This is a genomic window from Oceanihabitans sp. IOP_32, assembly GCF_009498295.1.
Lineage (GTDB): Bacteria > Bacteroidota > Bacteroidia > Flavobacteriales > Flavobacteriaceae > Wocania > Wocania indica.
The window spans coordinates 934,043-1,164,728 of sequence record NZ_CP040813.1; the positions used below are offsets into that span (position 1 = coordinate 934,043).

Below are 230,686 nucleotides of genomic sequence, written 5' to 3' on the forward strand. Positions count from 1 at the left end.
TTCTGAGTGATAGAGCTATCTTTAAAATCTACTACTCCTTTGTTATCTAAAATAACATTTTCAAGAATGGCGCCTTTTTTAATGGCATCATATATTTCAGGTTCTTGTTCGCGCGATAAATTAATAACTTTGGCATAACAACCACCTTCGAAGTTAAATACCGTATTTTCGCTAGTCCATCCATGTTCATCATCTCCAATTAAGCTGCGGTTTGGATCTGTCGATAAAGTCGTTTTTCCAGTTCCAGATAACCCGAAGAAAATTGCAGTATCACCCTCTTTTCCCACATTGGCACTACAGTGCATTGGCAAGGTGTTTTTAAACACTGGTAATATAAAATTTAAAGCAGAAAATATACCCTTCTTAATTTCGCCAGTATAGCCAGTTCCTCCTATTAATGCTATTTTTTTTGTGAAATTTAAAATCGCAAAATTGTGCTGTCGAGTGCCGTCTACTTCGGGATCTGCCATAAAACCAGGCGCATTAACTACAGTCCATTCGGGATTAAAATCTTTTAATTCGTCTTCGGTTGGACGTAAAAACATGTTGTAAGCAAATTGATTACTCCAAGCATATTCGTTTATAAGTCGAATGTTTAATTTATAATTGGGATCGGCACAGGCATAACTATCTCTAACAAACACCTCTTTATTAGATAAATAATTTACAACTTTAGTGTATAAAGCATCAAATTTATCGGTTTCAAAAGGAATATTAATGTCGCCCCACCAAACGCGATCTTTAGTTACAGCATCTTTTACAATAAATCGATCTTTAGGGGAGCGTCCCGTAAACTCTCCAGTATTAACTGCGAGAGCACCAGAAGATGCTTCAACCCCCTGCCCTTTTTCTATGGCAATATCGTGTAGCTGCTCTGGTGAGAGTTGATAATTGACTTTGGCATTTTTAATTCCGTAGGCGTCTAACGAAATCGTTTTCGTAACTTGATTGTTATTTACCATTGTTATTATAAAATTATTTTATCATACAAAAATAAACATTATTTTAAGCCTTCAAATTATTTGACAATCATTTTGATTTTATTTTTAAAAACCCCCTCAACAATAAGATCCAGGCTGTAATTAAAAACAGTCCTCCAAAAGGGGTTATTAGTGCTATATTTTTAAAATTAAACGCGGTTAATTGGTTTGTTGCTAAACCGTAGATGGATCCAGAAAAGAAAAACACGCCTATTAGAACCAAATAAAAAATAAGTTGTTTAGCTTTTGTACTCAAGGCAGATGTTGCCCCCAGAAACAACAGTAATAAGGCATGGTACATTTGGTAACGTACGCCAGTTTCAAAAGTTTGCAACGATTCTTGAGAAATTAATTTCTCTAGGCCGTGAGCACCAAAGGCTCCCAAAATCACGCTGGTTAAACCAAAACAAGTTCCAGTAAGAAAAATTATTTTATCTATTTTAAATATATTATTCATAAAAAATCTCTTTTATTTTTATTAAATTCGTAATCCTTTTAGCGTTAAAATTCAAAATCTAAAAACACAAAATTAATTAACAAATTCCACTATGCGAAAAATTTTAGTTATTGGTTCTGGTAAATCCACATCTTACCTTATAAAATACTTGTTAAATAAGTCTGAATCTGAGAACCTTCACCTTACCATTGGCGATATTGATATAGAACCAGCTAAAAAATTAATTAATAATCATAGCAATGCCACAGCCATAAAACTGGATGTTTTTAATGAAGCTTCTCGAATTAAAGCTATAAAAAACGCAGATATTGTTGTCTCGATGTTACCCGCCCGTTTTCATATTGAAGTTGCTAAAGACTGCATCAACTACAAGAAAAATATGGTAACTGCATCTTACGTTAGCCCCGAAATGCAAGCTTTAAATCAAGATGCTAAAGCTCATGGCCTTATTTTAATGAATGAAATTGGAGTAGATCCTGGTATAGATCACATGAGTGCTATGCACGTTTTAGATCGTATTAGAGATAAAGGCGGTAAAATTATTTTGTTTGAATCGTTTACGGGTGGCTTAGTTGCTCCAGAAAGTGATAATAACCTGTGGAACTATAAATTTACATGGAACCCTAGAAACGTAGTTATTGCAGGACAAGGTAGTGCTGCAAAATTTTTACAAGAAGGCACTTATAAATACATTCCATACAACCGATTGTTTAGACGCACAGAATTTTTAGATATCGACGGTTTTGGTCGCTTTGAAGCTTATGCCAATCGGGACTCCTTAAAATACCAAAGTGTTTATGGTTTAGACCATACTAAATCGCTTTACCGAGGCACCATACGCCGTGTGGGGTTTAGCCGTGCTTGGAATATTTTTGTTGCCTTAGGAATGACCGACGATAGCTATACTATCGACGATAGTGAAAATATGAGTTATCGCGATTTTGTAAATGCCTTTTTACCGTACAGCCCAACAGATTCTGTTGAATTAAAATTAAGACACGCCCTAAAAATAGATCAAGACGATATTATTTGGGATAAATTAGTTGAGCTTGATATTTTTAACGACAGCAAGCAAGTAGGTCTTAAAAAAGCAACACCTGCACAAATTCTTCAAAAAATATTAATGGACAGTTGGACCTTAGAACCTCAGGATAAAGATATGATTGTAATGTATCATAAATTTGGTTACGAACTAGATGGCAAAAAACATCAAATAGACGCCACCATGGTAACCCTTGGCGAAGACCAAACTTATACGGCCATGGCAAAAACTGTGGGCTTACCAGTCGCCATGGCAACACTTGCAATACTTAATAATAAGATTACAACACCTGGTGTACAAATACCAATTAATAAAGAGGTTTACGAGCCAATTTTAAAAGAACTGGAAGCTTATGGTATTGTTTTTAAAGAAAAACAAGTGCCCTATTTAGGATATAACCCAGAAACACTTTAAGCGTTATATATAGAATTCAAAACCAACACGTTAGAATTCGAATTTAAGCTGAACACTGACACTTTTGCGTGCTATTTTTTTTGTCGTTTCGGTATTTAAATTAGAAAGAGAAATACCTAAAAGCCTAACAGAATTTTTTAATTTTTCTTGATACAGCAAATCTTTAGCCGTTTCTAAAATAATACTAGTATCACTGATATAATACGGTAAGGTCTTACTTCGAGTTTGTATTGTAAAATCGCTATACTTTATTTTTAAGGTTATTGTTTTTCCGGCGACTTTGCTTTTGGTTAAACGTCGCGAAACCTCATCTGCGATATGCTTTAATTTTTCGAGCATAAAAATCTCAGACGACAGATTTTCACTAAAAGTACGCTCGGCAGCAAGGCTCTTTCGAATTCTATTAGGTTTTACTGGACTGTGCTGAATACCCCTAACAATATTGTAGTAATATTGACCAGATTTACCAAAATTTTCTACCAAATACTCTAAAGATTTTTGTTTTAAATCCAATCCCGTAAAAATACCATTTTGATACATTTTTTCGGCGGTCACTTTACCAACACCATAAAACTTTCGTATCTCTAAACTTTCCAAAAACGCTATGACTTCTTCTGGATTTACAGTTTTTTGTCCGTTGGGCTTATTAAAATCACTAGCTACTTTTGCGATAAACTTATTAATAGAAATTCCAGCCGATGCCGTTAAACCAATCTCATTAAGAATACGTGCTCTAATCTCGCTTGCTAATAAAGAAGCACTTGGATTTCCTTTTTTATTTTCGGTAACATCTAAATACGCTTCGTCTAGCGACAGTGGCTCAACTAAATTAGTATACTCATAAAAAATTGATTTTATTTGTTTTGAAATTTCAGCATAGCGCTCAAATCGAGGCGGCACAAATATTAATTCTGGACATAATTTTGCTGCTAAATGACCTGCCATGGCACTTTTTACTCCAAAAACTCTAGCCTCGTAACTTGCAGCGCTAACCACCCCACGTTTACCACCACCGCCCACAGCTAAAGGCTTACCTTTTAAATCTGGATTATCCAACTGTTCTACCGAAGCGTAAAACGCGTCCATATCCACATGAATTATTTTCCGAATTGGTAAATCGTCTATCATAGCGTAAATTTAGCCATTTAATACCTTTTAATTATATTTACTGCTAAACAATCAAATTTTGACTCGGCTCTTAATGATAGAGATAGAACGTAAATTTTTAGTAAACTCAGACAAATTTAAAGAAGAAGCTTTTAAAGACACCCGTATTGTACAAGGGTTTTTAAATCGAGATCCCCAACGTACTGTGCGAGTGCGATTACATGGCGATACAGGTGTTTTAACCGTAAAAGGAGCTTCTTCAAACCGTGGTTTATCGCGTTTTGAATGGGAAAAACAAATTGAAAAACACGAAGCAGAAGCACTCTTAAACTATTGCGAAACTGGTATTATTGATAAAACACGATATGAGGTTAAAGTTAACGACCATATATTTGAAGTCGATGTGTTTAATGGCGACAATGTAGGTTTAATTATTGCTGAAATTGAATTAGAACATGAAAACGAGGCTTTCGAAAAGCCGAAATGGTTGGGTCAAGAAGTCACTGGACAAATAAAATACTACAATTCTCAACTAAGTAAATGCCCTTTCAACACTTGGGGTCTTAACACTAATAAATAAATCATGAAAAAAACACTATTCATCAGCTTCACTCTACTCCTGTTTATAGCCTGCAAAGAAGACCAAAAACGCCCCGTTAAAGAAGCTGAAGAAACTGTTACAGAAAGCACAAAAGACTCGCTGGCTGAAATCGATATTACAGATAAAGAACCCCCTAAAAAATCTATACAGCAGATAAAAGAAGCACTGCACGCCAAGGGCTTTAAAACCATGGAATATGTTGACGATCAATCAAAAGATACCGTTTTAATGCAACAATATTTTATGGTATTTATAAAGAACGGGGCTATTCGCGTACAAAACGAAGAGGAAGATGCCGCATTACAAGAAGCACATGTAAATCATTTAAAAAAAATGTATGCCATGGGTTTTGCCGATATTATAGGCCCCCTAGTAAACGATGGGGAAATACGTAGTATTACTATTTATAATGTACCAACGTTAAAAATTGCTGATAGCTTAGCAAAATCAGATCTTATGGTAAAAATAGGACAATTAGAAGTTGAAATACACCCTTGGTGGGCCATAAAAGGTGCCACTTTACGCTAATGTTAAAAATTAAAAGAACACCATACCGATTTGCAAACATACTAGGTGTTCTTACCTTGCTCATTATTCATTTTGTAGTTAAAGAGTATAATTTCTTAAGTGCATTACTCTATTATATGTTTCCGTTGCCTGTTCTTATAGCAATCATACTCTTTTTAAGTTTTTTTCTAGATAAAACATTTAAGAAAATTTATTTTTTAATAGCTGCAATACTTTTATTTATTTGGCTAGGAAGAAGTTTTAAAATTAACTTGTCTGAAACTATAAAGCCCAACGATTTGGAAGTCGTTTTTTGGAACGCCTCCAGAAAACGAGGGTTTTTAGATGCTTTTGAGCAAAACAAAGGTGTACCAGATGTTTTAGTAATCGCTGAAGGTTTAAAAAATAACCTTGAAGCTCTTAAGCGCGATTACCCTGATTATCATTTTTATGTCTTTAAAAAAGAAATTGCCATATTCTCAAAAACACCCATATCAGGTATAGAAAAAATAATAGGCTCTTATGGTACAACTATTATAAAATTTGAAGTGAACACCATTAATTTCTTTGCTGTCGATGTATCTGGAAGTATCGATGTACCCAGAAAATGGAGTTTAGATTTTATAAATACACATTTAGAAAACAAAAAAAACAAAATAATTTTAGGTGATTTTAACACTCCAGTTGAATCTAAATTTTTTAAAGACATTAAAACGCATTTTAATCATGCATTTAACCAAAAAGGGAACGGTTTTAGAGAAACTTGGTGTTGGAATATTCCCTTGCTTTCTCTCGATCATATATGGGTATCAAAAGACCTGAAAATTGTTAAAACACAAAAATTAGGGACGTTTAAATCCGATCACAGTATGCTTAGAACATATATTAGAAAATAAACTATTCCATAATTTCAACCCAGCGTTTTACTTCGTTCCCAAAGGTATCAACCACCGTAATTATATGTTTTCCAGCCGTTGGTTTTACAGCAAACTCATGGATATCTGTTGTGCTACCCAAATATTTTGAATTTAAATACCAAAAAAGAGTAACCTCGGGTTTTGAATGCGCTATTTTTAAAACCAAATCGTTGGTATGGCCATCAAAGTCTTTAGGTAAAAAGATGCTATTATCTGCTTTAGGATAAATAAATTGCATGCTAATGGCATTATTTCCCAAACAATCGTTTCTAAACTTAGGTAACGGTTTATAAAACGGATTTTTGGTCTTGTAATAATATGCCATTAATGGTGGTAAAACAAACCAAGGTTTCGGCTTTATATTATCTACAGTTTCACAAGAAGTATTCACTTGGTATTGCTCTGTTTTATCTAAATGAATTAAAACGTGATACGGACAAGGTTTGGTTTTTAGTCCACTTATTTGAATAAATTCACTTGTTGTATGTTCACAATTTTGAGAAGCTCTATAGCCACTTGCTTTACAAATATCTACCGCTTGCATTTCATCAAAAGGTTTAGAAAACCATTTACTATTTGGTAATACACTAAACACATCAAATAAAATCGGCGCCGCAGTTTCTACACCAACTAAACCCGGCCGACCTTCACCATCGGCATTACCCACCCAAACACCAACCACGTATTTTTTGGTGGTTCCAATGGCCCAAGCATCACGAAAACCAAAACTAGTGCCTGTTTTCCATGCGATTTGTTTGGAGCCATCAAAAAACTCCCAGCTATCGTCGCTTTCTGGTCTGTTAACTTCTTTTAAACTGTTATACGTTAAATATATTGAAGCCGCATCGAATAAGATTTTATCGCTTATTTTCTGGCCAAAATCTATCGCTTCAGAAGCTATAAAAGTTGGTTCGCAAAATTCATTTGAAAAATATTCACTAGAAGTTTCAGAAAAATGATTTAAAGTGGACGATAAAGCCGCATAACTTTTACACAAATCCCACAAACTACTTTCTGCTCCACCAAGAATTAAGGACAAACCATAATGATTGGCATTGTATTTTAAATCCTTTAACTTTAATACTTTTAAATAATGATGAAATCGATCTAAACCAAATTCCTGTAACATTCTAACCGAAGGCACATTTAATGATCGTGATAATGCCCGACTTGCTGGTACTACCCCATCGTAACTTTTATTATAGTTTTCGGGGTTATAACTTCCAAATTGAGTAGGTACATCGGCCACCAAAGTATGGGGTAAAATATCGCCAGCATCAAGCATCGCCGCGTATAAAAAAGGTTTTAAAACACTACCTGTGCTTCTGGGTTTATCAATAATATCAACATCTTTTTGATGAGTCCTAGAGGTTGGTGTGTTTCCTACATAGGCCAAAACTTGTCTGGTATCTACATCTAAAACTAAAACTGCCGCATTGTAAATTTCATTCTGACTTAGTTTGTTATAATGATTTCGAACCATACCGTTAACCTGCTTTTGAAGCTTAGTATTAATTGTTGTTTGTACACGTTTTCCAGAGTGCGATACTACTACTTTTTGTAACAAATGAGGTGCTGTTTGCGGCAAGGCATAGGGCTTTTGAGGTAACGCCTCGAGAATAGATAAGTTGTAAGTTAAAGAATCAATAACGCTATTTTTTAATAGTTTTTTTAGTAATCGATTCCGTTTTTGAAGCAAACGCTCCTGATTTTTTCCAGGATAAATTAAACTCGGTGCATTAGGTAAAACCGCTAGAGTGGCGCTTTCTGCCCAAGACAAATATTTGGGGTCGCTATTAAAATAACGCCAAGATGCAGCGTTTAAACCTACCACATTGCCACCAAATGGCGCATGACTAGCATAAAGCGATAATATTTTATCTTTAGAGTATCGAAATTCTAGCCTTGTAGCTAAAATAAGTTCTTTTAATTTTTCGAAATAAGTACGTGATTTACCTTTTCTAGAAAGTCGGATAACCTGCTGTGTTAAGGTACTACCGCCACGTGTAACTTGTCCGCTTTTTAAATTATCTCTAAAGGCTTTAAATATAGAAATAGGATTAAAGCCAGGGTGATTATAAAAATATTCGTCCTCAAATTGAATGATGCACGTTTTAAACTTTTCTGGAATCGAATCGGTTTCAGGAAATCGCCATTGTCCATCATCTGCAATTTGCGCTCCTAACAATTCATTATTAGAACAAGTAATAACGGTCGATGTGGCGTCTTTAAAAAGCTTATTTGGTAAACAAAAATAATAACTAAGTAAAACCAAGATAAGAACTACCAATTTAATTATATGCCGTTTTATGTAATCTGTAAATCTTATCACCTAAAAAAAATAATAATCGTTGTATCCTACAAATTTAAACTGTTAGTGATATTTAAAGCTATAAGATCGTTTAATTTTACAAAATGCGATAGACTCCAGAATTTATTCATCAATCAAAATAAATAATACCAAAACACGCATAGAAAAAAACCAATATTCCGCTAAAATTAATATGCTAGGTTTTAAAACACATAAAAAGTAGATCATATGCTTTTATTTAATAGTTTTGAAGCGATTTTTTAAATATAGATAAAGTCAAACTAATCGAAATAAAATATTATGAAAAAATTCACGACACTATCAATGCTTTTTCTGGCAACGGTATTGTTTGCCCAAGAAGAACCTAAAAGTAAAAAACTAGTGCTTAGTGGTACTGTAGATGTTTATTACCAAACTAATTTAACAAGCACCGATAAGGCTAATGACCTTTTTAATGGTGGAGAAGGTGGAGTTCAATCGTTTGGTACATCGTTTGCTAACCAAACAGGATTTGCATTAGGGATGGCAAATCTAATAGCATCTTACGACGGTGAAAAAACTGGTGCTGTGGCAGATTTAGCTTTTGGAACAAGAGGTTTGCAAGCCGTTGGTGGAGATACCGATGTTTTTATTAACCAAATATATGCGTATTGGCACATCTCGCAAAAAACAACCTTAACTTTGGGTAGGTTTAATACATATTTAGGTTACGAAGTTATTTCGCCTTCTGGAAATTTTAACTATAGTACCTCTTATTTATTTTCTAGTGGTCCTTTTTCTCATGTGGGCTTAAAAGCTGATTTTAGTTTGGCTAACGATTTTAATCTAATGCTAGCCATAATGAATCCCACCGATGTTAATAACGATTTAGTAGGTGGTTATGCCTTAGGAGCACAATTGGGATATGCAGGGCATTTCTTAAATTTCTATTATGATGATAAAGAAATTTTAGGGCTTGAATTGGACTACACCGGAAGTTTTACAGTAACAGACGATTTTTCGGTTGGCCTGAATGTGGGCTATGCCGATAACGAGGGTAACGGGTTTTATGGAGCTGCTATTTACCCGAAACTAGCCACTTCTGATAATTTCGCTATCGGATTACGAGGCGAATATTTTAATTGGAGAACCAAAGGTGCTGCTAATAACCCTGATGTGTTCTCGGTAACGCTAACGGGGAGCTATTCGGTTGAAAACTTAATTCTTAAACCAGAACTGCGCTTAGACAGTAATTCGGAAGCTATTTATTACGACCACGATTTAAAGCCAACAAAAGAACTTGCAGTGTTTACGGTAGCAGCAATTTATTCATTCTAAAAAAACAATCTTTTTTTAAGCACGTTATATTTATAATTTTTTCAATGGAAAAAAAAGCGTGGGAAGCTGTTTGTTTTTATTTATGAAGATGATTGAGGTTCTTATACCAAATTAGCCATGTCATGCCGCATATAATTTGTTTACTCACATTTTTCTATTTTATAAATAGGTGTTCATGATGTGCTTCGCAGTTCTTTTTCGCCCATATTTCGGTATAAAATAAAACCATAACTCAGGCTATGCTTTGATTTTAGCTCACGCCCATATTATAATAAAATAACGAGTTCGTGAATCTGCGATTTCTATCTCATCTGAACAAAAAATAATTCAAATTAATAATACGACATTTCAAAACTAAATTGGTATTATTAAGAGATTGCCACGTTGTGCCACTTCGCGATGACGGCTTATTGCGCTATTTACCAATCTCAATTGTTAAATACTAAACAAATAGAATAGGTCTTTACTACGCCATAAATAATATTAGGTGTTTATTGTATATTTGCATGATTTTATAGAATTATTAATCTAAAATAGATAGCACAACTTGGGAAGCAAAAATAAACTTAGGCGCTTTAAGGAAAACGAAACTTTTGCCAATGTATTTCAACCAACAAGAGAAGAATTAGTTGATTCGAACTTCGAATTAAAAGGCCATTGGAGGTCAACGGTTTTTAAAAACAATAACCCCTTAGTTTTAGAATTAGGTTGTGGTAAGGGCGAATACAGTATCGCTTTAGCTCAAAAATATCCAGATAAAAATTTTATTGGTATTGACATAAAAGGGGCGCGATTTTGGCGCGGTGCAAAAACGGCCATCGAAGAAAACATAAACAATGTCGCCTTTTTACGAACACAAATTGAACTTATAGACCATGCGTTTGCTGAAAATGAAGTAGACGAAATTTGGATTACATTTCCAGATCCGCAAATAAAATATAAGCGTACAAAACACCGCCTGACTAATATCCAGTTTTTAAAACGTTACAAACAAATTCTAAAACCAGAAGGCGTTGTCAACTTAAAAACTGACAGCGAATTTATGCATGGTTATACGCTTGGTTTACTGCACGGTGCAGGACATGAAGTACTTTATGCAAATCATAATGTATACAAACAAGAGGGTAGCCCAGAAGAGGTTACTAGCATCCAAACCTTTTACGAATCGCAATATTTAGAACAAAACAAACCAATTACGTATATTCGGTTTAAAATTAACAGTTAGTGACTATTACCTTTATCTTTTTTTTAGGTTTATTTATAGCTTTAGTGGGGGTTGTTCCGCCAGGGCTTTTAAATATAACAGCCGCTAAAATAAGTCTGAAAGAAGGACATACAAGAGGTATCGTGTTTTCTATAGGTGTTTGTCTTACTGTAATTGCTCAAACCTATATAGCTGCGCTTTTTGCGAGATATTTAAGTAATCATCCAGAAGTTATAAGCATCCTGCAACGCGTAGCCTTTGTTATTTTTGTTTTAATAACTGTTTATTTTTTATTTATAACAAAAAAGCAACCAAAAAAACAAAAAGTACCCAAAATTCGGAGTAAACGCAGTCGCTTTTTTCACGGTGTCTTTTTGTCGGCTATCAATGTCTTCCCCATACCCTACCAAGCCTACATGACCATTACTTTAGCCTCGTTTGGATGGTTAAAATTCGACCAAATAAGTATAATAACTTATGTTGCTGGGGCGGCAACAGGCACCTTTGTTATGCTATATGTGTACATATTCTTTTTCGATAAAATTAAAGAAAAGCCGTTTACCTCTCAACAAAACATGAATCTTATTATAGGTTGTATTACAGGAATTATTTCTATAATTACATTCGTTAATATTATTAGAGCATTGTGATGAAACCAGAAACTTTAAATTTCTTTGATAAAGTTTACCAAGTCGTACTATTAATTCCTTTCGGGAAAGTAACGAGTTATGGCGCTATTGCCAATTATTTAGGTTCCAGTAAGAGCGCTCGTATGGTAGGTTATGCCATGAATAATTCACACCAGAAAAACGTCCCTGCCCACCGTGTTGTAAATAGAAAAGGGTTGTTAACGGGCAAACATCATTTTGATGGCAGCAACCTTATGCAGCAAATTTTAGAAAGTGAAGGGATTGTCGTTGTAGATAACCAAATACAAAATTTTGAAAAAGTGTTTTGGGATCCTTCAAAAGCGCTGAAGCCCTTAAAAGAAAACCCCTAGACCCAAAGTTACATTTGAAAATTTCTGATTTCCAATTTTAAGATGCTCATAGCCTCCTATAAATTTGTATCGCTTGAGATGATAATTTAAAAGACCGCGAAATGTATTAACAGTTTCCTTATTGATGAATGCTTGATTAAAATTTGCCTCAACACTTAGCGGTTTGGCAAAAAATAATTCGGCACCCAGTCCGTAAGTAAAGCCTAAGTTATTCACTCGTCCGTCTACATAAGAAGCTCCCAATCCCCACCAAGCATCAAATTTTTCAGTACGAACGCGGTGGTATTTTGCCAATGCCATGTATACACCCAAATTATCATATCCAAAATTAGGGTTGTTTTCCCACAATTGCAGGTAATTTAACTGCGCACTCCAGCGTTTTAGAAACCGCATGTTTAGATTTAAATTCAACCCTTTTAATCGGCTATTTTCAGAAATATATCGACCCGAAAATACCGATCTAAAAATGGGTGTATTCTTATCAGAAGTATACGTGTAATGTCCTTTTTTAGATTGGTAATACGGCGCAGTAGTTAGAAAAGCGCGACTGGCTTTGTTGTCCATTTCAAAAGGGCTCTCAAAGGCAGCAGCATAAACAGTATAGGCAAATATTTGCACAAAAACATCGCCAACAAAATCGGTAAAAAACCCACCACTTTCCGAAGTCTTGTGAGTTTCAGATGCTGTATATTCTAATGTAGAACTAAGGCTACTTTTTTCTGGTAATATTAAACTTTCTTCAGCCTTTTTAATTTTACTTTGTCCCTCAACTGCCGTATTGAAAACAATTAAAATTAGACTAAAAACAAAGTAACGCATCATTTATTATCGATTTTAACATGACCAGTAGAACAGCATAAATCGTACCATTATACACTTTAAACCAATCAAATTAAAAATCTTATACGCCTGTTTTATTCTTTTAATATGTTGTTTCCGTTAAATTGAAAAAAATACAAACCATTTTTTAAAGTTCATTTTACAAAGACAACGTTAAACTTCAGGTTCAAGCCGGTATACTTTCAGCATTATTAATTATATTTGCGTTTTAGAATTAATCTAAATTAAATACTGTGAAATTAAGCAAGCAAGATATAAAAAAAGCACTCGAATCAATTACAGTGCCTGGAGAAGGCATGAATATGATTGAGAGCAATGCCGTAAAAAATATAATCACTTTTGGTGATGAAGTTATTGTAGACATCACCATTACAAACCCAAGTTTACAAGCCAAGAAACGCGTTGAAGTAGATATCTTAAAAGCTATCCACGAGTTGGTTTACGAAAAAGCTAAAATCACTGTAAACGTGAGTGTTGAAGCCCCCGTGAAACCAAAAGCAAATGTTATTAAAGGTAATCCCATTCCTGGAATACAAAATATTATAGCCGTAGCATCCGGAAAAGGTGGCGTAGGAAAATCGACTGTAACCGCAAACTTAGCGGTAACTTTGTCTAAAATGGGCTTTAAAGTAGGGGTTTTAGATGCCGATATTTACGGCCCTTCTATCCCTATGATGTTTGATGTTGAAAACGAGAGACCTTTAGCTGTAAACATCGAAGGGAAATCGAAGATGAAACCCGTAGAAAATTATGGGGTTAAAGTATTGTCTATCGGTTTTTTTACCCAGCCAAATCAAGCTGTGGTATGGCGCGGTCCTATGGCAGCCAAGGCCTTAAATCAAATGATTTTTGATGCGCATTGGGAGACTTTAGATTTCATGCTTATTGATTTGCCACCGGGAACAGGCGACATTCATTTAAGTATTATGCAATCACTCCCTATTACCGGGGCAGTTATTGTTAGTACCCCACAAAATGTAGCCTTAGCAGACGCTAAAAAAGGGGTCGCTATGTTTCAACAGGAGAGTATAAGCGTTCCAGTTTTAGGAATTATTGAAAATATGGCCTATTTTATACCAGCAGAATTACCAAATAATAAATATTTTATCTTTGGTAAAGAGGGTGCCAAAAACCTTTCGGAAGATTTAAAAGTTCCGTTTTTAGGAGAGCTACCTTTGGTGCAAAGCATAAGAGAAGCTGGAGATGTAGGGCGTCCCGCTGCCTTGCAACAAGCGACTCCTTTAGAAGAAGCGTTTAAAAAAATAACGCAAAACGTCGTGGAAGAAGTGGTGAAAAGGAATGACAACTTACCACCTACTGAAGCCATAAAAATTACAACAATGGCCGGTTGTGCGGCAGTTAAAAAACAATTATGACATCAGAAGAACTTAGATTAAATGTAGAAAAAGCACTCGAAGAAATTCGTCCGTTTTTACAAAGCGATGGCGGTGACATTTCATTGCTATCCATAGAAGAAAATGACACTTTAGTTAAAGTTCAACTACAAGGTGCTTGTGTAAGTTGCAGTGTTAATCAAATGACATTAAAGTCTGGCGTAGAAATGACCATAAAAAAATACGCTCCTCAAATTAAAGAAGTAATCAATATAGAGGGCTAATTTATCTTCAATTAAACAATTATAAAGTAAATGCAGACCGCTTTTAAACAGGCTGTTTTGTAATAAATATTAAAAATGGAACAAGACGTTAACATAAAAATCACCGATAGAGATGGTGTAACCCATGAGATTGTTGCCCCAACAGATATGGCCATGAATCTTATGGAAGTTGTAAGATCATATGAGCTTGCACCAGAAGGCACTATTGGTGTCTGTGGCGGTATGGCTATGTGTGCCTCCTGCCAATGCTATGTAACAAGCGATACGGAATTGCCAGAAAAAAGTGATGACGAAGAAGCCATGCTTTCTGAAGCATTTGATGTTAAAGATAATAGCCGCTTGGGATGCCAAATTCAAATAACACCAGAAATGGAAGGTTTAGAAGTGGTATTAGCACCTGAAAGTTAGTATTATAACACCTCGTTTAAAAATTTTATGATACCATTTAATTGAAGTTGCTATTAATTTAATAACTAAAAAATTCCTCAAACATAGAGAACATGAGTAAAATAAGAATTATGGCCTTGACCGCTTTAATTGCGGGAATAATTATGCAAATAACGATAAATAACGATATCTCCGATTTAATTTCTGGAGCTTTTATTGGCGGTGGAATTATCATATTTATTAGAGGGAAAATAAAGTAAATCATTAATGTCCGACAAAAGACATAAGACCGCTTCGCTAATAGACATAAGAACCAAGACTTGATTCTAACTAACTGATAAACAGAAGTACTTTAAATTAACAAAATAGTTCCTTTAAATCTTAATAATTATTTCAAATAAGCAAGGTGACATTTTAAAAAATGTGCAAAGTTCTTAATTTTAAAAGGATTGACAGCATTTTAATATTTTTAATCGGACACTAGTGAAAGTAAATTATAATATTACACCAATTTAGTTTTGAAATGTCGTATTGTTAATATGAATTATTTTTGCTCAGATGAGATATAAATCGCAGATTCACGAACTCGTTATTTTACTGCAATATAGGCGTGAGCTAAAAGCATAGCCTGAGTTATGGTTTTATTTTATACCGAAATATGGGCGAAAAAGAACTGCGAAGCACATCATGAACACCTATTTATAAAATAGAAAAATGTGAGTAAACAAATTATATGCGGCATGACATGGCTAATTTGGTATTAGGCATTTTAACAGCGGTACTTCCCTTAGAAAATTATCCAAACATCAGGTGCTGGATGAATTGTTCGTATTTCGAGACCAACTACTTTGCGATGGAGCGATTAAACCCTTATAAAATAAAACATGCTAAGCCGCTTAACTCGAAAACGCTTTTGTTGCCACCTTTCAATGCTTATAATAACAACTTACTATGTTTAATAAAAATGAATAAAATTTATTTCTGCAACTTCTTCTAGCTCATTTTCAATTGTACTGCTTTACAATATCTTAACATAATAATTGTTGATTCTATATGTCTCGACTTAAATTTCAAAATTCTACTTCAATCTCTCAATAAAATCAACTCATCGTTTTTTTATTTGGTTAATTTTAAACACTAATTTTAGTTAATAATAACATTATTCATTTTTGTGACCTATACTTAACCTGGTCACATCCAATATCCATAATGACTTATTTTCCAGTACACCCCGCAGAAATAAAAAAAAAGAAAAGAAATAATTTATTTTTATATTTTTCTTAAATTTATGGCAACTAACCTCATCACAGCAAATGTGTTATATAATAACACTTTTTGTTTATTATAGTTAAAACCGTAAAGTATAATGAAAAAACTAACTCTCCTCCTATTTATCACTTCTACACTATTATCTGCTCAAACACTAGATTTAGAGAAATTAAAAAACATGAAACCCAGAAGTATTGGGCCAGCAGGAATGAGCGGACGTATTACCGCTATCGATGCTGTAAACAGCAACCCTAAAATTATTTATGTAGGAGCGGCATCTGGGGGTGTTTGGAAATCGGAAAGTGGTGGTGTCGATTGGAAGCCAATTTTCGATAAACAACCTATACAAAGTATTGGAGCCTTAGCCATTCAACAAAGCAACCCAGATGTTATTTGGGTAGGCACTGGAGAAGGCAACCCTAGAAATAGTCTTAACGGGGGCTATGGTATTTATAAAAGTTTAGACGCTGGAGCCACCTGGCATCTCATGGGATTAGAAAAAACCCGAAATATTCATCGTATAATTATCGATAAAGACAACCCGAATACAGTTTATGTTGCAGCCATAGGCTCTCCGTGGGGCGAACATCCTGAACGCGGTGTTTACAAGACTACAGACGGTGGCAAGACTTGGACTAAATCACTTTTTGTAAACAATAAAACTGGAGCTGCCGATTTGGTGGTTGATGCTACCAACCCTAATAAATTAATAGCCGCAATGTGGGAACACCGTCGTAAACCATGGACCTTCAATTCTGGTGGTGAAGGTTCTGGGCTATATATCACTTATGATGGTGGGGAAAATTGGATAAAAAAAACAGATAAAGATGGCTTACCCAAAGGTGTTTTAGGAAGAATTGGTATTGCCATTTCACCTAGTAACCCGAAAATTGTGTACGCCCTAATAGAATCGAAGAAAAATGCCTTATATAAATCTGAAGATGGTGGAACTAAATGGAAAATGATAAATGATAAAGATGAAATTGGTGACCGCCCGTTTTATTATTCTGATTTATTTGTAGATGCAAAAAATGAAAATAGATTATACACCATATTCACCTACGTTAATGTAAGTGATGATGGTGGAAAATCATTTAAACAATTGATGCCCGCTTACAATTCCAATGCTGGTATACATCCTGACCATCACGCTTGGTACATCCATCCTGAAAACCCCGATTTTATGATAGACGGCAATGATGGTGGTTTAAATATAACACATGACAAAGGAAAAACTTGGCGCTTCGTAGGAAACCTTCCTATAGGCCAGTTCTATCATATTAATTACGATATGGAATATCCTTATAATCTTTATGGAGGCATGCAAGACAACGGCTCTTGGGTTGGTCCAGCCTATGTTTTAAAAGCTCAAGGTATTCGAAATTCCTACTGGCAAGAACTAATGTTTGGTGATGGCTTTGATGTCATTCCCGATCCTAAAAATTCACGTTACGGTTATGGCATGTCTCAACAAGGTTATGTAGGCAGATATGATAGAGAAACTGGAAGAACAAAAATGATTCGCCCCACGCATCCTGATCCTGAGATAAAATTGCGTTTTAATTGGAACGCTGCCATTGCCATGGATCCATTTGATAGCGAAACTCTTTATTTTGGGAGTCAATTTGTACATAAAACAACAAATAAAGGCCATGAATGGGATGTGATTTCACCAGATCTGACCACCAACGACCCTGAAAAACAAAAACAGCATGAAAGTGGCGGCATTACAATGGATGCTACCGGTGCGGAAAATCACACTACTATTTTGGCGATAACACCCAGTACTTTAGAAAAAGGTTTACTTTGGGTAGGCACAGATGACGGGCAAATACAATTGACCAGAAACGACGGTGAAACGTGGACAAATGTTACTCCGTTAAAGCATAAAAAATTCATAAAAGGAAGTTGGATTGCCCAAATAAAAGCCTCTACATTTAATGCAGGTGAAGCGTATGCAGTAATCAATAATTATAGAAATTTTGATTTTAAGCCGTATTTATTTAGAACCAGAGACTACGGAAAAACTTGGGAAAGTTTGTTGGATACTAAAGATGAAACTTTTGGATATTCTCTCGCCTTGATTCAAGACCCGATAGAAAAGAATTTGTTGTTTTTAGGCACGGAAAACGGATTATACGTAAGTTTAGATGAAGCCAAAACATGGACAAAATGGACCAACAATTACCCAAGTGTATCTACAATGGACTTAGGCATTCACCCACGTGAACACGATCTAGTTATTGGCACTTTTGGACGTTCTATGTATGTTTTAGATGACATTAGACCTTTAAGAACGTTGGCCAAAGAAGGTAGCCAGATTTTAAACGACACCTTAAAAGTTTATGATTCGCCTAATGCTTTTATCAGCCTTATACAGCAACCTTCTGGTTCTCGTTTTGGAGGAAATGCACTTTTTAATGGTGAAAACAGGTCTATTGGAGGAGCCTCCATCAATTACAGCATCAATAAACCAACAGATACCTTAAAAACAAAAAAATCAGATTCCATTACGGTGAAAGTTTTTAATGTCAATAATGACCTGATTAGAACCCTCAAACAAAAAGCACCAAAAGAAAGTGGTCTCCAAAAAGCCAGCTGGAATTTAGATGAAAAAGGAGTCAATGGTCCTTCCAGAAAAATCGCAAAAAAAGATGCACCAGAACCAAGCGGTGTAGGCGTTTTACCAGGCGATTACAAAGTGGTAATTCAATATAGAAAACATAAAGATTCCACCACCATAAAAGTAGCTTATGATCCACGTGTTGAAATGCCCTTTGATGTTTTAAAAAGTAAATACGATTTACAAAAACAGCTAGAAAAACAATTTGAACGCATGGGAAAAACGGTTACACAATTTATTGAATCTAAAAAAATTGCAAATACTTACAAAAAGCAGTTTAAAGATATAAATGCGAAGCAATACAAAGATGCTATTAATAAAAGTGATTCCATTGTAAAGTCTATTGACGGTTTAATTGATGCCATTATGGGGAAAGAAGACAAACGCCAAGGCATTACCAGAAACCCTGAACCAACACCCTTGAACTTTTTAAATACTGCGAGAAGATATGTAGGTAGTTTACAGGAAAAACCCGGAAAAACGCAAATGCAATTGATAAAAAATGCCGATGAAAAGGTTAATGAAATAATGATAAAAACAGATAATTTCTTTATGGCTGATTGGCCTGAATATAGAGCGAATATTGAAGACACTAAATTTACACTATTTAAGGATTAACAAGTTTAAGATGCCAAATTGGAAAGCACAGTCGATTACCTAAACATTCGGTCGAGGACTCGAAGCTTCACCTTTGCCAGTATCCTTAAAATAGATTAATCATCCTATTTGAACTTCGTTAAACTTTTGGATACGCGAGTCGAAACGCATTGAAGTGCTTTCCGAGTGATTGTTTTTTACACGACCTTACAACCATTTCTACGAATTCTTTACTCCCAGTCACTAGTAATTGTTTTTCTCTACTTTTTTGTACTTTACATCTCACATGTATTAGTTTTGAAATTAAAACATGATTCAGACTTATACCAAATTAACAATACGACATTTCAAAATTAAATTGGCGTTAACATCACGATAAAACCAATAACATGTTCTGAATCAAAAAGGTCGTTTAAATGCACTTTAAACGACCTTTTAATATGATTGAAACTAAACTTATAACTATGAAACTGCTTTGAGTTTCTTAATAGTTGTTTTAGTTAACTTACCTTGTGCGTAAGACTTGGTTACATTAAGCTTCTTTTCGTCGCTACTAGGTAACTCAAACATGGCATCGGTTAGAATCTCTTCGCATAATGAGCGCAATCCCCTAGCCCCCAATTTATATTCGATGGCTTTATCTACAATAAAATCTAGAGCCCCATCGGTAATATCAAAGGCGATATCGTCCATGGTAAACAGTTTTTTATACTGTTTAATGATGGCGTTTTTTGGTTGTGTTAAAATAGCGCGCAATGTTTTCGCGTCTAAAGGATCCATATAGGTTAACACCGGTAAACGTCCAATAATTTCAGGAATTAATCCGAAGTCTTTTAAATCCTTAGGGATAACGTACTGCAAAAGATTGTCTTGATCAATTACATCATCAGATATAGAAGCACTATATCCCACGGCCTGCATGTTTAATCGTTTAGAAATTACACGCTCAATACCATCAAAAGCACCTCCAGCGATAAACAAAATATTTTCAGTGTTTACCTCAATAAACTTTTGGTCTGGATGTTTACGCCCCCCCTTTGGTGGTACGTTAACCACGGTACCTTCTAACAGTTTTAGCAATCCTTGTTGCACGCCTTCACCTGAAACATCGCGGGTTATAGATGGATTATCACTTTTACGGGCTATTTTATCGATTTCATCAATAAAAACAATCCCTTTTTCTGCTTTTTCTAAATTATAATCGGCAGCTTGCAATAAACGGGTTAAAATACTTTCTACGTCTTCGCCTACATAACCAGCTTCGGTAAGCACGGTGGCGTCCACAATGGCCAGAGGCACATTTAACATTTTAGCAATGGTTTTTGCCATTAGGGTTTTTCCAGTACCTGTTTGACCAACCATAACAATATTAGATTTTTGAATCTCAATATCGTCGTTTGTTTCTGGCTGCAACAATCTCTTGTAATGGTTATATACCGCAACAGACATCACCTTTTTTGTGGTGTCCTGACCAATAATATACTGATCTAGAAAGTCTTTAATTTGCTGAGGCTTCCTAAGTTCTAAATCTAGGGATAAATCTCCACCATCAATTTGCTTAGATTCTTCAATTACTATACCATGGGCTTGTTCTATACAGCGATCACAAATATGTGCATCTAGTCCTGCTATTAACAAGCTGGTTTCTGGTTTTTTACGCCCGCAAAACGAACATTCTAATTCTTCTTTTGTCATTAGTTTTTGTTTTTGATAAACAGAGCGAAATCTAGAATAAAATAGAAAACACTAAAAAATTACTTTCTAGCTAAAATTTCATCTATCATTCCGTATTCTAAAGCTTTATCGGCTTTCATCCAGTAATCTCTATCACTATCATTATAAACTTTGTCGTACTCTTGTCCAGAATGCTTACTTATTATTTTGTAAAGCTCTTCTTTTAAGGTTAATATTTCTCTCGCTGTAATTTCGATATCACTGGCTTGCCCTTGCGCACCACCAAGCGGTTGGTGAATCATAACTCGGGAGTGTGTTAACCCACTACGCTTCCCTTTTTCTCCAGCACAAAGTAGTACTGCACCCATAGATGCCGCCATACCAGTACAAATAGTAGCTACATCAGGTTTTATAAACTGCATCGTATCGTAAATACCCAATCCTGCATACACGCTTCCTCCTGGAGAATTGATGTATATTTGAATATCTTTCGAGGCGTCTGTACTCTCAAGAAACAGGAGTTGTGCCTGAACAATATTAGCCACTTGATCGTTTATTCCAGTACCTAAAAAAATAATTCTATCCATCATTAAACGCGAAAAGACATCGAAAACAGCAATGTTCATTTGGCGTTCTTCAATAATATTTGGTGTCAAATTTGTTGGGTACATGCTACTAATAATTTTATTGTAGTAAGTACTGCTAATTCCTTGGTCTTTTATCGCGAATTTTTCAAACTCTTTTGCGTAATCCATAGTAAGTATTAATAATTTAATTAATTAATCCTCCGCTTGAAATAATATCATAATAAACTTATTTCGTTGGGGTGTTTTTTGAATAAAAAGGCACTTAAATACAAAGATTCAAGTGCCTAAATATAAGGAATAATTCTTTGATTTATTTATCTTCGTATACTTCTTTAACAAACTTATCGTAAGTTACTTCTTTTACTTTTATGTTCGCTTTTTCTTTGTAAACATCTAATAATTTCTGACTTACCAATTGCTCTGAAATACGACGTGCCTCATCTTCATTCGATAAAATACGCGTTGTAATAGCTTCTAGTTCAACATCAGATGGATTGGTTTGACCAAACTGAGCCATTTGGGCTTTAATCAATTGGCGTGCATGTGCTTTTAAATCGTCTAAAGATACTTCAATCTCGTTTTCTTTAACAATTTTTCCTTCAATTAACTGACAACGTAAACTATTTTCAGATTTTTCGTATTGTTCCTTTGCTTTTTCTGCATCCATCTCTTCACCACTCGCAGTCTGCATCCATTTTGTAAGAAACTCTGCTGGCAAATCGAACTTTGTGTTTTCGATTAGATATTCTGTGACATCATTTAAAAGCTTTTGATCGGATTGCTGCACAAATTGGTTTTCAGCATCTTCTTTAATTCTTGCTTTTAATTCTTCTTCAGATGTCACTTCACCTTCTGCAAAAAGCTTATCAAACAACTCTTGGTTTAATTCAGCTAAATCGCGTTTATTAATTTCAGAGATTGTAAAAGATACTTCAATATCCAAATCTTTAACCTCTTCGGCATTCAAGTTTAGCACTCGCATAAGGTCTTGTTCATCTTCATAAAGCCCTTTTGTTTTTAAAACAATAACGTCGCCTACTTTTGCACCAATAAATTGTTTAGCTGTAGATTTGCCTTTAAATTTATCCAAAAACAAAGTCACCGAGCTGTTTATTTCCTTCTCTTCACTGGTAAATGTACCTGTAACTTCACTATCTTTAGCTACGGTGTCTTGAGATGTTATTTTGCCATATTTTTTTTGCACACGCTCAATCTGATCATTAATCATTTTCTCATCTGCAATAATTTTGTAATGCGTAATGGCTTTTTTACCTTTTAAGTTAACATCAAATTCTGGTGTTAAACCTAATTCAAACTCAAATGTAAAATCATCTGCATCCCAATCCACCTCTAAGTGGTTTTTTGGTATAGGCTGCCCAAGAACATCTAACTTTTCTTCAGTTAAATATTTACTTAAAGCATCTTGTATAAGTTTGTTCACCTCATCAACTACAACGGCTTTACCATACTGTTTCTTTACCATGCCCATTGGCACATGCCCTTTTCTAAAACCAGGAATATTAGCTGTTTTACGATAATCTGATAAGATTTTGTTAACTTTATCGCTATAATCTTCTTTAGCAACATCTACTTTTAATATTGCGTTTAAGGCGTCAACGTTTTCTCTTGTAATGTTCATTTTTAATGATATATAACCTTTAATCAGGCATTTAACAATTAGGTTTCTTTTTTAGAACCTATAATTTTTGTAATTAAAATTGGGATGCAAAAATAATATATTTTTACATCCCAACAAAGTTTTTAATTACTTGATTACAATAGGGGTTCAAGTTTAAATAAGAGTTAGCAACCAAGTTTTGTAATTTGTTAGGCTTTTACTGGAGTAAAACGGCTTTAATAGTTACAAAAATGGAAATCTACGACCTGAGAAAATCATCTTTAGTTCTCATTTAGAAGGGATTGGAGTACAGATTGGAGTATGGAGAGAAAAACACTAAAAAGAACGGCAACCCAAATTCCACTAACCGAAAATCCACCGACTAACTTATCGGCGAGCAAAATAATTAACGCGTTTACTATAAACAGAAATAAACCAAGGGTGATTACCGTTACCGGCAGGGTTAGTATAATTAAAATAGGTTTTACTAATAAATCTAATACCGACAACACCAAAGCAACTAATATCGCAGTTAAATAACCGTCTACATGAACGCCAGACATAAGATGTGCAATTACAAATATGGCAACAGCGTTTAATAAAAGTCTAATTATAAATTTCATCTTATTTTTTAATTAGTATTACAAATTCTTATCTAAATCTTGTTTAAAGATACTAAAATTAAAATACAAACATTTAATTAAGGAATTCTAGCATGGCGTTAAAAAAATCGTCGGGATTCTCGGCATGTAACCAATGCCCCGAATTAGAAATGGTAACGATTTTTGCTTTTGGAAAATGATTTAAAATTAATTGCTCGTCTTCAAAAGCAATATACTCCGATTTATCGCCACGTAAAAACAAGGTCTCTTTATCAAACCTGGCATCACTAGGCAAAGGCTCGCCAACTTCGGCAATTTTTTCTTTTAAAACTTCTAGGTTAATACGCAATGCTAGCTTTCCCTTTTCAATCCAATACAAGTTCTTAAGTAAAAACTGGCGTATCCCTAAATTCGATATATAATCACTTAAAGCAGTGTCTGCCTCACTCCTGCTTTTTAATACGTCGAAATTTAAAGCACTTAAGCCCTCTAAAATTTTATCGTGGTGCACAGGGTAGAATCGCGGTGAGATATCGGCAACCAATAATTTAGACACCAATTCTGGAAATTGAGAAGCAAATAACATTGCCGTTTTCCCACCCATCGAATGGCCCAACAAAACGATGTTTTTTAGTTCATGGGCGTCGCAGTATTGTTTTAAATCTTGCACAAGAATTTCATAATTAAAGGTGTTGCTCCAAAAACTGCGTCCGTGATTGCGCTGATCTACCAAATGCACCTCAAAACCGTGTTCGCTTAGGTTTTTACCATGGGTTTTCCAGTTATCGCCCATACCTAAAAAACCATGCAGAATAATAAATGGCTGTCCTTCCCCTAATATATTTGAATGTAAAATATTTTCTTTTGTCACCGATTTAATGATTTAATTTTCAGCAAAACCTATTATAAAATTCCTTTTGAAACAACTAGTAGCTTTGGTGTTCTATTTTAATTTATTTAAATACATCTGAATCACATTCTCAGCACCTAAATACAAACTCTCCGATATAAGTGCATGCCCAATAGAAACCTCTAGTAGATTAGGAACATTCTTTTTAAAAAATTCGATATTATCCAAAGACAGGTCATGCCCAGCATTAACCCCCAAACCTAAGCTATTTGCCAATTTAGCACATTCTGCGTAAGGTTTTACAGCTTGAGCTTTATCCACACTATATTGATTCGCATAGGCTTCGGTATACAATTCAATTCTATCTGTACCCGTGTTTTTCGCGCCTTCAATTTGCTTTAAAACGGGGTCTACAAAAATAGAGGTTCTAATATTATTATTTTTAAACTCTTTAATTACATCAACTAAAAAATCTTTGTGGGTTATGGTATCCCAGCCAGCATTACTAGTTATCGCATCTAGAGCATCGGGTACCAAAGTAACTTGTGTTGGCTTAACTTCAAGCACCAAGGCCACAAAAGCATCTATAGGGTTACCTTCAATATTGTACTCTGTGTGTACCACAGATTTTAAGTCGCGCGCATCTTGATATCGAATGTGACGCTCGTCTGGTCTTGGATGAATAGTTATACCTTCGGCCCCAAAACGTTGTGCATCTTTAGCAAACTGAATCACATTTGGGGTATCTCCGCCCCTTGAATTTCGTAAAGTTGCAATTTTATTAATATTTACACTTAACTTTGTCATCTATCAATTTTTAAATGAGTTGAAGGACAAAAATACAAAGTAGAACACCTATACATACTATTTATTTGATTAATTTGCACAACCCTAAACAAAGAAGATGAAACTTTCTGATTACATAATAAACGATATCAAGCCTCTAAATATAGATGGTTCAACCAAGGATTTGCAAGAATTATTTACCGAGTTAACGTATTCGCACATCCCAGTTAAAGACAAAAACGGACAGTATTTAGGTTGTTTTTCTGAAACCGATGCCCATTGTTTTGAAAGTGACAAACCCTTAAGCAAATACAGCTATACCTTAAGCGATTTTTATGTTAGAGACACCGCTATTTGGTTGGATGTACTAGAAGCCTTTGCCAAAAACACGACTAATATAATGCCTGTTTTAGATTCAAAAAACGCGTACTTGGGTTACTATGAGTTAAGCGATGTAATAAGTCTATTTAGCGAAACGCCTTTCTTTTATGAAGCTGGAGGTATTTTAGTTATTGAAAAAGGTTTAGCCGATTATTCATTTAGTGAAATAAGCCAGATTGTTGAGTCTAATAACGGAAAAATATTAGGCGCCTTTATTTCTAACACGATGAATGATATGGTGCAAATTACCATAAAAATAGGTAACACCAGCCTAAGTAGTATTATTCAAACGTTTAGAAGATACAACTATAGCATTATATCTGGACATGAAGAAGACAGTTATACAGAGAGTCTTAAAGAGCGTTCTAACTATTTACAAAAATACTTAAACATCTAGAGTTATGAAGGTTGCCGTTTTTGGAAGATTTTATAATGAACGCACAGCCATTTCGGCTGAAACGTTATTTAACACCCTATTAAAGAATAATTTTGAGGTTTATATTGAATCCGAATTTTTTAATATCTTAACAACTCAAGGTGAGCATCATAAAATCTATTCAACATTTAAAATATTCGAGGTTTTAGACACCTCTTTCGACTTACTTATTAGCATTGGTGGTGATGGGACCATGTTAAGAGCGATTACTTATGTAAAAGATTTAGGAATTCCAGTAATAGGCATAAATACTGGACGCCTAGGGTTTTTAGCAACAGTTCAAGTAGAGCATATTGAAGAGACCATAAAAAACATTATTAATGCCGAGTACAAAATTTGTGAACGCAGTTTATTAGCTGTCGAAACCATTCCAAAAAACACCAATATAAGCACTATTAATTTCGCCTTAAACGAGGTGGCTATAAGCCGAAAAAATACAACCTCAATGATTACCACAGAAACACTTCTTGACAATGAATATCTAACTTCTTATTGGAGTGATGGCTTAATACTCTCTACACCAACAGGATCTACAGGTTATTCTTTAAGTTGTGGTGGCCCTGTGATTACCCCGGGTACAAGTTGTTTTGTTCTTACACCAATAGCACCGCATAATTTAAGTGTGCGGCCGTTAATTATACCAGATAACACAGAAGTACAACTAAAAGTAAGTGGCAGAGAACAACAACACCTAATCTCACTAGATTCTAGAATTTCAACCTTAGATAACGGCACAATAATCAAAATAAAAAAAGCGGACTTCAAAATTAAAATGATAGAACTCTCGAATGAAAGTTTTCTGGAAACACTTAGAAAAAAATTGCTTTGGGGTGAAGACAACCGTAATTAAAACCTTAAAAAAACAATAAATGTATAGAAATTCTGTTTTACTAAAACACCTTTTCTAGGACATAGCATCAACAAAATTTAATCATTATAATCGCAAGTAATAATACGAAAGCGTAAAAATTATTTTTTTCAGAACAAGCTAGAGCCAAATAAAAGTTTTTTCTAAAAAAAATAAACAAAAAAAAGGTTTTAATGTTATTAATAAAATATTAAGTAGTATTATTATATTTGCAATCTTCTAATCACCTATGAGGTATTTTACTGTATTAATAATAAGCATTTTGAGCATCACATCGAGCTATTCTCAAAACCACGAACTTGGAGTTTTTGTTGGAGGGAGTAATCTTATTGGGGATGTTGGTGCCACAAATTACATTTCACCAAACAGCCCAACATTAGGCTTAATTTACAAATGGAACGCCAGTCCGAGACACTCCTGGAGAGCTTCCTTAATATATTCTGATTTAAAGGCGAAAGATTTTAAATCGGACGATCCAAGACGGCAACAGCGCGATTACAATTTTGATTCTAATTTATTAGAAATTTCAGCAGGAATAGAATTTACTTTTTTCGACTTCGATTTATATGACGAGAGAACGACAGGCACTCCCTATTTGTATTCGGGAATAAGCATGGCTAAACACGACAATTTTTATTTTTTTAATGGTGTACAAACCCCTGAAAATAATTCGAGTTGGGCTATTGGTATACCTATGGCTCTTGGCTTTAAAACTAATATAATAGATAATTTCATTATAGGCATTGAGGTTGGTGCAAGGTACACATTTTCAGACGCGATAGATGGCAGCAATCCTAAAGAAGCTATTAATCAGCAATATAGATTTGGCAATATAAATAATAACGATTGGTATGTATTCTCGGGGGTAACTCTTACCTATACTTTTGGTATAAAACCCTGTTATTATTGATTTTAAAAACATCATGGATTTAAAAGAAAACATACATTTAAAAACCTTACCCGAACACATCGCTATCATTATGGACGGCAATGGGCGCTGGGCAAAACAAAAGGGTATGTTACGCGCTGTTGGTCATGAAAATGGCACAAAAGCTGTTCGTGAAACTATTGAAGCTTCGGCAGAACTGGGCATAAAATACTTAACACTGTATGCCTTTTCTACCGAAAACTGGAATCGCCCAAAACTTGAAGTGCAAACCCTAATGCGCCTTCTAGTTACCTCATTAAAAAAAGAAATAAAGACACTTCAACAGAACAACATAAAGCTTAATGCTATTGGCAATTTAAAAACACTACCAACTAAAGTGTTTAAAGAACTCTCTGAGGTTATTGAGGTCACCAAAAACAACAACCGGCTAACGTTAACACTAGCTTTAAGCTATGGCTCTAGGGAAGAAATATTAAATACTGTTAAAGAGATTAGCTTTAAAGTTAAAAAAAATATAATTTCGCCCGATAAAATTGATGAATCAATTATTAATGAGCATCTTTACACGCAAAATTTACCAGACGTAGATTTGCTTATTAGAACGAGTGGTGAACAACGAATAAGCAATTTTTTATTATGGCAAATAGCCTATGCAGAATTATACTTTACGAATACGCTTTGGCCAGATTTTACAAAACAACATTTGTATGAGGCTATTATTGAATATCAAAAAAGAGAACGACGATTTGGGAAAACAAGTGAACAACTTAGCTAATATTTTATCACATAAAATTTTAACAAACTGCCTCTTAGCAGTAATAACTTTAAGCAGTGTTAACCTACAGGCGCAAGAGACCACCTATAAAGACGGTGCAAAATACACTCTAGGAAGCATTTCGGTTTCTGGAAATACCAGCTTTAGCGAGCAAACTATTGTTACTTATTCTGGCTTACGAAAGGGAAAAGAAATGATTATTCCAGGTGAAGACATAAGCAATGCTATAAAGAAACTTTGGAACTCCAAATTATTTAACGATATCGAAATTTACGTTACCAAGATTGAAGGTGATATAGCCCATCTAGAAATTAGATTATCGGATTTACCACAACTTAACGAAATTAAAATTAACGGCGTTAAGAAACGTAAAAAAGAAGATATTATTAAAAATACAGGTTTACAAAAAGGGGTAAAAGTTACAGAAAACCTTATAACAAACACCAAAAACTTTTTAACCAAAAAATACAAAAAGGAAGGTTTTTACAACACTAAAATTCTTATAAACACTATTGAAGTAAAAGATACCATAAAAACAGCTCGAGTTAATATGGTATTAAATATAGATAAAGGCGAAAAAGTTAAGGTCAAAGACATTGTGTTTAATGGCAACGCTGTTTTAAGCAATAGAAAGCTAAGAAAAAGCATGTCGAACACGAAGAAAATCAATAGACTTCGCATATTAAAACGTTCAAAATTTATTGATTCGGCATATCAGCAAGATTTAACGAAAATAATCGACAAGTATAAGGAAAACGGTTATAGAGATGCCCGTATATTATCAGACAGCTTAATTGTAAACGACAATAAAAAAACGGTTTCTATTCATATAGATATTAATGAGGGTGAACAATACACCTTTGGCGATATCAGTTTTATTGGTAATACGGTATATAGCAACGACTATCTAACGCGCTTTTTAAGGATTAACAAAGGCGATACCTATAACGGAATATTACTTCAAAAACGTATTGCAGATAACTCAAGACCCGATGCTATAGACATTACCAACCTGTATCAAAATAGTGGTTATTTATTCTCGACTATAAACCCAGTGGAGGTCAATGCAGAGGGCAACGTTATTGATATGGAAATTAGAATATCTGAAGGTAAACCCGCCTATTTTAATAAAGTATCGGTTGCTGGAAACGACAAAACAAACGACCACGTGATCTACAGAATGTTACGTACCCGTCCGGGACAGTTATACAGCAAAGAAAATGTTGTTAGATCGGTTCGAGAACTAGGGCAATTAGGCTTTTTTGATGCCCAAGAAATATCCCCTAATTTTATCAACCCTAATCCTGTTGAAGGTACTATAGATATGGAATATGCGGTTAAAGAAACAGGTTCCAGCCAAATAGAACTGCAAGGTGGTTACGGTGGTGGCGGATTTATAGGTACACTAGGACTTTCTTTTAATAACTTTTCTATTAAAGACATCTTTAAAAAAGATGCCTATAAACCGATACCTATGGGCGATGGTCAAAAATTAGCCCTACGCTTACAAGCCAGCCGATTTTACCAAACCTATAGCTTCTCTTTTTCAGAGCCGTGGTTAGGAGGGACAAAACCAATACAGTTTTCAACCTCACTATCGCATACAAAACAATTTTTATACAATCCAGTAACACGAAATGCAGACAAGAGTAAACGTTTTAATATTACAGGTATTTCTGTTGGCTTGGCAAAACGATTAACGGTGCCAGACGATTATTTTACCTTATCGCAAGCTATAAGTTTTCAGCACTACGATTTACAAAACTATAATACTGGACTCTTTACCTTTGGTGATGGCGAATCTAATAACCTGTCTTACACCATCGGATTAAGCCGAAACAATACCCGTATAGACCCTATATATCCAACAGGAGGATCAAACTTTTCGGCAACTGCCAAGCTTTCTTTTCCTTATTCTTTATTAGATAATGTGGATTATAAAGGCCTAAAGCAAGAACGTGACGATTTGCAAATCATACTTCAAGACAATACAAGAACCGATCTTGAAAGAACTGAAGCTTCCAATAGAATTGGAGACATAGACCAAGAGCGCTACAAACTTCTAGAATTTTATAAAATTAACTTTAAAGGCGATTGGTATGCAGAAATTGTAAAAAATCTAGTACTTAGACCAAGTGTAGAATTTGGATTTCTAGGCGCCTATAATAATGATAGAGGTGTTATTCCTTTCGAGCGCTTCTTTCTAGGTGGCGATGGTTTAGGAAGTTATAGTTTAGACGGAAGAGAGTCTATAGCATTACGCGGCTATCCTAACCAATCATTATCAGACCAAGATGGAGGTACGGTTTATAATAAATTCTCTTTAGAACTTCGTTACCCAATTACCCTAAAAGCTTCGGCTAAAATATTTGCTCTAGGCTTTGTAGAAGGTGGGGCATCTTATAACAGTTTTAAAGATTATAACCCGTTTTCTATAAAGCGATCGGCTGGTTTAGGTGTTCGAATTTTTATGCCTGCATTTGGATTGTTAGGTATAGATTTCGGACATGGATTTGATGCCTTACCAGGGCAAACCGTTAAACATGGTTGGGAAACGCACTTTATTATAGGACAGCAATTTTAATTAATAAAGAAGTTGAAATTTACTTTGGCATGATATTTTCTAACCATACTATGATGATTTAAAAAGACTTGACGTTATAAAAATAAAATTTGTTAGATTTGAACAGCACTAAAAACACTGGTAAGCATTAAAAACATAACCCATCCGTTAGTTGTAAATTTTATAGCCACAATAACTATAAGCCTATTAAAAAGATGAAACCTACGTTCTTAAAAAATATCGTGATACCTCAAAACAGTCCACGTAGATTATACGCGGTAAAAACAAGAGTTATGGTTGGCAGCATACCATTAAAAGTTCTTTTTTTATTGACCATAATATTTACGTTAAGCCTAGATTTACATGCCCAACGCGGGGTAAGAATTGGATATATCGATACCGAGTATATTCTGGAAAATGTTCCCGAGTATCAAGAGGCCATGGCTTTATTAGATGACAAAGCTCAAAAATGGAATATTGAAATTCAAGAGAAGCTAAGTATCATTAAACAAAAACGCAACGATTTAAGCAATGAAAAAGCACTTTTAACCAAAGAATTAATTGATGAACGTGCCGATGATATTTCTTTTGAAGAACAAGAAATATTAGATTATCAACAAAAGCGATTTGGACCTAATGGGGATTTAGTTATTCAGAAGAAACAATTAATGCAGCCTATACAAGATCAAATTTTTGCGGCTGTACAAGATTTGGCCTCTAGTAGAAATTACGATTTTATTTTTGATAAATCTACAGACCTTGTCATGCTGTATTCGGCAAAAAAATTCGATTTAAGCGAACAGATTTTACGAAATATTATAAGAACAGCTAATCGCCGACAGCTAAAAACAAAAGAAGAAATAAAAGCTGCCAAAAACGAAGACATCGTTCCTGAGGTTAATTTAGAACTAGAAGCACGAGAAAAAGCGTCGCAGCAAAAGCAAGAAGAACGAGAAAGTTTAGCTGAAAAAGCTAGGCAAGAAAGGCTCGCAGCTCGCGAGGCAAGAATTAAAGCGAATGCAGAAAGACGTCAAAAAATATTAGACGAACGCGCCAAAGCTAAACAAGAAAAATTGGACGCTAAAAAGAAAGCCAAAGAAAATAAACCCGATAATTAAACACAAAGCACAAAAAAAAACAACCTAATAAAAAGAAAATACGAACAACAATTAAATAACCTATAACACATTAATACTATTTTAAAAATGAAAAAAATTAAATCTATTTTATTTGCAACTGCATTATGTATTGGAGCCGTAAGTTTTACACAAGCGCAAAACAAAGTTGCTCATATAAACACACAAGAATTGATTACGGCGATGCCAGAAATGAAAGCTGCTCAAACTCAGCTTGAAACGCTAGGTAAAACCTATCAAACGGATATTCAAAATATGGCTACTGAGTTTCAAAATAAAGTTAAACAATATGATGCTGAGGCGTCATCTAAAACTCAAGAAGAAAATACTAAAAGAGCTCAAGAAGTCCAAACTATGGAACAAAACATTCGTCAGTTTCAAGGTCAGGCCCAGCAAGATCTTCAAACTAAAGAAATGGAGCTTTTAAAACCAATAACCGAAAAAGCAAAAGCTGCAATTTTAAAAGTATCAAGAGCTCAAGGTTTTGATTATGTATTAGACTCTGCTCAAGGTGTAGTTATTATGGCCGATGGCAAAGACTTACTTGACGATGTAAAAAAAGAATTAGGCATTTAAACCCTAATATACTTTAGGAGTACATTATAAAAAAAAGCTACCTTGCAAAAGGTAGCTTTTTTTATGATTCAAATTTATAACTTATGAGTACACTCCCTATAGGTATTTTCGATTCTGGTGTTGGCGGCACGACAGTATGGAAAGAAATCCATAAGCTTCTACCTCAAGAAAGTAGCATTTATCTCGCCGATAGCCGAAATGCGCCTTATGGCCCAAAAGCGAAGGACACCATTATTGAACTCTCTTCCAAAAACACCGAATATTTATTAAATAAAAACTGTAAACTAATAGTAGTGGCTTGCAATACCGCGACCACAAATGCCATAGATTATTTACGAAAAACTTATAATACCCCTTTTATTGGCATAGAACCCGCTATTAAACCTGCGGCATTACTAACCAAAACCAAGGCTATTGGTATTCTAGCGACAAAGGGAACCTTAAGCAGTTCTTTATTTTCGAAAACTTCAGACTTGATTACTAATAATATAAAAATTATTGAGCAAATTGGCGAGGGCTTAGTAGAGCTTATTGAAAATGGAAAACTACACTCTAAGGAGATGAAAGCTTTACTAAAACTATATCTACAACCCATGCTCGATGCCCATATTGATTATCTCGTTTTAGGTTGTACGCACTACCCCTATTTAATACCGTTACTTATAGATTTACTTCCAAAACACGTGAAAATTATAGATTCTGGAGAAGCTGTAGCACGGCAAACAAAAGTCGTTTTAAAACAACATAATTTATTAAACAACCAAATTGGCATAAAGTCAAAACACAATTTTTACACCAATGCCAATCCTAGTGTCCTACAATCCCTTTTAAATGAAAAATATAATGTAGAATATCTCGACTTTTAATAAAAGTCACACCAATTTAATTTTGAAATGTCGTATAGTTAATTTGAATTATTTCTTGCTTAGATGAGATACAAAATCAAAGCATAGCCAAAGTTATGGTTTTGTTATACCAAAATATGAGCGAAAAAGAACTGCGAAGCACATCATGAACACCTACATCATGAACACCTATTTATAAAATATAAAAATGTAAGTAAACGAATTATAGGTAACAATACATGGTTAATTTGGTACGATACATTAAGTTAAGAATTGCCACATTTGTTGACGATCTTTTGTTGGGTTGTAACCATAAAACACAAGAAAGGGACTGTAAAAATTATATATTCACGAAGGGGCTAATTTAAAGCTACAACCCTGCGAATAAAACCAGACGCTTTTTCGGGGAAACGTTCTACTCCTTAAACCAACTAGAATACTTTATATAGTTATCGGCAATACGATGTATTTCGCCAGAAACCAAAGCCTCACTAACGTCTCTTACTTTTTTTGCTGGCACTCCAGCGTAGATGCTTCCGGCCTCTACCCTAGTATTTTGGGTAACAACCGCTCCTGCAGCAATAATACTGTTGCTTTCTACAATGCAATTATCCATTATTATGCTACCCATTCCTACTAAAACATTATCGTGAATGGTGCAACCATGTACTATCGCATTATGCCCAATAGAAACATTATTACCAATATTTGTAGGTGATTTTTGATAGGTAGCGTGAATTACCGCACCGTCTTGCACATTGACTTTATTACCCATTTTTATATAATGAACATCGCCTCTAATTACAGCGCTAAACCAAACACTGCATTGGTTACCCATTTCAACATCGCCAACTATAGTAGCGTTTTCAGCGATGTAGCAATCTTCAGGAATTTGTGGTGATTTACCGTTTACTGGTTTTATTACTGGCATAGATTTGATTGTTTTTTATTCCCGCACATGCGGAAATCGCATTAAATATTATTATGGGCTTCTTTGAGTCCTTGTTTTTTATATCCGTATCGCCCCACGCCCGCAAAAATTAGCTGGAAATACGCATTCGTGCATTGCCCAACAAATTTCACAGATTTGCGCAAAATAAAACAAATATTTGTTTTTCAAAACGATAAAAGTGTCACTTAAAGGTAACTATTTATAAATTTATATCATTAATGTCCGACAAAAGACATAAGACCGCTTCGCTAATAGACATAAGAACCAAGACTTGATTCTAACTACAAGACTTGATTCTAACTAACTGATAAACAGAAGTACTTTAAATTAACAAAATAGCTCCTTTAAATCTTAATAATTATTTCAAATAAGCAAGGTGACATTTTAAAAAAAGTGCAAAGTTCTTAATTTTAAAAGGATTGACAGCATTTTAATATTTTTAATGGGACACTAGCTAATTTATGTGTTATACAGGACAAAAATTTTAAATAAAAACACAAAACGCACATATTCGTTATGTTGTAGTTTGCTCGTTATACAGACCTGAAAAATTCCATATAGGTTATTTTTTAAAATTTAATTTTTGTCGAGTGCTAAAACATTTATGATATTTCACGGACATTCAATTATTTTTTCCTGTTGTGCCCGAAAGCGTTTTTGTTAATAGTACAGTTAAAAAAAATGCTCCAATTTTTGAGTTTCCAGCCTATGCCAGGATTTTCTACTCGAAATAGGATAACAAATTTGATTTCTTTGATGGCGAAACCATAATTTCTTTTCCGTTGCTTAGCGCCACACTTCCACCTTTGCCCTTTCTGTATTTTACGACTTCGTTTACATTAACTAAGTACGATTTATGGACGCGAACAAAGCTAGCGTCCTTTAAAATAGTCTCAAAATGTTTTAATGTTTTACTTACTAATTTCTTTTTGTTGTTGTTTAAATAAATTTCGGTGTAATTATCGCTGGCTTTACAATATAAAATGTCGGCTGTGTTAATAACCTCAAAACCATTTTGTAACGGAATAGTAATTTTACCGTTAACCCCATTGGTTTTTGGTTTTAATATTTGGTTTTGAAGTGCCTCTTCCTTGGTTTTTATCTCGCTAACGTAATCTACTGCTTTTATAAGGGCGTCTATAGAAATAGGTTTCATTAAATAATAAGATGCATGAGCATTTAAAGCTTCAACAGCGTAATGATTATATGCCGTTACAAAGATGGTTTCAAAGCTAATATCACCAACTTTATCAAGCAAGTCGAAAGCATTTCCATAAGGCATTTCTACATCTAGAAAAATAAGGTCTAAATCATGATTTCTAATTAATACTAGAGCTTCTTCTACATTTTCTGCTTCGCCCAAAACGCTAACATTCGGACAATATTTTTTTAGATAATTCTTTAAAATTTGCCTACTATTTTCTTCATCTTCGACTATTATTGAGCTAAGTTTCATTGATCTCTTTTTTTAATATTTACTGCTTTTCATACTCACTTAAAAAATTAACTATTTAATACCAGCACTGTTTTAGAACTTAAAAAGACTTTTTAAACTTTTTTAAGGTGACCTCCACTTTTGTACCAGGATCGACACCTTTTTGCAAATCGTCAATAAAAACATCGACTTTGTCTTTATACATGCTGTTTAAAATTAATACTCTTTTTTTGATATTACCTAAGCCTTTGGAGTTTTGTTTTTGCTGATGCTCGGTTTTTAAGGCTTTCGAGTTTTCTCTTCCAATACCATCATCGCTAATAGTGATTTTAATTTCATCTGAGGCTGTTTGAACAATTGTAATGTTTAAATGGCCTTTGGTTTTCTTATACCTCAATCCGTGCCAAACTGCATTTTCAACATAGGGCTGCAATAACATGGGCGGAATCACAAAATCGTTTACAACAACATTCTTGTCTACAGTAATATTGTAATCAAACTTATTCTTAAATCTAAAATGCTCTAATTTGGTGTACAGTTCTAAAAGTTCAATTTCTTTTTCTAAAGGAATAAAATCGTTTTCACTATTCTCTAAAACGGCACGCATTAATAACGAAAAATCGGTTAAATATCTATTTGCTGCGCGCTCATCGTTTGATGCTATAAAACTATTAACCGAGTTTAGTGCATTGAAAATAAAATGCGGATTCATTTGAGTTCGCAAGGTTTTTAAAGCCAACAAATTATTCGCTAACCGTTGTTGTTTAATAGATTTAAACATTAAAAATGCTAAAATTAAGAGCAGTAAAACTCCAGCAATTAGTGAATAGATTATCAATTTTTGGCGTTTCGCTTGCTCTGTACTGAGTTGATATTTGCTTTCTGAAAGTGCTCTCTCGCTTTCTAAGCTTAAAATGCGGTTTTGTTTTGCAGCAATATCTTTGCTAAATTGAATGGCTTGGGTGATATCTTTTTCTTTTTTAGAGTACACTTTATCAACCAAATCTACATAATTTTGATAGGCTAAAAGCGCTTTATCAAACTCGCCAGCATCGCGTAAAACTTCAGACAATTTTCGAGTGGCATCTTTTTGAACTAATAAATCTTCTTTTCCATCGGCTTCATTAATACTTCTTTTAAGATAAGTTATGGCCTGTTCGTAGTCTTTTTGCAAAGCATAAGCATTTCCAATTTTATAGTTTTGTTGCTGTGGAGTTAAGGCACTCTCATTCTCGAATACAGAATCGTCTTCTATTTCATTTATTGCTTTTAATGCTTCTTTACGCAATTGAATTTCGCTAGAATAGTCGCTTAAATTATTCTGAAAATCGGCGACTTTGATTTTCTCTTCAAGGCCTCTTTTTTTATTTTGAGTCTTGGCTAATTTTAAAGATTCATTAAAATAACCCTTTGCCTTATCAAACTCTCCTTTTGCATCGTAAACTTGTGCTATCTTAGAATTTAAATCGGTTACTTTCGGAGTTATTAAATGTTTTTCCGCGACTTTTAAACCTTCACCATAAGCTTGTAAGGAAGCCTCAAACGACTTGGTATTCTGGTGTACATCGCCAATGCCCTCGAAAACAGTAATTAATTGCCAATTAGAAAGTTCGTTTTTGTTAATGGCGTTATAGGTAGCTAAACTTTCTTGATAGTTTTTATTAAGTTGGTAAGCTTTTGCCAATTTTATTTTTACCGCATGATTAGTCGTGTTTTGAATGCTCAATCTATAATTCGAAACCGCTAAATCGTACTGCTTCCAATAGGTATAAATATCACCTAAAAGCTGGTAGGCCTCACTGTTTTCTTTAACGGTTCTACTATTTTTTAAAGCCTCTGCTATAAACTCTATACTCTTTTTAGCATCTTTTTTTAAGTAGAACTCTGCAGAATCTAAAAGCGAATTAAAAGCTTGTGTAGGAGCCCTAGAAGTGAAAATCGCCTTAGCACTGGTGGCCATAACCTTATTGGGTAGCATCTCAATTGTTATAGGTTCGCTATGGTTTATAGTACGGTAAATCGTTTCGAAGTCTTTATGCCTAATAATTAACTCCTCTCCTTTTTTGGTTTCAATCTTGAATTCTCCTCTGGCATTTGTAGCGGTATATGCGCCGCCACTAGTTTCAATATTGACATCTGCAATAGGTTGGTAGGTAATTGTTTCTATTACGGTTCCCTGAAGACTAATTGTTTTACCCGCCGTTGCAACCTCGTTTTTTTTCTGCGCAAGCGCAAAACTTATGTTAAAAACAAGGCCTAATAAACTAATGTATTTAACTAAAAAGGTCATGGCACACTATATAATAGCTAAACTTACGCACTTTCTTTGTTATAATAAAACGATAGAATTAAAATTCTTATGGTTTTTTAACTGAAAAAGACCTGTTTATACATCAAAAAGTTATATTCACTCATGCACTTCCCCGTTTTACTCATTCTTGTTTTTATAAGAATTAGTTTGATTTTAGTTTTACATAAATCAAAAGTCCTAAAAGGGGCTTAAAAAACAATATCTTATGAAAACATATCTTAACACATTATTGCTTAGCGTGGCTCTTATAAGTTTCACGTACTGCAATGCAACCCACAACAGGACAGATACCGATTTAACAGCAACCGAAAACGTAGTGAACAAATCAAATAAACAGTATATTAAAGTCGCACTTTTGCTAGACACCAGTAATAGTATGGATGGTTTAATAGATCAGGCAAAAGCACAACTTTGGGATATTGTTAATGAGTTGTCTTACGCAAAATGCAACGGCCATAAACCGCAATTGCAAATTGCTTTATACGAATATGGAAATGATAACTTAAATGCGGCAGAAGGTTATATCAGACAAGTTTTAAGCTTTAGTGAAGACCTTGACGAGATCTCAAAGGAGTTGTTTTCTCTAACCACCAAGGGGGGCAATGAGTTTTGCGGACAAGTGATTCAAACAGCATTAAATCAATTGAAATGGGGCGATAATCCAGACGATTTAAAACTTATTTTTATCGCAGGAAACGAGCCTTTTACTCAAGGAAAAATTAATTATCAAGCGGCCTCGACCAATGCAAAAGAGAAAGATGTCACTATTAATACTATTTTTTGTGGCGATTACAGACAAGGTGTTTCTATGCTTTGGCAAGATGGTGCACGTTTAACCAATGGCGACTATATGGCTATAAATCATAATAGCGCTACAGTACATATTGCCTCGCCTTATGATGATATTATTTTAGGTTTAAATGAGAAACTAAACAGTACTTATGTTATTTATGGGCAGGTTGGAAGACAAAAACTAGAATTACAAGCAGAGCAAGACGAAAATGCCAGCTCATACAGTAAAGCCAATGCGGTAAGCAGAACGGTAAGCAAAAGCTCCCACCTTTATAAAAATACCTCTTGGGATTTAGTTGATGCCGAGGCCGAAACAGGTTTTAAATACGAGGCATTAAAACAAGACCTGTTGCCCAAGAACTTAAAAGGAAAATCGGAGACCGAAATAAAAGCTTATATCACCAAAAAACGACATGAACGTGAGGCTATTCAAAAAGAAATTCAAGCATTAAATACAAAACGTAAAAAACACATTCAAGAGCACAAGAAACAAAGCGCCAACGGTTTAGAAAACGCCATGACACAAGCCATAAAAGAACAAGCTAAAAGAAAAAAATATACTTGGAATTAAAAATATATTAGAAATCTTAATATGGCTATTTAGGTAGACTAAACTACGTAGTAGCCATATTTATATGGGATCAGTCCTTCTAAAGGCGTTATTAACTGAGAACGCAGGCCTGTAAACCACCCTAAAAAGATGAAATAAAATGTAATTTCTCAAATCTTAGCAAACCCTCAACAACAATCAAATAAATAGAGTCATAAATATTTCTTTCGTATTTTTACACAAAAATTAGCGAAAATGAAGAATTTCAAAGTTACTGTTAAAGAAACATCTAATAATAGTATTGTAAAGTTTGAGTTAAACCAATTTATAACAAAACACCAAAGTTTCGAGTTTAATAATATTGATGAGGCCAAATCCTCGCCATTAGCACAGCAATTATTTTACTTGCCTTTTGTTAAAAAAGTATACATAACCAGTAGTTTTATCGCTGTAGAGCGTTATAATATTCTAGAATGGCACGAAGTTCAAGACGAAGTGGCCGAGCAAATTGAAAGCTATCTTAACGATGGTGGTATTGTTGTAGAAGACACCAACACCCCTAAAAAAGTACCGGTAACCGTCTATGCTGAAAGTACACCAAACCCAACAGTAATGAAGTTTGTTGCCAACAAAAAGTTGGTTACAACACTTTTTGAATTCACATCGATTGATGATGCTAAACCATCTCCCTTGGCTACCGAGCTATTTCACTTTCCTTTTGTTAAAAGTGTTTTTCTGGACGAAAACTACGTGTCTATTACCAAATACGATATCGCAGAATGGCAAGATATTACTAACGAAATCCGTGAGTTTATAAAAAGCTATATTGAAAACGGAAAAGATATAGTACTCACAAATGCTGTAGAATCTCAAAAGAACTCAAACCCTAAATTAGACACGCATTTTGAGTCGTTAGATGCGATTTCAAAAGACATCATAACTATACTTGATGAGCACGTAAGACCTGCTGTAGCCAGCGATGGAGGAAATATTCAATTTATCGCTTACGATAGCGAAAGCAAAAACGTAAGCGTTATGTTACAAGGTGCCTGTAGCGGTTGCCCATCCTCGACCTATACTCTAAAAAATGGTATAGAAAATATGCTAAAACAAATGTTACCTGGTAAAATAAATAGCGTTGAGGCCATAAACGGATAAGTTCAAAGTTATCGGTTCCTCATTTGGTAAAAAATAGGTTGCACTTAAAATTGCTGGTGAGATTTTCGCCTTAATGCTGTATTTCTTAAAGTTTAAATGTGGTTTATTTTAATACCAATTTAATTTTGAAATATCGTATGGTTAATTTGAATTATTTTTTGCTCAAATGAGATCGAAATCGCAGATTCACGAACTCGTTATTTTACGGCAATATGGGCGTGAGCTAAAATTAAAGCATAGCCAAAGTTATGGTTTTGTGTTATACCGAGATATGGGCGAAAAAAACGGATTGTATACGAGATTACGTTGTTAATTTCGTATTACTAGAACAAGGGCATAATTTATCGCTCAATTTATACCCCTTCTTATCGTATCACACCAATATTTTTAACGCCTAAATTATGAAACAAGAACACAGTAACGAGCTTATAAACGAAACGAGTCCGTATTTAATTCAACATGCTCATAATCCAGTACATTGGAAACCGTGGACACCTAAAACATTAGATCTGGCCAAAGCTTCAAATAAATTAATGCTTATAAGTATTGGGTATTCGGCCTGCCATTGGTGCCATGTAATGGAGCGCGAGAGTTTTGAAGACCACGAGGTTGCACAACTTATGAATTCTCATTTTATTAATATAAAAATTGATAGAGAAGAGCGACCAGATGTCGATCATGTTTATATGAATGCTGTGCAATTAATGACAGGTAGTGGCGGCTGGCCGCTAAACGTAATAGCTTTACCAGATGGAAGACCCCTTTGGGGAGGCACCTACTTTAAAAAAGAACAGTGGATTGATGCTTTAAAACAAATTGCTAAACTATATATCGAAAAACCTGAAAAAATTTACGAATATGCCGATAAATTAGAGCGTGGTATTAAAGCTTTAGATCTTGTAAACTTAAATAAGGACAAACCCGTTTTCGAAAAACCTTTTATAGACCAGGCCCTAAAAAACTGGTCTAAAAACTTCGACAATACTTATGGAGGCATGGGCAGAGCACCAAAATTTATGCTGCCCAACAACTACCATTTTTTACTGCGATATGCCCACCAAACTAAAGATAAAACACTCGAAGATTTTGTGAATTTAACTTTACAAAAAATGGCTCATGGTGGGGTGTACGACCATATTGCTGGTGGTTTCTCAAGATATGCCGTCGATACAAAATGGCACATCCCCCATTTCGAAAAAATGCTCTACGATAATGGTCAATTGGTTAGCCTATACGCCGATGCTTACCTGGTTACAAAAAACAACTTGTACAAAACGGTAGTTACCGAAACTCTGGAATTTATAAAGCAGGAGATGACAGCCAGTAATGGCGCATTCTATTCGGCATTAGACGCCGATAGTAAAACACCAGAAGGCCATAGTGAAGAGGGAGCCTTTTATGTCTGGACTAAGGCCGAGCTTAAAACTCTATTGAAAAAAGATTTCGACTTGTTTTCGGCCTATTATAATGTGAATTCATACGGGTTATGGGAACAGCATAATTATGTGCTCATACAAAAAGACGATGATACCGAATTCATTAAGAAACACCATATTACTTTCGACGAGTTAACTAAAAAGAAAACACACTGGAAAAAAACCCTTTTAAAAGCCAGAAATAAAAGAGCTAAACCTAGTCTAGACGACAAAACACTAACCTCATGGAATGCCATAATGCTGAGAGGTTACGTGGATGCCTATCGCGTTTTTGGTGATGTTAACTATCTCGCTTGCGCGGAAAAAAACGCAAATTTTATAATAACCCATATGTTGCGAGAAGATGGTGGTTTAAATCGAAATTACAAAAACGGAAAAAGCAGCATTAACGGATTTCTCGAAGATTACGCTGCTACCATAAACGCGTTTTTAGCACTTTACGAAAACACTTTAGATGACACCTATTTAATTCGTGCAAAACATTTAACAGCTTACACCTTCGATCATTTTTTTGATGATAAAAGCAGCATGTTTTATTTCACTTCTAATGAAGATGAATCGTTAGTATCAAGAAGCATTGAATATCGCGACAATGTTATTCCGGCTAGTAATTCCGTTATGGCTAAAAATCTTTTTAAGCTAGCACATTACTTTGAAAATGCACGATATAGTGAAACTGCTATAACTATGCTTAACAATATGAAACCAGAAATGCAAGACTACCCTTCTGGGTATTCAAATTGGTTTGATCTCATGTTAAATTACATCCTTCCCCATTACGAAGTGGCTATTATTGGTCATGCAGCCAAACAAAAAGTAAACAAATTAAACAAAACCTATTTACCTCATACACTTATTGCTGCAAGTACCGCAGCGAGCACTATCCCCATTTTAAAAAATCGGTACAAGCCCGATAAAACATTGATATACGTTTGTATGAATAAAAGCTGCCAATACCCCGTAAGCCAAGTTACAGAAGCTTTAAAACTATTAAAAGATTGATTGTGTATTAAGTCTTAAGTTATTTCTTTATTCTAGCGTTTGTAAGTATTGTATACTCTAAAAGGCGTCTTAGGCGTAATACCCTAATGAATTGAAATTACCACAATGTAAAAGATTAAGGTTGATTGCACTATTTCCAATTGTTAACTAGTACCTCTTAATTCGTTTTTAACTGCAAAGTATTCGTTTTATATTTGTGTTATTCAAAACAATATTTAATTAAAAACAATAAAAATATGGAATTACAAATGTGGATTGACAAAGGTTTTAATTTAATAACAAGTTTTGGCCCAAAGCTTATTGGTGCTATTCTTATATGGTTTGTTGGATTGTGGTTAATTAAAAAATTATTACATGCTGCGAGAAAATTAATGGAAGTAAGACAGTATGATTTAAGTCTTCAAAAATTTTTAATAAACCTTTTAAACTGGACCTTAAAAATTGTTTTAATAATTGCATTGCTGGGCACTATAGGTGTTGAGACGACATCGTTTGCTGCTATTTTAGCCTCTGCTGGTCTAGCCGTTGGTTTGGCTTTACAGGGGTCTTTAGGCAATTTTGCTGGTGGTGTTTTAATTATGATATTTAGACCTTTTAAAATTGGCGACTATATTGAGGCACAAGGTGAAGCCGGTACAGTTAAACAAATTGAAATATTTACAACAAAGCTAACAACCCCAGATAACAAAGAAATTATTATCCCTAACGGAAGTTTGTCTAATGGCAATATTACAAATTACAGCACCGAAGCCACCAGACGTGTAGATTTCACTTTTGGAGTTGGCTACGACTCGGATATTAAAGAGACTAAAGCTGTTATTTTGGATGTTATTAAGTCGAATCCCGCTATTTTAAGCGATCCGGCACCTGCCGTGAACATTTCAGAATTAGGAGATAGCGCTATAAATTTCTTTACGCGAGTTTGGGTGAAAAAAGAAGATTACTGGGATGTTAATTGGGATATTATTGAGCGCACTAAAGAAGCCTTAGATGCTGCTGGTATCGATATCCCCTACCCTCATCAAGTACAAATACAGCAAAAAGCTTAAGTGTTTTTTGGCTTTAAGGCTACAAAATCTTTTAAATAATAAGGTTCAAAATAAGCGACATCTTCAAAGTCGCTTATTTTGTATTTACTATAAGCTATAGCACTCATTTCGTTTGCCGATGGAAGTTTATCTTCAATAAAAACAGCATTAGAATGACGGATAAGTGCTTTAGTCTTTTCAACACCATTGCCAATAAAGTACACCTTTTGGTGTTCTAAATATTCCGCGAAAGCGTTTTCATCTAAAATCTGTGCTTGAGTATCTCGTATTTGATTAAAACCAGCATTAAAAACAGCCGAATACACTTCCAGCCGTCTGGCATCTAACATGGCAACAACCACACCATCTTTAGCCTGAACCTGATGCGCTAAAGCCTCTAAGGTTGGAACCGAAATTAAGGGTTTGTTTAAGGCAAAACAAAGGCCTTTTGCTGCCGATACCCCAATACGTAATCCAGTATAAGAGCCGGGACCTTTACTTACTGCGATAGCACTTAATTGACTTGAATTTATCTGGCCTTGCTTTAAAACGGCGTCTATGTATAGATGCAGACGCTCTGCATGAGAGTAGTTTGTATCGTAATCTTCTTTTAAAACCAAAGTCTCACCGTTTTTTGAAAGTGAGACCGAACAATTGGTTGTAGCTGTTTCTAAATTTAGAATATATGTATCCATTTATACTTTAAAAATGTAGAGCAATCAAGTTTTACTTAAAATCGAAATAAAAGCCCTTAAAACGTTTGTAAACTATGAAGCCCAAGTTTTATTTTAATCGACTAAAGATTTACCCATGTAAAAATCTAAAACTTTTGTCTTAAAAACAAAATCGTATTTTGCGTTTACTAAAGACGATTGTGCATTGATAAATTGTAATCTAGCTTGCTCGAGATCGAAAGCTGTTATGTTTCCAATATCAAAACGTTCTTTCGAGTTGTTAAAGGAAAGTTCTTGAGAATCTAAAGATTTATTAGCAGCAATGTAGGCCTTTAGAGCCGCTTGAGCATCGGTATAGGCACGTTGTATATTGGCTTCTAAGTCTAACTTGGCTTGATCTAAGCGCAATTTACTATTGTTTTCCTGAATTTTAGATTTAGCCACCGACGTTTTGTTTTGAAATCGGGAAAAAATAGGAATGGCAATATTAAGATTAAAACTATGCCCTTTATTATCGTTTATTTGATCGAGAAAAGCCGCTTCGTTGTCCACTAAATTTGAATAAAATGCATTGGTACCAAAACCATAACCTAAAGACACATTTGGCATATAACCACTTTTAGAAATTTTAGTATTTAATTGGGCATTTTCGATGTTTTTCTCGGCAATTATAATCTCACTTCTATTTTCTAAGGCAAAATTTAAAATTGGTTTAGCATCTTTATACATTAGTGCTTCAGAGGGCGCGCTAACATCAATAATCTCGACATCAAAACCATCAAAAGGCACTTGTAACAACTGGGACAATGTAAGTAGCGACAATTCGAAATTATTTTCGGCAATAGTAACTTGTTGCGCATCTCGGCTTAGGGTGGCTTCGGCATCAAAAATATTAGCTTTAGGCTGCACGCCGGCATCGACTAATGCCTTTACTTGTGTGAGCTGTTTTTTACTAAACTCGTACTGCGATTTTGCGATTTCTAAATTCTCTCTATTGAATAAAACGTTTAAATAGGAGTTAACAACATTTAAAGAAATATCGTCTTTAATACGTGTTAACTCTAAATTATTAATCTCTTGATTTAAGTGCGACTGCTTGTATAGATTTAAAGTTCTAAACCCATTAAAAACACTCTGCGAAACATTAACACCTAAACTTGTAGAATGGCTTGTTCGATCTGCAAATATCCCTTGAGCTACCAAGCTGGTTCCAATGTTAAGGCCTTGAGAGGCATTTGCACTAACAGATGGTAAAAACTGCCCTTTAGCGGCTCTAATATCTTGCTCACCTGTAAGCAACGCATTTTCGGTTTGCTTAATAGATATGTTGTTCTCGAGTGCATGTGCAACAGCCTCTTGTAGCGTCCATTTTTTATCTTGAGCAAAGGTCGATACGGTTAATAATGCACTAAAAACTAAAACGACTTTTTTAATCTTTACCAAGCTTCTAAAACCTGGTAAAACACTAGAGCTACTATTAATCATCATCTTCATTGTCTTTTGATGCTTTATTCCACACTTTAACTTTATCATTTTCTTCAACACCTTCAGTAATTTCTACGTTTATACCATCGGATAACCCCAGTGTAACATTACTTTTTTCAAATTTACCATCTTCTTTTAGTATTTCTACAAAAGGCTCTTCGGTTATTCTATTGTACTGCAATAGCGCTTCTCTAATTGCTAAAACACTATCTTTACTTTCAATATCAATTTCGGCATTAGCACTGTAACCTGCTCTAATGTTCACATTGGGTTCGATGTCGACATCGGCCTTTATAGTAAATTGTACAGCGCCACTTTCTTCTTGACCTTTAGGTGCTACAAACGTAAGTTTTGCAGGAAATACCTTGTCGTTAATAGCGCCCAGTAATACTCTAATTTCTTTACCTTCTTCAAGTTTACCAACTTCGGCCTCGTCTACTTTGCCTTCAAAAATCATAACACTCATATCTGCAATAGTAGCAATGGTTGTACCCGCATTAAAATTGTTACTTTCTATAACTTGATCGCCTTCGCGAACCGGGATTTCTAAAATAGTCCCTGGTATTTGAGCCACAATATTAGTATTTGCTGAGCTTCCGCCAGAGATTGAGCCCCGTTTTATAATTTGATAATCGTTTTGTGCTTGCCTTAAGGCCTCTTTGGATTGATTAAATGAAAGCTCACTATTTTCGATATCTTGCTGGGAGATAACGCCTTTTTCAAAAAGCGCTTTATTTCTTTCATATAAAATTTTAGAATTATCGAACGACAGTTTAGAGGAAGATATTCTACTTTTTGCGCTTACCAGACTTTGCTCGTTAGGAACCACTCTAATTTTAGCAATTAGGTCGCCTTTTTTAACAATATCGCCTTCCTCAACCAGTATTTCATCGACTATGCCAGAGATTTGAGGTTTTAACTCAATTTCTTCTTCGGGATTTAATTTACCAGTAGCCACCGCTTTTGTGTTAATTGAGGTGTAAAAAGGGGACTCTGTTTTGTATTCTATCACACCTTTTGAGTTAGCATCTCTAAAGTATTTTAAAACGAATGCTAGTGCTATAATAGCAACGATTACAAAAATAATTTTTACTGTTTTTTTCATATGGAATTCTTATTGTTTCAATGTCTTAAAAAGGCCGTTCTATTTTGGGGAATCAATATTTCTTAAATTAACACCTATTTTTTGCTTGTTTACTCTTCTCGTAAGGCATCTATTGGTTTAACACTTGTGGCTTTAAACGCCGGAATTAATCCTATTAAAGTACCCAAAACTACTAAAATTATTAAAGCTATAAATACCACAGCTATGGATACAGATGCGTTTACTATGGTGGCATCTGGACCTTGACCAAAGGCGGCATCTAAGGCTATTAAAATCCATCCGCCCGAGATAATCCCGAATAAACCAGCAACAAGGGTTAAAAATACAGCCTCGACCACAATTTGCCTTTTTATTTCGAATGGTGTTGCTCCTAAAGCACGCCGTACACCAATTTCTTTGGTGCGTTCTTTTACGGTAATTAATAAAATATTACCAATAGCAAAAACCCCAGCAATTAAAGTTGCAATACCTACAAACCATGTTAAAAACTGCATACCTGTTAAAAAACCCGTGATTTTAGCAAACTCATTACCCAAATTAAAGCTACCAAAAGCGCGTTTATCGTTAGGATGAATGCTGTTTAAGTTTTTGAGTAGGAGCTTCGCGTCCTCTTCAATTTGTTTGATGTCGAACTCGGGTTTACCAGTTATCATCATCCAGCCAATTTGGTTCCCTTGATTGTATATTTGCTGAAAAGTGGTAAAGGGGATATGAATATCGGAGGTTGGCCCCATGTTTACATTTCCGTTTTCAAACATACCAACAACCATAAAATTTATATTGTTAATTTGTATGTATTCACCAATAACCTCTTCGTCTTTATCAAAGAGTTGTTTGTAGATTTCTTCTGAAATGACAACGGTTTTTTTGTTATCATCAATATCATTTTGGTTAATAAAACGGCCGTGAATTAATTTCTTCTTCTGAACTTTATCTAATAAGGGATAATCGCCATTAACACTAAAGTTACCAGAGAGGAATTTTCTAACCACTTGGGCTTGGGTTTGATTTCTAGGTACTACAAACTCTATTCCGTTAACATTTTGCTCGACTTTTTTAGCATCAGTCAAGGTTAATTGCACCTGTTTTCCTTCTTGAAAGCCTTTAAAGGGCTTACTAGTACTTTGCCCCCAAACAAAAACACTGTTGGTTGCAAAACTTCCAAATAATCTATTAAAAGAGTTTTCTAAACCTTTTGCAGAGCCCAACAAGCCTATTAGCAGTAAAATACCCCACCATACACCAACCATAGTAAGTATAGACCTAAGCTTATTTTTACTAAAGCTGTCGTACACTTCTTGCCAGGTGTCTCTTGCGAATAAAAATTTAAACATAATTAATCGTTTCTTAATGCTACAATAGGTTTTATTTGTGATGCTTTTTTTGCTGGTAAATATCCTGCAATAGCACCCGCTGTAATTAAGGTAAGTGTTGCTCCAATTACAAGACTATTGCTTACGCTGGGGTTTTTTATAAAATAGGTTTCTAAACTAGGGCCAACGAGTTCTAAAACTCCAACTCCTAATATTAACCCCACATAACCCGCTATGGCTGTTATTAAAATAGACTCTAATAAAATGATGGCGACTATAGATCTTGGCGACGCACCTAAAGCTTTACGAATACCAATTTCTTTTGTGCGCTCTTTTACAATAAAAATCATGATATTACTCACCCCAACCACACCGGCTATTAAGGTTCCAAAACCAATGACCAAAATGATTACAGTTAATCCACCAGTCATAGCATCAATTTGCTTTGATCCCTCGGCCATATTACGAACTCTAATGGCACGCTGATCACTACTAGCCACAGAGAAACGGTCCTTTAACTTTCTAGTTAATAAACTGCTAAATGCCAAAGCTTGATTATAATTCATCTCTGGATTATAAGTGAGGTTTATTTGGTCTATATAATCGTTATTGCCATATAAATGCTGTGCGGTTGTTATAGGCATATACACTATGCGCTCTTCATTATCGTTGCCATCGTCTGTGAAAATTCCAACAACTTTGTATTGTATCCCGTCCAGATTTATATATTTACCTAAGGCTGTAGTTTTTAAAAACAGGTCTTCTTCTACCAAACGACCAATTATAACGACTTTAGTCCTATTTTTTAAATCGTTTTGATTGATGTATCGTCCTTCTTTTATCTGTGTTTTTTCTAAAAACTGATGATCGGGATGAACCGCTCTTAAGCTGTAACTGTTTTGTTCGTTTCGAAAAGAGGCCTGGACGTTTCTGTACAGTCTCGCGGTTATAAATTCCACTTTATCGCCAAAGTCGTCTTTTATATACTCTAAATCTTCGTTTTTAAATTGAATTTGTCTTCCAGCTTGCAAGCCTTTATGGGCTTTAGTAGTTTGGCCAGAACGTATAAATATGGAGTTTGTAGCATCATCAGCAAAAGCCTCTTGAAATGTGTTTTGCAATCCGTTAGCTATACCAAAAAGAATGGTAAATAACAATATAGCAAAGGCCACAGTAAAGCCAGACAACAAGCTTCTGACTCTGTTTTTATTAATACTCTGAAATATTTCGCGCCAAAGGTCTATATCAAACATACTGTTCTGCCCTTACCTGTTCAACTTTTTTATCTTCCATGATGACCCCATCGCGCAATCTTACAATACGTTTACACATGTTTGCAATATCTTCTTCATGGGTTACCATTAGTATGGTTTTACCTTCGTCGTTTAATTGTTGGATAAAGGCCATAATCTCATACGAAGTCGTGGTATCTAAAGCACCCGTAGGCTCATCGGCTAATAATAATTTAGGGTTTGCTGCCAAAGCCCTCGCAATGGCGACACGTTGTTTTTGCCCTCCAGATAACTCTTTTGGTAAATGATGCGACCAATCTGCTAAACCCACTTTTCCTAAATGAAACATGCCTAGCTCCAAACGTTGTTTACGTTTCATACCTTGATAATACAGGGGAAGCGCCACATTTTCGATTGCTGTTTTGTAATTGATGAGATTAAAGGATTGAAAGATAAATCCTAAAAACTTGTTTCTGTAAACGGCTGCTTTTTTCTCGGTAAGGTCTTTTATTGGCAATCCATCTAGTATGTACTCACCTTCGTCGGCCTCATCTAGCATCCCAATAATATTGAGTAATGTAGATTTTCCAGATCCTGAAGAGCCCATTATGGCAACCATTTCGCCTTCGTCAACATTGAGGTCTATACCTTTTAATACATGCAAACTAGAATCGCCTATAGGATAGGATTTATGAAGCTGACTAATTTTTAACATACGCTTTTATAAGTTTAGGTTAGCTGTACTGCTTTTTAATTAGACTAAGTTCGCAAAGAAATGTTACAAATTTGTAAAAAAACTTAGTTATTTTTTTAAAGTACTGTATTTTCTGTATATAAAATACCCCCATGCCCGCAACTAAAATATAAGGAATGGCCATTAAGTAAACAATACCATCGTTAATACTTTGAGCCGTGGCCTGGCCTTCTTCACTTTCTAAAACGGCGCGACACATAGCACACTGTGCACTTGTTTTAAGAACAAAGAAAAGCGAAAAAAGGATAAAAACTATTTTGTGTTTCATGACTTTAAGTTTCAATTAACACCTTTTGCTAATTACAACAAAGTTAGTTAAAAGAATGCTTTTAGGCTAGAAGATTGTTCCAAAATTGACTGTAAAGATAGTACGAAGGTCTTGCCTTAGCTTTATTATTAAAACAATCAAAACCCATGTTTTTTTTTAATTAGCCAGAAACAAATTGTTTTTAAGCTGTTCGCTTTAATCTAGATATTTACCTAAGCGTAATGCTTGATTGTAGGATTAATTGCAAGACCCCAAGGCTATGTATAGTAAGGCGAAATCATAATATAAACAACAACTCCCGATACGGCCACATAAAGCCATAGCGGAAAGGTGATTTTTGCTATTTTTTTATGTTTCTCAAAATTATTGGTAATAGCTCTTACATAAGTAATTAATACAAATGGAATTACCGCAACCGACAATATAATATGCGTTAACAATATAAAATAATAGATGTATTTTATTGTACCCTCGCCTCCAAATTTTGTAGAATCGCTAGTCATGTGATAAGCCACATACATAAGTAAAAAAAGCACTGAACACGCGATGGCGATTTTCATCAAATTCTCGTGTAGCTTAATGTTTTTGTTTTTAATCGCAATAACACCCATCACTAAAATAATAGCTGTTATCGCATTAATGGTAGCGTAAATGGGTGGTAAAAAACTTAAAGGTTCTACATTCGGGATTTTAACGCTAAACAAAGCCGCGACCACAATAGGTATAATAATAGATAGTACAACTATAATTTTATTGTATTTGGTGGCGTCTAAAATAGGTTTCTCATTATTCATTGGGCTTTAAAATTTAAAATGGGGCTTATGCCATTGTTTAAAAAAATCGTCTGGTGTAGCAGTTTTTTAGGGATATTACTCGCTTAATAATTTTTTAATATCGGCCTTTAGTGCACTTATTTGTTCTTCTGCGCCATCTTCATCGAATTTCTCTTCTATAGAGGCGATACCGCGGTAATAAATTATAGGGTTTCCAAACTTGTCGATTCTAGAGCGGATAAAACCATTTTTGTCAATTAAAGCAAAATTACCTGAATGCTCGAAACCTCCCGCTGCCTCTTCATTTTCGCCAGTGTATAAATTAAAGCCTTCATTTGCTAATTTGTAAATAGTCTCTTGGTCGCCAGTTAAAAAGTGCCAGTTAGGGTTTGTTACACCGTATTGGTCTGCATAATCCTTAAGAACTTCTGGCGTATCGTACTTGGGGTTTATAGTGAATGATGCCAAGCCAAAATCTTCAAAACCTTCAAAGGTATTTTGGATATGAACCAGATTGGCATTCATTCGCGGACAAATGGTTGGACAGGTTGAAAAGAAAAATTCTATCACATAAACCATACCCTCGTAATCTTTATTAGTTATGGTTTTTCCGTGTTGATTTGTAAATGAAAACTCGGGCACTTTTTTTGCCTCACCATTAATTTCTATAAAAACTAAATTGGAAGTTGATGTTTTATTACCAACCGCAAAATCGCTTCTACTTTCTTGGCGTATCACATCGTTATTAGTAATTCTATCTATTATTTTGGGTACAAAAATAATCCCAAATACAAGGATAATAAATGCTATCCCAATGTATGAATAATTTGTTTTTTTGCTCATATCTTTTTTTTAAACAGTTGTTAGTCGTTTGTGAGTTATTGGCTTTAATTGACCTAAACACTTGTACTTTAACGTTAATTTACTGCGTTTAAATCGCTTGCTCTTCTGGCCTCCGAATCGAATTCGCCTTTACGCCTTTGGCGATATTCTGTAAATAAAATCCTTAAATCGTCACTCATTTTATTTTTAATTTCAGCAACTTCAATACCATCGTAGGCGTACAATCCGTAAACCGGCTTATCCTTTTCAATCTCTTTATCGGTTCTATCGTCTAATCTGCCGCGTTGGCTTAAATCCTTATCGATAATAAACACGTGGTTCGAGGACAAATCATCGTTAAGATCGGTTTTAGAAGCTAAACTAAAAAACAAACGCTGAATTTTATTAGGCTCGGCAAAAACAAAGTGCCAAAAACGTAAATCTTCGTAAGATGCTATTTCTCTTTTTAATTCTTTAACCGCGTCCTCGGTACCAATTGGGGCTACTATAACCACTTGAAACCGCTTAAACCCTTTAAATTTATCGTAAACCAATTCTTTTAAATTAGAGGTTGAGATAAGATTATCTAAGGGGGCATTACCAACAAAACCGAGCACGGTTATATGGTTTTTTAAAACGATAGTTTCGCCAGAATCTGAAGAAAACCCATCTAAATCCATCACAGTTTCGTTCACCACATCTAAAGGCTCGTAATGGTGTGTTGCAGGATACAAAAACAATAAAAATGTTACGGGAAGGAAGAATAAAACTCCTAAAACAATATAACGGGTAATCTTCTTAAAATTCATAACAATTTTAATTTTTTTTGTGAAAAAATCTAATACCAATTTAGTTTTGAAATGTCGTATTATTAATTTGAATTATTTTTTGTCCAGATGAGATATAAAATCAAAGCATAGCCTGAGTTATGGTTTTATTTTATACCGAAATATGGGCGAAAAAGAAACGAATTATATGCGGCATGACATGGCTAATTTGGTATAACCTACAAAGGTGTTTACAAAAATAAAAAAAGACGGTTTAAAAACCGCCGTTATCTTCTTAATTAACACTTTAATTATCCCAGTGTAAATTTAAATATACTGGTTAAAAATCACTTTTGATAAACCCATCTTGCAGTACATTAAAAATATACCCACCATCTTGAAGAATAATAAAAATTATATACAAAATTAAAAAGGTTGTACCAAAAACAACAACTCGTCTCAAGCCTCTTGCTTCATCCCGCATGTGCATAAAATCCCATGTGATATAGTAGGCTTTCACAATAGTTAAAATAATAAATATCCAGTTTAAAAGGCTCATCCCCATAAAACTAGTCATTAATACAGTGGGCTTAAATATCCCTAGAATTACTTCTACGGCTGTTACTAAAGACAACAGAATTAATACGCCCCATATTTTCTGTTTATTAGATTTAAATTTTATTAAACCTCTAAATATTTCCAATTTATGTGCTTCTTCAGCCATATCTAAAACTAATTATCTAAAAATTATACCAAGTAGAAAAATGTAAATACAAACACCCATACCAAATCTACAAAGTGCCAATACAAACCAACTTTTTCAACCATCTCATAACTATTTCTACGCTCGTAGGTTCCAATGACCACGTTAAAAAATATTATGATATTTAAAATCACACCCGCCGTTACGTGAAACCCATGAAAACCCGTAATAAAGAAGAAGTAATTTGCAAATACTGTAGGTCCGTATTCGTTTTGAATGAGATTTGCGCCTTCCACCACATTTTTGCCTTTGGTTTTTAATTCTGTTAAAGAGGCACTTCTCGACAATACGGTTTTGTGACCGTTTTCATCCTTATAGGTTGTTTTTACCAGTAGATTTGGATTGGCTTCAAAACCACTAATCACTTCACCAAGAGTAAAACTTGGCAATGGTTTCTCATCCTTAAACCAAACCCCTATATTACTTTCATGCCGGGTACGACTGCTAGGTTCTGCTATAGCAAAATCTTTTAGAGCCACACGTTCACCATCGGTATTTACAAACTGTATAATATTTCCACCATGGGTTCCAACAGCGCCATACTCCCCTTTTATAAAAGTTGTCCATTCGTAGGCTTGAGCACTTAAAAAAATAAAACCACCCAGAATAGTTAAAAACATATACAAGGTCGTTTTGGCCTTATCCATTCTATGTCCAGCGTCTACAGCTAAAACCATAGTTACAGAAGACATAATTAATATAAAGGTCATAATGGCCACAAAAATCATGGGGTAATTACCATGAATAAAAGGAACATGTGTAAAGACATCATCTGCAATAGGCCAAATTTCAGCATACTTAAATCTTGAAAATCCGTAGGCTGCTAAAAACCCAGAGAACGTTAAGGCGTCTGAGGCAATAAAAAACCACATCATTAGTTTACCATAACTAGCTTTTAGAGGTTTATTACCCCCTCCCCAAGTTTTTTCTTCTGCTCCAGTATTGGCAACGGCATTACTCATATATTAGTTATTTTTAGTTTAACAAAAATAATCATTTTATTTATTTTTTTAATTAAACGCATTTAAAAACCCGAATTAGCAGACAAAAATTTAACGAAAAGCCAAACAAACAGGTGTTTTTGCAATTAACAGTTATTTAACAAAATACAAAAACAAAAATAGATATACCCAGAGTATATCTATAAAATGCCAGAAAGTTGCTGCTAATTCGAAGCCTAACATTTTATCTGGACTATACTTTTGTTTAAATTGATTATAAATAACAACCAATAAACAAATCAAACCAACCGCAACGTGCAAAATATGTACTACAGCTATTAAATAGATGTAAGACATGGTAATATTACTTGTTGGCCCTGTAAAATTATAGCCCAAATCTATAATTTGTTGAAACCCTTTAAATTGAAAAACAATAAAAGCAACACCCAGTGCCAATGTTGCCAGCAACCACGTTGTGGTGGCTCTTGTGTTTCCAGCCTTTAAAGCTTTTTTGGCTAAAATAAATGCACCACTACTAACTACAATAATAACTGTACTTATTATAAAGGCATTGGGCAATTTAAAATCGCTAATCCAATCTGGTCTGGAGCTACTCACCACAAAAGCACTTGTCCAGCCTGCAAACGACATAATAAGCGATACGATACCAAACCAAAGCATCATCTTTTTTGCTCTGTTATTTTTCTCCTCTAAAGTCCCTTGTGTTAAATCCATGATTATCTAATAAATTTGTCAATTACATATACTATTTGCACCAATGTTATATAAGTTACACTAACTAGCATAAGTTGTTTCGCTGCTTTCTCGGTCATTAATTTAAACAAACGAATAGCGTAATACAACATCCATAAGCCTAAAACAAATACAATAATAGCCGATATAATAGATAATTGCAACGCTCCTGTAAATCCAAATACTGGAATTACAGAAATAATGAGTGTCCAAATCGTGTACATCACAACTTGTACCGCGGTGCCTTTATCCTGCTTTCCCGTAGGCAGCATAAAAAAGCCTCCTTTTTTATAATCTTCAAACAAAAACCAACCTATAGCCCAAAAATGAGGAAATTGCCAAAAAAACTGTAAGGCAAACAAAGTTCCGGGTTCTATCCCAAAATTATCTGTAGCCGCCACCCAACCCAACATAAATGGAATGGCACCAGGAATAGCACCAACAAATACGGCTAACGGTGTTTTCGTTTTTAAAGGCGTATAAACACAAGTGTATAAAAATATGGATATCGCACCAAACATGGCCGTTTTCTTGTTGATACTGTACAAAATAATAACCCCGAGTAAAGTAAAAACTGATGCAATTATAAAGGCAGTGTTCACCGACATTCGACCTGTAGGAATGGGTCTATTTTTAGTCCGGCTCATTAAAACATCTAAATCTTTTTCAATAATTTGATTAAAAGCGTTTGACGCCCCAACCATAAAAAAGCCGCCAAAAGCTAACAAAACAAGTGTTTTAAGATCTAAAGTTTCCGCTCCTAATAAATACCCAGCAAGCGATGAAAACACCACGCTTAATGCCAACCGAATTTTAGTGATTTCTTTAAAATCTGAAATTGCTGTAGGCATTGTTAAAGAAGATTTTGAGTAACTCAATGATTGTTTTCTTGGGCGTTATTTAAAAGCTATACAAATATACTTTAATAAAGCATTTCAAGCAATGCTTTTTAGTTCTAAAATTTTTTCGAAAACTAAAAACAAGAATTGTAGCTCATCATTTTCGAAAACTTTAAGGGTTTTACAAAAGGAATCATTAATGTCCGACAAAAGACATAAGACCGCTTCGCTAATAGACATAAGAACCAAGACTTGATTCTAACTAACTGATAAACAGAAGTACTTTAAATTAACAAAATAGTTCCTTTAAATCTTAATAATTATTTCAAATAAGCAAGGTGACATTTTAAAAAACGTGCAAAGTTCTTAATTTTAAAAGGATTGACAGCATTTTAATATTTTTAATCGGACACTAGTGAAAAGGAGTCAAAAAAAAATCTGACAACGGCATGCATCCCGCATCTATATACCAAAACATTTATAAGGTAACAACATGTTAAAACAAAGCTTACAGGGGTTATATCATCATAAAAAAACCACCTTTAACAAATGCTTAACACGTTATGGTTCGGTACGTACCGAAGTGATCGTATATTTGCATATTCAACTTCATAATAATACTTACAATACATAAAAAAATGCAACTATCTCAAAAGAAAAAAGAACTCATAGAAGAGGTAGGCATATATTTGGAGGAACGCGCCAATCTTTCGCCTTTGGCTTCAAGAATATATGCTCTACTTATTTTATCGTGTCATGAAGGCTTGAGTTTTGATGCCATTGTTAAAGGTATGCAAGCGAGCAAAAGCTCCATATCTAGCAACATAAATGTACTATTGCAACTGGGCTATATAGAGTTTTACACAAGACATGGCGACAGAAAGCGCTATTTCAGAACATCAGATTCCTACCTAAAAAATACTTTAGAGCAACAGGCTCATCTTTTAAAAAAATCACTTAAAATCATTGCTAAAATAAATCACTTTAATGAGCATTTTAATTCTGAAAAGTTTAAAAAAGAGCAAACCATTAGCAATTTATATGAAACTCTTTTAAAAGACCAATTAACCAAAATAAATGAGACTTTAATCGATTTTAAAAAAATAAAAAACCAAGCCTAAAAATTTCATATCAACATGAATACCATATCAAAAAACTTTATCCCTTTACTATTACTTCTTGTTATAACTGCTTGCGGAAACGACGAAGCATCTTCAAATACAACTAACCAACCAAGCGCAATGGCCTTGCCAGTAGTAAATGTGCCCACAAAAACCGTAACCACATATAAAGCCTATCCCGCACGAATTGAAGGTGTTGTTAACAGCGAAGTACGTGCTAAAATATCGGGATACATTACAGATGTTTTAGTAGACGAAGGCCAAAAGGTACGTAAAGGACAAACCTTATTTAGAATTGAAACAAACGATGAACCAAGATGCTGCTGCTGCTGCTAAAGCGAATGTAAGCGCTGCCCAGGTGGAAGTAAACAAACTAAAACCTTTGGTGGAAAAAAACATAATTAGCTCGGTACAATTAGAAACGGCAAAAGCCAAATTACAACAAACACAAAGTGCGTACAACAGTATGGTTTCTAACATTAGCTATGGCACCATAAAAAGTCCAGTAAATGGCTATGTTGGTGAGATTCGATTGAGAAAAGGAGCTTTGGTAAGTCCTTCTAACCAGATGCCTTTAACGACTGTTTCAGACATCAGTAATGTTTACGCATACTTTTCAATGAACGAAAGTGCATACCTCGATTTCCTAGAAAATGCAAAAGGAACTTCAAAGGAAGAAAAAATTAAAAACCTTGCCGAAGTTACTTTAATTCTTGCCAATGGAAGCGAATACGCCTCTAAAGGCAAAATTGAAACAATAAACTCACAAATTAACAGACAAACAGGAACGATAGCCTTCAGAGCACAATTCGATAACTCTAACGGGATTTTAAATAACGGCAGTAGCGGGATCATAAAAGTTCCAACCGTTTATAAAGATGTTTTGGTGATACCGCAATCGGCAACCTTCGAAAACCAGAATAGCAGATACGTTTACACTGTAAAAAAAGATTCCAGTCATAGTGCCGTAGCGCATTCTAAAGCTATTTCCATAAAAGATCAAAGCGGCAATCTATTTATTATTAATGGGGGCTTAAAAAAGGAAGAAACCATAGTAGTTTCTGGCATCGGTAAATTGCGAGATGGCGTGCCTATCTTACCTCAACAAACAGATTTTGACAGCATCACTAGACCTATAAAAACAGAATTTAAATAAACACTAAACACCTGTATTTAAATCATTTAAACCTATGGTATCGTCTTACATTGGATTTTAAAAAAAAATAGAGTTATCCTATATCTTTAAGAGCAAATGAAGTTCCACTTCATGTCCAACCACGCTAATATCCATTGTGTGCTGTACAATACCAAATCTTTAACAACATAAAAGTTAGAACTAAATAACGTAAGGAATCATGTTAAAAACATTTATAACCAGGCCTGTGCTTTCTACAGTAATCTCAATAATTATAGTCATATTGGGTTTATTAGGTTTAAAGGCACTACCGGTAACACAATATCCCGACATTGCACCCCCAACCATTCAAGTTTCGGCTACCTATCCAGGAGCCACCGCAGAAACTGTTTTAGAAAGTGTAATAATTCCTATTGAAGAGCAAATTAATGGTGTAGAGGGAATGACCTACATTAAGTCTACAGCAACTAACAATGGTACAGCCAATATTACCGTGTTTTTTGATCAAGACGTAAATCCAGATATCGCAGCTGTAAACGTTCAAAATAGTGTAGCTCGTGCTACTCCTCTTTTACCGCAAGCAGTTAGGCAAACGGGCGTACTCACCCAAAAACAGCAAACGAGTGCTTTAATGTTTATAAGTTTTTTTAGCACAAATCCAGCGTATAATGACACCTACATTCAAAATTATTTAAACATCAATGTTGTTCCTGCATTTCAGCGTGTAAATGGTGTTGGTAACGTGAACGTTTTTGGTGCTAAAACCTATGCCATGCGCGTTTGGATAAAACCTGAAAAACTAGCTGCTTATGGGTTAGCACCCGCAGACATTAGCGCAGCAATAAACGAGCAAAGTCAGGAAGTTGGCGCTGGTACCTTAGGTGAAAATAATGCCGAAGCCTTCTCTTATGTCATAACCTATCAGGGGCGTTATAACAACCAAGAACAATACGAAAACATCATCCTCAAGTCTTTGGGTAATGGCGAATTTTTAAGATTAAAAGATGTTGCAGATATCGAGCTCGATGCACAGTCTTACGCAGCGAGTGCCAACACCAACGGAAATCCCAGTGTTGCGGTAGGTGTTTTTCAAACAAAAGGCTCTAACGCTCAAGCTATTATTGATGAAGTTAAATTAGAACTCGAAACACTATCAAAAGACTTCCCTGAGGGTGTGGAGTACCTTATTCCGTACGATACAAACGAATTTTTAAATGCCTCGGTAGATAAAGTTACAAGAACATTAATTGAAGCTTTTATACTTGTTTTTATTGTGGTTTTTATCTTTTTACAAGACTTTAGATCTACTTTAATTCCAGCCATAGCTGTTCCTGTATCCATTATTGGTACGTTTTTCTTCTTGAATCTATTTGGATACTCCATTAACTTACTAACCCTATTTGCCCTTCTGCTAGCCATTGGTATTGTGGTAGATGATGCTATTGTTGTAGTTGAAGCTGTACATGCTAAAATTGACGACGGTGCAAAGAACATAGAAAAAGCAACGATAACAACTATGAATGAAATCTCCGGAGCTATTGTATCGATTACTTTAGTTATGGTTGCCGTTTTTGTGCCCGTTACTTTTATTACTGGGCCAACCGGTGTATTTTACGAACAATTTGGTGTTACTTTAATTGTAGCCATCATTATATCGGCAGTAAACGCTTTAACGTTAAGTCCGGCCCTTTGTGTCCTATTTTTAAAACCACACGCTAACGAGGAAGATCTGGAAGGACAATCGGGAAAAAAGAAAACCCTATTACAACGTTTTTATATTGCTTTTAATAGAGGGTTTAACGCGATGACCAACAAATACGGTAACTCGTTAGCATTTTTATATAAACACAAATGGATTAATGTCCTTATTCTTATCGCTGCCGCTGTTGGAATTTGGTACGCCTCTTCGACCACGCCAACAGGATTTGTGCCAGACGAAGACAGAGGTTTAATTTTTGCGAACGTAGAATTACCACCAGGAGCATCTATAGACAGAACCGCCGAAGTAAACCGTGTTCTACGCCAGAAAATAAAACAGATTGAAGGCATTGAAGCCGTCACGCTAATTAATGGCCGAAGCTTAATTAGTGGTGCTGGAAACAACTATGGCTTAGGATTTATTAAACTAAAAAATTGGAGTGAACGCACTACAGAGGCTACCTCCTCGAAAGCCATTATTGGAAAATTATTTGGCATGGCGACTACCATTCCAGAGGCCAATATTATTTTCTTCTCACCTCCTAGTATTCCAGGGTTTGGAAACTCGGCTGGTATAGAGTTAAATTTATTAGATCGTTCTGGAGGTGATTTTAATGATTTAGACCGTGTTAATCGCGAATTTATTACTAAACTAAATCAGCGCCCAGAATTTCAATACGCCAATTCTTCTTTTAGCACCCAATATCCGCAATATAAATTAGACATCAATGTCCCGTTGGCAAAAGAATACGGCGTGAATATTAACAGCATTTTTAACACCATGCAAGGCTATATTGGAAGTATTTATGCGGCCGATTTTTCTCGATTTGGCAAACAGTATAGAGTTTACATTCAAGCAAAACCAGCAGACCGAGCTAATAAACAAGATTTAAATAATCTTTATGTTAAAACAGGATCTGGAGACATGGCACCTATTACGCAATTTGTAAGTTTAAAACGTGACTTTGGTCCGCAATCTGTAACACGTTTTAACTTGTTTAATTCAACCTCTATTACTGGTGCTTTAAACGCTGGATTTAGTACTGGAGATGGTATCGCCGCTGTTGAGGAGGTTGCTGCATCTTTGCCTAATAATTTTAGCGTGGCCTATTCAGGCTTAACCCGTGAAGAGCTCGCAGCTGGCGATCAAACCACCATGATTTTACTTCTTGTCATTGTATTTGTTTACTTCTTACTAGCAGCGCAGTATGAAAGCTATTTAATTCCGTTTGCTGTATTATTTTCACTACCCGTGGGCATATTTGGTGCTTTTATAATAACTAAACTCGCAGGCTTAGAAAACAACATTTATTTCCAAATAGCACTCATCATGTTAATTGGTTTATTGGCTAAAAACGCCATTCTTATTGTGGAGTTTGCCATGCAACGACGACGACAAGGAGAAAGTATTTTCGATGCTGGAGTGCATGGAGCGAAAGCACGTTTACGCCCTATTTTAATGACTTCTTTAGCGTTTATATTCGGTTTAACCCCTCTTGTTATTGCCACAGGAGTAGGATCTGAAGGTAACAGAGCTATTGGCACCGGTGCTGTTGGCGGCTTATTAGTAGGTACCGTTGTGGGTGTTTTTGTAATACCTATTCTATACATGCTCTTCCAATGGCTGCATGAAAAAATAAGTTCTAAACCTATAGTTAAAATTGAAGAAGCCTAAGCATCAATATAAAAAGTTTAAAGACATGAAAAAAACAGTTATAACATTCAGTTTAGTCATCTTTACCTTGCTCACGCTTCAATCGTGCTTAGTTGCAAAAGATTACGAGCAAGCAGAATTATCAGAACTCCGTATAGACGATTCTAAATTTAGAACCGACAATATTCAGCAAGACAGTTTAAGCCTTGCAGACGTTTCTTGGAAAAACCTATTTACAGACCCGAATCTCACTCAACTTATTGAGTTAGGCTTAGAGAAGAATATAGATATCCGCGTTGCTTTACAACAAATTATTGCGGCCGAGGCTTATTTTAAACAAGGAAAAGCAGGATATTATCCAACACTTTCTGCCAACGCAACATACACCCATCAAGAATTGTCTAAAAACAGTAGGTTTGGCTCTGCATTTGGTAGTGCGCTAGACCAATATGAATTAACGGGAGCTCTATCTTGGGAAGCCGATGTATGGGGAAAAATAAGAAGTAACAAACGTGCGTATAACGCCAAATATCTACAAACTATTGCCGCTCATAAAGCCGTAAAAACACGTTTAATCGCCAATATCGCTTCCGTATATTATCAATTAGTTGCTGTAGATGAACAAATTAAAATCACAAAACAAACCATTAGCACAAGAGTAACGGGTCTAGAAACTACCAAGGCCTTAAAAAAAGCAGGGAACGTTACCGAAGTTGGCGTAAAACAAACCGAAGCACAACTTTATACTGCACAAGCCATTTTGATCGATCTAAAACAGCAATCGCATATTTTGGAAAACACCTTATCCATCCTTTTAGGAAGTATGCCACAAGAGATAAAACGATCGACTTTAGAAAAGCAAAATATCTCAACCAATTTAGTACTAGGCACACCAGCACAACTATTAAGCAACAGACCAGATGTCGTTGCAGCCGAGCTTAATTTACGACATGCTTTTGAATTAACTAATGTAGCAAGGAGCAACTTTTATCCGGCTTTAACCTTAACTGCAAATGGTGGTTTTCAAAGTTTAGAGCTAGATGATTTATTTAACACCAATTCTATATTCGCAAATATTATCGGTGGTCTTACCCAGCCTATTTTTAACGGTCGTAAAATAAAAACACAATACAAGGTGTCTCAGGCACAACAAGAACAAGCGCGTTTAAATTTTATACAATCGTTATTGGTTGCTTCTAAAGAAGTATCCGACGCTATGTTTGCCTTTAAATCAGCTTCAGAAAAAATAAAAATTAAGCAAAAGGAATTTGAGGCTTATAATCTGGCGACCGAATATTCTGAAGAGCTATTAGATAATGGTTTAGCAAATTACTTGGAAGTATTACGAGCCGAAGAAAACGCTCTCAATTCAAGTTTAGATCTAGTAAATGCTAAAAACAACCAATTACAATCTGTTGTCGATTTATATCAAGCCCTTGGAGGCGGTTGGAAATAAAACAACGAGTTAAATAAGGAGAAAAAGCCTGAACAGTAAATCGCTGTTCAGGCTTTTTTTGCTAATTAATTTTAATCTAACCACATCAATTAAGAATTTCAATGTAAAGAAAACACAAAAGATTCAAAAACTCTAACCTCAAACGACTGGTTTTAGTCACTATGTTATTTAATGACGGAAAAAACGACTATATTTATACTTAAAAAATAAGACTTTAAAAGACACTTTATGATGTTAACATGGAAAGATATTATTAATTTTACGGTAAACGGAAACCCCAGCCCAGACAAACGTGTCGAGAAATCTGATGCAGAATGGGAGTCGGCATTAACCCCAGAACAATTCAGAATTACACGATTAAAAGGCACAGAGCGACCGCATACTGGAGCACTTTGTAGCACACACGATGCAGGCAAATACAATTGCGTGTGCTGTAACGCGCCCTTATTCGATTCTACCATTAAGTTTAGTTCGAGTTCTGGCTGGCCAAGTTTTACACAGCCCATCAAAGAAAACGCTATTAAATACGAAAAAGACACGACACTTGGTATGGTACGCGTAGAGGTTATGTGTAATACCTGCGATGCCCACTTAGGACATGTTTTTCCAGACGGTCCAGAACCAAGTGGTTTACGTTACTGTATAAATTCTGAATCGATGAAACTCATAAAAGAAAATGCCATTAATGACTAATAAAAATTTACAAATAGCCACACTTGGAGGTGGCTGCTTTTGGTGTACAGAGGCCGTTTTTCAAGAACTAAAAGGTGTAGAAAAAGTGGTGTCTGGTTACGCTGGAGGAAGCGTTCCAGGGCGACCAACATACCGCGAAATATGTTCGGGTTTAACAGGACATGCCGAGGTGGTGCAAATAACCTTCGATGCCAATACCATATCTTACAAAGAGCTTTTATTTGTTTTTATGACCACACACAATCCCACTACGCTCAATAGGCAAGGCGCAGATGTTGGTACACAATATCGCTCGGTTATTTTTTATCACAACAAAGCTCAAAAAGAAATTGCAGAAAGCGTTATTAAAGACGTTTCGGCATCTTACGAAGATCCAATTGTTACCGAGATATCTCCGTTAGAGGTGTTTTATGAAGCCGAAAAAGAACATCAAAATTACTATAGGAATAACAAAAAACAAGGATATTGCAGTTTTGTAATTACACCCAAATTAGCAAAACTTAGAGCGTTGCATGCTAATAAATTGAAGTAAATTATTTAATTAACAGCATATGGCGAGAGTCGTCCTAAAAAAAGTTTTAAAAATACATTAAGCTCGCAATAGCTTTTAAACTAAAAAATTGACCTTGTCATTAAAACTAAACGCAAAGCCCAATAAACCCATAACAATTTTTAGATCACTATTTTTTTTTAAGCCTTTTAGCTGAGTTAAATTGATATACAACATGATTTAATTTCTTTATAACATGAGATATTACCTCAACATTTTTTTAAACTACATTATAAAACTAGAAAGCAAAATCGCATTCTACCCAACCATAATGGGGCTTGGTGGAGTAGTTTTTGCTTTTTTAATGTATTATATTGAAGGTCTTGGCATCTCTTCTTATTTAACCAAAAACACCCCTCTACTCGTTGTAAAAGACACCGAGACGGCAAGAAACGTATTAACTACTGTTATTGCCGGCCTCATATCGATCATGGTATTTAGCTTTTCTCTGGTGATGATTTTACTAAATCAGGCCTCTAGCAATTTTTCGCCTCGAGTGCTTCCCGGTTTAATTTCTAACAGAAGGCACCAAATTATACTGGGTATTTATTTGTCCTCGATTTTATACAGCATTTTCACACTTATAGTCATACAATCTGCCGGAAAAGCGTATCAGCTTCCTGGTTTTTCGGTATTACTGGCCATTGTTTTTATGACGGTTTGTTTAGGTGCTTTTATTTACTTTATTCATTCCATTTCTCAAGCCATTCAAGTAAATAATATTATAGATAAAATATTTTCAAAAGCCATAAACCGCTTAGAAAATCTTATTGAAAAGGAAGAAAATTATGAGATTGGTTTTCCAGACACTTCAAACTGGCAAGTTTTAAAATCTACAAAATCAGGTTATTTTCAAAATCTGAGTTTAAATAACTTAATCGATTTAACCAAACAAAATGAGTGTAGGTTTGAAATTACACCAATAAAAGGAAGTTATGTTATAAAAGGAACCCCAATTATAAAATACGACAAAGATTTAGATGAAGAATCAAGGTCGCAAATACAAGCCTCATTCTTCTTTTCAAAAAGCGAATTGATCGAAGATAATTACGCACTTGCATTTAAACAAATAACCGAAATTGCTATAAAAGCCATGTCGCCAGGAATTAACGACCCAGGAACCGCCATTAATGCGATTGATTATTTAACCGATTTATTCTTACTTAGAATGAACAAAAAAGATACGAGCTATTATTTAAACGAAGGCCAGCCCGTAATTAACATTAAAACCCTTAGTTTTTCAGAATTACTCTATAACGTAATGGCAGCCTTACGCACCTATTGTAAACACGATATTACTATGGTAATCAAACTATTTATAATGCTTCGGCATTTACTACATAGCGATGAGAAGTATATCGATTCTTACAGAGACTCCATAATACACGAAATTAACAACCTTCATGAAGATGCTATAAAAAACATCTCAAACAAAACAGATTTAAATCGTATAGAATTGCTGTACAATGATTTAATTAATACATAATCTCACTCGGTATCTAAAGCTACAAACAGAAGTTTCACCATTCAATTTATTCGATAAGCTAAAACTATATACCCTATGTAACTCATGTTACGACAAATTTTATTATTAAATTATATTTTTGAACAAATGACCGAGTATGGATTTTTTAGAAATTTATGATCTAAAAAAGTGGTTTCATAGAGTATTGGAAAGTATAAATATCCTTTAAGATTATCAGGAATTAGAAACACGCAACTCTTAACAACACAGGTTTAACAGAAATTAAAAGCATTTTATAAAATGAAAAAAACGATCTTATTATTGCTAGTCTTATCATTGGTTTTTAGCTGTAAAGACTCAAAAAAAACAAATTATGTTTCTGTAGAAAAGCCTGAGAACGGTCAAGAACATCCAGGAAAAAAGTTAATGGAAATTAATTGTTATGTGTGCCACAGCCCTACAGCTAGCCAAGAAGATCGAATAGGACCACCAATGATAGGCATAAAAAGACATTACATTACTGATAATACTACAAAAAGTGAATTTATTGAAGCCATGCAAGCTTGGATTAAAAACCCAAATAATAAAGATGCTAAAATGCGCGGAGCCGTTTTGCGCTTTGGAGTGATGCCTAAAGCCCCTTATCCCGAAGAAACCATAAGACAAATAGCAGATTATATGTTTGATTATGAGATTGAGCAACCCGACTGGTTTGAAGATCATTTTCACGATGAGAACGGAAATCATAACGGGCAACGTGGTCAAGGTAAAAGACAACGCAAACGACAAGGAAAAGGAGTTCATAAAAATGAAGTGCAAGCCAACTTTGAACATTTACCGTATGGCGAACGTGGGTTAAAATACGCTTTAACCACCAAAGCCGTGTTAGGCAAAAACCTTATGGGAACCATTCAGAAAAAAGGAATCACAGAGGCTTTATCGTTTTGTCATGAACAAGCTTATCCGCTAACAGATAGCATGGCTACAGTGCACAATGCCACCATTAAGCGTGTCTCAGACAAGCCAAGAAACCCTAACAATCAAGCCAACACCGAAGAATTAAAACACATTAAAACATTTAAAAATAGTATTGCAAATAAACAGGAACCAAGTCCCATTGTAAAGGAGCAAGCTAATAAAGTACAAGTGTTTTATCCCATAACTACAAATAACATGTGCTTAAATTGCCACGGAAAACCCAATGAAACTATGGAAAGTTCTATAGTTTCTAAAATAAAAGTCCTGTATCCAAAAGATAAAGCTATTCACTACGGTGTTAATGAGGTAAGAGGTATTTGGAGCATTACTTTTGATAAATAAATTGCTTAAATTAAGTAAATTTATTTCAGTCCACGACAAACACGAAACATTTAAACAGCGTATTACTAGCCTATTAGACTTATACATTGCAAAGCTCTCACTGAGCCTACAAAAGGCTCTGTGAGAGCTTTATTATAGAGAAAATTTATTATTCTTGGTACTCCAAATTAATTTTGTCATACCTTTTACAAATTGATATATTTACACGCGAAAATCAGCTGTGTCGTGTTTTTATTATGACTTATAATTTTTCGTAAATTCAATACTTAAGGGCTTTTATACCAATTTAACTTTGTAATGTCGTGTAAATAAATTGAATTATTTTTTGATTAATTGAAATGAAAAATAAATAGCATAGCATTGTTACGGTAATTATTTTTGATGAAAAGTAAGCAAAAAAGAAGCTATTTATTACGACATTATATGGTTAAATTGGTATTAATCCTAAAAACAGAAAAAAATCAAAAAACACAGCTCTTTTAAGCCAATGAACACATACAACATTATAATTATAGGCGGTGGTGCAGCAGGTTTTTTTGCGGCGATTAATATTGCTGAACAAAACCCGAACTTAAAAATAGCCATTCTTGAACGCGGAAAAGAAGGTTTACAAAAGGTGAAAATTTCTGGTGGTGGGCGGTGTAACGTGACACACGCCGAGTTTACCCCATCTGAATTAGTGCAAAATTACCCAAGAGGCGAGAAAGAGTTGCTTGGGCCTTTCCATCAATTTATGACAGGAGATACTGTAGAGTGGTTTGAAAATCGCGGTGTAGCCTTAAAAACCGAAGAAGATGGTAGAATGTTTCCTGTTTCCAACACGTCGCAATCCATTATAGACTGTTTTTTGAATGAAGCTGAAAAGCATCAGATTAATGTTTTATATAATCATTCGGTTCAATCTATTAAAAATAAGAATAATAACTGGCAATTAGCCAGCAATCAGGGTGAGTTTTATGCCGAAAAACTATTAATAGCCACAGGTAGTAATCCTAAAATCTGGAAACTTTTAGAAGACTTAAACCATACCGTTGTTCAACCCGTACCCTCATTATTCACATTTAATATTAACGATAAACGCATAAAAAACATCCCTGGTGTGGTTGCGAAAGATATTGAAGTAAAAGTGGTAGATTCTAATTTAGAATCTAGCGGCCCTTTACTTATAACACATGTTGGCATGAGTGCGCCTTCCATTTTAAAACTTTCTGCTTTTGGTGCTTTAGAATTGGCTAAACGCCATTATAAATTTTCAATAGAAATAAACTTTATCAAACAATCTTTTGAAGAAGCTCTAGACCACTTAAAAACATTAAAACAAGAACTCAATAAAAAAACCATATTTAAGTTCTCACCATTCGATTTACCAAAACGTTTATGGCAACAATTGGTTTTAGCATCTGGTATTACCGAGGCGACAACTTGGGCCGATTTAAATAAAAACCAATTGGAAAGTCTAGCCTCTCAGTTAACAAAAGCCGTTTTTAACGTGGATGGGAAGAGTACTTTTAAAGAAGAATTTGTAACTGCAGGTGGTATTGATTTAAAAGAGATAAATTTTAAAACCTTTGAGAGTAAGCTGCATAAAAACCTCTATTTTGCAGGTGAAATTTTAAATATTGATGCCATTACAGGTGGTTTTAATTTTCAGAATGCGTGGACAGGAGCGTATATTGCCGCGAAATCTATGTCTAAATAAGGTAGCAGATTTCTATCTGTAGAGTAAACTATTATATATCTAACCTATATTATTAAATATTTATTTTATATATTTGATATATAGAACATATATAAAGACGACATGGGAAAAACTAAAAAACTCATAGAGCTAAACGATAAAGCCATTGCTATTTTAGAAAAGCAGGCAAAACTTCAAAAGCGCTCCTTAAAAAACTATATCGAATACACACTGGAAGACACAGCCATGCGTTACAGCGAACCCTCTGAAGAATACAAAGCGATGATGGATGATATGATTGAGCGTATGGAAAATGGAACCTTAAAAACTAAATCTTTAAGTGATGTGCTAAATATATATGGACGTGAACTATGAAATCACCAACATAGCTCAGAAAGAATTAGATAAAGCTGTTTGTTATTTTAAGTTAATTGACAAAGAAGAAGAGTTTTTAAGTGATTTAATACTGCAGTTTAATTTAATAGTAAAGATGCCTTTAGCCTTTCAATTAAGATATAGGCAAGTTAGAATTGTGATGTTAAATCAATTTAATTATTCTGTTCATTATTCCATACACCATAAAACAATTTTTATTTTGAGAATAATCAATCAAAACCAAGATTTTTAAATACACCAATAGCGAGCCAACTTAAAACTTAGGTAACTTCAACGCACCACAAAATTATTGTAAAGTTCGTATCTTTGTTAGCTTAAACCGCATTGATGATACAAAAACAATTTATTCCGAATACTTACAAGAACACCATTGAAAAAGGCTCTTATACTTGGTCGTCGCCAAGCAATATTGCCTTAGTAAAATATTGGGGAAAAAAAGAACATCAAATTCCAGAGAATCCTTCAATTAGTTTTACGCTAGATAATTGCAAAACCATAACAACGCTTAGTTTTGTCAAAAAAAATACTGATAATTTTTCGTTTGATATCTTTTTAGACGGTGAAAAAAAAGACGATTTTAAACCTAAAATCGAAACCTTTTTTAAACGTATCGAAAATTATTTACCGTTCTTAAAAGCCTATCATTTCACAATTGAAACTTCAAATACATTTCCGCACAGCTCTGGCATAGCCTCTTCTGCCTCAGGCATGAGCGCATTGGCTTTGTGTTTAATGAGTATTGAAAAGGCCTTAAATCCAGATATGAGCGAAGCCCATTTCATTAAAAAGGCCTCGTTTCTTGCTCGTCTAGGCTCTGGAAGTGCTTGCCGAAGTCTCGAAGGCGATTTGGTCGTATGGGGGAAACATAAGCAAATTGATGGAAGTTCAGATTTATTCGGGATAAAATATCCTTTTCATGTGCACGAAAATTTTAAAAATTATAACGATGCCATTTTACTCGTAGATAAAGGCGAAAAGCAAGTTAGTAGTACCCTTGGTCATAATTTAATGCACAACCATCCCTTTGCTCAAGAGCGCTTTAAACAAGCTCACGATAATCTTTCAAACCTTATTAAAATATTAAAAACTGGAGATCTAAAAAACTTTATTGACCTAGTTGAAAGTGAGGCTTTAACATTGCATGCTATGATGATGACCAGTATGCCCTATTTTATTTTAATGAAGCCAAACACCTTAGAAATAATTAATAAAATTTGGAGTTACAGGCAAGACACGGGCATTCCCGTTTGTTTTACTTTAGATGCTGGCGCTAATGTTCATGTTCTATATCCTGAAAAGCACACCGAAAAAGTTAATCAATTCATTAAAAACGAATTAGTTGTGTATTGCCAAAATGGGCATTATATTTGCGATAAAATTGGTTTTGGCGCAAAACAATTGTAACTTTATAAAACCAAACTACAAAAATTAATGAAAGGACCTCTATTTTACTCAAAAATACTGCTCTTTGGAGAGTATGGCATCATCAAGGATTCCAAAGGCTTATCGATACCATATAATTTTTATAATGGTGCCTTAAAAATGGATGATAATCGTTCTGAAACTGCGTTAGCATCTAACGAGAGCTTAAAAAAATATGTGGCGTACCTGAGTGAAATAGATCCAAACTTGGTAACTTTCGATATGGCGACCTTAAAAAAGCATGTTAACGAAGGCATGTATTTCGACTCATCCATCCCGCAAGGATACGGTGTTGGTAGTAGTGGAGCTTTGGTGGCGGCTATATACGACGAATATGCCCATGATAAGATCACGGTTTTAGAGAATTTAACTCGAGATAAACTCCTGAAATTAAAGTCTGTGTTTTCGGCAATGGAATCGTTTTTTCATGGAAAATCTTCAGGTTTAGATCCTTTAAACAGTTATTTAAGCATTCCCATCTTAATCAATTCAAAAGATAATATTGAAGTGACTGGGATTCCATCGCAAAAAAGTGATGGTAAAAATGCAGTGTTTTTAATAGACAGTGGTATTATAGGTGAAACAGCTCCTATGGTTCGAGTTTTTATGGAAAACATGAAACAGGAGGGTTTTAGACAAATGTTAAAAAATCAATTTATAAAACATACCGATGCTTGTGTAGAAGATTTCTTAAGAGGCGATATTAAATCGTTGTTTGCCAATACTAAGCATTTATCTAAAGTTGTTTTAAATCATTTTAAACCCATGATACCTGCCCAATTTCATGAGCTTTGGAAAAAAGGTATCGAAACCAACGAATACTACCTAAAGCTTTGTGGCTCCGGCGGTGGCGGCTATATTTTAGGTTTTACTGAAGATATAGATGTTGCTAAAAAATCATTAAAAGATTATAAGTTAGAAGTAGTCTATAACTTTTAATCCACAAAATAATTGTTTTCTTAAAAAAGTCTTTTCTCATTACATTTTATGTTTAATCGAAGACAGAAACATATACTATTAAAGTTTTTCAGTATGTTTTCTGTAGTTCGTGGCTATAACATTTTAGTTATTGTTATGGCACAATATTTAACAGCCATTTATATTTTGGCTTACGATAAGCCGCTTAAAAGTGTAGTATTTGATATTAATTTACTCATGTTGGTTTTGGCCTCTGCAGCTGCTATTGCAGGAGGCTATATTATAAATAATTTTTACGACTCTGAAAAAGACCAAATTAACCGTCCCCTAAAATCGAAATTAGATAGATTGGTTAGCCAAAACACCAAATTGTCTTTATATTTTGTTTTGAATTTTTTAGCAGTTATTCTAGCAAGCTATGTATCGTTTAAACCCGTTTTGTTTTTTTCTGCTTATATATTTGCAATTTGGCTGTATTCGCACAAACTAAAGAAACTTCCCTTTATAGGTAATATCACCTCGGCTATTTTAACCATAATGCCATTCTTTGCTATTTTGATGTATTATCAAAATTTTGAAACGGTTATATTTGTTCATGCCTCTTTTCTATTTTTAATAATATCGATGCGCGAACTCACCAAGGATTTAGAGAATATAAAAGGTGATTTACTTTTAAACTACAACACCATACCTGTTGTATACGGCGAAAGAGCATCTAAAATTATGCTCACAACATTAGCAGTGCTTACTTTAATTCCTATATATTTATTAACAAACCATTTCGAGATTGGCTATATGCATATTTATTTTTATCTATCGGCTGTATTACTTTTTGGATTTTTACTGATGCTTTGGAAATCTAAAACAAAAATGCATTATTTAATTCTGCATAATATCTTAAAATTTATAGTTTTGGCTGGTGTATTTAGCATTGTACTTCTTGATGTTGGTTTGATTTTGAATAGAATGTAACAAAATTGTTCATCTTAAATCGTCAATCGTAATTTTAACTATATCTTTGCAGCAAAATTATAGTAATGAGTAAGCAACAAGGCGGAAAAAGAAAAGGAAAAACTCAAGCAGAAGGTTCCAAAAAAAACTTTAAGAAAAGTTTTGTAAAAGGTAATTCATCTTTTAAACACACAGAACCTAAACCAAAAAAACCTTCGAATCCAAACGAGATTCGTTTAAATAAATATGTAGCTAATTCTGGGATGTGTTCTCGTCGTGAAGCCGATGTACACATCGCCACTGGACTAGTCTCTGTAAACGGTAAAATAGTTACAGAAATGGGTTTTAAAGTCAAACCTGGAGACGAAGTGCGTTACGATGGTGCCCGAATAAACCCAGAAAAAAAAGCCTACGTACTGCTTAATAAACCAAAAGGTTTTGCCACCACTACAAGCGAAGGTAAAGGCAGAACGGTGATGGATTTGGTAGCCAATGCCACCAGTTCACGCATTAAACCTATTGGACGCCTTGGTAGAAACTCTAAAGGCTTACTGTTATTTACGAACGATGATTTAATTGTAGATAAATTTACAAATTCTAAAAATGGAGTACCGCGTTTATTTCATATAGAATTAGATAAAAACTTGAAGCTGGAAGATCTAAAAAAAATTAGAGAAGGTTTTAGAGTGGAAGGCAAACTTATTACGGTCGAAGAGATTAGCTATATTGATGGAGCCTCTAAAAAAGAAATCGGTTTAAAAATTAAAAATACTGGAAATACCATTATCCGAACCATTTTTGATTATTTAAAATATGAAATAGAAAGCTTAGACTGTGTTGCTATTGGCCATTTAACGAAAAAAGACATCCCGCGTGGCAGTTGGAAACATTTAACTGAGCAAGAGCTAAACACTTTAAAAATGCTTTAGTTTTTTTATGAAGACTACCTTATAAGTAACGCCAGCTTATTTTAAAGCGTATGGCAAAACTTCTCAAAAACTCATAAAATTTTTAAACAAAAAAATCTTAATTAATGACTATAAAATTCAGTCATTAATTAAGATTTTTTATTTTGAACCACTAAACAATAGCTCGTTAAGCTAAAGTGTTTCGGCCAGCGTATTATTTTGAACGTTTTTAGCCAATCTATTTATTTTAATCTGAAGCAACACCACCATACTCACAAAAGCCACGACAATAATTGACAATAACATGGTTATTTCTGGCACAATAGAGGATATATCACCACCATAAAACGCAATCTTTCTAAATCCATTTAAAAATTGGGTTACCGGTATGTATTGCGCCACATTGGTAATAAAATCAGGAATGGCCGATGTTGGCCAGGTAAACCCACTTAAAATAAAAGCTGGGGTAGAGATTACCATTAATAATTCGGTCGCCTTTAATTGATTAGGAATAGCTACAGAAAACAGCATACCAATAAACATAGAAGCAAATGTTAATAAAATAGCTAAAACCAACATAGGTAAATTAAAAATATCTGCTGTAATTTTAAAATACACAAAAAGCATACTTACAAAAAACCAGATAAAAGGCAGCATTAATAAAAACGGCACCGCTTTTAATGCAATATGATAAAGTGACGATTTACTTTCTTGCATGAGCTTAACAAAATACCCATCTTCAAAATCTCTTGAGAATACCAAGGCCATAGCCAAGAAAATAACTTGCTGCATAATAGCAGCTAAAATTCCAGGCAACATAAAAGCCACATAGTTTCCAGATGAGTTATACAGTTTATTAAAATTGATTTTAAAGCTCTCATAAGAAATCATGGCTTGAGCCGGATGCATACCTTGTTTTTTTAAGCCTTCTATCTCCATGCCGGCATTTAGCGTCATTAAAACCGAATTAATATTGTTACTTGCGGTATTGGCATTTAAAATATTGGCCATATTTAAATCTACCCGAATTTCTGGTCGTTGTTTTTGTAAAATCCCTTTTTCAAAATCACTAGGTATGGTAATTACTGCGGCGTATTGCTCGGTTGGCATTTCTTCGAGAAGATTTCCTGAATCTGGTCTTACATTAACCACGAGCAAACCTTCATTATCATCAAAAGCATCAATCATTATATCTGATGTAGGACTCCCGTCTTTATCAACAATAACAATGGGTAAATTGGTAACTTTTGCTTGTTGATATACAAAACCAAATAAAATACCATAGCCTAATGGCGCACCAAAAAAGATGGCTATTAAAACACTATTAGAAAAAATCCGTTTAAATTCTTCCTTTAGTAAATTTTTAAAATTCTTCATCATTTGATTAAAATAGTAGCATTAATATAAAATTCTTGATGACTCACATCACTTGTTGGTACCACTTTTAACTCATAAATAGCTTCTGCTAATTGATACAATGGTGCTGTACTGGTAATGTTGGCATACTGTGCCAATTGATTTATGGCTACAATTTTAGACGGGGTTTCTTCGTTTGTATAGGGATTAATAAGGGTGAGCATATCCCCTACTTTAAAATCGTAAATCTTAGATTCTGGAATGGTAAATCTAAAATAAACGCTATCTGTTTTATATCCGTTAAACAAGGTATAGCCTGGTGTAAGCAGCTCGCCTTCTACCAAACTTATAGTTTGAACACTCATGTTTGCTGGTGCAATTAAGTACTGCTCATTATATGCCGAAAGCACCTCTTCTTTAGCTCCAAGCGCCCCATCTAGCTGTCCTTTGGCTTGTTCTATTTGCTCGGCTCTTACGCCTTTTTTAACCTCGGCACGTTTGGCTTCAAGCGCATCAACTTGTGCTTGTGCCATGTTCAGCTTCATTTTTACCTCATCAAACTGCTGCAGGCTTAGTAGAGAGTCTTGATACATGTTTTCTAATCTCTTGTAAGATTCTTGAGCAAACTTTAACTGTGCTTTTCCGGCATTTAGTTTGCCTTCTATTTGGTTTAACTGCTCCTTAGTAGCGCCATTATAGGCCATATTAAGCTGCCCTTGCGCCGCTTTTATAGCACCCTCAACCTGCATCATTTTGGCATGTACTTCTGGTATGTTTAGTAATGCTAGCGTGTCACCTGTTTGTACCGTTTGTCCTTCTTCAACATATATTTTTTCTATGCGCCCAGGTACTTTAGCACTAACTGCAATGGTTTCAAATTTCACTTTCCCTCTGTTTGTAGTGATAGTCTCATCTTTACAAGCTTGCAAAGCAATCAAGGCAAGACAGCTTAATGCTATGTTTCTATATCGTTTCATTCGTGTTGTGTTTTAATAAGTTAGTATTCCTTTAGCGTGTAGTAAATCTGCAACAGCGCGTCGTTCCTTAAAATACGATTCTTGTAATTTAAAATTGGCTTTTTCAACATCAGTTAAAGCATCTAAAACATCTGTAATAGAGCTTAAATTGTTTTGGTATTGTTTATTAACCATCTCATACGTATCGTTGGCGAGTTCAATTTCTTTTTTTACAATAATGGTGTTTTGTTGTGCGGCCTGATAACTCAACTCTGCTTTTATAATGCTTAAGGCAATCATTTCTTGCGCTTCTTCAATGCGCTCTTGAAATTTTTGTCTTTCCAATTGTGTTTTTCTACTTTTAAGTCGTGATGTATTCCCATCAAAAACATGCCATTGTACGCCAACACCTACAAACCATTGCGGATCTAATAATGATAAATCATCCTCTATAAATTCGTATCGTCCTTTTATAGCCACCTTAGGAATAAAATTGCTTTTTTCCATTTTAGACTGATAATTTGTGGCTTTCTCAGCTTCTTCCAAAGCTTTCACCTCATACCGCTTTGCTACACTAAAATCTGATGCTAATGAAAATGCTGTTAGTTGCGGTTCTAGTTTTCTTAAGTTTATCTTAGTCTCACCGGTAAGTTGATGAAGCACCTCAATGAGCATAATATTATTATGGTCAAATTCTAACTTTCTAGCAGCCAATTGTTGTTGAGCAATTTCAATTTTTTTTCGGCTTAAAGGTGTTGCCAAACCATTTTCAATAGCTTTACTCACGTAAAACGCTTGTTCATTAAGAAAATCTTCAGTAGTAATAAGCACTTGCTTTGAGGCTTTTACTAAAGCAAGCTTATCATAGGTTTCAATAATTTGTAAAGCCATTTTATCTTTTTCGGCTTCGCCTAGAAAATTTAAAGACTGTTCTTTGTGTTTACTTGCTTTTAGGGCGTTTCTGGCTTCTAAACCACTAAACAATACCCAATCTAAATCTACAGAAGATTTGAATATATCTTTATCCTGCAAGTTTGCCGGTTGCTGTAAAGGGATATTATCTGGAAAAGGAGAGTTAAAAGGTAAACCAATAGCATCTTTAATGATGAGTTTTTGGGTTCCCATTAATAAGGTTTTTGTAGCATCATCAAAAGTGATATCATCATTTAACCTGGCATAACTCGCATTAAAGGTAATATTGGGCAAAAACACCGCTTTTGCCATTTGCTGATCGACCTTAGCCTGCTGGGCTTCCAAACGGTTATTTTTAATACTGTGGTTTTTATTGAGGCCTTTGTGAATTAAGTCTTTTAAAACAGGATCTAATTCTTGTGCTGGAATTACGGACGACACTAATAACATAAGCACCATAGTTATTAGCCTTGTAGCTCTTTTATTTATAATCATTGATACGAATTTTTAAATATAGTGCGAAGATACCCCTGTAATACATGGTAACATATGACCTATATCAAATAATGAAGGGCTTTTGCCATCGATTGGCAAGTAAAACACATTAAGGATGCCGATACGAAATAAAAAATTGGTATTATTTATTTAAAACCTCTACTTTCTAATCCTGCTCAAGGTTTCTGGAGTCATCCCCAAGTAAGAAGCAATATGCCCTAAGGGCACTCGATACACTATATCTGGAAACTCGGCTATCATGTAATCGTAACGCTCTTTAGCCGTTTGAAACTGGACAGCATTCAATTTATTTACTACCCGAGTAAGCATTTCTGTGATAACTAAGCGTCCCATTTTTTCCATTTTAGGGTATTTTTCAAATAAGACATCGATTTCAGCCTTCGAAACACAGTGCAATACAGAATCTTCTAAAATCTCTAAATAGTACAAGCTTGGGGTTTGTTGAAAAAAACTATCCATACTAGACATGAATTTACCCACACCAAAAAACCATTGGGTAATTTCCCTGCCGCTTTCATTAAGATAATAACTTCTGGCCATGCCAGACTCTACAAAATAAAGGAGATTACATATTTCGCCCTGACGCACTAGCACTTGATTTTTTGAAACAGATGTTTTCTTAAAATACGTGCAGATATCCTGCAATTCATCTTCGGTAAAAGGTACTACAGTTTCTAAAAAATCTGAAATAGTCATAACTAAATTTAAATGTTAAACTTACTATTTTTTTAGCGTAGTATCAAGTCATTAAAGGTACTTCTAAAGAAATAAAAAATATATTAAAAAAAGTTTCAAAAAAAGTTTTAAATTCAGAAAAATGTATTTCATTTGCATTATATTTAGCTGAACAATTTTGAAATCTGTTTCTGTGTTCGGGCTTTTGAAAATTAGGAAGTCATATTCAAAAGCAGCTTATAAGATGAGCGACCGAATTTTAAAGCTAACTTCCGTATCACCCATTACTGCAAGCCAAAATATCTTCGGCTTTGCACCAACTACACATTGTAAGATACAGATTTGATTAGTAGGTATTATTTCCGTTTTTAGAAACGCTAGGTTTCTTGTTTTAAATTTTTAAAAAACAATTCAAAAAAAAACAAAATAATGAATACTAAATATATTGATCTCATCAATCAAACTTTCGATTTTCCTCAAGACGAGTTTACACTTGAAGACAACAAACTTAATTTCCACGATATCAACCTCATGCAATTGGTTGAGCAATATGGAACACCTTTAAAATTCACTTATTTACCACAAATATCTAACAATATTAATCGTGCGAAGCAATGGTTTGCAAATGCCATTAAAAAACATGATTATAAAGGTAAATACAACTACTGCTATTGTACCAAAAGCTCGCATTTTAAACATGTTTTAAACGAAGCTTTAAAGAACGATATTCATATTGAAACCTCATCTGCTTTTGATATTGATATTGTTGAAAACTTAAAAAGCGAAGACAAAATCACGAACGACACCTTTATTATATGCAATGGCTTTAAACGGGCGCAATACGTCACTAATATTGCTCGATTAATTAATAACGGGCATAAAAACGCCATTCCTATTATTGATAATTACGAAGAAATTGAACTCCTTTCAAACGAGATTAAAGGCCAATTTAATATTGGCATCCGTATTGCTTCAGAAGAAGAACCCAAGTTCGAATTCTACACCTCGCGATTAGGGATTGGGTATAAAAATATTGTGCCGTTTTATAAAAATCAAATTCAAAACAATAAAAAAGTAGAACTTAAAATGCTTCACTTTTTTATTAATACCGGCATTCGCGATAATGCCTATTATTGGAACGAACTTTTAAAGTGTTTAAAGGTATATACCAGTTTAAAGAAAATTTGCCCGAGCCTAGACAGCTTGAATATTGGCGGGGGTTTTCCTATAAAAAACTCTTTAGTATTCGATTTTGATTATGAGTATTTAGTTGATGAAATTGTAAACCAAATTAAACTCACCTGTGAAGAAGAAGGTGTAGAAGTGCCCAATATTTTTACCGAATTTGGAAGTTTTACCGTAGGAGAAAGCGGCGGCGCTATTTACGAAGTGCTGTACCAAAAACAACAAAACGATCGTGAAAAATGGAACATGATTAACTCGTCTTTTATTACCACCTTACCAGATACTTGGGCCATAAACAAGCGTTTTATAATGTTACCAATAAATCGCTGGGATCAAAGTTACGAGCGTGTTTTACTTGGCGGCTTAACGTGCGACAGTGACGACTATTACAATAGCGAACAACATATTAATGCCATTTATTTACCAAAATACAACAAACAAAAACCGTTGTACATTGGCTTTTTTAACACCGGCGCCTACCAAGAAACTATTGGCGGTTTTGGTGGTTTACAACACTGTTTAATCCCAACGCCGAAACACATTTTAATTGATAAAGATGCCGACGGAAATATTTCGACAGCCGTATTTGCCGAACAACAAAAAAGTGAAGATTTACTTAAAATTTTAGGCTATTAAATACCTACCAATAAAATTAATAACTTAAATTAGTCATTACACATTTTAGTAGACAAAAAATGGAAACAAAAACTTACGCTGGAATTCCAGAAGAATTTGCAAAAAAGGAAACCGCAAAAATTGTATTAATTCCGGTACCTTATGACGGTACAAGCACATGGCAAAAAGGTGCAGATAAAGGTCCAGAAGCTTTTTTAAATGCTTCAGAAAACATGGAACTTTACGATATTGAAACCGACACCGAAGTGTACAAACAAGGTGTGTATTTAGCCGATGCCGTTACAGAAAACAGTACGCCAGAAGCTATGGTAGAAGCGGTACACAAAACCGTAAAAAAATATATTAAAAAAAATAAATTTGTCACCATTTTTGGAGGCGAACATTCCATCTCAATTGGCACTATTCGCGCCTTTAATGAAATGTATCCCAACTTAAGCGTTTTGCATATCGATGCCCATGCCGATTTACGCCAAAGCTACGAAGGCTCAACCTGCAATCATGCCTGTGCGGTTTATGAAGCCAGCCAGAGTACCAACCTTATTCAGGTAGGGATTCGCTCTATGGATGTGATGGAAAAAACCGTGATGGATGAAGACAAAACCTTTTTTGCACACGATATGGCTATGGATGATACTTGGATGGATGCCGCAATCGATCAAATGACAGACAACGTGTTTATCACTTTCGATTTAGATGCTTTCGATCCTTCAATCATGCCAAGCACAGGAACCCCAGAACCTGGTGGTTTATTATGGTACGAAACCTTAGATTTTTTAAAACAAGTTTTTGAAGAAAAAAACGTGGTAGGTTTCGATATTGTTGAACTGTGCCCAAATGAAAAAGAAAAGTCATCAGACTTTCTAGCAGCCAAGTTATATTATAAAATGCTAAGCTATAAATTTAAAAATGATGAAGCAGAAGACGATTACGACAATGCTTTTGACACCAACGAAATAAATAAAAACAATTCAAAATACAACGAAGACGATGACTACTAAAGGACCTATTTCTCAATTTATAGAAAAGCACTACTTACATTTTAATGCTGCGGCCTTAGTTGATGCTGCCAAAGGATATGAAGCACAGTTAGATGGCGGCGCAAAAATGCTAGTTTCTCTTGCTGGAGCTATGAGTACCGCAGAACTTGGTAAGAGTTTTGCCGAAATGATTCGTCAAGACAAGGTTCAAATAATCTCTTGTACAGGTGCCAACCTTGAAGAAGATATTATGAATTTAGTAGCACATTCACATTACAAACGCGTACCAAATTACCGCGATTTAACACCTCAAGACGAGTGGGATTTAATGGAAAAAGGATTAAATCGCGTAACAGATACCTGTATTCCAGAAGAAGAAGCCTTTAGACGCTTACAGAAACATATCGTAAAAATTTGGAAAGATGCCGAAGCAAACGGAGAACGTTATTTACCGCACGAGTATATGTATAAAATGTTATTATCTGGCGTATTAGAACAATACTACGAAATAGACCTAAAAGATTCTTGGATGTACGCTGCCGCAGAAAAGAACTTACCAATAATTTGTCCAGGTTGGGAAGATAGTACCATGGGCAACATCTTTGCTAGCTACGTACTTAAAGGCGAGTTACAAGCCAGTACCGTAAAATCTGGAATTGAGTATATGACCTTTTTAGCAGATTGGTACACCGCAAACTCTCAAAACGGCATTGGTTTCTTCCAAATTGGAGGCGGCATCGCAGGCGATTTCCCAATATGTGTGGTACCTATGTTGTATCAAGATATGGAACGCCCAGACACACCGTTTTGGAGTTATTTTTGTCAGATTAGCGATTCTACAACAAGTTACGGGTCGTATTCTGGTGCTGTACCAAACGAAAAAATCACTTGGGGTAAACTCAATGTAGACACCCCTAAATTCATAATAGAAAGTGACGCCACTATTGTTGCGCCATTGGTTTTCGCCTATGTATTAGGCCTGTAAACATGAACGAGAACATAGATAATATTGAGCTTAAGTTTTTAACTGTTGATGATTTTGAAGAGTTAAAAGATGCCACTTTAGAGGCCTACGGAGGCGTGCTTAATTCCTATTGGAAAAAACACCATATAGAAGAGTTAACCTCTATGTTCCCCGAAGGTCAGGTGGTTATAAAAATTGATGGCGATATTGCAGGTTGCGCCTTATCACTTATTGTAGATTATGATCGTATTGATGACGAGCATACTTACGAGGATATAATTGGTGGTAAATCCTTTAAAAATCACGACCCTAATGGTGATGTACTCTATGGCATTGATGTATTTATAAAGCCCCAGTATAGGGGCTTACGCCTAGGAAGACGATTATACGATTACAGAAAAGAACTTTGTGAGAATTTAAATTTAAAGGGCATTGTTTTTGGAGGAAGAATGCCAAATTACCATAAATATAAAGAACTTACTCCAAAAGAGTATATAGAAAAAGTAAAACGCAAAGACATTCATGATCCTGTTTTAAATTTTCAAATCTCTAACGATTTTCATCCAGTTCGAGTGCTTAAAGGTTATTTAGAAGGCGATACCGCATCTAATGAATACGCGGTATTAATGGAGTGGGACAATATATATTATACCAAACCCAATAAAAAAGCGAGTTCTGTAAAAACAGTTGTTAGGTTAGGCCTCATTCAATGGCAAATGCGTCCGTATAAAGATCTGGATGCCCTCATGCAACAAGTTGAATATTTTATAGACAGCGTGGCGGCGTATAGATCAGATTTTGCCGTATTTCCGGAGTTTTTTAATGCGCCTTTAATGGCAGAATTTAACCACATGCATGAGCCAGATGCCATTAGAGAACTAGCAAAATTTACAGAAACCATTGTCGATAAATTAAAGCAATTATCGATTTCGTATAACATTAATATTATTTCTGGAAGTATGCCAGAACTTGTAAACGATAAGTTATACAATGTGGGATATTTATGCAGAAGAGATGGCAGTGTAGAACGTTACGAGAAATTACATATTACCCCAGACGAAGCTAAGGTGTGGGGTATGCAAAAAGGCCATACATTACAAACTTTTGAAACCGATGCAGGTAAAATTGGTATACTTATTTGTTACGACTCAGAGTTTCCAGAATTATCACGTTTATTAGCCGATGAAGGTATGGATATTCTTTTCATTCCGTTTTTAACCGATACGCAGAACGGCTATTCTCGTGTAAGACTATGTGCTCAGGCACGCGCTGTAGAAAACGAATGTTATGTAGCCATTTCGGGTAGTGTTGGTAATTTGCCAAACGTAAATAATATGGATATTCAATACGCACAATCGGCCGTATTTACCCCATGCGATTTTTCATTTCCTAGTAATGGCATTAAGGCCGAGGCGACTACAAATACCGAGATGATTTTAGTGGCCGACGTAGACTTAAGTTTACTGCGAGAGCTGCATGCACTTGGTGCCGTGCGCAATTTAAAAGATAGAAGAAAAGATTTTTACGATGTTATCAGAATAAAATAATCTTGTATCTTACGCAGAGAAAAAAAATCCTTTGTATGAAAAATAAAAACGATAATTTAAAACGAGTTATTGTAGATTTTAAAAAGCTAACACCAGAAATTTTAGCCCTATTAGTAGAGAAGTATCCCGATGGATATGATGATGATCACATTGTAACTTTTAAAAATGCTAAAAACGAACTTATTGAAGCCGTTGAGGTTCTTACTGCAGACACCAAATATCTCGTAAAAGTAAGTGCTAAATTAGAAGTCACCATGGAGAACTATGACGAGGATGATTATGAAGATTTTGCTGCAAATGATCCAGAAGCCGTCCCAGATCCAGAGATTGCAGAAGAAGATGCTTCAAATGATTTAGATTAAAATCTTAAATTAACTCTATTAGTTTTAAATGCACAAGCATTTATACGAACGAACTTAAAACACATATTAATTTTTGAAGACTTAACTTTATAGGTTTTAAGTCCCTATTTAAGCTTTAAATTCTGTCTTCTAAGTGTAATACCAAATTAACAATGTCATGTCGCATACAATTCGTTTACTCACATTTTTCTGTTTTATAAATAGGTGTTCATGATGTGCTTCGCAGTTCTTTTTCGCCCATATTTAGGTAGAAAATAAAACCATGACTTTGGCTAGGGGCTTTGATTTTAGCTCACGCCCATATTATAGTAAAATAACGTGTTCGTGAATCTGCGATTTCCATCTCATCTGAGTAAAAAATAAGTAAAATTAACCATACGACATTTCAAAATTAAATTGGTGCAAATAATATTTCCCGAGGCCGACACCTCGGGGAAACTTAGCTTGATAAAAACCTAAAATCACAATGCAGCTTTACAACCTTTAAATAACTAAAAACATCCTTTTTTTAAAACAAAATTATCATTCTACTCCTTTTTTGTTAAAATTTGAAAATATTTTTTTTGCTTAATTCATGGATTTAAAAGTGAAAAAAAAAATCGATTAAACCCAAACACATAACGACACCACAATTGTTTATCAACTAAAAAAATGACAAAAAAAAAGACTAAAAATTATCGCTTTGAAATGTTAATTTTTAATCCTTAAAAATCTATACCACAAAGCCAGGCGTATATGTATTATATTCACTACCAGTAGTTTTAAAACTTAGAACTGCTAAAAGTAATTCGGAGATGTGGTAGGCCATCAACCGATAAAAACAATTATTTAATCTTAAAATTTTAAAAAAATGAAAACAAATCTTTTATTAAAATGCGCAGTATTTGCACTATCAATCGTTACCTTTTCTAGCTTTGCAACAGTGACTAATTTGAATGACGTAACAACCACTCTAGACATTCAAGAGGAAACTGTAGTAAATGCCGTTTACGACGGGCACGATGAGTCTGGATACAACTTTACAGTTGTAGATGAAGATGATAATGAGTCTACTATTACTTTTCAAGAAATTAGCGCTGAATTATTACAGACTTATGATTTAAAATCTGAATCGTTCGTAGGTAAAAGTTTTACAGTTACTTACAAAACTGAAAACGATGTTAATACCATCACGAACCTTACTGAATTACCACAGTATTAATCGAAAAATAAATTAGTCGAGGTCCTACCTCAAGACTTTTCGACAAAATATTTGTGTGTTTCACAATGAAAAAGGCTGCTCTATGAGCGGCTTTTTTTTATAAATACTTCCCAAACAAATACCCCGTAAACTATGGCGTACTCTATGGCAATAATCCATAAATTCTCAGATTTATCGGCGCTATCTGCGTTTAAATAGGCTAAATAACTTAAAACAATAACAAAACTCCACACGAACACAAACTTATATCTAGTAAAAACCGAAAGTGCTAAAATTGTTGCAATATACCATGGGTGCACCGTTGTTGCTACAAAAAAATAAAAAGACAAGAACAATAACATCGACGTTATTAATTGACTCGTTGTTTTATTTTTTCTGAAAAAAGTAAGCATAAGCACAAATAAAATAACAACCACAGATAATACTGGCCCAATAATTTCAATTTCATTATAGCCTCTAAAAGCATATCCTATAGCTCTAGCGACATAATATATACTGGCATTAAACTCAAAATTACTAAACCATAATCCCACGGTTTTAGCATAATTGATAATAAATTCTGTAGAATAAAAAGGAAGAAATAAGAGAATTACAGTAATCATTGTAATACTATAAAATGAAAGTAATTGTTTTATTCCCTTTTGTACGTCATTGCGAGGAGTGCACGACGTGGCAATCTTTTTTCTGTTATCTTGAACTTGTTCAGGAAACTCATAATCATTTTTTTTTGAAACAAACCATTGATAAAATAAAGGCAAAAATAGTAAAGGAATTAATTTAACTGAAACTGACAAACCCAAAACAATAGCCGCAAATTGCCATTTACCAATATGCATTAAATATAAACTCCAAATTAAAAAGAAAATCATGACACCTTCAAAATGAAGATTGCCAGTTAACTCTATAACAATAAACGGATTTAAAATATACCAGAACATATGATAAGCTGGAAGTTTTAGCTTTTTAAGCAGTCTTTTTCCAAAATAAAGTGTTCCAAAATCGGCGGCAATAATTAACAAACGCATCGCTACAACCGCTCCTAAAATACTTTTCCCAGAAAAAAAAGCTGCTAAAGCAAAACAAAATTGATTTAACGGCGGATAATTACTAAAATGGCTCGCATTTAAAGCTCCCATACCTTCGTATAACACTTGAGCTTGTGCCACAGGAGGTTCAGCATTGCGCATTAAGGCTTCTACTGTATGCAGGTAAGGATTAATACCCTCCAATAACAACCTACCATCCCAAATAAACCGATAAAAATCTTGCGATAAATTCGGTATAGCCAAAATAAAAACAGCTCTAAAAACAAAGGCTAGCCAAGTTAAAAGTTTTATGTTTCCCTTAAAATATTGTACTAATTTATAAAACAAAAAAAATAAGGCGGCATATAATAATAGCAGCTTTATATAATCTGTACGCAGCAAATCGTAAGCAAAAGCGCCGTAAAACATCAAACTTGACAATGCCATAAGGAATGGCATTTTATGTAGTTTTAAAAAAGCAGTATTTAAAAACATGAAGTAAATATAGGATTAATTGTTCTAAATTCTTCGCTTAGAAATACTCACTTTGACTTACGAGAAAAATTCACTAAATTAGAGGATTAAGACCATTAAATATTAAGCTTCTTGTCTATACTGGGCTTATTGGCGCAAAACATTAAGACTATTTTTTTAAGACATCAACAAAAATTTATTTAGATAATATGTTAAGAATCCAAGTAAAAAAAGGAGTTGATAAAGTTCTTTTAAGGCTATATCATTCTAGCCATAAAAAAGAAGCTCTTAAATTTCTTAAAAAAATAGAAGCTCAAAAAGGTAAAACGAATCCTAAATTTATAAAATTAAGTAATCAATATGCCTCAGATGTTCTTGGGTGGATTGGTTATTCTCCTTGGCTTTATGTCTATAGTGCCATTAGCGGAAGTTTTAAAGAAGGATGGATTCCAGATAATTATTACGGTAAAATAGTAATACCTGAACTTAAGGGGCAATATGGTGCTTTAGACGATTTAAATGCACTACAAAACAAACTTTTTACTAGTGCCCTATTTCCCGATAAGGCTTATTATGTTAATGGTTTATGGACCACCAAAGACTACGCTGTAATTCCTCAAAAAAAGGTGGCAGACGTTCTATTTAATTCGTCACAAGACATTGTTTACAAAACAGATAATTCGTTAAGAGGCCTAGGTGTGCACTTTTTTTCTAAAGATAATTTTGAAATTAATAAAGTAATGGCCTTAGGTAATGGCATAGCTCAACAGTTTATTAAGCAGCATGTTTTTTTTGAAGACATTGTGTCGAAATCTGTAGCCACCATTAGATTAACCACATATATCGATGTGAAGGGAGAAACTTCTCTTCGATCAGGTTTTCTTCGTGTAGGACGGGCTCCAGATACTCATGTAAAATCTGTAAGTCATATAAGAGTGCCCATTAATATAAACACTGGGGAGTTAAGTAAAACTGGATATGATACCAATTTGAATACCATTGAAAAACATCCCGACAGTAATTATATTTTTAATAAAAGAAAAATACCACATTTTAACAAATGCATAGCTGCTGTACTACATTTACACAAACAAATGCCTTTTTCAAGAACCATAGGTTGGGACTTAACGCTTGACAAAAATGAAGAAGTTAAAGTGATGGAATGGAATGGAGGACATAACGACGTGAAATTTGGCGAGGCCACACAAGGCCCATGTTATGCAGATCTAGGATGGGAAAAATTATGGAAAAAATAAGCGTCGTATTCAAGATGACTCCGGCAAAACCAGACGCTCAATATCTAAAAGTATATTAGTTCGAACAGAAAACCAGATTTGATTTATGGCTTTGATTTGATTTTCGATATCATCTGAGCAAAAACTAATTCAACTTATCAATACGACATTTCAAAATTAAATTGGTATGAGACCATCCTCAAATAAAAAAAACAACCATCTGCTAAAAATGATAAATTCAACAATAAAACAGATTAAAAAGTGCGAGTATTTTTTAGGATTTAGAGGTTAACGATTTATAAAAAACATAGCCAAAACCTAGAAACAACATAAGGTGAAATGGAAAAAGCCCAAAATCGCCACCTTGATCACCTACCACAAAAGCACTGTACAAACCAAAGGCAAAGTACAGCATAAGCAAACCTTCAAAAACCACATAAATAGAGATGGTTTTGTTTAGGTATTTATTTGTTTTCCATCCCTCTCTAGTACTACTAATATTAAATTTTGGTGTTCGAACAAATTCACTTTTTTTCCCAAAATGCCCTTCTAAAACTGCTATAGAATTATGCAAAGAAAAGCCCATAGCTACCGAGAAAAAAACAAAAAACATCCCTGTATAATTTAAAAAACTTCTTAGCGTAGTACCGTACATTTTCTTATACATTATCCAATAGCAAACAAAAAATATCAGAGTGCTTAACACAAAAAAACTCATCACTATAAAATAGGTTTTTAAATGGGCGTTTTCATTTTTTATGTAAAGCATGGGGACACTCAGTATCGCTACTACCAGAATGTTTAAAAACATGGTACTGTTTAATAAATGAAGTAAACCATGCAGTTTTGTTTTTGCCGATAGGTTTTTACTTTTTAAAACCTTCCACATCATTTTCTGGAAATTTTCGGCACCGCCTTTGTTCCATCTAAATTGTTGAGAGCGTGCTGCACTAATCACTATGGGTAACTCTGCTGGTGTAACAACATCTTCAAGGTATTTAAATTTCCATTTTTTTAATTGAGCACGATAGCTTAAATCTAAATCTTCGGTTAAGGTATCCCCTTCCCAATTACCAGCGTCTAAAATGCAAGTTTTCCGCCAAACACCTGCTGTACCATTAAAATTAATAAAATGGCCTTTACTATTTCTACCGACTTGCTCGAGTGTAAAATGAGCATCTAAAGCAAAAGCTTGTATTTTGGTTAATATAGAATAGTTGCGATTTATATGTGCCCAACGGGTTTGTACAACGCCAAGTTTTTCATCTTTAAAATAAGGGATGGTACGTTGTAACCAATCGGTTTGTGGCAGGAAATCGGCATCAAAAATGGCAATAAATTCGCCTTTAGCGGTTTCTAATCCCGCTTTTAATGCCCCAGCTTTAAAGCCTTTTCGATTGCTTCTGGTTATGTGCTGTATATCTAAACCTTCGTTTTGTATTTTAGCAATGTGGTGTTTCGTGCTTTCTACAGTTTCATCGGTAGAATCGTCTAAAACTTGAATCTCTAATCTATGTCTGGGGTAATCTATTTTGGCAATATTGTTCAATAAACGTTCCATAACATACATTTCGTTATAAACGGGTAGTTGTATGGTAACAAAAGGAACTTCCTTCGGATTTGATAAATCGAACAAATCAGAAGTCGTATTACTTTTTTTTGCCGATACATAATTAAATAAAAGGTTTAATTGTGCTAAGGCATAAACAAATATAAGCACTAAAGCTATGGTGTAAACTACTATAATTATGGTCTCTAAAAGCATTATTTAATACTGTATTTAAAAATCCATCCTAGTATTTTAAAACCAGCAAACACGGCTCCTTTAAAGGTACCAGAAACTTTCGAGATGCCTATTCTATTTCTGTAATTCACGGGTATTTCGGTGTAACTAAGTTTTTGCCTTAAGACCTTTAATTGCATTTCTACGGTCCAGCCATAGGTTTTATCTTCCATATTTAAGGCCAACAATTTATTGTATGTAATGGCTCTAAAGGGACCTAAGTCGGTGAATTTCGATTTAAAAAAGAGTGTCATCAATGTGGTTGCCAGCCAATTCCCAAAAATTTGCGGTCCTGTCATTGATCCTTGTTCTCTTAAATCCTTTACGCGCGCTCCAATTACAAAATCGATATCATCATTAATAATAGGTGCTACAATTTTTGTTAATTCCTCTGGATAATCACTATAATCGCCATCTAAAAACACGACAATATCTGGCTTTATATTTTGATTTGCTATATATGTCATACCTTTCAAACAAGCATAGCCGTAGCCTTTGCGTTTTTCCGTTAAAACGGTAGCCCCCGCTTTTTTGGCATTGATTTCAGTATTATCTGTAGAGTTATTACTAATTACAATTATTTCGTTAACTATATCAGGAATATCGTTAATAACAAGGGCAATAGAATCTGCTTCGTTGTAGGCAGGGATGATGACTTTTATATGAGGCATTGTTGAGGCGCTATTTTAATGACAAAAATACCAATATTTTAGGGGTTTAGTTACTCACACATACGCTTCTTTTCTGTTTTTTTAGTTATATAAAACAAGAATATTTTCTGTTATATAAAAGTAAATGATGTATCAGTGTACCATTATTTTTGTTTCAAAAAATCCATCAGATCTAAATTATTACCCAGTAAAACATCAGTAGGATTAATACGCCCTTTTTCTGGCCCATTTTCAAGTTTTAAAACCCCTCTTGGGCAAACCGCAGCACAAATACCGCAACCCACACAACTTGCTCTTATAATATTTTCGCCTTTTTGAGCATAAGCGCGTACATCAATACCCATTTCGCAATAGGTTGAGCAGTTACCACAAGAAATGCATTGGCCGCCATTAGTTGTAATTCTAAATCGCGATTTAAAACGCTGAACAATACCTAAATAAGCAGCTAACGGACAACCAAAACGGCACCATACGCGGTTGCCAAAAATAGGATAAAAACCTGTGCCTATAACACCTGCAAACCAAGCCCCAATTAAGAAACTATAAGCATCTTTTATCCATTGGGAGTTAATACCCAAAAACGACTGCACGCCAAGAAAATAACAATACAAAGTTACCAAAGTCATCACCAAAGAAAACACTAAAACGCCATGCACCAACCAGCGTTCTAATCTCCAGGCGTTTAAACTTTTATCTGAAAGTTGCCTGTACGGATCTCCTAAAGTTTCGGCTAAACCACCACAACCACAAACCCAAGAGCAATACCAGCGTTTTCCGAAGAAATAAGTCATAACAGGTACTATAACTAAGGTTAATACAATACCCCAAACCAATATAAATAATCCTATGGCGCCACTGTTACGAAGACTGTCTAAATTCCAATCAAAAAAGAAATCATAGTCTAAAGGAAAGGCATTTTTAAAATCGTATCCCGGCATATTTAAGCTTAGCATAATTTCTGGAATAAGAAAGGCGAATACTATTTGAAAGAACAGTACCGAAGTAGTTCTTATCATTTGATAAGTATTATGCCGGTATTTAATATACATACGCACGGCCATAACCAGCATAACCACAGAGTATAAAAAGCCATAAACAAACCATTGGCTTGCCGGATTGCCGTTTAAAAACACACTTATAGAATCGAGAATATAGGTCCAATTAACCACATAATCTGGGTAAAAATATAAGAGCACATAAAACACCACTAGATATAGGAGTACCAACCAAGCTATCCAACCACGGTTGGTACTCGCTTTATGATAAATACCGTTATTTTTAATTCCAGGTTTACCTAATAGAATAACATTTGGTAAAATAAAAAGTAAGGCACCAATTATTGCTAAACCAAAACTTAACCACCATAGGATTAACGGATTTTCTTTAACAAAACCTGAACCCGCAATTTTAGCAACTTCATAACTTAAACTGTGGGGTTTTCCGTAGATTTTATATTGATATTGCTCGCCTTTTTTATCCCAGTTTTTTTCAGAATCGTATTTTTCTATTAATTTATCATAGTAATCGTTTGAGGCTTGATAAGCTTGCCTCACGCGGCTAGAAAACTCAAAAATATTTAGATGCTCTTGAGTTACGGTAGCTTTAAAAAGGGCGTCTTCTATAACTTCACTTTGGTAATTTTTAGATTCAATAAAGGTTTTAAACTGGGAAGGGCTAAGCCCAAAGTTACCAGTGAATAAACTCCCTGAAAAAACACAGAGTCCTATTAAGAATAATATTAATCCTGATGTTTTTATTGCCTTCATCTCTTAGTTTCTTATCATACGATCTCATTGTATGAAAACACAATAAGCTCACATTTTATAGTGGTTCTACTTTGCAAAAATACGCTTCCAACTTTTCTTTTTCAGTTGTATATTGGTTTTGTTTTCCCTGTTGAATTTTGCAAGGATTTCGGGTTCATGAAGTTTATAAAACTCGGGGTCGAAATTAGCATCGGCCAAATGTTCTAAAACATAATCGACGCTGCGTTTTTGGTTAAGAATGCGATTGAAAAAATCGTGTCGCATTCTTATGCCAAAAGTGTTTATACCAATAAATTCGCGCGTGTTTTTATCGTAATTTACATGAATACATTTTTTACCATCTTCGTGTTCCCAATAAAAACGCTGCTCGTTTTCTTTTGTTTTTGCCCAAACCCAGCCATAGGTTTGGTATTCTATATCTATAAATTTGGCCGAGTTAAACCAATGTCCTGGTTGGTAGGCCATTCGAATACCGCAAATGGTTTGTGCAATGGTTTCTCCCATCATGCGTCCGGTATACCAAACCGCTTCTATACTGTTGCGCAGGTTAATGGCTTCACGCTGTTCTGCACAATCGCCAATGGCGTAAACATCTGGAATATTGGTTTCTAAAAAGCGATTGACTTTTACACCGCGATGGGTTTCAATCTTTGAGTTTTTTAAAAAATCGATATTAGGAGACACGCCCGCGGTTAAGCCCACGATGTTACATTCAATTTCGTCTTCGGTTTCAGCGATAACAACAGATTTTACCGTTCCATTTTCATCAGCTTTAATTTCCTTTAAGTTCACCCCTAACCTAAGATCGACGCCTATACTTCTAATTTCTCGATTAATCAAAGCCGACTCTTGTTCTGGTAAAACGATGTTCCAAAAACTAGATTCTCGAACTAAAAACGTAACAGGAATATGCCGAGAATGCAACATCTCGACTAATTCGACACCTATTAAACCACCACCAACAACAACGGCGTGTTTACACACTTTATTATTAGGTGCATATTTTTCAAGCGCCTCTAAGTCTTGTTTGTGGTACATACCCATAACGCCTTTTAGATCTTGTCCGGGCCAGCCAAACTTATTGGGTTTACTTCCCGTCGCTATAATAAGCTTATCGTATTTTAAAGACTCACCATTTGCAAACAGTAAACTTTTTGTTTCTGTTTTAACCGTTTTTACAAAGCCTTTTTTAAGGTTGATTTTATTCTTTTTCCAAAACCAATTTTCGTAGGGTTGCGTATGCTCAAACTTCATGTGTCCCATATACACATACATGAGTGCGGTGCGGGAAAAAAAATAATCGGTTTCGGCAGAGATGATTGTGATTTTCTTATCAGAAAGCTTTCTTATATGCCGCGCTGCTGTAACACCTGAGATTCCGTTTCCTATAATAACAATGTGTTCCATTTTTTAGGGATTCTATTCTAATAGGTCGAAGGTAATGATAATACCTTAAACAGTAATTGTATTTAATTTCGACTCCAGCACCTCGTTTAATTTGTACGACCATTAAAAAATACCAATTCAGTTCTAAAGTCATCACAATACGATCTTCATGATCTAGGAAATAATTATCTAAAACCACATCTCCTTTAAAGCCTAAATTCTTGTAAATGTTTAAGGCGCTCTGGTTATCTGGATATACGGTTAAGGCCACTTCCTTAGCATTTGCGTTTTTTAAGACGGCTATTATTTTCTCTGTTAATTGTTTTCCTAGTCCTTGCCCTCTGGCTTTGTCATGCACACCTAGAGACAACAACCAACCTTGCATAAGTTCGGTGTTTAAACCACCTATGGCATAGCCTAAAATTTGATTTTGGTCTTTTGCGACTAGAAAATAATGCCCAGAGATGTCAAATAATTGCCTAACCACAAACGGCGGATAACTGTCGGTGTTAAAAACATGTTGCTCTATGGCGATTATGCCCTCTAGGTCTTCTAATGTTGCTTGGCTAATTGTAATCATGAAAATAGTGTTTTATATCGTTTTTTAGTTTTATTAATTTGAAAAATTTGTTTCCTAGGTTTACGGAAGACCGCTCAGATACTTTTCTGTCTCACAACAGTTCATAAAGTCCAGATTTAATTATTTTAATGGTTGTAATATAGTGATGATTTCCTGCCTGTAAAGTCAATGTATATGCTATTTTTTAAATGGTGATTTTTTATAAACTATCACTACTCTAAATCTTTCAATTTTATATGAAACGCATAAAGAATAATACCGTATGAATCTGTTAGAGAATGTCAATTTGACACATAAACACCTGTTAATGCGCTAATTAACTGAATAATTGTCAGAAAAAAGACCCAAAGACAACACTTATAAGGTTTGGTATTCCTTTTGCTTTACATGCATTGAAGTCAAATGAGATTTCAAGTTTAAAATATTGTTTAATTTAAAATTTTGTAAAAATGAGCAATTTAGTAAATGTTCCTAACAATCGAGGTTTGGCTAAAACAAATTCTAATTCCAACTTCCCTAGTTTATCGAATTGGTTGGACGATGTTTTTAACAGAGATTTACCATCTGTATTAACCTCAAACTTTAATACGGGTATCACACTTCCAAAAGTGAATATTAAAGAAACTACCGATGCTTTTGAAGTAGAGATGGCTGTACCTGGCTTAAAAAAGTCTGATTTCAAACTTGATGTTGATAATGATGTGTTGTCAATTTCTACTGAAATTACCGAAGAAAAAGAAGATAAAAACGATCACTATACGCGAAGAGAATTTGGTTATTCATCATTTAAACGCAGCTTCACTTTGCCAGAAAGTGTAGACGACGATAAGATTGAAGCGCATTATAAAGAAGGTATTTTAAGTGTTATTTTACCTAAAAAGGAAGAGGCTAAACAAAAGTCAGCAAGACGCATTGAAATTTCTTAATCGCAACTTAGTTGCATGAACAACGCCTTAGATGCGATTTAAAATACTCGCATCTAAGGCGTTTCTTTTTAGTCTAAAAAAACAAATTTACTTCCAAACAGACCTTCAAATTTTTCCCTTAATTTTATTGATACAAAGGATGACTTTATATGTCTTATGCTCTAAAAACCGTCTAGACCTTCATCAAAATTGAATAAAGCATAACCCTCGTCTTCCATATATCCGGGAACATCAGATTTTTGATTCTGAGCAGCCTCATCGGATACTGGAGTTGAAAATGGCATTTTGCCTTGAGGCTTAAATCGACCTGTTACAACATCTAATAAAGCTTCTGGAGTAGTTCCAAAGGTAGCGAGAACACTCTTTACGTGCTTTGATCCCTCTTGATAAATCTCGTCTATAGCCCAAGGATTTGAGTAATTCACAGCCAGTATTGTTGGTTTTTTAGAAGTTAGTGTTTTAATATAGTCTACATCCACATTGTTATTGGAAAGATTAATATGTAGTGCACTACCATCTGCGTCAAATAAAGAAGGAGATTTTGGTACCAACCACAATAATATCAAGTCTGCTTTTTCGGGGGTGTTTACAATTTCTATATCCCATTCATTCTTTTCTGTTTGAAAAACATTAGAAGCCTCAGCACCTTTTTTTGGATAATACGTTTCAAAATAGACTTTCGTTTTTGGTTTTATAGGAAGAGTTTTTCCTTCTCCAAGATTAGTATTACGCAATAGAACGATAGATTTACGCATCGCTAAATCTGCACGCAGTTGAAATTCTTTTTTGCCTATTGTACTTATAGCTGCATCGATACTTACATATGGATCCTCAAAAAGTCCTAAGCGAAATTTCTCTAACAATAGAAGATTTACAGACTCATCGACCTTAGGCATAAGTTCTGGGTGTTGTTTTAATGTGGTGATAAGTTGCTCTGGATTAGCGGTACCCGAGAATATATTTACGCCTGCATCTATGGCCATTTTATAACGCTCGGTAATACTGAGTTCCTCGACACCCCAAGGCATCATATCTATAGGTCCTGTATCTGAGTTTATAATGCCTTCAAAACCTAATTCGCCGCGCAATACCTCTTGTAGAATTCGTTTGTTATACGCATAAGCGACCTCATCGTATTGGGTTCCCACGGGATACGAATAATATGGCATGATTGCCGAAGTTCCTGCCTCGATAGCCGCTTTAAAGGGAATTAAATTCGTATTGAACATGCCTCCAGGAAAAACTTCTCTTTTTCCCCAATCAAAATGTGGGTCGTGTCCCCCTTCTGCAGCTCCTCCGCCAGGAAAGTGTTTGGTTGTTAGCGCTATAGAATTAGGGCCTAATTCTTTGCCCTGAAAACCCAATACTATTTCACGCATCATATTTGCAGATAAGTCGGCGTCTTCTCCAAAAGTACCTTCTACTCTTTGCCATCTTGGTTCTGTGGCAAGATCAGCCATGTACATATAGCCTTTTCTTATTCCTGCAGCCCTCCACTCTTGTCTTGCTATATTGGCAAATTCACGAACCAACTCGAAATCACGCATGGCTGCCATACCCAGCTCTCCAGGCCAAGTAGAGAACGGCGTTTTACCAACACTTAAACCTATAGAAGCATCCATGGTGATATGATTTCTGGGGTTAGAGGTTATAATACCCGGAATACCAAGACCATCACTTTCACACAAAGCTTGTAGATTATTTGCCCATTCTGCCAAAATTTTCGGAGAGGGATTAGCTCGTAAAATAAAATGCCGTTTATGAAATTGAGTGACATCCTTAGTGGTACCCGCAGCACCCATATTAGGAGCTGGTAAAGGTTTTTTAGTAAACATATTAATATCCCAAACCAAATCAGTTTCGTTAAAACCACTTGAAATAGCTCCTTCACTTTGTGGTTTTTGAAATGACCAGTCGTTTTCCAAACGCGTAGAACTTATAATCATAAATCCAGCTTTTTGCTCTAAGCTCATTTTAGAAATTAAATCCTGACTACGCTCTTCATAGGGTAAACGCCAATCTTCGTAAACATCAAGCTTTCCATTTTTGTTAAGATCTTTAAATTGAAGACCATCGAGCGCTATCAATTCTACAGCTCTATAGCCCAGTTGCACTTGCATAGGTTCTTCTTGCTTGTTGGTATGACGACAACTAGACAATAATGTTGCCATGGCGCATAAGACCGTAAAAATAACCAAGTGCTGTGTTGCTTTTTTTAAATACATAATATTGTTGTTATTTATTCGTAGGATTCCATGGCAAAATTTTGAAACCAAGCATGATGATAAATTAAAGTAATCCAAATTTTTAATGGTTAGATATGCCACCACGGTTAAATCTACTATTTTATTTTTTTTGAGCGTAAGAAAAATCACCGCTGTTTCAGTCCTAATTTAATTTTTCAAATTCAAAATTTTAAGGCTTGTTTAAATGCTTCGGCTCTTTTTTTTAAAACCACACTTTTCTATTTATCAACTGTTTTCGTGTGCGAACACAAATCTAATCAAAATATTACACAATATCAGGCTCTAAAATGAAAATAGAATGTTTTTATAAAACGCGAATATCTTTTCTAAACAAAAATATTTTAACTATTTTTGGTGTTTTAACTACTCTAAATCAGGACTAAAGCCAGCTTTTAGCGTATAGTCTTTTTAAACAACCTAGAATATTGTGAAAACAATTAAAGATATAGCAGAAGAAGCTAAAGTATCTACTGGAACTGTAGATCGGGTAATCCACAACAGGCCAGGAGTTTCGCTAAAGACCAAGACTAAAATCCAGAAATTACTGAAGAAGTATAATTTTGAAACCAATTTACTTGCCAGCACCTTAGCCTCTCAAAAAAAATATGTTATTGTGGCTTTAATTCCTTTGCATAAATCTAAAAAAGACTATTGGTATGAACCAAAAAAAGGAGTAAAAATAGCTTTTAAAGAAATTCGGAAATACGGAGTAGAAGCACATTGTATACATTTTGATCAGTTTGATCTGAACAGCTACAAAAAGGGTTTAGATCAAATTCTTAAAATAAATCCAGATGGCGTGGTATTGGCGCCTTTTTTTTACAATACGTCTTCAAAGTTTAGTAAGGTTTTAGATGAGAAAAATATACCCTATGTCTACATTAATATAGACCTAGAAGAGCAGAAAAACCTCTCATTTATTGGACAAGACTCTTTTAACAGTGGTTACTTATGTGGTAAGATGATGAATTTATGTGTTAACGAAACCACACACTTAGCTATTCTTTTATCAAAAAAAAATGTAGATAACCATCGAGCCATAGAAGATAGGGTTAAGGGATTTTTAAACTATTTCTCACAAAAGAATACCAATCGGGTAATTAAAAAAATTTTCTTCGAGAGCATGGAAATAGAGCAAGTTAGAAAAGTTCTTACCAAAGAGCTCATCAAGGATAATGAGATTAAAGGCTTATTTATTCCCTCTAGCTCTGCCCATATTGTCGGCGATTTTCTTGAAAGTATAGATCTTACTCATATTCGGGTTATTGGCTTTGATGCACATCAAAACAATATAGATTATATTAAAAAAGGTATTATTGATTTTGCAATAGACCAAAACCCCTTTGATCAAGGTTATGTTGGGGTTAAAATACTATTTGAGTATTTATTGTTGCGAAAAGAACCAAATCCTAAATACAACTCTCCAATGACGATAGTGACCAAAGAAAATGTAGATTATTTTAACGTCATGTCGCTCATTGAATTCGCGACTTAATGTTACCGTGTGAATTAAAAGCCAAAACCATACAATTAAAATGATATAACTATTTTTTGTATAGTTTTGGCTTTTGATTTTATAGAAAAAAACCCAGTACAACTCTATATTAAAAGCTTATACCAAATTAACAATGTGACATTCAAAATTAAATTGGTATTAACGCTTTTTCTTCGTCGTAAATATATAGATTTATGTTTTTAACTACCTTTAATAAAAGTCTTTTAAGGTTTTGTGTATAATTTCATTATTATACATGGCATCTAATCCCATTTGTACACCAACCGCTGTATTTGCTCCAGTAATGAGATTAGAATTAGGTGCTGTATTATTTAAAATACTGTCCTTAAAATCCATTAAGGCCTGTTTAGTTGGGTTGGCATGCTCAACTTCAATTGGAATTCCGTTTTCTTGCTCCCAGGCTTTTGTTGCTCCAGAAACACCATCAACGTTCCCCATTTCTTTCTTATCATTTGCTTCTGGATAAAACCAAGCTTTTTCATAATCCAGAACAATGGTACCTTTATCGCCTAACACTTTAATTTTGAAATCGTCTTTAGAATTACTGGTTAAACAGGTAAACTTTGCCTTAACACCGTCTGGATAGCTGTAAATAAGATGAATATTGTCGAAAGTCTCCCGACCATCTTTCCAGTAATCTACGCCACCCACACCAAGAACCTTATTGGGTGTCGCATCCAAAACCCAATTCGCAAAGTCTATTTGATGAGAACAAAGCTCGGCAACGAGTCCGCCAGAATATTCCCTGTACATCCTCCAATTTACGGCCCTCTCCATACTTGGTTGGGGCACCGGACGTCTCCAATCGCCATTACGATTCCACTGACAATCGAAAGCGACTACCTTTCCAATCTTGCCTTCACGTATAAGATTAACCACGTGATTGTACAATCTTGAACTATGATATTGATGTCCTGTTTGGAATATTAGAGAAGATTGAGATCCTTTCTCTACAAGCGCCTTGATTCCAGAATACCCTTTTGCCAAAGTTTTTTCGGCAAAAACATGTTTTCCTGCATCAATACTATCAATGCCAATTTGAGAATGCGTATTAAGGGGAGTTGCAATTATAACCGCATCTACATCTTTATTATCCAATAACTTACGATAATCGTTGTAACCTTTAGCCTTTCTACCGGCTTTTGCCAAACCTTCTTCTAATCTAAAAGGCAAGACATCGCAACATGCGGTAACATGAATTCCATCCATCGCATTTAAAATTGGCATGAGTCCTGTACCTCGATTTCCTGAACCAATTATGCCAACATTAATAACGGCGTTTGCACCATTAAAATTTAGAGCGTTAGCCAAAACAGATGTTGATGTTACGGCAGCTAAAGCTCCTAAGCCTCCTTTTATTACAAAGTCTCTTCTTTTCATTTATATACTATAATTTTGGTTCCCATCCTGGGGCATAATTACGACTCCATAGTTTCATAGCGTCACGATCAAACATGGTTCCTGTGGTATCGTCAATACCAAAACCTTTACCAATGCGGAAAGCAATATTTGAATAATGCACCATAGCCATACTAATATTGGCATCGTCTATAGGAGCGTTTAACTTAGCTTTCCCGCGAATGGCATCGAAAAAATTCATGACGTGAGCAGTAGACATACTGCCGCCACCGCCAAGGGCTGTTCCGCTTTCACTAGAATTTAACTCGCTAGACCTAATCAATTTTCCGCCTCTGTCGTAAAGCATGTATTTTTCTCGGTCAACAAAAACAGATCCTTCACTACCGTAAATTACGGTACCTCGTCCGTTGCCACCGTAAGTGTTATAACCGTTGCGGCTTTTTCCGTCCCATTGTATGATTTTATCATTGGAAAAACGAAAGGTTGCTTCCATGGTATCGTACATCTCCCAGCCATCATTTACAAAATGTCTTTTAGCAGCTTCAACTTCAACGTGCATAGGTAAATCTACACCCAAGGCCCAACGTGCTACATCGAGTTCATGTGTTGCGTTGTTGCCAGCTTCGGCAGTGCCGTATTCCCAACCGTACCAATGCCAATTATAATCCCAAGTCTCTTCGGTATATTCACGTCGTGGTGCTGGGCCTTGCCAGAGCTCCCAATCTAATCCCTGTGGAACAGCAGCCTTTTTTTGAACCGGCACCTCCCCTCGTAGATTGTTGTAAAAGGCAACGGCTTTATATGGCGTCCCTATAACCCCATTATGGATTTCTTTTATTATTTCGATAGTATGAACCGAAGAACGTTGTTGGTTCCCCATTTGAACTACTTTATTATACTTTTTTGCAGCTTGAACTAATAATTCGTTTTCAAACAAGTTATGACTACTCGGTTTTTCTACAAATACATTTTGTCCAGCTTGTAAAGCTAAAATAGATCCAGGTGCATGCCAGTGATCTGGTGTTGCGTTAATTAAAGCATCTACCTTCGAATCTGCAATCACTTTTAGGATATCATTCTCTAATTTAGGTTTATAATCTATGTGTTCGGAAAAATTTTTCATCGCTTTTGTGCGCTGACTTTCCATAACATCACACAAATACAATAAGTTCACATTAGCCTCTTTTTTTGCAATAGGCTCATAAAAAGCACCCAATCGTCGTCCAAGACCCGCGATGGCCACATTAATTCTGTCGTTGGCACCAATAATCCTGCGATAACTGCTGGCTGGCATAGCCATTGCAGAACTACCCATCGCAACAGCCGCAGTTCCCAAAATTGTTTTTGTTATAAAATTTCTCCTTGAAGTCATATTAAAGTGAATTTAAAGTGATTTAATTTTTACGTTTCTGAAGGACACTCGATCACCGTGGTCTTGCAGCAAGATTTGCCCAGTTTCAGCTTCTCCAAAATTAGGCCATTGAGTATATTTACTATTAGAAACCAGTTTTTTGAATTCTGGACTTTTACGTTCGTATTCCAAAACCTTTTTACCATTTAACCAATGCTCTATTTGATTGTTTTTTGAAACGATATAAGCCGTATTCCATTGTCCTATAGGATTTACTGGTTTGTTCGGGTCTGCTTGAATTAAATCGTATAAAGAGGCCATTGTTCTGCTGCCTTCATGACTTCCTAACTTGGCATCAGGGTGTTTGGCATCATCCAAAATCTGGTACTCTAAGCCTATAGAAGACCCAGGACCTTTGTTAATTTCGGTATCTACATAATACTTAATGCCGCTGTTAGCGCCCTCGGTAATTTTAAAATCTAGCATCAATTCGAAATCGCCATAATTCTTGGTGGTTACAATATCGCCTCCTGCGGCAGATTCGCCTCCCCCTGTAGACAAGACGGTTAGCTCTCCATTTTCAATCACCCATCCTTCTTCAGGAAAGGTTTCCAATCTGGCACCACGCCAACCATTAGTCGTCTCTCCATCCCAAAGCATTTCCCATCCTTGATTTACCTCGTTACTCGTGAGTTTGTTAATTTTATCTACTACAGGTAGCTCACTTTTTTGAGCATAAGCTTCTAGATTCTCCGTAAGAATACGAACATTTTTCCATGCTATTTCAGTTCCAGGCTTCATGTCACCATAAAGACCGTGAACCTGCAGTCCTATAAATCCGCTCGCCGTTTGATCGTCCATTAAATGCGCCGCTGGCACCCCGTTAATCCATGTTCTTATAGTGTCGCCAATAGCTTCTATTCTGTAATGGTTCCATTCGTTTTGTTTAAACGCTTTTTTTGCCGCGGTGTTATCATCAGCCACTGGGTGTAACCATCCTCTTCTTGCTTCGTCGTACACTCCTGCGCTCCAACCACGTTCCGATGGATCAATTTCAATTTGATACCCGTGAACCCTACCACTCATATAATGTGGTAAGCTGTTACTCCTAATCTGGATTCCCGAATTCATATTCGGATCTACCTTATACTCCAATTCCAATATAAAATCGTCGTACATTTCATTTGAAGTTAAAAAGGTATTGGGTTGTTCATTAGCGGTAGTACCTACAATGGCTCCTTCTCGCACTTCATATTCTGCATTCCCGCCTTTTATAGTCCATCCGTTAAGTGTTTCTCCATCGAATAAATCTACCCACGGCGTGGTGTCTTTTTTCGCGTTCTCACAACCTAAAAGCGCAAAGGCTAAAAGAAATGGCAAAACTTTAATTGAGCGACATTTAATTATTGATTTCATTTATATATTTTTTTGTTTAACATTAATTTAAAAATCACAACAAGTGCGACACTCTAGATGCTTAAATTTATAAGTCTTATTATTTTTTATGGGTTTTCTCTATAAAAATCGCTTAAAACAAAAAATGCTTTTTTCGGATTTCCATTATCATCAATTAGTCCTTTTAAATTCCAATAATCTTGAATACCTTGTCTTAAACGAAGTGTAGATCTAAAATCTTTTAAAACCCAAGGAGACATTCCAACAGCACCTTTCTGATTTTTGTACATCTCAATTTGCTTTTTATAAACCAAAGCCTGATATTCTTCACTAAAGATTTCGATATCCTCTTCTTTAGCAGATTTACCTCTTTTTGCTCCCGCCCCTAATTCACTAAATACGAAAGGTTTATTGTCTGGAATATGAAGACGTATTTTATGCATGTTTTCTAAAATTACTTGTCTTGCTTTTACAGGTTCGATATTGATTTGAGGCGCTAAAAACGCAGCATAATACCATCCAAAATACTGGTTTATGGCTGGCAAATCGACAATAGAAGCTAAAGGATCGTCTATTTGTATATCCCAAGTATCAAATTCTTTTCCTGCGATGGTTGGGAAAAAATAATCCTTTGCCATAGCCCCAATTTCGTCACCTCCAAAAACGAGAGCCGCAGTAGTTAAGCGGGTATTATCTAAATTTTTTACATAGGTGTTTAAGTTTCTAAAAAACGCGTTACGCGCATCGCTCTTTGGGGTTTCATTACCAAGACTCCAGAACACGATACTCGCTCTATTTTGATCTCTGCTTATCATTTCGTTCATCCTAGTTTCTGCCATAGCTAAAACCTCTGGTTTTTCAAATTCAAGATCCCAGTATACGGGAATCTCAGCCCACACTAAAAGTCCCATCTTATCAGCTGCCTTTAGCATATACTCATTATGTGTATAATGTGCTAAACGTACAAAATTGGTGTTTAAGCGTTTTGCAGCCGATAATAATTCAATAGCATGCTCATAACTATACGCACGACCATCTGTACCTATGGCTTCTTCATGAATAGATATGCCTTTTAACATGATAGGCTTGTCGTTTAAAAGCACTTGCCCATCTTCCATTTTTATGGTTCTAAACCCTATTTGATCCTTTACATTTTCGTTGTTAAATGCCAGTTCGACATCATACAATTTAGGATTAGATATCGACCAGAACTCAGGCTTAGCCTTAATTTCAATTTCGGCTCTACCATTTTTAACTGTGAAAGTTTTATTTATTTTGAGCTCAGGGATTTTGATTTCTACTTTTCCTTCGGAAACTCCATTTACCATTACCCAACCTACAATTTGTTTATTGTTTTGTGGGTTCAACTGTATCTTATAGTTCTCTATATAGGCATTAGGAAGCTCTACTAGATTTACATCTCTTGTAATACCTCCGTAATTCATCCAATCTGTTCGAGTAGTAGGAATATCTTGATCGGTTAGGGTATTATCAACTTTTACCACCACAAGATTGTCTCCGTCTTTAACAAAGTTTGTTATTTCACAATTAAAGGAAGTATAACCTCCTATATGGCTACCCGCATGCTCGCCATTAATATAAACTTGCGCATTATAATTAACGGCTCCAAAATGGATGAAATAGCGCTTATCGGCTTTCTTTTGAAGATTAAAATCCCGTTTATACCAAACTCTTCCATTGTAAAAAAACAATCGATCGTCTTGTGTGTTCCAATCGCCTGGAACCCTTAAGGTCGCACCATCTTCCAAAGAGATTTCCATTAATTCGCCTGGTACTGCCTTATGATTTCGTTCTGCAAAACGGAAGAAATCATTAAAAATATTTTGTTTGTTGGGATCAATCAACACATTCCAAGTACCATTTAAAGATTGTGTCGTTCTACCTTCAATATTACCTATTAATGGTTCTGTAGGCAGATTTGTGTTTTTCTTTTTTTGAAATAAATCTTGCGCTGCAATAGTTGCAGAAGTAAATAACATAAGGCATAAAAAAAGTCCGTATGTTTTACCGTTGAGATTTTTGTTGTTCTTCATTTTATTTTTTTTTAATTTATTTTAAAACATGGAGGAAGAAGCCTGTGATTTACTAAAAAAAGCAACATATCTTCTTAGGGTCTTAGGTTACCCATACTTGGTTGAGAATTATTAAAAATGCTTATTTCTTTTAAATACCAATCTACTCGCTCTAACTTCGATTTTATTATTTTCTATTGTATATCATTCCTTTTTCTTACCTAACTATTCTATTTGGTATTGTTTAAATACCCCTGCACGTCTAACCAATCTTGAAAACGATGAATCCAACCATCGACAGGTAAATTCTTTTTTTGCATCCCAAAGCCATGACCGCCCTTAGAGTAAATATGTAATTCAGCAGATTTTCCCGAAGCTATCCAATCGTTAAATAATTTTGTACTACTAGTTGCTGGAACTAACAAATCGTCTGCTGCTGTCAATATGAATGCTGGTGGTGCATCCGATGGAACTGTATTTTGTTTAAGTGGATCGGTAAAAGCATAAATAGGCACCACAAAATCAGGACGGTTCCCGACTCCTTCCGGACTAAAAACGGTTCCTGTTGCTACAGTACCCCCAGCTGAAAACCCCATGATACCAATTCTGTCTTTTTTGATATTATATTTATCGGCGTTATCGCGCAGATATTTAATTGATTTTGATGCATCGTGTATTGCAAAGGACACGATAGGTGCGATTATAGAATCAAATCTTTTTCTATTTGCTGTAGAAAACCTTATCGCTTTGCCTGAAGCATCAAATTGCGATTTTACCAAGCGGTATTTAAAAACAAAAGCAGTTATGCCAATAGAGTTTAACCACTTCGCTACGGCTGTTCCCTCTTTGTTAATGGCTAGATGATGGAAACCTCCTCCTGGACAAATGATTACCGAAGTGCCATTATTTAAAGTTTTTTCTGGAGTATAAACTGTTAATGTTGGCTCGACAACATTATAGACCGTGTGCCATTGATGGGTTGTATCGGTTAATATTTTCTTTTCTTGCCAATTCCAATGCTCTGAACCTGGCGCTTTATCAGGGTAAAGAGAAATAACATTTTGTGCTTCTGAAATAAAAGCAATTAAAAGAAAAATAATTAAAATTCTGTTTTTCATAATTAGTCTTATTTTAAACACTACAATGATTAATTAATTATTACCTATTTAAATGCGTTATTACTTTATAATAACGCATTTAAAATATTTTTAAACGACTAATTATAGCCTGGATTTTGCTCTAAAACAGCATCCTTATTCAGATCAATTTCCGATTGAGGGATTGGTAACAGTAAATGGGTATTACTAATGCCTGTAATTTTCTGACCTCTAACCCCTACTCTATTAACCAATTGCCCTGTGCGCATCAAGGTCATTCTTCGATTTTCTTCTGCTAAAAGCTCTCTAGCTCGTTCGTCCAGAATAAAATCTAAGGTGATATCTCCGGCTGCAACAGGCGTTGCATTGGCACGATTTCTAAGCACATTAATGGTAGCGGCAGCTTCTGCCAGTTTTCCTTGTTTGAACTGTGCTTCAGCTTTTAAGAGGTAAGTCTCGCCTAAACGCATAATAATGATGTCTTTAATCATCGCAAATCCAAAAGGATCGTTAGCATCAAATTGATTCCACTTCGTGGTTACAGGCACAATAAACCGCTGGGTATTTACGTTAGGATCTGTGATATCCACTTTTTGTCCGAATAATGCAAAATCTGGATCGTTGTAATAATAATCTCTTCTCAGGTTGTATTTTGAGTTTCGCATGTCGTCAACTGCATAAAGATCATCTAATACCCAATCTGTAAGCGCAATTCTGCTAATACCTCTTCCTCCCAAAGAATCTGCAAGTACCATTCCCGCTTGTTGGTGGTAACGTGAGCCCCAAACTCTTCGATGTTGAGGCGACCCAATTAAATAACTATCTAAACCTACAGAAAACTCACCAGAACCTCCAATAACTGAAGCAGGGTTTTCAATCTCTAGTACCCAAATTGCCTCGGTATTACCTTGAGATCTTCTTTGATTGCCATAGATAAACATATCTGAAAATGGATCTCCGGGCTGACTTGCCTTAACGCCGTATCGTTGAGTTACCAAACTAAAATCACCACTATCTATAATCGCATTACAAGTGGCTTCTGCAAGATCATTTTTACCCATTCTCAAATAAGCTTCAGCAAGGACTTGTTCTGCCATGGCTACATGTGCTCTTGAATACATTTTACCTTTTGAGTTCCCATCTACATTATTAACTGTAGGGAGATTGTTTCTAGCAAAGGTTAAATCATCTTCTATAAGTGTATTCAATTCGTCTAACGAAGCCTTTTCAAAATCGGTCTTAGGACCATCAACTGTGGCCGTTATCATTGGCACCCTTCCAAATAGTGTTACCAACGTATTATAAGCTAGTCCTCTGTAAAATTTTGCTTCTCCCTCTATCTTAGCTTTTGCTGCTGGCTCTAAAACGGTCTCAGGATTACCTATCGCTGCTATAATTGAATTCGCATTGTTGATAATTTTATAACCCCATACCCATGTAAATAATACGGCTGGATCTGTAGGCGTAAGATTCTCATAATTAGTGTAAGGAACAGTCCATGGATCAAAATCTGCTGGCGCCTTATTATAGGCCACATCAGTCCCTATTTGCCAAACACCTAACCACCCTTGTCCTCCTGCAGAAGCGTAATCGTATGCAAAAGTTTGCCAGATGGAATATTGATTTTGAATACCAATCAGAGCCGCATCTAATCCCAATTCATCATTTAGTTCGGTAGGATCGTAACTTGATAATAATTCTTCATCTAAAAAATCATCCTGGCATGAACTGAAAAGCATGAAAACTAAAAGACCAATGATATATATATTATTTTTCATTTTAACGTTTTTTAAGATTATTAGTTAATTTTATTTCAAAGTGATATTCACTCCAATAGTATACACCGAAGTTAATGGATAACTATTGCTATCGAATGCGGTACTTTTATCGAAATCTGCTTCTGGATCCCATCCAAACCAATTGGTCCAAGTGGCTAGGTTTCTACCGCTCATGTACACCGTTAATCCTCCTAAACCTAATTTGTCGAGTGTTTTGTTATTGGCTACATAACTTAAAGTAATATCTTTAAGTCGCGTATAACTCGCATCTTTTGGATAGTTATAAGATTTTGTATTGGTATAAGAAAGCGCTGGAATCGAATTGTTCTGGTTAGCAGCTGTCCAATACCCAAGACCTGAAGGTAAATTTTGTCGCCCTCCAAAATCTCTAAAATCTAACAAATTGTTATCTTTAGTAATACCCTGAGCCGTTTCTATAAAAACATTTAAATGAAAGTCCTTATAACGGAAGGTATTAGTGATACCACCCGTCCATTTTGGAGTGGACTGTCCTAAAATAACTTTATCATCTGCACTAATAACCCCATCACCATTTGTATCGGCAAATTTGATATCGCCTGGCACTGCTGAAGGATCTACTCCTGATGGATCCTCGCCTACTTGCCATATTCCAACTTGCTTATAGTCGTACACGGCACTAATTGGCTCTCCTATAAACCATCCATTACCAACATCGTCTTTTTTATCGCCATACAAATCAACAATTTCATTTTTATTGGTAGCAAAATTGGCACTAGTTTCCCATCTAAAATTATCGTTATTAACAATAGTTCCTTTTAAAGATATTTCTAATCCTTTATTAGAAACTTCACCTAAATTTTGCAGTACTTGACTGTAACCTGTTATATTAGGTATCGCTCGTAATAACAATAAATCTTCGGTGTTTGTGCTGTAAACATCAATACTACCTGAAATTCTGCGATCTAAAAACTCAAAATCTACACCAACATTAGTACCAAGCGTGCTTTCCCAAGTAAGATCTCTGTTTCCTAATACATTGGCCACAACTCCTACCGTACTTACGCCATTAAATGGCAATCTAACCGTACTTGCTGTTGATGACGTAACGTTTGGATCGATAGCCTGATTTCCAGAAAGCCCATAAGAAGCTCTTAATTTTAAACTATTTACAAATTCTGAATCTTCTAAAAACTTTTCGTTAGAAATATTCCACCCTAAGGCTACCGAAGGAAACAAACCATATTTTGAGGTATTCGACCCAAAAGCAGAATATCCGTCTCGCCTTGCAGTAGCAGTAAATAAATATTTGCTATCGTATGAATAATTAACTCTTAACATTTGCGACAAAAGTGTCGACTTGTAACCTTGTGAGCTCGCTGAAGTCGAAGATGCCGTTGATAGATTATTAAATGACAACTGATCGTTAATAAACCCTGAAGCTGTAGTTGAAGAAGAAAAGAAATCGGTTTGCTGCGCACTGTAAAGTCCAGTAACCGCAATATTATGCACACCAAAACTTTTGTTGTAATTAAAGATATTCTCTACCGTCATACTTCTCGTTTCACTATTAGACACTACAGCTGTACCTAATAAATCGCCTGTTTTTCTACCCAAATAACTTCTAAATTGTGTTGGAACGAAAGTATAACCCGCATTTAACTTATATGAAAACCCAGGTAAAAATTTAGGCTTTAAATCAAAAAAAGCATTGGCGCTAATATTTTGATTTCGTTCTTTACGCGGACTGTTCAACCTAGCCATTGGACTTCGGTAAACCAGTTCGCCAAACATCGGGTACACCTCATAATCTCCGTTATCATCGTACAGTGAACCATAAGGACTTATTCTACCTGCTAATGTTAAATTAGTGCGACCACCATCAAAATTATTGTTGGTTAAAAACAAATTAACACCCGCATCTAAAGAAGGACTTATTTTGGCATTGATGTTAGAACGCACACTAGCACGTTGAAAGTTATACCCTTTTAGCACCCCTTTTTGTTCCAAGAGATCCCCTGAAATATAGTACTTCACATTTTCGCTACCTCCAGAGATACTCACATTATAGTTTTGAATAACCCCGAGCTGATCAACCTCATCTAACCAATCGGTAGTTTGTCCGTTGGCATAGTTCTCCTGCTCATATTGATTTGGCAAAACATTGGTATCTGTTGATCCAGACTGCGTCTTCCAATCGGCGTATTTCTGAACATATTCTGCTGGCCCCATAGGATTTATTCTATTGGCAAACGTTTCAATACCGCCGTAAGTATTCAGTTTTATAACAGGCTTTCCAGTTTTACCTTTTTTAGTGGTAATTAAAATAACCCCATTAGCCCCTCTAGTTCCATAAATTGCAACTGCAGAAGCATCTTTTAAAATTTCTAACGACTCAATATCATTAGGGTTAATGTCATTTAAAGACCCACCGGTAGTACTAAACGGCATACCATCCAGCACAATAAACGGCCCTGTGGACGCACTAATTGAACTCGCCCCACGAATTTGTGCCGAGGTTCCACTTCCAGGAGCAGATGAGCTTTGGGTTACACTTACCCCAGCAACGGCACCCTGTACAGACTGCAATACATTAGTAACAGGAAGCTGAGAAAGCCGCTCTTTAGACAAGGAAGTAACAGCACCTGTTACATCAGACCTTTTCTGTGTACCATACCCAACAATTACAATTTCATCTAAAGCGCTAGCAGAGGGTGCTAACTTAACATTAATAGTGGTTTGCTCACCAACAACAATTTCGGTGTTTTCGTAACCAACATAACTAAATGATAGCACGGCTGTCTTATCATCGACCATAATAGTGTAATTGCCATCAAAATCGGTAGCGACACCTTTACTCGTACCTTTTACAAGAACAGAAGCGCCTGGTAGAGGTTGATCGTTTTCATCTACTATTGATCCAGAGATTTCGATTCCCTCCTGGCCGTAAATTGCGGCAGAAAAACAAAGTAGAAGTGTTAAAATGGATTTTTTCATAATTCTTAGTTAATTATTGATTAGTAATACAAATTGAAACAATCAAGAAATTGGAAACCAAATTACCTTCGTGCTCGCACACATAATTAGATAAAAAAAACCAATCACTCATGTAATTAGTAAACAAACATATATATTTAATTTTAAAAATTGACAATTAATTTCAAATTAATTAACGAAATCATGAAATTTTATTGAATATTCGTCTATTTAAAAAAAAAAGACATTGATTTTTCATGAAAAACAATGATTTCTTAAGTATTTATTTTCGAAATGTTCATTTAAAAAAAATATCCCCAGTAATACATCGCTAATTAAAACCACGCAAACCTTTGATACATAAGGCTTAAAGCAACATACCACAAGTAAATTATAATGATTTAAAACCAAATTGAACCACAAAACGAATGACATAAACCAAATTTATTCTTAATTTCGTGGACGCACACGTAAATTTTATTTATCTTTGACTTTTATCTCGTAAGACATAAGACTATTCTTAAATAATTACGAATTATTTAAACACTTAATCCGATAAAACATAATGAGTAAAATAATAGCATTGACAGGAGCTGGAGGTATTCTGTGTAGCACTTTGGCCAAAGCCTTAGCAAAACAGGGCCATAAAATAGCCGTTTTAGATTTGAGAATTGAAGCAGCAAAGCACATCGCAAATGAGATTGAAAATGATGGTGGTATTGCCATAGCTGTAGAAGCTAATGTTTTAGAAAAAGAATCTTTACAGATAGCTAAAAAAGAAATTAACGAAAAATTAGGACCATGCGACATCCTTATTAATGGCGCTGGTGGAAATCATCCCTTAGGCACCACTTCAAATTCCTTTTTAAAAGAAGAAGATATGCTAAATGACACCGATGGCTTTAAGACATTTTTCGATTTAGATCCAGAGGGTATTAAATTTGTATTTGACCTGAATTTTATTGGTACTCTGCTTCCTACTCAAGTTTTTGCTACAGATATGGTAGGAAGATCCGGTTGCAGTATTTTAAACATCTCTTCAATGAATGCTTTTACACCATTAACTAAAATTCCTGCATATAGCGGAGCTAAAGCTGCGGTTTCGAATTTTACACAGTGGCTGGCTGTACATTTTTCAAAAGTTGGCATTCGTGTAAATGCCATCGCACCAGGGTTTTTCTTAACAGATCAAAACAGATCTTTATTAACAGAAAACGATGGTAGCTTAACACAAAGGGGGCAGCAAATTATAGACCAAACTCCAATGGGACGGTATGGCGAACCTGAAGATCTCGTAGGCACCACGCTATGGTTGTGCGGAGATGGCTCTAAATTCGTTACAGGGGTTGTTGTGCCAATCGATGGCGGTTTTGCAGCTTATAGTGGCGTTTAGAGTTCTATACCCGTAGCAAAAGTAAACGACTTGTGCTATAAGGTAATAAAAGAAGCTTTTTAAATATTTATTAACGAATAAAATTCCTTTTTTAAAGAAGGTAAATATTAAGAATGAATTTAGAACAAACATGGCGTTGGTACGGTCCGAATGATCCCGTATCCTTATCAGATATTAGACAGGCAGGTGCAACAGGAATTGTAACGGCATTACATCACATTCCTAATGGTGAAGTATGGCCAATTGAGGAAATAAAAAAACGCAAACAAATTATTGAGCAAGGAGGCCTAACTTGGTCTGTTGTAGAAAGTGTTCCTGTTCACGAAGCCATTAAAACTCAGTCTGGAAACTTCCAAACTTACATCGATAACTATAAACAAACGCTTATAAACCTCGGAGAATGTGGTATAGATACCGTTTGCTATAATTTTATGCCTGTGCTGGATTGGACCCGCACGAGCTTAGATTATGAAGTTGAAGACGGCTCAAAAGCTTTACGTTTTGACGCCACAGCATTCACGGTATTTGAAGTTTTTTTACTGCAAAGACCAGGAGCAAAAGCGAACTATACACCAAAACAATTGACTGCTGCAGAAACCCTGCTTAAAAACATGAGCGAGGCCGACAAAAATTTGTTAATAAAAAACATTATTGCCGGTTTGCCTGGAGCAGAAGAGGGCTATACTTTAAAAGAGTTTAATGCCATTCTTGCTACGTACCAAAACATAGGCCCAAAAGAACTAAAAAAACATCTGTTTTATTTTCTAGAGCAGATTATTCCAGTGGCCGAAAAAGCAGGTATTCTAATGTGTATTCATCCTGATGACCCACCCTATCCTATTTTAGGATTACCACGAGTAGTGAGTACTGAACAAGATATTTTAGAACTATACCAAGCAGTCGACAGCCCAAATAACGGCTTAACTTTTTGTACAGGTTCATTTGGGGTCATTCCAGAGAACGATTTAGTACCTATGGTAGAACGTTTGGGGGATAGAATTCATTTTATCCATTTAAGAAGTACACAAAGAGATGCGCTTGGTAATTTTTACGAAGCCAATCATTTAGAAGGTGATGTTGACATGTATGGTGTTATGAAAGCTTTAGTATTAGAACAACGAAAACGAAAAAAATCAAATAGAAAAGATTTAAGAATGCCAATGCGTCCAGATCACGGGCATTTAATGCTGGATGATTTAAATAAAAAAACAAATCCTGGGTATTCAGCAATCGGCAGATTGAGAGGCTTGGCAGAATTAAGGGGCTTGGAATTAGGAATTTCTAAAAGCCTTTAATCATGGAGCACATAAATTCGAAACGTTTTATTACAGATAATTTTTTACTCAACTCGAAAGAGGCTGAAACGCTTTATCATGATTATGCTAAAGTTATGCCCATAATCGACTACCACAATCATTTATCGCCAAAGCAAATAGCAGAAAATTTACCCATTAATAATATTACAGATGCTTGGTTAAGTGGCGATCATTACAAGTGGCGAGCCATGCGAGCCAATGGCATCGAAGAAAAGCACATTACAGGAAACACCTCAAAAGAAGAGAAATTCCAGAAATGGGCAGAAACTGTGCCTTACACCTTGCGAAACCCATTATTCCATTGGACACAATTAGAATTGAAAAGGTATTTTAATATCGATGCTATTTTGCAACCAAGTACTTCTGAGGTCATTTACAAAAAAGCCAATACCCATTTAAGCTCTAAAACACCAGCACAGTTACTCGAGGAGATGAATGTAGAGGTCATTTGTACCACCGATGATCCCACAGATAATCTAGAACATCACCAAGCCATTGCTAAAAAGAAGTTTTTTACCAAAGTATTACCAACATTTAGATCAGATAATTTACTTTCAATACAACATGACGGATTTAATGATTACTTAAAAAAATTAACCTCTTGTGTTGGTTTTTCAATTGATAATTTAGAAGATTTAGTAAATGCTATCCAAAATCGAGTTGATTTTTTTAATACACACGGTTGTCGTTTGTCTGATTATGGTTTAGAACAAATTTACGCATACCAATTCACAGAAAAAGAAGCAGATAACATTTTAAAAAAACGATTAAATAATGAAAATATAACACAAGATGAAGCCCGTATATACGCTTCGTTTATTTTATATACGTTGTGTAAAATGTATCACGCCAAAGGTTGGGTGCAACAATTTCATTTGGGGGCTCTGCGTAACAATAATAGTCGTTTATTAAAAGAAGTTGGTGCAGATGTGGGCTGCGATTCTATCGGCGATTTTAGTCAAGCAAAACCAATGTCGACTTTGTTTAATCAATTAGACGCAGAAAACTGTTTGAGCAAAACCATAGTTTATAATTTAAACCCATCACAAAATGAGGTTTTTGCAACCATGATGGGAAATTATGGCGAGGCTGGTATTCCAGGAAAAATGCAATTTGGATCTGGATGGTGGTTTTTAGATCAGAAAGATGGCATGGAAAAACAGATGAACACCCTTTCAAACATGGGGTTATTTAGTCGTTTTGTAGGAATGTTAACAGACAGTCGCAGTTTTTTATCTTTTCCAAGACATGAATACTTTAGAAGGATTTTATGTGATTTGATGGCAGAAGACATCAAAAAAGGGATCGTACCAAACGATATCCCTTTTATTGGTAAAATGATACAAGATATCTGTTATAACAATGCCGTAAAATATTTTGAATTCAAATAACAGAACATTCCACAATGTTTTTTAGCTTTAGTATTCGCATGTAAAACCATGATAACACGAACCAAATAAACCAAATCAAAGTATAAATACTTAGAAAATGAAGCATAAATTATCATTCATAATCATCCTCTTTCTAAGCATGTTTTCGTGCAAAAACAATGATGGCACAAAGGTTTTGTATTTTGGTCACAATTCGCCACAAACACACCCAGTGCACAAAGGGGTATTAGAATTTAAAAAAGTTTTAGAAGAAAAATCTAATGGTTCTCTAAGCGTTAAAATTTTTCCAGATGCCCAATTGGGTTCAGAAAGGGAAGTTCTTGAGCTGTTACAAATTGGAAGTGTGGCCGCTACCAAGGTAAGTGCAGCCACTTTGTCTAATTTTGTGCCCGAATACCATATTTTAGGAATACCCTACTTATTTAGAGATGAAGCACATCGCTTTGATGTTTTAGAGGGGCCTATAGGTAAATCGATTTTAGAAAAAGGCTCGAAATTTTGGCTTCGCGGTCTTTGTTTTTACGACGCCGGAAGTAGAAGTTTTTACACCAGTACAAAAGCAATTAGAACACCAGATGATTTAGAAAGACTTAAAATTAGAGTCATGAATAACCAAATGGCTATAAATATGGTAAATGCCATGGGGGGATCTGCCACGCCATTAGCTTATGGAGAACTATACACCGCAATTCAACAAGGTGTTGTAGATGGCGCCGAGAACAATCCGCCATCGTTTGTATCTTCCAATCATTACGAAATTAGCAAATACTATACTTTAGACGAACATTCTGCCGTACCCGATGTCCTCATAATAGGAACGAAGTATTGGGATAAATTATCAGATCAAGAAAAAAATTGGGTTCAAGAAGCTGCCAATAAATCTGCTCAAGCTCAAAAAGTGTTTTGGAAAGCATCGGTTGAAAAATCAATGAAAATAGCAAAAGACGCTGGAGTAGAAATTATAATTCCAGATAAATCCTTATTTGCAGAAAAATCTAAATCTGTTATTAAAGAATTTATCGAAGAGCATCCAGAGATGGAAACCACTATAAATCAAATTAAAAATAAATAAGCATGCGAAAATCCGTAATTATTTTTAATACAGTAAATAAACTACTAGAATGGTTCTTAATTGTCATTTTTGCCCTTTTAGTTTTAGATGTGTTATTTCAAGTTTTTTCAAGATACCTATTGGGTCAATCTTTTGCGTGGACGGAAGAATTTGCACGTTTTTCATTAATTTGGATGACCGTTCTTGGTGCGGCATACCTGAACGCCAAAAAAGAACATTTGTCTATGGATTTTGTTTACGATAAGCTGTCTATTACCAATAAAAAAAGAGCTTCTATACTCATTGAAATATTAGTATTTCTTTTTGCACTTATCGTCATGGTTATTGGCGGATCCAACTTGGTATATATCACCTTACATTTAGAGCAACTTTCAGGTACCTTAAGAATTCCGCTAGGTTATGTATACGCTATAATGCCGTTTAGCGGATTGCTTATTATGTGCTTCTCTATCTATCATATTTCAAATATTCTTTCAAACAAAAACAAAATTTAATTATGAGCATAGAAATTATAAGTATTATTGTTTTGTTTGTTAGTTTCTTTGTGTTGCTGTTGTTAAAAGTTCCAGTTGCCTACAGTATTGGGATTTCAACAACTTTAAGTTTATTGTTAAATATTGACAAACTACCTGGTTTAACCACCATAGCACAACGGATGACCACTGGTATTGATAGTTTTGCTCTATTAGCAATTCCCTTTTTTATACTGGCAGGAGAAATCATGAAACGTGGCGGTATCGCGAATAGACTCATAAATTTTGCTAAATCTTTAGTAGCCAGTTTGCCTGGAGGCTTAGCCTATGTAAATGTCTTAGCATCTATGCTTTTTGGTGCCATTTCTGGTTCTGCATTAGCAGCGGCATCGGCCATTGGCTCAATAATGACAGATAGAATGGAAGAAGAAGGTTACCCAAGAACCTTAAGTGCTTCGGTTAATATCACGGCTTCTACCACTGGTTTGTTAATTCCACCTAGCAATATTTTAATTGTATACGCTTTAGCTAGTGGCGGGACTGCGTCGGTTGCGGCTCTTTTTATTGCCGGTTACATTCCGGGAATTTTATTGGGTTTTGCCATCATGGGCTATGTAGCGTTTATAGCCATCAGCAAAAAATTTAAAAGAGGAGAAAGGGCCACTTTTTCTCAAGTCTGGAACTTTTTTAGAAAGGCTTTCTTTAGTTTATTACTATTGGTTATTGTAGTTGGCGGCATCGTGGCAGGAATTTTTACGGCTACCGAAGCCTCGGTAATCGCAGTACTTTATGCCGCTGTACTAGCATTAATTTATGGGGATATAAAAACTAAGGACTTTCCTGATATTTTATTAACTAGTGCAAAAACGACCGCTGTAGTGATGTTTTTAATATGCACCTCTATGGCCATGTCTTGGTTATTTTCTTTTGAAGGTATCCCAGAAATGATAAGTGCATTTTTACTGGAATCGTTAAACCATAAAATCGCCATTTTTTTAGCCATTAATTTAATTCTGTTAGTCATTGGGACTTTTATGGATATGACGCCTGCCGTTTTAATATTCACCCCAATATTTCTTCCAGTAGTCACCACTCTAGGAATGGACCCCGTGCATTTTGGAATTGTCATTGTATTAAACCTATGTATTGGAATTTGTACACCACCTGTAGGCACGCTGCTTTTCGTTGGTAGTGGGGTAGCCAAAGTTTCGGTTACACAAGTAATAAAACCTTTACTGCCTTTTTTGGGAATTATGGTAGTGGTTTTAATGTTGATAACTTATATTGAAGAGATCTCTATGTTTTTACCACGATTATTCAATTTATAAATAAAAAATAACAAAATAAAATATATCAAAATGAGCAAAGTAGTCACATTTGGAGAAATTATGCTAAGATTAGCGCCACAAGGGTTTTTAAGATTTTCGCAGGCCAATAGTTTTGACGTTGTATATGGCGGCGGAGAATCTAACGTTGCCGTTTCATTGGCAAATTACGGCGTATCGGTAGATTTTGTAACACGTTTACCAAAAAACGACATAGGCGAATGTGCTATGATGGAAATGCGTAAACGCGGAGTTGGTGTAGATAAAATAGTTTGGGGCGGAGACCGTTTGGGCATCTATTTTTTAGAAACTGGAGCGGTTTCAAGAGGCTCTAAAGTCGTGTATGATAGAGCGCACTCTGCCATGGCCGAAATTACTTCGGGTATGATTGACTGGGATGCGGTTTTTGATGGTGTAGAATGGTTTCATTGGACCGGTATTACCCCCGCAATTTCACAAGGCGCAGCCGATGTGTGTTTAGAAGCTGTTAAAGCAGCAAGTGCAAAAGGCATCACCGTGTCCACAGATTTAAATTACCGCGCGAAACTATGGAATTACGGTGGCGATAGAGAAAAAATAATGACCGAATTAACCTCGTATTGCGATGTGATTTTAGGCAACGAAGAAGATGCCGAAAAACATTTTGGAATTCATCCCGAAGGTCTAGATGTTCACAAAGACGGACATGATGTTAAAGCTGAAGCCTTTTTATCGGTTTGCCAGCAGATGATGGAAAAATTTCCGAGAGCTAAAAAAGTAATTACAACCTTAAGAGGTTCTATTTCTGCTTCCCATAATACCTGGGCAGGTGTTCTATATGATGGTAAAAAAATGTACGAAACCCGACAATATCAAATCACAGACATTGTAGATCGCGTTGGCGGTGGAGACTCCTTTATGGGTGGGTTAATTTACGGCTTATTAAAATATCCAGAAGACGACCAAAACGCCTTAGATTTTGCAGTAGCCGCATCGGCATTAAAACACACCATTAAGGGTGATGCCAATTTAGTAACCGTAGAAGAAGTAGAGAAACTAATGGGCGGTGATGCCTCGGGACGCGTAGCGAGATAAGTACGTTAGAGATTTGAGAGCAAAAGATAAATGTAGTAGTTAACAAAGGCAGCGTTTTTCGTATCACACAGGTTAGAAAGAAACTGAAAACTCTGCCCAGCCAAAACCTAAAATTTAAAAAAGAATGGCACAATTTTCAAGATTAGAAGTCGCACAAACCATGAAAGAAACAGGCATGATTCCGTTGTTTTTTCATAATGATATTGAATTAAGTAAAAAAGTACTAAAAGCCTGCTACGATGGCGGCGCTAGATTAATGGAATTTACTGCACGTGGTGATTTTGCCCATGAGGTTTTTGGAGAATTAACAAAATATGCTATAGCTGAACTCCCCGGAATGATAATGGGTGTGGGGTCCGTTACCGATGCCGCTTCGGCTTCACAATTTATGGCTTTAGGAGCTAATTTTATAGTAACCCCAGTACTTAGGGAAGATATTGCTATAGTCTGTAACCGCAGAAAAGTATTGTGGTCTCCAGGTTGTGGCACCTTAACCGAAATAGCACGAGCAGAAGAATTAGGTTGTGAAATTGTAAAACTTTTTCCAGGAGACATTTATGGGCCTCAATTTGTAAAAGGTATAAAAGGGCCTCAACCGTGGACGAGTATTATGCCAACAGGGGGTGTATCGCCAACAAAGGAAAACTTATTAGGATGGTTTAATGCTGGTGTTACTTGTGTGGGTATGGGCTCTCAATTAATCTCAAAAGACATTATTGCAAATAAAGATTATAAAAAGTTAGAACAGAATGTTAAAGCAGCTCTTGCTCTCATAAAAAAGATAAGAGGCCATCATTAGGTTTTGCAAAGCACTAGTACCCGTTTTAATTACTAAAAAAACCATAAGCTGTTTTGGTTTGAAAAAAGTCCAAACACATGGAAAACATGGTCTAAAAAATTAATACTATGAATACTTATTAATTTTTTAGACCAACACCCCTCAATATTTAGGTAAAGGGCTTAACACTGTAATGATTAAGATTTAAAGACCACTATCTATTATTAATAATGTTCCGTATTTTAAAACAAACGTCTAAAATAGAACAGCTGTTAATTCCAAATAACAAATTCGGCTCTTCGGTTTTTTTGATGATTCGCTTCTGAGCACTTCACGCCATTGCTGCAGCTATTTATTAATTCACTTTCGCCAAGACCTTCGTATTTAAGCCTATTTTTATCCACACCTTTAGACACTAAATAGTTAAAAATAGATAAGGCCCGTCTTTCGGAAAGTGCTTTGTTATAACTATCGTTTCCACGGCTATCGGTGTGCGAGCGAATATTCAATTTTAATTGCGGATATAGATTAAAAGCTGCAATTATTTTTGATAGTTCGACTTTTGCATCTGGGCGAATTTTAGATTTATCGAAATCAAAATAAATATTTGGGATATTAAGCACTTTGGCTAAATCTGCACCAGAGATAATTTTCTCCTTGTTCTTCTGCAATTGAAAATTTATGCGCTGCACATCTAATCTAGATTCCGAAGTTTTCTCATCGATATCATACAAATCATGGCTAGCACGAATGGTGTACTCTTTAAACCTGTTAATATCACTGCTAAAAAAGCCATCTTCGTTCGTTTTAACCGTATGTTTTTCTCCTTCTGTATCTGTAAAGGTAATCGTTGCACCCTTTATAGGTTCGCTGGCTTGTAGATTGGTTACAAAACCATTTATTTCAGCTTTATAAACATCAATTATAGGTGTTGTTTCTAAAAAAGAATAAATATTATCGTAAACAAAAACACCTTCTCTTTTAGAGCGATTAGAGCTAACAAATCCTCTTTTTGTAGCGCTGTCTATTCCAAAAGCAAAATCGTCGGCATAAGAATTTACGGGAGCACCTACATTAAACAACTGACCAAAACTTTCGTTTTCCTCATCGATTTCTACATAAAACACATCTAATCCTCCAAGGCCAAAATGGCCATCAGATGAAAAATAAAGCGCGTTATTTTTAGACACAAAAGGAAAGGTCTCCTTCCCTTCGGTATTAACTTCTGGGCCTAAATTTAAAGGAGCACTTAACGAACCATCTTCTGCAATACGCACCAAGTAAATATCAGATTCTCCAAAACCACCAGGCCGATTTGAAGCAAAATACAACCGCTCTTCATCGGGACTTAAAGCAGGATGTGCAGAAGAGTAAAAATCACTGTTAAATTTAAGTTCTTCAGGTTTCTGCCAAGTTTTCCCTTTTCTTTGCGCTCTATAAATTTTTAAATTTTGAGTATTTTCTTTATTCTTAGATGTATTATTGTTTCGAGTAAAATATACAGTGTTTCCGTCTTTGGTATAAACGGGCGAACTATCGTGAAACTTACTGTTAAGCCGTCCTCGCATTTTTTTGGGCTTACCCACGGCAATATTTTCTGCGTTTAGCGGTATTTCAAATAAGGAAAGAAATCCTAAGCCGTCCCAAGCACTTTTAGTATTTGAAAAGGAATTAATAGTTTTAGTTGAAGCATAAATTAATTTATTCCCAAGTTTGGTATGCCCATAAGAGATATTATTTATATCGTAGACTGCTTCCAGAGGTTGAAGTTGATATCTACCCGAATTCTTTTTCACTAACTCCAGATAGTCCACCGCTTTTTTGGAAAAAGTAGAGGTATTTGTTTTCGCGATATAGGCATTATACATTTTTTTCGCTTTTATGGAGTCTCCTGTTGCTTTTAAGGCTTGCGAATAGCGCAATAAAATAAGTGGTTTCACCTCTGCATTGAGCTCGAATAAACGATTGTACCATGTTGTAGCATCTTGATATTGTGCATTAAAATAGTAGGTATTACCTAGTTTTGTAAAAATTTCTTCAGAGGCATAGCCTTGTTCGACAAGGTTAAGATAAGTTTTCTGACTTTCTACAAACTGAAAATTTTCATAATTAGCATGAGCGCGATCTAGGGCTTCCTTTTGAGCATAGCCAAAATTACAAACCCCTAAAACGCATAATAGTAATAAAACTGTGGTAAAATTGATTTTCATTTGGGGCTAATTTTATTCAAATTTCATCTCTTTTAGCAACTTAAAAGAAGCGCGGATTCACTTTAGCGCGCAATCTTGTACCCAATTCAAATCTTAAAAATATTTCATGAGAGCCGCTGTTATAATTTCCTAGTGGTGTAGTATCGTAATCGTATGCATAGCCAATCATAATATTATTATCGATTTGAAATCCTGCCAGAGCGCTTACAGCAGCATCTAGTCTGTAAGCCAATCCAAAAGTAATACGCTCTTTAAGAAGTGCGTTTACAGAGACATCTATAGCCATTGGCGCCCCTTGTACCGATTTTAAAAGTACCGCGGGCTTGAGTTTTAAACGCGGATTAAGTTGGGCTACGTAACCAGCTATAAAATATAAATTCATTTTTTCGGTAGCGGTAGACACTTGTACCTCATCGTAATATTCAGTCTCTAAAATATTAGGTGTCGATAAACCAAAATACCATGTCTTGGAATGCAAGTAAAAACCCACACCTACAATTGGTGAGCTGTAATTATCGAGTGCAAGGTCGTAATCGTTAGGATTATAAATGACTAATTTTGAGGGATCGAAATCCAAGAGCGAAAACCCACCTTTTATACCAAAAGAAAGTTTTAGTTTTTCAGTTAAATTTAAATTGTATGAAAAATCGGCCGAGACTATACTCTCTACCGTGGGTCCAATTTTATCGCTAGTAAATGCAAGCCCGAGTCCAACACCTTGGATGCCAACTGGAGAATGCGCCGTAAAATTAAGTGTTTCTGGTGCGCCCTCCAGACCTACCCATTGGTTTCTATACAGGCCAATTATACTCAGGGACTCTCTTGTACCGGCATAAGCTGGATTGATACTCACGGTATTGTACATATACTGCGTAAACTGTGAGTCTTGCTGGGCTTGAACACGATGAACAACTTGAGATAAAAACCCCAGAAAAAGTAAAAGTGTTATTTTAGATATGTATATTTTCATGCAAATAACTTGTTTTTTTTAATTCCCACTTAAGTATAAGAAGCCAGCCTTTTTGTGTCGGTTATTTTCTATTGGATTACCATATTGATAATCTAAAATATAATAATAAGTTCCTGTAGGCAATTGTTTAAAATCGTTTACGGTTAAACGCCCTCTTGAAAAGCCATCAAATAAGTCACCATTAATGCCATAGTTATCCGACTCGAACACTTTAACGCCCCAACGGTTATAAATTTGAACTTTAAAATCGCGGGCACAATTATCCATTGCCGAATCTATACGTAAGTAATCGTTTTGTCCATCTTTATTTGAGGTTACCGCATTGTAAACAATAACATTACAAGGTAAACTTAAATCTGCTTTTAAGCGACCAAATGTAAACACACCATAACCGTTTACTGCCGTGGTTACCGTATTATTATCTATATCTATTGCGCCTCCTTCGTTAACCCACATATTGGCTTGTTCGTCCCAACGTACAATCGTAAGGGTATTATTTGAAGCTGCAGCAATCATGTCTTGAGGTGTGGTAACATCTCGCCAAGATAAAGTTATTAACATATCTTCTGCTCTTGAGGATTCTTTGTTAATAATCCAATATTCCTGATTATCTATGGCTTCAATAGCTCCGTCTTTTAATTCGTGAGCATAGAGCGTGTTAGAATTCTCGAAATAAAATTTGCTTTCAAATATAGCGGTACTTGCCGCAGGTGCCGAAATAGACGCAAAACGATAATAGCCCCCATCTCCAATAGGGAAAGTAAACTCTGTATCACCAATTTTAAATACTGCACCATCTACATGACTATAGTCTGAAGTATTACTGTGCAAGGCATTGGTATTAAACGTGATGTCGCCACCAAAATTATCATTATCTAATATACCATTATAAAAATCTGCATTACCAGTAATATGAATATGACCCGACACCTTAAAAGGCGCCATACTACTGGTATTATTGAAGTAAGAATTATAAAAATAACTTTCATTCGAGCCACTAATATTTTGATCGGCACTCCCAATAAATCGCATTATTCCGGTATTTTGATAAAAATCAACGGTGCCATTATTATTAAAGTGGCTATAAATAAAACTGTTGCCATCGTTATAAAACGCCCCCGTTTCTTCATTGTTAAAACTCTGAACTGTAGAGAACGCCGTACCTTCACTTACGTAAAGCATACCCTGATTCGTGGTTTGAGCAACTGCAGCATAAGTAAAGAGCAGCGAGACACCTATATGTAGTACATAGTTTTTCATTCTTAATTATTTTTCACTCTTTGATAGATATGCGGATTTGTGATTAATAAACTACGTCTAACAGTCACTACCGATGTTATGGTTTCGTTTGCACAAACATGATTACTATGCGTAATAGTTAATACATATTCTCCTGCATCTGAAAGGCTTACTGTGCCCAAATCGAGTGTAGGACTATTACCCCCAATTGAAACTGGTCCCGTGCCATCATTAAAAGTCCAAGCGTATTGCAAACCAGCATTGGCATTACCTGGAGTACCATAAATTGGTGCAAACGGCGCCGTGGTTTGGTAGGCCGTAGCGCGGTCTGCTGTAGCGTTAGAGGATAATACTAAGGCATCGCCAGAACGTACGTTAATTACAGCATCTGGTGTTGTTCCTGGATTAAAGCGAAGGGCAGTTTTAACATTATTCAGGTTTTCTGGGGTATAAGCATAAGAAGCCTGTACTACGGTACCATCTGAATTAATTTCTCCATTAGCTACTGTAAGCGTGCCACTTCCATAGGTGCCATTGCCATCGGCATCGGCATTTGGGTTGCCGTAAGCTTCGTTAGCATCAAAGCATCCGTCGTTATCACTATCGTTGTCTAAATAATCGGGAATACCATCGCCGTCGGTATCGCAATACGAAGTAATAGAATTTAATCCAATTGTTGTGCCGTTCGATCCAGTAGTCGTTATTGTAAGCGTGGTAATATTTACCCACTCAAAATAAGAAACTGTTAAGTTATTTGGCTGAGATCCTGTAATGTAATTAACCCCATTAATTTCTCCAGTTCCTTGAATTTCATGGCCCACTCCTAATGAAACCACTCTGTCTGCAGGTGTGCTAAACAGCCAACCATCAGCATTACCATCAAGGTGATCAAACCCTATAATTACTGTTATTGGAGCATCAAAAACCAAGGTAATACTTTCATCGGGGCCACTCAAAAGAAGAGATCCTGGATTTCCTCCGTGACCCAATGTTGAATTACTCGTATACTTATTTGTAGAAGTAAATAACTTAGTACCATTATTAACACTAAACGCCATAGTAAACGGGACGCCTTGCAAGGTTCCTGATCCTGAGGCATCACCACCGTTACCTGTGCCATAATTCCATAATGGGGCGTTAAAATCGTCAATAATAGTAATTGCACCACAATTTTGTTCATCAACATCTAATATCCCATCGTTATCGTTATCTAAGTCGCAGATATCGGCAACACCATCATTATCGATATCGGGGTAGCCCGAGGTTGTAGCGTCGCAACAGGCATTAATTGCGGCATCCTTAGAAGTACCTATACCTTGATTAGCACCGTTGTTAGGTACGCCGTTTTGATTAACCGTTCCTGTAAGTTTCCCATAGTTATCAATATCTGAGTACGTGTACGATCCGTTACCTTCAATAGCATCTGGGCAACCGTCACCATCGCTATCGTTGTCTAAATAATCTGGGATGCCATCGCCGTCGGTGTCGAGAACTCTATAAAAATCTTTTATTTCCGTTAACCTTATCGCTGCATTACCAGTTAAGTTTGCAGAAACTCTAATCCTAGAAATTAATTGCCCTGAAAAGTTAAAGATAACCGAGCCAATGGCATCGTCAGAGACAGAGTCTCCATCTACATTCCAGCCTGTACCGTTATCGGTAAAAACATTTCCAGTATTATTTATACTTGAGCCCAATGTACTATAATTTCCAGCCTCAATATTGATGATGTCATTATTTTGATCGTAAACTTCAACTGTTATAACTTCAGAAGCATCAAAATCTGTTAGTTTAAAATAAGCTCCAGAAATTAATTCAGAAAAAACAATATCAATAGAGGCTGTACCGCTTCTATTAAAGCTAAACATAGGCCCTTGCTCGCTAGTACCTGAGGCATTTCTTGTAGATATACTTGTTCCATTCTCTGTAAATATATAAGTAGCGTTTAAGCCAGTAATAGAGGTCGTTTTAACTCCATTATCAGCATTGTCTAAATTACCAACCCCGAAGTTACCTAATAGATTTATGTCTCCACTGTTAAAACCGCCATTTTCAACGGTATCCAAGATTCCATCGTTATCGTTGTCTAGGTCGCAGATATCGGCGACTCCATCATTATCGATATCGGGGTAGCCCGATGTAGTTGCATCGCAACAGGCATTAATTGCGGCATCCTTAGAAGTACCTATACCTTGATTAGCACCGTTGTTAGGTACGCCGTTTTGATTAACCGTTCCTGTAAGTTTCCCATAGTTATCAATATCTGAGTACGTGTACGATCCGTCACCTTCAATAGCATCTGGACAGCCATCACCATCGCTATCAGTATCCAAATAATCTGGGGTGCCATCGCCGTCGGTGTCTTTGGGAACACAAAATGAAAAATCACCAAAGGCCACACCTTGATTTCCAGTTCCCACTTGATTTACCTTACCTTGTTTGTGGTATATAATTAACTTTTCTACGGGTACCGTTAGATTTAACTCAAAATTTTCGTCGGTACCTCCACCTCTAAACGTATTATTTCCAATATAAGAAATACTTGTTCCTAAAATATTATAATCGGTTGGTCTTAAATTATAGGCGACTCCATTTGAAATAATCTCGAAGGTTATTTCATCGGTAAAATGCCCCCCTGTATCAACATCGTAAACCGTAAAAGCCAAATTATTTACAGCTCTCGAGAATGTAAAATCATGAGCTGTTTCACCGCCCGCAATGGCATTTTGAAACGATGTATATCCATAACTGGTAAAACGACTATTAATTCTCCAATTTCCAGTGGCATTTGTTGTTCTGGCTAGAGATAAACTAACGCCATCAAAAACTAAAGGTGGCGCTGCAGTTGTAACTGTTGGATCGTCACCAGATGTCTCTGAACTACCCCCTTCAACAAAATGATTTTCCCAATTTAAGACTAATGGGGTGCAGTCTAATTCATCTACATCTAATATCCCATCGTTATCGTTATCTAAGTCGCAAATATCTGAAATACCATCACCATCGGTATCTAAATTTCCAGAAGCGATGGGATCGCAAGGGTCAACAACGCAGGAGATTGTAGCCTCCCAACCAGCTTCAACAATAGAATAATCTGAATAAAACTCAAAATATAATGTATTGGAAGAATTGCTCGATCTTACAGTACCTGGAGAAGAATTACAATACCTCCCTATAAGTGGTGCATTACTATCTACACCATCGTAAATAAGTAAACCATACCAACCACAAGTCGAATGATTTTCAACACTCCAAGTGGTAAAATCTATTTGTATCGGGTTGCCATTAGATGAGGTAAAAGCCACACTGTAATTTTCATCGTTACTATACGTCCCGTCACTTCCACCAGAATCGTAAAACGTACCAGAACAAGTTGTAATGGTTTGTCCGTTTACTGCGTCTATTTTATATGTATTCACAGCCACCTCGATATTATCGAGCCACCATCTTTCGTTATTTTGGTTAATATTTGCAGCTCCTGTAATAAATCGAATTCTTGTTAAACTACCACCCAAATATGTTGCTGGTATAGATATACTTTCATTTTGAGCTGCATTAATACCACCACTTACACCATTAATTGTTAGAAGCGTAGTATAAGTCCCATCATTTTCAGGGTCTATTTGAATCAATAAAGTTTCGCCTCCATCAAAATTATTCTGCGTATCATAATCGAAATTTAGGGTTGCAGAGGTTGCAGCACTGAGGTCGATTAATCTATAAGCTCCTGCGTCATTATCCTTTAATTCGAGAACATTGCCAGGCAAATCACAACTTCGAAGTGGATTACCAGTTGCATTCACATCTTGTGTGTTGCCGTTTGCTCCATCACGAATCCAACTATTATTTGCCCAATTTGAGCCACTCATGTTACCAGTAAAAACAATACTTAAGTTATCAAAACCATCAGATGCTGTGAAACTTTGTGCATTCACAATAACAGGAAACACAAAAAACAAAACAGCTATAAGTACCGTTGCAATTGTTTTAAACATATGATTAGCGTAACTCTTTTTCATGTTATAATACTTTAATAATAAACTAAAGTTTATTTACAATTACTGCCTCTCAATTCTTGTAATTATAAATAAATTTAGATTACTTCACCACAAAAACGATAGTCATAAAAGAGGCTTCGGTGGCATTTGCTTTAATATCGTAGGTTAAAACACCGTTTGCATCAATACGTAAATTTTCGAACACATCGGTATCGTAATACGTGATGTAGTACTCCAACTCATTAGCTGCTAGGGTTGGAATACTTCCAGATGCTTCTGCACTACTAACTAAGGCTGTTCCACCAAACTGGTTTACATACTCGCTATGCAAGTCTTTAAATAAGCCTGTCCCTTTTGTAGAGGTATCAAAAACAATGGGAGGCATATAAAAAAACTTAGGCATGGCGGCTTTTACTTGCCTTAGTGTGCCATCTGTTTCTAAAGCTACTAAATTATCGTCTGTTGTTCCGTCTTGTAAACCGTCTACTTTTAGTGTATTCGTTGCGGTTGTTGTTATTGTAGTAGATTGAGTTAATGCGCCCCCTAATTCAATGTTGTTAGTTGTTTTTGTTAATCCATTGTTAGCTGTTGTACTTTCGGCATTTACCGTGTAGGTAGTCACATCGCCTGATACTGCAGTATTTACGGTTACTCCCGTTCCAGCACTTACCTCGGTAGTTTTTTGATTATTTTGAATGGCTGTTTTTGAAACGTTTACCTGGTACGCGGTGTTATTTCCTGTTGTAGCTGCTGTTACCGTTGTGTTAACCCCATCTGCAAGGGTTGTGGTATTTTGTTCTGCTTGTATTGCTGTACTTAAGTCGACTGCAGCAGATCTGACCCCATTCACTGAGGTTTCTAAATTAGCACCGGTTAGCGTATTGGATACACCATTTATAATAGTAGCATTTGAAGACACGCCATTTACTGTTGATGACATCGTATTAGCAGCCGACGTCAAGGTATTTGTTGTGGCTGGAATTAAAGTTGAAGGATTAGCCCAGGTAGCTGCTCCGCTGTCTGTTACTAAAACTTGTCCGTTTGTTCCTGGTGTAATTTCTAAATTAACATTGTTTAAAGTGGCTCCAGATCCTCCTGTTACCGTAATACTAGACCCAGAGATTGTATTGGTGCTAGTAGGCGTCCAATTAGTTCCGTTATACACCAATACTTGGTTGGCTACTGGAGTAGTTGCATCAATAGCTGTGCCTTGGATAGCTACCACATTTGTATTTCCAGCCAGCCCTGTAACATCGCCAGCCAAAGCAATGCTTTGAATGTCATTTTGTTCTGCAAACCGCATCCAACGCTTGGTATCCCAATAATAATAGCCTGGCGTTACACCATTGGCTCCAGTGGTTGTGTTTTCGTTATAAACTAACAACGACTGGGCTACAGGTGAAATTATTGGCGCCTCCACTATGGTACTTGTTAATTGAACTCTTGGAATTAACAACCCGCGTTTTTCTGAATCGAGATCAATAACAGCCGACTTATTGGGCGTGTTTGTCCCAAAGCCTTCTTGAGCAAAGACCATAGTATTGCCTAAAACAAACAACACTATAATCCCTATATATTTTAAAACAATTTTTTTCATGAGTTTGTAATTATTGTTTTTCAGCGGTCCTATGCCACATCCGTTTATTCACTACCTTAGTATCAAGTTTTAGTTATAGGATGTATCATATTGTATCTCCTAAAGCATTTTTTAATATTAAATACGCCCCACAAGAGACCACGTCGAACCGTTAGATTTTATAATCCAACCTTGGTATGGCATGCTTCCATAGATAGTTACACCATCTACACCTGGAATATTAACATAGGCATCTGGCTCGTTGGTATTTGCTATTTTTACGTTAATTACTTGACCTTTAGCATCTGCTGCAGGAGGCAGGGTAATATCGATATCATCAGATCCTATGTTTGCCAAAATTGTAATTTCTTGAACAAATTTGTTGTATCCAGTTTGTGATGCAACTGTGAAATCTGCACCTGTTGTATACTCTAATGATCTTGCTACTTTTCGCAGTATTCCAGTGTTTTCGTCGGCTAAAACAATAGCTGCTGAATTGGCTGCTGAATTTTGTAAACCTGCTATAGCTAAAGTATTTGTAGCATCGGCAGTAATTACGGTAGGTGTAATTAAGGCGCCACCCAATTGCACGTTGTTTCCCGTTTTGGTTAAACCGTTGTCTGCTGTTGTTGTGTTGCCAAGATTACTTTGATCAATCCATGCAGCTTCACCTGTTGCACCTGTAACTAAAACTTGATTATTACCAGCGTCTGCTATATCGCTCACTTGAATGGTTTTGTTAGCAATGTCATCAGACAAAATAGTTCCATCTAAAATCTTATCTGTAGTAATCGCGTCGGCTCCAACTTTTGCATTGGTTACTGCGCCATTTGTTAAATGAATAGTGTTAATAGAACCATCTTTAACTTCAACAATATAAGGATCTGTTGTAGTTCCTGTACCACTCACAACAGTAGTGTTACCATCTGATATAGACGCTAGTAAAGTATTTGGATTAACCCAAGTAACATTTCCAGAAGCATCAGAAATCATAATCTCTCCTGCACCACCTCCAGTTATCTTGGCATTAGTTACTGCGCCATCAGCCAAATCTACTGTTCCAATTGTACCATCTAAAATCTTATCTGTGGTAATCGCGTCGGCTCCAACTTTTGCATTGGTTACTGCGCCATTTGTTAAATGAATAGTGTTAATAGAACCATCTTTAACTTCAACAATATAAGGATCTGTTGTAGTTCCTGTACCACTCACAACAGTAGTGTTACCATCTGATATAGACGCTAGTAAAGTATTTGGATTAACCCAAGTAACATTTCCAGAAGCATCAGAAATCATAATCTCTCCTGAACCACCTCCAGTTATCTTGGTATTAGTTACTGCGCCATCAGCCAAATCTACTGTTCCAATTGTACCATCTAAAATCTTATCTGTGGTAATCGCGTCGGCTCCAACTTTTGCATTGGTTACTGCGCCATTTGTTAAATGAATAGTGTTAATAGAACCATCTTTAACTTCAACAATATAAGGATCTGTTGTAGTTCCTGTACCACTCACAACAGTAGTGTTACCATCTGATATAGACGCTAGTAAAGTATTTGGATTAACCCAAGTAACATTTCCAGAAGCATCAGAAATCATAATCTCTCCTGAACCACCTCCAGTTATCTTGGTATTAGTTACTGCGCCATCAGCCAAATCTACTGTTCCAATTGTACCATCTAAAATCTTATCTGTGGTAATCGCGTCGGCTCCAACTTTTGCATTGGTTACTGCGCCATTTGTTAAATGAATAGTGTTAATAGAACCATCTTTAACTTCAACAATATAAGGATCTGTTGTAGTTCCTGTACCACTCACAACAGTAGTGTTACCATCTGATATAGACGCTAGTAAAGTATTTGGATTAACCCAAGTAACATTTCCAGAAGCATCAGAAATCATAATCTCTCCTGCACCACCTCCAGTTATCTTGGTATTAGTTACTGCGCCATCAGCCAAATCTACTGTTCCAATTGTACCATCTAAAATCTTATCTGTGGTAATCGCATTATCAGCAATACCTAAAGTCACATCTTTTAACAAACTGCTTGCAACAGAAACATCTGTACCAACCGTATTTCCTGCAGTAACTGTAATGCCGTTACCAGAAAGAGTTTTTGCCGTTAAGTTGCCCTCATCAATAGCATCATTTACCAAAGATTGAGCAGATGTAAGTTTTAAAACACCATCTGTTCCCATCACTACGATATTTTGGGTTGTGCTATCAAAAGTCGTAGAAACATCTTCTAAACCAGTAATAGCAAGATCATTAGTACCGGTTGCGATTGTGGTTGTCGCTTCAGTTAAAGTCCCACCTAATTTAATATCGTTACTAGCGTTAATATTTAAACCGTTGCTTGCTGTAACCACACCATTAATAAATGTTGCTGGATCCACCCAAACCGTTGTTGTTACACCTCCAACAATTCGAGTTACCAATACTTGACCATCTGTTCCACCAGCAACTGCAACTTCATAATCTGTAGTATTACCAGTAGTAGAACTGCTAACGGTTACATTTTTTCCTGCACTTACCGTTACGGTTTTTTCGGTTGTGGCCGATACAAAACGCACCCATTTAGCATTAGTAGGATCAGCATCCCAGTAGTAATAACCTGGTGTCACATCGCCTGTAGTAGCTGTATTATAAACTAAAAGTGATTCTGCTGGAGAATTCACTGGAGCAGCCACTGTTGTAGACGTTAAGGACAAACGCGGAATTAACAAACCTCGCTTTGAAGATACGATATCTACAGCTGCTGATCTATCGGGTTGATTTGTTCCAAAACCTTGTTGCGCTATAGCCTTTGAAGATGCTAAGAACGTAAAGAGTGTTAAAACGATTAGAGTAATTTTTTTCATAAGTATCGTAGGTATTTTAGATTGTATTCTGTTGGTTAGTATTTAAAATTTATTTATTATTTTCCATTCGGTGCCATCGGAAATCAACTCCCAACCCGAATAGGGTAATGCAGTATATAATTGTGCTAAACCATCGATTGTACCAATAATGGTCACAAAAAAATCTTCATTGCTATCTTCTTTTTTAATAATGATTTTCTTTCCTCTATTATCGGCAGTTGCCGCTGGCAAGGTAATGTCTACATCACCACCATTGGCATTACCAAGAACGATAGCATCGTTTGGTTTCACGGTGTACGACACACTCGTTTCCACTATAGTATTTAGGTTTGTGTAATCGACCGACAATTCGCCTTGCGCATTAATTTTAACGGTTGGGTTTGCTGCTGCTTCTCTTACAACCCCTAAAGTTGTGCCAGTGGCCGTGTTAACGTTCACCTTGTATTCTGTATTATTAAGGAGTGTTGCACTTTCTACTGTCGTATTTGTGCCATCTGCAAGGGATGTGGTTGTTTGGAGATTTCTAACCAAAGTAGTTAAATCTAATTGAGTGGTATTACCACCTGCATCAATATATGTAAACGCATTATTAACGATATCCCAATACACGGCATTGTCGGGTAAATTAGCCTCTACGGCGAGTTTTTGCCAACGCCCTTGAAACCAATAATAATACCCAGGTGTTAGTGTACTAGTTGTACTGGTGTTATAAACAAGCAAACTCTCCACATTACCTGCACTTATAGTGGTTTGATCGGTAGGACTTGTTAACGCTATTTGCGGTATTAAAACACCACGATTTGAAGATTTTATGTCTAATTGTGCTGAGGGGCTCGGTAAATCCGTTCCCACTCCAACTTGTGCCCACAGAAAGTTACTCACGATTAACGCAAGGAAAAGTAATGTTTTTTTCATAAGCAGGTTGTTTAAAATACTTAAATGAGGAAAATAAATATTTCTTTACAATTTTAATTTTAAATAGTCTTAAAAACTGTAGAAACCTGTATACAACTGCTACAGCTTTCTACAAACTTAAGTAATTTTGTACAAATAAACGTAGTATTTCATTAATAAATGTAAGTATCCTTATTGTATATAACTATGCGTGCATAATAAATTTTTATAACGAAAAATTTTCAAGGATCATTCTCAAAAAATCAATACCAAAGAAGTGCAATACTCTTCAATGAATATCCTGATATCAAGATTGCATTTAACTTAGTACAGGGATTAAGAAATATTTTCAATACAGCAAAATCAGTAGAAATAGCATACACAAAATTAGCGCATTCTTCCTCTATAGATTAATAACAATATTTGCTTAAACACAACTTTTGGACTTGATCCAATAAACCTCTATTTGACATCACCCCTATATGGACTTAGATTTCGAATACTTCTTAAAAAGGAAACTTTTAAGCCAAAAAAAATCCTAAGGGCGAACCTTAGGATTTCTATAGTGTGGGCGCGAAGGGATTCGAACCCCTGACCCCTTGGGTGTAAACCAAGTGCTCTGAACCAACTGAGCTACGCGCCCCAAAAACGAAGTGCAAATATAAACTAGTTTTTTATAAAACGGTCATCTTTTTTGAATCTATTTTAAATTAAATAGTAACCCTTTAAAAATCAACCACTCCCTGTAAAAGAGACTAGACATAAAAAAATCCTAGAGATAAACTCTAGGATTTTTTAGTGGGCGCGAAGGGATTCGAACCCCTGACCCCTTGGGTGTAAACCAAGTGCTCTGAACCAACTGAGCTACGCGCCCCAACAATCGAGGTGCAAATATAAACTAGTTTTTAATATTTCAAAAATTTTTTGTGTTATATTTTTAAATTATTTCTGCCACTACAAAAGTACTACCCCCAACAAATACAAAATCATTATCGCCAGCAGCATTTAAAGCCGTTTTATAAGCCTCGCTTACAGAATTATACACCTCGCCTTTTAAGTTATATCCCTCAAGTTCGGCTTTGAGTTTATGAGCATCCATACCTCTAGGAATATTGGGCTTACAAAAATAATATATAGCGTTTTTAGGTAATATATCGGCAATAGTATTTAAATCCTTGTCGTTTACAACACCAAATACCATATGAAGCACCTCAAACTCTTCATTTAAAACCTGTGCAATAACCTGTTTTAACCCTTCTCGATTATGTCCTGTATCGCACACCGTTTTAGGCCTTTTATTTAAAACCTGCCAACGTCCCAGCAAGCCCGTATTTTTTATAACGTTTAACAAACCAGCTCTAATATTTTCTTGGCTTATGCGATACCCACGATTAATAAGCTGGTTTATTGTTGCTAATACAGTTTTAATATTTTTTAATTGATATGTTCCTATTAAATCAGATTTATAGTATGCTGCGGGTGTTTTATCGGCGAATGTTATGGTGGTATCATTTTTATCTGCCAGAGCTTTAAAAACCTCAGCCGTGGTTCTTTGGGTTTCCCCTATTACTACAGGAACCATTGGTTTAATAATACCGCCTTTTTCAAAAGCTATAGATTTTAGAGTGTTTCCTAAAAACTGAGTATGATCCTTTCCGATGTTTGTAATCACAGAAACTTCTGGAGTAATGATATTTGTGGAATCTAATCGACCACCTAAACCCACTTCAATTACCGCGATATCCACTTTTTCTTTGGAAAAATAATCGAATGCCATCCCCACAGTCATTTCAAAAAAAGACAGACCTAGACTTTTAAAAAACGTTCTGTTTTCTTCTATAAAATCAATTACAAACTGCTCACTAACGGGCTGCCCATTAATTTTAATACGTTCTCTAAAATCTTTTAAATGCGGAGAGGTATAAAGCCCTACTTTATATCCTGCTTCGTGAAGAATGGATGCCAACATATGGCTTGTTGAACCTTTGCCATTTGTACCAGCAACATGGATAGATTTAAATTTTTGCTCGGGATGATTTAAATGTTTTGCTAATTTTAAGGTATTTGATAAATCTTTTTTAAAAGCAGATTTACCTTGGTTTTGATACATGGGTAGTTGCGAAAACATCCAGGTAAGCGTATCTTGATATGTCATGTTATTGTCCTAAACTAAAGTTTACTTCTACCCAACCAATTTGTTTAACTGGAGCTTTAGGGTCTGCGGGCCATTTATGTGAAAGCGCTGTTTTTTTAGCAGCTTCAAACAAACAGGAACCACCCGTTGTTCCTTTTTTTCCTGGGATAGCTTTTACGACATTCCCAGCGCGATTAACGTGTATTTCTACCACAACCCTACCTTCTTCTTGACAATCGGGAATGTTTTTTTTAAAGGTTGCTTTGCCTCTACCCCCTAAACCATAACCAACGCCTCCAGCACCAGTTCCTCGACCTCCAAAGTAACTAGGCGCGTATGGATCGCCATCCAATTGGCCTTTATCTCCTGCTGTATTATCATCTCCTTCGCCTCCTGTTTCCGAGCCTTCAGACTTGCTTACACCACCAATTAAAGCATCTAGTTTTTTCTTTTTTTCTTCTTGTTCTCTTTTTTCTTGTGCTATTCTTTCAGCTTCAGCTTTCGCCTCGGCTCGAGCTTTTGCTTCGGCTGCAGCTTTCGCATCGGCAGCGGCTTTAGCATTGGCTTCTTTTTGCTTTTTTAGAGCAATAGCTTCTGCATTGTCGGCTGTTAAAACTTCCTCCGAAGTTTCTGAAGCTGTTGTGGGCACCGATTTTGAAACCTCGGGCTGCGGAGGTACATCAATTTCTTTAGGTTCAGATTTTATTGGTTTTTTAGGTTGTATATTACCTCTGCCTAAATCTGTGGTGCCAAAATTAACAGAAACCCCAAATTCTTCAGGCGGATCCATGTACGTAGTGCCTACCACAAACAATAACACCAAAAGAATAATAGCAATTAGCGCTGTGATTCTAGCAGAATTCTTTTCATGTATTGTTTTAAAATATTTCATTAGCATTGTATTGTTTCACCTTTGCAAACCATGTAGTAAAATCTATTATAACATCTATCTTTTAAAAAGATTACGACGTCATAGATTTCTCATAACTTGTGATGACAGACTATTTAGTTCGGCCTTACCGCTAAAATAACTTTGAATTTATTCCTGTTTGCAATATCCATAACTTTAACGACGTTTTCTACAGGTACAGATTTTTCTGCTCTTAAAACTATAGTTGGTTGGTCTTGTGACGATAAGGCTGCCAACAATTCGTTTTCTAACACACTAACCCCTACCCGTTTTTGATCGATGTAATAGGTTAAATCTTTTTTTATACTTACCGCAACAGATTTTTTATTCTCGGTTTTAGCACTAGCCTTGGGCAATAGAATATCGATAGCATTTGTGGTAACCAAGGTTGAAGCAATCATAAAAAATATGAGTAAAAGAAATACAATATCTGTCATAGACGACATATTGAATTCTGGTGTGACTTTATTTCTTCCTCTAAAATTCATGTTATGTAGGTTCGTTTAAATGATCTAAAAGCTCCAAAGAACTAGCCTCCATTTGGTACACCACTTTATCGGTTCTAACCACTAAATGATTATACGCAACGTAAGCCACAATACCCACAATTAATCCCGCAACTGTGGTAGTCATAGCTGTGTATAATCCGCTTGCCAAAACGTCCATTTGTATAGAACCTCCCGCATTGGCGAGTTCGAATATGGCTAATATCATTCCAATTACCGTACCCAAAAACCCGATCATGGGCCCAGCGCCAGAAATGGTTGCCAGAACACTTACGTTTTTTTCTAGTCCGTAAATCTCTATTCGACCCGCATTTTCAATAGCTGTATTAATATCGGCAAGTGGTTTTCCTATTCTCGAAATACCCTTCCCTATCAATCTAGATACTGGCGTGTTTGCCTGAGCGCAAAGTATTTGAGCCGAATCAATTTTACCATGACTCACGTGATCTTTAATTTGATTCATAAAATTAGCATCTATTTGTGAGGCGGCTTTTATGGCAAATAATCTTTCAAAATAAATGTACGAAGCCATAATTAGCAACAAAAATAAAATGGCAATTATTATTTGTCCAGCCACACCTCCACTACTTATAAGCTCTATAATTGAAAGTGTTTTTTCTACCGATTCTACATCAGTAATCAATTCTCCTCCTTCTTCAGGAGTTTGTAATAACATATTAATCATATAATTAAATTTATGGCAACTTTATAACGTCTGTTTTCTGGTTAAAGTATTTAAAAAATCCTATTTCAAGCTACATATCTACCCTAGCACTTGTTAAACTTAACGAGGTATTATACAGGTTTTAAAAATCTATTCTTTTTTAGTAACTATACTTTTGTTAAAAGAAACCCTTAAAAGAAACACGACTATTAATGAATAGCAAACTTAAATAATATTTCCACAACAACAAGCTTCACAAATATATAGAAACAAAAAAAAGTGAGGCTTGAATGCTATGATCTAAACTAGAGTTTAAACCAATTGGCTTAGTGCTATTTCAAAAGCAGTAGCACTTATGCCTGTTTTACTTTGGTTTTTGGCATACACTTTGTCCAGCGCTTCTTTAATTTTATTTGAAGTATCGTTAAAAATGGCTTCATCTGTCATTTGCACTCGACGCTCCATAAAATAGGCGAAAACTCTAGCCATACCGCAATTTGAAATAAAATCTGGAATAAGACTTACACGGGAGTCTGCATGCTCCATTATGGAACCAAAAAATATTTCCTTATCAGCAAAAGGCACATTTGCACCACAGGATATAACTTCTAATCCACTATCAATTAATTGATCGACTTGATTTCTTGTTATTAAACGCGATGCGGCACAAGGTGCAAAAATCTCGGCTTCAATAGCCCAAATTTTTTCATTAACCTCTTCGAAAGGTATTAAATGGTCTGCTACTAATGTATTTCCTGTTTTGGCTAAAAATAAATTGCTAATGTCTTTAAAAGTGAAGCCTTCTTCATTAATTAAGCCTCCATGAATATCAATAATCCCAACAATTTTAACCCCCATTTGAGATAAATAAAAGGCTGCTGCGGCACCAACATTACCGAAACCCTGTATAACGGCACGTTTCCCCACAACATCGCCTCCATAAATAGTATAATATTGTTTTACAGCTTCGGCAACTCCAAAGCCCGTAACCATATCTGCTACCGTGTATTTATTTGCAACACTTGGGGAATAATCTGAATTTTCAATCACTTTAATAACTCCCTGTCTTAACTGTCCGATTCTATTAATTTTATCGGCTTCGGTGGGTTTAAAATGCCCATTAAACACGCCCTCTTGCGGATGCCAAACACCGCTTGCCTCGGTAATAGGAATGACTTCGTGAATTTCATCTACATTTAAATCGCCTCCCGTGCCGTAATAACTTTTAAGCAAAGGAGAAACCGCCGCATACCAACGTTCTAAAACGCCTTTTTTACGAGGGTCTTTAGGATCGAAATTAATACCCGATTTCGCACCGCCTATTGATGGCCCAGATACGGTAAATTTAATTTCCATGGTTTTGGCTAAAGACAATACCTCGTTCATATCGAGGCCTTTTCGCATTCTCGTACCACCTCCAGCTGCACCGCCACGCAGGGAGTTTATAACTACCCAACCCTCGGCATCGGTTTCAGGATCTTTCCAATTGAAAACAATTTCTGGTTCTTTATTTTCGAATTTTTTTAATAATGCTTTCATAATCTATAAGTAATCGGTTTTTAAGCTATAATTTAGGTTTTCAGGATTTATAAAGCTAAGCTAAAGTTGATTCGTATAAAATTTATTTATGTAGGTTTTTATTAAATAGAAAAAACTAAAAGTTCGCTAATATTATAATTTAGTCAGGGATATATATTTTACCCGAGCTATGATTTTTCTCTGCCCCAGTAACACTCTGCAAGCAATTAACATCTCCCCTAAGCCTAAGTACGCCTAAAAAACCAAAGATTAAAGCTTCTTTGTACTCTACTATGGTTTTTGAAGGTATCATTATCCCTGTGTTAGATTGCGCTTTTATGCGCTCTATAAGGAACGAATTATACGCGCCACCCCCTGTAATTAATACCGATTTTGAACGCTTAGTTCCTATAACCGCAACAATTTGAGCTGCAATATGCTCTGTAAACGTTCTTAAAACGTCGTTAATCTCTAAATTAAAGGCTTTTATTAAAGGAAAAATATGGGTATTTACCCACTCCAACCCTAAGGATTTTGGCGGATGTTTATGATAAAAGCTCAGCATATTTAATTGTTCTAATAAAGCCATATTTAAAGTTCCTGTAGCGGCTATTTTTCCCTTGTCATCATAATCATGTCCTAACAAATTTGCATAATAATTTAGCACAATATTAACTGGACAAATATCGAAGGCTGTCCTTTTGTTTTTTAGGTCGTAAGACACATTTGCAAAACCTCCTAAATTAATGCAGTAATCGTATTGCGAAAACAATAACATATCGCCAATTGGCACTAAAGGTGCACCTTGCCCACCAAGAGCAACGTCCTGGACTCTAAAATCGCAAACCACTTTATTGCGCAACAAGCTCGCTAATTTGCGCAAATTACCTATTTGATAGGTTAACTTTTTGTTGGGTTGATGCAAAGCGGTATGCCCGTGAGAACAAATAGCATCAATATTTTTAATGTTGTTTTTTTGAATAAAACTGTTTATGACTTCAGATAAATAAACGGTGTATTTTTTGTCTATTTCCAATAAATCATCATTAGAAATCGACACGAGGTTTTTAAGAGTGTTATGCCATTCGGCAGTATAAGGTATGGTTTCGGCTGCAACAATATCAAAATGCCATGTCTTTGTAAGCTGAAATCTTACATAAACAATGTCAACACCATCTAAAGATGTTCCAGACATCACCCCAATTACATTGTATTTTACTATTGCCATATCGGGTAAAAATAACAATATCTGTTGAAAATAAAATAATAAAAAGTTATATTTGTTAACAATTTTTAAAAAATCAACTACATTCTGAATATTATGGATTTTAATCTTTCTGAAGAACATATCATGATACGTGATGCCGCACGCGAATTTGCACAAACCGAATTACTCCCTGGCGTTATTGAACGTGACAACAAGCAAGAATTCCCTGACGAATTGGTTCGCAAAATGGGCGATTTGGGTTTTATGGGAATCATGGTAGACCCAAAATACGGCGGAAGCGGCATGGATACCCTATCTTACGTCCTTATTATGGAGGAATTATCGAAAATTGATGCTTCGGCATCGGTTATTGTTTCGGTTAATAACTCGCTAGTATGCTATGGTATTGAAGCTTATGGCACTGAAGCTCAAAAAGAAAAATACCTAACCAAACTTGCCACTGGAGAAAGTATTGGTGCTTTTTGTTTGAGTGAACCCGAAGCTGGTAGTGATGCTACATCGCAAAAAACAACAGCCCTAGATAAAGGTGACCATTACCTTATTAACGGTACAAAAAACTGGATAACAAGTGGTGGTCGTGCCGATGTTTATTTAGTCATTGCCCAAACCGACCGCGACAAAGGGTCGCATGGTATTAATGCATTTATTGTTGAAAAAGGCACTGAAGGATTTCATATAGGCCCTAAAGAAGATAAATTAGGCATTCGCGGAAGCGACACCCATACCCTACAATTTAACGATGTAAAAGTTCCTAAAGAAAATCGCATTGGCGATGATGGTTTCGGATTCCGATTTGCAATGAAAACACTCTCTGGCGGCCGTATAGGTATCGCTGCCCAAGCCCTTGGTATTGCTCAAGGTGCTTACGAACTGGCATTAAAATACTCTAAAGAGCGTAAAGCTTTTGGTACCGAAATTTGCAACCACCAAGCCATTGCCTTTAAACTTGCCGATATGTATACCGATATTGCAGCAGCAAGACACCTTGTTATGAAAGCGGCATGGGATAAAGATCAAGGCAATAATTACGACATGTCTAGTGCAATGGCAAAATTATACGCCTCTAAAGTGGCCATGGAGCACACTGTTGAAGCAGTGCAAATTCATGGTGGTAACGGCTTTGTAAAAGAATACCATGTAGAACGCTTAATGCGTGATGCCAAAATTACACAGATATACGAAGGCACTTCTGAAATTCAGAAAATTGTAATTTCTAGGAGTATTATTAGAGATTAAAGGTTTTTAAGAAGTAGTATCGCTGAAACAGAGCTTTTGCTGAAGAAGATAGCTCTATTAAGATAATATGTTGCCGACTAAATTAAGTAAGAACTTTGTCTTTCTGAAAGAAGCACGAAGAGGAAATTATTATCTAAAATTTCTCATTAGCCAGACCTAACAGGTTTTTGAAACCTGTTAGGTCTTTAATATCGCATACACTGATAATTCTTAACCCTCTAAATTATTTTTAGACTTTCCCGAAAAACAACTTAAATAGTAAGAAAACACCCTTTCTTCAAATATGTTTAGGAAGAAGATAGCTCTTTTAAGATAAACACAAATTCCGAATGAGTAACCAAGATGAATATCATTATTTAAGATTTCTCATTAAACATTTGCATGTTTCCTAAATAGAATAAACCCTTAATACTTATAAAAACTAAACAACTTTTACGACAGGACAAATATTCAGCGAACCAACATAAACACATTGTTATAAAGTTATCGTGTGTTATACGCTAGCCAGACCTAACAGGTTTTTGAAACCTGTTAGGTCTTTTTTATCGCATAAACTGATAATTCTTAACCCTCTAAATTATTTTTAGACTTTCCCGAAAAACAACTTAAATAGTAAGAAAACACCCTTTCTTCAAATATGTTTAGGAAGAAGATTGCTCTTTTAAGATAAACACAAATTCCGAATGAGTAACCAAGATGAATATCATTATTTAAGATTTCTCATTAAACATTTGCATGTTTCCTAAATAGAATAAACCCTTAATGCTTATAAAAACTAAACAACTTTTACGACAGGACAAATATTCAGCAAACCAACATAAACACATCTTTGTTGTGGTGTCGTTTTTTTACGCTGAAATTGGTTTCACGTTTATTTGTCCACCTATCGCTTTCAGCACTTTCATTATTGTTCCGAATTGCGGTTTCGCTCCGTCAGATAATGCCTTGTAAAGACTCGGTCTGCTCATTCCAGTTTTTTCCGCAATTTTAGTCATTCCGATTGCCTTTGCTATATGTCCGATTGCCACTATCAAATCAGAACTGTCTCCATCTTCAAGAACTGTATTCAGATATTCAGCAATCATTTCCTCGCTGTCCAAATAGTCTGCAATATCAAATTTAGTTGTTTCCATATCAATCCTCTTTTATTCTGTTCCAGATTTTTTTCGCTTTCTCGATATCTTTTTGTTGAGTAGATTTATCGCCACCAATTAAAAGAATTACGATTTTATTGTCTTTTTCTTTGAAATACGCTCTGTAACCTTTGACATAATTAATTCGCATTTCACTAATTCCATCTCCAACAGGCTTACAATCTCCAAAATGCTCATCAGTTTCAAGTTTCTGGATTCGGAAAAGTATTTTGGATTTCGCACGTATATCTTTCAGCTTTCTAATCCACTTATCAAATTCAGATGTCTTTTTAATGACAATCATTTACTGTATCCAATTAGATACAAATATAGTCAAAAATTTGGATTTAAAACAGAAGTTTTCGGATTTTCAGAAAGTTGCTCTAAAATGTCTAGTCCTGAAATATGGCTCGTAGCGTGAAAATTAGCGATACTTTTCAGTTAAGCACGAGCCGATTTTTTTAATTTTACTATTATCTTTTTTTATCAATAAGCCAAATTAAAAAAATTGGCGGACTTGCAAATATGTTTTAACTTCGATTAAGCAACTGATTAGCTATGAACTATATACGCCTTTGTTATAAAGTTATCGTGTTTTAGACTTTAGCCAGACCTAACAGGTTTATGAAACCTGTGAGGTCTTTTTTATCGCATAAACTGATAATTCTTAACCCTCTAAATTATTTTTAGACTTTACCGAAAAACAGCTTGAATAGTAAGATTTTAAATAGCAAGCAAACACTATTTCTTTAAGCATGTTTAATCAATAATAACGCACGTTCATCACCCTTTCAAATCCTCTAAAACCAAGCGTAATTCGCCATAACTATATTTGTCGTCTAGCTGATGTTTTAAATCTGATAACGTTTCAAATTTATGCTTTGGAATACTAATTTTCAATTCTTTATAATGCGCTTCAGAAATTAAATCGGTTATTTTAACCTCGCCACTAGGAATAAAATGTGCTAAATGTCCAAATATAGTGTTTGGGTTTAATGCCCTTTCTTTGGCAATCTCATCAATAGATTTTCCTGATTCGAATAAATCTAACGACTCCTTTTTGGTATCACCTCGTTTTTTCTTTGGTGGTTCGGTTTCAAAAACAGCGGATGCCTTAGAGATTTCAATATCATTTTCATCACAATACTCGTGAATCACTTTTAATATGGCGTCTCCGTATTTTTCTACTCTCACCTTTCCCATGCCATTAACTTGTAACAACTCCTTTTTGTTTGTGGGCAAGGTTTCACACATATCGTACAATGCTTTCTGAGTAAAAATTTGATAGTGAATTAATTCTTGCTCTTCTGCAATGTCGTTCCGCAGCACACGCAACAACTCTGCCAATTCCACATTTGTAGTACCATCAATAACCGATTTTCTAGGTTTTTTAGGCTTATCTTTGGTCAGAAAAACAGTTTTTGCACGCAGTTCTAAAAAAATATTAACATCAAAACCATCAGCTAAATGCTCAAAATATAATTGTTTAGCTGTCAACAATTCGTCTAGCATATCTAATTGCTTATTAATATCTTTTTCGATTGCAGAATTATCTGTTGTAAAGCTAAAAGACTTAAAAGGTATAGCTATAATTTGTTCGGTTTGGGTGTTAAAATAAGACATAGCCTTTTTAAAACGCTCTTGTATTTGGGGGTTAGATTCTGGTATTTCTTGAGGTTTAGACAAGGTTTTTAATTGACTTTTAAAGCTGTTACTAATTTTTAGCAAATCGGCCACCCCAGTTTTCATTGTATTTAATGGGGTTTCGATCTGCCCTTGTATAACCGATCTGTTTTTGTAATACAAATCTAAAATACGACCAATAGGGTATAAAAACTTATAAAAATCGAATACCTCAGCGATTAAACTTAATTGAAATTCAGATTTCGATTGATGTAATATAACATCGTTGGGCTGGTTTTCTTCGGCGTGTTTAACAAACGACAACACACTGGTATCACTAATAATTTGATGGGATTGTATTTTATTCTTCAACACTAAACCTTCCAAAGACTTGCATCGACTCAAGGCGACATACGTTTGCCCGTGCGCAAAAGCCCCTTGGGCATCAATAATGGCTTTCTCGAAAGTTAAACCTTGACTTTTATGAATAGTTATGGCCCAAGCCAACCGCAACGGCATTTGTGTGTACGACCCAATTTTATTTTCAGAAATGGCTTTAGTTTCGGCATCAACTGTGTAATTAATGTTTTCCCAAACCTCTGGTGTGGTTATAATATTAAAATCGTCGTCTGGACATTTTACAACCACCTCATCTTTATCCAACAAAATCACTTTACCAATCTTACCGTTAAAATAGCGCTTCTCTGTGGTGCTATCATTTTTAATAAACATGACTTGCGCGCCTACTTTTAAAACCAATTCTTCTTGATTAGGATAGGCATATTCTGGAAATTTCCCTTCAATAGCCGCCTTATAGGTTCGTGATTTTGTTTTAAGTTTATCAAGCTCGGCGTAATTGGTTTGCTCTGCCTTGTTGTTATGCGTTGTTAAAGCAATATAGCCGTCCTTTTCGTCGGGTATAAAATCAGGTTGATAGCATTTATTTAACTCATTGGCAGAGGCCTGTGTTAAAGTGTTGTTTCTTATTTCATTTAAAATATTAATGAATACCGGATTATCCTGTCGGTAAATATGTTTTAGTTCTACTGTAATGGCATTGGCCGCTTTATAGGCATGACTGCTAAAAAAGAAGGCATTTTCATAGTGCGGTTTAAGTAGTTGCCATTCGCTTTCTTTTACCACAGGCGCCAATTGTTGCAAATCGCCAATCATTAATAATTGCACACCGCCAAAGACCTTATTTCTGTTTTTATAACGCCTTAGCGTTTTGTCGATACCATCCAACAAATCGGCTCGAACCATACTAATTTCGTCAATAACTAAAAGATCTAAAGACTTAATAATATTGATTTTAGTTTTACTAAATTTTCTATTAAAACCAGAAGAGGCACCCACATCGGCATCAGGCAAAATAGGCCCAAAAGGCATCTGAAAAAATGAATGTATCGTCACGCCCTTAGCATTAATGGCAGCAACACCCGTTGGAGCAACCACAACCATACGTTTTAGAGATTTCATTTTTAACTGGTGTAAAAAGGTGGTTTTACCAGTACCTGCTTTCCCGGTTAAAAAGACATTTCTATCGGTATTATTCACAAAATCCCAGGCTAAATCTAATTCTTTATTTACACTCATTTATCTAAAATTTAACGGCTCATTTCTCCATATTAAACACTTTTAGTACAAAATAAGTGTGTTAAAAGACATGAAAAAAGTACTATAAATTAGGCTATATAGTCTTGCTAAAATATAATTTTTAATCAACACTATTTCAATTAACTTTTTAAAAATTGTATATTGGCTTAATGCATTTTAGAATAATTAAAATGCACTTAATGCTTATAAAATGAACCATTCAGAAAAAGAAAAATTTATGCTCGAAGCTGTAAATGCAGCACTTAAAGGCATGCAGAATAATGAAGGCGGCCCTTTTGGTTGCATAATTGTTAAAAACGGCACAATTATAGGAAGAGGGCACAACAGAGTAACTTCTACCAACGACCCCACCGCACATGCCGAAATTACAGCCATTAGAGATGCTTGCAAAAACCTAAACTCCTTTCAACTAGAAGGTTGCGAAATTTACACCTCTTGCGAGCCTTGCCCTATGTGCCTGGGATTTATTGGGCGCGACCAAATAAAGTCTATTATGGTAGCAAACATTCTGATGCTGCTAAAATTGGTTTCGATGATGCGTTTATCTACAAAGAAATCCCCTTACCCGACCATAAAAGAAGTATTCCTTTTGAACAATTGGGCAAAGACTTTGCAAAAAAACCGTTTGAAGAATGGGCAAAAAAAAGAGGACAAAACAGCTTATTAGTGCGTCTCACAGAAACGCTATTACCGCATCAAATTTAACGCTCAAAAACCCCTAAAACTTCTAACAAAGAACCCAAAATCAACTTTTACAGTTTAAAAAAATATATCCTATTTAATAATTTACAAACCAAAAATTAAATACATGTCTAAAACCTATTACGATCCAGCAGATTTAAAAAAATTTGGCAAAATTACCGAATGGAATCCAGAGCTTGGAGAAAAATTTTTCGATTACTACGGCAAAGTCTTCGAAGACGGTGCGCTAACAGCCCGCGAAAAATCGCTAATCGCACTCGCCGTATCGCACACCGAGCAATGCCCGTACTGCATCGATGCCTATACAAAAGACGGCCTGCAACGCGGCATAACAAAGGAGGAAATGATGGAGGCTCTACACGTAGGTGCAGCCATTAAAAGCGGAGCGACACTCGTGCATGGCGTACAAATGATGAACAAAGTAAACAAATTAGACGGTTAGAATTTGGGCGTTACCACAAGGGTCGGGCTCTTACTACTCGCTCCCTCCTGCGTCGGGGAGCTCAAACGGACCGTTCAATCCCTAACGCGTCAATTTGTAGTTAGTAGTCATTAGACTGTAGTAAAGTGTATGCTTGTAAAGTTTAAGTGCTTATTAAACACAGATTTAAAGAATAGAAATAATTCAACAAAAACGACTCGTTTTTTTTAACACTGTGGTTTATCCTAAGCGCAATTAAAAAGTTTAGCCCAATTAAAAATGAACAGAACGAATAAAACAGCCCTTTTTCAAATTAAAATGAACAAACCAAAAACACAATCATTACAGAAGCGCGAAAGCGAATTGGCAAACACCAACCGGCAGTTGGAAATTTTATCGAACGGCATTTTTAAGAATGGAGAACTCCCAACGTTTAAAGACAAAATTGCCGAAACTAAGCAGTTTCCGCTTCAAGCAAAAAAACTGGAAATATTACAAATAAACTTGGGTTATATGTGCAACCAAGTCTGCGAACATTGCCATGTTGATGCCGGTCCAGACCGAAAGGAAATCATGACGCGCCATACCATGCAACAGTGCTTAGACGTTATAAAAAACACGAGCGCACACACACTCGACTTAACAGGTGGCGCCCCAGAAATGAATCCCGATTTTAGATGGTTTGTAGAAGAAGCCGCTAAAGCAGGTATTAAAGATTTTATTGTGCGCTCTAACTTAACCATCATTAGAGCCAACAAAAAATATTACGATTTACCGGAGTTTTTTAAAAAACACAAGGTGCACATTGTAAGCTCAATGCCGCATTGGACCAGAGGAAAAACAGATAAACAACGTGGCGATGGTGTTTTCGACAAATCGATAACAGCATTACAACAATTAAACGCAGCAGGTTATGGCATGCCAAACAGTAATCTTAAACTCGATCTAGTTTATAATCCTTCTGGTGCCTTTTTACCTGGAGACCAATTAGCCATGGAAAAAGATTTTAAAAAGGCATTAAAAGACGATTTTAATATTCAGTTTCATAATTTATTTGCGATTACCAATTTACCAATCTCACGGTTTTTAGACTATCTAATCGCCTCAGAGAATTATGAAGATTATATGTACGCGCTCGTCGAGGCTTACAACCCAAACGCAGTTGCCAACGTAATGTGCACCAACACATTGTCTGTAAGCTGGGATGGTTTTTTATATGACTGCGATTTTAATCAGATGCTTAAATTACCAGTAAATAGCAAAGTAAAACATATTTCAGAATATAACGAGGCCTTGCTTGAAGGCAGAAACATTGTGATTTCGCAACATTGCTATGGCTGTACCGCTGGCGCAGGGAGTAGTTGCCAAGGTGTTGTGGCTTAAATTCCTACACAGGCAGGAATCTCATACTATGAAAAACATAATATTGTACATATTCGCTTTATTTTATACCTCGGGTTTCTCTCAAGAATCCCTTGCTGCGGTATTAAAAAAATACAATAAAGAACGTATTCCTTATATTGCGGTTAGTGCCTTATCAAAACAAGAAAACGCTGTTATTTTAGATTCCAGGGCATTAGCAGAGTACAACATCAGTCATTTAAAACACGCCGTTTTTGTGGGTTATGATGATTTTAATCTCAAGCAAACCATAAAAAAACTCAACAATAAACAACAAACTATAATCGTATATTGCTCCATAGGCATTCGTTCTGAAGATATTGCCGAAAAACTCAAAAAAGCCGGTTACACCAATGTTTATAATTTATACGGCGGTATTTTCGAATGGAAAAATAGGGGTTTTAAGGTATATAATTCCCAAGAACAAGAAACCGATAGCATTCATACATACAGCAAGAAATGGGGTAAATGGTTAAAAAAAGGTATTAAAATTTATGACTAAAGCACTCGTTATCGTTTTTGTAAAAAACATTAAACTAGGTAAAGTAAAAACGCGACTTGCCAAAACCATTGGTGATCAAGCGGCTTTCGAAGTCTATAGTGAACTCGTTAAAATTACCGAAAAAGCTACCCAAAACAGTGCTATAGACACGCGTATTTATTTTTCTGAAACCGTTGTCGCCTCCAAATGGCCAAACCATTACAAGGCCATCCAAAGCGGTGCAGATTTGGGTGAACGCATGAAAAACGCATTCATTAAAGGCTTTGAAGATGGCTACCAGCACATTATTTTAATAGGTTCAGACCTACCCGATATTAACACCAATCACATTACAAACGGATTGGATATATTAAAACATCATCAAGTTGTTTTTGGTCCCGCCACAGATGGTGGCTACTATTTAATTGGTATGACTAAAATGCACCCTGAACTGTTTGATAACAAACCTTGGAGCCAACCCAATTTATTAGAAGTTAGCTTAAAAGCATTACAACAAAACAAAATAAGTTACGGCTTGCTTGAACCTTTAAATGATATTGATACGTTTGAAGATTTACAAGCCTCAACATTTTACAAATCGAATATTAAATTACAACAAAAAATACAACAATTAAATGATTAAACACATTAATGAAGCCGTTGAATACCTTCAAAACAAAGGTTTTGAAACCCCAGAAATAGGCATTATTCTGGGCACAGGACTGGGAAAACTCATTAACGAAGTAGAGATATTAGCCGAGGTAAGTTACAATCACATTCCAAATTTCCCTACCGCAACCGTAGAGTTTCATAAAGGAAAACTAATTTATGGCCGCATCGCAGGAAAAAAAGTAATCGTTATGCAAGGTCGTTTTCACTTATACGAAGGCTACACACTGCAAGATGTTACTTATCCTGTTCGTGTTATGGAAAAATTAGGCATAACAACCTTGTTGGTCTCTAATGCTGCAGGTGCTATAAACCTAAACTTTAAAAAAGGGGAGCTCATGCTTATAGACGACCATATAAACCTGCAAGGAAGTTCACCTTTAGCATTTAATGGGGTTGAAAAATTAGGCGAACGCTTTACAGACATGAGTGCGCCGTATAATAAGCACATCAATGCCACTTTTAAAGCCATCGCAAAAACAAACAATATAAAATTGCACGAAGGGGTTTACGCTAGTGTTGTTGGCCCCCAATTAGAAACCCGTGCCGAATATAAAATGCTTAAAATTATGGGTGCCGATGCGGTTGGAATGAGCACGGTTCCAGAAATTATTGTGGCTAATCATTTAAAATTAAAAGCAGCAGCAATTTCGGTTTTAACCGATGAATGCGACCCAGATAATTTAAAACCCGTTAATATTTCAGAAATTATAGAAATGGCCTCAAAAGCAGAACCCAATATGATAACCTTATTTAAGGAATTGATAAAAACGCTTTAAAATTTAATCTCAGTAACAACCTGTCTGTTGCGGCGTCAACAAATGAAAAGCTAACAAATAAAAATCATGACTTGTAAATTTTTAATCTAGACATGAAAAAATTTTATAATACAGATAAACACCAAGTTTTTTAGAACATTAAATTTAGTTTGTTGCGGAGACCTCACAGGGTTTAAAAACCTATGAGGTCTTTATTACCGAAGGTATTAATAGCTTTTAGCGCTTAAAATTAATTTTTCATTTTTAACTTTTTCACATTTTAACCCTATGGACAACTATTTAGAAACCACACACAACGTTTACAAGGCAGCCGCGCTAACACCAGATGTTGGTTTATGCTGCACGACAAACCCCATTTGGGAATTACCGGGCTTAAAAATACCGAAAATCATGCAAGACATGAACTATGGTTGTGGCTCTACGGTACATGCACGCGATTTAACCAACAATCCCAAAATGCTCTATGTTGGCGTTGGTGGCGGTATGGAATTGTTGCAGTTTGCTTATTTTAATCGTCAGAAAAACGGCGTAATTGGTATTGATGCTGTTGATGAAATGCTTGAAGCCTCGCGCAAAAATTTTATTGAAGCCGAAGCACAAAACCCTTGGTTTAAATCCGATTTTATAGACCTTAAAAAAGGAGACGCCATGAATCTTCCCGTTGCCGACAACAGTATAGATGTGGCGGCACAAAATTGTTTGTTCAATATCTTTAAAGCAGCAGATTTAAAAAAAGCGATTGCCGAAATGTATCGGGTTTTAAAACCACACGGCCGTCTGGTTATGAGCGACCCAGTTTGCGAGCAACCCATGAGTGATGCCCTTCGAAATGACGACAGACTAAGAGCTTTGTGCCTAAGCGGAAGCTTACCCATTGCAGATTATGTTAAGGCCTTAACCGATGCTGGTTTTGGAACCATAGAAATTAGGGCGCGTAAACCGTATAGGATTTTAGACCCTAAAAATTATCCAACAGACGAATTAATTTATATTGAGTCTATTGAAGTCGCCGCCATTAAAGACCCTATGCCCGCAGATGGTCCTTGTGTTTTTACTGGAAAAACCGCTATTTATTATGGCGACGACGATTATTTTGACGATAAAGCAGGCCATGTTTTATTAAAAAATCAACCTTTAGCGCTGTGCGATAAAACAACGGCAGCTTTAAAAGCTTTGAATAGAGATGATATTTTCTTTTCGGAATCTACGTTTCATTACGATGGTGGCGGATGCTGTTAACACTAAAAACTTATCTTTAACTAACTGATGAGCAGGATACCATTAATTATAAATACATGAAAAACCACTTAGGCTTTTACTTAATTTGTTTGTTAACATTCTACACAAGCTCAATTAAAGGTGTTGCAACGCGACATGAAACTAATTTAGACGTATTGGAATTTTCTAAAACCGAACAATTACACCATCAAAAAGAGGAAAACGAACGTATCGTAACACATCAATTATGGGATGATTTATTACGAAAAAACGTTTCTAATCAGGGTGTAGTAAATTACAAACAGTTTAAAAAAGATTACAAAAAACTTCGCGATTATATAGAAGAACTAAGCTTTACACGTGCAAATATAAGTTTTAATGCGTTCTCTAAATCAGAAAAATTAGCCTATTGGATAAATGCCTACAATGCTTTAACTATTGATTTAATTCTAAGGCATTACCCTGTAAAAAGTATAAAAGACATAAATAATCCTTGGAAACAACGCTTATGGACATTGGGCGGAACGCCAATTGATTTAGACGAGATAGAGCATCAAATTTTACGAAAAATGAACGAACCTAGAATTCATTTCGCAATTGTTTGCGCCTCTGTTTCTTGTCCGAAACTACAAAACCAAGCCTATACCGCTTCAAATATAGAAGCACAGCTTACCAAAGCCACAAAAGAATTTCTAAGCGACCCAAGAAAAAACGCGCTTTCTAAAGACCAAGTTGAACTTTCAAAAATCTTTAAATGGTTTGCTAAAGATTTTAAGCAAAAGGGGAGTTTAATCGATTTTTTAAATCAGTATTCGGATGTAAAAATTTCCGCGAAAGCGAAAAAAACTTTTAAAAGCTTTAATTGGAATTTAAATGCATAAGCCCAAATATTAGACGCTAGTATAAGCCATGAAGCACCAAATATCTATAATAATTCCGGTTTACAACGAAGTAGCTCGTATAGGTGTTTTAATAGATTATCTTAAACAAAACGCTTCAACAGAAAATATTGCAGACCTTATTGTTGTTGATGGCGGCAGTACCGATGGTTCCCAGAATAGTATTGCTAAACTTGAAAATACGGCACTTATACCCTCTAAAAAAGGACGTGCAAAACAAATGAATTGCGGAGCAAAACAAGCAACTGGAAATATCCTTTATTTTTTACACGCCGATTCTTTTCCACCTAAACATTTTGACCAATACATTATTAAAGCCGTTGAGAACAACAACAGTGCAGGCTGTTTTATTATGCGGTTTAACAGTAAACACTGGTGGTTAAAACTTGCCGGATTTTTAACCCAATTGCCTTTTAAAAGCTGTCGTGGTGGCGACCAAAGTTTATTTGTAACCAAATCACTTTTTAACACCATTGGTGGTTTTGATGAAAGCTATAACATTTACGAAGACAACGATTTTATAAGTAAGCTTTATGCCCGAAAGCAATTTGTGGTTATTAAGAAATGGCTAACCACATCGGCTAGACATTATAATACCCATGGGGTTTGGCGTTTGCAGTATCATTTTGGAGTTATTCATTTAAAAAAATGGTTGGGTGCCTCGCCAGATAAACTGCATGCTTATTATTTAAAACATGTAAATGTTAAAAAGTAATAAATTGCACTTAACAAAATTATAAATAGTAAAAATATGTCATGTAATCGTCTATTTTTATAGAAACTTTTCAATGATATGAAAAACCTACTGCGCTTCATTTTAATTCTGTTTTATAGTTCCCAAACCCTTCAAGCCCAAGACGCTATACGTGCAAAAATTATCGATTCTACAACCCAAAAACCCATTGCTTTTGCTACGGTAGAGCTCAATAAAAATTCTGGGATTATAAGTAATGAAAACGGCGTTTTTCAGATGTATTTAAACCGAAAAACAACCGTAAACGACACGCTTTTTATTAATTGTTTAGGTTATGAAACCAAACGTATTGCGGTTCAAAAATTAACAGACAGCATTATTGTTTTAAGTGAAAAATCTATAGCATTAGACGAGGTTTTGCTTTCTAATAAAAATTATTCTGTTGAAGAAATTTTAGAGAAAATAAGCGAAAATCTTATTAATAATTACGATTTTAATTTTACAAAAAGTAGATTGTTCTACAGAGCGTCTTATACCACCAATATTCATAAAAAAGATGTGGAATTAAAAAAATCTAGCATTCCAGAATTCAACCAAGCATTTACAGATAGCGTATTACAAATAATCCCGAAAACTTCTGATTACTATATCGAAATTTTAGGCGATTTATTCCATCCAAATGCACTTGATAAAGCACATAAATTGCATATTGTTAAAGCTTCTAAACTCTATGACAAAAACAACGAGATTACCTTTAACGGCTTAGAAAAAAAGCTTAATGCTATTTTAAAAAAACGCGTAAAAAGAGATTCTTATTTTAAGATAAAATCTGGTTTTCTATTAGGGACCAAACTAGATATCGACTCTACGGCTTTCAGTAATCCTGAAGAAGACGAAGCTCTAAAAAAAAACCAAGCGATGCTAGAAGCCGAAAAAAAGAAAGCACAAGAGGAGCAAGAAGATTTTTTAAATTACAGAAAAAAAGCACTTGTTAGGTTAAAAAACAATAGTTTTATCAATGAAGATTCACCACTCAACTTTCTAGAAAAATCTAACCGTTATAATTTTGAACTTTTAGACCACCTGTTTTTAAACGGTAATTTTGTTTATAAAATAACATTTACGCCCAAACGAAAAGAGGATTTTAAAGGCGTTATTTATGTAAACACCGACGATTTCGCTATAATCCGTGTAGATTATGAGAATGTAAAACTGTTAAAAAACTTTAAACTTTTTGGTGTTTCGTTTAAAAGACATTTAGAAAAAGGCACTCTAATTTACTCAAAAAATAACATGAATAAATACGGATTAAAATATGCCGAAGCAGAAAAAGGCAATACCTTCGAAATAAAGAGACCGTTAAAAGTTATTGAGAAAAACAAACACACAAAAGGGAGAAGAAAGCAAAACGAAATTTCTACTCAAATTAATTTTATAACCTCTAATCTTTCAAAACAAGAATTGGTGGTTTTTGAGAACGAAAACATTACAGAAACCACGTTTACCAATTTTACAGAAAAAGCAAACATAAAACCCACGTATTTGCCACAATACGACCCCAAATTTTGGGAAGGTTACCAAGTTATAAAACCCAATCAAGCCATTAAGGATTTTAAAAGCATGGAAGAGTAAGCTGGCAAACCAAAACAAACGTTTGCTGAAAGCTTTAAAACTAATTTACGCCCCTTTTTCTTTTAGTTCTATCTGAACTATTGCGACAACTAAATTTCGTAATGTTGAACTTAGGTCTTTGGGCTTCATGACTTAGTACACAATACAAAATACTTGTGATAATAATGCCTTTAGAATGAATCGAGGTATCGCATTTTTACGAATAGAGATTGTTATGCCATTTTCCATTATCGAATTCAACACATCAAATTCCTACCCTCAGAAATAATGGAAGAACCTTTCTTTTTTAAAGCTCCCAACCAAAGGTGGTTTGCACTACATAATCGTAATTCCCACTTGGGTTTACAGATTGGTTATCGTAATTTACAGAAAAGCCTACTTTAATAAAAAAATCTAAGGGTAAATCGTATTTTAAATCCATATTACTATCAAAACGCCACCTTCCAGATTCGGTAATACCAGGATAAGCAATTATTCTTGCCAATAAATTAAGATCGCCAACATCGTACAAATTTAATTCTGAACCAAAGAAACCCTCGGCACTATTTAACGAACTAGAGTTCGCGTTCGAAAAACTCTCGTTATTATAAGACACTCCTGCTTGAACGCCCCAATATAACCGGTTGTTGCGTTTTAAATACTTACCCATACCCAATTTAGATACGGTACGCAATTTTAAATCTTGCTCGGTATTAGAAAGCCAATTTACCTCAGCCAATGGGAACCAATCCTTACGCAAATAATAACGGTAACTCAATGCGGCGTCAATACGTTTTACAGCATCAGTATCGTCTCTATTCGAAGAAATATCGTTATAATTTGCTTTAGAAGACCATCTTTTTGCTTGATACCCCAGAGTACTTCTTAAACTGAATTGCCTAAAATTATTAGACTTTGTAAAATTATACCCAAGCCCAATAGAAGCCGATAGCTTACTTAGAAAATCTGACTTGACCATTTGCAAAAAGACAATATCCTGGATAAAAACTTTCGCAAGGGTATCGGTTGCACTTAAAATGATAACTTCTTTCTCATTAACACTTCTTAGTTTACCATTATATCTATCGCCACGGCTTGTGTTGATTAAAAATTCAGTAGATGTAATTAGCTTTGTTACTTTATCCCATTCTATAGCAAAATCACTATCGCTATAGCTGGTTTTCATTTTTAAAACCCCTTTATTCATTCCTTTTACTTCACCGTGAATAGTATTGCCGCTTTTAACAACAAGTGTATCGTTTTGACTAAACATTATTGTAAAAGAAAGAAGAAAAAAAGTAAGAATAAGACACTTTGAACTCTTGAACATATCTATATTTTTAAATTTCTAAAATAACGATGTGTTTATTTTAACTAATGCCTCTATTGGCTAATCAATAAAAAACGACATTTAAATAAAACCTCAGCTTTTTTAATGACTTTTAATTAGAACGGTTAAAATGTACCCCAATACCAATAAAAAATCTAACTTTATCAGCATTGTTAACCCAAGACAAATCGAAATCAATAGGGCCTAAAAGTGAGTTATATGAAAACGTGCTGCCTGCCGACAATAAAAAACTTGTTTCTGTAGAGTTTGTCCACTTCCCTTTTGCAGTAAACGCATTTTTTGCAAAGTCACTAAAGCTATCAAAACCAACGGATGCTACATTTACATGGGGTTTAATATACACTCTATTAAGCGCATGAATTTGCACACCTAAATTTAGCTTAAGGAACTGATTTACGCCCAACTCCCCTTGTTTTAAGCCAGGAAAAACAAAACTCTCCATTCTAGGATTATGTAAATTTCCGCCTAAAAAATATTTCGAATTCAACCCATAATCTGAGAACGAAATATCATTATTCCGCAAGGTATCTTCAAAAATAAAATATCCAGAAGCTCCAAAAATCGCAGTAGTTCTTTGTGAAAGTGGTATATTTTTTTGATAATCGATTCCAAATCGTATAAAATTATTTGTCGATCCATTAAGATTAGGGAAGGTGTTATCTGAAGCACTCATTCTCACGTCATTTCTTAGAGATCTACCCAAATAGCTCTTTAAAATAGTACCCCGTATTGGAAAAAACACGGCATTTGTACTATTATAATGGTATTGTGCATACAACTCGGTGTTATTATTGCTGTATTTTCTTATTTTAAAGATGTTATCATTAATATCTGGGTCGGTGGTTGGTTTAAAGTTGGTATTGTGATGCTTTAAACCAAAACCCACATAACTTCTTAGAGAACTTAAATTTCTATTAATTTGAAAATCGAAGGCATGGTAACGGTATTTAAAATCATCAACATACTTACCGCCAACAAAAACTTTTTGTCTAAGCTGTTGCACGAAGGCCTCAGATCGCCACCACCAATTACGATCTAAACCAAAATTTTTTTGATGCTGTACACGAAGCTTTGGCTGCTCAGAGATATCAATGGTAGCCAACGTTCTTGATGCATTGCCAATTATATTTCTTCCCGTATAATTTAAAATTAAACCCACACCATAATCGCCATCATAGTGTAATGAACCTTTTACTTGATGTTTAGACCTTTCAAAACCTTTAATTTCTATGCCAAGTCTATTATCTTCAAATAAGATAGGTGTGTAAGTAATGTGATTAAAAATAGTGGTTCCCATAGCTCTATTAACACCATCTAACACATCTTCTGGGGTGTAAGCTTTATTTGGAAAAATAGCTGTGCGTGCTTTCACCAAAGCTAAATTTGTTTTACTCATACCTTTATATATTACGGTATCTAAAACAAATTCATTAGGCGCATCGGGCAATTGGTGCGTGCGTTGTTTAAACTTTTTTAACTGTCTTGACAGTGCAGCCAAAGTATCTAAATTCTGTTGTACAGCCTTTTTACCTTGTTCATAAATAGCATCAGCTTTGGTGAAATCGCCTGTAGAATAGGTCAAATTAGGCGTGTGTTCAATCAAAATATCACAAAGCGCACGGTTTTCAGGGTGCTTAAGGTTGCTATTTATCATACCGGCCTGAAAAAGTAAACTGGCAAAATTATTTAATTTTTCTTTACTTACCATCCCACTACCTACATCGCTGCCAATTATAATATCTGCACCCAAATCTTTTGCCACATCAACAGGGAAATTATTTAACAAGCCGCCATCAACCAAAAGGGTATCTTCATAAGGCACCGCTCTAAAAATCCCAGGAATAGACATACTTGCCCGCATAGCTAAAGACAAAGACCCACGATCTAAAACCACTTCTTTACCGTTTACAATATCGGTTGCTATGGCTCGAAAAGGAATGCTTAAATCATCAAAATCGTCTACATTATAAACAGGAAAAGTGAGTGACGCTATAAACCCTCTTAAATTCTGATCGTTAACCAAGAAACTACCTGGTTTTAATTTCCCATCGGCCCAATTAAGCTCTACTAAATAACGACTAAACTCCGATTTTTCTTCAACACTTACTTTCGATAATGCTGTTCCGCCTCCAATCAATTCATTCCAGTTGGCTTGTTTGGCAATATTGGCAATACGATTACCAGAATACCCCACAGCATATAGAGCCCCAACAATACTACCCATACTGTTACCTACAACCAAATCTGGCACTATCCCCAAAGAATCAAGTGCTTGCAAAACAGGAATATGCGCCACACCCTTAGCTCCACCACCACTTAACACCAAAGCCACTTTAGGCTTCTTTTCTTGCGATTGTAAAACTTGAGGCGCTATGAAAAGGAATAAAAGTATTAATACCGCTAAGCGTTTATAAATGTTCATTATTTTAAATGGCTAAATATTTGAAATTTATGCAGCTCTCCAAGCTACAAAAGAGAAACGGCTTTATAAAAAACCATGACAAAGCGTTTACCCGATAGATTCTCTGGTTTTTTTTAACAAATATAGCGGTTTTAGCCATACTTTTAAAGGCAGAAGCTTGAACAATAACTTGGTTCAACTAAAACATATTCAGTTTGAAATCACTACAAAGCTTTATTTAGGAAAGCTAAACATTTAAAGGGAATTAAAAAATTATTTATTTAGTTTACAGGAGATCAATAACCAATGGAGAGCTGTAATAACAAATGTATACTTTTATATCGGTCGTAATCAACATTATGTTATATTGTACTTTTAAATTTTCTTTTGAAACAAATTTGTTTTAATAACCGCAAGCTTTTAAAAAAATAAACACAGAGTTATATGGATTGGATTTTACTCGGAGAAATCGCCTACATACTCATAATGGTAGCCGTAATTTTTAGAGTGCTTATTGATACGCGTAGTTCTACAAAAGCACTAGCTTATATTTTATTTATTGTTTTTGTGCCTTTTATTGGGATGATTTTTTATTTATCGTTTGGTATTAACTACAGAAAGCAAAAGCTATACAGCAAAAAAATAGTTGAAGACGAGCCCCTTAGGCAACGCATTAGAGCTAAAATGAATTCGTATTCTGAGGCTGTAAGTAATTCTGGTTTAATTGGAAAAAATAGACACGCCTTGGTCGAGTTTATTCGCCGAGCAGGTACGAGTCCGCTAACAGCAAATAACGAGGTGAAACTATTAGTAAATGGCGAAGAGAAATTTCCAGAATTACTAAAAGCTATTGAAAATGCTAAGCATCACATTCATATTGAATATTACATTTATGAAGATGATTTTACTGGAAATCAAGTTGCCGATTTACTTATAAAAAAGGTAAAACAAGGCGTTGAAGTCCGTTTCATGTACGATGATTTTGGAAGCCACAGCCTGGGCTCTTCCTTTATTAAAAAACTACGAGACGCTGGGGTACAAACCGCACCTTTTTATAAAATAAAATGGTATGCTTTAGCTAGCCGACTTAATTATAGAAACCATAGAAAAATTATAATTATCGATGGCCTAATTGGTTTTGTGGGCGGTATTAATATGTGTGACAAATACAGAAACGACCTAAATAAAAAAGAGCATTTGTTTTGGCGCGACACACATCTCATGCTTAATGGTCAATCTACGGCCTACTTACAATATTTATTCATGTGCGACTGGAATTTTTGTAGCACGGAAAAAATGTTTTTTAATACCATCTATTTCCCAGACCACACCAACCAAAAAACATTTACAAATGAAGTGGTTCAAATCGTTGCCTCTGGACCAGACAGCAAACAGCCCGTAATCTTCTACTCGTTACTTAAAGCCATAAGTTCTGCAAGAAAGCGCATTTATATAACAAGCCCCTATTTTATACCGGGAGAAAGTTTGATGGATGCCTTGATTTTGGCCATTCAAGGGGGATTAGATGTTAAAATCCTTATACCTGGGGTTTCAGATTCTAAAACAGTAAATTCTGCGGCAAGCGCGTATTACACAGAATTATTGAGATACGGTGCTAAAATTTATACCTACAAAAAAGGATTTGTACATGCAAAAACTATGATTGTTGATGATGATTTAGCCATTGTAGGCTCTGCAAATATGGATTACAGAAGTTTCGATTTAAATTTCGAGGTGAACGCTATGGTTTATAGTAAAAATGTAGCTGGGCAACTTATCGAGGTTTTTGAAAAAGACCTTCAAGACTCCGAACTAATTGATGCACAATCGTGGTTAGACAGACCAAAATACATCCATCTTTGGGAGAGATTTGTTCGCCTACTCTCCCCTTTCTTATAACACGGTATTCTATTATTTGATAACACTAGTGTCCGATTAAAAATATTAAAATGCTGTCCATCCTTTTAAAATTAAGAACTTTGCACGTTTTTTAAAATGTCACCTTGCTTATTTGAAATAATTATTAAGATTTAAAGGAACTATTATGTTAATTTAAAGTACTTCGGTTTATCAGTTAGTTAGAATCAAGTCTTGGTTCTTATGTCTATTAGCGAAGCGGTCTTATGTCTTTTGTCGGACATTAATGATTTGATAATATACTTTTTGGCTATCCATAACATTTGCTTTTAAAAAAGATACTTGTCGGTTTGTTTCATTAAACCACATAAAACTGAAGTTTAACAAAAACTTAACCGTTAAAGGTTCGGTATGTTACGAACAAAGCATATATTAGTTGTTCGTACCAATAATAAACATGGACGTTTTTACCCCTAGCTTTCGAATGATTGTATAAAAAATTATGTCATACTCATAGACTAAAAAACAGGCTTAGCTCATGATTAAGCCAGTCTTAGAACTAACCGATACCAAATTAACACGACGACATTTCAAAATTAAATTGGTATTAAATAAAAAAATAAAAATAAGGTTAAGCCTTAAACATTTTAATAATCGCATACAAATTAAATACCATGAAACATCCATAACTAATACTTGATACCCAAGGAAAATGATTAAATGGATGTCGCATGTGACCGATGAAAAAACAATAAATATAAACACATGAAAACTAAAATAACAACACTAGCAATTGTAGCCTTAACCATTATGAGCTGCAACAATTCAAAAAAAACGAATACAGAAACATCTTCAGAAAAAACTGAAACCCCAATTGAAAATAAAACCGCCTCTCATACTACAACTATTGAGAACACAAAATGGATTATCACCACTTTAAATGGTGGCGATATGAGTGATAGAGAGGCCAATGGTCAAGAGATTTATTTTATACTCGATTCTAAAACAAACCGCATAAGCGGAAACTCAGGTTGTAATATTTTTACTGGAACATACGCCTTAAACGATGATAATCAAATTTCGTTTTCAAAATTAGGGGCTACCAAAATGATGTGTCCTGATGCCAAAATTAACGAATCCTTAATTCTTAGTGTTTTTGAAAACGCCAACCATTACAGCATCACTAATGGCATACTAGCTTTAAAAAAAGCCGAAAACGCACCTTTAGCAGAATTTAAAAAGATTAAAGTAGTCGATGAGCCTATTGTTGAAAAATATTGGAAGTTAAAAACACTAGAAGGCAAAGCGATTACTATGGCAGAAAACCAAGAGCAAGAAATTTATTTAATATTAAAATCAAAAGACAATAATTTTACTGGTTTTGCCGGTTGTAACAACTTTTCTGGGAGCTATACTTTAGAGGAAGGTAACAGAATTCGTTTTGATAAAAATATAGCGGTTACTATGAAAGCTTGCCCAGATGTTGCTATTAATGAATCTGAATTTTTAAAGATTTTTGAACTTGTAGACAACTATACTATAAACGACGATGTATTATCCCTAAATGTAGGCAAAAGAGCTCCACTAGCAGTGTTTGAAGCCGTTTATTTTTAGAATACAACTCGTTTAACTTCATCACTTTTTAAAACATAATACTATGAAATCTATATTTTTTAAACCCATTAGAGACAGCATTAAATATTGGTATGTTCCTTTAATTATTGGGCTGTTTTTTATTGTTGTAAGCGTTATCGCGTTTACCTCACCCGAACGCTCGCTACTCACCTTATCTATTTTATTTGCCTTATCATTTCTATTAAGTGGAATCTCGGAAGTTGTGTTTTCACTAATGAACAGAAATCGTATGGAAAATTGGGGTTGGTCGCTTGCCTTTGGCATCATCACCCTAATTCTTGGTATCTCATTACTTATGCATCCCAACTTGTCTTTAGGTATATTGGCATTTTATATCGGTATTGTTATTCTTTTTAGATCGGTTGCTGCCTTTAGTTTTGCCCTAGATCTTAAACGCTACGGGAGTAAAAAATGGGGTAGCCTATTGGCTTTGGGCATAATAGGCGCTATATTCTCTTTCATTCTTATTTTAAACCCTGTTTTTACTGGTATGAGCATTGTAGTTCTCGTGGCACTAAGCTTCCTGTTTGCTGGGCTATTTAGTATTTCGTTGTCTTTACAACTACGAAAAATCCACAAATCATCTAAATCCATTTCTTCAGAATTAAAAAAACGTTACGACGATATTATGGAAGAAATTCTTGATGAATTAGACGATTAAATCCCATGTATAAAGCCAACCTGAAATGAAAAAATCAATAGTCATGCTATGTGTTTTAACTGCTGTTTTTAGTTGTAGAGACAATAAAAATCAAGCTGAAGATAATACAACCACCGAAACTACGCAGTTATTCTTTAATGGCGATATTATCACCATGGATTCTGAAAAACCAGAATATGCTGAAGCTTTAGTTGAAAAAAACGGTAACATCGTTTTTGTAGGACGTAAAACCCAAGCCGAAGCCAAACATAGCGATGCCAAAAAAATTAACCTTAACGGAAAAACCTTACTACCGGGTTTTATAGATCCTCACAGCCACTTTGCTATGGTGTCGAACACCATGGGTCAAGTCAATTTAAACTCAGAACCTGTTGGAACAATTACTAATATTAACGATATTTTAGAACGTTTAAAACAATATAAAGAAGAAGAAAACATTCCAGATGGCGAATGGATTTTTGGTTGGGGATATGATGATGGTCAATTGGCCGAGAAACGCCATCCTACAAAAAACGACATTGATAAAATATTACCAAACAATCCAGTTTATCTGCAGCATACCAGCGGGCACATGGGCGTTGCCAATGCATTAGCACTCGAATTCTTTGAAGTTTCCAAAGATACTAAGAGTCCAGAAGGTGGTACGATTGATCGTTTTCCTAATTCGGAAGAACCAACGGGTCTAGTTCAAGAAACAGCCATGTATCCCTTTGTAGGTTTTATGCTAGAAAAATTAGCTTCAAAACAAGAAGCATTTTTCGATACGACACAAAATTATTATGCTTCAAATGGTATTACCACAGCACATGATGGTATGACCGATAGAAACACCATACGCTTCTTTCAATCGCAAGCCGATGCTGGAAAATTTAAAATTGATTTGGTGGCATTGGCAGGTTATGCCGAATTGGAATCCAACTTAAAGGATTCCACGCTTCAATTTAAAACCTATAAAAACGGCTTTAAGGTACAAGGCACAAAAATAGTTGCAGATGGGTCTCCACAAGGGAAAACGGCCTATTTCACAAAACCTTATTTAACCGAAGTGCCCGGTTGCTTTAACTATTGTAGAGGTTTACCTAGTTTAACGCAAGAAACCCTAAACAACTTATTTTTAAAAGCCTACAAAGCCAACAATCAATTATTCGTGCACTGTAACGGTGATGCCACCATAGACATGATTTTTAATGCGCACCAAAACGCCAGTAAAGTATTAAATGAGCCACTAAATAAAGACCGAAGAACCATCATTATTCATGCGCAATTCCCAAGACCAGAGCAATTAGAAATGTTTGTAGACTACAAAATGGAACCTTCGTTTTTTACCAACCATGCCTATTTTTGGGGTGACGTGCATTTGGAGAATTTAGGTAAAGAAAGGGCAGAGTTTTTAAGTCCTCTGGTAAGTGCCACACGCTTAGGCTTAAAACCTACCAACCATTCTGATGCTACGGTAACCCCAATCGATCCTATTTTTACACTATGGACTGCTGTAAATCGAGTGTCACGATCGGGTGTAATTATTGGAGCAGACGAAAGAGCCACACCTTATCAAGCCCTTCAAGCCATTACTGTAAATGCGGCTTACGAATTATTTGACGAGCATTTAAAAGGCACTTTAAGCGTGGGCAAGCTAGCAGATTTTGTGATATTGGATAAAAACCCTCTAAAAGTAGAACCCATGACAATTAAAGATATTCAGGTTTTAGAAACTTTTAAAGAAGGAAAAAGCGTATTCAAACAATAGTGTTTTAACGAGATAAGCATGAACATATCAAATTTATTTAACCTAAAAGGAAAGACTGCTATTGTAACCGGTGGCGCAAACGGCATAGGAAAGGCAACCGCTATAATTCTAGCACAACACGGTGCAAACATAGCTATTGGAGATTTTAATATAGAAGATGCAAAAGTAACCGCACAAGACATTGAGGCTTTAGGAGTAAAAGTGATTGCTGTAGCTTGTAATGTATTAAAAGATGAAGATTTAGTTAATTTGGTTGACACCACAGTTAAAGAATTAGGCGGTGTCCATATTTTAATCAATAACGCTGGTGGCGGTGGTGGCGGTAGAGAAAATCCTTTTAAAATTTCGATAGATGATATTAAACGCGATTACGAATTGAACGTATTTAGCGGTTGGCGATTATGCCAATTAGTCGTACCACACATGAAAAAAGCTGGCTATGGCTCTATTGTGTTTACTACATCGATATCTAGTATAAACAAAAGCCCTAATATGAGTGGTTACGCGGGGTCTAAGGCAGCTGTAAACCACACAGTAGCCAATTTGGCTCACGATTTTGGCCCCGAAGTACGCATTAATGCTGTTGGCCCAGGAGCCACACGAACAGCATCACTTGAAAGTGTCTTAACTCCTGAAATAGAGGAAACCATGTTAAAGCACACACCAATTAAACGCTTAGGTAAAGCTGAAGATATAGCAGGCGCTATGCTCTATTTTGCATCCCCAATTTCTGAGTGGGTTAGTGGACAAACTATTTTTGTAAATGGTGGCGGAGAACAAACCTTAGAATAAATTGAAAAAAAAGTTTCAATTACACATCAAAAAACAAACCTGTTAAGTCCTTTGAGTCAAGTTCATGACTTAATAGGTTTGTTTTTATAAACGGTATCACTTAAAAATGCACTAAATAATATTAGAACACCCCAATAAATACGTACTCTAACAAAAAAATAAATTATGTCTTTTTATTCGTATTCAGGTCTTTAATTAAGTTAGATACCACATATAAAATCATAAGGGTGGCAACGCCAATACTAGTCCACATAAACCAAGACTGCTGCCAAAAAGAAGGACTTTTTAAGGTTTCTTGCTCTGGCTGCTTGTAAACTATTTCAGTAATTTTCGCAATGGGGAGCTCGCTTTTTGATGCGGTTGTAACCTCATAAAGATCATAGTTAGGGAAATTTAAATTTGTATTTCCTGCCGTTACTTTATAGAGCTCATTTTTCTTTAGAGCGGCAATTAAATAAACTGGTTTTTGCATAAAATCGATGCGCTTAATATCCAGTTTTGGGTTATCCTTATTATCAATTTCTAAATAGAGCTCCTGTTCGTAAACGCTGGGAATATCAAAAATGAGAGCCCCATCAGAACGTATAGAAAACCGGGCTAATGTATGGCGGTAGGTTTCCATCTTACGTTTTACTTCGCGCTGCTTCAAGGTATATAAAACAGCATTTCTATTGTAAAGACTGGGAGCGTCGATATCAATTTTAATCTGGTTAACAACCTCCTTTCGCTTAAAACGAATATGCATTTGGGTTGTCTTGTCTTTTTCTAAAAACTCAAGACCTTCAACTGGAATATTCTCCATCATTACCGGCACAGTACTTATTGTTTGGGTATGTGCAGTTCCTATCTTTAAAAGGTTAATAGGTAACGAATATCTGTCATCGAATACAATTTTTATGAATTGATAAGAGCATAACGGAAAGGAAATGTCTTTATAAACACTGGTTTGCGACGAATGGTTTAATTGATTTAATTGCCCATTATTAACAATGCCAAACCAGTTTTTTTGATTGTGACTACCTTCCAAACGATAATTTTTACTGCCTTGGTAATTTGCAACTAACAACACCACGCTTTCTATGGTTTTAAGCGGATTTTTAAAAACATAGGTCGAACTGGTATCTGCCTCTCTAGTTTTTGAAACGATAACAAATTCTTCGAAATCTGAAATTTGGGTGCTTGTGTAGTCGGCTCCAGGCTGAATAAAATAAGGCACCTCATGGCCTTTAGCGTCTTTAATTCTCAAATCACGTAAATCACGACTGGCATAAGAGCGCATGTTTTGTGGGATTTGTATGCGGTGTAAACCATCTGTTTCAACAGGAGCTATACGACCCGTAACCATAGTAGATTGCGCAAATAATAGTCCTCCAAAAAGGAATATAAAAAGTTTAATTGGTTTTATCATGTTCATTTTTTTTATCCTCGTCAATGACCAAGGTTTTGATTTTTTGATACACAAAAGAAATAATTAATACCAGAACACCTAGTAGAATAAATGCTATAATTTTACCCGTTTCAGACACATTACTTATATCATAAACAAATAATTTTACGATGGTTAAACCTAAAAGTGTTAAGGCAATAATACGCAGTTGTTTCACTTGTTTTTTAATACCTAAAATTAACAGTACAAATGCCAACACACCCCATAAAATAGGAAGCCCTGTTTTTATTATTTTATACTTAGCCGGATAGGTTAAATCAATAACAGCGTCGTTTGAGCTAACAAACTCATCAGGATTTACAGAAAAACTCATAATATGAAGACCCTGTAAAATCACTTCATTACTTAAGGCATAAACTACGGTGAAAACCGCAAACCAAATTGAGAATTTATTTTGAAACAACCCAAAATTAGGGGCTCGTTTATTGATTTTGTAAAGCAAATACCAAAAATAAACAACAAGCATAAAAGACAGCAAATGCAAATAATAAGCGAGTGTATTGCCAACATTATCTAAAACGTAATCTTGAAACTGAAAACGCGGTAAATTGAAAGAGACATAGGTAAACACCAGAATATTAAAAACTGCAAAAATATTTATAATCAGATGGTTTAAAGTGCTTTTGTAACGATCTAAAACGAAGCATAAAACGGCAGTAAACACCAAATGATACACCATAAAAACAGCTAAAAATTCGACAAAACTAAAATAGGCATTGGCCTGATAGGCAACCTCGGCAAACCCCACAAAATAACCCGTTATTACTGCCAGAACTGTGCTTAGCTTTCTATATATCTTAGGGTTAAATGTAAGACCAAATTTTGTTAATTTATTGGTTTCATGTCGCAGTAATAAGCCTACGCTTACAAACGACGCCACCACAAATACACCACCAATAAAAATAGGGTTAAATACTACAGTGAGTGGTGCTTGTTTGAAAACATAACTTGGCCAATCCATTAACAGGCTAATAAGCATTAAAAACTGCACAATAACAGCCGCAAAGCGATAGCTTTTTATTTTAGATTTTTGTGCCAACCACATTAACAACACGGCTTCTACAGCCCAGAAAATAGTAATGTTATTTCCAGAGAACTGAACAGGAATGGCCAATGTAATAAACGTTAAGGTTAAACCAATTAGAAGATAAACAGCTATTTTATCTAAGCCATATTTCTTGTATAAGAACAGTGCATACCCCAAATTTAACAAAGCTAAAAACACTGTGAAAAGGCCTGATAAATTGGGTTTAAATTCTGATAACACCAGCATCCCAACACCATAAAACACAAAATTATTTAAGCTAAGCATGACTAGTTGCACTTTAGAAAAACGAGCCTTAGTGCGCAAATTGTTTATAATGGTGGTCATTATAAAAATGATATAAAAAACAAAACCAAAAACCAGCGCACCGATGTGATTTGGAGATTCAAGGTAAACATCGTTAAACACCCAAGCCCCAAATAAAAGCGTTGTAAATACAAAAGCAAGTATTTGTAGTACATGCCATTTTTTAAAATAAGCTAAGGTTAAAATTCCAATATCCAAAATAGCGATATAAGTAAATAATACTAAATAGTTACCACTACCGCTACTTATCATAAAAGGCACTAAAAACCCACCAATTAAAGATAATATAGCAAGCTCCATACGGTTGTATGATAAAGAAATCAAACAACTAAAAGCAGTTATCACCACCATAATTGCAAAGGCGACTTGTTGCCCAAACAACTGGTACTCGTGGTAAGCTATAGCAATGGTAAAATAAAAAATAGCAATGGCGCCTGCAACCAAAACTGAACTAAATGGGGCATATTTTTTTCTTAACCTGTGCGCTATAAACAACACTAGACTACCTGCCAAAATACCAATACCCACCCGAGCAGGTTCGTTTATCCAATCTTTATCTATGGCATATTTCACAAAATAACTAATCCCTAAAACTAAAATGAGAATACCAATTTTATTAATTAAATTTTCTCCAATAAACTTTTCAAGGTCCGGGTTTTTTTGCTTGAAACGCTGCCAAACACCAACACGTGGCGTTTCTTTTATCTTATTAGTAGGCTCTGCTTGTGCAGCCGATTTGGAAAAAGACACCACTTTTATAGGTTCTACAGGTTCTTGCACGTCTTCTTCAGCTTCTTTTTCGTCTATTTTTTCATCTTCAATTTTAATTGGTTCACTAACTTTTATAGGCGGTGTTTCTAAAGTGATTTCTGGTGCAGCAGAGCTAGATTCTTCGGCATCTTCAGCTTCAATATCTTTTTCAAGCGTTTTCTCTTCCTCTTTTGATACCGTTAAAAGTTGATTTAACTTCTCATGTAATTTATTCAATTCATTTTTCAAATGAAGGCGTTCTTTAGCCGATCGTGAATTTTGAATAATTAATAAAATTATTATTACTATAGATAAAAGAAATTCCATAAATAGGTTTTGTTAACTGAATAGGTTCTCGAGATCTTTTAATTAAAAATTTCAGCAACTTACTCAAGCGATTACGAAGTGAAAATAGGATTTAATTTAATACCTCAAGGGTATTATTACAGTTTTTCGTTAAACAGAAAAGAATCTTAAGTAACTCATACTCTATTTAATTTTCTACAACCATCTAAAAAGCAACTGCGCGCAAACCCTTAAAATAAAACTCCAAACTCAGGTTTAACTTATTGTTTAATTTTTTATAAAATTAAAAACAATGAGTTGACCATTCATCCCTTTAAACAACCGCATTACACTCCCTTTAAACAGGGATGTTTTTTTGTAATATTAAGGTGTTATACCTAATAAACGATACGACATTTCAAAATTAAATTGGTAGTATTTGTAAAACTAATCGTTTATTGTGATTTTTCACTGAAAACCGTGACAACTTAAATTTCAAGTTGTACTACTATTACATTTGTGAATATAAACTGTTTAAGATTTTCTATTTTTGTTTTGAAACACATGATAAGCTTGGGTAAAATACATCTTCTTTTTTTGGGGTTTTGCTTTTTAGTTGGGTTTTCTCAGGAAAAACAATACAGCTTTAAGGCTTTTGGTGTTACCCCCGAAGTTGTTCCGACGGCATTGTATAAAAAGCTTCAAAATGCGTCGAACATTAACGAACGTATCACATATCTGGATGAGATTGCACAAGTATTCTTAACCTCTGGAAACGCAGACTCCTTAATACATTACAGTCAAAGACTAAAAAGAGCGCTTGTTTTAACAAGACCTCAAGACACCACGTCTAACATCTATAAGTTTAAAGCGCTGTTTTACCAGGGCATTGGTGCTCAAAAAATAGGATTCATGGACAAGGCTATTTCTAGCTTCATTGAAGGTATTGAGGCCACCAACACTCACACGTATTTTAATACCGCCTTTAAATTAGAATTAGCGCAAACTTATCTTTTAAAAGGCAATCCAGAAAAAGTTAAACCCATTATTGATGAGCTTGAGATTTCTAAAAAACATCCCGAGCTGTATCTGAGATATTTAGTTCTATTAAGCGGGTACCAAATATTTATTAACGATTTTAATTCGGCACAAACCACTATTAGCAACGGGCTTTCTGAAAATTTTATAGAAGAGTATTTTAAAGCGAAACTTCAATTGCAACTACAACTGGCAGAGATTAAATTTAAGCAAAACGACTTTAAACAGTCCATTGCCATGAGTACAGCCATAAAAGATCAAGCCCTACAACAAGGTATTTTTGATGTGTATATCGCAGCCGTACTTAATGAAGGTCGATGTTATGTTTTTCTAAAAGACTACCAAATCGCAGAAATCGCATTAAACACCGCGTATGTTAACGCCTTACAATGGCACAGATTAGAGCTAAAACAAAAGATTATTAAAGCACTGGTGCAGCTCTACAATACAAAAGGCGATTATAAAAACGCCTTTAACTTGATGACGCAATATCAAGCTGTAAATAATACGATTGCCGAAAATCAAAACCAGCTTTTGGTTAGTGATTTAGAACTAAAATACGAAACTCTAAAAAAAGAAAAAGAAATTGATAAATTACGAGAAGACCAATTGGTGAAACAAGCCGAAATTGAACGACAAAAAACCATAAAGTTTGCTTTTTTAATAGGATTTTTAATCATTCTTATTCCCGTTATTTTATTACTCGTGGTGTATTATCAAAAACTACAAGCGCAAAGTTTACTAAATACCCAAAAGGAAGCTATAAATAAACAAGAAGTAAAAGCTTTAATGCAATCTCAAGAATTAACTTTGGTGAAAAACACCATTTCTGTACAGCGAAAAGAACGCGATAGGATTGCTAGAGAGCTACACGACAGTATTGGAGGAAATCTTGCGGCCATAAAATTAAAAATGAATAACCTCGGTGATTCACATCCCGACTTTAAAAAAATACTACAACAATTGGATGCGACTTACGACCAAGTTAGAGAGATTTCACACAGCTTAATCCCCAAAGAATTCGAAAACTCCAGCTTTACCGAACTTATTGATAATTATATACAAAATTTCAGTCAAGACCCATCGGTGAATTTAAGGTTTAATGCTTATCCAGATGAGGCCATAAATAATTTAGAGACTCACTTTCGATTAGCTCTATTCAATATTCTAAAAGAGTTAATCACCAATGCCTTTAAGCATGCACAGGCTTCAGAAATAGAAATACAACTCACATTAATCTCTGAGGATAATAGTATTGAGCTTATTTACGAAGATGATGGTGTAGGTTTTAACGTGAATAAAACGAACAAAGGTATGGGCTTGAGTAATTTAGAAAAACGCGTTAAAGCACTTCAGGGTAGTTTTTCTATAAATTCGGCTATTAATCGAGGCACAGTAATAACCATAAGCATCCCACAATAGATTTATTATGAAACATCCATATCTAAAACTTGATACCCAAGGAAATGATTACATGGATGTCGCATGAGACCGATGAAAAAACAATACATATAAACACATGAAACAACCATCTTTTACAATAATAATTGCCGACGACCATACCATGTTTTTAGATGGTTTAAGAAGTATTCTTGCCCAGGAAGAGCATATAAATATAGAACTTACTGCTAAAACTGGAGCACAAGTAATTAAGTACTTACGAATTAATACCAATCTAAAAATTGATTTGGTAATTACCGACATTAATATGCCCGAAATGGATGGTGTCGATTTAAATGCCGCGATAAAAGAAGAATTTCCTGAAACAAAAACCTTGGTTGTTAGTATGCTAGAAGACCCCAAAAAAATTAAAGCACTAACTGAAGCCAATGTTAACGGCTACTTGTCTAAAAACGCCGAAAAACAAGAACTTTTAAAGGCCATTAAAACGATTTTAAATGGTGAAAATTACTTCTCGCCCCGCATCAAACAAGTGCTTATGGAAGCCATGTTTACTGAAAAATCTAAGCCTACAATTGCTTTAACAAAACGTGAAAAACAAGTGCTTAAACTTATTGCTCAAGAGTATACTACACAGGAAATCGCAGACGAATTATTTTTGAGCAAACACACCATTGAAAGCTACCGCAAAAATTTAATCTCTAAGCTGGAGGTCCGCAATCTTGCCGGTCTCACCCGTTATGCCGTAGAGCAAGGTTTACTCGAATAAGGTTTACCACCCTGAAAACAGGGTGTATATTTTCACTATTTATAGTCTAATCTTTAAGCAGTAAGGCGCATAAATTTGTATCATATTAATCTTTTAAAACTTAGATATTATGATTTACGGAATTTTATTAATCCTTTTAAGCATTATTGCAGTACCATCACTTATTTTATCAAAAAAGCCAAACGCGCAAGAATTGTTAGATAAAATAGCACCATACCAAGGCTGGATTGGTTTAGTCTTTTGTTTTTTAGGTATTTGGGGTATCATCTCTGCCTTTTTAAATATGGGATGGATCACGACTGCTCCCATTTGGTGGATTACTCTATTAGCTGGTAGTTTTGTGCAGGCCACCTTAGGCTTTATGTTAGGCTTCGGCTTAATTAACGATTTAATTTTAAGCAAAAATGAGACGGCAAAAGAAAAAGCAGTCGAGATGAGAGCAAAACTTGCACCAAAACAAGGAAAACTAGGCATTTTAGGCTTAATTGTTGGCGCTTGGATGATTGCTGCTTCGTTTATATTTACTCTAACTTAAATCAATTTATTATGAAACATTTTATAATGGTATTTATGTTTTGTCTGGCCTATGTAAGTAGCTCACAGAATATTTGTAATCAAGATGCAACCATAACTGTTTATGGCTCGGCGCATCCTACCGTTGCATCGGTTAAATACAAAACCGATATAACACTATCTCTAGAAAATGATTACTACTCAAATAACCCTTGTACCACTCTAGAAGAGTTAAAAACTAAATATTTTACTGAGGTAAAAAAACAAGGCATTGACATCTCGAAATTTGAAAACGACGATTTGGGCTATGCTGCACTCGGATACAGAAAATCAGGAACAATACTAAGATTTACGACCCACGACAAAGAAGAAATATTAAAGCTTAACAAGATTAAAATGGGGCAAGTTAGATCGTCTTACGTACAAATGAAAACCGAGATGGACGATACCCAACTTGAAGAAACGCTTCAGGCGGCTCTTAAAGACGCTGAAAAAAATGCACAGCTTATGGCCAAAGCAGCTGGAAAAACAATAGAAGGCTTGCACGCTATATCCAGTTTCGATCTTGGTAGAAAAACATTCTGGCAATCAATAAACAGCACACCAACAAAACTAAGGGTAACTGCTGTTTACAAACTAAAAGAATAAGCATTACATCTCTTTTTGTTAGTTAAGATAAAGTCTGTTACAGCTCTTATGAAGGATGTGCACAGACTTTATAACTTTTATTTAACATAACAGCCCTTCACTTCTTAACACAATTCTTCTCGGTATTTATTATCTTGCAACACACTTAAAAACTACTTATTAATTGTTAAACTACAGCTTTTAAATGTAAATAAAAAACAATCTAGAAGTGTAATCTACAAGACCAATGCATACCGCTATAAAAAACATCCATTTTATTCTTTTTTTTATGCTTTGTAGCCTTTCTATGGCTCAAGAACATGAGGTTGAAATCTTCGGAACCATAGTTGAAGAAGAAACTGGCCAAGCCGTACCTTACGCTACCGTAGTAGTCTATAAAAATGGTAGTAAAGAAATCGTTTCTGGTGCAACATCCGATGATAACGGAAATTTCTCGTTATACACCAAGGCTTCAGATTTTTATGTTGAAATTAGCTTCATGGGTTACAAAACAAAAGTTCTAAACAATTTATCTGCAGTAAATAATAAAATTAATCTAGGGGTAATTAGTTTGTCTCAAGACAATTTAGCTCTGGAAGAAGTGGTGGTTACTGGCGAAGTATCAAAAACAGTTTTTAAACTAGATAAACGAGTTTTTAATGTGGGTAGCGATATAAGCAGTACTGGCGCAAGTGCACTGGAGGTGCTTGGTAATGTGCCCTCTGTAAATGTTAGTATTGAAGGTGAAATTAGTTTACGCGGAAGCACAGGTGTACAAATATTAATTAACGGAAAACCCTCTGTTTTAGCCGACGAGTCTAGTAATGCACTTGGAACCCTAACTGCCGATATGATTGAAAGCATCGAGGTTATTACTAACCCTTCGGCAAAATATGAAGCCTCGGGAACCGCTGGAATTTTAAATATTATATTAAAAAAAGAAGAGAAAGAAGGCTGGAATGGTTCTATTTCTGCAAACACAGGCACCCCAGATAATCACAGTATGGGCATAAGCCTTAATCGACGTACAGAAAAGTTTAATTTATTCACACAAATGGGTGTTGGTTACCGTTCGCTACCCAGAGACAACAGGGCCATTAATACAAACTTAATAAGTAACGAAGAGATATTTAGTAATGGCACCGCTTATCGGGATGAAATGTTTTACAATATCACTTTAGGAACAGATTACCATATAAACGAGCGCAACGTATTAACATTATCTGGTAATTTCGCCTACGAAATTGAAGATCAACCTTCCGAAACAAATTTTAAATTCTTTGATTCCAATAACACACTTGTTTCTAGTTGGTTAAGAAACGAAACTACCGAGGCCACAAACCCAAAATACCAATACGAATTTAACTATAAGAAAGAATTTAAAAACAGTAAAGAGCACACATTGCAACTTAGTGCATTGGGTTCTTTTTTTGGTAAAGAACAATCGTCACAATTTACAAACTCGACATTATCGGGAGAAGATCCAGACAGCGACCAACAAACCGAAACCGAATTCCAACAAGCAGAATACACTTTTAAAGCCGATTATACCAACCCTATTACTACAGAATATACCTTAGAGGCCGGTGCCCAGTATGTTATTAATGATGTAGGAAACGATTACGAAGTTCGAGATTTTATTAATGGAAACTATGTAACCAACCCAAACCTTACAAACAATTTTGAATACGACCAAAAAGTTTTAGGCGTTTACATTACAGGCGCTTACGAACTTGAAAAATGGGGTGTTAAGCTGGGTTTAAGAGTAGAGAACACAGATTTATCTACTTGGCTAACCAATACCAATGCTTACAATTCTAGAAATTATACCGATTATTTTCCCTCATTACATACCTCGTACAAAATAAACGATAATGTATCACTCCAAGCAGGCTATTCTAAGCGGATATTTAGACCGAGGTTATGGGATTTAAACCCGTTTTTTAATATTAGAAACAATTTTAATATCCGTCGCGGAAACCCAAATTTACAGCCAGAGTATACAGATTCTTTCGAGCTAACCGGTATTTATAAAATTGGAAAGGCCTCTTTTAGCTCAAGTATTTATCATAAATACACCACAGAAGTTGTAGAGCGCGTATCTACATTTATTGATAATGTGACTACAACAACCCCTGAAAACATTGGCACAAACGCCGCTTATGGCTTTGAAACTAATGGTAAATACAGTCCTAATAATTGGCTTAGCTTTTCTGGTGATTTTAACTTTAACTATTTTGATCGTATAGGTAGTTTCCAGTCCCAATCTTTCAATTTTTCTGGTAGACAATGGTCCACAAAATTAGGATCTAAAATAGGCTTACCCGCAGATATTGATTTAGAATTAACAGGAAATTACCAGTCGGGTTACGAAACCGTGCAAGGCAATGTTACAGGTTATGCCTTCTTAGATTTAGGAATTCGTAAGAGAATATTAAAAGGTAAAGTAGTAGTTAATTTTGGAGTACGCGATGTATTCGAATCTAGAATTTTTGAGAATTTTGTAAGCCAACAAAACTTCGAAACCTATAGTTTGAGTGAACGTGGTCGCTTTATAACTCTGGGTGTAAGTTACGGATTTGGAAAAGGTGAAGCGATGACCTACTCTGGCCGAAGACGCTAATTAACCCCTCATGTTCTTTTTGTATTTATGACATTAAGAATAGGTGAATTTTAAAAACTATCATGTAGTTTATACATGTCACTTCATAATTGTATTCTTCGATTCTTTTCTGTCGTTTGACTGGAACATAAACGGATTGTTTTTATTTGGATTTTACATTAAACAATAATTGGGACTAAATATTTGGAGCTTGACTCTAATGTACATTGATTTCCTTTTATCGCTTTGCGCAGCTGCCATGATGGTTACATCGCTTTTCTTTTTAAAACACATAAGGTATTCTTATAAAAAACCCATAAAAAAACCTCGAAGATAAATTCGAGGTTTTGGTCTTGTATGTGGTATTTCTATGTTTAATCTTGTACCTGAAAAACAATTGGTAAAGAGTAAGGAACCGTTACTGCTTTCCCTCTTTGCATTCCTGGTTTCATTTTAGGTAGCATACTAATAACTCTAGCTGCTTCTTTTTCTAAAGCTGGATGCGGTGCTCTTGATCTTACCCCAACAATATTTCCAGTTCTATCAATTTTAAATATCACGTTAATACGTTGTCTACCCGATAAACCTAAATCACCCGCTAAATCTGTATTAAACTTCTGTTGTACAAATCTCTGGATTTTTTCAGACATACATTTTTTCTTTTGGGCATTATTACCTTTTTCACATCCTGGAAAAACAGGTACGTTTTCAATTACCGCAAAAGGAACTTCAATGTCTTCATCGACTTCTTCTACTTCAATCTCTTCTACTTCAACAATTTCAGTTTCTTGATCGGCTTCGGTAGATTCAATTACCGTTTCCTCAACCTCCTCTTCATCTTCAACAACTTCTATAACTTCTGGAGCTGCTGGTGGCGGTGGCGGTGGCGGTGGCGTAACTATCTGTTCAGTAAGTGGGATTTCTTCATCATCGAGATCATCCAAACTTAGCTCTCCAATATCAATAGGCGCCTTGTCGTACGTTTTGTAATTAATGGCATAGTTTGTTAAAAAAAGCATTAAAGCTAGGCCAATTGCAAAATACAGAGAGCTGTTGCGCCCCACATTTGCTTTAGGATTTTTCTTAGGTTCCATAATTTAATTGTTTTTACAAGGATGCTAAAATAACAATTTATTTGTCATATAAGCAAACGATTATAAATTTTTAATAAGCGTTTTTTTATTCAGTAATAGTACAAGCACCATAACCAACACGCCCAAGGTATTAGCAAGAGCGTCGTAAACATCCATAAATCGAGATGTTGTGACACTACCTTGAAGTACTTCAATTATTATGCCAAATACAACTGAAAGCACTGAAGCATAAGTTATTGCTTTGGCTTTACTCCATTTAAACTTAAAAAAAAATGTGTTAACCCATAAATAAGTTAACACACCATATACTATGAAATGAAATATTTTATCAGCAAATGAAATACCTGCATCTGGTAAATTACTTATTGTAATTAGGCTTACTACGGCTAAACCTAATGTATAAAATATTGCAATTATTAGTGCCTGTTTTTTAAGCACCTATAAGTTCTTTATAAGCATCGGCAGACATCAGGCTCTCTATTTGAGATTCATCTGAAAACTTAAGTTTAATCATCCAACCGTCTCCATAAGGGTCTGTATTCACTTTTTCTGGTTCGTCTTCTAAAGACTCGTTAAATTGAATAATTTCTCCAGATAATGGCAAAATTAAATCAGATACGGTTTTTACGGCCTCTACAGATCCAAAAACTTCATCGGCATCAAGTGTTTCATCCAGAGTTTCTACTTCTACATAAACGATATCTCCTAATTCACTTTGTGCAAAATCTGTAATACCAATAGTCGCTACATCGCCTTCAACTCTTACCCATTCGTGGTCTTTGGTGTATTTTAATTCTGATGGAATATTCATAATATTTATTTTTTTAATAATTTAAGTTCAAGCTTATGGCAACAAATCTAATTATTCGAAAGTTAATTTCAAACAGATTGTTTATTAATTACCAAAATTATACCTCAGCGTTAATCCTGAGCGGATGGTTGTTTGCGGAAATGCGGTTGATATAGCATATTCTGAAAACGTGTAGTCGAAATAAAAGATTGCTGTTAAATTATTACTAAAGGCATAATCTGCTGAGTATTTTAACCCCCAAATAGTTTGCCCACTAGTTACTTGATTATTCTCTAGATCTAAATAACGTATAATGGTTTTGTTTTCTCTTACCGATACATCTGCTTTCATGTTTAAATCGCTTACAATACGTTTTCTTGGCCCCGCAAGCTGCGAGCGAATTCGCACATCTTTTATTCTATACCCTAATCCAAAAATGTACTCATTACCTTGTATTTCGGTCATTAAATTATTGTCAAAACTAAGTGAAAGCAATCTGTCTTTTTTAATTTCCGCAAGAATTTTTACCGAATTTTTCATTTCAAAATCTATACGAATTAAAGGACTAAACAACTCGGTTAAATTGATATTACTAAACAAGGTTTCGTTTTTAAAATTACCCGATTGGTCTAAGGCTTCAGAAGGTTGGCTGGCATAGTCTAATCCCGGAACAGGAGCTTCGTTGGCGCCAGCATTTAAATTTAAATTTAGGTTCGTGCTAAACTGATTAATGGTATATGTAGATCGGTACCCGTGTGTTAACGAGAAGCGCTTAAAGCGTTTTTTAAACCAATCCATTTTCATAAACCCAGTGTATTTTAAATCCCAGTTAGGAATTGGTATATTTCTAAAGGCACTTGTTTTAACTTTACTAGCATCTTGTCCAGAATAAGCTGCTAAGAATGCAGGTAGTAAAACCGACTGATTGTTTTTACCGAAGCCTAATGGATAACCATCGGCATCCCTGGCATAGCTAGAGGTTCCATAAAATTTCTGAGCAAGTCGGTCGGCAATTATTTTTCTATTGGCTCTAAAGTCGTTAAAGGCATTCGATGTGGTTTCATCACTTTTAGAAAATGCCGTTTTAATTAAAACAGTCGATATATTAAAGTTCCCAAAGGTATTTGGCGTTAGCGATTGGTATTCTAAGGTGTTTGGATCTACTCTATAATTTTCATTATAATTCTTATAGTACGTTCTGTTACCAACCAGATCAATTTTTAAATCGTTAATGGGCTCTAAATTAGCCGAAATATCAAACTGCTTAGTATGGGTTTCTGTATATTGTTGATTAAATTCTGGATACACAGTTAACCAACCCCTTCTGGCAGCAAGATCTCTAATGTTACTTTGACTCCCAAAGGTATAACCTAAAGTTGGTTTTAAAGTCCCAATAAACCCAGGGGTTTGCGTATAACCTGGTAAATGCGTGCCGTTATTTTCAGAGTAATTAAACTGAATTCTTTTAACGCTCGTTAAGATATCTACACCAAAGTCTAATACATTTTTACCCGATTTGTTTTGCGTTTGTTCTGGCTTTGTGTTTTGATTTGTTCCCTGTGGGGCTCTAGTTCTAACATTTCTAACCCGTTTTTTTTCTAATCCAATATATTTATAAAACCTATTCATATCTAAGGTTGAATTAATATTATGGGTGTTTGCATTTTGAATGGTGTTAACCTCGCCCCCCAGAACTTCACCATACAAATCGGAGCCTTTTTGCCATTGGAAATTTCCAGCATATTGATAGGTCGACTTTAAAAAGCTAAGGGTTGGGATTTTATGTAGGGGCAATTCGTAGGTAATTCCCAAATCTTGATTTTGCCTATTGGGATCGCCAAAATCTAAAAAACCATCCCAAACATCTAGACTGGGGTCTTGCTCTCCGTTAACAATATTGTCTTTAAAGTAGTTACGAACAATATTATTATTAGCCGCTGTAAAGTTTAAACTTAAAGCTTTTGTGAGATTATAGTTTATGGTATATTGAAAATCGAACGTGTAGTTACGTCGGTACAACTCTTCTATACCAATATTACCACCTCCTAAATCTATATCTCTAAATTTTAACTTATTAAATTGTCGGTTTATATCGGTATTTAATGCAAAACTTGTTGGTAATAAGTTAAGGTTAAAATCTTTTAACAGTTTCCAGTAACGCCCTGTAAATAGGGAATCGTTCTTTTTAAAAGGCTCTACTGTAAGCGGGTTAAAATTATAGGCATAATTGGCTCCCACCCGTAATGTTTTATTTACCGAGTTTTCGATTTCGAAATCGCGATGTTCTACTTTGTTATAGGAGTAGTTTAAAGTTAAGTTCTCCACATCGTAAATACGCGGTTTCGCGTCTGCCGACCGTTCTTTTCTAACCCCAATAAAGTTGATGCTTTGGCGTCTCGTATAATCTTCAGATTGTTCTTTTATTACATCTCGTTCAGCCTTACTATTTGCGGCCTCTAACCTCGAATCTAAAGTTAAATCTTTGTAAAACTGATCGAATTTAGGAGTGATAAGCTCTTCACTCTGACCATAATTAAAAGGCAGTTGAATGCCCCATTTTTTAGGTAATAATTGTCCTAAATTAACATTAGTTACGAAATCGTATTGCTGAACGTCTTCAAGACTGCGTTGACTTGGGCCTTGGTCTATAGTTCCAAATCCGGAGGTGCTTTGTCGGCCTGTAGCGCTAATATTTGCAAAATCTGCGATATTACTATCTACTCCTAACACGGCTGCCCAGCCTCCTTCGTTATCTAAATCGGATAAACGCAATTCATTAAACCAAACTTCGGCACAGACATCGTCTCTATTGGTGGCGTTTTTTAATCCTATCATAAGTGTTCTTATGTCTCCAAAATTAGGATTTCCCTTAATAGCAATTCGATGTTGTCCTGCCACATAGTTTGAATACTGATCGCCAGAAATTGGAACGGCTTGTCCATTAATAACATCGTAAAACGTAGGATCTAAATTAGTTAAAGTACCGTTAGATATTCCCACCGATTTGATTTGTCCGAGCACATCAATTGGTAAATTAATATGATTTTCCTCAGGCCAAAGCCCCTCTCTTGTTGTTGATGTGGACACCTGTAAAGGCATCTCTATTTGATAGTAATTTTCGGTTAAATCGTTTCCAATACGAATAAAACCGACGATGTCATTATTATTTAAAACTCGAGAAGACTCCCCCGATTCGGCGTGCATAAACATTCTTAAACGTTTGTATTGACGCATATCAATACTAATATTTTTATATACGGCTTTCGAGTCTTGGGCTTCTAAATTACACACATTTGCTACCAGAGATTGTTCGTTTTGTCTAACCACTGTGTTATTATTATACAACTCTTCGGGTTCTATTCCTGGAGGTCTTTGGTAACTGCTTTCGTTTTCTAAAGTTCCAATTACTCCAACAGAGAAATCGGTTTGGGGATCGCTTGGTGTTGGGTCGTTTTTATCTAGGGGTCTGGTATAACGCGTCCAATCACTTCGTACTAAATCTAAGCTTCCAAAACGAAATACGGTATTCTCGGTAAATTCTTTAAGATAGACCCGCGCAAATCTTATAGACCTTAAATCGTTTATTCCGCCTACCGATTTTACGTGACTGCCCTGAACAGGGATTCTAAATTGATACCAACGTACATTTTTAGAATCGCCATTGGGTAATAATCGAGGCCTTACTTTAATGTCTTTTAAAAATTCTCTAATCGGATTTGTGCTGGGTAAATTATTTAAATCGGATTCCGATTCGGGTAAATTTTGACGGGTTATAGCTAATTCGTATTCAAAATAACTATTAATGGTATTCATGGTATTATCCCGATTAATATCTTCTGTGTCTGGCTGTGTATTACCTGCTCTAACGGTATCAGAAAATGTATCGGGCGTATTACCTTCCACACCATTGTATTTTTTGTAACGTTCAAAAATATCGCCTTCAGCATCTAAAAAATACTTGTAATTATCGTTAGCAGGATCATCTAAAGCTGCAAAAGCTGGAAACTTATTTTTTTCGTCCGCATCGCTTAAGCCATCGTAACCCACATCTTGAAGCACTCTGTCTTGGCCTGTGGTATCGAAAGCATACACTAAAGATTGATTTGCTGGCGTTTGTCCCCAAGAAGTCTCTGTGGTAAAGGCGTTATTTGAGGAGTCTGGCAGTCCGTTTTCATATTGCTTTCTACCATCTGGCAACACATCTTCAGATATATTACCTAAATTAAATACCAGTTTTCCTCCCGGATTTGCAGCGTTTTCTTGAAAAGGATCTTGCAACCAAAACTCAATATATTCTACATTGGCCTCCTCAAAATCTGTTGATGTTATGGCGCGCGTAATGCCCGCCCAATTTTGCTGCGGATTTGGTAAGACATTACCATTTGCCGCTGGATTAAAGTTATAAGGCCCTCTTTCTGAAGGATAATAAGCCAGATCTAGAGTATATAGCACTGCATTTTGCCCCTGTACTAAATCGCGTTCTGGGAATAATTCGTTAATAAAAACACGGCTTGTAAACAAACTTGAAACATCATCGTCTGAAATCCCTGCTGGTCGTCTGTTACTGTAAAAAATGGGATCGATAGTATACCAATTTAACAAGGCCCGCTGGTAACCGTTTTGTAGGTTTAATGCACTATTTGGATCTGTAACACTGGTATATCCCAAATTAGTGTCAAACGGTGTACTCGACAAATACCAAGATTGTTGTGACTTCAGGTCAATACTACCCTGCGAGCCTTCAAAGTCGTCTATATACGATGTCGCTTCACCTCTTAGACTGGTCCCTTTGGGCGCGCCAGGAGCTAAATATGCAAACTCACCACGTATAGATATATTAGACTCGACATCGGTATCTATATTGGGCAATTTATTTACTAAGCGTGTTAAAAATGGTACTTCAACAGAATAATTACCATTAAAACCAAAAATGGTATTATTAATGGGTTCTGAGCCGTAATTGGCTTTTTGAGTTATTGGTCGTTCGTTTAGATTTAAAAGCGTTCCGCCTAAAACAAAGTTATCATTAAATTTATGTTCTACATTTATACCCGTAAATCGTTTGGTTTGCTGGCCAAACACCGCATTATTTTCTGAAGATACATTTATTGGTGTGTTGGATGCTTTTAAGGCTTCATCTAAAATCTCTACCCTTGCCGAGGCGTAATTCACTACATAGTCCACACCTTCTACCAAAACACGCCCACCAGCTGTTACGGTAACAGAACCTCGAGCAGCACCAAATGGTATGGGAATACCACCGCCACCAACCGATTTATAACGGCCTTTTAATTTGAATTTATTTTTTTCTCCAACTTCTAAAGCTGCTTTTTTGGTGCTTTTATACAATGCAGTGTAAACATACTTGGCTTGGTTTTCGTTATACGAGGTTTCAATCTCATAATTTTCTGAAGGACTAAGCGCTAGTTTGTTAAAGAGATATTCTCCAAAAGGCTCTACACTCGGAAAAATTATTTTTCCTGTTTCTGGTAACACGGTTATATTGGGCACAAAATCGAAAAAACCATCACCTTTGGACTGAGGATCGTTATTAAAGTTTAATTTATCGAGATTAAAAACTCTTAATAACGGAGTTTCATTGAGCGGATCTTCATTTGGGCCAGGTGCTGGAAATGCTGTAGATCCTACAGGTGTGATGAAATTTAATGGTGAAGCTTCATTATAAAAAATATTCAGTTTAAAATCGTCTTGACTTAAATTATAAGCGCCGGTATCGTAAATGTTTTTCATCATCAACTTCCAAATGGGTTGATTAACATCTGTTATACTACTTTTTAACAATTTTAAAACCAGGTTCTTATTGGTCACTCTTGTTATCTCACCAGCGGCGTTGGTTTCTACATCGGTAGCTTCAACCCCATCATTAGCAAACTCACCAACTTGATACACTTGTCCTCCTATGGTAAACTGAAACGCCACGGCTAAAATCTCGTCGTTATTTAAACGCTGATTTAACGAAATATACCCCAAATCTTTATTTAAATGGTATTCTTGTCCGCCAATAAGTTTTCTGGCATTTTCTAATTTGGCATAATCTAAACCCTCATTAACATTAGCTGCTAAAATACCCGATTGCACGGTAGCCACATCTCTAACAGCTTCGGTAAGCAAGCTAGTTGAGCCAATGGCCGTCGGATCAAAATTGTTATTACCATTATCTGGAATGGCTCCTAACGACGCATTTACAAAACCTGGTGGTGGTGTTTGCAAGCCAATAACATTGGTTTCTCCCAAGTCTTGAAAAGCCACAATATTTCGAACATTATCTGTTCTGTTACCTCGGTTAGTTACCCAAACTTCCAAACGTGTAATTTGTAATCCTTTATTGTTTATATACGGATAGGTTTTTAAGGCGGCATCGTAAGTCTCTCTAAAATACTGCGCTAAAAAGTAGTGTCTATTTTCGTCGTAATCTCTAATAAACAAATCGAATTCCTCAAGTGTTCCACCACCTTGAGCCACAACGGTATTGGCTTGAGATTTTTGTTCAGAAAACACTCCAGTAACTGTCGTTTTACCAAACTGTAATTGGGCTTTTACACCAAACAAACTTTGTGCCCCAGTAATTAGCGAACTGTTTAAAGGCATACTTACGTTACCCACTTCTATTTTCTGAATAATATCGTCTTCTGTAGGTGTGTATTCTAATTTAATAATATCTTGAAAATCGTAACTCGCTTGGGTATCATAATTTGCGGTTACCTGAAGTCGCGTACCCACTTTACCCAACAGGCTTAAGCTAATGCGCTGATCAAAATCGAAGGTAAAATTACTTTTATTTTTGGGTGAGAAAGCAGGGTTGTCTTGTTTTGAAAATAAAACACCCAAATCCATCTCGACAGACCCTTGAGGAATAACTTGAATGGTATCACTACCAAAAATTGAAGTAAAGAAATCGGACTTTACATAAAACTCTGGGATTAAATTTTTCTGGCCCTCTTTAGCCCCTTGTTTTTTACCATCGAAAGCATCAATTTTTTCTTTATAGTAGGCTTTTAAATTTTCTTTTGCCACCAAATCAAAATACTCCTTTGGTGTTAATATAACAGGATAATTCACGTTGTAATCTCCTATTTTTTCAGTGTAGATATAACGATTGGTTACGGGATCGAAGGTGTATTTAGACTCGATACTACTAGGGTTTGGAGTTTTAATTTTACCCATACTAAACCCAGATATTATGGAGTCTTGCATGGGTTGTTGAGACCAAAGGGAAACCGATAATAGAGCTGCACTAACTAAAAAAAAGTAATGTCTAATTAATTTATAAGAATTTGGGGAAGTTTTATTCAAAATCAATTATAAATTTTTTAATGCTTGTTTTATAATGGTTTCAACATTAGCGTCGGGTTCTGCCTTTAAAATTTTCTCAACCACGCGCTCCGCTTGTTTCTTCACAAATCCAAGAACCTCTAGAGCAGATAACGCTTCGTCTTTATTTGTATTGTCTTTTGAAACGGAAACCTCGTCTATGTCGTAAATCTTTAAAATCTTGTCCTTTAATTCTATAATAACACGTTGCGCCGTTTTTGCTCCAATACCTTTTATGGACTGAATTAAGGCGACATCACCCACAGCTATACCTTCTCGAACCTGTTTTGGCGTTAACGACGATAACATGGTACGCGCTATACTGGTACCAATGCCACTAACAGAAATTAGCAATCTAAAAATTTCGCGTTCGGCTAAAGATGAAAACCCATAAAGTGTATGTGCATCTTCTTTAACTTGAAGATGGGTGTACAATTTTAAAAGTTCGCCTTCTGGAATTTGAGAATAGGTATGTAAGGAAATATTTAGCATATACCCTACACCGTTGCAATCGATAACAACATGTGTTGGGTTTTTTTCTGTGAGCTTTCCTTGAATATGTGTAATCATATTTCTTTTTTCGTTAATCACTCAAATGTAATAAATTTATCGACATTTAAGACTAACCATGATATCGAATATTAAGGCTTAAAATTAATTATTACAGGTTTTTTTACAGTTCTTTATTCTCCTTATGCTGTGCATCAATGACTGCAATCGCTGTCATGTTTACAATCTCGTCGACATTGGCTCCTAACTGTAAAATATGTACGGGCTTTCGCATACCCATCATTATGGGACCTATAGATTGCGAATCGTTCAATTCCTTGAGTAGTTTATAGGTAATATTTGCCGAATCTAAGTTTGGAAAAACAAGAGCATTTACTTTACTCCCTATTAATTTAGAAAACGGAAACTTCTCGCGAAGCATTTCTTCATTTAGAGCAAAATCTGTTTGCAATTCACCATCTACAATCATATCAGGATAATGACGATGCAAATAAGCTACTGCCTCTCGAACTTTTGATGCATTTATATGGCCCGAAGATCCAAAGTTAGAATACGATGTCATGGCCATAGCGGGTTTCATACCAAACATTTTAATGATTTGCGAGGTCATTTGTGCAATTTTAACCAAATCTTTGGCGCTTGGATCGATATTAATAGAGGTATCGCTTAGAAAAAGCGGCCCTCTTTTAGTCATCATCACATTTGTGGTTGCAATTTTTGTCGCCCCTTTTGCTAAACCAATAAGCTCTAACATGGGTTTTACTACCGTTGGATAATTTCTTGAATACCCAGAGATTAAGGCGTCGGCATCACCTTCATTAACCATCATGGCTGCAAAATAGTTGCGTTCCCTCATTAATTTCTGTGCAGAATAATAGGTTATTCCACGGCGCTTACGGCGCTCCCAATACACCTCGGCATACTTATTTTTACGCTCGGTTTCTTCATCAGATTTGGGGTCTATAATAGAGACATCAGCATTAAACTCTATCTCTTCCATTAATTGTTGAATAACATCTTTTCTACCCAGCAATATCGGATGAGCGATACCTTCTTCATAAGCTATTTGGGCCGCTTTTAGGACGGATAATTGATCTGCTTCTGCAAAAACCACACGTTTGGGGTCTAGTTTTGCTCTATTTATTAACAATCTAATCAACTTATTATCAGAGCCCATACGCTCTAACAAAGCATCCCGGTACTTGTCCCAATCGGTTATAGGTTCTTGTGCCACACCGCTTTCCATCGCAGCTTTTGCCACTGCTGGTGGTACTTCGGCAATTAAACGCGGATCGAAAGGTTTGGGAATAATATAATCTTTACCAAAGGTTAAATGTTTTTCGCTATAAGCAATATTTACTTGTTCTGGCACAGGCTCTTTTGCCAAACCAGCTAAGGCCTTAACAGCTGCCATTTTCATGGCTTCATTAATTTTTGTGGCCCGCACATCTAAAGCACCGCGGAAAATAAATGGAAACCCAAGCACATTATTTACCTGATTAGGGTGGTCGCTACGTCCAGTTGCCATGATGATGTCTTTTCGTGTTGCTAAGGCTATATTGTATTTAATTTCTGGATGCGGATTGGCCATAGCAAACACAATTGGATTTTTTGCCATACTTAAAAGCATTTCTGGCGTGACAATATCTGGCTGTGATAACCCAATAAAGACATCGGCATTCTTCATGGCCTCTTCTAAGGTATCTATTGCCTTATGTGTTGCAAATTCGGCTTTTTCTTTTGTAAGATCTGTTCTGCTATCTCTTATAACGCCTTTACTATCTAACATGACCATATTTTCACGTTTTGCCCCAAAGGCTTGATAAAGTCGAGAACAAGAAATCGCTGCTGCTCCTGCGCCGCTTATTACAATATTGGCATCTTCAATTTTCTTTCCGGCGAGCTCTAAGGCATTAATTAAAGCCGCCGCAGATATTATGGCAGTACCATGCTGATCGTCGTGCATCACAGGGATATCCAACTCTTCTTTTAAGCGACGCTCTATTTCAAAAGCTTCTGGCGCTTTAATATCCTCTAAATTAATACCACCAAAAGTGGGTGCGATATTTTTTACAGTTTGTATAAATTCTTCAACATTTTCAGTATTCACCTCAATATCAAACACATTAATATCTGCGAAAATTTTAAACAGCAAGCCTTTTCCTTCCATAACGGGCTTGGAGGCTTCGGGGCCAATATTACCAAGACCTAAAACGGCTGTTCCGTTAGAAATCACAGCAACTAAATTGCCTTTGGCCGTGTATTTATAAGCCAAGTTTTTATCTTTTTCAATCTCTAAGCAAGGTGCTGCAACACCAGGCGAATAGGCTAAAGATAAATCTCTTTGACTGGCATATTTTTTTGTTGGAATAACTTCTATTTTTCCGGGTGTTGGTTTTGCGTGGTATAAAAGGGCTTCTATTCGTTTTCTTTCTTCGCTCATTGGAGTTAAATTTAGGTGCTCGTTGTGCTCTAAACTCTAGTGTAAGTTAAAGAAAAGCACATTTGGTTTTGCGTGCATAATATTAATAACCATCTGTTAAGACACACTTAAAAGACTGTTTATTTTCAACTCACAAATATAACAATCCTAAAACGAAACAACTACTCTTTTAAAAAATTGATATTTCTTTTTAGTCCAGAATACTTTGTGCGTTTTACCGGAGATTTTTTAAATATTTTTTTGAAGGTATCCTCTGTAATCTCTTCCCAGTCTTTTTTTGTCATTGAAAGTAATTCCGGATGCGAATTGAATAAAGGTTCGTTATGTGTTTTTGAAAAACGGTTCCAGGGGCAGACATCTTGACACACGTCGCAACCAAACATCCAGTCGTCCATTTTACCTTTAAACTCCGATGGAATATTTTCTTTTAACTCAATTGTGAGATACGAAATACATTTACTACCATCCACAACAAAGGGCTCGGTTATAGCCTGTGTTGGGCAAGCATCAATACAAGCCGTACAGCTGCCGCAATGATTGGTTGTAGGCAAATCGTAATCCAACTCTAAATCGATAATAAGCTCGGCTATAAAATAAAAAGACCCGACACGTTGCGTTAATAAATTGCTGTGTTTCCCAATCCAACCCAAACCCGATTTTGCTGCCCAGGCCTTATCTAAAACGGGAGCAGAATCGACAAAGGCCCTTCCCTCAACCTCGCCTATTTCTTCCTGAATAAAACTTAAAAGTGCTTTAAGCTTGTCTTTAATAACAAAGTGATAGTCTGTACCATAAGCGTATTTAGACAGCTTATAACTGTCTTTAGTTTGTTGTTCTACCGGATAGTAGTTTAGCAGTAAAGACACTACAGATTTTGAGCCTTCAACCAATTTTGTAGGATCTAAACGCTTATCAAAATGATTTTCCATGTACTGCATTTCTCCGTTCATGTTCTTGTTTAACCAAGCCTCTAAACGCGGTGCCTCCTCTTCTAAAAATGCAGCTTTACTTATGCCACAAGACAAAAACCCAAGCCGTTTAGCTTCGGTTTTAATCAGTTTTGTATAATTGGATTTAGAGGATATCACAGGGTATAAAAGTACTGCTTTAGAGCTAGAAAAATAAATTTAAGCGATAAATAACCATAGTCCATGTTAAAGAATACAGGATTTCTATGTTTTGCAACACCTATAAACATAATAACACCAAATAAACCATGTCATGTTGCCTATAATTCGTTTACTCACATTTTTCTATTTTATAAATAGGTGTTCATGATGTGCCTCGCAGTTCTTTTTCGTCGAAAATTTCAATATTAAACCATAACTTTGGCTAAGCTTTGATTTTAGCTCACGCCCATATTATAGTAAAATAACGAGTTCGTGAACCTTCGATTTCTATCTCAGCTGAACAAAAACAATTGAAATTAACCATACGCCATTTCAAAATTAAATTGGTGTCGATCTTTAAAACGTTCTAAAAAGTGGTTTTAACTCTGTTTAACAAAAAAAGACTGCCTTTTCAGACAGCCTCTTTTTTGTAATAATAACATTTAGTAAGCAATTAATTGCTGGCCTCTTTTTTAGCTTGTTCAATCATTTTCTCATTAGGCAAAATCGCTATATTAACTCGTCTGTTTTTTGCTCGCCCCTCTACCGTATTATTATCGTACTTCGGTTGCTCTTCACCAAACCAATTTGTGGTTAATCGACCAGAGCTAATGCCATTATTTTTTAAATAATTAGTTACAGAGTAGGCTCTATTTTTAGAAAGTGTCATGTTATAATCTGCATTTCCAGTACTATCGGTATGCCCTACAATCAAAATATTAGTGTCTGGATATTCCCTAAAAACACTTATTAATTTATTTAGTGTTTGTTGAGAAGCTGCGTTAATATTATATTTATTTGTCGCAAAATAAACTCCACTGGTTTCATCGAAAGTCACCACAATACCATCATCTACACGCTCCACCTCGGCTCCTGGGATTTCTTGCTCTATTTTTTCGGCTTGTTTGTCCATTTTATTGCCTATAAGTACGCCTGCGGTACCACCAACAACTCCGCCAATTACAGCACCTAGCTCGCCATTACCACCTTTACCAACATTATTTCCAATAATAGCTCCTAAAACGGCACCTCCAGCGGCACCTATAACACCACCTTTTTGTTTATTATTTGCATTTTGTACGGCCTTACAATTTACTAATCCGATAGATAGTAAGCCAGTTAATAATAAAATTTGAATTCTTTTCATTTGTATAAAATTTTTTATTTGTTAAAAACGAATACTTATTGCTTTGTAAAATTCATAGTAATTACAAAAGGCGTGCCATTTAAACTAACGGTTTGCTGCCATTGCATGGCAACATCAGAAAGCGCCGCTAATTTAAACCGAAACCCTTGATTGGTTTCAGACTTCCCTTTTGGATTAGTTGGTTTTAGTAGGAAATCGTATAACCCCGTGCTTTCGTCGATTTCTTGAATGGTGAAAATGAAATGTCGCACCTCATCGCTACAGCTTCCATTTGTTAAGGTGTAAGTCCCCGTGCTATTATTGGGTATAAATTGCCATTTACTGTATTCAAAACAAGCTTTTGAGGCATCATTTAGCAAAGTTACATTATAGGTTCCTGCTTGACTGTAATCTATTGAACTTAAAACCCAATTTCCTTTAATTACTTTTTTTGATTCTTTTACGGTTTTTGAAACCCCGCAGGACATTAAACTCACTGTAAATAAAAATAAAATGATTCGTTTCATGCTTTTTAATACTTTATTGGTTAATACCAAATTAACCATGTCATGTCGCCTATAATTCGTTTACTCACATCTTTCTATTTTATAAATAGGTGTTCATGATGTGCTTCGCAGTTTTTTTTCCACCTTATTTCGGTTTAAAATCAAATCATAACTTTGGCTACGCTTTGATTTTAGCTCACGCCCATATTGTAGTAAAATAACGAGTTCGTGAATCTGCGATTTCTATCTCAACTGGACAAAAAATAATTCAAATTAACCATACGACATTTCAAAATTAAATTGGTGTAATTGTTTATTACTATAGCTATATACGAACTCCCTTAGGTTGTAGATGTTTCTATATTTTCTTGATAGCCTTATTAAAATTTATAAGATTTACAGTAAAAACACTATTCAATCCAGTGGACTCGTATTAATTGTTTGGATTGCCTAAGAAAAGGTTTTAAAAAATAAGACTAAGAACACACCCCCATATTATAATCTAAAAATCCTGCTTTGATTAATTGACCAAAGTAGGATTTATAATTTCAAAATCATGTTTTGCCATATTGGCTTAAGCTACTTTTTTAAGCAAATCGAAACAAGGGCATTTTTTACAACGCTTGTTTTCAGATTTTTTATATTTTTTACAGCAACTGGATTTAACTTTTTCTGGAAGTATAACACCAAGTTTTTGTAATTTTTTTAAAGCTTTTTTCTTCTTCTTTTTACCCAACGCTCAACATATGAAATGAATATGAGCGTAAAAATAATTTATTTTTATTAATTCTAAATAAGAATAAATGTTAAATTATGCATTAGGGTCGATAGCCGTCGTGGTCACTGTTAAATTTTGAATGTCCCTGTCGAATAAATACAAGCCGCCTTTATCGTCTCCAATCATATTTATTTTATCCAAAATATTTCTGGCGACTGCCTCTTCTTCAATTTGCTCGGCCACATACCATTGTAAAAAATTATGTGTCGCATAATCTCTTTCCTCTAAGCTAATATGCACCAGCTCATTAATACTTTGAGAGACAAAGATTTCGTGCTCTAATAATTTTTCAAACATTTCTTTAAACGAACCAAAAGTAACATTTGGGGCTTTTAGCTCAGATACTTTGGCATGACCACCACGTTCGTTAATGAATTTGATAAGTTTTAACATGTGTTCGCGTTCCTCATCAGATTGTGCATACATAAAATTAGCAACGCCTTCTAATCCTTTTACCTCGGCCCAACATGCCATAGCGAGATAGATTTGAGATGATTCGGCTTCAATTCTAACTTGGCTATTTAAGGAGGCTTCTATTGTTTTTGATAACATAATATAAAATTTCTTATAAAGTTAACAAATACCTAACTCACTTGCAACCCATTAGCAACATTAGCATCATCTGGATTTATAAATACCAGTTTACCATCGGGTGTTTCGGTCATTAAAATCATACCCTGACTTTCAACACCACGCAGGGCTCTAGGTGCTAAATTCACTAAAACGCTTACACGCTTACCCACCACTTCTTCGGCAGTAAAGCTTTCTGCAATTCCAGACACGATGGTACGCACATCAAGACCCGTATCGACCTTTAGTTTTAATAATTTTTTTGTTTTCGGCATTTTCTCGGCCTCCAATATCGTTCCTACTCGAATATCTAATTTGGTAAAATCATCGAAAGAAATCTGGTCTTTTTCTGGCTCTACTTTGGCGTTTGCCATTTCATTGGCTTTTTTACTCGCTATTAATTTATCTAATTGCTTTTGAATGGTGGCATCTTCAATTTTAGAAAACAACAACTCGGCTTTTCCTATTTGATGATTTGTAGGAAGTAAAACATCTTTTGAAGACACATCGTTCCAGCTGTTCTTAATACCTTTATCCTGAGAAGCTTCATTCAAACTCATATTTAGCATGTTTTTCAACTTATTGGACGTAAACGGTAAAAAAGGCTCACTTAATATGGCTAAAGCCGATGCTATTTGAAGCGCCACATACATAATCGTTTTTGTGCGTTCTTCATCCACTTTAATAACCTTCCAAGGTTCTTCATCGGCTAAATATTTATTCCCTAAACGTGCTAAATTCATGAGTTCTTGCCCGGCTTCTCTAAATCGGTAACGCTCTATAGAGCTAGCAATAACCTCTGGATAAGCCTTTATGGCCGCCAAAGTCTCTTGATCTACTTGAGAAAAATCGCTTGGCGTGGGAACAACCCCATTATAATACTTATTGGTTAGCACGACCACACGATTAATAAAATTACCAAATATGGCCACTAACTCGTTGTTATTACGCGCTTGAAAATCTTTCCAAGTAAAATCGTTATCTTTTGTTTCGGGTGCATTGGCTGTTAAAACATAACGTAAAACATCTTGCTGATTTGGAAAATCTTTCAAATATTCTGGTAACCAAACCGCCCAGTTTTTAGAGGTTGACAATTTATGGCCTTCCAAGTTTAAAAACTCATTTGCAGGCACATTATCAGGTAGAATGTATGAGCCTTCACTTTTTAACATCGCTGGAAAAATAATACAGTGAAACACAATATTATCTTTACCAATAAAATGCACTAATTTAGTGTCTTTATCTTTCCAATAAGGCTCCCAGTCTTGGCCTTCTCGTGCTGCCCATTCTTTTGTAGAAGATATGTAACCAATTGGGGCATCAAACCACACATACAATACCTTGCCTTCGCCGCCTTCGGCTGGTACCGGAATACCCCAATCTAAATCTCGGGTTACGGCACGAGGGCGTAAACCATCGTCAATCCAAGACTTACATTGCCCGTAAACATTGGGTTTCCAATCTTTTTTATGACCTTCTAAAATCCACTCCTTTAAAAAATCTTCGTGTTTATCTAATGGTAAAAACCAGTGTTTTGTTTGTTTTAAAGTAGGTACATTTCCGGTGATTGCCGATTTAGGATTTATTAAATCGGTGGCATTATGACTTGTACCACAGTTTTCGCATTGATCGCCATAACTTTCTTCGTTTCCACATTTTGGGCAAGTACCCACAACAAAACGATCGGCTAAAAATTGATTTGCGGCTTCATCAAATAATTGTTCGGTGGTTTCTTCAATAAATTCACCTTTGTTATTTAAGGTTGTAAAAAACTCTGAAGCCGTTTCGTGATGAATTTTAGCCGAAGTACGTGAGTAATTATCAAATGAAATTCCAAACGCTTCAAAAGAATCTTTAATTATCGCATGATATTTATCAACAATATCTTGTGGCGACACCCCCTCGTTTTTGGCCTTTATCGTTATGGGCACACCATGCTCGTCGCTTCCACAAATAAAAAGCACATCGCTTCCTTTTAAACGTAAATAACGTGCATAAATATCTGCTGGCACATATACCCCTGCCAAGTGGCCAATATGAATAGGGCCATTTGTATAAGGTAGTGCCGCAGTTATGGTGTGTCTTTTTGGTTGATTCATGGTAATATTTAAATTTTAATTGTTAAGGCGAAGCAGGTGTAAGACTGAGGACATCTCAAGTGTATGAGATCAATACAAACAGATTCCCACGCTTCGCTTGTCGTGACGCATCATTTTTCGAGCCGTAAAAGTACACATTTTGCGCCCTATTTAGAAAAAAAATGTACATTTACCTTATGATGAAAAATATTTTACTTGTAGTTTTAACTTATGTTGTGTTTTTATTTGGCTCACAAACCATTTCTGCCCAAAACACAGCGTCCTATAACACCAATAATTTGGTTCAACCGCCCTATTTAAAAGTTGGTGACACCGTTGCTATTGTCGCACCTTCTGGTATTTTAAAAAACAAAACTAAAGAAATGCAAAGCACCAAAAATCTGCTTAAAAGCTGGGGTTTACATATTGTTATGGGCGATCATGTTTACAATCAAAACAATCATTTTGCTGGGACAGATGATGAGCGTTGTGAAGATTTCCAAAAGGCTTTAGACAGTCCTTCCATAAGTGCCATTTTGTGTGCTCGTGGTGGTTACGGTACCGTACGCATTTTGGACAAACTCGATTATACCAAGTTTAGAGAACATCCTAAATGGCTTATTGGATTTTCAGATATTACGGCTTTACACAACCAATTTCATAACGAAGGTTTTGAGAGCCTGCACGCTATGATGGCCACCAGCATGATAGAAGACACCGAAGCTATTAAAGAAACCATTGCCACATTTAAAGACGCCATTTTTGGTAAGCCCTTGCAATATCGTTTAAAAGGCTCTCCTTATAATCGCGTTGGTGCGAGCTCTGGACAGCTGGTAGGCGGAAATCTTACCTTACTGCACACCATGCTAGGCTCTAACACGAGTATTGATGTTTCGGGTAAAATCCTTTTTATTGAAGAAGTTGGAGAACACAAATACCATATAGACCGCATGCTACAAAGTTTAAAACGGGCCGGATATTTTGAGAACTGTAAAGGCCTTATAGTTGGAGATATTAATAAAGTTCGTAAAAACACAACGCCTTGGGGCAGCTCTATGCAACAACTTATTTTAGATGCCTTAGCAGAATACAACTTTCCCATTGCGTTTAATATGCCTGCGGGTCATGAAGACGATAATCGCGCTTTAATTTTAGGGCGAACGGTTCAACTTACGGTGGAAAAAGAAAAAACCACATTGGTTTTTCAAAAATAATGTGGTTCACACTCAAAAAAAGAACACCCATTGTAAATGTCGAATATAAAGGCTAGCTTTGTGGCTTATAGTTATTTAATAAATATGGCAACAACTTATTTTATAAAAAAAATAAACTTCCGTTTAGGGAGCTCAGTGTCGTTATCTTATTTACTAGATGATATTTTCTTAAAAGACTCTAAGGAGTTTATTTTTTAAACCCTGCTAAACTTCAAAGCAGGGCTACCTAACACTTTTAAATTCATTTTTTAACCACGACCGTCTTTAACGAGAGGGCTTTGGGACTTAAGCTTACGCCATTTATTACCGCGTTTAAAGGTTTGAGTTGAACACGAAGCGCTTTAAAAAGAAGGTTTTAAAAACAACATTATTATGTCTGAACAAATCATTGTCACAACAGGAATTTACGATATGATCAAAGATCACGTAAGAAGAAAGAAGGTAACCAAACAAGAAGAAGCGCTTTTATTAGAAGAACTAAAAAGGGCACAACAAGTACTGCGTAAAGATTTACCAGAAGATGTGGTTACCGTAAACCGCAAGGTAAAAATTATGGACCATACAGCCAATAAAGAAGTAGAGTACACTTTTGTTTCAACCGATAAAAAGAATAACAAAAAAGGTAGACACTCTATTTTAAGCGACGTTGCTGTGGCTACCGTAGGACGAAAGGTTGGCGATGTTATAAATTGGCCTTTTGAGAGTGGCGAAAGAAAAATTGAAATATTAGAAGTTAAACCTGTAGCGCAAGCTTAATATTTTGCAGCTCTAACTCTCACAAAACGCCTTAACACAAACAAGTTAAGGCGTTTTTTTTTAGATAAAAGTTAGAAACCACGCTCTTTTTGCAACTGCTCGTAAGCTGCTTGCACACTTCTAAATTTCTCTTCGGCACCATTTCTGTGCTCTTCGCCCAAGTGTATCACGCGATCGGGGTGATATTTTTTAGCCATTTTACGGTAGGCTTTTTTAATATCGGCATTGCTAGCATTTTTATCGATCTCTAGAATTTTATAAGCGTTTTCGCGCTTGTTGTAGAACATCGCTTTAATGCTCTGATAATCTCGCGTACTAATACCCAAATACCCAGCAATGGTGCTAATTTGTCTTTCTTCGCTATCGTTTACAAAACCATCGGCTTTGGCTATACCAAAAAGAAAATGTAAGAGTTGCAAACGTGATGGATGATCCATCATCTGCCTAATTTGCAAGCATACTTGACGCGTTGGAATAACCTGCTTGTTTATATTTCTAAATAATTTAAACGCATGATTGGCGCGCTCTTTCCCGTACATGTTTAAAAACTGGTTACGTACAAAATCTAACTCGCGCTGGTCTTGTTTACCATCGGCTTTAATAACTATAGAAGCTAGAATGAGCAAACTCACTTCAAAATCACCAGATTGTGTTTGCGGCCGCTGTCGCGTTTGGGTTCTGTACGTGCTACCGCCTTGCGATCTGCCTTGACCAAGAAACGGGTTAGCGTCACTGCCAGCCACAGCATCAAGCACTCCACCTAAGGCTAAACCAATTATCGCCCCTATTGGTCCGCCAAACGACCAACCCAAAGCAGCACCTATCCATTTTGAATAACTCATTTATTTTTGTTTTAAGACTGCAAATATACTATTGTTAGTTCGTTTTTTGTAATTTAGTTCGTATCGCCTTGCGTTAAGGATAGCAGTGGCATCCTTTTGCTTTTTTGCAAAAGATATAACGGATAGCCTGACCTTATTACGCCATAAGCGTATTAAGGGAACGCCCTAATACGAGTTATTCATTTTTTGATTAACTTTGCACATATTAACTAAAAAAATAAAAAATTAAGATATGTATCCAGCAGAATTAGTAAAACCCATGCGAGAAGATTTGACGAAAGTTGGTTTTGAAGAGTTACAAACTGCACAAGCAGTAGATGCTGCCTTAGCAAAAGCGGGCACAACTTTATTGGTTGTAAACTCAGTTTGTGGTTGTGCAGCCGCAAATGCACGCCCAGGTGCAGCCATGAGCTTACAAAACGATAAGCGCCCTACACATATTACCACTGTTTTTGCAGGTGTAGATAAAGAGGCTGTTGAAAAAGCTAGAGAACACATGGTGCCATTTCCGCCAAGCTCACCGTGCATTGCTTTATTTAAAGATGGTGAATTGGTGCATGTTTTAGAGCGTCACCATATTGAAGGCAGACCGGCAGAATTAATTGCCGACAACCTTATTGATGCCTATAACGAGCATTGCTAAGCCACAGAACAACACTTAAGTCGCTTTTATTTTAATTAATAAACGGGCTGTTTGTACATGACACAAAAATTTTAAATAAAAACGCACATATTCATTATGTTGCAGTTTGCACATTATACAGACCTAACAGTTTCAAAAACCTGTTAGGCCTTGGTTAACCTGAGAATTCCATGCAGGTTATTTTTCAAATTTAATTTTTGTCATGTACTAAAAAATGGTGTTTAAGTATTAGTGACATAGAAAACCTGTTTAGTTTTAAAACTTGGCAGGTTTTTTTTATGACATTAGCTCTTAAATTATTTAGATTTGATTAAAATTTAGATTCTAAAATTACAATGATAGACTTCATAACTCAACACACTAAACTAGCAGAAACCTCTGTAAAAAACACCATTCAATTACTTGAAGAAGATTGCACCATCCCTTTTATATCGCGTTATCGCAAAGAACGCACTGGCGGTTTAGATGAAGTTCAAATTGAAGCTATCGTAACATATAAGGAACAGTTTGAAGCCTTAATAAAACGGAAAACTGCCATTTTAAAGGCGCTTGAAGACCAAGAAGTTTTAACTGAAGAATTAAGACAAAAAATTGAAGCGGCTCAAGATTTAATCACGCTTGAAGATGTATACTTGCCCTTTAAAAAAAGCCGTAAAACCAAAGCTGAAAAAGCGCGACAAAATGGCTTGGAGCCGCTTGCTAAAATCATCATGTCGCAAAACACCAATACTATTGAGTCTATTGCTTTTCAATATGTAAAAGGCGAAATAGCTTCTATAAACGATGCTTTAGAAGGTGCGCGGCACATTATTGCCGAATGGGTAAATGAGCGTATTACTATTCGGAATCACATCCGTCGTCAATTAGAGCGCTTTGCTATGATTTCAACCAAAGTCGTAAAAACAAAAATTGAAGACGACAAGGCTCAGAAATTTAGAGATTATTTTGACTGGGAAGAATCGCTAAACAGAATTCCTTCACACCGCTTGCTAGCCATTTTAAGAGCCGAATCGGAAGGTTTTATTCGTGTAAAAATTAATATAGATAACACACGTGCTTTAGCGCATATAGAAAACCAAATCATAAAAAGTGATAACGCTTGCGCACCATGCCCGCCAGCAGGCAGGGAACACATTAAAACTGCCATCCAAGATGCTTATAAGCGACTATTATTACCATCGTTAAGCAACGAAGCTCTTCAAAAAGCTAAAGAAAAGGCCGACGAGGCTGCTATAAGTGTTTTCGCTAAAAACCTAAAACAATTATTGTTGGGCGCACCCCTAGGTGAAAAACGGGTTTTGGCCATCGACCCCGGTTTTAGAACCGGCTGCAAAGTGGTCTGTTTAGATGCTCAAGGTCAATTAAAATACAACGAAACCATTTATCCGCATGCGCCAAAAAACGATAGTATTGGCGCCATGAAAAAAATTAGTTCGCTTTGTGACGCTTATAAAATTGAAGCGATTGCTATTGGAAATGGCACGGCTTCGCGAGAAACAGAGGCTTTAATTAGAAAAATTAGGTTTAAAAACGAGATTCAAGTCTTTGTCGTTAGCGAAGCTGGGGCGAGTATTTATTCGGCTTCAAAAATAGCTAGAGAAGAATTTCGTAATTACGATGTTACGGTTCGTGGCGCAGTATCTATAGGTAGACGCTTACAAGACCCGTTGGCAGAACTGGTTAAAATTGATGCTAAATCTATTGGGGTTGGGCAATACCAGCATGATGTAGACCAAAACAAACTACAAAAAGCTTTAGATATGGTGGTTGAAAATTGTGTAAACGCCGTTGGTGTCAATATTAATACCGCAAGTAAACCCTTGTTAAGTTATGTGTCTGGTATTGGCCCGAAGCTCGCTGAAAACATTTTTAAATACCGCCATGAGCACGGTATTTTCACCTCAAGGAAAGACATTAAAAACGTACCGCGCTTAGGGGCAAAAGCTTTCGAACAAGGGGCGGGTTTTTTACGAATTAAAAATGCCGAAAATCCACTAGACGATTCGGCTGTGCACCCTGAAAGCTATGCCATTGTAACCAAAATGGCAAAAGACTTAGGCAAAAACGTCGATCAATTAATAGGAAACCCAGAGCTTCTCGAGAAATTAGACTTAAAAAAATACTGTACAGATTTGGTGGGCTTACCTACCCTGCAAGATATTGTTAAGGAATTGGAAAAACCTGGTTTAGATATCCGTGAGCAAGCCAAGGTATTTACTTTTAATCAAAACATAAAAACCATTAACGATTTACAAGAAGGACAACTACTCCCTGGTATTGTAAATAATATTACCAATTTTGGATGTTTTGTAGATGTAGGTATTAAAGAAAGTGGCTTAATACACGTGTCTAATTTATCGGATGCATTTGTGAAAGACGTTAATGAGCATGTTAGTTTACACCAACAAATTATTGTAAAAGTGTTAGAGGTTGATGTTCCGCGAAAGCGTATTCAGTTAAAATTACACCATCCCAACAAATTAGGATAATATATTATCATAAATGGCTAATTTACTCACATAAAAATCTTATCGAGGTATTTAGTTTTGCTGGCTTATTGCAACCTTTAAAACCACTGCTGTGAAGAAAGCAAGAATAGCACTCGTAATAGGCGTATTTTGTATCGCCGTATTTCCTATATTAGTTAAGCTCAACTTAACTCCAGGGGTAGTTTCTGCCTTTTACCGAATGTTTTTCTCACTAATATTATTATTGCCATATGTTCTAATTACGAGAAAACTCAAAATTCCAGATTTAAAAACCACAGCCTTGGCATTACTTTGTGGTGTCATTTTTGGTAGCGATATTGCAGTCTGGAACATTGCCATTCAAGGCTCTACAGCTACACAAGCATCGTTATTAACCAACCTATCTCCTATTTGGGTAGGTATTTTAGCTCTTCTATTCTTAAAAGACAAACCAAAAACTAATTTTTGGATAGGTACACTAGTCGCTGTTTTGGGCATGGTTTTATTTGTTGGATTTTCGGTATTTAAAAATTTAGATTTCGATAAGGCTTTTGTTTTTGGCATCCTGTCTGGTGCGATCTACTCATTTTACATGTTACTTAGCAAGCATGTTTTAAAAAGCATGGATATTATTTCTTTTATTACCATCACTCTCATAGCGTCTTCTGTATATTTAGGTATTTTAAGCTACGCCATTAACGAACCTTTTTATGGCTTTTCTAATACGGGTTGGTTGGTGTTAGTTATACAAGCGGTAGTTTGTCAGCTTGCCGCCTGGCTGCTTATTAGCTACGCCACCAAACATATGCGGGCTACAAGAGTATCTGTAAGTCTTTTGGCTCAAGGTATTTTGGCTTCTATTTTTGCTTGGCTGTTTATAGGGGAAACTGTTACCTTGCAAATGGTAGCTGGAGGTATACTTTTATTAATAGGAATTGGGATAACTTTTATAAACAAGCAGTTAATCAGTATCCCGAAGCTAAAAAGAACGACCTTTAACCACTGTAAACCTGAAGAAAGGAACAGAAAACTACGTAATTTCTATCCTTTTAAACCAAGTTTAATACGAATATCAAACAAAAAAAATGCAAGCTTTTAAGCTTGCATTTTTTTTTAAAGTTTCGAAAACAGACAGACTTTTATCTATTCATATTTTTCATTTCATGTACAAAAGTATCCAAATCAACACCATCACCCACTAGATTTAAAGCTTTATCTACAATATATTTTACATTATCTTTATGAAAGCCTAAGCCAACACTAATTCGACTTAGCATAGCCTCTTCATAATCTCCTCTAATATGATGATCGACCTTAAACATTCGAGCCAAGTCGTACAATCGCTCTAAACGTTCATCGTAAGACGAGGGCGGATTAATGGGATGCGATTTATAATCTTTTAATATTGTTTTATAGTCTTCAACATTAATCCCTAAATTACGTGCTAATCGGTCGAGAAATGCTTTCTCGTCGTCTGAAATAACACCATCGTCCATAGCAACACGCACAATAGATGCAAAATGATCTCGATTTCGCTTTTTAAATCCACCATCAAATAATTCTGAAAAAGGCATAATATTTAAATTTTATTTACACAAAATTACATGATTTTTTTCATATTTTTCCTATAACGGCTCTAAATATTTGAACCATACCAATACCACCTGTTTCATTTTTTAAATAGCCTCACAAATTGATTATTAAATGATTGAAAAGTATTAAATTAACAAATTAATCGTATTATGAAATAAGCTACTAAGCTACTACACCATTTTATAACAAAAAAACACCTTCCAAGCTTATGTCTGGAAGGTGTTTTTTTACTTTAATTTAAAAATTGTCTTGTATTATACTTAGACCTTACATCTTCTGTAGCCAAGAACGCACATCTACTTCTTGTTTTATAATGGCGTTTAAGTCTTCTATTTTAACACGTTGCTGCTCCATAGTATCTCTGTGTCTAATAGTCACCATATTATCTTTTAAAGTATCGTGATCTACGGTAATACAAAATGGTGTACCGTTGGCATCTTGTCTTCTGTAGCGTCTGCCAACCGCATCTTTTTCGTCGTAAATCACATTAAAATCCCATTTTAAGTCTTCCACAATTTGTTTGGCCACTTCTGGTAGACCATCCTTTTTAACTAATGGGAAAATAGCGGCTTTTACCGGTGCTAAAACACTTGGTAATTTTAACACGGTTCTTGTGGTGCCATTCTCTAATTCTTCTTCTTGCAAAGCGTTCGAGAATACGGCTAAAAACATTCGGTCTAAACCAATCGATGTTTCAAGAACGTAAGGTGTATAACTGCTGTTTGTCTCAGGGTCGAAATATTGTAATTTTTTTCCAGAGAACTCTTCGTGCGCTTTTAAATCGAAATCGGTTCGCGAGTGAATCCCTTCTAATTCTTTAAAACCAAATGGGAATTTAAACTCAATATCGGTTGCAGCATCGGCGTAATGCGCTAGGTTTTCGTGGTCGTGAAAACGATAATTCTCTTCACCCATTCCCAGAGATAAGTGCCATTTTAATCGGGCTTCTTTCCAATGTTCGTACCATTCTTTTTGAGTACCTGGTTTAATAAAGAATTGCATTTCCATTTGCTCAAACTCACGCATTCTAAAAATAAATTGTCTTGCTACAATCTCATTTCTAAAGGCTTTTCCTGTTTGTGCGATTCCAAATGGAATTTTCAATCTACTGGTTTTTTGCACATTTAAAAAGTTAACAAAAATACCCTGCGCCGTTTCTGGTCTTAAATACAAGTCCATCGCAGAATCTGCTGAGGCGCCAAGTTTAGTACCAAACATTAAATTAAACTGTTTAACATCGGTCCAGTTTCTGCTTCCAGTAGCCGGATCGGCTATTTCTAGCTCTTCAATAAGGCGCTTAACATCTTCTAAATCATTATTTTCCAACGATTTACCCATCCGCGAAAGCGTGGTATTTATTTCTTCTTGATAACCTAAAACGCGTTTATTAGTCGATAAGAATTCTTCTTCATTAAAAGCCTCGCCAAAACGTTTTGCCGCTTTAGCCACTTCTTTTTCTATTTTTGCTTCTATTTTAGCACAGTATTCCTCAATTAAAACATCGGCACGGTAACGCTTTTTAGAATCCTTATTGTCAATTAAAGGATCGTTAAACGCATCGACATGACCAGAGGCTTTCCAAATGGTTGGGTGCATAAAAATTGCAGAGTCAATACCGACCACATTGTCTTGCATTTGCACCATGGCTTTCCACCAATAGTCTCGAATGTTTTTCTTTAACTCTGCTCCGTTTTGTGCATAATCGTAAACTGCACTTAGTCCATCGTAGATCTCACTACTCTGAAACACGTAACCATACTCCTTTGCATGAGAGATTACTTTCTTAAATTGATCATCTTGCTTTGCCATACTGCAAAAATATAAAACCCTTTGAAACTAAAAACTTTTTTGATACAATTTGCAACAAATGCACTCACAAATAATTATATTAGTGAGTTAAGTTACAAAGATGCTAAAAAAATCCATGTATTCGCGATATGTTTAAGGCTGTAGTTAATTTATTCTTTCCAAAAGTATGTTATGCCTGTCTAAATATTTTAGATGATTATGCTAACACTATTTGTATTGACTGTAGACACCATTTACCAGTTACCAACTTTCATTTTGAGCATAATGATACTATAAAAAAAGTACTTTACGGCAGAGCGAAAATAGAAAACGGCACGGCACTTTTTAGGTTTGAGAAAAAAGGGTTGGTACAACAACTTATTCACGGCTTAAAATATAAAGGTTATGAAAATATTGGGTTTTTCTTAGGAAATTGGCTTGGTGGAGAACTAAAAACTATTACACATTACAGCTCTGTAGATATAGTGATTCCTGTACCGCTTCATAAAAATAAATTGAGAAAACGAGGTTTTAATCAAGTGACTAAGTTTGGGCAACAAATTGCAATAGCTTTACATACAGATTACTCAGAAGATGTGCTTGTGAAGATAACTAACACCAAATCGCAAGTGAATAAAAAACGATTTGCACGCTGGAGTAGTCATGAAGAATTATTTGCACTACAAAATCCGTCAATTATAAAAAACAAACACATTCTATTAGTAGACGATATTATTACCACAGGCGCAACCCTAGAAGCCTGTATAGCCGTTTTAAACCAAGCACAGAACGTAAAAATAAGTATTGCTACCATGGCAATAGCTTAATGGGTGTAACCGTTATGTTTTTAAAATTATGTAGGTTTGTAAAAATTTAAATGAGTCGATGAATAAAACCCTTTCTAAATTTGTTTTTGTAGCGCTTATAAGCTTAGTTTTTAGTAACTGTGCCAATCGTGGCACACCTAGCGGCGGACCAAAAGACGAGACACCACCAGTAATTATAAAATCGACTCCAGAGAATTTTTCTACCAATTTTAACGGCAAAGAGATTAGAATTGTTTTTGATGAATACATAAAAATTAAAGATTTACAAAAACAACTCATTATATCGCCTCCCATGAAATGGCAACCCGACATTACTCCGCTTGGTAATGCTAGTAAAGAAATTAGAATTAAAATTAACGATACCCTACAGCCAAACACAACTTATGCCTTTAATTTTGGCAACAGTATCTCAGACAACAATGAGGGTAACCCATTTCCATATTACCGTTATGTGTTTTCTACTGGAGATTACATCGATTCCTTAACCGTAAAAGGTCAAATTATAGATGCGCTAAAACGGCAACCAGAAACCTTTATAACCGTTGGCTTGTACGAAGTAGATTCTACTTTTAACGACTCTATTGTGTACAAAGAATCACCCAAATATATTACCAATACTCTGGATAGTGCCACTACATTTACTATTGAAAATATAAAAGCCGGTAAATATATGCTTATGGCTTTAAACGATGGAAATGGCGATAATAAGTTCCAAAAAAAAACAGATCAGATCGCCTTTCTTGAAAATTTTATAAAAGTTCCCACCGACTCGCTTTATACTCTAAAACTGTTTAATGAAACTCCAGATTTTAGAACGGCAAAACCATTTTTAATATCGGGTGAGAAAATCGCTTTTGGATATGAAGGAGACTATGAAGATATGCGTATTAAATTGATTTCTGAAACTCCAGAAGGTTTTTCGTATAGAATCACTAAAGACCAAAAAACCGACACGCTTTACTATTGGTATAAACCCAGATTAAAAGTAGATTCGCTACAGTTTAAAGTGTCGCACCCAAGTGCAGCTAAAGATTACACCGTATTTATACGGGAACAAAAAAGGGACACACTAATTATTAACTCAGAACCTAGTGGTACCATTCGTTTCGAAGAGCCATTTAAAATTTCTGCAAACACGCCTTTTGTTGCTTTTAATGACCATTTAGTAAACATCTTAGATCAAAATTCTACACGTATAGAATTCACTCATAATTACGACTCCATTACAAATGCGTACCATCTAAACTTTAAAAAAACAGAAGACAACACCTATAGAATACAAGCCCTGCCAGAAGCTTTTATCGATTTTTTTGACCACAAAAACGACACCCTAAATTATGTTCTCAAAACGAGAAAAGAGTCTGATTATGGCTATGTGCGTTTTACACTTGTTAATGCTAAATACCCGCTTATTTTTCAATTAACGGATGCTAAGGGTGATGTAAAATACGAGCAATATGCTACTGAAGCCAAAGCCTTAGATTTTTTAAATTTAGATTCAGGCAAGTATTTTATTCGCGTTATTTTTGATGCCAATGGCAATGGAAAATACGACCCTGGTAATTTTCTTAAAAAGATTCAACCAGAACGTGTTGCTCATTTTGAAATGGACGACGAAATAAGATCGGATTGGGGTCTTGTACAAACGCTTAATTTTATAGAATAAGAAACGTATCGCTATCGTTTAAAAACTTAAATTTACTTCGGTTAGTTAAAAGATGTCGTTTTTCTAAACTTACCATCTCTATTTGCTCGGTATTGGACTTAAATGCAGTTATCTCATGTCCCAATACATCGAAAACTGCAGAATGCCCGGGGTACTCGTTTTGTGCACCGTCGGTTCCCACGCGGTTTACACCAATACAGTAACTCATGTTTTCTATGGCACGTGCTTTTAATAAGGCTGTCCAAGCCGAAATTCTGGGTTTTGGCCAGTTGGCAACATATATTAAAACATCGTAATCTTCAGTATTTCTCGCCCAAACAGGGAAACGCAAATCGTAACAAATTAGAGGACAGATTTTCCAACCTTTATAATCAATAATTATTTTTTCGGCTCCAGCTGTAAACACTTTATCTTCGCCAGCCAATGTAAACGTATGCCGTTTATTATAAATACTTATTTTCCCTGAGGCTTCAACAAATAACAACCGATTGTAATATTTTTTTTCTTCTGAAACAATAAAACTTCCAACAAGTGCCGTATTATGCTTTGAGGCTTCATTTCTCATCCACTCCACCGTTTTACCCTGCATGGTTTCTGCAAGATTTTCTGCATGCATTGTAAAGCCTGTTGTAAACATTTCGGGTAATACAATAAGGTCGACTTCCCCAGATATTTTATTAATCTTTTCTGAAAAATGTGTTCTATTCAGCTCCCGGTTTTCCCAAACTAAATCGGCTTGTATTACAGCAACTTTAAGTTGTTCTTGTCTCATTTGTATTCTGATTTGATAACGTTCATAAAACGCTTTAGATTTTTCAATATTATTCACAGTAAATTTACACAATAAATAAATGCTTCATATCTTTGATTTTATTATAAAATTTACACCATGAAATACTTAAAATTTTTATTGCTTTTCGTTACATTATCAACCTTCTCGCAACAAGGTGGTATGTGGATTCCTTCACTTTTAGAAGGTATGAACGAAAAAGAAATGACCAGCCTAGGCAGCAAGTTAACCGCCAAAGATATTTACGATGTTAACAACTCTAGCATAAAAGATGCTATTGGTCACTTTAACGGCGGTTGTACCAGTGAAGTGATTTCGCCTAAAGGCTTAATTTTAACGAACCACCACTGTGGCTATAGCCAAATTCAATCGCATTCTTCATTAGAAAACAATTATTTAGAAAATGGATTTTGGGCTAAAAATTTAAAGGATGAACTACCTAATAAAGGTTTGTTTATAGAATTTATTGTAAGCATTCATGACGTTACCCAAGAGGTTTTGGCAAATATAAACGAGCAAATGACTGAAAAAGAAAAACAGTCTGCCATCGATAAAGCCAGTAACGGTATTTTAAAAAATTGGCCTAAAGAAGATTGGCAAGACTCTAAAATTAAATCGTTTTACAAGGGAAATCAGTATTTTTTATTTGTTACCGAGCGTTTTAACGACATCCGTTTAGTTGGTGCACCACCAAACAGTATTGGTAAGTTTGGTAGCGACACCGATAATTGGGTGTTCCCGAGACATACAGGCGATTTCGCTTTATTTAGAATTTATGCCGATGCCAATAACCGCCCTGCAGAATACAGTGAAAACAACAAACCTTACACACCAAAACATTATTTACCAATCTCTTTAGATGGTGTTGAAGAAGGCGATTTTACAATGGTATTCGGTTTTCCTGGTCGTACCAACGAGTACTTGCCTGCTTTGGCTATAGAACATATTACCAAAGATTATAATCCAACAAATATTGCCATTCGCGATGCCGCTTTACAAGTTATTAATGAAAAAATGATAGCCGATGACGAGGTGCGTATAAAATATGCCTCGAAACAAGCTCGAATAGCCAATGCCTGGAAAAAATGGATTGGTGAGAATTTAGGCATTGAAAAAAGTAATGCCGTTGAAAACAGACGTAAATTTGAAGCCACCTTTACCAAAGCTTTAAAAGAAAAAGGCTTAGAAGACAAGTATGGTGATATTCTTCCAGAATTTGACCGCCTCTACAAAGACTTTGGACCAGTAAATATAAAACACCGTAATTTTATTGAGGTATTTTTAGTAACTAATGAATTGTTGCAAATGACCTTTAGAACCTACCAAATGGAGCAAGCCATGAGTAAAAATCCTGAACTCTTTGATACGGCAAAGCAAAATCTTATAGGAAGACTTCAAGGCATTCATAAAAACTACAATGTTGATGTAGACCAAGGTGTGTTTAAAAATGTTATGCCGTTATATACCGATAATGTAGATGCTTCAATTTACAACAACACCGCATTTACAAATTTAGACACGGCTTTAAAATTACTGGAAGGCAGTCCAAAAGAGGTTTTAAAGAACATTAATAACGATGCCGCTTACAGCTATGCAAAACCATTTATTGAGGAATTTTACAATGAGATAGACAAGGAATTTCAGCAAAAAAACGAACCTATAACGGCTTTACAAACCAGATACATGACTGCTTTAATGGAAGCTTTACCAAATGCACGATATTTCCCAGATGCCAACAGCACACTGCGCGTAACCTATGGTCAGGTACGTGGCTATTCCCCGAGAGATGCCGTGTATTACAACCACGTGAGTTATTTAGATGGGGTTGTTGAAAAGTATATTCCAGGAGATTACGAGTTTGATGTGCCTCAAAAACTATTGGATTTATACGCTGCCAAGGATTTTGGTCAATATGCCGATACCAACGGGAAAGTACCCGTTTGCTTCTTAGGAACCAACCACACTACTGGGGGTAACTCTGGTAGCCCAGCTATTGATGCACACGGAAATTTAATAGGTTTAAATTTTGACCGTGTTTGGGAAGGTACCATGAGCGATATGAACTACGATCCAGAAATTTGCCGAAACATCATGGTTGATGTACGTTACATCCTCTTTATAATTGACAAATATGCCGGTGCCAAACATTTAATTGATGAAATGACTTTGGTGCATCCTAAAAAATAATTTTTAAAATATTAACACATTCAGACCTGTTGGATTTTAAAATCTGATGGGTCTTTTTTTTTGTTAATAAACCTTTATAGACCGCAAGTCTATAATTTTGCCAAAAGAATAAAACACTTTTAATAAAACACTTCTTAGTACAGGACAAAAGTTTTAAACCAAAACACAAAACGCACATATTCATTTTGTGGCAGTTTGCACGTTATACAGACCTAAGAGATTTTTGAAACCTCTGATAGGTCTTGGTTAACCTGAAAATTCCATGTAGATAACTTTTCAAATTTAATTTTTGTCATGCACTAATAAAACCACTTTGTCGTCTAGGCTTTGTTACTTGGTGATTTTCATTAAAAAACCTAGAATCTTCAAAAAAACCCCTAGCCGTGTCATTTCGACGCTAGGAGAAATCGCATAATGCTAAGAAGAACAATAGCGCTTATGGGACATCTCAATCGTAACTCATTTCAACATATCAAAAATAAAGTGGAACGGCTAAATAATCTCCATCTTCTTCAACAAAAAAGACGCATTCATGTTTTGGCAAATGCCTTCCTTCAAGGTGTAATCAAAATGAAGCTCATCATCTATAATTTCGGCATCAAAATAGTAGTTTTTAACTTGGTCGAGCTCCTTTTCAATCTCACACAAACTCAAATCGTGCGTGGCAATAATTCCCGTAGCGTTAGAAGCGACTAGTTTCTCAACAAATTTTCGGGAACCCATAGCTTTATCGGTGCTGTTAGTTCCTTTTAAAATTTCATCTAAAACAATAAAGTAAGACTCCTTTTTAATGGCATCTACAATGTACTTTAAACGCGTTAATTCTGAAAAGAAATACGAGCTATCATCTGTTAAAGAATCGGTAGTACGCATGCTAGTAATTAACTTCACTGGTGCATATTGACTTGATTTGGCACACACAGGCAGACCAACATTGGCCATAACAATGTGTAAAGACACGGTTCTTAAAAAGGTACTTTTTCCAGCCATATTGGCACCAGTAACTATAAAAAACTGCTCGTTATTAATGGTTAAATCACTATCTACTCGTTTGTTTTTATTAAGTAACGGGTGCCCTAGACCTTTAGCTTTTATAACCAATTCGCCTTTAGTAATCTCAGGAAACACAAATTCTGGATGATTGTATGCAAACCCTCCAAGCGAATTATATGCATCAAAAAAAGAAACGACCTCAAACCAATCGGAGACCTTATCGCCATAATTGTTAATCCACTGCTCGACACGATAACTGTTTTTTAAATCTGATAGGAAAAACCCATTTCCAAAAATTGCCGAAATCAGATTATTTCGGTTATCCAAAGCATCCAAAGATTTCGAAAGCTTCTTAAAGATGGTTGACGCCTTTTTAGTATCCGACTGAATGTTTTGTTGCTTTTCTTTCAATAATTCTGAAGTAAAATTTTCGTTTTCAATACGTTCTAAAAGCAATGCATATTGACGAAATGTATCTTTCACCTTATCGGTATTGGCCGACAACACATTTATTTTTTTTAAAAACCAACCAGTAATACCCAACCCTAACAGCAACCAATACCCAATAAAAGCCATATCTATAAGCTTAAAAAAAGCCAGTGCGAATAATGATAAAGATAAAAAGGTAAATACCAACGGAAACCAACTCATTATTTTTGGCAGCACTGTTTTATAGTTTTGCAGCCATTTAATAATGGTTTTTGCAGAAGTCTCAACAGCCACTAAACTTGATGTTGCCGAGTAATACTGCCGCCATTCTGGTTTGCTGCTTAACTCTTTAATGGCATCTTGTCGTAAAACAATAGCATCGGTAGTATTTGCTAGTAAAGCATCGGCTAGTTTCTTAGTGCCTTCATGAATAGTACTGCGGTTTAAATATTGAAAAAAAGAACCACGACCAAATAAATCAATATCTAAACTGTAAAAGTGATTCGGGTCTTGAAATTGTGAGCCTGTGTCTCGATCGTAAAAATTACCCGAAGCAATTTTAATTTCATCTTCATTAATTTTTGCTAAAGCCTTATTAAAGTTTCGTTGCGCTTTAATATCGGTATATTTCGATAGTAAAAAGGTAAAAATAACAGTACCCATTATAAATATTAACACAGCGAGCTGCCAATAGTTAAAGCTTAAATACAAACCTAAACCCGTTGCTAAAAACACCAAGAGCCTAAGCACACTTAAAGTAGCCATACGTTTATAAAGCTTAGACGCCTTAGAGTTATAAAGTTCTAAATGGGTTTTATAATATGTTAAAGGATTATTCATTGTAAATATTGATTCTGTTTCACTATTGGTAAGCATTGCGATTTCTCGAGTAATCTTAAAGCTTACTTTGAGGATTTCGTTTTTGTAAAGAAACAAAAAAGCCCTGAAAATTTTCAGAGCTTTCTACTATGTTTCTATTAAATTTTTTAGTCTCTAGAACCTCCAAATACTTGAAGTGCCCAATACACTAAAGAGGCCAAAGCACCAATGGCGCCAACTAAATAAGTTCTTGCTGCCCATTTTAGAGCATCCTCAGAACCTGCATACTCCTCTTGAGATACCATATTTTTGTTCTTTAACCAGGCTAGAGCTCTATTACTCGCATCGTACTCAACAGGCAGGGTTACAAAGCTAAATAAGGTTGCAAACCCCATCATAACTAAGCCCGCAATAGCAACCCAATAACCAAGCCCTATACCGGCAGCTGCACCAAGCATTAATCCGCCAATTATAACCCATTGAGACATCCCAGAGGTTACACTTACAACAGGCACTAAAGCCGAGCGCATTTTTAACCACTCGTAAGCTTGCGCATGTTGCACAGCATGACCACATTCGTGAGCTGCCACAGCTGCCGCCGCTGCATTACGTTGGTTATAAACCGATTCGCTTAAATTAACCGTTTTATTTTTAGGGTTATAATGGTCTGTTAATTGCCCAGGTGTCGAGATGACCTCAACATCGCGTATGCCATGATCTGCCAACATTTTTTCGGCAATCTCAGCACCACTCATACCATTACGCAATTGAATTTTAGAGTACGTATCAAATTTTCTTTTTAAAGTACTGCTCACCAACCAACTTACAAGCCCAATGGCACCTATCAATATATAATATCCAATCATTAAATTAATTTTTATGTTTTACAAATTTAGATTTTTTATAGCAAAAAACAAGCCAAACATAAATTAAGAAAATTTGTCAGTCTATTACAATTCTAGCGGTTGATAGTCCATTTCGAATGCTTCGGCAATTTCTTTATAAACAATCTTACCATGAACAACATTTAATCCTCTGGCCAATGGTTTGTTTATTTGACATGCTTTTTCCCAACCGTTCTCTGCCAATTTTAATACATAGGGCAGTGTCACGTTGGTTAAGGCCACTGTAGAGGTGTAAGGTACAGCTCCAGGCATATTAGCCACACAATAATGTACCACATCGTCTATAATAAAGGTGGGATCTGCGTGTGTTGTCGCTTTTGTAGTTTCAAAACAGCCGCCCTGATCTACGGCAACATCAACCATTACGGTGCCTGCACGCATAGATTTTAGCATATCTCTAGTGATTAACTTAGGGGCTTTAGCACCTTTTATTAATACTCCTCCAACAATTAAATCGGAATACTCAATATGTTTCCTTATGTTGTATTCACTGGAGAACTCGGTGGTTACATTACTTGGCATAATGTCGTTAATATGGCGCAACTGCTTCATATTAACATCCATTATTGTCACGATGGCACCCAGTCCTGCAGCCATTTTTGCTGCCTGCATTCCTACTACACCACCACCTAAAATTAAAACTCTTCCTGGTGGGACTCCAGGCACACCTCCCAGTAAGACTCCACGTCCTTTAACGGGTTTTTCTAAATATTTAGCCCCTTGTTGAATAGACATTCTACCTGCCACCTCAGACATTGGGATAAGTAGAGGCAGAGAGCCATCAGTATCTTCAACAGTTTCGTATGCGATACAAACCGATCCACTTTTAAGCATGGCATCTGTAAGTGTTTTGCTAGAAGCAAAATGAAAAAAAGTAAATACTAAATGATGTGACTTAATTAAACCGTATTCTTCTTCAATAGGTTCCTTAACTTTAACAATCATTTCGGAAGCAGCATAAATTTCCTCAATAGTATCAAGTATTTCAGCACCAGCCTGAATATAATCTGCATCCGAAAAACCACTCATCATACCTGCACGCTTTTGTACATATACCGTGTGGTTTCGTTTTGTAAGTTCGAAAACTCCCGAAGGCGTCATGCCTACCCGGTTTTCATTGTTTTTAATTTCAATAGGAATACCAATTTTCATAGGTTAAAATATTTATTTTTCAATTTTATGTTATAAAGGTAAAAATAAATATTTTAAAAAAAACTCTAGAAATTTCAATATTTTTTAGTTATAAATCAAAATATCACCCTAAAATTAAGAATTACTTATATTTTTTGACGACATAATAGCTATTTAAAGCCTTCTTTTTCAGAGAAAACTCATGATCTGAGGAATATAAAATTAAAAACAATAGACCTTTATCTAGGTCATACGTGTATTAAAATCCAGATTTGAAGGGTTTTTTATGCGGAATCAAGCACTGGGTAACACAAGATTAGTTATACCAAATTAACCTTACGACATTTCAAAATTAAATTGGTAATAGGTTTTGTTTTAGCGTATTCAAACTTAAATACAAAAAGGCTTCATAGATACAAAGGCTGAAGTGGTAAAAAAGATTTTTAAGCAACTTCAAAGAAAACTAAAAAGAAAACCCCGAGGCACAGCCATCGGGGAAATTTATATGATACAAAAAGCACACAACACTTAAAAAATTGCTTTAATAAGACCTCATATTACCCTACGATATTGACAATCTTTCCAGGTACTACAATCACCTTTTTAGGTGTTCGTCCTGCCAGTTGTTCTTGTGTTTTCTCGTTTGCTAACACGGCTTTTTCAATATCGTCTTTACTCATATCTAAAGGCAACTCCATAGTAAAACGCATTTTTCCGTTAAACGAAATGGGGTAATTTTTGTTGCTTTCTACTAGGTGCTTCGCCTCAAATTTTGGGAATGTGGCCGTGGCAATAGATGTCTTATGACCCAATTTTTGCCATAATTCCTCTGCAATATGTGGGGCATAAGGAGAAATTAAAATCAATAAAGGCTCTAAAACAGTTTTACTTGTGCATTTTTGAGCTACCAATTCGTTAACGGCAATCATAAATGTTGACACCGATGTATTAAACGAAAAACTCTCGATATCTTCTTGTACTTTTTTAATGGTTTTATGTAGAGTTTTTAATGCTTCTTGGGTTGCTGGTGCATCGTTAACCCGTAAACCATTTTCATCAACATATAGTTTCCAAAGTTTTTTAAGGAAAGAGTGCACTCCAGAAATACCCGCAGTATTCCATGGCTTATACTGCTCTAAAGGGCCAAGAAACATTTCGTAAAGACGCAGACTGTCTGCTCCATAATCTTTAACAATATCGTCTGGATTAACGACATTTAATTTAGATTTAGACATTTTTTCTACATCTCTTCCTACCGTATACACACCATCTTCTAACAAGAAATCTGCACTTGCATAATCTTTTCCAAATTCACTATCATTTTTTAGTGCTTCGATATTCAATTCATCTGATGCGTTCACATAGCCTACTTTAACATGTATAGGAATTAAGTCGACTAAGGCAGAATCTGAACCGACAAAATCTCTAACGATGTCTTGAGCGACTTCAAACGTCTCTTTACTGTTAAATTTATCCCATACCGATTTAGGAACGTACTTGTTAGGGAAGCCAGACACGCGATAAACAAAAGCACTCGTCCCCAAAATCATGCCTTGGTTAATTAATTTTTTAGCAAACTCATCAACTGGTACTTCGCCTTTATCGAATAAGAATTTTTGCCAAAACCGCGCATATAATAAATGGCCTGTGGCATGCTCGCTCCCACCAATATACAAGTCGACATCTTTCCAATAATTAAGGGCTTCTTTACTTGCAAACACTTCGGTGTTATGGGCGTCCATATAACGGTTAAAGTACCAAGAACTTCCTGCCCAACCTGGCATGGTATTAAGCTCTAAAGGATGAATGTGCTTATTGTCGATTAAATCGTTTGAAACCACTTCGTTTTTAAGGGTATCCCAAGCCCAAACCGTAGCATTGCCCAGTGGAGGTTCGCCAGTTTCGGTAGGTAAATATTTTTCGACTTCTGGTAGTTTTATGGGTAAATGTTCTGCGCTAATCATTTGCGGCATCCCCTCGACGTAATATACAGGAAACGGTTCGCCCCAATAACGCTGGCGACTAAACACAGCATCGCGTAAACGGTAATTGGTTTTCCCTACACCTTGACCCATTTGCTCCAACTCGAAAATAACGCGCTTGGTAGCCTTCTTATAATTCATCCCGTTAAGAAAATCACTATTACCAATAATGGTTTTTTCTTTCTCTGAAAACGCTTCTTCTGAAATATCAACCCCTTCAAAAATATTAGGTATAGGTATATTAAAATGCTTAGCAAAATCGTAATCGCGCTGATCGCCACAAGGTACAGACATAACAGCGCCGGTACCGTATCCAGCTAAAACATAATCGCCAATCCAGATTGGAATAGGTGCTTTTGTAAACGGATGTTCTGCATAAGCTCCAGTAAACACACCAGATATGGTTTTTACATCGGCCATTCTATCGCGCTCACTGCGCTTAGATGATGCCAAAACGTAAGCTTCTACAGCATCTTTTTGCTCTGAGGTTGTTATTTGTGAAACTAAGTCGTGCTCTGGTGCTAATGTCATAAAACTAACGCCAAAAATAGTGTCTGGTCGAGTGGTAAACACATCTATAACGGCTTCGTGGTTTTTTACTTTGAATGTTACAGAAGCCCCAACAGATTTCCCAATCCAATTACGCTGACTTTCTTTTAAAGCATCGGTCCAATCAATATCATCTAAGCCCTGTAATAAACGTTCGGCATAAGCAGAAATACGCATGCTCCATTGGGTCATTTTCTTACGTATCACAGGATAGCCTCCACGTTCTGATACGCCATTAACAATCTCGTCGTTTGCTAAAACGGTGCCTAAATCTGGACACCAGTTCACTTCGGTTTCTGCTAAATAGGTTAATCTGTATTGCAATAAAATTTCTTGCTGCTTCTTTGATGAAAACGCATTCCAATCATTTGCAGAGAAAGATTCAATATCGTCATCGCAAACTGCATTTACTTTTGTGTTTCCTTCTGAAGCAAATATTCGTTCTAATGTTGAAATCGCCTCAGCTTTATCTGAATCTTTATTGTACCAAGAATTAAATAATTGAATAAAAATCCATTGTGTCCACTTGTAATAACTCGGGTCTGAGGTTCTTACTTCCCGAGACCAATCGAACGAAAATCCAATTTGATCCAATTGACGGCGGTAGGTTTTAATATTTTCTGCGGTGGTAATAGCCGGGTGCTGCCCGGTTTGTATAGCGTATTGCTCGGCCGGCAAACCAAAGCTATCGTAACCCTGAGGATGCAAAACGTTAAACCCTTGATGCCTTTTGTAACGCGCATAAATATCGGAAGCGATATATCCCAACGGATGCCCTACATGTAAACCTGCACCACTTGGGTAGGGAAACATATCTAGAACGTAATATTTTGGTTTTTCGCTACTATTCTCGGCTTTAAACGTTTGGTTTTCGGCCCAATATTTTTGCCACTTGGCCTCTATCTCGTTAAAATTGTATTGCATCTTTATTTTTAATCGGTTAGCATGATTACAAAAACGTTAATGCATTTTCACATTATTAAAATGCAACTAACTCTTAACGTTTGGTTTTTAATCACGAATTTTAAAGCTGCAAATTTACGTTTTTATAAATCAACTTAAAAACCTTTGTATTTAATAGTTTGTACTCCAAAAAAACACACAAGACTCAGAGAAAAACTAATATCAGGTTAAAACTTCTTTTTTTTATGACTTAACCAGGTTTCATGAAAATGTAGACTATATATAATGTGGTTATCACAACAATATTAAGATGTTTTAGTTAATATAAACAAAGATTGCCAAGACTTTGTTATTTTTACCTTTTTAATATTATTTTTATGAGTTCATCTTTCGAAAAACATCAAAAACGCAGACTTATTTCCTCCTATTTCTCGGTGGTATTAAGTATTGCTTTGGTTTTGTTTTTATTAGGTTTATTAGGCTTGCTTATTCTCAATGCCAAAAAAGTCTCAGATCATTTTAAAGAGCAGGTGGTGCTTACTATATATTTAAAAGAAAATGCCAAAGATGTAGAAGTAAAGCAACTTGAAAAAAGCCTAGCAATGGCCGATTATGTTAAATCGACCGAATACGTCTCTAAAGAACAGGCTGCAGAATTTATGAAGGCCGAAAACGGTGAGGATTTCATGGACTTTGTAGGTTACAATCCGCTGCAAAACTCTATAGATGTGCATTTAAAAGCAGATTTTGTAACCTCTGAGCATCTGGACAAAATTTCGGCGGAAGCCTTAAATAAAAATTTTGTAGATGAAGTAACCTATGATAACGACCTTGTAAACTTGATGAACGATAACGTGAGAAAGATAAGTCTTTGGGTTTTAGTAATTAGCGGTATTTTTACTGTAATTGCCGTGTTATTGATTAATAGCTCTATAAGATTGTCGGTTTACTCCAAACGCTTTACTATTAAAACCATGCAAATGGTGGGCGCCACAAAACAGTTTATAAGGCGTCCGTTTGTACTTAAAAGTGTGCGTTTAGGCATAATTGGTGCCATTATCGCTTTAATTGGAATGGGTGTTGTTCTATTTTATCTCAACAAAACTTTCACAGAACTAGAATTATTAAGCAATCCCATTTTAGTGGGTGCTCTGTTTATGTTTATTTTTGCCTTAGGCATTGTGATAACTTGGATTAGTACTCACTTTGCAACCCAACGTTTTCTAAATCTTAAAACCGACCAATTATACTATTAACAATATTTACGAATATGTTACCCTTCAATTTTAAATAAATACGTTAATTTGCACAATTGTTTTACAAAGGATTATGGGAGAAAAAAAAGGAGATAAAAATTCGAAACCAGTATTTGTTTTTGGGAGAAAAAACTATAAATTCATGTTTATTGGTTTAGCTTGTATTGCGTTAGGTTTTATTCTAATGGCTGGCGGTGGCAGCGACGATCCAAATGTTTTTAGTCCCGACATTTTTAGTTGGAGACGCATTCATTTAGCACCAACTTTTATCATGATTGGATTTGGCTTACAGGTTTACGCTATTTTATTGAATCCTAATAAATCTAATTCCGAAAAATAAACAGCCAATAATCGGGCTTTAAAGCCTATACTTCTCAATTATAATATTATTTGTCACATGGACATAATCGACTCAATTATTCTTGGAATAATTCAAGGGCTAACCGAATTTTTACCCGTATCGTCTAGCGGTCATTTAGAAATAGGAAAAGCCATTCTTGGTGATGATTCTTTACCTGAAGAGAGTTTACTATTTTCTGTAGTCCTACATTTTGCAACCGCATTAAGTACTATGGTTGTTTTTAGGAAAGATATTTTTAGCCTTGTTAAAGGAGCATTAAAATTTGAATGGAATGAAGATTTACAATTCATTTCTAAAATTGCTTTTTCGTTAATTCCTGCAGTTGCGATTGGGTTACTGTTTGAAAAACAGTTAGAATCTCTTTTTGGAGACAATATATTATTTGTAGGTCTCATGCTTATTATCACAGCCGTTTTATTATTTTTAGCCGATAAAGCGAAAGACACCAACAAAAAGGTATCTTTTAAAGACGCCTTTATAATTGGTATTTCGCAAGCAATAGCGCTATTGCCTGGCATTTCTCGCTCTGGAGCAACCATCTCTACATCGGTATTATTAGGAAATGATAAAACTAAGGCAGCGCGGTTCTCTTTTTTAATGGTGGTGCCTTTAATATTTGGTAAAATAGCTAAGGATGCTTTAAGTGGAGATATTTCGATGGAAAGTCAGAATATAACCGCATTAGCTGCAGGATTTATTGCGGCCTTTGTATCGGGGCTCTTTGCCTGCACATGGATGATTGCTTTAGTTAAAAAAAGCAAACTCTCTTACTTCGCCTACTATTGTATAATTGTTGGTGTTATTGCTATTGTTTTTGCTTTACTAAACTCGTAATATGAATTCGAAAGAAGCCTATCTTTCTGGCCAGATTTTACTTATCGATAAGCCTTTAAACTGGACCTCGTTTCAGGTGGTAAACAAACTTCGTTGGGAGCTACGCCAAGCGTTCGATATAAAAAAAATTAAAGTTGGTCATGCCGGCACACTAGATCCGCTAGCTACAGGCTTGTTAGTAATTTGCACGGGTAAAATGACCAAGCAAATCGACACCTTTCAGGGACAAATAAAAGAATATACCGGTACTTTTGTTTTGGGAAGCACCACCCCTTCTTTCGATTTGGAAACTGAAATTAACGACACCTTCGAAACCAAACATATTTCGAAGAGCTTGATTCTAAATACAACCAAACAATTTATTGGAGACATACAGCAATTTCCTCCTGTTTTTTCAGCATTAAAAAAAGACGGAAAACGCTTATACGAGTATGCTAGAGCTGGTGAGTCGGTAGAGATAAAATCGAGAACGGTAAATATTCAAGCCTTCGAAATTACAAGAATTGATGGCTTAGAAGTAGATTTTAGAGTCGTTTGCAGCAAAGGCACGTACATTCGAACTTTAGCAAACGACTTTGGAAAGGCGCTGCAGTCTGGAGCGCATCTATCTGCTTTAAGACGTACAAAAATTGGAGATTTTAATGTAGCCGATGCCGTTTCAATAGAAACTTTCATAGCATCATTAAAAGGCTAAATTGTTTATTTTTGCGTATATTTCGGAAATAACCTACTCAAAGTAAAAACAACTCTGGACTTAACAAATCAACATAAAGCGTTACTCATTACGTTTCTTTTAACGGGTACAGTCCTGCTTTTTATTTTTAATCTCGGCTTAAAAAAACATCCAGAAATAGCCGCAGAAAGTTATTATCAAATAATACCAGAAGAAGAACTTACTGAAGAAGCTCTTGAAAAACTGGAGAAGTTAGAGGAATTAAATGCTAGCCAAGCCGAAACCAACAAAGCATTTAATGAGACTACAAAAAATAAACCTTTTGCCGAGGCTTATAAACCCATTACGCCACCAGAAGAATACATACCAAAAAGTAACGACGCTTTCGAGCAAGAAGAAACTTTTGAAAAAGAATATAAGGACACTTACGAATCTAAACTGAACACTGAAGCCCTTTCCTCTTTTAATAAGGTAAACGAATTACTGAAAAAACAACAAAACGAGGGTGAAAACACCAAAAGCAGCATTAGCTTTTCACTAAAAGACAGAGAAAAAATTCATATTCCTATTCCTGTATATTTATGTGAAGTGGGCGGCAAAATAGTGATAAACATTACAGTAAACACCAACGGTAATGTTGTTGATGCTTACGTAAATTCTTCCTCATCGACATCTAACCAATGTCTAGTCGAGCATGCTTTAGAGTATGCAAGAGCATCAAAATTTAATGCCGATGCTAGCAAAAAAGAGCAAATAGGCTCTATAACTTTTCACTTTATTGGCAAACTTTAGACTCCAGTTTGTTAAGCATTTCAGTTAAATCTGTAATAACATTTTGCCCTTTATCTTTATTGTACCAATGTTGTAAATCTTCTTTAAATTCTGGAGTAATAGCACCGTATTTTGCTTTAAAACGAGTCACATAATTTGTAGCCTCTGTTGGTCGTGGTCCAAAAGTATTCAAAACTTCGCCAGTAGCATTGTCAAGCATTATTAATTTAGGTATTGAACGGCCGCCATCTGTTAAAAAAGCATCCATTAATTCTAAATTTTCATCTCGAAGCACTAATTTTAAATCTATATTGTCGTTTAATTCGGCTACTTTATTAATAGCAGGTACCACATGTGCCGCATCCCCACACCAGCTTTCTGTTATAACCAACCAAGTCACTTTTTCTTGAACAGCCATAATTTTATCTTTAAGCTCTTCAGAAATTTTAATGGTTTTATCCCAACGCTTCATTCGGCTTTCGTTAACCTTGGTGAACTCAATTAACTCCTCAGTTTTTTCTGGTCCTGTTGTAGAACCCTCTCCAACCAACTGCTTCATTAAATCTCTGTACTCACCGTATGTCATACTGTGTTCTAAACTATTTTTTATAATAGAATCCATAATTTTTTTGTTTTTTTGATAAAAAATTAATCTGCAAATTTAGTATCTTAACATCTTAATTTAGATGACTTTTGTCATATTATGCACATAAACCTTACAACGCCTTAAAAATTTAACTTATTTAGGGTCTTAATCTTAGGATATGGAAAATAATAAATGTGGTTGGTGTGTTGGCGACACGCTTTACGAAACCTATCATGACGAAGAATGGGGCGTTCCCGTTTACGATGATGCTAAACTTTTTGAATTTTTAATTTTAGAAACCTTTCAAGCTGGTTTAAGCTGGATTACCGTTTTGCGTAAACGTGAAAATTTTAGAAAAGCCTTCGATAATTTCGATTATAAAAAAATAGCTACTTATAACCAAGAGAAAACAGATGCCTTACTGCAAGATTCGGGAATTATAAGAAATAAGCTAAAAGTAAAAGCCACCATTAGCAACGCACAGGCTTTTATAAAAATTCAGAAAGAATTTGGGTCGTTCTCAAAATACATTTGGGACTTTGTTGATGGAAAACCCATTAAAAACGCGATTAGAAATTACAAAGATGCACCAACCAACACAGCGCTAAGCGACGCTATAAGCAAAGACTTAAAAAAATACGGTTTTAAATTTGTGGGTTCTACCGTTGTTTATGCGCATATGCAAGCTACAGGAATGGTAAACGACCACGAGGTGGGGTGTTTTAGGTATGCAGAGGTTTGATTTTCGATAAATACAATTATGGTTAAGTTTAGCTATACGCCATGACTGCTGCTAATTTAAATCTCCCGATAAATCTTTTTCGTAAAACACCACGCTCGTTTAACTATAAATATTTTAAAAAATCATCTCTAGAAATCTCCTCGGCTCCTAAACTTTCAAGATGTTTGGTGTGCACTTGACAATCTATAAGCTTATAATTCGTATTTTGTACAAATGTGATAAGCCCTACTTTACTTGCGTTACTTTCTTTAGCAAACATACTCTCGCCGCAAAATACGCTATTTCCCAGGTCTATACCATACAAGCCTCCAACCAAAGTATTATCCCGCCATACCTCAACAGATTTTGCATAACCTAATTCATGAAGTTTTACATAGGCCTCAATCATACTACTAGTTATCCAAGTACTTGCTTGATCTTTACGTTTTATTTTAGAACAGGCTGTAATTACCGCTTTAAACGCCTTATTGACCGTGACAGAATAATTGCCATTACGCAACACCTGTTTCATGCTTTTAGAAACCTTTAGTTTCTCTGGAAATAACACAAATCGCGGGTTAGGCGACCACCACAAAATAGGCTCCTCATTTTCAAACCAAGGAAATATACCATGTTTATAAGCGTATAATAAACGCTGTACAGACAAATCTCCACCAATAGCCAGTAAGCCCTCTGGAGTGGCTTCGTTAACATCGGGAAATTTTATATTCTGGAAAGAATACTGCATTGTAATTTTCTTATTAAAATAATAACCTCAACGCTTTAACAAACATTGAGGTTATTAAAATTAGAACTCTAAAAACATTATTGTATTACCTATTATAGATTATATAATTGTTAAACAATACCGTAATTGAGTTACTATTTAAAAAGGCAGATCGTCGTGATCGTCTTCCTTTAAATTCGATGCTGGCTCAAAAGCGTCTGTTGGTGGTACTGGTGGTAAATTCCCCTCTGAAGCCTCTGTTTGCAAAGCCTCAATTCTCCAACCTTGAATCGAATTGAAATACTTGGTTTCGCCTTGTGGGTTAACCCACTCCCTACCTCGTAAATTAATGCTTATTTTAACTTGTTGTCCAACATTATAACTGTTAAGTAAATCTGTTTTATCTTGAACAAATTCCACCATAATATGCTGTGGATATTGCTCCTCTGTAGTAACCACTACCTCTCTTTTTCTAAACCCGTTACTACCAAAAGTTTGAGTTTCTCCTATCATTTTAATTCTTCCTTGAACTTCCATTTAATCAATTTTTATTCGTAATTATTATTCTTGTATTCTACTCTTTTTTAGGCCAATAAAATTTTCCAAGCGCTATCGACATCGCCTTGACTTAAATAATTTTGCGCCAATTTGTGCTTTTCTACGAGTGTCGCAGATTTGATATCAGGATGGCGCGATCCTAAATTTTCAACAAAATGCTGTACACTTTTATCCGTTGGCAAGGCTTCAACATTAGCTAACATTCCAAAATTATTTCCTGTTAAAACCGTACTGTTTTTAACACAATCGGGGAAACTATCGACACCAATACCTAAAGTGGATAAAGGTTTTGGAATTTCGAAAAAACCGTTTTTTGCTCGGCTGTAATAGCTCCCCCCTGCTCTGGCAACCAAATCTAATTTATTTTGATTTATCGTACCTTCTTCATCTAAAACATTTTTGTTAATATGAAGTTTTACAACTTCGCAAATCACAAGATTCCCTGCACCACCTTTATCTCCTAATTTAACAATTTCGTTCACTTGACATTCAAATTGAATTGGAGATTCTGCAACACGAAACGGTTTAACAATATCAGACTTCAGCATGGTTAAGCCGGCCTTTTCAAACTCATTAACTCCCTCTTCATATTCTGTACTACTCAAAGACATTTGATGCACCAAATCATAATTTACAACGTTAATCACCACTTCTTTTACAGCCTCTACATTTTGCAATGTGTGTTTAACCGTATTTCCTCTAACCCGACGCGCTGGAGAAAAAATGAGAATTGGTGGATTTGCGCTAAACACATTAAAAAAACTAAACGGTGCTAAATTAGGTTTACCATTAGCGTCTAAAGTACTGGCGAATGCAATAGGTCTAGGCGCTACTGCACTTAGCAAGTACGCATGCAATTTACTAGTTGACAATTCTTTAGGACTAAAAGAGGTCATGAAATCTTGAATTTAGTTTTCACAAAACTAGTCAAAAAATATCTAAAAATTCAATCTAGTTTTAACAATAGTTTCCACTTGTTAAAAAATAATCAATAACTTACTCTTATCTATGTAGAAAACGTATTTTAATCAACTAAAATCCGATTTATAAACTACTCCAGCAATAATATTTATAGATTTGCATTATATTACTTGAGAAACAATTGCAAATGATTTTTGAAGAGTATAAAAATACGTTTCGATGGATTATGATTGTGGCATCATTCTTAATCGTAGCTCTTATTTTGTTGAAAACTTACGAGTTTTTTCAACATTTTAAAGAAGAGGAACGTATTAAAATGGAAAATTGGTCTTTTGCTCAAAGTGATTTGCTTAAAACAGACAATTTAGATGTTAATTTGGGAGACTTACCCTTAAAGGTGATTACCAGTAACCAAACTACACCTATGATTAAGGTGGATAAAGATGGTACTATTGAGTTTAACAACATCAATGATAAAAGAGCCACAGACTCCACCTATATTAATAAACTTATTTTAAAATTTAAACAAGAGAACACTCCCATTCAAGTCACATTAGACGACACGATTGTAAGTACCATTTACTATGGCAACTCCCCTTTGTTAAATAAATTAAAATACTATCCGCTTGCATTAATTCTTATTATTGTTTTATTTGGAGCTGTTATATTTTTCTTTTATCGCAGTAATAAAAATGCCACTCAAAACAAACTGTGGTCTGGTATGGCAAAAGAAACCGCACATCAAATAGGCACACCATTATCGTCTTTAATTGGTTGGACAGAAATTTTAAAAAGCGAACAGGTTAACCCTGATTATATTGTTGAAATTGAAAAAGATATAAATCGTTTACAAACCATCACAGAACGTTTTAGTAAAATAGGTTCTATTCCAATCTTAGAACGTGCCGATATTATAAAAGAGACCATTGAAGCTTACAGTTATTTAAAAACAAGATCGTCTAAGCTTGTAGAATTTGATATGGTTACACCAACAGGAGAGCTACCAGTAAAACTAAATAAGCAACTGTATGGTTGGGTGATTGAAAACTTAGTAAAAAATGCTATTGATGCCATGAAGGGCAGAGGAAAGCTATCCATAAGAATTACCAAATTAGAAAAAAACGTAAAAATAGAGATAGAAGATACTGGAAAAGGAATTCCAAAACATCAATTTAAAAAAATATTCGAACCTGGTTTTACCACCAAAAAACGAGGTTGGGGATTAGGCTTATCGCTAACGAAACGAATTATAGAAGATTTTCACGATGGCACAATAAGCGTGTTAAAATCTCAATTAAATAAAGGTACAACTATTCAAATTGTGTTGCGCAGTGCGCGTTAATAATTATTAATTATGTCTGAAAAATTTATCACTTTAAAAGAAGTGGCATTAAATAATAACTGCCCAGAATGTTTTAGCAAAGTAGGATTGCGCTTAACCTTTAAGCAAAAGTTTATTGAAACCAGCTTCTATAAATCTATAACAAATACAATTAACCATAATATTGTCTGCGAAACTTGTAACACCACTATTTATCCCGTGCAGTGGACAGATGATATTGAACGCGTTTTCGAATACCATCAAAAGGCGTTTACACCAAAAAAAACATCTACTTACCTAAAGAAACTATCTTGGATTGTTATTTTATTTACAGCAATTATTCTAGTAGCAGTCGTATTTTTTATACTCCTACAATCTTCAAATTAAAGAATACCGTGATAATGTGATACTTTTTACAGCTGAGCCTTTATAGCAGCGGCTGTATTTTCAAACTCTTCCACCGTCATTTTTACTTTATTAATAAACTGCGCATCGTCCATACTGTGCAACGGGATTAAATGTACATGGGTATGTGGGACTTCTAATCCAATTACGGCCATACCTACACGCTTACATGGCACCACTTTCTCTATAGCCAAGGCAACTTGCCTAGAGAATTGCATTAAACCGTTATATGTAGCTTCGTCTAAATCGAAAATTTTATCGACTTCCTTTTTCGGAATACACAGTGTATGTCCTTTGCTATTAGGGTTAACATCGAGAAATGCCAAAAACTCGTCGGTTTCAGCCACCTTATAACAAGGAATTTCCCCTTTTATTATTTTAGTAAAAACAGATGCCATAAATGTTGTGGTTTTTTTAGTTATGGGATAAATATAAAAGATTCCTGAATAAAATAATCAGGAATCTTTTTTTAAAAACATAATTAATGACTAATTATCTAGTAATTTCAATAATATCAAATTTAATAATACCATTAGGAACCTGTATTTCGGCGACATCGCCTACAGATTTCCCTAGTAACCCTCTTCCTATTGGAGAATTAACAGATATTTTGCCCGCAGCCAAATCGGCTTCACCATCGGCTACCAAGGTATAATTCATTTCCATACCATTGGTTTGATTTTTTATTTTTACTTTAGATAATACTAATACCTTAGACATATCTAACTGCGATTCATCTATTACACGGGCACCAGCTAGGGCTTCCTCTAGTTTGGAAATTCGCATTTCTAACATGCCTTGTGCTTCTTTGGCTGCATCGTATTCTGCGTTTTCACTTAAATCGCCTTTATCTCTCGCTTCGGCAATAGCTTTCGATGCTTTTGCGCGCTCTACATCTCTCAATTGATTTAGCTCGTCTCTTAATTTTTTTAAACCTTCCGGTGTATAGTACGATACTTTACTCATAACTTCATTTTTTATTTAATAAAAAAGGTGCTAAAATTTAATATTTATAAATCCCTGACTACTAGTCGATATTTTACAAATACACAAATTCAGCCCATAAAAAAAATCCCGCATAAACGAGATTCTTTCACAAATATACAAAATATTTAACTTAATTTCCTTTTTCTTAGTAAATTACAGCTTTTATTTAACATGTTATGAAACCCTATCTATACCTCTTTATTTCTCTCGCTTTTATGGCTTGTAGTAAAAATTCTGTCGACGAGAATTGTAATTTTATTCCAAATATAGGTGTTAATGAAAGTTTTAATTTGGTTTTTGAGCCTTTTAGTAGGCTTAGTATTGGGACTTCCATATATGTGCCAAATTATGGCTATCGAGGTATTTTTATAACCAATACCGGTTCGGGGTATGTTGCTTTTGAAGCCACCGACCCAAACCACATTCCTAGTCCCTGCTCTAAATTAACATTATCTGGGAATAATGCTATTTGTGGTTGTGAAGATGCCAATACCTATAATTTGTTTACTGGCTTGCCTGTAAACAACTCCGAACTGAGATGCCGTTTAAAAGAGTATCGTGCTGAAAAAACTGGAAATACACTTCGGGTTTACAACTAAAACCCTCTCCTATCCCCTCTCAAAGAGGGGCTAAGAAAAAGTAAAAATTCTATTCTTTTTTTAAAATTTTAAAGTTGCTCCCACTAAAAAATTAGTGGTGGCTTGTGGGTAATATCCTGCACCTTCAATAGTTGTGGTAACTCCTGGAGAACTCCAAGTATCATCGAAAGTATAATAATATCCGTTTGATACATATTTTTTATTAAACATATTATTTACCAAACCAGACAAAACGATAGTTTTAAAAACAGATTTTGGATTAATTTGATACGTTATACTAAAATCATTTACAAAATAATCTTTTAATTTTGAAACTTCAGAATCGGTATTCCCCATATACTGCTCCCCTACATATTTACTTAAAAGTGACATTTGTATGTTGGAATTCGGACTGAAAACCAAGGCATTTGCGGCTACGAATTCTGGTGAAAATGAGAGGTTTGTTTTTCCTAAATTTTCTAATACACCGTCTCTTTTAAAAAATGTTTCTTTATTTTTATTAGAACTTAGAGTAAAGTTTGGTTGCATTGTAAACTGCTCAGAAAGCCTTATGGCCGCTTCAACTTCTAGACCTAACCTGTAACTCTCGCCGCTATTTGTTCGTATTGGTGTACCCGTATTATCTATGGCACCTGTTAATACCAATTGCTCATCGTATAACATATAATAGGCATTGGTGCTTATTCTGAAAGCGTTATTGTTATACCTCCAACCCAGTTCGAAATCGTTTAATTGTTCTGGTTTTATGCTTGGGTTACTTTCAAAATCACTTCGACTGGGTTCACGGTTTGCTCTGGCGTAAGAAAAGTAAAAACTGTTATTCGAGTTTAATTTATAGGTAATTCCAGCTTTAGGATTAAAAAAATCGTAGTGTTCATTTACCAATAAATTTACCCGATCTGATGTTAATCCTGTGGTTTTATAATCTACAAAACGCATTTGTAAATCGCCATACAAACTCACTTTATCATGAAGTCGGTAGGTGGCTTTCGCAAACAAACTAAAGTCTTTTTTCTTACCTTGCCCGCGATAATAGTTTTCGCGAATATTAGAATCACTCGCGTATTGTGCCCATATTATTTCGCCAATATGGTCGCCAATATAGCTGCTGTAGGATAAACCAAAATTCATATCCAACATATTTTTTTTATAGTTTGCACTTGCGTTTACAACGTAAAAATGATTATCCAACCAACGGCGACGAATTAAATCGGTTTCATTAATAGTTTCGCCACCAATGGTAATTTCGGCTAATCCATAATCTTCAAAAGATTCATCTTCCTTGTATTGCTCAAAATAGCCCAGTCCTTTTGTGTAATTTAAACCTAAATTTGTGGACCAATAGTTATTGTAGCGCTCGTTCCAATGCAATTGATAATGGTCTTGGTTATAATTGTCTACTTCGTTATCGTAAAACTGTATTACCCCATTTTCGTCGGTGTACTGGCCCGCAGTATTGTACGTTCTATTATTTTCCAACAGATCTGGGTCTTCTAAACCATTCCAGGATTGATAGGTTATTTCTTTCCCACCAAATACAATGGCTTTTATTAGAGTATTATGGTCGACGTAAGCTCCCTGAAGAAAGTACGATTTTAAATCTGATGTCGCGCGATCTATATAGCCATCAGAATTAATTTGAGATAAACGTCCAGCAATCTCAAAGTGATTATTGAGTTTCCCAGTACTAAATTTTACTGTGTGCTTTCTGGTATTATAACTACCAAAAGAATTCGAAATTTCGCCATTTGCGTCTTCTGAAACTGCATCGGTAAGAATATTAATACTGGCACCGAAAGCGCCCGAACCATTGGTTGATGTCCCAACACCACGTTGCAATTGTAAACTTTCTACCGACGATGCAAAATCACCTAAATTAACCCAAAATGTGCCTAAAGATTCGGCATCGTTATACGGAATACCATTAAGGGTAATATTGGTAGATTGTGCATTAATACCTCGAATACGAATACCGGTGTAACCAACACCAGCACCAGCATCGGTGGTAGTAACTACCGAAGGTAAGAAATTTAGCAAAACTGGAATATCTTGTCCTAAATTGCGTTTCTCTAAGTCTTCTTTTGAAACATTTGTGTGTGTAATTGGCGATGTGGCTTGTACGCGAACCGCTCGTACTAAAACTTCGTCTAGCGTTTGTGTTTTGGTAGAATCCTGTTGGGTTTCGTTTTGTTGTGCATTAAGGCCTAAACAGAGTAGGACAGCAAACAAGAGTAACACTTTTTTTTGATAAAATTCCTGCCTTAGCAGAGATGACAAATTGTTGAATAGGTTTTTCATTACGATTATATTAATAATCGAATAAAAAGAGGTCATTATTCTTTAATTGTTAATAAATGATTTTTTGCCATTACTAGGTATTTTTATGAAGTGGAATCGTTTTCTATCAAACAGATTACAACAATAATAAAAGGTTACTTCGCAATGACGGTATAATTTTAAATTCCTAAACAGCATTACCTGTTCTAGGTTCAATGGGTCTGATCTCAGCCGATATAGGCACCCCTTTTTTGAGAACGCTACAAATATAAAATGAATTATTGATTTATTATAACTTCTAAATACAATTTTTAAAAAAACGAAATTTCCCAGAAGATATTCTGGCTTTTAATCGAGATCTGGCTTTCTTCTACGCGACTTTTTTTCTGAAAGATTTCGTTTGTATTTTAGGCGTTTTCGAATAACAGATTTTGGAATTTTGGTAGGTATTCTTTTTTTGGGGACTGC

The 230,686-nt window shown here is 35.5% G+C and carries 189 protein-coding genes, 2 tRNA genes and 1 riboswitch (2 of these 192 cut by a window edge); of the genes, 96 read left to right on the plus strand and 95 right to left on the minus strand.

Translation table 11 applies throughout. The features are described 5' to 3' along the window. Together pckA and FEZ18_RS03935 are read right to left on the minus strand one after the other, a co-directional pair. Window positions 1-962: the 5' portion of a phosphoenolpyruvate carboxykinase (ATP) gene (pckA, locus tag FEZ18_RS03930; protein ID WP_153267114.1), read on the minus strand. It extends 655 nt beyond the left edge of the window; 962 of the gene's 1,617 nt are visible here — the first part of the coding sequence; it begins with the start codon at window positions 960-962; the stop codon falls past the left edge of the window. Between the two features lie 67 nt (window positions 963-1,029). Further along, the gene (locus FEZ18_RS03935; protein WP_228122842.1) at window positions 1,030-1,437 is read right to left on the minus strand and encodes a DUF423 domain-containing protein; all 408 of its coding nucleotides are present in this window, start codon (window positions 1,435-1,437) and stop codon (window positions 1,030-1,032) included. 91 nt (window positions 1,438-1,528) lie between these two features. On the opposite strand from FEZ18_RS03935, the gene FEZ18_RS03940 reads away from it, so the two are divergent. Beyond that, window positions 1,529-2,893: a saccharopine dehydrogenase family protein gene (locus tag FEZ18_RS03940; protein ID WP_153267115.1), complete on the plus strand. Its 1,365-nt coding sequence runs from the start codon at window positions 1,529-1,531 to the stop codon at window positions 2,891-2,893. 30 nt (window positions 2,894-2,923) lie between these two features. Here FEZ18_RS03940 and dinB read toward each other — a convergent pair whose 3' ends face one another. Beyond that, window positions 2,924-4,021 (minus strand): DNA polymerase IV, encoded by a 1,098-nt coding sequence (gene dinB, locus FEZ18_RS03945; RefSeq protein ID WP_153267116.1) that lies wholly within the window; start codon window positions 4,019-4,021, stop codon window positions 2,924-2,926. 73 nt (window positions 4,022-4,094) lie between these two features. Here dinB and FEZ18_RS03950 point away from each other — a divergent pair, with 73 nt between their 5' ends. Genes FEZ18_RS03950 through FEZ18_RS03960 form a run of 3 tightly spaced genes read left to right on the plus strand, consistent with a single transcriptional unit; the run spans window position 4,095 to window position 6,004 of the window. Further along, complete coding sequence (locus FEZ18_RS03950; RefSeq protein ID WP_153267117.1) at window positions 4,095-4,580, plus strand: CYTH domain-containing protein; 486 nt, start codon at window positions 4,095-4,097, stop codon at window positions 4,578-4,580. A gap of 3 nt (window positions 4,581-4,583) precedes the next feature. Next, on the plus strand, window positions 4,584-5,129 hold the full coding sequence (locus FEZ18_RS03955) for a YciI family protein (protein ID WP_153267118.1): 546 nt from the start codon (window positions 4,584-4,586) through the stop codon (window positions 5,127-5,129). Continuing rightward, the gene (locus FEZ18_RS03960; RefSeq protein ID WP_153267119.1) at window positions 5,129-6,004 is read left to right on the plus strand and encodes an endonuclease/exonuclease/phosphatase family protein; all 876 of its coding nucleotides are present in this window, start codon (window positions 5,129-5,131) and stop codon (window positions 6,002-6,004) included. The genes FEZ18_RS03955 and FEZ18_RS03960 overlap by 1 nt, the downstream gene beginning before the upstream one ends. A gap of 1 nt (window position 6,005) precedes the next feature. On the opposite strand, the gene pbpC is transcribed toward FEZ18_RS03960, so the two are convergent. Next, window positions 6,006-8,357: a penicillin-binding protein 1C gene (gene pbpC / locus FEZ18_RS03965; protein WP_153267120.1), complete on the minus strand. Its 2,352-nt coding sequence runs from the start codon at window positions 8,355-8,357 to the stop codon at window positions 6,006-6,008. 279 nt (window positions 8,358-8,636) lie between these two features. On the opposite strand from pbpC, the gene FEZ18_RS03970 reads away from it, so the two are divergent. From FEZ18_RS03970 to FEZ18_RS03985, 4 genes are all read left to right on the plus strand, one after another. Then, window positions 8,637-9,653: an outer membrane beta-barrel protein gene (locus tag FEZ18_RS03970; protein ID WP_153267121.1), complete on the plus strand. Its 1,017-nt coding sequence runs from the start codon at window positions 8,637-8,639 to the stop codon at window positions 9,651-9,653. A gap of 547 nt (window positions 9,654-10,200) precedes the next feature. Beyond that, on the plus strand, window positions 10,201-10,878 hold the full coding sequence (gene trmB, locus FEZ18_RS03975; RefSeq protein ID WP_153267122.1) for a tRNA (guanosine(46)-N7)-methyltransferase TrmB: 678 nt from the start codon (window positions 10,201-10,203) through the stop codon (window positions 10,876-10,878). After that, on the plus strand, window positions 10,878-11,507 hold the full coding sequence (locus tag FEZ18_RS03980; protein WP_153267123.1) for a LysE family transporter: 630 nt from the start codon (window positions 10,878-10,880) through the stop codon (window positions 11,505-11,507). Before trmB ends, FEZ18_RS03980 begins: the two co-directional genes overlap by 1 nt. Beyond that, window positions 11,507-11,857: an MGMT family protein gene (locus FEZ18_RS03985; RefSeq protein ID WP_153267124.1), complete on the plus strand. Its 351-nt coding sequence runs from the start codon at window positions 11,507-11,509 to the stop codon at window positions 11,855-11,857. Before FEZ18_RS03980 ends, FEZ18_RS03985 begins: the two co-directional genes overlap by 1 nt. On the opposite strand, the gene FEZ18_RS03990 is transcribed toward FEZ18_RS03985, so the two are convergent. Further along, window positions 11,840-12,679 (minus strand): hypothetical protein, encoded by an 840-nt coding sequence (locus FEZ18_RS03990; RefSeq protein ID WP_153267125.1) that lies wholly within the window; start codon window positions 12,677-12,679, stop codon window positions 11,840-11,842. The genes FEZ18_RS03985 and FEZ18_RS03990 overlap by 18 nt on opposite strands. Window positions 12,680-12,930: 251 nt before the next feature. Here FEZ18_RS03990 and FEZ18_RS03995 point away from each other — a divergent pair, with 251 nt between their 5' ends. The 5 genes from FEZ18_RS03995 (at window position 12,931) to FEZ18_RS04015 (ending at window position 19,212) form a co-directional block, all read left to right on the plus strand. Continuing rightward, window positions 12,931-14,073, plus strand: a complete 1,143-nt coding sequence (locus FEZ18_RS03995; RefSeq protein WP_153267126.1) for an Mrp/NBP35 family ATP-binding protein — start codon at window positions 12,931-12,933, stop codon at window positions 14,071-14,073. Continuing rightward, window positions 14,070-14,315: a NifU family protein gene (locus FEZ18_RS04000; protein WP_153267127.1), complete on the plus strand. Its 246-nt coding sequence runs from the start codon at window positions 14,070-14,072 to the stop codon at window positions 14,313-14,315. The genes FEZ18_RS03995 and FEZ18_RS04000 overlap by 4 nt, the downstream gene beginning before the upstream one ends. A 75-nt stretch (window positions 14,316-14,390) precedes the next feature. Continuing rightward, a complete protein-coding gene (locus tag FEZ18_RS04005) occupies window positions 14,391-14,723 on the plus strand; it encodes a 2Fe-2S iron-sulfur cluster-binding protein (protein WP_153267128.1) in 333 nt (110 codons plus the stop codon). A 92-nt stretch (window positions 14,724-14,815) separates the two neighbouring features. Beyond that, window positions 14,816-14,962 (plus strand): hypothetical protein, encoded by a 147-nt coding sequence (locus FEZ18_RS04010; protein WP_153267129.1) that lies wholly within the window; start codon window positions 14,816-14,818, stop codon window positions 14,960-14,962. 1,106 nt (window positions 14,963-16,068) lie between these two features. After that, a complete protein-coding gene (locus FEZ18_RS04015; protein ID WP_153267130.1) occupies window positions 16,069-19,212 on the plus strand; it encodes a WD40/YVTN/BNR-like repeat-containing protein in 3,144 nt (1,047 codons plus the stop codon). Window positions 19,213-19,653: 441 nt separating this feature from the next. Here FEZ18_RS04015 and clpX read toward each other — a convergent pair whose 3' ends face one another. The 6 genes from clpX to FEZ18_RS04045 form a co-directional block, all read right to left on the minus strand. Next, window positions 19,654-20,886: an ATP-dependent Clp protease ATP-binding subunit ClpX gene (gene clpX, locus FEZ18_RS04020; RefSeq protein ID WP_153267131.1), complete on the minus strand. Its 1,233-nt coding sequence runs from the start codon at window positions 20,884-20,886 to the stop codon at window positions 19,654-19,656. Window positions 20,887-20,945: 59 nt separating this feature from the next. After that, the gene (gene clpP / locus FEZ18_RS04025) at window positions 20,946-21,620 is read right to left on the minus strand and encodes an ATP-dependent Clp endopeptidase proteolytic subunit ClpP (protein WP_153267132.1); all 675 of its coding nucleotides are present in this window, start codon (window positions 21,618-21,620) and stop codon (window positions 20,946-20,948) included. 142 nt (window positions 21,621-21,762) lie between these two features. Further along, complete coding sequence (gene tig / locus FEZ18_RS04030) at window positions 21,763-23,091, minus strand: trigger factor (RefSeq protein ID WP_153267133.1); 1,329 nt, start codon at window positions 23,089-23,091, stop codon at window positions 21,763-21,765. 260 nt (window positions 23,092-23,351) lie between these two features. After that, window positions 23,352-23,693 (minus strand): phage holin family protein, encoded by a 342-nt coding sequence (locus FEZ18_RS04035; protein ID WP_153267134.1) that lies wholly within the window; start codon window positions 23,691-23,693, stop codon window positions 23,352-23,354. Window positions 23,694-23,766: 73 nt separating this feature from the next. Further along, window positions 23,767-24,543: an alpha/beta fold hydrolase gene (locus FEZ18_RS04040; protein ID WP_153267135.1), complete on the minus strand. Its 777-nt coding sequence runs from the start codon at window positions 24,541-24,543 to the stop codon at window positions 23,767-23,769. A 72-nt stretch (window positions 24,544-24,615) separates the two neighbouring features. Next, window positions 24,616-25,329, minus strand: coding sequence for a pyridoxine 5'-phosphate synthase (locus tag FEZ18_RS04045; RefSeq protein ID WP_153267136.1), 714 nt, complete (start codon window positions 25,327-25,329; stop codon window positions 24,616-24,618). Between the two features lie 97 nt (window positions 25,330-25,426). Here FEZ18_RS04045 and FEZ18_RS04050 point away from each other — a divergent pair, with 97 nt between their 5' ends. From FEZ18_RS04050 to murI, 8 genes are all read left to right on the plus strand, one after another. Continuing rightward, on the plus strand, window positions 25,427-26,086 hold the full coding sequence (locus FEZ18_RS04050) for a CBS domain-containing protein (protein WP_153267137.1): 660 nt from the start codon (window positions 25,427-25,429) through the stop codon (window positions 26,084-26,086). Between the two features lie 4 nt (window positions 26,087-26,090). Further along, window positions 26,091-26,975 carry an NAD kinase gene (locus tag FEZ18_RS04055; protein WP_153267138.1) on the plus strand — a complete coding sequence of 295 codons (885 nt, stop codon included), beginning with the start codon at window positions 26,091-26,093 and terminating at the stop codon, window positions 26,973-26,975. Window positions 26,976-27,222: 247 nt separating this feature from the next. Continuing rightward, complete coding sequence (locus FEZ18_RS04060) at window positions 27,223-27,903, plus strand: DUF6089 family protein (protein WP_153267139.1); 681 nt, start codon at window positions 27,223-27,225, stop codon at window positions 27,901-27,903. Between the two features lie 13 nt (window positions 27,904-27,916). Beyond that, window positions 27,917-28,657 (plus strand): isoprenyl transferase, encoded by a 741-nt coding sequence (locus tag FEZ18_RS04065; protein WP_153267140.1) that lies wholly within the window; start codon window positions 27,917-27,919, stop codon window positions 28,655-28,657. Beyond that, a complete protein-coding gene (locus FEZ18_RS04070) occupies window positions 28,590-31,241 on the plus strand; it encodes an outer membrane protein assembly factor (protein WP_153267141.1) in 2,652 nt (883 codons plus the stop codon). Before FEZ18_RS04065 ends, FEZ18_RS04070 begins: the two co-directional genes overlap by 68 nt. Before the next feature lie 194 nt (window positions 31,242-31,435). Continuing rightward, complete coding sequence (locus FEZ18_RS04075) at window positions 31,436-32,338, plus strand: OmpH family outer membrane protein (RefSeq protein WP_228122845.1); 903 nt, start codon at window positions 31,436-31,438, stop codon at window positions 32,336-32,338. Between the two features lie 87 nt (window positions 32,339-32,425). Next, entirely contained in the window at window positions 32,426-32,932 is a 507-nt protein-coding gene (locus FEZ18_RS04080; protein WP_153267142.1) for an OmpH family outer membrane protein, read from the plus strand. Window positions 32,933-33,015: 83 nt separating this feature from the next. Continuing rightward, window positions 33,016-33,798, plus strand: coding sequence for a glutamate racemase (gene murI / locus FEZ18_RS04085; protein WP_153267143.1), 783 nt, complete (start codon window positions 33,016-33,018; stop codon window positions 33,796-33,798). 394 nt (window positions 33,799-34,192) lie between these two features. Here the strand turns inward: murI and FEZ18_RS04090 are convergent, their stop codons facing one another. The 3 genes from FEZ18_RS04090 to FEZ18_RS04100 form a co-directional block, all read right to left on the minus strand. Continuing rightward, window positions 34,193-34,708, minus strand: a complete 516-nt coding sequence (locus FEZ18_RS04090; protein ID WP_153267144.1) for a gamma carbonic anhydrase family protein — start codon at window positions 34,706-34,708, stop codon at window positions 34,193-34,195. 742 nt (window positions 34,709-35,450) lie between these two features. After that, the gene (locus FEZ18_RS04095; protein ID WP_153267145.1) at window positions 35,451-36,185 is read right to left on the minus strand and encodes a LytR/AlgR family response regulator transcription factor; all 735 of its coding nucleotides are present in this window, start codon (window positions 36,183-36,185) and stop codon (window positions 35,451-35,453) included. Window positions 36,186-36,264: 79 nt separating this feature from the next. Beyond that, entirely contained in the window at window positions 36,265-38,454 is a 2,190-nt protein-coding gene (locus FEZ18_RS04100; RefSeq protein WP_153267146.1) for a histidine kinase, read from the minus strand. 226 nt (window positions 38,455-38,680) lie between these two features. On the opposite strand from FEZ18_RS04100, the gene FEZ18_RS04105 reads away from it, so the two are divergent. From FEZ18_RS04105 to FEZ18_RS04120, 4 genes are all read left to right on the plus strand, one after another. After that, complete coding sequence (locus tag FEZ18_RS04105; protein ID WP_153267147.1) at window positions 38,681-39,838, plus strand: vWA domain-containing protein; 1,158 nt, start codon at window positions 38,681-38,683, stop codon at window positions 39,836-39,838. A 234-nt stretch (window positions 39,839-40,072) separates the two neighbouring features. Next, complete coding sequence (locus FEZ18_RS04110; protein ID WP_153267148.1) at window positions 40,073-40,975, plus strand: NifU family protein; 903 nt, start codon at window positions 40,073-40,075, stop codon at window positions 40,973-40,975. A gap of 401 nt (window positions 40,976-41,376) precedes the next feature. Beyond that, on the plus strand, window positions 41,377-43,413 hold the full coding sequence (locus FEZ18_RS04115; protein ID WP_153267149.1) for a thioredoxin domain-containing protein: 2,037 nt from the start codon (window positions 41,377-41,379) through the stop codon (window positions 43,411-43,413). Between the two features lie 236 nt (window positions 43,414-43,649). Beyond that, window positions 43,650-44,462 carry a mechanosensitive ion channel family protein gene (locus tag FEZ18_RS04120; protein ID WP_153267150.1) on the plus strand — a complete coding sequence of 271 codons (813 nt, stop codon included), beginning with the start codon at window positions 43,650-43,652 and terminating at the stop codon, window positions 44,460-44,462. Here the strand turns inward: FEZ18_RS04120 and tsaB are convergent. The 14 genes from tsaB to cyoE form a co-directional block, all read right to left on the minus strand. After that, on the minus strand, window positions 44,459-45,136 hold the full coding sequence (gene tsaB, locus FEZ18_RS04125; RefSeq protein ID WP_153267151.1) for a tRNA (adenosine(37)-N6)-threonylcarbamoyltransferase complex dimerization subunit type 1 TsaB: 678 nt from the start codon (window positions 45,134-45,136) through the stop codon (window positions 44,459-44,461). The genes FEZ18_RS04120 and tsaB overlap by 4 nt on opposite strands. Window positions 45,137-45,229: 93 nt before the next feature. Continuing rightward, window positions 45,230-46,603 carry a TolC family protein gene (locus FEZ18_RS04130; protein ID WP_194269515.1) on the minus strand — a complete coding sequence of 458 codons (1,374 nt, stop codon included), beginning with the start codon at window positions 46,601-46,603 and terminating at the stop codon, window positions 45,230-45,232. Beyond that, complete coding sequence (locus FEZ18_RS04135; protein WP_153267153.1) at window positions 46,593-47,705, minus strand: efflux RND transporter periplasmic adaptor subunit; 1,113 nt, start codon at window positions 47,703-47,705, stop codon at window positions 46,593-46,595. Before FEZ18_RS04135 ends, FEZ18_RS04130 begins: the two co-directional genes overlap by 11 nt. 89 nt (window positions 47,706-47,794) lie before the next feature. Beyond that, window positions 47,795-49,039, minus strand: coding sequence for an ABC transporter permease (locus tag FEZ18_RS04140; RefSeq protein WP_153267154.1), 1,245 nt, complete (start codon window positions 49,037-49,039; stop codon window positions 47,795-47,797). A 2-nt stretch (window positions 49,040-49,041) separates the two neighbouring features. Beyond that, a complete protein-coding gene (locus FEZ18_RS04145) occupies window positions 49,042-50,271 on the minus strand; it encodes an ABC transporter permease (RefSeq protein ID WP_153267155.1) in 1,230 nt (409 codons plus the stop codon). Continuing rightward, on the minus strand, window positions 50,264-50,965 hold the full coding sequence (locus FEZ18_RS04150) for an ABC transporter ATP-binding protein (protein ID WP_153267156.1): 702 nt from the start codon (window positions 50,963-50,965) through the stop codon (window positions 50,264-50,266). The genes FEZ18_RS04145 and FEZ18_RS04150 overlap by 8 nt, the downstream gene beginning before the upstream one ends. Window positions 50,966-50,984: 19 nt before the next feature. After that, entirely contained in the window at window positions 50,985-51,272 is a 288-nt protein-coding gene (locus FEZ18_RS14630) for a hypothetical protein (protein ID WP_228122847.1), read from the minus strand. A 257-nt stretch (window positions 51,273-51,529) separates the two neighbouring features. Next, window positions 51,530-52,066 (minus strand): DUF420 domain-containing protein, encoded by a 537-nt coding sequence (locus tag FEZ18_RS04160; protein WP_153267157.1) that lies wholly within the window; start codon window positions 52,064-52,066, stop codon window positions 51,530-51,532. Between the two features lie 75 nt (window positions 52,067-52,141). Then, on the minus strand, window positions 52,142-52,888 hold the full coding sequence (locus FEZ18_RS04165; RefSeq protein WP_153267158.1) for an SCO family protein: 747 nt from the start codon (window positions 52,886-52,888) through the stop codon (window positions 52,142-52,144). A gap of 74 nt (window positions 52,889-52,962) precedes the next feature. Next, window positions 52,963-53,676, minus strand: coding sequence for a hypothetical protein (locus tag FEZ18_RS04170; protein WP_153267159.1), 714 nt, complete (start codon window positions 53,674-53,676; stop codon window positions 52,963-52,965). A 298-nt stretch (window positions 53,677-53,974) separates the two neighbouring features. Further along, complete coding sequence (locus tag FEZ18_RS04175) at window positions 53,975-54,358, minus strand: cytochrome C oxidase subunit IV family protein (protein WP_153267160.1); 384 nt, start codon at window positions 54,356-54,358, stop codon at window positions 53,975-53,977. A 23-nt stretch (window positions 54,359-54,381) separates the two neighbouring features. Beyond that, window positions 54,382-55,359, minus strand: coding sequence for a cytochrome c oxidase subunit 3 (locus FEZ18_RS04180; RefSeq protein ID WP_153267161.1), 978 nt, complete (start codon window positions 55,357-55,359; stop codon window positions 54,382-54,384). 132 nt (window positions 55,360-55,491) lie between these two features. Further along, a complete protein-coding gene (locus FEZ18_RS04185; protein WP_153267162.1) occupies window positions 55,492-56,073 on the minus strand; it encodes a heme-copper oxidase subunit III in 582 nt (193 codons plus the stop codon). Between the two features lie 2 nt (window positions 56,074-56,075). Further along, window positions 56,076-56,942, minus strand: a complete 867-nt coding sequence (cyoE, locus tag FEZ18_RS04190) for a heme o synthase (protein WP_153267163.1) — start codon at window positions 56,940-56,942, stop codon at window positions 56,076-56,078. A 626-nt stretch (window positions 56,943-57,568) separates the two neighbouring features. Between cyoE and FEZ18_RS04195 the strand changes: the two genes are divergently transcribed. The 16 genes from FEZ18_RS04195 to FEZ18_RS04265 all read left to right on the plus strand — a co-directional run bounded on the left by FEZ18_RS04195 (window position 57,569) and on the right by FEZ18_RS04265 (window position 74,316). After that, entirely contained in the window at window positions 57,569-58,051 is a 483-nt protein-coding gene (locus FEZ18_RS04195; RefSeq protein WP_153267164.1) for a MarR family transcriptional regulator, read from the plus strand. A 15-nt stretch (window positions 58,052-58,066) separates the two neighbouring features. Next, window positions 58,067-58,387, plus strand: a complete 321-nt coding sequence (locus FEZ18_RS14900; RefSeq protein WP_317164451.1) for a biotin/lipoyl-binding protein — start codon at window positions 58,067-58,069, stop codon at window positions 58,385-58,387. Next, window positions 58,347-59,207 carry an efflux RND transporter periplasmic adaptor subunit gene (locus FEZ18_RS04200; RefSeq protein ID WP_317164452.1) on the plus strand — a complete coding sequence of 287 codons (861 nt, stop codon included), beginning with the start codon at window positions 58,347-58,349 and terminating at the stop codon, window positions 59,205-59,207. The genes FEZ18_RS14900 and FEZ18_RS04200 overlap by 41 nt, the downstream gene beginning before the upstream one ends. A gap of 199 nt (window positions 59,208-59,406) precedes the next feature. Next, window positions 59,407-62,559, plus strand: coding sequence for an efflux RND transporter permease subunit (locus FEZ18_RS04205; protein ID WP_153267165.1), 3,153 nt, complete (start codon window positions 59,407-59,409; stop codon window positions 62,557-62,559). 25 nt (window positions 62,560-62,584) lie between these two features. After that, a complete protein-coding gene (locus FEZ18_RS04210; RefSeq protein WP_153267166.1) occupies window positions 62,585-63,994 on the plus strand; it encodes an efflux transporter outer membrane subunit in 1,410 nt (469 codons plus the stop codon). Window positions 63,995-64,225: 231 nt separating this feature from the next. Beyond that, complete coding sequence (gene msrB, locus FEZ18_RS04215; protein WP_153269041.1) at window positions 64,226-64,687, plus strand: peptide-methionine (R)-S-oxide reductase MsrB; 462 nt, start codon at window positions 64,226-64,228, stop codon at window positions 64,685-64,687. Beyond that, window positions 64,680-65,219, plus strand: a complete 540-nt coding sequence (gene msrA / locus FEZ18_RS04220; protein ID WP_153267167.1) for a peptide-methionine (S)-S-oxide reductase MsrA — start codon at window positions 64,680-64,682, stop codon at window positions 65,217-65,219. The genes msrB and msrA overlap by 8 nt, the downstream gene beginning before the upstream one ends. A 214-nt stretch (window positions 65,220-65,433) precedes the next feature. Then, window positions 65,434-66,723 carry a DUF2254 domain-containing protein gene (locus FEZ18_RS04225; protein WP_153267168.1) on the plus strand — a complete coding sequence of 430 codons (1,290 nt, stop codon included), beginning with the start codon at window positions 65,434-65,436 and terminating at the stop codon, window positions 66,721-66,723. Window positions 66,724-67,002: 279 nt separating this feature from the next. Beyond that, entirely contained in the window at window positions 67,003-68,022 is a 1,020-nt protein-coding gene (locus FEZ18_RS04230; protein WP_153267169.1) for a DUF3365 domain-containing protein, read from the plus strand. A 487-nt stretch (window positions 68,023-68,509) separates the two neighbouring features. Next, window positions 68,510-69,721 (plus strand): NAD(P)/FAD-dependent oxidoreductase, encoded by a 1,212-nt coding sequence (locus FEZ18_RS04235; protein WP_153267170.1) that lies wholly within the window; start codon window positions 68,510-68,512, stop codon window positions 69,719-69,721. A 102-nt stretch (window positions 69,722-69,823) separates the two neighbouring features. Then, window positions 69,824-70,075 (plus strand): hypothetical protein, encoded by a 252-nt coding sequence (locus tag FEZ18_RS04240; RefSeq protein WP_153267171.1) that lies wholly within the window; start codon window positions 69,824-69,826, stop codon window positions 70,073-70,075. Beyond that, window positions 70,059-70,328, plus strand: coding sequence for a type II toxin-antitoxin system RelE/ParE family toxin (locus FEZ18_RS04245; RefSeq protein ID WP_153267172.1), 270 nt, complete (start codon window positions 70,059-70,061; stop codon window positions 70,326-70,328). Before FEZ18_RS04240 ends, FEZ18_RS04245 begins: the two co-directional genes overlap by 17 nt. A 95-nt stretch (window positions 70,329-70,423) precedes the next feature. Continuing rightward, window positions 70,424-71,500, plus strand: coding sequence for a diphosphomevalonate decarboxylase (gene mvaD / locus FEZ18_RS04250; protein ID WP_153267173.1), 1,077 nt, complete (start codon window positions 70,424-70,426; stop codon window positions 71,498-71,500). A 27-nt stretch (window positions 71,501-71,527) separates the two neighbouring features. Beyond that, window positions 71,528-72,457, plus strand: a complete 930-nt coding sequence (locus tag FEZ18_RS04255) for a mevalonate kinase (protein WP_153267174.1) — start codon at window positions 71,528-71,530, stop codon at window positions 72,455-72,457. A gap of 48 nt (window positions 72,458-72,505) precedes the next feature. Beyond that, window positions 72,506-73,408, plus strand: coding sequence for a geranylgeranylglycerol-phosphate geranylgeranyltransferase (locus FEZ18_RS04260; protein ID WP_153267175.1), 903 nt, complete (start codon window positions 72,506-72,508; stop codon window positions 73,406-73,408). A gap of 65 nt (window positions 73,409-73,473) precedes the next feature. Next, window positions 73,474-74,316: a pseudouridine synthase gene (locus FEZ18_RS04265; protein WP_153267176.1), complete on the plus strand. Its 843-nt coding sequence runs from the start codon at window positions 73,474-73,476 to the stop codon at window positions 74,314-74,316. Window positions 74,317-74,487: 171 nt separating this feature from the next. Here FEZ18_RS04265 and FEZ18_RS04270 read toward each other — a convergent pair whose 3' ends face one another. From FEZ18_RS04270 to FEZ18_RS04285, 4 genes are all read right to left on the minus strand, one after another. Further along, entirely contained in the window at window positions 74,488-75,675 is a 1,188-nt protein-coding gene (locus tag FEZ18_RS04270) for an ABC transporter permease (protein WP_228122849.1), read from the minus strand. Next, window positions 75,672-76,628, minus strand: a complete 957-nt coding sequence (locus tag FEZ18_RS04275; RefSeq protein WP_153267177.1) for an HlyD family secretion protein — start codon at window positions 76,626-76,628, stop codon at window positions 75,672-75,674. Before FEZ18_RS04275 ends, FEZ18_RS04270 begins: the two co-directional genes overlap by 4 nt. A 12-nt stretch (window positions 76,629-76,640) precedes the next feature. Continuing rightward, window positions 76,641-78,014, minus strand: coding sequence for a TolC family protein (locus FEZ18_RS04280; RefSeq protein ID WP_153267178.1), 1,374 nt, complete (start codon window positions 78,012-78,014; stop codon window positions 76,641-76,643). A gap of 159 nt (window positions 78,015-78,173) precedes the next feature. Further along, window positions 78,174-78,731 (minus strand): Crp/Fnr family transcriptional regulator, encoded by a 558-nt coding sequence (locus FEZ18_RS04285; protein WP_153267179.1) that lies wholly within the window; start codon window positions 78,729-78,731, stop codon window positions 78,174-78,176. A 408-nt stretch (window positions 78,732-79,139) separates the two neighbouring features. Between FEZ18_RS04285 and FEZ18_RS04290 the strand changes: the two genes are divergently transcribed. From FEZ18_RS04290 to FEZ18_RS04315, 6 genes are all read left to right on the plus strand, one after another. Then, window positions 79,140-80,531 carry an arginine decarboxylase gene (locus tag FEZ18_RS04290; protein WP_153267180.1) on the plus strand — a complete coding sequence of 464 codons (1,392 nt, stop codon included), beginning with the start codon at window positions 79,140-79,142 and terminating at the stop codon, window positions 80,529-80,531. A 59-nt stretch (window positions 80,532-80,590) separates the two neighbouring features. Then, window positions 80,591-81,529, plus strand: a complete 939-nt coding sequence (speB, locus tag FEZ18_RS04295) for an agmatinase (RefSeq protein ID WP_153267181.1) — start codon at window positions 80,591-80,593, stop codon at window positions 81,527-81,529. Next, entirely contained in the window at window positions 81,519-82,493 is a 975-nt protein-coding gene (locus FEZ18_RS04300; protein WP_153267182.1) for a deoxyhypusine synthase family protein, read from the plus strand. Before speB ends, FEZ18_RS04300 begins: the two co-directional genes overlap by 11 nt. Window positions 82,494-82,495: 2 nt before the next feature. Further along, the gene (locus tag FEZ18_RS04305; RefSeq protein ID WP_153267183.1) at window positions 82,496-84,019 is read left to right on the plus strand and encodes a bifunctional GNAT family N-acetyltransferase/carbon-nitrogen hydrolase family protein; all 1,524 of its coding nucleotides are present in this window, start codon (window positions 82,496-82,498) and stop codon (window positions 84,017-84,019) included. A 35-nt stretch (window positions 84,020-84,054) separates the two neighbouring features. After that, window positions 84,055-84,381: a hypothetical protein gene (locus FEZ18_RS04310; RefSeq protein ID WP_153267184.1), complete on the plus strand. Its 327-nt coding sequence runs from the start codon at window positions 84,055-84,057 to the stop codon at window positions 84,379-84,381. An 850-nt stretch (window positions 84,382-85,231) separates the two neighbouring features. After that, complete coding sequence (locus tag FEZ18_RS04315; RefSeq protein WP_153267185.1) at window positions 85,232-85,582, plus strand: hypothetical protein; 351 nt, start codon at window positions 85,232-85,234, stop codon at window positions 85,580-85,582. An 80-nt stretch (window positions 85,583-85,662) separates the two neighbouring features. Here the strand turns inward: FEZ18_RS04315 and FEZ18_RS04320 are convergent, their stop codons facing one another. After that, on the minus strand, window positions 85,663-87,054 hold the full coding sequence (locus tag FEZ18_RS04320; protein ID WP_228122851.1) for a mannosyltransferase: 1,392 nt from the start codon (window positions 87,052-87,054) through the stop codon (window positions 85,663-85,665). 236 nt (window positions 87,055-87,290) lie between these two features. Between FEZ18_RS04320 and FEZ18_RS04325 the strand changes: the two genes are divergently transcribed. Then, window positions 87,291-88,337, plus strand: coding sequence for a sugar-transfer associated ATP-grasp domain-containing protein (locus FEZ18_RS04325; RefSeq protein WP_153267187.1), 1,047 nt, complete (start codon window positions 87,291-87,293; stop codon window positions 88,335-88,337). A gap of 253 nt (window positions 88,338-88,590) precedes the next feature. Here the strand turns inward: FEZ18_RS04325 and FEZ18_RS04330 are convergent, their stop codons facing one another. From FEZ18_RS04330 to FEZ18_RS04350, 5 genes are all read right to left on the minus strand, one after another. After that, on the minus strand, window positions 88,591-90,081 hold the full coding sequence (locus FEZ18_RS04330; RefSeq protein WP_153267188.1) for a cellulose synthase family protein: 1,491 nt from the start codon (window positions 90,079-90,081) through the stop codon (window positions 88,591-88,593). Beyond that, entirely contained in the window at window positions 90,081-90,770 is a 690-nt protein-coding gene (locus FEZ18_RS04335; RefSeq protein ID WP_153267189.1) for a glycosyltransferase family 2 protein, read from the minus strand. The genes FEZ18_RS04330 and FEZ18_RS04335 overlap by 1 nt, the downstream gene beginning before the upstream one ends. 143 nt (window positions 90,771-90,913) lie before the next feature. After that, entirely contained in the window at window positions 90,914-92,536 is a 1,623-nt protein-coding gene (locus FEZ18_RS04340; protein WP_153267190.1) for a 4Fe-4S binding protein, read from the minus strand. Window positions 92,537-92,602: 66 nt separating this feature from the next. Then, window positions 92,603-93,943 (minus strand): NAD(P)/FAD-dependent oxidoreductase, encoded by a 1,341-nt coding sequence (locus FEZ18_RS04345; protein ID WP_153267191.1) that lies wholly within the window; start codon window positions 93,941-93,943, stop codon window positions 92,603-92,605. Then, window positions 93,870-94,502 (minus strand): GNAT family N-acetyltransferase, encoded by a 633-nt coding sequence (locus FEZ18_RS04350; RefSeq protein WP_153267192.1) that lies wholly within the window; start codon window positions 94,500-94,502, stop codon window positions 93,870-93,872. The genes FEZ18_RS04345 and FEZ18_RS04350 overlap by 74 nt, the downstream gene beginning before the upstream one ends. A gap of 449 nt (window positions 94,503-94,951) precedes the next feature. Between FEZ18_RS04350 and FEZ18_RS04355 the strand changes: the two genes are divergently transcribed. Further along, window positions 94,952-95,428 (plus strand): Hsp20/alpha crystallin family protein, encoded by a 477-nt coding sequence (locus tag FEZ18_RS04355; RefSeq protein ID WP_153267193.1) that lies wholly within the window; start codon window positions 94,952-94,954, stop codon window positions 95,426-95,428. Window positions 95,429-95,589: 161 nt separating this feature from the next. Here FEZ18_RS04355 and FEZ18_RS04360 read toward each other — a convergent pair whose 3' ends face one another. Next, complete coding sequence (locus FEZ18_RS04360) at window positions 95,590-97,653, minus strand: glycoside hydrolase family 3 protein (protein ID WP_228122853.1); 2,064 nt, start codon at window positions 97,651-97,653, stop codon at window positions 95,590-95,592. 448 nt (window positions 97,654-98,101) lie between these two features. On the opposite strand from FEZ18_RS04360, the gene FEZ18_RS04365 reads away from it, so the two are divergent. Continuing rightward, window positions 98,102-99,169, plus strand: coding sequence for a substrate-binding domain-containing protein (locus FEZ18_RS04365; protein ID WP_153267194.1), 1,068 nt, complete (start codon window positions 98,102-98,104; stop codon window positions 99,167-99,169). A 210-nt stretch (window positions 99,170-99,379) separates the two neighbouring features. Here the strand turns inward: FEZ18_RS04365 and FEZ18_RS04370 are convergent, their stop codons facing one another. The 7 genes from FEZ18_RS04370 to FEZ18_RS04400 form a co-directional block, all read right to left on the minus strand. Continuing rightward, window positions 99,380-100,570, minus strand: a complete 1,191-nt coding sequence (locus tag FEZ18_RS04370) for a Gfo/Idh/MocA family protein (RefSeq protein WP_153267195.1) — start codon at window positions 100,568-100,570, stop codon at window positions 99,380-99,382. Between the two features lie 7 nt (window positions 100,571-100,577). Next, window positions 100,578-101,921 (minus strand): Gfo/Idh/MocA family protein, encoded by a 1,344-nt coding sequence (locus tag FEZ18_RS04375; RefSeq protein WP_153267196.1) that lies wholly within the window; start codon window positions 101,919-101,921, stop codon window positions 100,578-100,580. Window positions 101,922-101,933: 12 nt separating this feature from the next. Beyond that, complete coding sequence (locus FEZ18_RS04380; RefSeq protein ID WP_153267197.1) at window positions 101,934-103,316, minus strand: DUF1080 domain-containing protein; 1,383 nt, start codon at window positions 103,314-103,316, stop codon at window positions 101,934-101,936. A gap of 86 nt (window positions 103,317-103,402) precedes the next feature. After that, entirely contained in the window at window positions 103,403-105,349 is a 1,947-nt protein-coding gene (locus FEZ18_RS04385; protein ID WP_153267198.1) for a glycoside hydrolase family 2 protein, read from the minus strand. A gap of 209 nt (window positions 105,350-105,558) precedes the next feature. Further along, window positions 105,559-106,446 carry an alpha/beta hydrolase gene (locus tag FEZ18_RS04390; protein ID WP_153267199.1) on the minus strand — a complete coding sequence of 296 codons (888 nt, stop codon included), beginning with the start codon at window positions 106,444-106,446 and terminating at the stop codon, window positions 105,559-105,561. Window positions 106,447-106,544: 98 nt separating this feature from the next. Next, window positions 106,545-108,203 carry a RagB/SusD family nutrient uptake outer membrane protein gene (locus FEZ18_RS04395; RefSeq protein ID WP_153267200.1) on the minus strand — a complete coding sequence of 553 codons (1,659 nt, stop codon included), beginning with the start codon at window positions 108,201-108,203 and terminating at the stop codon, window positions 106,545-106,547. Window positions 108,204-108,233: 30 nt separating this feature from the next. Beyond that, complete coding sequence (locus FEZ18_RS04400) at window positions 108,234-111,179, minus strand: SusC/RagA family TonB-linked outer membrane protein (RefSeq protein ID WP_153267201.1); 2,946 nt, start codon at window positions 111,177-111,179, stop codon at window positions 108,234-108,236. A 544-nt stretch (window positions 111,180-111,723) separates the two neighbouring features. Between FEZ18_RS04400 and FEZ18_RS04405 the strand changes: the two genes are divergently transcribed. From FEZ18_RS04405 to FEZ18_RS04440, 8 genes are all read left to right on the plus strand, one after another. After that, window positions 111,724-112,551 (plus strand): SDR family oxidoreductase, encoded by an 828-nt coding sequence (locus FEZ18_RS04405; RefSeq protein ID WP_153267202.1) that lies wholly within the window; start codon window positions 111,724-111,726, stop codon window positions 112,549-112,551. Window positions 112,552-112,664: 113 nt separating this feature from the next. Beyond that, window positions 112,665-113,846, plus strand: a complete 1,182-nt coding sequence (gene uxuA / locus FEZ18_RS04410; RefSeq protein ID WP_153267203.1) for a mannonate dehydratase — start codon at window positions 112,665-112,667, stop codon at window positions 113,844-113,846. A gap of 2 nt (window positions 113,847-113,848) precedes the next feature. Further along, on the plus strand, window positions 113,849-115,258 hold the full coding sequence (uxaC, locus tag FEZ18_RS04415; RefSeq protein WP_153267204.1) for a glucuronate isomerase: 1,410 nt from the start codon (window positions 113,849-113,851) through the stop codon (window positions 115,256-115,258). Between the two features lie 97 nt (window positions 115,259-115,355). Then, complete coding sequence (locus FEZ18_RS04420) at window positions 115,356-116,330, plus strand: TRAP transporter substrate-binding protein (protein WP_194269516.1); 975 nt, start codon at window positions 115,356-115,358, stop codon at window positions 116,328-116,330. A gap of 2 nt (window positions 116,331-116,332) precedes the next feature. After that, window positions 116,333-116,824, plus strand: a complete 492-nt coding sequence (locus FEZ18_RS04425) for a TRAP transporter small permease (protein ID WP_153267205.1) — start codon at window positions 116,333-116,335, stop codon at window positions 116,822-116,824. A gap of 2 nt (window positions 116,825-116,826) precedes the next feature. Further along, entirely contained in the window at window positions 116,827-118,131 is a 1,305-nt protein-coding gene (locus FEZ18_RS04430) for a TRAP transporter large permease (RefSeq protein WP_194269517.1), read from the plus strand. 30 nt (window positions 118,132-118,161) lie between these two features. After that, entirely contained in the window at window positions 118,162-119,202 is a 1,041-nt protein-coding gene (locus FEZ18_RS04435) for a sugar kinase (RefSeq protein ID WP_153267206.1), read from the plus strand. A 124-nt stretch (window positions 119,203-119,326) separates the two neighbouring features. Continuing rightward, on the plus strand, window positions 119,327-120,001 hold the full coding sequence (locus FEZ18_RS04440; RefSeq protein WP_153267207.1) for a bifunctional 4-hydroxy-2-oxoglutarate aldolase/2-dehydro-3-deoxy-phosphogluconate aldolase: 675 nt from the start codon (window positions 119,327-119,329) through the stop codon (window positions 119,999-120,001). Between the two features lie 251 nt (window positions 120,002-120,252). Here the strand turns inward: FEZ18_RS04440 and FEZ18_RS04445 are convergent, their stop codons facing one another. From FEZ18_RS04445 to FEZ18_RS04515, 15 genes are all read right to left on the minus strand, one after another. Continuing rightward, window positions 120,253-122,190 carry an OmpA family protein gene (locus tag FEZ18_RS04445; protein ID WP_153267208.1) on the minus strand — a complete coding sequence of 646 codons (1,938 nt, stop codon included), beginning with the start codon at window positions 122,188-122,190 and terminating at the stop codon, window positions 120,253-120,255. 40 nt (window positions 122,191-122,230) lie between these two features. Next, on the minus strand, window positions 122,231-123,160 hold the full coding sequence (locus tag FEZ18_RS04450) for a type IX secretion system membrane protein PorP/SprF (RefSeq protein ID WP_153267209.1): 930 nt from the start codon (window positions 123,158-123,160) through the stop codon (window positions 122,231-122,233). A gap of 18 nt (window positions 123,161-123,178) precedes the next feature. After that, the gene (locus tag FEZ18_RS04455; protein ID WP_153267210.1) at window positions 123,179-124,420 is read right to left on the minus strand and encodes a gliding motility-associated C-terminal domain-containing protein; all 1,242 of its coding nucleotides are present in this window, start codon (window positions 124,418-124,420) and stop codon (window positions 123,179-123,181) included. Between the two features lie 2 nt (window positions 124,421-124,422). Next, a complete protein-coding gene (locus tag FEZ18_RS04460; protein ID WP_153267211.1) occupies window positions 124,423-128,418 on the minus strand; it encodes a CUB domain-containing protein in 3,996 nt (1,331 codons plus the stop codon). A 79-nt stretch (window positions 128,419-128,497) separates the two neighbouring features. Continuing rightward, entirely contained in the window at window positions 128,498-129,994 is a 1,497-nt protein-coding gene (locus FEZ18_RS04465; protein ID WP_153267212.1) for a hypothetical protein, read from the minus strand. A 117-nt stretch (window positions 129,995-130,111) separates the two neighbouring features. Continuing rightward, window positions 130,112-132,835: a beta strand repeat-containing protein gene (locus FEZ18_RS04470; protein ID WP_153267213.1), complete on the minus strand. Its 2,724-nt coding sequence runs from the start codon at window positions 132,833-132,835 to the stop codon at window positions 130,112-130,114. Between the two features lie 42 nt (window positions 132,836-132,877). Further along, window positions 132,878-133,750: a hypothetical protein gene (locus FEZ18_RS04475; protein ID WP_153267214.1), complete on the minus strand. Its 873-nt coding sequence runs from the start codon at window positions 133,748-133,750 to the stop codon at window positions 132,878-132,880. A gap of 547 nt (window positions 133,751-134,297) precedes the next feature. Then, a tRNA-Val gene (locus FEZ18_RS04480) sits at window positions 134,298-134,372 on the minus strand. Between the two features lie 156 nt (window positions 134,373-134,528). After that, a tRNA-Val gene (locus tag FEZ18_RS04485) sits at window positions 134,529-134,603 on the minus strand. Between the two features lie 63 nt (window positions 134,604-134,666). Continuing rightward, entirely contained in the window at window positions 134,667-135,884 is a 1,218-nt protein-coding gene (locus tag FEZ18_RS04490) for a bifunctional folylpolyglutamate synthase/dihydrofolate synthase (RefSeq protein WP_153267215.1), read from the minus strand. A gap of 1 nt (window position 135,885) precedes the next feature. Beyond that, window positions 135,886-136,755 carry an energy transducer TonB gene (locus FEZ18_RS04495; RefSeq protein ID WP_153267216.1) on the minus strand — a complete coding sequence of 290 codons (870 nt, stop codon included), beginning with the start codon at window positions 136,753-136,755 and terminating at the stop codon, window positions 135,886-135,888. Window positions 136,756-136,868: 113 nt separating this feature from the next. Then, window positions 136,869-137,261: an ExbD/TolR family protein gene (locus tag FEZ18_RS04500; RefSeq protein ID WP_153267217.1), complete on the minus strand. Its 393-nt coding sequence runs from the start codon at window positions 137,259-137,261 to the stop codon at window positions 136,869-136,871. A gap of 1 nt (window position 137,262) precedes the next feature. Next, a complete protein-coding gene (locus FEZ18_RS04505; RefSeq protein WP_153267218.1) occupies window positions 137,263-137,964 on the minus strand; it encodes a MotA/TolQ/ExbB proton channel family protein in 702 nt (233 codons plus the stop codon). A 291-nt stretch (window positions 137,965-138,255) separates the two neighbouring features. Next, the gene (locus FEZ18_RS04510) at window positions 138,256-139,482 is read right to left on the minus strand and encodes a Glu/Leu/Phe/Val dehydrogenase dimerization domain-containing protein (protein WP_153267219.1); all 1,227 of its coding nucleotides are present in this window, start codon (window positions 139,480-139,482) and stop codon (window positions 138,256-138,258) included. Between the two features lie 139 nt (window positions 139,483-139,621). Next, on the minus strand, window positions 139,622-140,689 hold the full coding sequence (locus FEZ18_RS04515) for an anhydro-N-acetylmuramic acid kinase (RefSeq protein ID WP_153267220.1): 1,068 nt from the start codon (window positions 140,687-140,689) through the stop codon (window positions 139,622-139,624). A 93-nt stretch (window positions 140,690-140,782) separates the two neighbouring features. Here FEZ18_RS04515 and FEZ18_RS04520 point away from each other — a divergent pair, with 93 nt between their 5' ends. After that, window positions 140,783-141,925 (plus strand): acyl-CoA dehydrogenase, encoded by a 1,143-nt coding sequence (locus FEZ18_RS04520; RefSeq protein WP_153267221.1) that lies wholly within the window; start codon window positions 140,783-140,785, stop codon window positions 141,923-141,925. A gap of 848 nt (window positions 141,926-142,773) precedes the next feature. On the opposite strand, the gene FEZ18_RS04525 is transcribed toward FEZ18_RS04520, so the two are convergent. The 3 genes from FEZ18_RS04525 to FEZ18_RS04535 all read right to left on the minus strand — a co-directional run bounded on the left by FEZ18_RS04525 (window position 142,774) and on the right by FEZ18_RS04535 (window position 146,277). Then, on the minus strand, window positions 142,774-143,058 hold the full coding sequence (locus FEZ18_RS04525; RefSeq protein WP_153267222.1) for an addiction module antidote protein: 285 nt from the start codon (window positions 143,056-143,058) through the stop codon (window positions 142,774-142,776). Window position 143,059: 1 nt separating this feature from the next. Next, entirely contained in the window at window positions 143,060-143,362 is a 303-nt protein-coding gene (locus tag FEZ18_RS04530) for a type II toxin-antitoxin system RelE/ParE family toxin (protein WP_153267223.1), read from the minus strand. A gap of 479 nt (window positions 143,363-143,841) precedes the next feature. Further along, window positions 143,842-146,277, minus strand: a complete 2,436-nt coding sequence (locus tag FEZ18_RS04535) for a helix-turn-helix domain-containing protein (protein ID WP_153267224.1) — start codon at window positions 146,275-146,277, stop codon at window positions 143,842-143,844. Window positions 146,278-146,488: 211 nt separating this feature from the next. Here FEZ18_RS04535 and FEZ18_RS04540 point away from each other — a divergent pair, with 211 nt between their 5' ends. The 10 genes from FEZ18_RS04540 to FEZ18_RS04585 all read left to right on the plus strand — a co-directional run bounded on the left by FEZ18_RS04540 (window position 146,489) and on the right by FEZ18_RS04585 (window position 155,194). Then, a complete protein-coding gene (locus FEZ18_RS04540; protein WP_228122855.1) occupies window positions 146,489-146,965 on the plus strand; it encodes a nucleoside deaminase in 477 nt (158 codons plus the stop codon). Between the two features lie 141 nt (window positions 146,966-147,106). Continuing rightward, a complete protein-coding gene (locus FEZ18_RS04545) occupies window positions 147,107-147,442 on the plus strand; it encodes an arsenosugar biosynthesis-associated peroxidase-like protein (protein ID WP_153267225.1) in 336 nt (111 codons plus the stop codon). A gap of 297 nt (window positions 147,443-147,739) precedes the next feature. Beyond that, the gene (gene arsS / locus FEZ18_RS04550) at window positions 147,740-148,804 is read left to right on the plus strand and encodes an arsenosugar biosynthesis radical SAM (seleno)protein ArsS (RefSeq protein WP_153269046.1); all 1,065 of its coding nucleotides are present in this window, start codon (window positions 147,740-147,742) and stop codon (window positions 148,802-148,804) included. Window positions 148,805-148,832: 28 nt separating this feature from the next. Beyond that, window positions 148,833-149,324, plus strand: a complete 492-nt coding sequence (locus tag FEZ18_RS04555) for a rhodanese-like domain-containing protein (RefSeq protein WP_153267226.1) — start codon at window positions 148,833-148,835, stop codon at window positions 149,322-149,324. Next, window positions 149,317-149,946 carry a TIGR04282 family arsenosugar biosynthesis glycosyltransferase gene (locus FEZ18_RS04560; RefSeq protein ID WP_153267227.1) on the plus strand — a complete coding sequence of 210 codons (630 nt, stop codon included), beginning with the start codon at window positions 149,317-149,319 and terminating at the stop codon, window positions 149,944-149,946. The genes FEZ18_RS04555 and FEZ18_RS04560 overlap by 8 nt, the downstream gene beginning before the upstream one ends. Further along, the gene (locus FEZ18_RS04565) at window positions 149,939-150,751 is read left to right on the plus strand and encodes a purine-nucleoside phosphorylase (protein ID WP_153267228.1); all 813 of its coding nucleotides are present in this window, start codon (window positions 149,939-149,941) and stop codon (window positions 150,749-150,751) included. Before FEZ18_RS04560 ends, FEZ18_RS04565 begins: the two co-directional genes overlap by 8 nt. Before the next feature lie 267 nt (window positions 150,752-151,018). Beyond that, a complete protein-coding gene (gene arsM / locus FEZ18_RS04570) occupies window positions 151,019-151,990 on the plus strand; it encodes an arsenosugar biosynthesis arsenite methyltransferase ArsM (RefSeq protein ID WP_153267229.1) in 972 nt (323 codons plus the stop codon). Between the two features lie 56 nt (window positions 151,991-152,046). Beyond that, on the plus strand, window positions 152,047-152,850 hold the full coding sequence (locus FEZ18_RS04575) for a DUF547 domain-containing protein (protein ID WP_153267230.1): 804 nt from the start codon (window positions 152,047-152,049) through the stop codon (window positions 152,848-152,850). Window positions 152,851-152,878: 28 nt separating this feature from the next. Beyond that, a complete protein-coding gene (locus FEZ18_RS04580) occupies window positions 152,879-153,583 on the plus strand; it encodes a TIGR04283 family arsenosugar biosynthesis glycosyltransferase (protein ID WP_153267231.1) in 705 nt (234 codons plus the stop codon). A 78-nt stretch (window positions 153,584-153,661) separates the two neighbouring features. Beyond that, complete coding sequence (locus FEZ18_RS04585; RefSeq protein WP_153267232.1) at window positions 153,662-155,194, plus strand: carboxypeptidase-like regulatory domain-containing protein; 1,533 nt, start codon at window positions 153,662-153,664, stop codon at window positions 155,192-155,194. Window positions 155,195-155,480: 286 nt separating this feature from the next. Here the strand turns inward: FEZ18_RS04585 and FEZ18_RS04590 are convergent, their stop codons facing one another. Together FEZ18_RS04590 and FEZ18_RS04595 are read right to left on the minus strand one after the other, a co-directional pair. Further along, window positions 155,481-156,446: a DUF481 domain-containing protein gene (locus tag FEZ18_RS04590; RefSeq protein ID WP_228122864.1), complete on the minus strand. Its 966-nt coding sequence runs from the start codon at window positions 156,444-156,446 to the stop codon at window positions 155,481-155,483. A gap of 169 nt (window positions 156,447-156,615) precedes the next feature. Continuing rightward, window positions 156,616-158,946, minus strand: coding sequence for a patatin-like phospholipase family protein (locus FEZ18_RS04595; protein ID WP_153267234.1), 2,331 nt, complete (start codon window positions 158,944-158,946; stop codon window positions 156,616-156,618). A 423-nt stretch (window positions 158,947-159,369) separates the two neighbouring features. On the opposite strand from FEZ18_RS04595, the gene cls reads away from it, so the two are divergent. The 5 genes from cls (at window position 159,370) to FEZ18_RS04620 (ending at window position 165,617) form a co-directional block, all read left to right on the plus strand. Further along, entirely contained in the window at window positions 159,370-160,824 is a 1,455-nt protein-coding gene (gene cls / locus FEZ18_RS04600; protein ID WP_153267235.1) for a cardiolipin synthase, read from the plus strand. A gap of 723 nt (window positions 160,825-161,547) precedes the next feature. Further along, window positions 161,548-162,396 (plus strand): META domain-containing protein, encoded by an 849-nt coding sequence (locus tag FEZ18_RS04605; protein WP_153267236.1) that lies wholly within the window; start codon window positions 161,548-161,550, stop codon window positions 162,394-162,396. Window positions 162,397-162,439: 43 nt separating this feature from the next. Beyond that, the gene (locus FEZ18_RS04610; RefSeq protein WP_153267237.1) at window positions 162,440-163,078 is read left to right on the plus strand and encodes an HdeD family acid-resistance protein; all 639 of its coding nucleotides are present in this window, start codon (window positions 162,440-162,442) and stop codon (window positions 163,076-163,078) included. A 25-nt stretch (window positions 163,079-163,103) separates the two neighbouring features. Then, window positions 163,104-164,825, plus strand: coding sequence for an amidohydrolase (locus FEZ18_RS04615; RefSeq protein ID WP_153267238.1), 1,722 nt, complete (start codon window positions 163,104-163,106; stop codon window positions 164,823-164,825). 18 nt (window positions 164,826-164,843) lie between these two features. Further along, window positions 164,844-165,617, plus strand: a complete 774-nt coding sequence (locus FEZ18_RS04620) for an SDR family oxidoreductase (protein WP_153267239.1) — start codon at window positions 164,844-164,846, stop codon at window positions 165,615-165,617. Window positions 165,618-165,780: 163 nt separating this feature from the next. Here FEZ18_RS04620 and FEZ18_RS04625 read toward each other — a convergent pair whose 3' ends face one another. Next, window positions 165,781-167,025, minus strand: a complete 1,245-nt coding sequence (locus FEZ18_RS04625; RefSeq protein ID WP_153267240.1) for a DUF3999 family protein — start codon at window positions 167,023-167,025, stop codon at window positions 165,781-165,783. Next, window positions 167,009-169,492: a DUF2339 domain-containing protein gene (locus FEZ18_RS04630; RefSeq protein WP_153267241.1), complete on the minus strand. Its 2,484-nt coding sequence runs from the start codon at window positions 169,490-169,492 to the stop codon at window positions 167,009-167,011. Before FEZ18_RS04630 ends, FEZ18_RS04625 begins: the two co-directional genes overlap by 17 nt. A gap of 531 nt (window positions 169,493-170,023) precedes the next feature. Here FEZ18_RS04630 and FEZ18_RS04635 point away from each other — a divergent pair. From FEZ18_RS04635 to FEZ18_RS04655, 5 genes are all read left to right on the plus strand, one after another. Continuing rightward, on the plus strand, window positions 170,024-171,910 hold the full coding sequence (locus tag FEZ18_RS04635; RefSeq protein ID WP_194269518.1) for a sensor histidine kinase: 1,887 nt from the start codon (window positions 170,024-170,026) through the stop codon (window positions 171,908-171,910). A 97-nt stretch (window positions 171,911-172,007) separates the two neighbouring features. Continuing rightward, on the plus strand, window positions 172,008-172,658 hold the full coding sequence (locus FEZ18_RS04640) for a response regulator (protein WP_153267243.1): 651 nt from the start codon (window positions 172,008-172,010) through the stop codon (window positions 172,656-172,658). Between the two features lie 109 nt (window positions 172,659-172,767). After that, window positions 172,768-173,193, plus strand: a complete 426-nt coding sequence (locus FEZ18_RS04645) for a hypothetical protein (RefSeq protein WP_153267244.1) — start codon at window positions 172,768-172,770, stop codon at window positions 173,191-173,193. Window positions 173,194-173,204: 11 nt separating this feature from the next. Further along, window positions 173,205-173,819 carry an SIMPL domain-containing protein gene (locus FEZ18_RS04650; RefSeq protein ID WP_153267245.1) on the plus strand — a complete coding sequence of 205 codons (615 nt, stop codon included), beginning with the start codon at window positions 173,205-173,207 and terminating at the stop codon, window positions 173,817-173,819. A 268-nt stretch (window positions 173,820-174,087) separates the two neighbouring features. Then, a complete protein-coding gene (locus FEZ18_RS04655; RefSeq protein ID WP_228122866.1) occupies window positions 174,088-176,421 on the plus strand; it encodes an outer membrane beta-barrel family protein in 2,334 nt (777 codons plus the stop codon). A 353-nt stretch (window positions 176,422-176,774) separates the two neighbouring features. On the opposite strand, the gene FEZ18_RS04660 is transcribed toward FEZ18_RS04655, so the two are convergent. The 11 genes from FEZ18_RS04660 to metG all read right to left on the minus strand — a co-directional run bounded on the left by FEZ18_RS04660 (window position 176,775) and on the right by metG (window position 194,757). Beyond that, window positions 176,775-177,494 carry an energy transducer TonB gene (locus tag FEZ18_RS04660; protein WP_153267247.1) on the minus strand — a complete coding sequence of 240 codons (720 nt, stop codon included), beginning with the start codon at window positions 177,492-177,494 and terminating at the stop codon, window positions 176,775-176,777. A 60-nt stretch (window positions 177,495-177,554) separates the two neighbouring features. Next, a complete protein-coding gene (locus tag FEZ18_RS04665) occupies window positions 177,555-177,932 on the minus strand; it encodes a VanZ family protein (RefSeq protein ID WP_153267248.1) in 378 nt (125 codons plus the stop codon). After that, a complete protein-coding gene (gene gcvH, locus FEZ18_RS04670) occupies window positions 177,925-178,305 on the minus strand; it encodes a glycine cleavage system protein GcvH (protein WP_153267249.1) in 381 nt (126 codons plus the stop codon). Before gcvH ends, FEZ18_RS04665 begins: the two co-directional genes overlap by 8 nt. Window positions 178,306-178,389: 84 nt before the next feature. Beyond that, a complete protein-coding gene (sprA, locus tag FEZ18_RS04675; RefSeq protein ID WP_153267250.1) occupies window positions 178,390-185,598 on the minus strand; it encodes a cell surface protein SprA in 7,209 nt (2,402 codons plus the stop codon). A 6-nt stretch (window positions 185,599-185,604) separates the two neighbouring features. After that, window positions 185,605-186,186 (minus strand): Holliday junction branch migration protein RuvA, encoded by a 582-nt coding sequence (ruvA, locus tag FEZ18_RS04680; protein WP_153267251.1) that lies wholly within the window; start codon window positions 186,184-186,186, stop codon window positions 185,605-185,607. A gap of 103 nt (window positions 186,187-186,289) precedes the next feature. Next, a complete protein-coding gene (locus FEZ18_RS04685) occupies window positions 186,290-188,569 on the minus strand; it encodes an NADP-dependent malic enzyme (RefSeq protein WP_153267252.1) in 2,280 nt (759 codons plus the stop codon). Window positions 188,570-188,730: 161 nt separating this feature from the next. After that, window positions 188,731-189,657, minus strand: a complete 927-nt coding sequence (queG, locus tag FEZ18_RS04690; RefSeq protein WP_410505138.1) for a tRNA epoxyqueuosine(34) reductase QueG — start codon at window positions 189,655-189,657, stop codon at window positions 188,731-188,733. 475 nt (window positions 189,658-190,132) lie between these two features. After that, window positions 190,133-190,825 carry an OmpA family protein gene (locus FEZ18_RS04695; protein ID WP_153267253.1) on the minus strand — a complete coding sequence of 231 codons (693 nt, stop codon included), beginning with the start codon at window positions 190,823-190,825 and terminating at the stop codon, window positions 190,133-190,135. A 35-nt stretch (window positions 190,826-190,860) separates the two neighbouring features. Further along, a complete protein-coding gene (locus FEZ18_RS04700) occupies window positions 190,861-191,331 on the minus strand; it encodes a lipocalin family protein (protein WP_153267254.1) in 471 nt (156 codons plus the stop codon). A gap of 790 nt (window positions 191,332-192,121) precedes the next feature. Then, window positions 192,122-192,640: a ferritin gene (locus FEZ18_RS04705; RefSeq protein WP_153267255.1), complete on the minus strand. Its 519-nt coding sequence runs from the start codon at window positions 192,638-192,640 to the stop codon at window positions 192,122-192,124. A gap of 32 nt (window positions 192,641-192,672) precedes the next feature. Continuing rightward, complete coding sequence (gene metG, locus FEZ18_RS04710; protein WP_153267256.1) at window positions 192,673-194,757, minus strand: methionine--tRNA ligase; 2,085 nt, start codon at window positions 194,755-194,757, stop codon at window positions 192,673-192,675. Window positions 194,758-194,933: 176 nt separating this feature from the next. Between metG and FEZ18_RS04715 the strand changes: the two genes are divergently transcribed. Both FEZ18_RS04715 and FEZ18_RS04720 read left to right on the plus strand, forming a co-directional pair. Further along, window positions 194,934-195,950, plus strand: coding sequence for an LD-carboxypeptidase (locus FEZ18_RS04715; RefSeq protein WP_153267257.1), 1,017 nt, complete (start codon window positions 194,934-194,936; stop codon window positions 195,948-195,950). Window positions 195,951-196,322: 372 nt separating this feature from the next. Beyond that, window positions 196,323-196,706 carry a GreA/GreB family elongation factor gene (locus FEZ18_RS04720; RefSeq protein ID WP_153267258.1) on the plus strand — a complete coding sequence of 128 codons (384 nt, stop codon included), beginning with the start codon at window positions 196,323-196,325 and terminating at the stop codon, window positions 196,704-196,706. Window positions 196,707-196,777: 71 nt separating this feature from the next. Here FEZ18_RS04720 and FEZ18_RS04725 read toward each other — a convergent pair whose 3' ends face one another. Further along, on the minus strand, window positions 196,778-197,548 hold the full coding sequence (locus FEZ18_RS04725) for a TerB family tellurite resistance protein (RefSeq protein ID WP_153267259.1): 771 nt from the start codon (window positions 197,546-197,548) through the stop codon (window positions 196,778-196,780). A 232-nt stretch (window positions 197,549-197,780) separates the two neighbouring features. Between FEZ18_RS04725 and FEZ18_RS04730 the strand changes: the two genes are divergently transcribed. From FEZ18_RS04730 to FEZ18_RS04740, 3 genes are all read left to right on the plus strand, one after another. Next, window positions 197,781-198,191, plus strand: a complete 411-nt coding sequence (locus tag FEZ18_RS04730) for a BrxA/BrxB family bacilliredoxin (RefSeq protein ID WP_153267260.1) — start codon at window positions 197,781-197,783, stop codon at window positions 198,189-198,191. A 335-nt stretch (window positions 198,192-198,526) separates the two neighbouring features. Next, window positions 198,527-200,680 (plus strand): Tex family protein, encoded by a 2,154-nt coding sequence (locus FEZ18_RS04735; RefSeq protein WP_153267261.1) that lies wholly within the window; start codon window positions 198,527-198,529, stop codon window positions 200,678-200,680. A 91-nt stretch (window positions 200,681-200,771) separates the two neighbouring features. Then, on the plus strand, window positions 200,772-201,758 hold the full coding sequence (locus FEZ18_RS04740; RefSeq protein WP_153267262.1) for a DMT family transporter: 987 nt from the start codon (window positions 200,772-200,774) through the stop codon (window positions 201,756-201,758). Between the two features lie 40 nt (window positions 201,759-201,798). Here the strand turns inward: FEZ18_RS04740 and FEZ18_RS04745 are convergent, their stop codons facing one another. Continuing rightward, window positions 201,799-202,233 carry a TerB family tellurite resistance protein gene (locus FEZ18_RS04745; RefSeq protein ID WP_153267263.1) on the minus strand — a complete coding sequence of 145 codons (435 nt, stop codon included), beginning with the start codon at window positions 202,231-202,233 and terminating at the stop codon, window positions 201,799-201,801. Window positions 202,234-202,519: 286 nt separating this feature from the next. Further along, window positions 202,520-204,061 carry a glycine--tRNA ligase gene (locus tag FEZ18_RS04750; protein WP_153267264.1) on the minus strand — a complete coding sequence of 514 codons (1,542 nt, stop codon included), beginning with the start codon at window positions 204,059-204,061 and terminating at the stop codon, window positions 202,520-202,522. Window positions 204,062-204,189: 128 nt separating this feature from the next. Here FEZ18_RS04750 and FEZ18_RS04755 point away from each other — a divergent pair, with 128 nt between their 5' ends. Both FEZ18_RS04755 and FEZ18_RS04760 read left to right on the plus strand, forming a co-directional pair. Further along, complete coding sequence (locus tag FEZ18_RS04755; RefSeq protein WP_153267265.1) at window positions 204,190-204,867, plus strand: ComF family protein; 678 nt, start codon at window positions 204,190-204,192, stop codon at window positions 204,865-204,867. 58 nt (window positions 204,868-204,925) lie between these two features. Continuing rightward, window positions 204,926-206,533: an Ig-like domain-containing domain gene (locus tag FEZ18_RS04760; protein WP_153267266.1), complete on the plus strand. Its 1,608-nt coding sequence runs from the start codon at window positions 204,926-204,928 to the stop codon at window positions 206,531-206,533. Here FEZ18_RS04760 and FEZ18_RS04765 read toward each other — a convergent pair. Continuing rightward, on the minus strand, window positions 206,523-207,305 hold the full coding sequence (locus FEZ18_RS04765) for an amidohydrolase (RefSeq protein WP_153267267.1): 783 nt from the start codon (window positions 207,303-207,305) through the stop codon (window positions 206,523-206,525). The two genes, FEZ18_RS04760 and FEZ18_RS04765, sit on opposite strands and share 11 nt — an antisense overlap. Window positions 207,306-207,422: 117 nt before the next feature. Between FEZ18_RS04765 and FEZ18_RS04770 the strand changes: the two genes are divergently transcribed. Beyond that, window positions 207,423-209,510: a S46 family peptidase gene (locus FEZ18_RS04770; RefSeq protein WP_153267268.1), complete on the plus strand. Its 2,088-nt coding sequence runs from the start codon at window positions 207,423-207,425 to the stop codon at window positions 209,508-209,510. Window positions 209,511-210,002: 492 nt separating this feature from the next. Here FEZ18_RS04770 and FEZ18_RS04775 read toward each other — a convergent pair whose 3' ends face one another. The 4 genes from FEZ18_RS04775 to FEZ18_RS04790 form a co-directional block, all read right to left on the minus strand. Next, window positions 210,003-211,772, minus strand: coding sequence for a MutS-related protein (locus FEZ18_RS04775; RefSeq protein WP_153267269.1), 1,770 nt, complete (start codon window positions 211,770-211,772; stop codon window positions 210,003-210,005). 146 nt (window positions 211,773-211,918) lie between these two features. Beyond that, entirely contained in the window at window positions 211,919-212,617 is a 699-nt protein-coding gene (locus FEZ18_RS04780; protein ID WP_153267270.1) for a zinc metallopeptidase, read from the minus strand. Window positions 212,618-212,701: 84 nt separating this feature from the next. Then, on the minus strand, window positions 212,702-213,808 hold the full coding sequence (gene ald, locus FEZ18_RS04785) for an alanine dehydrogenase (RefSeq protein WP_153267271.1): 1,107 nt from the start codon (window positions 213,806-213,808) through the stop codon (window positions 212,702-212,704). Between the two features lie 536 nt (window positions 213,809-214,344). Continuing rightward, complete coding sequence (locus FEZ18_RS04790; protein ID WP_153267272.1) at window positions 214,345-217,242, minus strand: leucine--tRNA ligase; 2,898 nt, start codon at window positions 217,240-217,242, stop codon at window positions 214,345-214,347. 356 nt (window positions 217,243-217,598) lie between these two features. Here FEZ18_RS04790 and FEZ18_RS04795 point away from each other — a divergent pair, with 356 nt between their 5' ends. The 5 genes from FEZ18_RS04795 (at window position 217,599) to FEZ18_RS04815 (ending at window position 221,137) form a co-directional block, all read left to right on the plus strand. Beyond that, window positions 217,599-218,477, plus strand: a complete 879-nt coding sequence (locus FEZ18_RS04795; protein WP_153267273.1) for a cell division protein FtsX — start codon at window positions 217,599-217,601, stop codon at window positions 218,475-218,477. 73 nt (window positions 218,478-218,550) lie between these two features. Next, a complete protein-coding gene (locus FEZ18_RS04800) occupies window positions 218,551-218,817 on the plus strand; it encodes a DUF3098 domain-containing protein (protein WP_153267274.1) in 267 nt (88 codons plus the stop codon). Between the two features lie 57 nt (window positions 218,818-218,874). Next, window positions 218,875-219,672, plus strand: a complete 798-nt coding sequence (locus FEZ18_RS04805) for an undecaprenyl-diphosphate phosphatase (RefSeq protein WP_153267275.1) — start codon at window positions 218,875-218,877, stop codon at window positions 219,670-219,672. 1 nt (window position 219,673) lies between these two features. Then, window positions 219,674-220,366, plus strand: coding sequence for a tRNA pseudouridine(55) synthase TruB (gene truB / locus FEZ18_RS04810; protein ID WP_153267276.1), 693 nt, complete (start codon window positions 219,674-219,676; stop codon window positions 220,364-220,366). Window positions 220,367-220,948: 582 nt separating this feature from the next. After that, entirely contained in the window at window positions 220,949-221,137 is a 189-nt protein-coding gene (locus tag FEZ18_RS04815; protein WP_153267277.1) for a hypothetical protein, read from the plus strand. Here the strand turns inward: FEZ18_RS04815 and FEZ18_RS04820 are convergent. Then, complete coding sequence (locus FEZ18_RS04820; protein ID WP_153267278.1) at window positions 221,121-221,738, minus strand: thioredoxin family protein; 618 nt, start codon at window positions 221,736-221,738, stop codon at window positions 221,121-221,123. The genes FEZ18_RS04815 and FEZ18_RS04820 overlap by 17 nt on opposite strands. Window positions 221,739-221,880: 142 nt before the next feature. Between FEZ18_RS04820 and FEZ18_RS04825 the strand changes: the two genes are divergently transcribed. Then, window positions 221,881-222,444, plus strand: coding sequence for a DNA-3-methyladenine glycosylase I (locus FEZ18_RS04825; RefSeq protein WP_153267279.1), 564 nt, complete (start codon window positions 221,881-221,883; stop codon window positions 222,442-222,444). A gap of 103 nt (window positions 222,445-222,547) precedes the next feature. Here the strand turns inward: FEZ18_RS04825 and aat are convergent, their stop codons facing one another. From aat to FEZ18_RS04840, 3 genes are all read right to left on the minus strand, one after another. Then, on the minus strand, window positions 222,548-223,171 hold the full coding sequence (gene aat / locus FEZ18_RS04830; RefSeq protein WP_153267280.1) for a leucyl/phenylalanyl-tRNA--protein transferase: 624 nt from the start codon (window positions 223,169-223,171) through the stop codon (window positions 222,548-222,550). 138 nt (window positions 223,172-223,309) lie between these two features. Continuing rightward, window positions 223,310-223,687: a DUF3127 domain-containing protein gene (locus FEZ18_RS04835; protein WP_153267281.1), complete on the minus strand. Its 378-nt coding sequence runs from the start codon at window positions 223,685-223,687 to the stop codon at window positions 223,310-223,312. Window positions 223,688-223,734: 47 nt separating this feature from the next. After that, the gene (locus FEZ18_RS04840) at window positions 223,735-224,604 is read right to left on the minus strand and encodes a flavin reductase family protein (RefSeq protein ID WP_153267282.1); all 870 of its coding nucleotides are present in this window, start codon (window positions 224,602-224,604) and stop codon (window positions 223,735-223,737) included. Between the two features lie 212 nt (window positions 224,605-224,816). Between FEZ18_RS04840 and FEZ18_RS04845 the strand changes: the two genes are divergently transcribed. Together FEZ18_RS04845 and FEZ18_RS04850 are read left to right on the plus strand one after the other, a co-directional pair. Continuing rightward, the gene (locus FEZ18_RS04845; RefSeq protein ID WP_153267283.1) at window positions 224,817-225,971 is read left to right on the plus strand and encodes a sensor histidine kinase; all 1,155 of its coding nucleotides are present in this window, start codon (window positions 224,817-224,819) and stop codon (window positions 225,969-225,971) included. 12 nt (window positions 225,972-225,983) lie between these two features. Then, complete coding sequence (locus tag FEZ18_RS04850; protein WP_153267284.1) at window positions 225,984-226,337, plus strand: hypothetical protein; 354 nt, start codon at window positions 225,984-225,986, stop codon at window positions 226,335-226,337. 26 nt (window positions 226,338-226,363) lie between these two features. On the opposite strand, the gene FEZ18_RS04855 is transcribed toward FEZ18_RS04850, so the two are convergent. Both FEZ18_RS04855 and greA read right to left on the minus strand, forming a co-directional pair. Then, window positions 226,364-226,753 (minus strand): HIT family protein, encoded by a 390-nt coding sequence (locus FEZ18_RS04855; RefSeq protein ID WP_153267285.1) that lies wholly within the window; start codon window positions 226,751-226,753, stop codon window positions 226,364-226,366. A 94-nt stretch (window positions 226,754-226,847) separates the two neighbouring features. Further along, entirely contained in the window at window positions 226,848-227,321 is a 474-nt protein-coding gene (gene greA, locus FEZ18_RS04860) for a transcription elongation factor GreA (RefSeq protein WP_153267286.1), read from the minus strand. A 197-nt stretch (window positions 227,322-227,518) separates the two neighbouring features. Between greA and FEZ18_RS04865 the strand changes: the two genes are divergently transcribed. Then, the gene (locus FEZ18_RS04865; RefSeq protein WP_153267287.1) at window positions 227,519-227,941 is read left to right on the plus strand and encodes a hypothetical protein; all 423 of its coding nucleotides are present in this window, start codon (window positions 227,519-227,521) and stop codon (window positions 227,939-227,941) included. A 60-nt stretch (window positions 227,942-228,001) separates the two neighbouring features. On the opposite strand, the gene FEZ18_RS04870 is transcribed toward FEZ18_RS04865, so the two are convergent. Both FEZ18_RS04870 and arfB read right to left on the minus strand, forming a co-directional pair. After that, a complete protein-coding gene (locus FEZ18_RS04870) occupies window positions 228,002-230,239 on the minus strand; it encodes a TonB-dependent receptor (protein WP_153267288.1) in 2,238 nt (745 codons plus the stop codon). 146 nt (window positions 230,240-230,385) lie between these two features. Continuing rightward, a riboswitch (TPP riboswitch) is annotated at window positions 230,386-230,476 on the minus strand. 90 nt (window positions 230,477-230,566) lie between these two features. Beyond that, on the minus strand, window positions 230,567-230,686 hold the final stretch of the coding sequence (arfB, locus tag FEZ18_RS04875; protein ID WP_410505140.1) for an alternative ribosome rescue aminoacyl-tRNA hydrolase ArfB. Its footprint extends 288 nt past the window's final position; 120 of the gene's 408 nt are visible here — the last part of the coding sequence; the start codon falls outside the window, past its right edge; the stop codon is at window positions 230,567-230,569.

Excerpts from the sequence above, each read along its gene's own strand:
- FEZ18_RS03935 (WP_228122842.1), bottom strand. The coding sequence starts at position 1,437 with ATGAATAATATATTTAAAATAGATAAAATAATTTTTCTTACTGGAACT.
- FEZ18_RS03940 (WP_153267115.1), top strand. The coding sequence starts at position 1,529 with ATGCGAAAAATTTTAGTTATTGGTTCTGGTAAATCCACATCTTACCTT.
- dinB (WP_153267116.1), bottom strand. The coding sequence starts at position 4,021 with ATGATAGACGATTTACCAATTCGGAAAATAATTCATGTGGATATGGAC.
- FEZ18_RS03950 (WP_153267117.1), top strand. The coding sequence starts at position 4,095 with ATGATAGAGATAGAACGTAAATTTTTAGTAAACTCAGACAAATTTAAA.
- FEZ18_RS03955 (WP_153267118.1), top strand. The coding sequence starts at position 4,584 with ATGAAAAAAACACTATTCATCAGCTTCACTCTACTCCTGTTTATAGCC.
- FEZ18_RS03960 (WP_153267119.1), top strand. The coding sequence starts at position 5,129 with ATGTTAAAAATTAAAAGAACACCATACCGATTTGCAAACATACTAGGT.
- FEZ18_RS03970 (WP_153267121.1), top strand. The coding sequence starts at position 8,637 with ATGAAAAAATTCACGACACTATCAATGCTTTTTCTGGCAACGGTATTG.
- FEZ18_RS03985 (WP_153267124.1), top strand. The coding sequence starts at position 11,507 with ATGAAACCAGAAACTTTAAATTTCTTTGATAAAGTTTACCAAGTCGTA.
- FEZ18_RS03990 (WP_153267125.1), bottom strand. The coding sequence starts at position 12,679 with ATGATGCGTTACTTTGTTTTTAGTCTAATTTTAATTGTTTTCAATACG.
- FEZ18_RS04000 (WP_153267127.1), top strand. The coding sequence starts at position 14,070 with ATGACATCAGAAGAACTTAGATTAAATGTAGAAAAAGCACTCGAAGAA.
- FEZ18_RS04005 (WP_153267128.1), top strand. The coding sequence starts at position 14,391 with ATGGAACAAGACGTTAACATAAAAATCACCGATAGAGATGGTGTAACC.
- FEZ18_RS04010 (WP_153267129.1), top strand. The coding sequence starts at position 14,816 with ATGAGTAAAATAAGAATTATGGCCTTGACCGCTTTAATTGCGGGAATA.
- FEZ18_RS04015 (WP_153267130.1), top strand. The coding sequence starts at position 16,069 with ATGAAAAAACTAACTCTCCTCCTATTTATCACTTCTACACTATTATCT.
- clpX (WP_153267131.1), bottom strand. The coding sequence starts at position 20,886 with ATGACAAAAGAAGAATTAGAATGTTCGTTTTGCGGGCGTAAAAAACCA.
- clpP (WP_153267132.1), bottom strand. The coding sequence starts at position 21,620 with ATGGATTACGCAAAAGAGTTTGAAAAATTCGCGATAAAAGACCAAGGA.
- tig (WP_153267133.1), bottom strand. The coding sequence starts at position 23,091 with ATGAACATTACAAGAGAAAACGTTGACGCCTTAAACGCAATATTAAAA.
- FEZ18_RS04035 (WP_153267134.1), bottom strand. The coding sequence starts at position 23,693 with ATGAAATTTATAATTAGACTTTTATTAAACGCTGTTGCCATATTTGTA.
- FEZ18_RS04045 (WP_153267136.1), bottom strand. The coding sequence starts at position 25,329 with ATGACAAAGTTAAGTGTAAATATTAATAAAATTGCAACTTTACGAAAT.
- FEZ18_RS04050 (WP_153267137.1), top strand. The coding sequence starts at position 25,427 with ATGAAACTTTCTGATTACATAATAAACGATATCAAGCCTCTAAATATA.
- FEZ18_RS04055 (WP_153267138.1), top strand. The coding sequence starts at position 26,091 with ATGAAGGTTGCCGTTTTTGGAAGATTTTATAATGAACGCACAGCCATT.
- FEZ18_RS04060 (WP_153267139.1), top strand. The coding sequence starts at position 27,223 with ATGAGGTATTTTACTGTATTAATAATAAGCATTTTGAGCATCACATCG.
- FEZ18_RS04065 (WP_153267140.1), top strand. The coding sequence starts at position 27,917 with ATGGATTTAAAAGAAAACATACATTTAAAAACCTTACCCGAACACATC.
- FEZ18_RS04070 (WP_153267141.1), top strand. The coding sequence starts at position 28,590 with ATGAGGCTATTATTGAATATCAAAAAAGAGAACGACGATTTGGGAAAA.
- FEZ18_RS04075 (WP_228122845.1), top strand. The coding sequence starts at position 31,436 with ATGAAACCTACGTTCTTAAAAAATATCGTGATACCTCAAAACAGTCCA.
- FEZ18_RS04080 (WP_153267142.1), top strand. The coding sequence starts at position 32,426 with ATGAAAAAAATTAAATCTATTTTATTTGCAACTGCATTATGTATTGGA.
- murI (WP_153267143.1), top strand. The coding sequence starts at position 33,016 with ATGAGTACACTCCCTATAGGTATTTTCGATTCTGGTGTTGGCGGCACG.
- FEZ18_RS04090 (WP_153267144.1), bottom strand. The coding sequence starts at position 34,708 with ATGCCAGTAATAAAACCAGTAAACGGTAAATCACCACAAATTCCTGAA.
- FEZ18_RS04095 (WP_153267145.1), bottom strand. The coding sequence starts at position 36,185 with ATGAAACTTAGCTCAATAATAGTCGAAGATGAAGAAAATAGTAGGCAA.
- FEZ18_RS04100 (WP_153267146.1), bottom strand. The coding sequence starts at position 38,454 with ATGACCTTTTTAGTTAAATACATTAGTTTATTAGGCCTTGTTTTTAAC.
- FEZ18_RS04105 (WP_153267147.1), top strand. The coding sequence starts at position 38,681 with ATGAAAACATATCTTAACACATTATTGCTTAGCGTGGCTCTTATAAGT.
- FEZ18_RS04110 (WP_153267148.1), top strand. The coding sequence starts at position 40,073 with ATGAAGAATTTCAAAGTTACTGTTAAAGAAACATCTAATAATAGTATT.
- FEZ18_RS04115 (WP_153267149.1), top strand. The coding sequence starts at position 41,377 with ATGAAACAAGAACACAGTAACGAGCTTATAAACGAAACGAGTCCGTAT.
- FEZ18_RS04120 (WP_153267150.1), top strand. The coding sequence starts at position 43,650 with ATGGAATTACAAATGTGGATTGACAAAGGTTTTAATTTAATAACAAGT.
- tsaB (WP_153267151.1), bottom strand. The coding sequence starts at position 45,136 with ATGGATACATATATTCTAAATTTAGAAACAGCTACAACCAATTGTTCG.
- FEZ18_RS04130 (WP_194269515.1), bottom strand. The coding sequence starts at position 46,603 with ATGATGATTAATAGTAGCTCTAGTGTTTTACCAGGTTTTAGAAGCTTG.
- FEZ18_RS04135 (WP_153267153.1), bottom strand. The coding sequence starts at position 47,705 with ATGAAAAAAACAGTAAAAATTATTTTTGTAATCGTTGCTATTATAGCA.
- FEZ18_RS04140 (WP_153267154.1), bottom strand. The coding sequence starts at position 49,039 with ATGTTTAAATTTTTATTCGCAAGAGACACCTGGCAAGAAGTGTACGAC.
- FEZ18_RS04145 (WP_153267155.1), bottom strand. The coding sequence starts at position 50,271 with ATGTTTGATATAGACCTTTGGCGCGAAATATTTCAGAGTATTAATAAA.
- FEZ18_RS04150 (WP_153267156.1), bottom strand. The coding sequence starts at position 50,965 with ATGTTAAAAATTAGTCAGCTTCATAAATCCTATCCTATAGGCGATTCT.
- FEZ18_RS14630 (WP_228122847.1), bottom strand. The coding sequence starts at position 51,272 with ATGAAACACAAAATAGTTTTTATCCTTTTTTCGCTTTTCTTTGTTCTT.
- FEZ18_RS04160 (WP_153267157.1), bottom strand. The coding sequence starts at position 52,066 with ATGAATAATGAGAAACCTATTTTAGACGCCACCAAATACAATAAAATT.
- FEZ18_RS04165 (WP_153267158.1), bottom strand. The coding sequence starts at position 52,888 with ATGAGCAAAAAAACAAATTATTCATACATTGGGATAGCATTTATTATC.
- FEZ18_RS04170 (WP_153267159.1), bottom strand. The coding sequence starts at position 53,676 with ATGAATTTTAAGAAGATTACCCGTTATATTGTTTTAGGAGTTTTATTC.
- FEZ18_RS04175 (WP_153267160.1), bottom strand. The coding sequence starts at position 54,358 with ATGGCTGAAGAAGCACATAAATTGGAAATATTTAGAGGTTTAATAAAA.
- FEZ18_RS04180 (WP_153267161.1), bottom strand. The coding sequence starts at position 55,359 with ATGAGTAATGCCGTTGCCAATACTGGAGCAGAAGAAAAAACTTGGGGA.
- FEZ18_RS04185 (WP_153267162.1), bottom strand. The coding sequence starts at position 56,073 with ATGGATTTAACACAAGGGACTTTAGAGGAGAAAAATAACAGAGCAAAA.
- cyoE (WP_153267163.1), bottom strand. The coding sequence starts at position 56,942 with ATGCCTACAGCAATTTCAGATTTTAAAGAAATCACTAAAATTCGGTTG.
- FEZ18_RS04195 (WP_153267164.1), top strand. The coding sequence starts at position 57,569 with ATGCAACTATCTCAAAAGAAAAAAGAACTCATAGAAGAGGTAGGCATA.
- FEZ18_RS14900 (WP_317164451.1), top strand. The coding sequence starts at position 58,067 with ATGAATACCATATCAAAAAACTTTATCCCTTTACTATTACTTCTTGTT.
- FEZ18_RS04205 (WP_153267165.1), top strand. The coding sequence starts at position 59,407 with ATGTTAAAAACATTTATAACCAGGCCTGTGCTTTCTACAGTAATCTCA.
- FEZ18_RS04210 (WP_153267166.1), top strand. The coding sequence starts at position 62,585 with ATGAAAAAAACAGTTATAACATTCAGTTTAGTCATCTTTACCTTGCTC.
- msrB (WP_153269041.1), top strand. The coding sequence starts at position 64,226 with ATGTTAACATGGAAAGATATTATTAATTTTACGGTAAACGGAAACCCC.
- msrA (WP_153267167.1), top strand. The coding sequence starts at position 64,680 with ATGACTAATAAAAATTTACAAATAGCCACACTTGGAGGTGGCTGCTTT.
- FEZ18_RS04225 (WP_153267168.1), top strand. The coding sequence starts at position 65,434 with ATGAGATATTACCTCAACATTTTTTTAAACTACATTATAAAACTAGAA.
- FEZ18_RS04230 (WP_153267169.1), top strand. The coding sequence starts at position 67,003 with ATGAAAAAAACGATCTTATTATTGCTAGTCTTATCATTGGTTTTTAGC.
- FEZ18_RS04235 (WP_153267170.1), top strand. The coding sequence starts at position 68,510 with ATGAACACATACAACATTATAATTATAGGCGGTGGTGCAGCAGGTTTT.
- FEZ18_RS04240 (WP_153267171.1), top strand. The coding sequence starts at position 69,824 with ATGGGAAAAACTAAAAAACTCATAGAGCTAAACGATAAAGCCATTGCT.
- FEZ18_RS04245 (WP_153267172.1), top strand. The coding sequence starts at position 70,059 with ATGGACGTGAACTATGAAATCACCAACATAGCTCAGAAAGAATTAGAT.
- mvaD (WP_153267173.1), top strand. The coding sequence starts at position 70,424 with ATGATACAAAAACAATTTATTCCGAATACTTACAAGAACACCATTGAA.
- FEZ18_RS04255 (WP_153267174.1), top strand. The coding sequence starts at position 71,528 with ATGAAAGGACCTCTATTTTACTCAAAAATACTGCTCTTTGGAGAGTAT.
- FEZ18_RS04260 (WP_153267175.1), top strand. The coding sequence starts at position 72,506 with ATGTTTAATCGAAGACAGAAACATATACTATTAAAGTTTTTCAGTATG.
- FEZ18_RS04265 (WP_153267176.1), top strand. The coding sequence starts at position 73,474 with ATGAGTAAGCAACAAGGCGGAAAAAGAAAAGGAAAAACTCAAGCAGAA.
- FEZ18_RS04270 (WP_228122849.1), bottom strand. The coding sequence starts at position 75,675 with ATGATGAAGAATTTTAAAAATTTACTAAAGGAAGAATTTAAACGGATT.
- FEZ18_RS04275 (WP_153267177.1), bottom strand. The coding sequence starts at position 76,628 with ATGAAACGATATAGAAACATAGCATTAAGCTGTCTTGCCTTGATTGCT.
- FEZ18_RS04280 (WP_153267178.1), bottom strand. The coding sequence starts at position 78,014 with ATGATTATAAATAAAAGAGCTACAAGGCTAATAACTATGGTGCTTATG.
- FEZ18_RS04285 (WP_153267179.1), bottom strand. The coding sequence starts at position 78,731 with ATGACTATTTCAGATTTTTTAGAAACTGTAGTACCTTTTACCGAAGAT.
- FEZ18_RS04290 (WP_153267180.1), top strand. The coding sequence starts at position 79,140 with ATGAATACTAAATATATTGATCTCATCAATCAAACTTTCGATTTTCCT.
- speB (WP_153267181.1), top strand. The coding sequence starts at position 80,591 with ATGGAAACAAAAACTTACGCTGGAATTCCAGAAGAATTTGCAAAAAAG.
- FEZ18_RS04300 (WP_153267182.1), top strand. The coding sequence starts at position 81,519 with ATGACTACTAAAGGACCTATTTCTCAATTTATAGAAAAGCACTACTTA.
- FEZ18_RS04305 (WP_153267183.1), top strand. The coding sequence starts at position 82,496 with ATGAACGAGAACATAGATAATATTGAGCTTAAGTTTTTAACTGTTGAT.
- FEZ18_RS04310 (WP_153267184.1), top strand. The coding sequence starts at position 84,055 with ATGAAAAATAAAAACGATAATTTAAAACGAGTTATTGTAGATTTTAAA.
- FEZ18_RS04315 (WP_153267185.1), top strand. The coding sequence starts at position 85,232 with ATGAAAACAAATCTTTTATTAAAATGCGCAGTATTTGCACTATCAATC.
- FEZ18_RS04320 (WP_228122851.1), bottom strand. The coding sequence starts at position 87,054 with ATGGCATTGTCAAGTTTGATGTTTTACGGCGCTTTTGCTTACGATTTG.
- FEZ18_RS04325 (WP_153267187.1), top strand. The coding sequence starts at position 87,291 with ATGTTAAGAATCCAAGTAAAAAAAGGAGTTGATAAAGTTCTTTTAAGG.
- FEZ18_RS04330 (WP_153267188.1), bottom strand. The coding sequence starts at position 90,081 with ATGCTTTTAGAGACCATAATTATAGTAGTTTACACCATAGCTTTAGTG.
- FEZ18_RS04335 (WP_153267189.1), bottom strand. The coding sequence starts at position 90,770 with ATGCCTCATATAAAAGTCATCATCCCTGCCTACAACGAAGCAGATTCT.
- FEZ18_RS04340 (WP_153267190.1), bottom strand. The coding sequence starts at position 92,536 with ATGAAGGCAATAAAAACATCAGGATTAATATTATTCTTAATAGGACTC.
- FEZ18_RS04345 (WP_153267191.1), bottom strand. The coding sequence starts at position 93,943 with ATGGAACACATTGTTATTATAGGAAACGGAATCTCAGGTGTTACAGCA.
- FEZ18_RS04350 (WP_153267192.1), bottom strand. The coding sequence starts at position 94,502 with ATGATTACAATTAGCCAAGCAACATTAGAAGACCTAGAGGGCATAATC.
- FEZ18_RS04355 (WP_153267193.1), top strand. The coding sequence starts at position 94,952 with ATGAGCAATTTAGTAAATGTTCCTAACAATCGAGGTTTGGCTAAAACA.
- FEZ18_RS04360 (WP_228122853.1), bottom strand. The coding sequence starts at position 97,653 with ATGTATTTAAAAAAAGCAACACAGCACTTGGTTATTTTTACGGTCTTA.
- FEZ18_RS04370 (WP_153267195.1), bottom strand. The coding sequence starts at position 100,570 with ATGAAAAGAAGAGACTTTGTAATAAAAGGAGGCTTAGGAGCTTTAGCT.
- FEZ18_RS04375 (WP_153267196.1), bottom strand. The coding sequence starts at position 101,921 with ATGACTTCAAGGAGAAATTTTATAACAAAAACAATTTTGGGAACTGCG.
- FEZ18_RS04380 (WP_153267197.1), bottom strand. The coding sequence starts at position 103,316 with ATGAAATCAATAATTAAATGTCGCTCAATTAAAGTTTTGCCATTTCTT.
- FEZ18_RS04385 (WP_153267198.1), bottom strand. The coding sequence starts at position 105,349 with ATGAAGAACAACAAAAATCTCAACGGTAAAACATACGGACTTTTTTTA.
- FEZ18_RS04390 (WP_153267199.1), bottom strand. The coding sequence starts at position 106,446 with ATGAAAAACAGAATTTTAATTATTTTTCTTTTAATTGCTTTTATTTCA.
- FEZ18_RS04395 (WP_153267200.1), bottom strand. The coding sequence starts at position 108,203 with ATGAAAAATAATATATATATCATTGGTCTTTTAGTTTTCATGCTTTTC.
- FEZ18_RS04400 (WP_153267201.1), bottom strand. The coding sequence starts at position 111,179 with ATGAAAAAATCCATTTTAACACTTCTACTTTGTTTTTCTGCCGCAATT.
- FEZ18_RS04405 (WP_153267202.1), top strand. The coding sequence starts at position 111,724 with ATGAGTAAAATAATAGCATTGACAGGAGCTGGAGGTATTCTGTGTAGC.
- uxuA (WP_153267203.1), top strand. The coding sequence starts at position 112,665 with ATGAATTTAGAACAAACATGGCGTTGGTACGGTCCGAATGATCCCGTA.
- uxaC (WP_153267204.1), top strand. The coding sequence starts at position 113,849 with ATGGAGCACATAAATTCGAAACGTTTTATTACAGATAATTTTTTACTC.
- FEZ18_RS04420 (WP_194269516.1), top strand. The coding sequence starts at position 115,356 with ATGAAGCATAAATTATCATTCATAATCATCCTCTTTCTAAGCATGTTT.
- FEZ18_RS04425 (WP_153267205.1), top strand. The coding sequence starts at position 116,333 with ATGCGAAAATCCGTAATTATTTTTAATACAGTAAATAAACTACTAGAA.
- FEZ18_RS04430 (WP_194269517.1), top strand. The coding sequence starts at position 116,827 with ATGAGCATAGAAATTATAAGTATTATTGTTTTGTTTGTTAGTTTCTTT.
- FEZ18_RS04435 (WP_153267206.1), top strand. The coding sequence starts at position 118,162 with ATGAGCAAAGTAGTCACATTTGGAGAAATTATGCTAAGATTAGCGCCA.
- FEZ18_RS04440 (WP_153267207.1), top strand. The coding sequence starts at position 119,327 with ATGGCACAATTTTCAAGATTAGAAGTCGCACAAACCATGAAAGAAACA.
- FEZ18_RS04445 (WP_153267208.1), bottom strand. The coding sequence starts at position 122,190 with ATGAAAATCAATTTTACCACAGTTTTATTACTATTATGCGTTTTAGGG.
- FEZ18_RS04450 (WP_153267209.1), bottom strand. The coding sequence starts at position 123,160 with ATGAAAATATACATATCTAAAATAACACTTTTACTTTTTCTGGGGTTT.
- FEZ18_RS04455 (WP_153267210.1), bottom strand. The coding sequence starts at position 124,420 with ATGAAAAACTATGTACTACATATAGGTGTCTCGCTGCTCTTTACTTAT.
- FEZ18_RS04460 (WP_153267211.1), bottom strand. The coding sequence starts at position 128,418 with ATGAAAAAGAGTTACGCTAATCATATGTTTAAAACAATTGCAACGGTA.
- FEZ18_RS04465 (WP_153267212.1), bottom strand. The coding sequence starts at position 129,994 with ATGAAAAAAATTGTTTTAAAATATATAGGGATTATAGTGTTGTTTGTT.
- FEZ18_RS04470 (WP_153267213.1), bottom strand. The coding sequence starts at position 132,835 with ATGAAAAAAATTACTCTAATCGTTTTAACACTCTTTACGTTCTTAGCA.
- FEZ18_RS04475 (WP_153267214.1), bottom strand. The coding sequence starts at position 133,750 with ATGAAAAAAACATTACTTTTCCTTGCGTTAATCGTGAGTAACTTTCTG.
- FEZ18_RS04490 (WP_153267215.1), bottom strand. The coding sequence starts at position 135,884 with ATGACATATCAAGATACGCTTACCTGGATGTTTTCGCAACTACCCATG.
- FEZ18_RS04495 (WP_153267216.1), bottom strand. The coding sequence starts at position 136,755 with ATGAAATATTTTAAAACAATACATGAAAAGAATTCTGCTAGAATCACA.
- FEZ18_RS04500 (WP_153267217.1), bottom strand. The coding sequence starts at position 137,261 with ATGAATTTTAGAGGAAGAAATAAAGTCACACCAGAATTCAATATGTCG.
- FEZ18_RS04505 (WP_153267218.1), bottom strand. The coding sequence starts at position 137,964 with ATGATTAATATGTTATTACAAACTCCTGAAGAAGGAGGAGAATTGATT.
- FEZ18_RS04510 (WP_153267219.1), bottom strand. The coding sequence starts at position 139,482 with ATGAAAGCATTATTAAAAAAATTCGAAAATAAAGAACCAGAAATTGTT.
- FEZ18_RS04515 (WP_153267220.1), bottom strand. The coding sequence starts at position 140,689 with ATGGCAATAGTAAAATACAATGTAATTGGGGTGATGTCTGGAACATCT.
- FEZ18_RS04520 (WP_153267221.1), top strand. The coding sequence starts at position 140,783 with ATGGATTTTAATCTTTCTGAAGAACATATCATGATACGTGATGCCGCA.
- FEZ18_RS04525 (WP_153267222.1), bottom strand. The coding sequence starts at position 143,058 with ATGGAAACAACTAAATTTGATATTGCAGACTATTTGGACAGCGAGGAA.
- FEZ18_RS04530 (WP_153267223.1), bottom strand. The coding sequence starts at position 143,362 with ATGATTGTCATTAAAAAGACATCTGAATTTGATAAGTGGATTAGAAAG.
- FEZ18_RS04535 (WP_153267224.1), bottom strand. The coding sequence starts at position 146,277 with ATGAGTGTAAATAAAGAATTAGATTTAGCCTGGGATTTTGTGAATAAT.
- FEZ18_RS04540 (WP_228122855.1), top strand. The coding sequence starts at position 146,489 with ATGAACCATTCAGAAAAAGAAAAATTTATGCTCGAAGCTGTAAATGCA.
- FEZ18_RS04545 (WP_153267225.1), top strand. The coding sequence starts at position 147,107 with ATGTCTAAAACCTATTACGATCCAGCAGATTTAAAAAAATTTGGCAAA.
- arsS (WP_153269046.1), top strand. The coding sequence starts at position 147,740 with ATGAACAAACCAAAAACACAATCATTACAGAAGCGCGAAAGCGAATTG.
- FEZ18_RS04555 (WP_153267226.1), top strand. The coding sequence starts at position 148,833 with ATGAAAAACATAATATTGTACATATTCGCTTTATTTTATACCTCGGGT.
- FEZ18_RS04560 (WP_153267227.1), top strand. The coding sequence starts at position 149,317 with ATGACTAAAGCACTCGTTATCGTTTTTGTAAAAAACATTAAACTAGGT.
- FEZ18_RS04565 (WP_153267228.1), top strand. The coding sequence starts at position 149,939 with ATGATTAAACACATTAATGAAGCCGTTGAATACCTTCAAAACAAAGGT.
- arsM (WP_153267229.1), top strand. The coding sequence starts at position 151,019 with ATGGACAACTATTTAGAAACCACACACAACGTTTACAAGGCAGCCGCG.
- FEZ18_RS04575 (WP_153267230.1), top strand. The coding sequence starts at position 152,047 with ATGAAAAACCACTTAGGCTTTTACTTAATTTGTTTGTTAACATTCTAC.
- FEZ18_RS04580 (WP_153267231.1), top strand. The coding sequence starts at position 152,879 with ATGAAGCACCAAATATCTATAATAATTCCGGTTTACAACGAAGTAGCT.
- FEZ18_RS04585 (WP_153267232.1), top strand. The coding sequence starts at position 153,662 with ATGAAAAACCTACTGCGCTTCATTTTAATTCTGTTTTATAGTTCCCAA.
- FEZ18_RS04590 (WP_228122864.1), bottom strand. The coding sequence starts at position 156,446 with ATGTTTAGTCAAAACGATACACTTGTTGTTAAAAGCGGCAATACTATT.
- FEZ18_RS04595 (WP_153267234.1), bottom strand. The coding sequence starts at position 158,946 with ATGAACATTTATAAACGCTTAGCGGTATTAATACTTTTATTCCTTTTC.
- cls (WP_153267235.1), top strand. The coding sequence starts at position 159,370 with ATGGATTGGATTTTACTCGGAGAAATCGCCTACATACTCATAATGGTA.
- FEZ18_RS04605 (WP_153267236.1), top strand. The coding sequence starts at position 161,548 with ATGAAAACTAAAATAACAACACTAGCAATTGTAGCCTTAACCATTATG.
- FEZ18_RS04610 (WP_153267237.1), top strand. The coding sequence starts at position 162,440 with ATGAAATCTATATTTTTTAAACCCATTAGAGACAGCATTAAATATTGG.
- FEZ18_RS04615 (WP_153267238.1), top strand. The coding sequence starts at position 163,104 with ATGAAAAAATCAATAGTCATGCTATGTGTTTTAACTGCTGTTTTTAGT.
- FEZ18_RS04620 (WP_153267239.1), top strand. The coding sequence starts at position 164,844 with ATGAACATATCAAATTTATTTAACCTAAAAGGAAAGACTGCTATTGTA.
- FEZ18_RS04625 (WP_153267240.1), bottom strand. The coding sequence starts at position 167,025 with ATGATAAAACCAATTAAACTTTTTATATTCCTTTTTGGAGGACTATTA.
- FEZ18_RS04630 (WP_153267241.1), bottom strand. The coding sequence starts at position 169,492 with ATGGAATTTCTTTTATCTATAGTAATAATAATTTTATTAATTATTCAA.
- FEZ18_RS04640 (WP_153267243.1), top strand. The coding sequence starts at position 172,008 with ATGAAACAACCATCTTTTACAATAATAATTGCCGACGACCATACCATG.
- FEZ18_RS04645 (WP_153267244.1), top strand. The coding sequence starts at position 172,768 with ATGATTTACGGAATTTTATTAATCCTTTTAAGCATTATTGCAGTACCA.
- FEZ18_RS04650 (WP_153267245.1), top strand. The coding sequence starts at position 173,205 with ATGAAACATTTTATAATGGTATTTATGTTTTGTCTGGCCTATGTAAGT.
- FEZ18_RS04655 (WP_228122866.1), top strand. The coding sequence starts at position 174,088 with ATGCTTTGTAGCCTTTCTATGGCTCAAGAACATGAGGTTGAAATCTTC.
- FEZ18_RS04660 (WP_153267247.1), bottom strand. The coding sequence starts at position 177,494 with ATGGAACCTAAGAAAAATCCTAAAGCAAATGTGGGGCGCAACAGCTCT.
- gcvH (WP_153267249.1), bottom strand. The coding sequence starts at position 178,305 with ATGAATATTCCATCAGAATTAAAATACACCAAAGACCACGAATGGGTA.
- ruvA (WP_153267251.1), bottom strand. The coding sequence starts at position 186,186 with ATGATTACACATATTCAAGGAAAGCTCACAGAAAAAAACCCAACACAT.
- FEZ18_RS04685 (WP_153267252.1), bottom strand. The coding sequence starts at position 188,569 with ATGAGCGAAGAAAGAAAACGAATAGAAGCCCTTTTATACCACGCAAAA.
- FEZ18_RS04695 (WP_153267253.1), bottom strand. The coding sequence starts at position 190,825 with ATGAAAAGAATTCAAATTTTATTATTAACTGGCTTACTATCTATCGGA.
- FEZ18_RS04700 (WP_153267254.1), bottom strand. The coding sequence starts at position 191,331 with ATGAAACGAATCATTTTATTTTTATTTACAGTGAGTTTAATGTCCTGC.
- FEZ18_RS04705 (WP_153267255.1), bottom strand. The coding sequence starts at position 192,640 with ATGTTATCAAAAACAATAGAAGCCTCCTTAAATAGCCAAGTTAGAATT.
- metG (WP_153267256.1), bottom strand. The coding sequence starts at position 194,757 with ATGAATCAACCAAAAAGACACACCATAACTGCGGCACTACCTTATACA.
- FEZ18_RS04715 (WP_153267257.1), top strand. The coding sequence starts at position 194,934 with ATGATGAAAAATATTTTACTTGTAGTTTTAACTTATGTTGTGTTTTTA.
- FEZ18_RS04720 (WP_153267258.1), top strand. The coding sequence starts at position 196,323 with ATGTCTGAACAAATCATTGTCACAACAGGAATTTACGATATGATCAAA.
- FEZ18_RS04725 (WP_153267259.1), bottom strand. The coding sequence starts at position 197,548 with ATGAGTTATTCAAAATGGATAGGTGCTGCTTTGGGTTGGTCGTTTGGC.
- FEZ18_RS04730 (WP_153267260.1), top strand. The coding sequence starts at position 197,781 with ATGTATCCAGCAGAATTAGTAAAACCCATGCGAGAAGATTTGACGAAA.
- FEZ18_RS04735 (WP_153267261.1), top strand. The coding sequence starts at position 198,527 with ATGATAGACTTCATAACTCAACACACTAAACTAGCAGAAACCTCTGTA.
- FEZ18_RS04745 (WP_153267263.1), bottom strand. The coding sequence starts at position 202,233 with ATGCCTTTTTCAGAATTATTTGATGGTGGATTTAAAAAGCGAAATCGA.
- FEZ18_RS04750 (WP_153267264.1), bottom strand. The coding sequence starts at position 204,061 with ATGGCAAAGCAAGATGATCAATTTAAGAAAGTAATCTCTCATGCAAAG.
- FEZ18_RS04755 (WP_153267265.1), top strand. The coding sequence starts at position 204,190 with ATGTTTAAGGCTGTAGTTAATTTATTCTTTCCAAAAGTATGTTATGCC.
- FEZ18_RS04760 (WP_153267266.1), top strand. The coding sequence starts at position 204,926 with ATGAATAAAACCCTTTCTAAATTTGTTTTTGTAGCGCTTATAAGCTTA.
- FEZ18_RS04765 (WP_153267267.1), bottom strand. The coding sequence starts at position 207,305 with ATGAGACAAGAACAACTTAAAGTTGCTGTAATACAAGCCGATTTAGTT.
- FEZ18_RS04770 (WP_153267268.1), top strand. The coding sequence starts at position 207,423 with ATGAAATACTTAAAATTTTTATTGCTTTTCGTTACATTATCAACCTTC.
- FEZ18_RS04775 (WP_153267269.1), bottom strand. The coding sequence starts at position 211,772 with ATGAATAATCCTTTAACATATTATAAAACCCATTTAGAACTTTATAAC.
- FEZ18_RS04780 (WP_153267270.1), bottom strand. The coding sequence starts at position 212,617 with ATGATTGGATATTATATATTGATAGGTGCCATTGGGCTTGTAAGTTGG.
- ald (WP_153267271.1), bottom strand. The coding sequence starts at position 213,808 with ATGAAAATTGGTATTCCTATTGAAATTAAAAACAATGAAAACCGGGTA.
- FEZ18_RS04790 (WP_153267272.1), bottom strand. The coding sequence starts at position 217,242 with ATGCAATACAATTTTAACGAGATAGAGGCCAAGTGGCAAAAATATTGG.
- FEZ18_RS04795 (WP_153267273.1), top strand. The coding sequence starts at position 217,599 with ATGAGTTCATCTTTCGAAAAACATCAAAAACGCAGACTTATTTCCTCC.
- FEZ18_RS04800 (WP_153267274.1), top strand. The coding sequence starts at position 218,551 with ATGGGAGAAAAAAAAGGAGATAAAAATTCGAAACCAGTATTTGTTTTT.
- FEZ18_RS04805 (WP_153267275.1), top strand. The coding sequence starts at position 218,875 with ATGGACATAATCGACTCAATTATTCTTGGAATAATTCAAGGGCTAACC.
- truB (WP_153267276.1), top strand. The coding sequence starts at position 219,674 with ATGAATTCGAAAGAAGCCTATCTTTCTGGCCAGATTTTACTTATCGAT.
- FEZ18_RS04820 (WP_153267278.1), bottom strand. The coding sequence starts at position 221,738 with ATGGATTCTATTATAAAAAATAGTTTAGAACACAGTATGACATACGGT.
- FEZ18_RS04825 (WP_153267279.1), top strand. The coding sequence starts at position 221,881 with ATGGAAAATAATAAATGTGGTTGGTGTGTTGGCGACACGCTTTACGAA.
- aat (WP_153267280.1), bottom strand. The coding sequence starts at position 223,171 with ATGCAGTATTCTTTCCAGAATATAAAATTTCCCGATGTTAACGAAGCC.
- FEZ18_RS04835 (WP_153267281.1), bottom strand. The coding sequence starts at position 223,687 with ATGGAAGTTCAAGGAAGAATTAAAATGATAGGAGAAACTCAAACTTTT.
- FEZ18_RS04840 (WP_153267282.1), bottom strand. The coding sequence starts at position 224,604 with ATGACCTCTTTTAGTCCTAAAGAATTGTCAACTAGTAAATTGCATGCG.
- FEZ18_RS04845 (WP_153267283.1), top strand. The coding sequence starts at position 224,817 with ATGATTTTTGAAGAGTATAAAAATACGTTTCGATGGATTATGATTGTG.
- FEZ18_RS04850 (WP_153267284.1), top strand. The coding sequence starts at position 225,984 with ATGTCTGAAAAATTTATCACTTTAAAAGAAGTGGCATTAAATAATAAC.
- FEZ18_RS04855 (WP_153267285.1), bottom strand. The coding sequence starts at position 226,753 with ATGGCATCTGTTTTTACTAAAATAATAAAAGGGGAAATTCCTTGTTAT.
- greA (WP_153267286.1), bottom strand. The coding sequence starts at position 227,321 with ATGAGTAAAGTATCGTACTATACACCGGAAGGTTTAAAAAAATTAAGA.
- FEZ18_RS04865 (WP_153267287.1), top strand. The coding sequence starts at position 227,519 with ATGAAACCCTATCTATACCTCTTTATTTCTCTCGCTTTTATGGCTTGT.
- FEZ18_RS04870 (WP_153267288.1), bottom strand. The coding sequence starts at position 230,239 with ATGAAAAACCTATTCAACAATTTGTCATCTCTGCTAAGGCAGGAATTT.